Below are 225,451 nucleotides of genomic sequence, written 5' to 3'. Positions count from 1 at the left end.
AGAACTAGGCTAGGGACTAGCCGAAGTAAAGCTGGACGAGGAATAAGTAAGACGAAATTAGAGCAATCTAATCCGCTGATTCCTATGACTTCAGAAGCTCGCTCCCTTTAGGGGCGAGAAGTTCACGAATATTTAAATGACTTATTCTTCCAACTTCCCATTCTAAATAAATCAGAAAATCCCGATTACACTCCTCTCCTGCCTTAGAATTGGAATAAATAATTTCTCTATACTTTTTAACCAAATTATTTTTCACTCGCAAAATGAATTGATTGTTGCGCTTACCTTTCATTGCATGATCGCAATAAACTTTTTTATTATTCCTGTTCAGTCTGACAAATATCGGTATATACCAACCTATCATCCAGATTAAATCTAAGTTAAGAAACTCATTAAATTAATGCTAAAAAATATAGCTTATTATTCATTAAAAGAAATTTATTCAATTATGATTTTAAAATCTGAAATTTAATATCTTTTTATCTTGACGTTAGGAACGCTAACTGATATAAACCAATAATGATAATTTTATAGTCTGCATATTATGCAAAAAAATATATCTAAGATATTAATACCTCATTTATTTTATTAAATGGGTTGTGGGAAAAAATGGAATGTGAATAAAAAAAATTAATAAAATTAAAATTTTTTTTGATATACATGTAAATGTTATATATTATATGAATCAACAATTTATAAAATATGATACTAAATTTACATTATTATAATTTAATGTTATTTTATTATAACTCTGTTAATTAAAATGATTATATTTATCTATTAATGTTAATTAGATAAGTGTTATTCAATATTATTTATCGAGTTTTGATTTAATTAAAAAATAAATAATAATTACTTTTATTATAGAGGTATTAATGAATATTTCTCTTGAATTAATAGAAATAGAAGAAATAATTCCACACGAAGATACTGATAGTTTAGCGATTGATATACTATTAAGTAAAATTAAATCTGATGGATACTGGTCAAATCCCATTGCTATTGATAAGAATACTAGAATAATAATGGATGGTCACCACAGAGTGGAAGTTGCAAGAAAAATGGGTATAAGAAGAATACCTTGTTATTTATTAAGCTATGAAGATAATTATATAAGTGTAGTAAATTGGAAAACAAATGATATTTTTGAGGTAAAAAAAATATTGGAGACTGCTATTACAGGAAATAAGCTTCCAGTAAAAACGACGCGTCATATAATAACAATACCTCTTTATTATGTAAAAATAGACTTAAACATTCTTAGTAAATAAGAAATATAAAATAATAGGAATGAAATGAAAATATTAGACTATACTGGAGAAACACCTCTCGTCAATATTGATAAAATAAATAATCTCTGTGGAACAAATATAAAATTAAAATTAGAAAGAACAAATCCAGGTGGGAGCATTAAGGATAGAGTGGCAAAATATATTATTGATTACGCGGAAAAAAATAATCTTCTAAGACGTGGAGGAACAATTATTGAATCTTCTTCAGGTAATTTTGGAATTAGTTTAGCTATGATTGGCGCTGCTCGTGGTTATAAGGTTATTATTTTGGTGGATCCAAAAGCTACAGATGTAAATATTAGTTTGATAAAAGCTTATGGCGCAGAAGTAATTGTAGTTGATAAAAAAGACGATGCAGGTTCCTATCATAAAACAAGAATTCAACTCGCTAATGATCTTGCACGAAAAATTGAAAATTCATATCGGCCCGATCAATGTTTTAATATTCTTAGTTCAATCGCTCATAAAGAAACAACTGCAAAAGAAATCTTTGAGCAAACTCAAGGGGAAATATCGGGAGTGGTTGCGGCTGTCAGCACAGGTGGACAGATAGGAGGGATTGCAGAATTCTTTGCAGAAAAATCCACAAAATATCTTGTGACTTGCGTCGATGCCTACGGTTCATCCATTTTTGGTGGGGACTCGCATTCATATAAAATACCTGGTGTGGGTTTGAGCTGGACACCAAGGAATATTAAGAATGTAAATAATATTGATTATGTTTACCGAATTCGGGATGAAGATTCCTATATAGCTGCAAGGATATTATGTAGAAATGAGGGAATACTTGCGGGTGTTTCTTCAGGAGCTGTACTTCTTTCAGCTCTTAAACTTTCGCAAAAAATTCAAAATAAAAAACCCTTAATTGCAATACTTGGAGACAGTGGAGAAAGATATTTAAATACTTTATTTAATGATGAATGGCTTAAAGAAAACGATATCCCACTTGATTCACATTTAGAATTACTTTATCAGCTTCTAAGTACTATAGATGAGCCACAAGTAAGTCCAAATATCGTTGAAAATTACCGTGATGATCTCATAGAATCACTTGGTGTACCTAAAACAACTATGACGCATTTTCAAATTAAATTTAAATAAATAGGTTATTTTATGAAAAAAAATCTTGTTCTTATTGAAACATTGCATACAGGTTCGGGGCTTGAAATTATCAAAGCTGCCAAAAACAAGGGCATCAAAATTCATTTTATTACAGCTGAATATTCTTGGTTTGAAAATAATTGTCCCGCAGAATTGGCTGAAGAAATAAATATTATTCTAGTAGATTGGGAAAAAACTTCTGTGCGAGAAGAATATTTAAAATTGATTCATGGAAAAGAAAAATTTGCACTGTTCACCCAAAGAGATGCTTTTGTCGAAGCTGTTGCTGAAGTTGCAGAAGAATTTAAGTTAAATTTCACTTCTAGCAAAGCTATGAAAATTGCGCGTAATAAAGAAAAAATGAGAGAGTATTTTTCGCATACTCTAATTCCTTCCCCCAAATATTGTTATGTCAATTCAAAAGAAGATCTGCTTCAATCCCTCACATCTTTAGTATTTCCTTTAATAGCAAAACCTACAAAAGGTTCAGGTAGTAAAGATGTTATCATCATACATAACGAAACTGATCTATCTATGCTCGATAAATTCTTTAACAAAGAAACAGCTGCAAATTTATTATTAGAAGAATTTAAATTGGGTAGAGTTGTATCTGTTGAAAGTTTTACAAACAATGGAAAGCATCATATTTTAGGTGTCACAAATAGACTCATGGGATCACATCCCTATTTTGTCGAACTTGGCTATGCATTTCCTTGTCATTATGAAAATACTTTGCAAACTAAATTAGAAGAGTATACTAAATATATTCTCGATAAAACTGAGTACAAGTTTGGCTTCAGTCATATTGAATATATCTTGGGGCAAGATGAAGTTTATTTAGTAGAAATAAATGCACGTTTGGGCGGAGCACAGCTTGGTAAATTAATGTCGCATAGTTTAAATCTAAATATCTACGAGCTGTTAATAGAAAATTTATTTGAATTTAAAGAATTTGAATTAGATTTTAATAATATACAGGCAACTGCAGGCTATATAGTTTATTCACAAAAACCTGGTGTGATTGATAGTATAAAAGGAATAGATTTGGCATCAAAGTTTCCAAATGTTTTAGAAGTGATTCTGGGCCTAAAAATTGGTGACTACGCTAAAGAAACAAATGATATGATGGGACATGTTGTCCAGGTGATTGCTACAGGAAATACCACAGAAAATGCTTTGATTTCTGCACACTCAGCAGCAACATATATAATAATTACTGTTAAATAAATTAGTATAGTAATTTTGAAAGGTTATTATGAAAAAATATTATTTATTTGGTACGTTATTTTTAGTCTCATTTTCAAACTATCTAATATTTTATTCTTATCCTTTTTTAATCGCTTCACATGCAATTGTCGATGGAATAGCTGGAATTGTAGTCGGAATAGCTACTATATTTACCCTAATAATAAGAGTTTTATCTGGATTTTGGATTGATAGAAATAGATCGTCTTATATGTTAACATTTATGATGCTTTTTTATTTAATATCTTTTATTTTACTTATGTCTAAGCAAGATGCTTTGATTATCTTTGGGCGCTTGATGCTAGGAATAATATTAGGAGCCTTATCTACTTTAATGTTCTATTATACGATTATGATTTCAAATAGTATTAAAGAAAAGTCTGAATCTATTTCTCTTTATACCTTAATAACTATGCTCCCCATATGTTTAGCTCCTTATATTTCATTAAAAGTAAAACAATTATACGGAATTAATACTGTCATAAGTTTAGCTATATTAATAATGATAATTGCATTGATTTTATCTTTTTTAATTGAAAGAGGAATTTCTATTGGAGGAAAAAACAAAGAAGAAAATATTTTAAAGTCATTTTTTGATATATTAAAATCAAAAGAAATAATTATTATAATCATTATATTGCCAGTTGTTTACTTAACGAGTGGTGTAACTGTTACATTTTTGCCAAAAATAATTGAATATTATAATTATAAAGTTGTATCTCTATATTTTTTATTATATTCAATTTCGTTAGTCTTACCAAGGTTAATCTTTAAAAAATTAATGCCAGATGGCAGAATTTTTCCGTTCAAATTTATATTTGTTTGTTTATTTATAAATCTATTTGGAAACTTAATAAATTTATTATTTATTAATAATTTAGTTATTTTACTTGGAGCAATATTTAATGGTTTTTCAATAGGTCTAATTTATCCAATAATATTGTCATATGTTGTATGCATTATTAATGACTCATTAAAAGGCTCTGTAACATCAGTAATATCCTGTTCAGCAGATTTAGGAGTAATTATTGCTAATTTAGTATTAGGATCATTAAGTATCTACTTTGATTACTATATTGTATTAGGAATTCCAGTTATAGCAAATTTATGTCTCATTCTTTATATTTGCGTATATTTTCAAAATAATAAAAAACAATATAAGAATATTCATGTAAGGTATTAGTTATATTTTTTTTGTTTTTAAATTGAGGGGTTTATGAAAACTGTACTTTTTTTATCTGATTATAGTGGACGTGAAGAGTTTGAAGCACTCTTTTACGAATTAAAAAAATATGATATTTTTGGGATACTTGCAAAACCTAGGGATATATCATTTGTTAATATAAATAAAAAAATTGATTTATTTTTTAATAATCAATTTATTAATCCAAATTTGGTGATAGGCTATGCTTTTGAAAATGACCTTTTACCTGCTATGAATATACTTAAAATAGTTCATTCTACTGGCACTCCTATAGTAAATAGCGGAGAAACATTATATTATGGTCAAAATAAAGATGTTTCTTCTGTTATATTAAATAATATTAAGGGCATTCGACATTTGCCTTTTTATAAATTCTCGAATGGCCTCGATAATAAACAAATAGATAAAATAGGTTATCCTTTAGTATTAAAACCTATAAATGGAGCATGTGGTAAAGGATTGTATAAATTCTTAACTAAAGAAGAATTTTTTAATTGGTTTAATTTTCAAGGAGCAGATATTCAAACTTATTATGTTCAACCTTATATTGAAAAATGGCAAAATAAAGATTTTCGTGTCGTATGTGTAGATTATAAAGCTGTTTATGCATATGAACGACGTTCTTTAGTTGGGGAATGGATAACTAATTTAAGTACTAACGGTATTGGTAAGATAGTTAATATTGATGAACTTGATAAAAATCTAATAGTTATGTCCGAATTAGCTGCTCGAGCTGTTCATGCACCATTTTGTGGAGTGGATATTGCGCTTGATACAGATAAACAACCATTTATTATAGAAACTAATACTTGTCCTGCAATTAAAATAAGTAAATATATTCCAGCAGCTTCGAATAAAGTTGAAAAAGCTTTTGCTGAATATATAAACTCTAAAATGATTTAAAAAAATATAGGAAATTTATGACTTATTTATTAGGGATTGATAAAGATATTGAAGCCTTTGTGAATGGTTGGGCAAAATCAAGATGTGTAAATCATGTCCATCTTAATTATCAGAATGGCTTTATTTCTGCAGAGTTTGATAAACCAATTGGAACTATACAAAGAAAATATGAATTTTTTGTATGGAGTTTTAGTGATTTTAACTCCTGGGATTTTAATGAGTTAAGTAATAATGAATTTCACATTGTAAGTCTTTTTAATCCGACTGAGGCTATATGTAAAGACATGGAAGATAAAGGGTATATTAATATAGTCAATGAATCCTTCATGTCTTTAAAGTTAAAAAATATTTTTGACAACTTTAATGATTCAACAATCGAGTTGATACAGAATCAAGAACAAGTAAATTGGTATAATAAGCAAAGAGGAAATGATATTATCAATTGGTCAAAAATAAATGACAAAAGTATTTTGTTTTTTTGTGCTAAAATAGACGATAAATTAGCTTCTTGGGCTAGGTTGATAATAAATAATAATTATGCAGTTATTGATGATGTTCAAACAAAAGATATTTATAGAAGACAGGGATTGGCTAAAAAAATAATGAATAAATTAATTTTTTACTCCTTCAATCATGAAGTGTCAAATATGGTTTTATCTGCAAGTAATGAAGGAAAATATTTGTATGAAAGTTATGGATTTAAGATGATTTTTGAATTAAAAGTTTTTGCCAAGTGTAACTCCTTGATGTATTGTAAGCGCAACAATCAAACCATCTAACCAAAAAATTTAGATTGCGTTAAAACTTCTTTTTAAAATGAAAAGGAGTTCAGCTATGGTTTTAAGAGCACGATGTACAAAGAAAGAAATTCAAAGAATCTTAGTTCAGTTCACCAGTTCTGGTCTTTCAAAATCTCAATTCTGTAAGAAACATAGTTTATCAATGGCATCAATATATAAATGGATAAAATCAAATAAAAACAAAGAACACGAAAACTTCATACCAGTTGCTATAAAAAATAATAATAAAGAAAATAAAAATTTATCTTCTGGAACTGCCGAAAATATTGATATTAAAATTGAATTACCAACAGGCTTTATGGTTAAGATTTCAATGACTGCAGATCCTAAATGGTTATCAGCTTTTATAAAGGAACTGCAATGAAAAGTTACCGTGAATTTACCTCAATCTATTTATGCGTAAAGCCAGTTGATTTTAGGAAAGGTATTTATGGGCTTGTCAACTTAATTCAGTATGAAATGAATGATGAACCTTTTTCAGGCATGCTATTTTTATTTACCAATAAAAATAGAAGAAATATAAGGGCAGTTTATTGGGATAAAACTGGTTTTGCAATATGGACAAAGGCTCTAGAAAAGGAAAAATTTCCTTGGCCAAAAAAAAATCCAGCTAATAAAGTCACTTTGGATCAAGACCAATTTTATTGGATTTTATCTGGCATCAACCCTTGGAAATTAAATCCTCATCAAGAATTAAACTACTCTATAATCACCTAATATTTTCTCAAAAAAATTAATAATTCACTCTATTGACTCATTATTAATTAAATGATAAAAGTTCTTGTTGCTGCTATAAGCATACTTATGAACGAAATTGGTTTTCCAAAAAATTTACCGGATGAATTTAAAACCTATTTTATTTCTGCTTTTAATGAAATTAATCGTCTGAAAGAAGAAAACAGTTTCTTGAAACGAATTGCATTTTCTCAACGTTCAGAGAAATTTGTAAAATATGATTTTATTTCTCCTGAAGGTACTTTATTTAATGAAGCTGAAGATATTTTACAAAATGAAAAACACATTGATGTAATTGAGGATATTCCAGTTCCTTCTGAAGCGAATAATGCACAGAATAAAACCAAGTCTACTCACAAAAAGAAGCAAAAGAATGACTCCTTGCTTTTCGATGATCAATCTTCGCAAAAATCTTTTCCGAATCATATTTCAAGAGAAGGTATCACTCATGATTTTAGTGAAGAAGAAAAAGTATGCAAGATTGATCACTCTCCTATGCTTAAAATCGGCGAAGAAATTGTTGAAAAACTTAATGTTGTCCCTTAAAGTTTGAAAGTTATTCAATACCGTTATTTAAAATATGCTTGTAAATGCTGCCAACAGACTTTGCAGCAGCCTAAAGCAATTCCTTTTGTTATTCTTGGCTCTTTTGCTGAATCTGGATTGCTTGCACGTGTCGATGTAAATAAATATTTATTTGCATTACCTTTATACAGACAAGAAGTATTTTTTAAGCAAAAAAATATTAATATCCCTAGAATTACTTTAGCTCGTTGGATGATTGCCTGCGCAAATATCTTAACTCCATTAGTTTATGAAATTAAAAAGTATATTTTATTTCAACCCGTGATTCATTGCGATGAAACTTTTATACAAGTTCTTAAAGGAACAGATAAAAAGCCAACCGCAAAAAGTTACATGTGGGTTCTTGCCGCACATAAAAATGCTGTAGTAGATGGTATTATTTCTGCCAATTAACTTTTCTTTTAAATTCATTATGCGGGATTGCTGGTTGAGTTTCATCCGAAGTCATTAAATTTCTTTTTGATTCAATAAGTTCTTTCATTTTTCTATGTCGTACACGATGACATGCTTTCTCTATCGCTTTTCCAGCATTTAAAACTCTTCCTTCTGTAATTTTATCTTTTAAATGTTCATACTGATCAGCTGTTTCTAAAATTAGATCTTTAAAATACTTAGCCGAATTATTTGCTGAGCAAGAGCGCATAACAGCAATAATACTCGATACAATTGCTGTAGCTTCAGAAGTTCCATTCCCAACTTTCAATTCACTTGATGGAGTTAAATATGGAATATTATAACCTGGAGCTCCAATATCTACGCGTCCTTTTCCAAATCTGCTTCCAGTTCCCATTGCAGATTCATAAATTCGAGGTTTTCCGGTTTTAAAGGAAAGAGCTGCAACCCTAATAACAGGATCAGAATCTATAAATTCTTTTTTTCTTGGTTTATAGGCTGCTGGCCAAAACTGTTTGCTTGGAGAAATATTATTCAAATTTCTTGCATCGTTACCCACTGCTGCAATAACTAAAATCTTATCTTTTTTTCCAATTTCTTTTAAAAGTTCATTCCATTCTGTAGCATTTTTTGTTCCAATATCTGCAGCAGAAATATTTAATATAAATTCATCTCCCTTTAAATCGGCTGCTTGTATGGCATTTAAAAATGAAGTTTCATGATTATATCTTGGAATAACAGCTCTATTAATTATTGGTATACCTGGAAAAATCCCAACAAAAGGCTTTCCTTCATAAGAATCCAATTTAGCTCCGATGATTGAGGCCATTGCTGTTCCATGAATATAATTCGGATCATCTAGATCCTTTTTATGAGTTTTTAACTCTGTATGATTAAAAGTATTTATAAGTTCAATATTAGGCAAAGGTTGAACAACTGAATCAATAACAGTCACAAGGATATGATTCTCATTATGATAGAAATAATCCTTTGGAAAGTTTATAAATTCGAAAAATTCAGGGCTGTAATGTTCACTTTGAGCATATAGCTTTGGATAAATCCCAAATGCAACGAGACTCATAAAAGATAATGATAATATTCTATTATTTATATTTGACATCATATTTCCTCGCAAAAAAATTCAGGGTGGAATAGAAATTAATTTCCTATTCCACCCTGAATTAAGCAATATATATGCCATATTTATTATTTATTGAAAATACAATAAATAATATAATTAATTAAATAATAATAATAAATTTTAATAAATAATATTATTAAATAAAAGTATTTATTAAAATTTATTTAATATAAATAGTTATCAGATTTTCAATTGAGCTAATAAGAATTCTCTCTTCTTGTAAAAGAAGAGAGAATTTAACAAAAAAAGAATTCAGAAAAATTTGTACTTTTTAAATAAAAAAAACCTCGCCTTTAAAATAAAGACGAGATTAAAATATTCATACATTTTTATATTTAGAATATTCAGCTGTAATTTCAGATTTTAAAATATCAACTATCTCTTCAATCTTAATTTTACGTGGTTCTAAACGATTGTCTCTATACTTTAATTCAGCACAACCTTCTGCGAGTGTTTTTGGAGAAATAATAACACGATACGGAACTCCAATCAGATCGGCATCAGCAAACTGAGATCCTGGCTTTTCATCCCTATCGTCAAAAAGAACTTCAAAACCTAATTTAGATAGATTGTCGTATATTTTTTCGGATAGTTCTGTCACTTGAATATCTTTTCTATTAAGTGAACATAAATGAATTTCGTATGGAGCAATTGGAAGAGGTAAGATAGGACCTCTCTCATCATGACTTTCTTCGATTATTGCAGGAAGAAGCCTTGTGATTCCAATTCCATAACAGCCCATTATAGGATATTGCTTTTTGCCACTTTGATCGAGATAAGTACATTCCATATCTTTAGTATATTTTGTCCCTAAGTGGAATATATTCCCAATTTCGATGCCTCTCGTTTCTTGCAATGGATTGGAACAGATAGAGCAAGGATCGCCCGCACGTACGGCAGCAATATCACCAACGATGACTTTTGTTTTTTCAAATTCTTTTAAAGTAGATAGAAAATCTCTTTCAGCATTGAAATTGATAAAATGATAGTCTTTTTCATTGGCTCCCGTAGCTAAATTACTGCTCTTGACTACAGTGTGATCAAGGACAACGTAACAATTGTGTAAATTTAAACCTATTGGTCCAGTGCTACCCGCAACTGCACCCGCTTTAACAAGATTTTCATGCGTGGCAGGAATAACTTCAGATTTTACTAAATTGCGTACCTTGGCATTTATCACTTCGAGATCACCACGCACAAAAGAAACCACTGGAGTGCCAGATAAAGTTTGGAAAATAACTGCCTTTGCGGTTTGCTCAGGAGAAATATTTAAAAACTTAGAAAGACCTTCAATTGTTTTTTGATTTGGGGTGTGAGTCTTTTCTAATTTATTTTCACTGCTTTTTTTAATTACAAAGGACGATGTTGCAATTTCTTCGTTAGAACTTATTTTGCAATGCGAACATGTAATAAGTTTGTCTTCGCCCGTTGGTACAAGCATTTGAAACTCATGCGAATAACGCCCACCAAAAACACCGTTATCGGACATAACACTTACAAAGTTTTTACAGCCCGTTCTTTTATAAAAGCGAATATAAGCAGCATGTACTTTGTCATAATATTCTTTTAGATCTTCTTCTGTAGCATGAAAACTATAAGCATCTTTCATAGTAAACTCACGAAGACGCACAAGCCCACCACGAGGACGTGGCTCATCACGAAATTTAGTTTGAATTTGATACATCATTAATGGAAGTTGTCTATAACTTGTTAATTCTGTACGCGTTAAATAAACAACGGGTTCTTCATGAGTTGGGTTTAAAACCATTGGTTTTTCATTGCGATCATGAAACTTAAGCATATCTTTACCAAATGTCTGATAACGTCCAGTTTCATCCCAAAGCTCTTTTGTGGCAGAACAAGGCATACGAATTTCTTGGCCTTCAATGCCATTCATTTCTTCACGACAAATTTTTTCAATTTTAGAAATACTTCTCATTGCTAGGGGTAAAAGACCATAAATACCAGCAGAATACTGGCGCATATAACCTGCTCTCAACATTAATTTATGACTTGGAATTTCGGCATCACGTGGTGATTCTTTTACCGTTTTACCAACCAATCTAGACATACGCATAGTTTATGATCTCCAATGATTTTTGCTTACAAACTTTTTCTTATTGTAGTAATTCTTCTAAAATAATGCTTGCACCACCTAAATGATCTTTCATTGCATTAAATTCTTTTTCGGCTGACTCAAGTTTGTTACCTCTCCGAACACACGTCATTAATCTATTTTTTGGTGTATGACTCGAAGGAACGAATTCGGTCGCTGTTACTTCATAACCATTAGCACGAGTTAAACAAATACGTAACATATCTGTAAACTGTGCTGCAACTTCTCTTCTAACTTGAGGAGTGTGAAAGACGGGAGAGAATGGATGGTTTGAATTATTCTCTTTCCATTTACGCGCAAGTTCTGCTTGGCAACATGGAGCAACTGCAATAAAATCTGCTTTTTCTTTAACTGCAAGAGCAAGAGCCATGTCGGTTGCAGTGTCGCAAGCATGCAAAGCAATAACAGCATTTGGTCTTTTTTCTAGATCCCATTTATAAGTAAACAAGGATGCTATTTCAAATTTTAAAATTGAATCTAATCCTAAATTTTGCGCTCTTTGTTTACACTCGCTAATTAATTTTGTATTAGTATCAACACCAATTATCTCAACTGGATGTTGCCATTTTTCTTTAAAACACCAAGCCAATAAAAAAGTAAGATAAGATTTTCCACAACCAGCATCGAGAATTCGAACTGTTTTATGGCGCTTTATAAGTTCAACAAAATGCTCTTCAAGTAAATTGAACATATGATTGATTTGAATAAATTTTTTAATGCTATCAGGAGACATTGAGGCATCTGAATTTAATAAACCAAGTGAACGTAATAATTTTGGAGCACTTATTGGTGTTATTATATAATTTTTCTCACCCATTAATTTTTTAAGTCGTTCTGGTGTCCACCATTTTTGGGCACGCATTGAAAAATCTTGGGGCTGTAATTCTAAAGTCATATTTTTTTATTTGCTCACATTGTATAAACGCTCTAAAAAGACGGCGACACCATCTGCATCGTTAGAGACTGTTTTTGCATTTGCACATTTTATTGCGTGTTCATCCGCATTTCCCATTGCTACACCAAGTCCAGCGGACTTAAGCATTTCCACATCATTTTGACCATCGCCAAAAGCAATAACATCTTTAACTTCAATACCCAAATGTTCACACACCAATGTCATTGCAGAACCTTTATTTGCATTTAAAGAGCCGACTTCAATCCATGGCCAGCCATTAAACGTGCAAAACTGCACACGAGACATAAAGTAATCATTTTGATCTTTTAAAAATGCAACACGGTTGCTTTCAGGTGTTAATAAAAATAAAAAGCTTATAACTTGCTCATCTGGGGGGTTGTCTAAATCAAGTTCTAAAACTTCGGTATCATAATGTGAAGTAAATTCATCCACATCAATTTTATTGGGATGCAAACAGTAAAAACCTTTGGAAGTATCTACAAGTAAATTTTGAATACTATATTGTTTATTTCCATTTAAAATGGATTTACATCTTGCATAAATACTATCACGATATTTATTTTCAAGATAAACAAGGGACATAGAATAACCATCACGACTTTTTCTTACATCACTCCCATTTAAAGTAATTATAGGAGTATTGATGTTTAAATTTTCTGTCACTTTATTTACTGATTTAATTGTTCTACCTGTTGCAATAACAACATAAATACCTTGCTCAATAAAAGAGTTCAGACAATCTAAGTTTTTTTTTGAAATTTCTTTCTGTGAATTTAGCAATGTGCCATCTAAATCAACAAATATCGCTTTATACCCAAAACTCATAAGAGCTCCCAATGAAATCAAATCATTTCTGTGAATTAATTCTACTATATGACCTAAAATATTAAGTCAATAAAGCTCCTTCTTTTAGATTTTCAGGCAGATAAATGGGACTTACCTTTCCATCAGCAGTATCTGTTGCAAGCATCATTCCTTCACTCATACCAAATTTCATTTTACGTGGAGCAAGATTACTCACAATGATCACTTTCCTATTTGCAATTTCTTCAGGCTTTACCCATTCCCTAATTCCAGAAAAAATCTGTCTTTCACCAAGAGTTCCTAAAGAAACTACAAGTCTTAATAACTTGTCTGAACCTTCAACATTCTCTGCACTTAATACAGTACCAACATGCATTTGTACTTTCATAAAATCTTGGATTGAAATTATGTTTGAATTTTCTTGTAAAATCTCTTTTTTATTTTCAACTTTTGTTACTTTTTTAGATTCAGATTTTTCTTTATTTTGTTCTAAACCTAGATTTACCTTGACAAGTTCAGCTGCAATTTCAATACGAGCATATAATTTTGGAATCTCAACTAAATTAAAACCACTTTTAATCGCAAAAAATTCTTGGGATTTTGAAAAAGAATTTGAAATATTTGAAATATCTTCACCAATACTTTTTAAAAGATCATTCATTTTATTCGGGAAAAATGAATAAGACAAATAGCCCGTAACCCTAAGAACGGCCACACTTGTTGCAATCACGTTGCCTAAACGCAGCATATTTTCAGGGTCATTATTTTTTGCAAGCTCCCAAGGTTTTTGCTGGGCAATGTGCTTATCTGTTAATGCAATTAGATTCCAAATTTCATTCAGAGCATCGGCAATTCTAAACTCGTCAAAAGCTTTTGCCACATTTTTCGAAGCATTATTACATGCATTTATAATTTCATTTTGCTCTTCAATTAATAAATTATGTGAAAAGTTTGGAATCTTATTTGCAAAATACTTTTCTACCATAGTTAAAGTACGCGCTAATAAGTTTCCAATTCCATTTGCAAGATCAGAATTGTATCTTTCAAAGTAAGACTTCCAAGAAAACTCTATGTCTTCTCCCGGATTAGTTGCCCTAAAAAAATAATTTACAAAAGTATCACGGCCATAATGGAGAATTTGTTCAACATTGATTCCATTTCCTAAACTCTTAGACATTTTGTGTGAATCTTGTAGAATCCAACCCGTAACGAGTAGCTTAGGCAAAGGAATATCAAGTGAAAGACACATAGCAGGCCAAAATATTCCGTGAAATTTTAAAATATCTTTTCCAATAATATGTTGAACATTTTTCCAATAATAACTTGTCCGAGCCTCTTCAATTCCACCAATTCCTGTTACGTAATTTGGCAATGCATCGAACCAGACATAAGCCACATGATCGGTGTCAAATGGCAATTCAACGCCCCATGCCAATCGTGATTTTGGTCTAGAAATACTCAAGTCAGAATCTAAATTTTCAAGCATACCTATAAGCTCATTAATGTAACGCTCTTGTTGAGTGATATGCCCCTTAGCTATAAGTTCTTTTAATTGATCACGATATTTCGAAGTTCTAAAAAAATAATTCTTTTCTTTTCTAAGTTCTGCTGGTCTCTTATGGATTAAACAATTATTATTCTCATCTCTTTCGCTACTCGTGATAAAACCTTCACATTTTACACAATAATAGCCTTCATGCTCACCAAAATAAATATCACCTTTTTTGTGACAATAGTTTAAAATATCTTGGACATTTTTAATATGAGCTTTATCAGTGGTTCTCATAAATATATCATTATTTATTTCGAAGCGTTCGAATTCTTTTTTCCATAAAACAGCCATTTCATCAACTTGCTCTTGTGGAGTTTTTCCTAATTCTTTTGCTTTATCTTGAACAGCTTCTCCATGCTCATCGAGACCTGTTAAAAATTTTACCTTTGCTCCACGCTGCTCATAATGAGCCTTCAGAGTACTTGCCATGATAGTTGCATAAACATGGCCTGCATGGGGTGTTCCATTGGCATAGTAAATTGGAGTGGTAAAATATTTATAACTATCTGTCATTTTCTGCTCTCTCTTTCAATTCAAAATAAAAAACTGGACACCGCATGGAATACAGTATCCAGTTTAAAGTAAATCTCATGCCTTAATAGGAAAAAAATGTTCTTATTTGATACGATTAGGTAGTCTAAGTCCTGGAACAATTTCAGCATTTTTAATGCCGACTTTACCAGCAGCTATTTCGCGTAATGCAGTAACTGCTTCTTTATTTTTGCATTCAACAAGAGCATCACTTCCCTTTTGAAGTTGACGCATACGACGAGCCGCCAGCATAACAACAACAAAGCGGTTTGGGATTTGATCGAGACAATCTTGAACTGAAATACGAGCCATGTTGCTTCCTTAAAAAAGAGCAAAAGGTGAGTGAAGATACTGCACGAGCAGCGATCCTTTCTTTCTAGCAATAGCTCAAGCATGCGTCAACACGTTTTTATTTGAGAGGTTGGAAATTTGGCTCAATTTTTCTACCATCAGTAAGCTGTATGATTAATGCGTTCTATGACGCCATCTAGGAGTATGTAATAAATGACCTCAAGATTTACCACAAAAAGAATAATAATATCAATAATATCAATAACTGCCATTGCTTTTGCTATTTATCAGACTCAAAAAGCAAGCAATGAAAATGATTCAGCAAATTCTAAAGAGAAAAAAAACACACTCTCCATTGCATTAGACTCTAAAATTCAATCAGGAGATCCTCGTCTTATTGGAGGAGATGCTAATAGTCAATATATTGAAAATCTAAGATTTTTACCTTTAATTGGCTTTGATGAACACGGCAATATACAAAATATTTTAATTGATGAAATCACTGCAGTATCTAACAAATCTTGGATTATTACCCTAAAGAAAAACATCAAATTTAACAATGGATCTCTGATTACAGCTGCAGATGTTGTTGCTACCTATAATGCCATTATGAATCCTGAAAAAAGCTTTCCACCCAGCCCTCGCAAAGCAGCCTTTAACAGCGTCACACTTTTTAAAGTAAATTCTCCCCATGAAATTCAAATTAATTTAAAAGATCCAGACGCTTCTTTCCTTAATAATCTTGTTATCGGTATCCTCCCTAAAGATGCCATTCTAAATGCCGCACCTAATAAAATTAATGATAAAGGCTATGAAAGTGGTCCCTTTATATTAAAAAAGACAACTGCAACTGATTGGCTTTTAACTCGAAATGAAAATTATAATTATTCATCTAAACCAAAAGTTGAAAATATTGATTTTAAAATAATAAGCGACAGCGGGACACGCTATGCAGCTCTTATTCGCGGTGATCTTGACTTAGTACAAAATTCAATCGATCCTGATAAAGTTTCTCTCATACAAAAATCTATGACAGATAAATTTCAGATATTAAGCGCACCTAAATTATCAACTACATATTTAGCTTTCAATTTTCGGGATCCTATTTTCAGTAATTTAAAAGTTCGACAAGCAGTCGCTTATGCAATTGATAGAAGAAGTTTATTACAATTTCGTTTACAAGGACAAGGATCTTTAGCTAAAGGAATGTTTCCTCCTGATAATTATTTCTTCGATAATTCTCTGCCAGAAATTCAATATGATCAACAAAGAGCAAAAAATCTTTTAAAAGAATCTAACATTCAAGATCCTATTACTTTTGCAATTAAAGTCTCAAGCAGCAATAAATCCACTGTAGAAGTCGCTAAAGCTATCGCAGCAAACTTAAAAGAAGTTGGTTTTCAACCAACCGTTGAAATGTTAGAAAACAGCGTATTTTTAGACCAAGTAAAAAAAGGAGTCGCTCAAGTTTGGCTTTCTCCATGGGTTGGCTTTAAAGATCCTGATCATTTAAGATTTGTCTTTGCATCAAACATGGTAGCTCCGCTAGGAGGAAATAGAGGTGCATATTCAAATCAAAATTTAGATGAACTTTTACAAGAAGGAAGAGAAGAAATCAATCCAGAAAAAAGAAAAATAATATATGATCAAGCCCAACAATTACTATCAGCAGATTTACCTTATGTTTACTTATGGCATAGTTTAAATATTGCAATTGTCGGAAAAAATATTGAAGGATATAAACTTTACGCTGATGGAAGATATTGGTCCCTCGTCAACGTAACAAAAAATTAAAGATAAAATATGTTAAAAGTTCTTTTTCAACGATTTTTACAATTATTAATTGTCCTTTGGGGAATTTCTACTCTTATTTTTTTTATGCAAAGAATGATTCCAGGAAGCCCAGCCGACAGTGTGCTAGGAGCAGATGCTTCAGAAATCGATAAACTAGAATGGCTTGCACGTTATGGTTTAGATCTCCCCGTGTGGAAACAATATTTTTATTTTATAATTAATTTAATTAGAGGAGACTTGGGAAAGAGTTATCATGACTTTACTCCTGTCGTAGAAATAATACTTCCTCGTCTTTGGCAAACAATACAATTGGCTTCTGTTGCATTTATTTTTTCGCTCTTATTAGCAACAGCTTTTGGCATGTTAAGCGCAGCCAAAGCTGGAAAACTGACCGATAAAACTTCGGCTATTGTTTCTTTACTTGCAATTTCTGCACCAAGTTTTATTATTGGCCCTATTTTAATGTGGATTTTCTCTGTGAAACTTGAGTTATTTCCATTATTCGGAAACGAGGGAGCATCTTCATTTGTACTTCCTGCTGTAACTCTCGGAGCCTCGCTAGCAGCGTTTTCAAGCCGAATGATCCGCAGCGGAATTGTCGATGTTTTACAAGAAGATTATATCCGAACAGCTAAAAGCAAAGGGCTTTCCCCAATACAAATTTTAGCAAAGCATGCGCTCAGAAATGCTTTTCTACCAACTCTTACCATTTTAGGAATGCAACTTGGAGTCCTTTTAAGTGGGACTGTTATAACGGAACAGATTTTTAATTGGCCTGGTCTTGGCAGTCTTGTCGTTGAGGCTGTTCAACAAAGAGAATACAATATTGTATCAGGATGCGTTATCGTAATGGCAACAATTTATGTCTTCTGCAATTTAATTGTAGACATTTTATATCGCGTTTTTGATCCGAGGGTTCGTTTTTCATGAAAGACTTTGTACTCAGATTTTTTAAAATATTAAATAAAGATAAATTTGCAGTTATATCTGGATTTATTCTTTTATTCTGGATAATCATTGCTTTTCTGCCTTTTATGATACCTTCCTTAACAAATATTCCTCTCACTCTAAATGAACGACTTGCCAATCCATCCTCAAAATTCTTATTTGGGGTAGATGGCAATGGGCAAAGCGTTGGCTTACTAATTATGAATGGAGCCTCGACTTCGCTCATTGTGAGTCTTTTTACAGTCAGTATGAGTTTATTTGTAGGGATCCCTTTAGGAGCAATTGCAGGTTTTTTTGGAGGAAGAATTGATATTTTTATCTCTCGATTTATCGACATCCTCCTTGCATTTCCTCCTATGGTATTACCAATAGCAATAATGGCTTTCTTTGGTGGAGGTCTTATAAATGTTGTTATAGCTTTAAGTCTTACCGGCTGGGTAAGCTATGCTCGTGTAGTACGTGGTCAATTCTTATCATTTAAAGAGCGTGAATTTGTTGTTGCAGCTCAATCTTTGGGGGCTTCATCCACGAGAGTGATGTTTAAACATATTTTTCCAAATACAATTTCACCCTTAGCCGTCCAAGCCACTTTTTCGCTCGCTGGAGTCATAATAGCAGAAGCCGGACTTAGTTTTTTAGGCCTTGGCGTAAGCCAAGCACATGTAAGTTGGGGGGGGCTCTTAAATTCTGCAAGAGACTATTTGACAAGCAATCCAACTCTTGCTTTTTTCCCTTCATTAGCCTTATTTTCAGTCGTCGCAAGTCTAAACTTTATTGGTGAAACCTTGCGCTTAACATTTGACCCTAAAAGTATTGGCGCAGGCCGTATGTAAAATAAAGGAATCTTTTAATGAGTGAAGTTTTTACACCCATTTCAATCGGTGAGCTCTTAGATAAAATCACAATATTACAAATTAAGTCTTCACAAATAAAAGACACTGAAAAGCTCGTAAATATAAATAAAGAACTTAGTTTATTAGTTGACGTCTGCGTAAAAAATAAAATTGACACGAATGACAAACTTGTACACGACCTAAAAAGGCATAATGAAGCTTTATGGGAAATTGAAGATCAAATTCGTGATAAGGAACGAGCAAAAGAATTTGATGAAGAATTTATCCGGCTGGCCAGAGCAGTTTATTATACAAATGATAAAAGAGCTGATGTAAAAAAGCAAATAAATTTAAAATCAGGCAGCGCTTTAGTTGAAGAAAAAAGCTATAATAAGTATGAATAAATAATCATTTTTATTTTTATTTATAATTCTCCAATCTTTTTCATAGTCAAAATAATTATACCTAATTTCTTTCTTTCTCCTCCGATACTATCTAGTCTTTTATAGAAATTTATATAAATTTTAAATTTAATATTCTATTTTAAGATTAAGGAGAATAACTGAATGTACAATCAAACTTTTAATGAAAAGATAAAACAATTAAAAGAAAATGGAGGGTATAGAGAGTTTATAACAATCGATCGAATTTGTAAAAACTATCCTCATGCACAAGCAAAAATTATTGAAAATAATATAGAGACGACTTATCCAGTTGTTGTATGGTGTAGCAATGACTATTTAGGGATGTCACAAAATGAGTTTATCAATGATGCTATGATTCAAGCAATTAAAAGCCATGGAGCAGGTTCAGGAGGATCTCGTAATATTGGAGGTTCTCATTCATTTTATTCAAAACTCGAAGCAACCCTTGCAGAATGGCATAACAAAGAAGCAGCACTCGTTTATCCAACAGGATATGGATCAAACGATGCAACCCTACAATGCTTACTCCGTTTAGATTCTGATTTTTTAATACTTTCAGATGAAAAAAATCATGCATCTATTATTAATGGAATTTGCAGCACAAAAAATGAAAGAAGAGTTTTTAAACACAATAACGTTGATCATCTAAAATCACTCTTAGATGAAATTCCAAAAGAGAGAAAAAAAATAATAGTTTTTGAATCTATTTATTCAATGGATGGGGATATTGCACCAATAGAAAAAATTGTTGCACTTGCAAAACAATATAATGCTCTCACATTTCTTGATGAAGTACATGCAATTGGTATGTATGGACCACGTGGTGCAGGGATAGCTGCTGAAATTGGAATTTCTGACGATATTGATATTTTTCAAGGAACAATGGCGAAAGCAATTGGTGTTATTGGAGGCTATATTGCTGCAAGTGCTTTACTTATTGATATCGTCCGTTCATTTGCTACAGGTTTTATTTTTACAACTTCACTTCCTCCAGCTGTTGTAGCAGCTTGTCTTGCAAGCATAGAACACTTAAAAACTTCCGACACTGAAAGAAATAAATTACATGCAAAAACCTTAATATTAAAAGAAGCCCTTTTAAATTCTCATCTTCCAATTATGTCTTCAACACAAACACATATCATACCTGTACTAGTTGGTGACTCTTTAAAATGTAAAGAGGCTTCAAAGCGTTTACTTAAAAAACATGGAGTTTATTTACAAGCAATAAATTCTCCCACTGTAAAAGTAGGCACTGAACGTTTTCGAATTAATATCACACCAAATCATACTGAGAAAGATATTATTCATTTAACAGAAGCTTTAGTTGAGACATTTAAGTATTTTAAAATACCATTTTCAAATGAAAAATTTAAGAATCTTGCGTGATAAAAATGATAGAATAATATTGTCTTAGCATTTGAGCTTCAATATCTAACTGTTAAAATATATATAGAAAATAAAAAAAATATTTTTTATTTGCAATTTAAAGAAACATAATATATTAATTGGTTACAATTTAAAAAACATTAGAATGATTGGATTATGTATGAATATTCCAAAAAAAAATATTACCACTTAGAGCTGAAGAAAGAATTAATTATTTAAGCCAAAAAATCGATAATTAAGGAGAAATAACATATGATTAAAGAAAAAAATGTAGAAAAAATACTTCTAGTTGAAGCGACATTCAATCCAAAAGTGATATTGTCAACTTTAAAAAATATTCTAGATGTTATTCCAGAATTTTTTGAAATAACACTTTTTACAAGTTCTGAGTGTTTTGATCTTTTAAGTGAAGCTTTAAAAGAGAGATTTAAAAACATAATTAAATTCGATAATTTTTATGCCAACCCTATGATCGAATATTCAGTAAATAACTTGCTTCTTAAAAATCCTAATTTAAATGTTATTGCATTGAGAGAATTTGATTTAATAAGGGTTTCACGGGCCTGCTTATTTAATAAAAACTTAAGCTTTAACTATGATTCTGTTATAAATTATCGTGACAAAGTAAAAATGAAAAATAAATTAGCTGAGAATCTCATACCTGTAGCAAAATATTTACCAATTGAGAGTGCTACTTGTCTTCTTAAGGCAAGTAAATATTTAGGGATGCCTTTTATTATTAAGCCAAGATGCAAAGCTGCTGGAATTGGCTTTAAAGTTATACATTCTGAATCAGATATTCAAAGCTACTTAGAATCTATTGCAAATAATTTGGATTGGGATGAGGAGTTGAATCTCATTGCAGAAGAATTTGTAGGTTCTACTATGTATCATGTGGATGGTTTTGTTAAGGATGGAAGAATTATATTCAGTACAGTCAGTAGATACTTAGGACATAAACCACATTTAGCATGGAATGCAAAAACAGCTTCAGATATCCTCACGGGAAGTTTGAGTGTAAAATATAATACGGAAGAATATCATATTTTAAACAAAATGACACAGAAAACAATTTTAGCCTTAGGAAATAGTCAAATGAGTTTTGCTTTCCATGCAGAAATTTGGGAAAAAGAAGATAAATATTTAGTGAATGAAATCGCATGTAGAATAGGAGGTGGGCAAGTTATGCATATTTTTTCAGAACAACTTCATTTTCCTCCTGAAAAATATTTAATATCGGATATATTAAATATTAAAAATAGTTATTTACTCCCTAAAAAAAGTAATGACGAAATTATATTAGTCGCAAGACTTCTGCCAAAAGCAGGTGTAAGAGCATCAAGCAAACAGTATTTACCAAATAATTGCAAAATAATTTTGAATGTTGCCGAAGGCGAAATATTAAATGATGCAGTGAATTGGTACGATGCTTTTGCATATTTAATTATTAGATCAAATTCAGAAAAAAATATTATGGAAGACTTCTGGGCTATTCATAATAAAATATACCTAAATATTTAATCTAATAATAAATGTGAGTTACAATGTCTAAAGATAAAGAAGTGAATTCATTTTCCTATTTAAGAACGCTGAGTCTTATTGGAGATTATGCAAAAGGATTCTATTTACCCCTATTTATTTATAGAGTTTCAAATGGTAATATTTCTTTGGCAGGAATCTCATACATGTTTGACTTTTTGCCAAGACTTTTTCTAACACCCTTTTTCGGTAAACTTGCTGACTCTAAAAATTGTCTCTTAATAGTAAGAATATTAGAACTTCTTAGGGTTTTATTTATTCTCATTTGGTATATATTTTATAGTTTTACCAGTATTTGGTTGATTTCTCCTCTGATAACAGTTATTTCTGGAATATTAATGGTATTTTATGAAACAAGTGCGAATCGCATTTTAAATAATGAAAAAATGACACAATTTCAAACAAAGTCACAACTATTAGAGCCTGCAGCTCGCCTCATCGGGCCAATGTTAATTGGTTTTTCTCTAGCGGTTATAAATAATAGAGAAGCCCTGATTATTATAATATTATTATATATATTTACTTTCTTTTTAAATATTAATACCATTCACAGTAAAAATTTAAGGCAAAATGATTCGAATGAAAAAGAAAAAATATTTGATTTTTCAGGCTTTATTTTTCATTTCACCCATAAAGGGTTTTTACTGATAACTCTATCTGCCATGTTATTAAATTTATTCTTTGGTGTTTTTCAAACATTACTCATTCCAATTATGAGAACTCATTATCAGGCAAGCGAATCTATTGCTTCACTACCCAATATACTTGGGGGAAGTGTTTCAATAGCAATTGCAATCGTTATTCCAAAATTTTTAAAGAAAATTAATAGTATTTTGGTTGCTTATATAGGAGCTACATTTTTATTTTTAAGTACGCTTTTAGTCATTTTAGACATTGGGAAAATATTTTTTTCTTTGGCATTTGGTTTACTTATAATAGGAAGTGCCTTATTTGGTATATTTTTTAGGGTCGAAAGGATCAAGCTCATCCCATCAGAAAAATTAGGTAATATTCTTGGTGCGAATACATCGTTACTTCTCTTTGCAATACCTCTTGCAGGAGGGATTATTTATCTATTAGAAAAGTTTCTTCCATCCGTATTTATGCTAAGTATTTTAGGCTTATTTTGTTCTGCTGGAATATTTTTGATAATTTATATTTATTATAATAAATTTAAATATTTAAAGAATCACTAAAAATATATTCCTCTCAATATGATAGGGTATAACAATTATACCCATGAATACAGTTACTTTTAATATTTTAATTACAACTATTATAAATATAAGAAAAAGAAAAAATCATTTTAATTCTTCATTACTTGAATTTTTAAAAAAGTAACAGATAGAAAGTAAATATAAAATACCTAATACAAGCCCATATATTCCAAGATATATATTATTTAAATCTTTATATATAAATGACAAAAATAGCGAACCAATTGAAAGCATACCTAAGAATAAAACAGTTTTAATAGCTGTTATATAACCCAAACTCACCCCCTCAACTGAAAACAATGTTAGCCTGTATAGTGGAGCACTGATCATACCGCCACCAAAAGCATAAATTGAATTTACTATAATCACATATAAAAAATAGTCATTGATAAATATTGGAAAAATAAAGCCCAATATAATACCTGTAATAGCGATTGTACTACCTAAAATTATTATTTTTTTCAATGAAAAATGATCCAACAATTTTTGTAAAAGTAAAATTCCTAGCACATAGCAAGCAAAAACTGGAATTTGATATAAAGAATATTCAATTTCAGAAAGATTTTCTTTTTTAATTAAAATAAGTGGAGAAACAGCAACCCAATTATAAAGAGGAATTTCAATAAACCCAAATGCAGCTACCCCTGCCATAAATGTTTTATTTTTAAGTACAGATAAATAATTTGAAAATGCTAGACTAAATAAATTCTGGCATTTAACTTTATTTTTCTTTTGTTTGGAAAGTTTATCATTTGGCATATATTTTAACAAACCAATCAGAGAAATAAGAGCCGTTGTTCCAATAACTGAACTCATATATCGCCAATTAAAATATTCCAGATAAATACTTCCAACAAATGGCCCTAATATAGGTGAAATAAGAGCAATTGTTGTCATTAAAGATTGAATTTTAACAGCTTTTTTTTCTTCAAATAATTCTTGAATAGCAGCATATCCAATAACTCCAATAAATCCAGTAGATGTTCCCTGAAGAAAACGAGTTAACAAAAATTGAAAAATACTTATAGAAAAACTATTTAGAATACATGAAACAATAAAAATGAAAACTCCAAGAATAAGAAGTTTTTTTCTTCCATAACGATCGGCTAAAGGGCCTAAAAATAACGGTACACAAGCCCCTCCTAAAATAAAGAGACTTAAAGCTGAAGGAACATATGTATGACTTACAGAAAAATCATTTACAACAAAAAGCATTCCAGGCATAATCATATCAACTGACATGTACGCACAAAATTCAAATACTATTAAAAAAGGTACAAAATAAAATTGTTTACCTATGGAGGACATTATGAAAACCTTTAAATAAATTTAACGCGCAGTTAAATTAAGAGAGCAATAAAATTTTTAAATGGATTAAAGTATGTATATAAAAAAACTTCAACATATTATATTTTAAATTATTTTTTATTATACAGATCTAAAAAACTTTTACCTAATATTTTTCTATAACTTGGAATATTCATAAAATCAATAAACTCTGAAACTTCAATTATACGTTCATACATACGTGCCCCAACTCTTTCGAGCAATGATTGCGTCCAAAAGGTTTCATTTACCGGAGTATTAGCAGAAGAAGTATCTGGTTTACCAAGAGGATTCCAATAATCATTTTTTATTTTATGTGTCCTAATGGGTATTTCTTTTTCATCATACTTAAAAGTTTGTGGTAAATAATTTGTCGTAATTATTGTTATTTTCTTTGAATTATAGCGAGAGTTTACAAGATCATCGAGCTTTTCCAATTGCCATTCATTTTCATTGCGACCTTTACCAAACTCATCAATAATTAAAATATCAACGTCCCTCAGTTGTTTAAATAAAGTTTCACCCGATCGCTTCTGCTCATACTCAGCTTTTAATTGATTTAAGAGAAACTGGAAATCGACAAACCGCCCAGATAACCCATGATCCATTATTAAGAGTTTTAGGGCAGCAGTGGCTAAAAGTGTTTTACCAGATCCAACAGGTCCCGTAAGAGTCATAAAATATTTATGACTAGGATCTTTTGTCCCTTTAATTAATGAGGCAGAATGAGTACAAAAAAGAATCATCTTTTGAATATTATCAGACATCTTTTTTTTCTGAAAATCATTTAAATGATCTATTTGAAATGAATGAATATCTGCTTCCATATATTTACAAGGAATCTCAGCATTATTTAATAATTCAACAATACGTTCAGTATGTGTACAAGCGCATGTATTTGGACTGATATTTTCAGTAATATGCTCAAACTCACCTTCTCCACTTTCAAAAACATGCACTTCTTTTAAAACCCTATGCCCCGTTCCTTCACAAAGTCTGCACTGTAAGCGTGGATTGCAAGCAGGACAAACCGCATAACGAAAGCCGTTAGGTGTGCTTTCAACGTATATAGGTTCGCTGTCATCTTGTTGCTGTTCGCTTAAATCGTCTGCCTCATCATCTAACTCACGAGATTGAGACATATAATAATCACTTTTACCACAAAAGCATTTTGGCATACGCGTGACAGGAGCGCCCTCTTCATTTTCTCTCAATTCAATTAAATTTTGTAAGGAAGAAAAAATTTCTTCAAACGAACGGCTCGAACTCATTTTAAACTCTCTTAAAATTCAGTTGATTTGATTAAAATAGCACGCACTTTTCGAGACAAAGGCAGTAGTGTTGCAGGAAATACTTTTGCTTTCTGCTTACATTCTTCAGCATATTCAAACATTATTTGTGCAATAAACTCTGGTTTTAAACCCATGTCTTCCCAAGACTTTAAAATATCAAGATCGGCAGAAGAAAGGGACATTCCTCTGCCTCTTAAATCGAGAAACAAATGCACCAACATAGAATACTCTGTTGGGAGGTTTTCAGAAGATATGGTCATAAGTTCAATATTAAAAGTATTTTCTTACTATAAAAATACTTTCTACTTTCTCAATTATTTGATGCTACGACCCATTCTCCATGAGAATCCAGCTGTGGTACTCAACTCTTCTTCAATACGAATAAGTTGATTATACTTAGCTATACGATCTGTTCGAGAAGCACTTCCTGTTTTAATTTGACCAGCATTGGTTGCAACTGCTAAATCTGCAATAAATGTATCTTCGGTTTCACCGCTACGGTGAGAAATGATTGTTGTATAACCATTTACTTTAGCAAGTTCAATTGTCTTAAGGGTTTCTGTCACTGTACCAATCTGATTTAACTTAATAAGAATGGAGTTTGCAGTCCCTCTTTCAATTCCTTTTTGCAAAAGTTTATGATTTGTTACAAAAAGATCATCTCCAACCAACTGAACTTTTTTACCAATGCGTTCTGTTAATAACTTCCAGCCTTCCCAATCATTTTCATCAAGACCGTCTTCAATACTTACTATTGGGTATTTATTGCAAAGTTTTTCGTATATATCAACCATTTCAACTGATGTTTTTTTAGAACCTTCACCATCAAGATGATACATTCCATCTTTAAAGAAAGAACTTGCAGCAACATCAAGTGCAAAACTAATTTGCGTGCCAATTTTGTATCCAGATTTTTCAATAGCAGCGACAAGCAATTGAAGCGCTTCTTCATTGCTTCCTAAATTAGGAGCAAATCCACCCTCATCACCAACAGTCGTTGCTAATTTTTTTTCTGTTAATACTTTTTTAAGGGTATGAAAAACTTCAACGCCCGCACGCAATGCATCGGAAAAGTTTGAAAAACCATGCGGAACAAGCATAAATTCTTGAAAATCAAGATTATTATCTGCATGAGCTCCCCCATTAATAACATTCATAAGTGGCACTGGAAGTGTTTTTGCAAATGTTCCGCCAAGGTAGCGGAATAAAGGAAGCCCAACTTCTTCAGCAGCAGCACGTGCGCACGCCATAGAAACAGCGAGAATTGCATTTGCTCCTAATTTTGATTTATTTTCAGTTCCGTCAATTTCAATCAATAAATCATCAATAGCAACCTGATCAGAAACTTCAACAGCGCCTTCTAAGCGAGGAGCAATGTGCTGTTCTACATTTTCGACGGCTTTTAGAACGCTTTTTCCAAGATAAATTGATTTATTTTCATCACGTAATTCACATGCCTCATGCTCGCCTGTACTTGCTCCTGATGGAACAGACGCACGGCCAACATAACCTTCAGCAGTTAATACTTCAACCTCTACAGTTGGATTTCCTCTTGAATCAAGCACTTGACGTGCGCGAATGGAATCAATAAGTGACATAGTTTCTCCTTTTTTTGATAAAAAAATAGGCAAACAGACATGCCCATTCTTAACTCTGTTATGCAACAAATTTATTGAGTCATCAATAGTTCCCCAAATTGAGATTGGGTTGTTCCGATTATACGCTAGCTTTATTACATTTTTTCTATTTGGCTATTGACTTGAGCAGTCATTTACCTGTATTTAAGTAACAGGAGCATGCAGATCTACCATTTTGAAATATTTATACGTCAAGTTTGACGAAAAAAAAATGGGTTAGGCATTTTTGCTTCTGATTTTTCTCACAAAGGAGGCGTACCCTATGGCTAAGCCAGAGACTGTTTCAACGAGTCAAATGATTGCAAATGTTGCTGCTAAATTTGATCAACTTCCTAAAAAAATTACTAAGGAAGTAATCGCAGATTTTCTCAACACAGTAGAAAGTGAAGTTGCTTCTGGAAAGAAACTTCGCATAGACAAAATTGGTATTCTTCAAGTTAAGGAGCGCGCACCTCGTATGGGTCGCAATCCTCAAACAGGCGAAGAAATCAAAATTCCTGCTTCAAAGAAAATTGCTTTCCGCGCTGCAAAATCATTGAAAGAGCAAGTTACAGGTTCTCGAGCTTCCGCTAAAGCAAAAAAACCGGCTGCTGCTGCGGTTAAAAAGAAAAAATAATTTTTTTTTTGATCTTCATAAAAGTAAAAGTCAGCCACTTTATTTTGGCTGGCTTTTACTTTTAAAATAATTGTTTAATTTAACTAAAATTTTATAACACACTTTCTATTCTCAATGAAAGTCTATTTTATTCATAATTCCTTCCATATTTTGTTTGTTGTGCAGCATAAATTTAGATGATAGAAAAAGCAGGTGTTTTTTGAGCAAAAGGAGTGCCTCGTGACAAAATATGAAGCTTTTGGAAAAGCCTTTGACCCTTCTCAAACCGAGTCAAAGATACGTGATTATTGGAAAAATAATTGTTTTTACAAATCTGTAAGAAACCCAAATAAAAAACCTTATACCATCACCATGCCTCCTCCCAATGTCACGGGCGATCTCACAATGGGACATATGATGTTCACGCTTCAAGATATTCTTATCCGTTGGCACAGAGCAAAAGGCTACGAAGCTTGTTGGATTCCTGGAACGGACCACGCAAGCATTGCAACCGAAGCAAAAGTAACTAAACTCCTTGCAGATCAAGGAATTTCAAAACGTGAAATAGGACGAGAAGCCTTTTTAAAACATGCATTTGAATGGAAAGAAAAGTACGGTGGTCGCATTATCGACAGTCTAAACACCCTCGGTATAAGCTGTGATTGGTCACGTAATACTTTTACAATGGATGAAAAATATTCAAGCGCAGTTATCAAAGCCATTGTTAAACTTTATAAAGATGGACTTATATATAAAAGTCACCGCTTGGTAAACTGGTGCCCTGTCAGTCAATCCGTTATTTCTGATGAAGAAGTTTTTCCAGAAGAACGTAATGGTTCCCTTTGGCATATTCGCTATATTGTTGAAGGCAATAAAGATCAAAGTATCGTTGTTGCAACAACTCGCCCAGAAACTTTGTTTGGAGATTTGGCTGTTGCTGTTCACCCAAGCGATGAACGTTATGCACATTTAATTGGTAAAAATGTTATTGTGCCTGTTTGCAATCGCTCAATCCCTGTGATTGCAGATCACTATGTTGAAAAAGAATTTGGCACAGGAATAGTAAAAATAACGCCTGCTCACGACATGAATGACTTTGAAGTTGGCAAACGCCACAAGCTTGGTCTGCTTAATATAATGCACCCAAATGCTACCTTAAATGATAAAGTTCCTAAAGACTATCAAGGACTCGATCGCTATGTAGCACGTAAAAAACTTGTAACTGAGCTTGAAAATATAGGTTTGCTTCATAAAATAACGCCACATAAACTTGTCATTGGAATATCAGAACGTGGAAATGTGCCCATTGAGTATTATTTAAGTGAGCAATGGTACATAAAAATGGATAAACTTGCGGGGATGACTTTAAATGCAACACGCTCCGGCAAGCTTAAACTCATTCCAGCCCACCAAGAAAAAACTTGGGAACATTGGCTCACAAATATCCAAGATTGGTGTATTTCTCGCCAATTATGGTGGGGTCACCGTCTCCCCATATATACTTGTCAAAGTTGTCAGCATATTCACTGCGAAGAAAAAGCACCTACGCAATGTGAAAAATGTGGAAAAAATAATCTCTCCCAAGAAAATGATGTTCTCGACACTTGGGCAAGCTCATGGCTTTGGACCTTTGGTGTTCACAATTGGGCAAAGCCAAATTCTGAAGAAAAGATGGATCTTGAATATTATTATCCAACAGAAGTTATTGTCACAGGCGCTGACATTATATTCTTTTGGATTGCAAGAATGGTCATGGCTGGCGAATATTTTATGGGTGAAACACCCTTTAAACATTGTTACTTTACCCCTATAGTGCGTGACTCTGTTGGACGGAAAATGAGTAAGTCCCTTGGAAACTCTCCTGATGTTTCTGGGGTTATGAAAAAGTATGGCACAGACGCCATGCGTTTCTCACTCGTAAATCAAATTGTAACAGGCCAAGACATTTTCTGGAGTGATGACTGCTGTGATTTAGGTAAAACCTTTGCAAATAAAATCTGGAATGCAACTCGTTTCCTTACTATGAATGCAGTGAAACTTGATATAGACCCTGCAAACATTTCTTTTGATGATCTAAAAACTCGTTCAAATGATTCAATTATGGGCTGGATTACCAGTGAGTTCTATGATGTTGTTCATAAAACTCACGACAATATTTCTAAATATGAATTTTCTCAGTACACAAGTTCAATGTATGAATTCGTCTGGATGATCTATTGCGATTGGTTTGTTGAACTTATGAAACCTCGCTTTAATGAGAATGCAGATAAAGAATTAGCACGTGAAACAATCACTGTTGCCCTGAAAATTTTTGATGGCGTATTGAGACTTTTACACCCTATTATGCCTTTTGTTACCGAAGAAATTTGGCAACAATTAAATCAAAATCGTCAAGGAAAAACAATTGGTTTAGAAAAACTCCCCGAGCCACAAAGTAATATGATTGATGCAAATTCAATCCAATATATGCGTGAAGTACAAGGAGTTGTGAGCGCTGTAAGAACAATTCGTGGTAAATTTAACATTCACCCTGGAACCGATTTAACAGTCTACATGCAAGACTCCAAAAATCGTTTTGGTAATCTCATTCCACAAATGGAAGCACTTGCAAAAGCTAAATTTAACTTTGAAAGTGAGCAAAAAGGATTTTGCGCTCCTGCGCTCGTTAATGGCTCAGAAATCTTTGTAAGTCTTGAAGGCTTAGTCGATAGAAATGCAGAGCGTGACAGACTCTTGAAAAAAATAGAAAAAATTTCTGCTACGATTGCCGGAGTTGAAAAAAGATTAAGCAATGAGGAATTTGTAAAAGGAGCTCCTGCTCATATTATTGACGGTGCAAAAAAACAACTTAGCATCAATCAAAAAGAGCTTGAAATGTTGCAAGAATCACTAAAAGTCCTTTAAAATAAGGAGAGAGCTTAACAAAGCTCTCTCCTTATTTTTTATTGTTGGATACATTTGAATTATGAAATATTTATATTGGCTTGACATGGAAATGTCGGGTCTCGATCACAGTAAAGAGCGAATATTAGAAGTTGCTTTGGTTGTCACTGATTTGTCTTTTCATATTGTAAAAGAATATATGACAGTCGTTTATCAAGATAATGAAGTCTTAAAAGGCATGGATACTTGGTGTGTAGAGCATCATGGAAAGAGCGGGTTAACAGCGAAAGTACCAAATGGCAAGCCTGAGAAAGAAGTTGAACAAGAACTTATTGCAATAATTAATGAATTTTCTCCCCAAGAAAAAGTTATTCTCGCTGGAAATTCAATAGGACAGGATAGAAAATTTATTGACCAATGGATGCCAAATTTAGCTCAAAGTTTGCATTATAGAATGCTAGATGTTTCAAGTTTTAAAATTGTATATGAGAATCTTTTTAACAAAAGGTATGATAAGAAACATAAACATAGAGCATTAGAAGACATTCTAGAATCTATTGAAGAACTTAAATTTTATTTACAATTTGTAAGCGTTTAAAAGCTATTTCCTCTTGCAAAAGGGGAAATTTTTTGAGCTATCTCTTTTTAAATTCTTCGCAAGAAAACTTAAAAATAAAAATCTGTATTATTAATGAGTTAATTTATTAATACTTTGGTATAAAAATTGCATACACTTCTTATGAAATGAATTATTTTTAATTAAGCATTTCTTTTTAATAATTGGAGATTATCTATGCTTAGCAAATTTAACAATTCTAAAGATGATAATTTTGAATATACGATATTAGAAAATGAGAAAATATATTCAAAAGAGTCAGATATATTTTATACTGAACATATATCATTAAGTCTTGAAAAATTTAGTAATTATTATAGACCTTTAGTGAATTCTACCTCAGCCTTTTTAACCTGTTTAACTTATTTTAGTCTTCTAAAAACAAGCAAAAGACTAAGTAACAAAGAAGTATTTAATTTTATAGTTGATATCTTCCATAATTATAATAATAAAGAATATCTTGCTGAAAAGATAAATCCTAATCGAAAATATGATTCTAAGCAAAACTGGAATCAATTCATCGGTAAAGAAAAATTGAGTGTTCTTAAATCCTATCCCGAATATATTTCTCTAAAAAGAACAATTGAAGGACATTTTAGGCTTTTAAAATCAACTACAAAGTTAAATCAACAAGATCAATTATTTAAAAAAGAATATACAAATCATGGAACTAAAGAACATTTTATTAAAATTTATCCCTCAGAATATAATTTATATAATGAAAAATATAAATTAATTCCTGGTCTTTATGATAAAGAAAAAATTGTCAGTAGTTTAAAACGACTCAATGAAGAACTCATACGTGAAAGCAATAAACGCAACACATCTGATAGGCTTGATTATTACTGTACTTTAAATGATATGCAAATTTACAGCCTTTTTGTGTCTCCTATTGTTGGCTTTCATGGAATTGTTTTTGGTTTACTTATTCCACCTATAACGGGTGTTGGTCTTGTTACTACGATTACAGCCACATCTATTGGCACTGGAATTGGGACTGCAAAAAACCATTTTTCTAATTTTGTAAAAAGAATTTATAATGTTGGCATTAGACAAAATTCTTTTAGAAAATTGGATGAAACAAAATTCAACAATAAATTGAATAATGCTGTAAATAATAATAACTTAAAACAAATGAGCATTATTATTTCTGAATTAAAAAAAGTAAATTTAAAAACAGGTCAATTTAATTTCTTTTTTGCTAACACATTCAAATATTACTGTGAATTAAAAAACGAAACCGACAAATATGCTAAAGAACTTTTTGTTGAAGAAAAAAAATTCGAAAAATTATTACCAAATCTGCAAAAACTATATTATAAAACTCTATGTTATTTTAGAAAAAAAGAAGTTCTCGAAGAAACTCTAAGACTCCAAGTATGCTCCTTAAAAGCAATCAATATTAAATCTGCATTTATGATTCGCAATAATGAAAATGTTAAAAAATTTATTAGAGATCATTTAAATAAAGATGAAGGTTTTCAAAAAAAATTAATTCGCAAGTCAATTCATAAAGTGTGTGGTAAAAATGCAAAAAACACAGAACTTATTGAAGATATAATCTTATTATCTTTAAGAACTGAAGAAATTGATGAAAAATTTATAAAAGAAAATTCTATTAGTGCAAGTTTAAAAGCAGGTCTTTCAGAACAAATTGAGGATATTCTCGGTAATTTTGGTTCTTTAAATGAAGGCATAAAATTTGGAGTTAGAACAACCGCAAAAATAACACCAACTGATTCTCTCTTTACAAAAATTAGCAATAATTCTACCAATTTTGATTTGGGACTTTGGCTCTCTATATCTGCACTTGAAGGTATTTTATATTTGTCAGAATCACACAAAGCAAGCAGAAAATATCAATTGATCACAAGTTGGATTAGCACTCTAACTGGTGCTAACTATTTATCAAGAGTTGCCGCTAGCTCTGTTTATCTCATTACAAGTAAATGGGCGAATTTATTTACTTGCCCTGTGATGGATTATTTATATCTAAATCCATTTGGCATAATAGCAGACATATTTAGTTTAAAAATCGGTGGGGCTGTATCATCAACTCATTCAGAAAATTGGAGACAAATTATTATTGAGTTTGATGACTTTAAGAAGAAATATTCAAAAGATAAATGGTCACCTGCATATGATTATTTTATAAAATCTCGTCCGAGCGATCCTTCTGAGGTTATTCATAATATTGGAGATATGTATAAAAATAAACTCACAAGTATTACAACACTTGTTGAAAGTATTAATAAAGATTCTTTAGCATTACTTGACACAATCCAGAATTTCGAATCGAGTAAATCTAAATCCTATTTTAAAACAACATTAGATGATGTTATTAACAGTTATGTGAAAGTATTTATTAAAATGTTTTCACTTGCAAAAGAAATTGAAACATTTGAATTGTATTTTGAATTTCTAAATGAAATGAATGCAGAAATAGAAACCACCCTTAAAATCAATTTTACTTTGCTAGGAGTTGAAAATAAGGGAGTGTTCTCAATCATTCAATTTTTATCGGATCCGTATGTGAAAAAACATATTTTAGATAAAGATTAAATATAAACTAACGATTTACTTTTGTACCTTCATTTATAGAACGTAAAATTTCTTCGCGTGGAATAAGATCTGTAGGGAGAGTAGCTCGTCTAACATTTGCTCTATATAAAATAGCTCCTCTTAATTTAGTATAATCAAGATCGGCATCCTCTAAATTCGCTCTTGTAAGATTTGCACCTTCTAAATTTGCATTCCATAAACTTGCATTTGCAAAATTACAGCCTTCTAAATTAGAATCTTTAAAATTAACGTAAGAAAGATTTGAAGTCTCAAAATTGCAGTTTGAAAAATCAAGCTTTGCTAAATTTGCTTTGCGAAAATCGAGTCTTGAAAAGTCGCGCGTTGTTTGCAAAATATCGATCGCTTCTTTACGAGTCAAAGTCTTTGGCTTGGTTTCATCAGAATCTATTTCTCTATGCACCTCAGAATGAACTTCTTCTTCGTCCACTTCTTCTTCAAAATCATCTTCATCTTCTTCGACCATTCGGCGAGCCATCAAACTCACTTTTATAGGTTTATCATTACGATTGAGAACAATCACCATTTTCAGAAAACCTCCTTAATTGGGTTTGTTTGCTCCTACACATTGCCCCAAAATTTAAAAAAATCAAGAATAAAAAAAGAGAGCAGTCAAAGTGAACCGCTCTCTTTTAAGAGTATAGAATATTCTTATAAAATGGAAAACAAATTCTCTCTTTTAGGAAAGAAATTCGTTTAAAACTTTAGTGCACAGAGTTTGGAACAGGAGCCTGCGCAGGACGTGCTGATTTCTTAGAGAATGAAAGCGAATTTGCATCATCCCCAAATTCTTCATCAAGATATTCTTCTTCAACCATATCGGTTTTATCTTGCACTGAAATTCTTGCTTCAAGCGCAGCAGCTTCAAATACATTATTAGAAGCTGTTTCAAATAGAATTGAAGAAAGTCTAGAACGGATAACTGATTTTGGAGCCCAGAAGAGATCTGCTAAGGCTTTAATCATGTTAACGCGTGTTGAAATTTTTTGGATTTCAACAGCAAGAGCTTCTCTTGGCACCAAAAGAGCATTTGCAAAGTCAACGATTTCTGCTTGTGAAAGTGTTTCACAGCGGCTTGTAAATTTAAACTTTTCTCTTTCCGAAAGAAGAACAATCCTTGCAATTTCTCTTGCAATAGCTGTACGTGTGTGAGCTCTAATGTCACCTTTACGAAAACGGATTGCATAATGTCCAGGTTTTACACGGGAACTGCGAGCAAGTTTGTCTGAAACATCACCCGGCATAAGTTGGATAAATGGGAATGCAGAGATAAGCTCTGGAATATGAACTGGAATTGCATTGATATTTGCTTTTCCAAGAATTTCTTGTGCAACTTTTTCAATTTCAAGACTTCTGTCACGGCGCTCAATACGAACACCTGGCTCTTCGAGGGAAAGTCTTCTTTCTTCTTCTGCGTCGCAGAAATCGCACCATGCTTCATCAAGATCAACAAGGCCATCAGCAAGATCTTGAATAATTTCGAGATCAACATCAAGAGCCTTCGCTAAATTCTCAAGAGCTTGCACATTGCGTATAGCTTTTTTACCGCGTTTCCAATGACTTGTGTCACTTGGATTATAATTCAAAATTGAACCAAGATCTTGATCATGTACTTTTTCATTTGGCTGACGAAGTTCTAAAACACGAAAGCAAAAACGGAAAAGTTGAACAGATTGTGGAAATCTAACTGCTTCTTGTAACTTACGCATAAAAATTCCCTTTCTAGCAATAATTAAAAATAACTAAGAAAATTAAAAATATCACAAAAATGAATCAGTTGTGCAAAAAAATCGTATGACTAGTAATTTCTTCTTAACGATTCTTCCATATAAGCTGATTACTCTTGAATTGGACAAAATACCAGAGTCTTTTCAATCCGTCAAAATTTAAGACATTTTTACAAGTGATATAAAGGTTTAATTTTGTAGAGAAAAATCCTCAATATAGGATTTTATGTTATATTTATAAGGAATTAAAAATATTACAAGCGCTCTGAGAGAATCAAGTGTCTTCTTAAAAGACACTTAAGAGGGGGGATGAATAAGAGAAAAGATAAAATTTTAGCTTGGTAAGACTTTTACGGATAGCTCACCAAAACCTATTCTAACATGTTCATTTATAGCAAAACCTTTAAATATAACTGTATCTCCATCTTCGATAAAAGATCTTCTTGAACCATCTGGGAGAGTTATAGGTTTATTCCCCTTCCAAGCGAGTTCAAGCATCGATCCATATGATTCAGGATACGGTCCGCTAATAGTTCCGCTTGCATAGACATCTCCAACGCTTATAGGAGAACCATTTGAAGTCATATGAGCCAATTGTTGGAACAAATTCCAATACATATATTTGTAATTTGATCTTGAAATTAGAAAAGGCTCCTGCATTTTGTCGGATTGAATGTAAATTTCGAGGTGAATGTCGAATAGTCCATTCTTTTTACACTTCAAATATTCGAGCTCGGAGACATCTTTGTCCTGAGAAGGTAAAGCAAAAGGAGTCAAAGCTTCGAGAGATACTAACCATGGAGAAAGTGAGCTAGCAAAACTTTTTCCTAGAAATGGTCCAAGTGGTACATATTCCCATCTTTGAATATCGCGGGCGGACCAATCGTTAAAAAGGGCGAAGCCGAATATAGCATCTGAACACTCATCAGGAGAAATCACTTCACCAAGCGCAGTGTTTTTACACGTAATAAATGCCATTTCAAGTTCAAAATCCAATTGCTTTGTCAAACCAAAAGTAGGTTGAGTTGAATCAACTGCACACAATTGTCCCTTTGGTCTTTTGAAATTTGTACCACCTACTATAATAGAGCTTGAGCGACCATGATAACCGATTGGAATATGCTTCCAATTAGGTAATAATGGGTTTTTTTCATCTCTAAACATTTTTCCTAAATTTATTGCATGATCTAAACTCGAATAAAAATCGACATAATCTTTAACTTGAATAGGTAACAACATTTTAACTAATGAAATTTGAATAAGAATAGTCTCAAGATGTTCTGGATGCTTTTTTAATTTTGAATTTGGATTTGAAAATAATTCTTGAACTGCATATCGAACATTATTACAAACTTTGTTTCCAAGTGATAACAGATCATTTAATTTATTTTTTTCAAAAACTTCTCCTTTTAAATCTTCTATATGAGACAGATATCCAAGCTTAAATAGACTGTTTAAATCTATGACAAAATCACCTAGTGCAGCTCCTGCACGTGCAGTTGATTTTTGATTATTTGTATAAAATACTCCAAATGGAATATTATAAATCGAAAAGTCGTGATTTTGTGGAATGTCAAACCAACACTTTAATTCCTTCATATAATGCCCTTCTAAGTAAGAATTTTATGTTCAATAAGATGATCTATAGGCTCTAAAAAACTACAACTTCCAAAACTTTTTATATATTTCTTTCTAAGATTTTCAATCTCATAATTGCTTAATGAAAATTTTCCAATTTCCAATCCAGTTTTTGAAAATTTAAAATTTTCATAATTATAATTAGAAAGAATATCTTCAATCTCTTTTTCAGTTGCTAACTCTTGATAAGCAAGCATCATGCTTGAAAAGACATTTAAAAACCCATGCAATATTGTCCCCACATCAGGATTAAAATTTGGTACTGGGACATGCAGCCCAGCAGTTGCTTTTACAGGTATTTTATATTTGGCACATAGGCTTAAAGCATGAGCAATTTCTTGAGCTGAAGGTATTTGTTCTTTTTTAACTCCCCCCGTTCTCAGCTTTACAAGCACTTGAAAATTTAAATTACTTCTGTTATACTCAGAGATTTCACGTATATTTTTATCAAAATTATCATTTAATGGAATTTCACAATAGAAATCTATTTTTTTATTGTGCGCACGAAAGTTCTCGAATAAAATTGACAAATACACATCTATTATTTTATTTGAATTCGCAGCAAGGATGTCTTCTGGTGGTAAAAATTCTATGGAGAGAATTTCGAGTGAAGATTCAAAAAGTTTTGAAAATTCTTGAATGCTTTGAAAATCCTTTTGCAATATATTTGGAAAATCATTAAAACTCTTGCATGCTGAAAGAATGATAGAAAAGCTTGCTTTTCGTTTTCCAATTTTAGATAAATAATTGTGAGTGTTAAGTAATAAAATAGTTTCTTCTATTTTATTCACAGGAAGTACAAACTTCCCAAGCATATCTTCATACTCATGCAATAAATATTCTGAATAGTTCTTAAGAGATTCTTCTAATGAAAGCTGTGCTGGAGGATATAATCCAGCATAATCTAAAAGCTCATTCATATAAACTTTTAAACTTTGCATAAATACTCCTGGTGTTAAGAATGAATGAAACATTTCCTTGTTTACTGCAAAGAAATTGCGCTATCTTTACAGGGACGATAAATTTGAATGGAGAGTAAGCTGAATGCATAATGATTTTATCCAAGATCTCGCGGCCATCCTTCTCACTGGAGGAGCCTTCGGTTGGATGTTTAAAAAGTTTTTCAAGTTACCTTTAATATTAGGTTATATATTTGGGGGAGTCCTCCTTTCTTTACCGATATCCTACACACCCTATGTTGTTAGTAAAGAATCAGCTAACACTTTAGCCGAAATAGGTGTTTTATTATTAATGTTTTCAATGGGTCTGCATTTTGGTATTCGCAAAATCCAATCCTTAGGCATTTCACCCGTTCTCGTCGGAGTCTCTCAAGCACTTTTAATGTGGTTCATTGGGACAAATGTTGCACACTATTTTAATATTTCTGGTTTTGAGGCGCTTTTCTTAGGGGCGGTTATTTCGACAGCTTCAACAGCAGTCATTGTTAAAATTTTAGAAGATCATCAACTTAAAAGTGCGCGCTTTGCCGAAAAATTAATGGCCGTATTGCTCATTGAAGACTCAATCGCAATATTTATGATCATATGGCTCTCAACTTCTTCGAGTGGCGAAAGCATTCAATTAATGGAGATAGTACCTATATTTATCTGTAGTATTTTACTTTGGTGGTTGCTTGGGACTTTATTACTTCCTCGAATTATTCACTCTGCATTTAAAACGGGTAAAGAAGAACTTTTAGTTATTTTAAGCATCGGTCTTGCACTTGGACTTGCTTATTTATCAGCTTCTTGGAACTTCTCAGCTGCACTTGGCGCCTTTATTATGGGCTCTATTCTGTCAGATTGTAGAGAACTTAAAAAAATTGAAGTTGTCATTGAACCCGTTAAAAATCTTTTTACATTAGTCTTTTTCGTTTCAATTGGATTTCTCTTTTCTCCTGAAATTATTTTAGAAAAATGGAGTCTTATTTTAGCTCTTGTTGCTACAATAATTATTTGTAAAATTGGACTAAATCTAATATTTAACTTATGCGTTGGCCAAGGTATAAAAGACTCCATTCGAATTAGCGGAAGCATGGGACAAATTGGAGAGTTGTCTTTTGTTATTGCCCAAGTTGGTGTGGGTCTTGGTGTTATAGAAAATAAAACGTTCTCCGCAATCGTAGCAACAGCCATTATTACTATGCTTATGACTCCTTTTATATTTAAATTTTCTATTAAATTAGCAGAGACACCCGAATCTTTAATTCCAAAACCAATTTATAAATTTATTGAATCTTACTCTCAGGCTGTCATTAATTTTTCATTAGAGAATAAAATGGCACCTTTTTATAAGAGATTTTCACTATTTCAAGGCATAAAATATCTATCAGAAAACACAAAAAGTCGTCTCAGAAAAAACTTTATGTTAATGACGGCTAAAAATGTAACTTCAACACTCGATCGATTAGCGCCATGGGATGAATATTTAGTTCCCGTTCACGTTGGTGCCGATGCAGATATAACTGGAAGAAATTTAATTGATCTTAAATTAAGAGAAAAATTTTCAGTTAATATTGTCGCTATTGAGCGTAATAATAAAACAATTATTTCTCCAAAAGGAACCGAAGTTGTCATTCCTGGGGACACACTTTTAGTTTATGGAAATGAAGAATCTATCACAAAATTAGAAAGTTTCTGTACAAAAGAAAAACCAGAAGATGAAAATCCACTGACTATCGATCAATGCTTGCTTGCGGGCATCAATTTACATGAGACCCACCCATTTATAGGAAAAAATATTTTAGAGCTTGGAATAAGAGTGAATTATAATTGTATTGTACTTGCAGTAAATAGAAATAATCAACGTATTAAAAATCCAGTTTCAAACTTTGTCTTTCATCACAATGATGAATTATTTATTTTTGGCACAAGACATTCTCTTGAAAATATAAAGACCCTACATATCAATGCTTAGATCTGGAGTTCCTTGATCGATAAGATCTTTTTTTTTAAACTTATAAATTAAATTTAATTTATAATCATGCAATTTCTTTTCTAGTCCAGCAGGATAATGGTGAGGATTCATTAATCTTCTAATACTTGCATGAAGTCTTCGTAGTTGAATAAATGTTCTCTCTCTTATTTCAGACAGTTTAGGGAGAGAATATACGAGTTTTCCATCTCTATAAACCGGTACTAAAAGATCTTCATAATCACAGTTTTTTGGAATTTTGCAAAAACGAGTAAAATCTTCAGGATCAATAATCATTGAAGATTTAAGTTTGTCAGAATTTAATATGTCATAAATCATATCTGCTTCAAATAAACTCTTATTAAAAAATCTTCTTACTTGTAAAATTCCAGGAGTTGAAATTTTCATAGATTGTTCGGATAATTTTATCCGATGCTCCCAAATACCTGTACTCGATTTAATTGCAGAGATTTTATAGACAGCTCCTAATGCAGGCTGATCAAATGCCGTAACAAGCTGCGTTCCAACCCCCCACACAGCAATTTGCGCACCCTGTTCCTTTAAACTCGCAATAACATTTTCATCTAAATCATTGCTCGCAACAATGACAGCATCTGGATAACCAGCTTTGTCGAGTAGCTTTCTCGCTTCAATACTTAAATAAGCGAGATCTCCTGAATCTAAGCGAATTCCTCCCATTTTTTTGCCCTGGGTCTTTAACCAATTGGCAACTTCAATGGCTTTTTTAACTCCTTCTAAACTGTTATAAGTGTCTACTAAAAATATTGTATTATTTGGCATGGCACGTGCAAATGCAAAGAAAGATTCAATTTCGCTGTCAAATGCCATCACCCAACTGTGTGAATGCGTTCCACGCACTGGAATTCCAAATATTTTTCCAGCTAGAGTATTTGATGTTGCAACACAGCCACCAATAAAGGCTGCTCGACTTGCACTCAATCCACCATCTACACCTTGTGCCCTTCTTAAACCAAATTCAAGAACTTGCGAGGGACCAGCAACAGAAACAACCCGAGCCGCTTTCGTAGAAATTAATGAATGAAAATTAATAATATTTAATAATGGCGTTTCGAGCAATTGGCATTGCAATAAAGGACCTGAAATTCGCAATAAAGGCTCATAAGGAAACACGACTGTTCCTTCGGGAATTGCATCCACATTACATGAAAAAGACATATTCTTTAAATAAGTAATAAATTCTTCTTCAAATAAAACTAAATCATCTGCACCTTTAATTGTTCTTAAATAAGCTAAATCATCGTCTGTAAATCTAAACTGGTTTAAATAATCAATAGCCAATTCAAGACCTGAATTTAGTGTAAAACCACTATTGAAAGGATTTTTACGAAAATAAAGATGAAAAACACTTTCTCTTTCAGAAATTCCAGACTTCCAATAACCATATGCCATAGTTAATTGATAAAAATCAGTTAATAAAGTGAGAGAACTCTTATATACAGTTTGAAAAAATGAATTCATGAATTGCTCACCTTAATTTTTTTTCTGTGCTTTTTTTAGAGGGAGAAAATCACTTGGACTATGACAACCTCCTTCTTCTAATACTTCGGCAAATATATTTGATGTATTACAACCAGCAATCATTATGGTGGTCAATAATAAAATACTTTTAAATTTATAAAATCCCATAAAAAAAACCTTTTTTACCATTTGTTTTGTTGCTCATTTCCCTCAAAGAATTCAGAAAGTCTTCTTCGAGTGGCACTAGACACATCATAAGGCAAATCATTAAATGAAAACCACTTTGCCTCTTTTATCTCTGAACTTTTAAATGGCTGTGTGTCAAATTTTTTTATAACATAAAAACAAATAAAGTCATCAACACCCATTATTTTATGATAGTAACAATCAATTAAATTTGGAAATTCTCGCACATTTATTCCGGCTTCTTCTTGAACTTCTCTAATAATTGCTTCTCTTGGCGATTCACCTTTATCGACACCTCCACCTGGAAAATGCCAACCACTCATATAGGTGTGCTTAACAAGTAATATTTCATTTTTATCATTTATAACAAGTCCTCTTACCCCAAACGATCTCATTCCAAATATCTTTTGAATACTCTTTTTTACTACTATATAAATTAAATAAAAAAGATTTGAAAATTTTTGCATAAGAAACATTCCAATTATAAATTATTTTTTCTCAACACAAGTGGAATAATATATATAAGCACAGGCACGAGCATTGCAATTACAAAACCATAATTTTCTGATGTTTTCATTCCAAATCCTGCTAAAGGAGGACCAATCAATGATCCTACACCAAACATAGCAACTACAGCTGTATTTGCACCTGCTAAACTGCTTCCTTTGTACTTTTTTCCTACTATAATTAGAGCTAAGGTGTAAAAACCTGAAATACATGCTCCCCAGAAAAATAGAATTGGATATAATACAAAAGGAGTATTAATGAAAAATCCAATACCAATTGCCCCAAAAATACCAATCAAAGTACAAATAATTAAGGATATTCTCGCCCCATATTTATCTGCAATGGCTCCAACAAAAAATTGTAAACATGCTTGTCCAACACCAACGACAACAAGTAATGAAACTGAAAGTTGCTCTGATAAACCATTATAGATTCCATAAAGTGGTAGTAAATTAAAGGCTGTGGTTTCCATATATCCATAAACAATAGCTGCCCCCATGGCAATTGGAGTGGATAGAATTATTGGTTTTATGGAGGTTTGTTCTTCACTCTTTATATTTGGAATTTGTTTTCGAGCTAAAAAAATAGGTACAAAAACAATTAAAAGAAAAAGTGAACCCGCTATGAATGGCAAAACACCTCTGCTGCCCGTAAAAACTAAAACACCTGCACCTAGAAAGTAACCAATGCTTAAACAGGATGAAAAAATACCCATTATTCTACCACGAAGATGATCTGGGGAAAGTTCTCCAATCCAAGTTTCACTGGCCACAAAAATACCGTCAAGACAAGCACCAAATACAAATCTTAAAACAAACCATAAAAATATGTTTTGAGTGAAAAAGAATCCATAAAAACAAAAAATAGCAACAATAATTGCAAAGGAAAGAAAGCTCTTTAGGCCAAATTTTTCCATAAATTTTAGGAAGAGAGGGGAGAGAGCAAAAGCAGCTATGGCAGGCATAGTTGTATTTAAACCAATGATAAATGAAGAATACCCTAATTCTTTCATTACAAATGAGAGAAGAGGAAGAGAAAGTCCAAAACCAATTCCCGTAATTGCAACACAACTGAGAGCTGCAATAATTCCAACTTTATTTATGGATTTAATGCTATAATTTATATGACTCGATCCTTCAATGGAACCCATAAAGTTCCTCCTATACATATTTGAAAATCTCTTGATGAGCCTTATAAATGACACATCTCAATAGCCTCTTTCTGTTAATTTTCGAAAAAATGCAATTGAAAGAAGAAGTCAGGGATAGCTTTTAAAAGAGTAATCATTGGACAGTATTTCTGTAACAAGCTTTTTATTACTTACTATTTTATTCATTTTTTTTGAATATTGAAGAGGAAAAATAAATTTATCACTCAATTCTTTATTTTTCTTCAATTCATCTGTAATTTTATAATTATTTTTATAAATACCATTACATAAATTATACCGAGATCCTTTTTTAAATTTTTCTAATAGTAAGTGAAGACAAAAAACAATATCATCGACATGGATTAAATTTATGATTCCATCTGGATCTTGAACTCTCCCTTGGACAAACCAATTTATTGGTAAACGATTGGGACCAAAAATTCCTGCTAAATGAACAATACTTGCACCAAGTATTCTCAATTCTTCCTCTGCTTTTATTCGCCAATTTGTTAAATCGAGTGGAGTCATTTCATCAATTACTTCGTTATCTAATTTGTGAATATAGGCAGAAGTTGTACTTAAAATAACTGTTCTTTTATTAAGACAATAAAACTTATAAAATTCTATCGCTATGTTTTTTTCTGCTTCATTATTTGCAGATGCAAAAGTCCAAATAACCTCATCACATTCAGGTAAGTTATTCCAAGAGTTTTTATTTAAAAGATCAAAATAAATGATAGTATTGTCAGAATCTCTATTACGACTTGTAGCTAGACATTCCGGAAATTTTTTACAATAAAAACTACCTACATATCCCTTACCTAACACGATTGTTTTTTGTGACATTTAAAATTCCACTCTCTATCTAATTTATATAATATTATTACGTGAATTTTCATTAAAAAACATTGTTCTTACTTATTTTTGAGCTGTTGCAAAGGTGGAGCTGATTCCATATTTCCCGAATCACCCTGTCCCTGCTCAGGCATAGCAGCATTATCAGATTGTGGAATTGCTTGCCGAGTTTTATTTTGAGGAGACATTGCCGACTGATCTCCTTGAGGAATAGGTTCCGCAAATTCTTTTGGTAACATTGGGCTCATTGTTGAGGGTTTACCTGTCTCTTTTGAATACTTTCCTTTTGGAACAGGAAGTTCAGAGAACTCATTTTTAGGAAACTTTGGAAGTTCGTTCGGCATCATTGGATGATAGCTTTGTTCAACTCCAACTTCGTACTGAGGAGCTTCAATATTTATATTTCCATTTTTATCAATTCTCACTGTTACATTTTCGAGATCTTGATTTTTAACTGAACTTATATTGACTCCATTTAAAAAAATAATCCTTCCAGACATATAAGTTGAATCATAGGGCATTCTCTTAGAAATTGCTCCAGTTGATGGTTGAATCGTCCCTCCCCTCGGAGGAAGCGTGAAGCTGGGCATGACCATTTGCTCTAAGTTTTGAGTTTGTATAGGAATGGGAGCACTCCCAACTCTCTGAATTCCAGGACCTTGCAGAGGTTGAGTTTGAATTGGTAACTCTTTTGGTAATTGTTGAGCAATTATTTTTGAATTATATATTAAACCGATAATAAAAATTAAATATATATTTCTCATTTTTTATTCTTTCAATAATAAAACTTTTATTTCTAATATTGATAACATTAACTTAAAATGTTACTTACCACAGTGAAATATTTGCACCATCTGTGTTATTTTAAACCTTAAATATTTAGTTCCATATTTATAAGAGGTATTATGTCTAAAACTTTAGCTATTTTTTTAGTAATCTGTTCAACATTTTTCTGGGGTTCAAATTTTAATGTAGGAAAATATGTTGTTGGAGAAATGTCTCCTTTGATTGCAACTGCATTACGCTTCTCATTAGCATCCTTAGTTATTATAATTATCACAATTATAAAAGAAAAGAATTTTTTTCAAATGCTAAAAGAAAATATTATAATATATATATTGTTAGGCTTTATTGGAGTCGCTGGTTTTAATTCTTTCTTTTTAATTGGATTAAAACATTCATCTGCTATTAATTGCGCACTTATTATGTCAACAAACCCTCTATTAACAAATATTTTTGCAAAATATATCTTAAAAAAAGAAATCTTTACATTTCAAAAAATTGGAATGATCATAAGTTTTGTTGGTGTTTTACTTATTCTTACCCAAGGCTCATTAGATACCTTATTAAAACTAAAATTCTCCGCAGGAGACTGGATTATTATTATCGGTAATATATGCTGGGCACTTTATGGAGTGCTTTGTCTCCGCTATTTAAAAAACTCTTCAGCTTTAGCAACAACTGCATCAACAATGTTTTTTGGTACATTAGTCTTAATTATTTTAGCCTTCTTTGAAGGGAATGTTTCACAGGTTTTTCAACAAAATATTTCTATCTATTCGGCAATTGCTTATATGGGTATATGTGGAGCGGTTCTTGCATATTTATTTTGGAACACAGGAGTGGCAAAGTTAGGAGCAGGCACAACCTCACTTTTTTTTAATTTTGTTCCTGTGTTTACTGTTTTAATATCTATTTTATTAGGACATCCAGTTTTAATGATACAAATTTTAGGGGGAGCTATTATTTTACTCGGTGTTCTTACATCGTCAAATTTTATAAGAATACCTTTAAAAACTAAAAGATCAACATGATAAATATTAAAATTATATTCAATCTTTAAAAAAGATTAACTCATAATAAAGGATTTTTTATGACATTTACTATAAGTATTATTCTATATTTACTGACTGGTTCAATCGCCGGAATATTAGCAGGACTACTTGGAATTGGCGGAGGAGCAATAGTTGTTCCAGCACTTGCATATATCTTTTTAAAAAGTGGTATGCCAACCGAGCACATAATGCATCTCGCAATTGGCACATCACTTACAGCAATGATTTTTACTTCACTTTTTTCCACTCAATCACATCACAAATTTGCAAGAGTTGAATGGAATGTTGTTAAAAAGTTTGTCCCTGGAATTATAATAGGAGTTATTTTAGGAGCACTTTTTTCTACAAAGCTACCAACTCATACTTTAACAATTATTTTTGGTATTTATTTACTTTTTATAGCAATTCAAATGTTCTTTAAAAAAGATAAAAAAGAAAATATTTCTCAAAATAAACCATTCTTAAAAGAATCCAATGCGACAATGGCCGGTGGAGGGGTGCTCATTGGACTTCTTTCAGGACTATTAGGTGTGGGCGGTGGAACTCTTACCGTTCCATTTCTAACATACCTCGGCAAAAGCATGCATAAAGCAATTGGAACTTCTGCTGCATGTGGTTTTTTTATTACTATTGTCGGTACAATTAGCTTTATTCTGTTAAGCACACATGCTTCTAATTTACCAAAAGGCACCATCGGATATATTTATTTACCAGCAGCCCTAGGCATCACTCTTATGAGTTCTATATGCGCCCCAATTGGCAGTAAAATATCAGGAAGTTTATCACCTAAAATACTTAGCAAATGCTTTTCCATTTTACTGATGGCAGTAGCATTAAAAATGCTTATATAAAATATTTTCTAACATTTTTCCTACTTTTGGAGCAAATAGAAATCCGCTTTTATGAGCTCCTGCACATACAAAGCAAGAAATATTTTTATTTTTTATATTTAATTTTTCAACAACAATTTCACTGTGTCCATAGCCCACTCGAAATCCTGTTTTATAAGTTAAATTTTTTACTGTAGATAAAAGAGGATCTTTTTCAAGGATAGTTGTAGCTAATTCTAAAATTTGCATATTTTCTTTTTTCAATTCACTATTATAGTTTTCACTTAAATTTTCTATCTTTACAGTTGAAGACGAAATAGACTGATTTTCATTTTTTCCGCTGAACGTAACTTTTCTCTTCATATTTTTGGATATTCTTTCAAATAAAACATAATTATTGTCATAATTATCAAATAAATTTTTCCCAAAAAAAGTAGAACCAACAGATAATCGTTTTTTCTTTTGCATTTTTTCAGGAATAGGAAGAGAAAGTTCTTGTAAAATATTTTCAGTCCATGCACCCGTGCAAAAAACAAGGTTATGCTTATCATCTTTTGAATGAAGACAAGAATAATCATCTTTTGTAAAGATCTTATTAATAAAAGTTACTTTACGTTTATCTAATACAACTTTTAAAAGACTCATTAATTCTTTTGCATTTACCCATGCCTCATTCTTGTAAGTTATTTCACGAAGTCCTTTTTTTTCGATAAAATCTAATGGCAAGTTCAATGAATTTAAATCATACTCATTTTGTTTGACTCTTAAAAAATGTTTGTCACGTTCTTCTTCGGTGAAAAAAAAGTCCGTTCCAAGTCCAATTTGAAAAAGTTGATTTATTTTAAAATCCAAATTTGCTTCTTTAATTAAATTTTCTAACCATTCAAAATATATTTTTTTAGAGTCCAACTTAATCTGAAAATGTTTATCTCTTCCAAATAGTTGTCCTTTAGTCGCAAGATTAGCCGATGCTGCATATGAACCAGCTAATAAATTGTTGTCTGAAATAATTTGAATTTCAGACCCTTTATAAACATTCCGAGAAAAAAATTCTGCTATTGATAAGCCTAAAATACCTGATCCTACAATTGTTAATTTTTTCATAATAAATCCCGCTAAAAATTTGCTATTATTTTTTTTATATATAAAAAAATAAAGCAGAACAGTTACACTGCTCGGCTTTTTAGAAAGGAGTACAATTTAAAACATCAGAAACTCCCTAAAAAAAGCTAATACGGATGTTAATGTATATCAAGCTGAATTATCATATAAGAAAGAAATTTTAGCAAAGGAGTTTTCTTGAACGACCAAAATCCTTCTTATTTAAATAAAACATTCTTAATTTTAAGTTTTGGTTACTTAATAGATTATTTTGATCTCACTTTATTTGCAGTCATTAGACATTCAGCACTTTTAGATATTGGAGTAGAAGAAAAAAATATACTCTCTACCAGTTTATTAATGTTTAATTTGCAAGCTTTGGGTTGCGTAATCGGCGGACTGATTTTCGGTATTTGGGGCGATAAATTTGGGAGGATATCTGCAGTCCGATTTGGGATATTATTGTATTCAATTGCAAATATTGCAAATATTTTTGTCACAACTGTACCAGCCTTCGGAGTCATGCGCTTTCTCGCAGGCGTTGGTCTCGCAGCTGAACTTGCAGCTTCAATCACACTGTTAAGTGAAATTTTTTCAAAAGAGAAACGTGGAATAGCTTCAGGAATTTTATTTTCCTTTGGTATTTTAGGGGGTGTGCTTGCCACATTTATTGGAAGCCAATTGCATTGGAAAACTGTTCTTTTAATTGGTGGAAGCTGCGGGCTTATTCTTTTATGCCTTAGATTTGCATTTGTTGACTCAACAATATATTTAACTTTAAAACAAAATACTCATATTCCAAGAGGAAGTTTAAAATTAATATTATTAAGAAAAGACAGTTTTATGAAATTAGTCTGCCTTACTTTAGGTATTTTTCCCTTTTGGTTTGTCGCATTCTGCGTAAACTTTTCTCCTGAGATTTCTAAAAAATCTTTCTTCCCATTTACTCCAAATCAATCTGTTTCATTGGCAATTTTTTTTATTGGCAGTTTATTTGGAGCAATTTTTTTTCCATTCATGAGTAAAATATTAAAGAGTAGAAAAAAATCTGTGCTAATTGCTCTTTCACTTATGTTATGCTCCTTAACATGTTTATCTTTGCCAAATTTTATTCATCTAGAATTGTTTTATTTAATTTTATTTGTATGTGGATTTTCAAATGGATATTTAGGAATTTATATTCTCTTTTGTGCTGAAGTTTTTGGTACAAATCAAAGAAACACAGCAACATCAATTATCTCAAATATTTCACGTGGGTCACTTATTTTTAGCAATATATTTGTCCCTTTTATTGCAACATTTTTTTATAAAATGGGGTCAGGTGTCGCACTTTGCGCAATTTTCTTTTTCTTTCTTGGCATCATTCCAATCATATTTATCAAAGACACTTATAATAAAGATATGGATTTTATTGAAAAATAAATTTACTTATTTGCATTATCCATTAAGAATGTAAATTTCCCCATACTCTTTAAATACATATAAGCACTTTTAACTTGATAATCATCTTTTAATGAAGAAGGCCAACTATCAGTTTCCTTTTCTTCCTTTTTATTTTGAAGAGCTAATGTGTTTTGATCTTTTGCTTCAATATGTTTTTCTAAATCCGCCTCTCTACGTGCCCTTCCATTAAGGCCTTCATTTTGAACTTGTTGAACTCTACCAAGGATTGATTGGGAAATAAGAGGAATATCAGGAATGATTCCTCTTGCCTGAATGCTACGACCTTTCGGTGTATAATAGCGTGCAATTGTCATTTTAAGAGCTCCACCATTAGGTAATGGAACAATATTTTGCACACTTCCTTTACCAAAAGTTTGTGTACCCATGATTATGGCTCTCTCCCTATCCTGCAACGCGCCCGCTACAATTTCACTGGCACTGGCAGTCCCTTCATTAACAAGAACTATCATTGGAAAATAGGATAATGAATTTCTTTTTACAGCGTACTCAACATCTTCAGGTTTATTCTGATCTCTCCCAATTGTTGAGACAATAATACCTGAATCTATAAATAAATTTGTCACACGCACTGCTTGATCTAATAAACCACCAGGATTATTTCTTAAATCTAAAATAAGCCCCTTAACTTTTCCACTGTTTTTTGCTTCAAATTCTTTAATATTTTTTGCTAATTGTTCAGAGGCATCTTCTTGAAAAATTGATAGTTTTGTATAGACATACCCAGTACTTAATTGATGCATAGTAACGCTGTTACTTCGAATAATCTCCCTCTCTAAAGTAACACGTTTTATAATATTCTTTCCTGCTTTCTCTGGAGTAAAATATTCTAAAGTTAGCTCTGTACCCACAGATCCACGCATTTTAGAAAGAGCTTCTTCTATGGTTTTACTATTTACAACAGTATTATTTACCGAATAAATAAAATCTCCGGCTTTAATTCCCGCTTTTTCTGCTGGAGAATTATCGATTACTTCAATGACCTCAAGCTTTCCTCCAGCTGGATTTACCACAACACCAATGCCACCAAATTTTCCGCTCGTATCTGTTGAAAAATCTGAATATTGTTTTTGAGTTAAATAAGTTGTATGCGGATCAAGATCTGAAGTCATCCCTTTTAACGCTTTTTCAATTAATATATCAGGACTGACTTCCTTAGAATCAACGTAATTTGCCTCCAATAAATTAAGTGCCTTTGAAAAAGCTTCAAGAGATTGATATTTTTTATTTTCCATCTCAGCTTTTTCACTAATTGTATGTTCATTTGTAACAGGAGGAGGCGTTACGTTAGCATAATTTGTATCACTTAACGCATGCAAATGAATAGGGAACAGACAAAGAAATAGAAAAAGTGCAAAATTTATTTTAGTGTCAAAATTTGGTAACATAATAATATTCCTTAACAAAAAATATTAAATATCTTTGTCATTTGGAGGCAATCATTATGATAGGATTAATTATTACGATTTGTAAGGATGCATTTTTTTCCTAATTAAAATTTTTCAAATTTTTAACATAAATAAAAGAGCAAAATAAATTTTAATTTTGCTCTTTTAATAATTTTATTTTTAAAAATAAAATTATGCGGGAGAACCTTCATTTGCCCCGTCTCCACGGGGATAACTTTTACGACCAGATACCATAGAGCGCATAAATTCACGATTTAAACGAGCAATATTTTCAAGACTGATGTCTTTTGGACATGCTCCCGCACAGCTTCCCATATTCGTGCAAGCACCAAAATCCTCAGCATCCATTTGATAAACCATTTTAGCAACGCGTTCAGAACGCTCAGCTTGGCCTTGAGGAAGCAATGCAAGTTGAGAGACTTTTGCAGATACAAAAAGCATTGCCGCTCCATTACGACATGCAGCTACACAAGCTCCACAGCCAATGCAAGTAGCAGCATCAAAAGCCAAATCAGCTTTTTCTTTAGCTATTGGCAGTGCGTTTCCATCTGGAGAGCTTCCGGTATTTACCGAAATATAGCCACCTGATTGAATAACTCTATCGAATGCAGAGCGGTCAACAACCAAGTCCTTCATAACAGGAAATGCTTTTGCTCTAAATGGTTCGATAACGATTGTTTGTCCATCACGATAATGGCGCATATGCAACTGACATGCTGTTGTCGATTTCTGAGGTCCATGTGGGTTACCATCAATAACCATTGAGCAAGATCCACAAATACCTTCACGACAGTCATGCTCAAATGCGACAGGCTCTTCACCTTTTAAGATAAGTTTTTGGTTAAGGATATCAAGCATTTCAAGAAATGACATATCTGGATTAACACCTTCAAGTTCATAATCGCAAAGTTTACCTTCTGCATGTGGCCCTTTTTGTCTCCATACCTTGAGATGTAATGTCATATGTGTATTTGAGCTTTTACTTTTCATAAGAATTTGTCCTTCTTGTTTTACTTATAACTACGTTGAGTTGGGTGACAATATTCAAATTCCAATTTCTCAACATGACGCTCAGGTTTTTTGCCATCCCCTTTGTATTCCCAAGCAGCAACATGGGCAAAATTCTTATCATCACGTTTAGCTTCATTATCAGGAGTTTGATGTTCTTCCCTAAAATGTCCACCACAAGACTCTTCTCTGGTCAGAGCATCGAGACACATTGTTTCACCCAATTCAATAAAGTCGGCAACTCTTCCAGCTTTTTCAAGCTCTTGATTTAATCCTTCACCATGACCTGTTATCGCAACATTCTGCCAAAACTCTTCACGAATTTTTGGAATTTCTTTAAGTGCTTTTTGCAGACCTTCTTTATTACGCCCCATACCGCAGTGATCCCACATAATATGTCCGAGTTGCTTATGAAATTGATCGACTGTTTTGTTACCTTTAATTCCAAGTAACTTAGATGTTCTTGCTTTTGCACTTGCAAGAGCTTCTTTAAAAGCAGGGTGATCTGTTGTTACCTTAGAAAGGGTTGTACCACCAATATAATTTGTTAACGTAGTTGGGATAACAAAATAACCATCTGCAAGACCTTGCATAAGGGCCGAAGCTCCAAGACGATTTGCACCATGGTCCGAAAAGTTTGCTTCGCCAAGAACATGTAATCCTGGAATGGTTGATTGAAGATTGTAATCGACCCAAAGCCCACCCATCGTATAATGCACTGCAGGATAAATACGCATCGGTGTTTTGTAAGGATTTTCTCCCGCAATTTTTTCATACATTTGAAAGAGATTTCCATATTTTTCACGTATTTTATCTTCGCCCAAACGCTTAATTGAATCTGCAAAGTCTAAGTAAACAGCAAGTTTAGAAGGACCGACGCCATGACCATTGTCACATTCAAGCTTTGCTGCACGCGAAGCAACGTCACGTGGAACCAAATTTCCAAAGCTTGGATAACGGCGTTCTAAGTAATAATCTCTTTCATTTTCAGGAATTTGCGAAGGAGGACGAGTGTCTCCTAAATTTTTTGGAGTCCAACAACGACCATCATTTCTCAATGATTCAGACATAAGTGTCAATTTTGATTGATGATCTCCTGACACAGGAATACATGTTGGGTGAATTTGAGTGTAACAAGGGTTTGCAATTAAAGCTCCCTTTTTGTGAGCTCTCCAAATAGCAGAGGCATTAGAAGCTTTCGCATTTGTTGAGAGATAAAAGACATTTCCGTAACCACCTGTCGCTAAAACAACTGCATCTGCGTGATGTGTTTCAAGCTCACCTGTTGCAAGGTTACGCACGACAATTCCACGAGCATGTCCATCAATAATAACAAGTTCTACCATCTCACGTCTTGGGTACATGTCTACATTGCCATCAGAGACCTGACGCATCATAGCTTGGTAAGCGCCAATTAAAAGCTGCTGACCAGTCTGTCCACGTGCATAAAAAGTACGAGAAACCTGTGTCCCTCCAAAAGATCTTGTATCTAAAAGACCACCATATTCACGTGCAAAAGGAACTCCTAACGCAACACAGTGGTCAATTATTCGAACAGAAGTTTCAGCAAGACGGTATACATTTGATTCTCTTGCACGATAATCTCCACCTTTTATGGTCTCATAGAACAAACGATAAATGGAATCTCCATCATTTTTGTAGTTTTTGGCAGCATTTATTCCGCCTTGAGCTGCAATGGAGTGGGCACGTCTTGGAGAGTCATGAATAAAAAAACTTTTAACATGATAACCCATTTCACCCAAAGAGGCTGCAGCAGAAGCTCCTCCCAAACCTGTTCCTACAATAATAATAGAATGTTTTCTTCGGTTTGCAGGATTTACAAGCTTTGAAGAAAAACGGTGATTCGTCCATCTATCTTCAATTGGACCTGTTGGAGATTTGGAATCGAGGTGGATTGCCATATAATATTACCTCGCAAAAAAGACAAAAAGTGGTTGAGAAATAAAACCAGCAGCAACAACAACTGCATAGGTATAGCCAAAGAATTTAAAAAACTTATTGTAGCGAGGATGACTTATTCCGAGAGTTTGAAAAATTGATTGCACACCATGGAATAAATGAAATCCAATTAAAATCATAACAACTGCATATCCAGCAACATAAAGTGGTTCATGAAATTTTTCGATAACTAATTTATAAATATCTCTCATTTCAACGCCATTATAAGTAACAAAATATGTTGGCCCAAATTTAAATGTAATAAGGTGCCAGATAACAAATGCAAGTGTTGCTGTTCCCGTATAAATCATTGTTCTTGAGGCAATTGAAGCAGATTTTTCACGCATGGGAGTGACAGAGTAAAATTTTGGTTTTGTTCGAGAATTTCTTACCACTAAAGTTAATCCCGTAACGGCGTGAAATAATAATACAGCGACTAAAAACGCTTCTATTAAATAGATCATTGGATTTGAAGTAAGAGCATGACTATAATTATTATATGCTTCTGCACCAACAACAATAAGCATATTACCAATCATATGAACCATAACAAATAACGACCAGACAATAGCTGTTAAAGCCATTAGGTATTTTTTCCCAATGGTACTCGTTAGAAAACTAGAATTTGCTGACATAGAGCAATTCTCCTAATAAATGATCTGAAAAAACAAAACCTCTCAAAGCACAATTGAGCATTCTTACTCAACCTGTCAAACGTATAAAGATAATATTCTCATTAGACAAATTGCAAATTTAGCATGCGGATCACAATTTGCCTGAAAGATAATGTAAATCAATTTTTATCATCGGTACTATCAAGTCATATCTAAAATTCAATACACAAAATTGAGACTCATTATCTAATATGTAGTTCTTATTATTGTATCAAGTTTTGCAGTGAATATTTTACATCTGTTGAAGTTTTGAAAAATTGTACGACATACATTTTTGATTATTAAACAGTGAATATTTTGAGGTATAAAAATTTTTACGCTATAAATAAAAATAATTTATAGCGTAGTTTTTATTTAAAAAATAATTTAAACTAACTGAAAATTAAAGAAAAGCATTTTCAAGATTTTCAATATCATTTAATTCTTTTTCTGAAAGCCTCAATGTGCCACCATTAAAGAGCAGATATTGAGAAGCTTTATATAATGATTGAGCAATATTAAAATATTCATCTTTATTTTTTGCTTGAGAAGAAAGTGCCTCTCTTCGTGTCCAAACGACTCCTTCACCTTTTTTATTTGGCGAAGGAACAAAAATATAATCACCGATATCAACTACTACAGGCCATCTTCTTTTTTGGGTAAATAATGAATCTGAAATTGAATACTTATTTTGAAAACCAAGCAAATCAAGTGCTGTTGGAAAAATATCTGCTTGACTTGCTAAATGTGATATTTTTATACCTTTTACCTCATTACTTTTAGATGCTTTTTTGAGAACCTTTTCTACAATACCGCCTTGTAATAATAAATTTGCTTGCGAAGCTTTTATAGAAGAGATTATATCTGCATTTGCAGTACTTCCAAAAGTAACCTCTTCAGGATAGACATACGAAGGTGTTAGATGCCCATGGTCATTTACAAAAAATATGATTGAATTATCCCAATAAGATTCTTTATTTGAGTTAGGAAATTCTTTTCCTTTTAACATCATTACAAAATCATTTATTGCTTCGTCCGTATAAGCAGAGGTTAACTGAGAAGGATCAAGAGCATATTTTTTATAAAAATCATTTATTTTTGCAGAAGCATCGGACGGGATTTTCCAATCAGAATGATTTGTTAATGTCATAATCGAATGCACTTGAATGGAATGTTTATTCGAAATAGAATCTAATTCAGAGCCTATTTTTTTAAACAATTCTTTATCTGAAAAGCCCCACCAAGTTTTTGGAAGATTCTTATTATAATCATTTATTCCCACTAAAACATCTGCACCATGACGTTTCCAGAACATTTCTTGACCATCAAATTCAAGCCTACCTGCATGCCAAAATGCTGTAAATGAATCATTGCCAAATTTTCTCTTAGCAAGTTCTAAAATACATTCAGGGTTTAAATTTGGCAATTCCTTCATGGCTGCTGTGTATTGACTTGTCCATAATCCACACAACACAGCTTCTTGACCAGCTCTCGTGACACTGCCAACCGTCCAAGCATTTGTAAATGCGATTCCACTTTCTGATAAAGAATCAAAATGAGGTTGAAAAGAAATTTTACTCTTTGGATAATGGAATTTTCCATCTTCTGGTTTAAAGCTCTCAATAATGACAAACCACATTAAAAGAGGACGCTTATTTTTAATTCGAGATTGAACCTCTAAAGACAAATCCTTCCCAATCGAAATATCTGGTTTTAATGGATATTTTTGAAGAAGCTTTTCCCAATCTTTTAAATCTATTTTATAATGAGCCGCATTATTTTTTGCATGTTCAAAATTTTGTAACGAAAAATTGGTATTATTTACTTGATAATTCAATAAATTATTAAAATCTTTTTCTGTTGGCTCAGATTGAAAATGAGCTTTGCTAAAAGTATAAACCAATATTAAATTTTCTACAAAATTCACCCTTAATGGTATTGGAGTCCAAGTAAATTTTCGAGTGTTTAGATGAACCTTTACAACTTGCGAAATTGGAGTGAGTATAATCACAAATAAAGAAAATTTATAAATAAATTTCTTACTATTAAAACTTAAAAAATACTTAAATAAGACCAATGCAATAAGAGTAGGAAACAAAAATGAAACCGCCACTCTAAAATCAAATAATGAAGAAAAACTAGATTGGACAAATGAAAAATCAAGTAAATACTTTAAATGAAAAGGAGTTATGAGTCCTGCATAAAAATTTACATACGGAATATGGAGAGAAAATACAAAAAAAACTATAAACAAACAAATAAAAAATAATTTTGCTTTATTTTGAGATTTTAAATTCTTAACAAACTTTAAAAATATAAAATGATTAACTGTATATGCAATTAGGACAAAGACAAAAGAAAGCACTCCCGCCATCCAAAAGTCAGACAACATTCCTGAAGCAATTGCATGTACTTTTAGTTTTGTAGTGGATATGAGATTAAAACCAAGAAACCTTTCTGTAAACAGACGAATTAACAGAAAATTACTGTAGAGAGCAAATGTGCTAGTTAAGAAAAGCACAAAATAAAATCTTTTTTGAGTTAAATCTTTAATATTATTACATATTCTTGTTTTTAATGAAACTTCAGTCATTTCAGCGCTTTCTAAGAAAAAAGAGATCAATTACAAAAGTTTCATAGCAGAGCAGATCTATATGTTCAATCAATATTAGGTATAGAATTTTATCAATAGTAAAGACGCAGGGGTCGGCTTACCTGCTCAAATAAATTTCAACCAATCTTTGAGATAAGAAGAGTTACGCCAAAAAAACACATAACAAGTCCTGAAAAAATAGAAATATAGCGAGCTTTATTTTCTAAAAATCCAGAAGCTTTTCTTGCTACAAGTAAATAAGTAAGCATTGAAACACAAGTGACTATTATTTGAATAATACATAGATTAATCAATTGTAAAAAAGCACTGTCATTGTGCGTAATGAATTGAGGGATAAGCGCGACATAAATAAATAAGACTTTAGGATTTGTAATGCAACATAAAAAGGCCTCACTAAAAAGAGATTTTTTAGATTTTTCAACGACTGCCGCACCTACTGCAAAATTAACTTTCCCTTTACTCATAAAAGATTTTATTCCCAAATAAAATAAATACAAAGCTCCAATGATTTTAAGTACAAGGAAAAAATTTGGAGAAATTGTGAGTATACCTCCCACACAAAAAACAGTGATAGCTGCAAAAAACAAAAGAGCTAATGCAGTACCAGGCACAGCAAAAAGAGCATTATTTAATTTATACTTTAAACCATTGTTAATCATGAGCACTACATTTGGCCCCGGTGAGTAAGCCAAAAGCAAAACAGTCCAAGTAAATACTAAATAAATATTTAAATCACTCATATAATTCCTATTTATACTAAATTATTATCAAAAAGATTTATTACCGGATCTAAGTTTACATTTTTAATTTCAAAATAAATACGCTCTATTCCTTTCGATTTACCTTTTCGTTTAATATGAATATCACCAACATCATGCAAAGCATTTAAATGTGTTCCTCCACATGGAATGGAAATTCCATTCATGGTCCAAATTCGGCATTCAGGTTCCCCTGGGATTTCTAACATTTCTACCTTGTCATTTTTTTGAATAGACTTTTCAACAAATGTTTTGATAAAACGCACATCATCTTCTAAAAATTTATCCACACCCACATCAAAGCGACCACCTTCATTGCCAATCAGACAGCCAACAGTCGCTTCTGGGACTGTACTTCTTAGTTCGGTCATTGCCATATAAACAACATGTGAAACAGTATGACTTATAGTGAGTTCAACTCGATTTTTTAAATCAATTTCAACTTCAATTTCTCCTGAAAGAGGTAATAGATCATAATTTTCTTGAGAAAGAGTTATACGCACTTCACCTTCAACATTAATAATTGGGAAATCTTTTCTAACCACAGTTCTACCAATTCCAACCGATTTTTGAGTATCAATAAATGGCATCATTAAATCATTAAACTTAATAGTTCCTTTATCACCAAGTTGCCCTCCCCCTTCAGGATAAGCTATCGAACGAGAAAGTGCTAATGCTTTTCCTTCACGCTTTTCAAACTGTGTCATTGCTCTTTTGGCATAAGGAAATTGATAGTATAATTTTTCTGTTTTAAACGTCATAAAAATCCTTTCAAACACAAGCCTATTCTTTGTATAAGCTCATTTATATCAACTGTAATATCTGGACTCACTCGAATTCGATCATTTCTAACTTTTGTAATAACACCGAATTCTAATAGTCTATTATAAATTTCTAAAGGTTCAATATTTGGAAGAGTAAAGGAAACAATTCCCGTACAATCTCTTTCATTAAATGGTGAATGAACTATTGCTCCATAACCTAATAAAAAGTCTGTGAGAGCAAATGAATTCTCTCTTATTTTTTTTGCAATTTTTAAATGATCATTTTCCAGCAACTCTGAAATTGCATGGAACAAACTAACAAAAGACACGGTGCTTAAAGTACCAAGTTCAAATCGAAGTAAACTTGTCTCAATTTCACGTCCTTTTTTATCGAAATTATTTTTATCAGAAAAACTATTATATCCATAAATTATTTGCTCCAAATAGGCGCTCACTCTTTGTGATACAATTGCAAAAGCTGAGCCTTCTAAAGCTCGTAGCCATTTATGTCCAGCAGAAATAAAAAAATCAATCTCATGAATATCAAAATCAATTTCACAGCAACCAACTCCTTGCACAGCATCGACTGCAAATATGACATTATTTTTCAAACACCATTGAGATAATTTTTTCAGATTATTTTTACTTCCACTCCAATAATTAACCCACTCAATCAACAGAAAATCAATTTTTTTATTCTTTAGATCATCAACATTTATCTCACCTTTTGAACTACCAATTTCAATCAATTCATAGTTTTTCTTTTCAAAACTTAATTTTATAGCTTCTATTGAAGGAAAGTAATTGTTAGGAAGAGCTATTACGCTGCCTTTTTTTAGCTTCAATTGCGAAAGTAAAATACTTAAGGCATCTGTAGTTGAAGAAAAGAAAAGAACGCTGCTAAATGTATTTCCGAAAAGTTGAGAAATAATTTGTCTACATTGCTCTTTTTTTTCATTTGCAATTTTATAATCATCAATATAAAAATCATTTTTTAAATATGCATTTACAAAATTAGACACTTCTTCTCGTGTTGTTTCACTTAATCTACCAATAGATGCTGTATTTGCATAGATCATTTTAATACCCATTGTAAATTTTAAGTGCACAATTAATTTCATCCGTATAGGTTTCGCCCCTGTCCGGAGAAATAATTAAAATAGATTCATTAGCCCTACATTTTTTTAAGAGATGTGTCTTTACAACACTTAAAGCCAAACAAGTACTCATCCCTACTGTAAAGGGATATCTGTTAGTAAATCTCTTCATCTCATGTAGTGTATTATAAATATTTGACACAAGTATTTCATCAATATATTTTGATGACTCAATAAATGTATGACAAATTTCATCTTCAGAGCCAACACCTCGACAAGCTGATAATTTATATGTCATAGACCTTTTAGCTTGATTAACTATGCTGCTTGAAATATCACAACCAACAATTTTTGTTGCAAATTTATTTTCTTTTAAAGCAAGACTTGCCCCCGCTAAAAGTCCACCAGTACCTACGGGTGCAACAATATATTTTGGAGAGATACCCATAAAATTAAGATCGTTCACCAACTGTCTACCAAGAGTTTCTTTAAATGCATTAATAAGATCTAAATTACTATGCTGATTAAATGTATACCAGCCTTCATCATGAACAAGTTTATTTAATTCTTCAATACGGACAGAATTATTTTTTACCATCTTAAAGACCCCATTCTTGCTTTCAACTATTTTCGCAAGATATGGATGTGGAACTTTAGTTGTAATAAATTGTGATTTGCCTTTAGCTAAATAAACACAATGAGATAATGCCATTGACCACGAACCACTGCTCCGATCTGCAACCTTAGAAAGATCAATATTTGCTTCTAAAGCTTTCTTAACGAGATATGCGGCTGAACGAAATTTATGATTGTAGTTCAACGAACCACCTTCAAGTTTCATAAAAATACGATCATCTTCAGAAGATTGGACAAGAGGAGTCTGTAAATTCATAATACGATCTAAACAATCAATGCTATTCATATATTACCCTAAGATCATTTCTTTCTACAAGCAAATTACTTCTTCACAATCGAGTTCCTGATTAAACTCATGAAAATCATTTATTTCTGCTGAATCATAAATTACAATGTTAAGATTATTATAGAAAAAGACTTTTTCAACAAGCTTTTCTGTCAAATTTTCACTCTGCAAAAGTAGAATTTTTGATTGCTTTTCACGAAAATTTTTACAGCATGGCATAGCAATCATACCCTCTTGTAATAGATATTTCACATTATTAATATAAATATTACCTGAAACAAAAGACAATCCAATAGTTTTATTTTTCATATTATTAATTATTTTATCTTGTAAATCACAATCTTTAAGATATTGATTTAATGCCTGCATAAGTGATAAATAATATAAACAAGCAATATCATCAGAAAAGTTTAATATATTCTCTAAATAAGAGATAAGCTCATTATATGTATTGGGAATGAATTCTATAAATTCCTGAATAGCCTTATTTTCAAGTACAATATAGCATGAATAATCATAAAAATTAAAATTGTCCTCATTCATTTCAAGGCGAAAAGATATGTTTAACTTTGAATTAGTCACTGGTATAACTATTTCACTATCAGCACTTATTATTGGTAAATATGTATTATAAAATTTTATTTCCATTTTTTCCTCAAATATCATATGACATTATTTTAGAATAAGTACTTCTATAAACTTCATAAACAATATTACTTTTATTTAAAGACTTTATAATAGCAGCTTTTTTTGAATTATATTCAACATCCGTAATATCAAGTATTATTCCAATAGCAGTGCCTGAATGAGCCACACAAATACCACTTGCATCATTTTCATTTGCAATATTTAAAATTTGTTTAAAGTTCTTTTTTGGTAAATAATTTTGACTAATTTCAGCACTTATACTTGCGCATTTTCCAATAACTTTTGTACTCTTATTTCATCACGAGAATATTTAATATTTTTTGAGTTAAATTTTAATGTATCAACAAAACCATCTTCAACCACACCAATTATTTCAATTGGAAAAAAACCTAATTTTTCTTTTAATTTACAATCATGATGGAAATATGCATTAAACCCAGGAAACATCACTCCATCTGTTGGTTCAACCTGGCGACAAATTGAAGAAATCAACTCACTTTCACTTTCTTCATCATAATTTTCGTTGTGTAATATTGCCTTTAAAGTAGCCACTATATCGGCTGAACTTGATGCCAACCCCTTTCCTCGAGTTAATTCCGAGTGAATATCAAGGGCATATACACCTTCTTTTCCTAATTTTTCTCTTAATATATCTGCAGCTAGATAACTTTTTACAAAGAGTTCTCTATTATTTTTCGCAATACCTTCATAATATTTTACACAAGAAAATTTTTGAATTGGTAAAGTGATAAGAAATGGTTTTGAATGGATAACACCTTGGATGAGTTCACCAAAGGTACCGTGGCAGATTGCCTGTGAAAGGGTGCTCATATAAATATTAAATCTTTCTATAAGATAATAAAAAAATTTTCAAATTATCAAAAAGCGAGTATATATTCTCACAAATTAATTTTTATAACAATTACATATACGTGACTACTATTAAAGGTTTTTCAGTGCAAGTTCATTTATTAAAAATTTATAACTCTTTAGTATTTAGATTACCAATTTTATTAGCTAATTTTTACTCCTATTTTTATATTTAATCATTTATAGACTACCATTTTATTTTTATTTTGCTTCTTATTTATGTCAAAATAAAAACTTATATATATAAAAATTAATTAAATACTTTTAATAAAAAGATTAAATTAATATAAAATATTTATTATTATGGGTTATTATCGTTTTTTTTAAAAAAAGTTAATTGAGAATTCTTTATAATTTTGCAATTTTTTTAGTAAATATATACGTACTTCACACCGTTCTTGAAGCAATATCATTTCAAGAGCTTAATTATTTGAGAAAAACGCTTATTAAATGTTTAAATTTACTTGAAATAGAAAAACCTATGCAGCTCTAGTATTGTCAATGGAGAAAGAGTATCTGGCCGAGTTTCTTCATAAACTCCCAATGAATTTGCTAAATTCCAAAATCTATTTATTTTACCTTGCGCTTTTTCTTCTAATTGCCAAAGTTGCGCATGCAAAGCCCTTCGCAACATTTTCCTACGCGCACTAAATAAAATAGTAGTAAATGAACTAAAAGCAACGTCTTCTTCTTGTGTAGCAAAAGAAAAGTTTTTCGGAGAAAGCTGTACAATAGCAGAATCAACTTTCGGTTGTGGAACAAAGCATTGCGCAGGAACAACAAAAAGTTTTTTGACTTCAAAGAATAACTGAATACGAACAGTTAATCTTCCGTAGTCTTTTGTACCAGGCTTTGCTTGCAATCTATCAGCAACTTCGTTTTGCACCATAAAAATGCCATGCGTGTAAAATTTATAATTTTTGCAAAACCAGAAAAGAATGTCACTCGTGATATAATAGGGAATGTTTCCAACACAAACGCACTTTTTAACGGCAATTAAATATTCATCTTCGCTTGGAGTCCATTTTAAAATATCAGTTTGAACAACTTCAAATTGGTTTTCATATTCTATTAGCAATGTCTTCTTTAGCCCATCAACAGAACGTTCATCTTTTTCTAAAGCTTTTATTTTTATACTTTTTTGTAATAAAGGTAGAGTTAATGCTCCTGTACCTGGCCCAATTTCATGAACGTATTTTTGTTCTTTTTCCGTAAAAAGTGTATCTATAGAAGAGGCGATTTTCTCAACAACATTGGCATCTCTTAAAAAATTCTGACCTAAGGATTTTTTTGCGTGAAGATGAAAAGCATGGTTTGCTTTCTCTTTTTGTAATTCTTTTTCTTTATTGAATTTGTTGCGCATAATATTCCTGCCAGTTGAAGGTGAATTGGAGATGGCTCCAAATATTGCTTTGCAAGAAGGAGGGTTCGGTGTCAAGCAGTCCTTTCAGACTTTACGAATGCCCAGCAACTCGCTCGGATAGAGTTAAGTTTATGCTCGAAGAGTTAAATATCCCTTACGAATTAACCACCATTCAATTAGCAAAAGGTGAGCATAAAACCAATGAGTTTTTAAAAATAAACCCATATGGAGCAGTTCCTGTACTTGAGGATAAAAATGAAAGTCTTTTTTTATCAGAATCAGGAGCTATTTGCGAATACATTGCTTTTAAACATAAAGATAGACTACACTATCCCACTGAAAATAGTAAAGAATATATTCAATATAAAGAACTTATGTATTTTGGAGTCAGCTCTCTTGACCCTGTGAGTCTGACAATTTTACATCATTCAAAATCACTTGCGCCTGAAAATCGATCCGTATATCTTCTTGAAGATGCCATAAAGAAGTTTACTTTTTGCGCACAATTCTTAGAAAAAGCTTTAAAAGATAATAAGTATGTTCTAGGAAATAAAATAAGTACTCCCGACTTTATAATTGCCACAACGCTCTTATGGGTAAAAGAAGAAGTTGTAAAATATCCTATATTACAAAACTATATAGATCATATTTTAAAACTCCCTTCCATGGTTAAAGTACGCAATGATGTTAAAAATCGTCTATAATAGGCGTGCATTAAAAGGCTAGAAATGTATAGTGATACTGACTTTATCTATAAATCAATTCATAACTTTGCAGATTACATAAAAAATAAAAATATTTTTTATGTTTCTGGGAACTCAAATTTTGGTTATTATTTTTGTATATTTGAAAATGAAAATATTTTAAATTTATTTTTTATTAATGAAAAAGATCTTGCAAAAATAATTAGTGATTTTGAATTAAAATTTAATAATTCACTCTCTTTTTTAAAAAGAGATATAAATCTTTTCTTTGATATGAATCTTGAAATTAAAAATAAAAATACTAAATTTATTTTATTTGGAACAAACTTTCAATTAAAAGTTTGGAGAGCGCTTGTAAATATATCTTTTGGGGAAAAAATATCTTATAGCGTTTTATCTGAAAGCATAAATAAAGCAAAATCTAGTAGAGCAGTCGCAAATGCAATTGGAAAAAATCCTATTTCTTATTTTATGCCATGTCATAGAATTGTAAGAAAGGATGGAAGTTTAGGCGGATATCGCTGGGGCATTCACATAAAAAAAAGAATGTTAGATTTTGAACAAAGCAAGGCCGCACTCTCGTTCCCATTAGGGTCGAGCGATTCACTCCATATTAAATCAGATTTCTGATTTTAATTTAAATAATCCAAACTTATTAAGGAGACTAAAATGGAAGTTGCAACATTTGGAGCAGGATGTTTTTGGGGTGTAGAAGCTAAATACAGAACCATTAAAGGTGTCATTTCTACACAGGTAGGATATTTAGGGGGGAAACTTAAAAACCCCACTTATGAAGAAGTTTGCACCGATAACACAGGCCATGCAGAAGTTGTGCAAATTACATTTGATCCTAAAATAGTAAAATATATTGAGTTACTTGATATTTTTTGGAAGTGCCACAATCCAACAACTTTAAATAGACAGGGTCCAGATATTGGAACGCAGTATCGTTCCGCAATTTTTTATCATAGTGAAGAACAAAAAATTGAAGCTGAAAAGTCAAAATTAAAATTAGATGAGAGGCATATATATAAAGATAAAATTGTCACAGAAATAACACCCACCTCAACTTTTTATAAAGCTGAAGAGTATCATCAACAATATTTAGAAAAAAAAGGACTGGCAAGTTGTCATATATAAAATAAAAAAAGCGCTGATAAATCAGCGCTTTTTTTGATCTTTTTGATTTGCAGGCTGTGGTTCAGCTTGCTTTTGTTGATTTGATTGATTTGCAGAAGATGTTTGCTTGTTTTTATCTTGCTTTGGCTTTTTCTTACCATCTTTACCTGGCATCGCAATCTCCTTTTGAATTGTTATGTTAAAGTAACTTTAATAACGTAAGCGATGTCAAATTAGAATGCAATGAGTTTATATAAAAATTATTTTTTTTAAAATAAAAAAAATCAGAAGGCCTGCCGTTCGGTGCGGACCCTCTGCGTCGTTCTTCTGAGGAAGAAAAGTGGAATGTAAATATAAGTGAGGACAATGCTAAGGCGAGAGATCAAAGGTAGGGATTTTTTTATAGGTTGGAATAGAAACCTTAATCCGAACACGTTTGTTTCTGGGTGTGTTATAAACTCAAGTAATTTTAAAATGCAAGTTCTGATTTCTGACTTCACGAAAAAATAATAAATATTTTCTCTGTATAGCATGAAAAAGTTCTTTTGATCTCTGCTTTTTCCTTAACTTGTCATCTAAAAATCTGCATACCTTTGATTGTTGTCAATAATTTTAGCAATATGAATTATTTTAAAAGATATGGCAGTCCGAAGAAGATGCTTATTCTTATGACAAATACATTTATTTTTTATTGTTCTTAAACCAATTGGGTTGCTTAGAGACTAAAGAAATGAGAAGATTATCATATAAATTTTCTTGATAAAAAAAGAAAAAGCAGTCTGTATCACTTAAAAAAATGAACTAGAGGTTATGGATCTTTTTTATTTTTTCAATAGTTTCTTTTTTACCTCTAATTTTATAAATTATTCCTTCATCTTCATGTTTCTCATTTAATACGCGAAATAAACTTCGAATCTCACCGATAACACCTTTTATATTATAAGAAACAAATAAATCAACCTCAAGCATATCTTGCTCAAAAAAGTCTCTAATAAAATGATGCATAAATTCTATATCTTTTTCACTTTTAGTCGAAATGAAAAGAGCATCTGGAAACTCACTCTTTAAGTGTGCAAGTTCCTCTTTAGTTAAATTGTCTATTTTATTTAGCACAAGTCTTGCAGGAGTCTCATCTGTTACACCAATCTCACTTAAAACAGCTTTTGTCACTTCAAGCTGAGATTTCCAAGATATATCTGATGAATCAACTACAAACAGCAGTAATGAAGAATTTAAAGCCTCGTCTAATGTAGATCTAAAAGAAGCAACCAAATCATGAGGAAGTTTTTTAATAAAACCAACTGTATCAGAAATTAAAATGCGTGGATGCGTTTCTGGATAAAGAGAACGAACAGTAGTGTCAAGTGTTGCAAAGAGCTTATCTGCAACAAGAACCTCACTGCCAGTAAGCTTTCTCATTAAAGATGATTTACCCGCATTTGTGTATCCAACAAGAGCAACGCAAGGTTGATCAGAACGTTTTGTTCTTCTGTTACCTTGTTCTTTTTGAATAGAAGCAATTTCTCGGCGAAGTTCTGCAATTCTATCACGAATTCTCCGCTTATCAAGCTCGACGGCAGTTTCACCTGCGCCACGTGCGCCCGCTCCACTTCCTTGTCTTTCACTTTGTCCAGCCTCACGAATGCGAGGAGCTAAATACTTTAATTTTGCAATTTCAACCTGTAAACGAGCTTCTCTTGTCTTGGCATGTCGACTAAAAATCTCAACAATAACACCAGTTCTGTCGAGAACCTCAACTCCAAATGCACTTTGTAAATGAGTGATTTGAGATGGAGTCAACTCACAATCAAAAACAACAGCTTCAGCTTTTCCTACGATTTTTTCATGATCTTCTTCATATTCAGAAGTACTTTCTTCAAATATTTCTTCTTCCTCTTCTTCAGCCTCATGCTCTTCTTCTAATTTTAATTTAGCTTTATTCTTTCTAAGAGGAACCGCAGATTTAACCACCCCTGTTCCACCCGTAATTTTTGCAATTTCCTTAAGTTTACCCTCTCCTAACGGAATAGCACCGGAAAGATTACGACGCTTTTGCTGAGTTGAACCAATAACCTGAAAACCAAGAGTTTGTACTAATCTTTCAAGCTCTTTTAATGATTCTTTATTTTCGAGATCACTTGTTCCGGGTAAAGAAATACCGACGAGAATTGCTTTTAAGACCTTATTATTTTCATTTTCAAGAAGCATAAATACCTTTAAAATATAATAAAAGAAAAGAGAAGTGTTCCATTGCAAAAAAACAGAGCGACGAGTCACTCAAATCCGTACCAATTATTTTAGAATTTTTCTAGCAAAGGAATTTTTATTGACAAAAAGATGGAGCCCATGTCCGGGCTTGAACCGGAGACCTCTTCCTTACCAAGGAAGTGCTCTACCGCTGAGCTACATGGGCAAAACGCATAGACATCGTCTTAGCTAATTAGAATAAACTTTTACTTGGGGGATAAATACTCTCAACCACAAGAAAAGGGCTAAGGTCGAAGGAATGGAGCGGGTGAAGGGGCACGATCCCTCAACATTCAGCTTGGAAGGCTGACGCTCTAGCCAATTGAGCTACACCCGCGCATAAAAAACTTTTGGAAAATGGTGGGGAGGGGCAGATTCGAACTGCCGAAGTCGTAAGACAGCGGATTTACAGTCCGCCCCATTTAGCCACTCTGGAACCTCCCCGAAAATGGAGCTGGCTAAGGGAATTGAACCCCCAACCGCCTGATTACAAATCAGGTGCTCTACCAATTGAGCTAAGCCAGCCTACATCTCAGTGAAGATGTGGTTAAACTATGACGACCAACCTTGTCAAGCAAACTTATAAAAAAAAATCTTACTCCTCTAAGATTGCTTTGGAACAGTTAAAAAATACGAGACAAAAAAAGGAATTATTTACCTAATTATTGTTTGACTATTATAATTCAATCTTATTTATGCAAAAATAAAATAAGTAAAAACGACTCTAAAAACCTTAATGGAGGTATTATGAAGGTTTGTATCCTAAAGAGCCTAAAGAATAAGCTCAGAACCACCTTCTTAATTGGAACGTCCTTACTGTTCACATGCTTTACTTCTCTCTCATGTCAAGCTCAAGAAATGTACACAAGTGAAGATGACATGCGAGATATCTTTGTGGCAGGTGGTTACGGAGCACTTTTTGGAGCTATGATGGGAACAGCAATTCTCCCTTTTCTTTCAAACTCCCCCTTAGATAACCTTAGAATCGTTGCAGGAGGCGCATCTATTGGGTTTATGATGGGAAGTGCTTATGGTATTTATGGTGTCTCACACAGCAAAAAAAATTCATATTTTAACTATGCTCCGGAAAATGAAGAAAACTACTTTTATAGCATGCCGCCAACTATTCCCGGCCAAGGATATAATCCTGCTAAAAGGCAAGAAAATAAGCAAACAGCGAAGGCTTCGCACACACTGCCAAAAGCTGGAGCTCTCATCGTTGGAGAAGGCAGCAACATTGCTTTTGCGGTGCCTGCATTTTGGATAGGTAAAAATCAATTTGGGATTATGGTAGCCTCTTTAAAATTTTAAATCTTTATTCAAAATTCTTCTTTAAAATTCATTCCTCGACTCGCTTTTAAAAAATTATACTGATAAATAAATAAAATGTATTTTTTCATTGAATGGGGTTTTTATGAATGTACATTATTTTAGTCCTGGGCCAGCTCGCTTACCTGAAGTTGTTCGAAATCAAATTAAAGAAGAATTACTTGATACCTTTGGTATAGGTGTCAGCGTGATGGAAATATCCCACCGCTCAAAGCAATATGAAAACCTGAGTCAAGAAACTCTTGCCCTTGCAAAAAAAACCTTTCAAGTCCCCGATACACATTCGCTCCTTTTTTCTGTCTGTGGTGCACAACAACATTTCTCCTTACTCACTCAACATCTTTCTGCCCCTGAAGACGAAATCGCTTATACCGAAACAGGAGTTTGGTCGCATTTAGCCTGTGAAGAAGCCTTTGCCAGCGGTCGAAAAGTACATTTAGTTTATGATGGAAGACCTGATTATTTTACCTTAGGCAATCCCAAAGAATGGAAAATTCCAAAAAAATCAAAATATGTTCACATCACAGTTAACAACACAGTTTATGGAACGGAATATAAAGACATACCCACCTTTGGTGGCATTCCTGTTGTTCTCGACATGACAAGCTCACTAGGCTCACGTACGGATATTCCTTGGGATTCAACTGCTCTTGTCTACGCAAGTGCACAGAAAAACTTTGGTATTGCAGGTGCTTCTGTAATTATAATCCGCAATGACCTACTCGAAAAAAGCAGAGAACTGACAAAACTTGATAGAGTGGGAAAAGCTCTTACGTATCACGCTATTTTCGATGCAAAAAGCGCACTCAATACTCCTCCTGTTTTTCCAATATTTGCAATGAATAAAATGCTAAACTGGATAGACTCTTGCGGCGGTGTTTCCACCATGGAAAAATGGGCACTGGAAAAAGCAAAAATGGTTTACAATGAAATCGATGCTGGTTTTTATATCTTTAATGTCGATAAGAACTATCGTTCACGGCATAATTTTGTTTTTAAGTTATCTTCTGCAAAGCAAGACGAACACTTTATAGAAGAAGCTAAAAAGCAGGGCATTCTTGAAATAAAAGGATACAAAACAATAGGGGGCATAAGAGCTTCCATGTACAATGGTGTGAGTTTAGAGTCTGCTTCTATTTTTGCTAAGTTTATGCAAGATTACCGTAAAAAATTTGGATAAGTTTTAGCTATTTTCTATACCAATCAAAATATATTCTATAGATGACATTTAGCATTTCAATAAAAAACACGATTAAATCTTTAATTTAATTATATATTCAATAATAAATATAAAGTTATCCAAGCATCAATTGCCTTGAAAGCATTTAAATTCTCTCAAATAGTTCAATTATTTTCCGATACTATTCTCAAATATAATTTTATACATAAAGTCATATGAATTAGAAAGGTATTTTTATGAATCACAAAAAGCATTCACATAAAGACAATCATGAATATAAAGAAGGGCGAAGTGAAGGCTATGAAGAAGGTCAAAAAGATCTGCTCAAAATATTAGATGAAATATTATCGACAGGTAATACAGATGCAGGAAAAATTGGCAATGCTAATAATTCAAAATTTGTCGAAATAAAGAAAAAAATCATTGAATTAATTAAATCTGCTAAATAATTTTGAGATTTTAAACTTACAGATAACTATAAAACTACTTCTTTGTTTTAATTTTATCAAGATTACTTTTTTTATCCATTTTTATTTGCTCAAAATCTCTTGATTTATCAACAATAACTTGAAAAATTTCTTTTGTAAATCCAGATGGTAGACCTTTTTCCTTAGCGAACTCTTCAGCATTGTTAACAACCAGTTCCGCTCTCTTCTTATCATAAGCAGTAACGATATTATTTTTTAGCTTTATTTCACCAGCTTGCACAACATATTGCATTCTTTTTGCAAGTAATAAAACAATTCCTTTGTTTATCTCATCAATATGACTTCGAACGCAATTTAAATCAGAACACTCCTCAATCTTTACATTTTCTTCAAGTGAATAAGAATTTTCAAGACCACAAAACATAGAGAGTAAAATACTAACAGAAGTTAAAATAAATCTTATTTGTTTTTTCAATTTTTCCGCCTATAAAATATTATGTTTTAAAAGTAATCAGCTTGCAAGTAACATATTTAAAAGATTATTTACCTTTTTTGGGCTACAATTGTTACAAACATTCCTCGCGAATCTGGCAAGACTCTAAAATTTGAAAAGCCTGCTTGCATTAATTGAGTTATAGTAAAATGTACACTTCTACTTGCTTGAAAAGCAGCTTCAATGATATCGACAAAAATTATTTTTTGCACAAGTAGATCTTCTGGATTAATTTTATCCATATTCCAAGATGATTCCATAGATTCCATTGGTGATGGAGTCAAAGTGCTTATTATGAGAGTTCCTTTCTTTTTTAAGGCTTTATAGAATGATTTATATAAATGAAGAACACGGTCATTATCTTTTTCATAAATATTTAAACCATTACTACTTAAGAGATCAAATTCATTTTTAAAATCAAGTTCCCATGCATCCATTTTATAAAACTCACAAAACTGACTCAATCCTTTAACTAAAGAAATACTTTTTGCTTGCTCTAAAGCAATATCATCTAAATCAATACCAATAAATTTAAAATCTTTTGCCTTTTGAGTTTCTAGAGTAAGGAATTCGGACATGAGACCACAAGGAAGAGAAGCAAAGCGAACTCCATCTTTAAAATAATTTGCTATTTCGGAGCTAAATATTTGATATCTTTCTTGTGTTGATACAGATATTGGAATTTTTTCTAAAAAATTAACTTCATATGGATTCAAAGTATTCTTTTTCTTTCTAATTGGATAAGAACAGATATATTCAGTCCAATAGCCATTTAAACCTTTATTCTGTAGTAAAAATTTACCTAAATCAAATGAGACAAATTCTTCAAGAAGTGTTATTTTTTTATTAATAATACTTTGATCACCATTAGACTCTTTGATTATTTTTTGCTTTTTTTGCTCAATTAAATCATTTATAGAAATTTTAGAGTTAGTATGAGATATAATATTCATTTGAAAAACCTTTTTATTTAATACATTTACTCTAATAAAGAAACAATATTTTTACTATTTCTCAATAAGAAACTTCTATCAAAAAATTAATTTTTTCAAAATGAAATTAATGAAAAGTATTGAGAATAAAACTTGTCAAACTTCATCACGCCCGGCAATAAAATTTTCTGCATCTCGAGTTGTGGGATTTGTAAAAAATTGAGCCGTTCGAGTATATTCAACCATGGTTCCATGTCGCATAAATAATGTCCAATCGGTTACACGACTGGCTTGAAAAAGATCATTTGTTGCCCAAACAAGAGTTGATTTTTCACTCATATTCAAAATTAAATTTTCTGTTTGCTTTAATAAAACTGGATCCATTCTTAAAAATGCATCATCGAGCAATAATATTTTTGGTTTGCGAATAAGTGCACGAATAATAGCAAGTTGCTGTAAAAAAGGAACTTCTACTTGACTCGGTAATAATTCTGCTAAAGAATCTATTTGTGCTTTATTATGATGAGAGATAGGTAAACTATCAATTAATTCATGAAATTCTAATATACTTTCTGCACCAATTAAACTCTGGGAAAGTGCAAAATTTTCTGCAATAGACACAGGAAGCCATGCACTTTTTTCTGAAACTAAAACAACATTTGTATATATTTTCTTTAAAATATTTGATATTGGCTTTTCTCCGCCAAGCGGTATTCCAAGAATTTGTAAATTTCCACTTTGTTTTAAAGAGTTTAATAAAAACTTATCATCAATTTCCCATAAAAATTGAGCAATAATTGACAACAGCATGCTCTTGCCAGAGCCTGCTGGACCAATAATAGCAACAGATTGTCCTTCATGAATTGAAAAAGATAGTTCACGAATGGGAGAAATAAAGCCCACTGATAAGGAATATCTATCAAACAAAATTGCAGGCTCATTGATTTTTAAGTGATTATCTAGCATTTACAAACCCAAAAAAAAGATTGATAGGAAAATACCTATCAATCTCATTTTAACAAAAGAATAAAAAACAGAATAATTATTTTCTATTTTTTATTTCTGTATATTTAGCATCGGTTGGACCAACATATTTTGCTGAAGGACGATAAATTCGGTTGTCACGCCACATTTCGATAATGTGCGAAGACCAGCCCGCCACACGAGAAACAGCAAAAATAGGGGTAAAATCAATAGAATCAATGTCCATTAGGCGATAAAGTGAACCAGACCAGAAGTCGACGTTCGGCCAAATATAGTCTTTTGAAGTTTTGCCCAATTCTTCAATCATAGTGTCATGCACGATGCGAAGGGTTTCGTAAGTGCTCTTATCACTTTTTGTAGCAACGAGTTTTTCAAGCATACCACGCAATACTTTTGCACGTGGGTCCATAGTGCGGTAAACGCGGTGACCAAATCCCATAACCTTTGCTTTTGTTGCAATAGCATTCAATACCCATTCTTTCGCATATTCAGGAGCGCCAATCCCATCTGCCATTTCAAGAACTTTTTCATTTGCACCACCGTGCAATGGTCCAGAGAGAGCGCCTATAGCAGCAGAAATGGAAAGAGAAAGTTTAGCTTCAGTTGAAGCAACTACACGTGCTGAGAAAGTAGAAGCATTGAAGTCATGATCAAGATGAAGAATTAAGGCAACATCGAAAATACGTGCTTCTTCTTTGTTTGGTACTTTATCATGAAGCATATATAAGAAATTTTCTGCATGTGACATTTCTGTATTTGGAGACACAGCTGCAAGCCCGCGCCGATCTCTAGAAATGTGTGCAACAGCAGTAGCTAATTGGCTAATTATTTTAATGGCATTATGAATATTTGCTTCTTCATTTTTTAAATTAACAGGTTGTTCATCAAACCCCATAGCAGCAACAGCCGCTTGTAAAACTGCCATTGGGTGTGCAGAACGTGGAGCCGCAGCAATAACTGCTTCAACTGCTTTTGGAAGAACACGATTGTGTCTTAATTCAGTATTGAATTTTGTTAATTGATTTTTTGTGGGCATTTTTCCGTAAAGAGAAAAATAAACGCATTCTTCATATGTTGATTTTTCAGCAAGCTCTTCAATAGAAATACCACGATAAATAAGACGTCCATCTTCACCCTGAACTTGGCTTACAGAGGTTGCATCTGCAACGACACCCGCGAGCCCTTTTGAAAATCCGAGTTCTTCAGCCATAAGAATATCCTCCGAAATTAAGAAATATATAATACTTTAAATTAAATCGTAGCGAAGCAGAAATACGAAACTCCAAAACAAAATGGCTTACGTACTCTTGATCCTCTATACTCCTGTCGGTGCGTACAGACAACCATCGGCACTTTCACGAAAGTCTTAAGTATTTTTAGAATATTCAAAATACTTCGAACTTTCTTTTGCTAAATCCTGATAACTTTTTGGTTTTCCTTCTTTTAAAAGCCAATTTTCAAACCAAATTAAACACTCTTTAAACTGCTCTTCGGAAAGAATTCCTCTAAATTTCTGGATAGCTAGAAATACGCCATAGGAAATTAATACATCAATAGCACAGTACTCCTCTATTTTATCTGATGCATTGTTACTATAAAATTCCTCTGCGACTTTAGCCCCATCCATACCACTCAATTTTCCACCTAGCCCCATAGAACGTGAGAGAATATTAAGTCCAACTCTTGCATTTCTATTGTCATAATTTGAAACAAAATTCATAAGATCGAATACTTTATCAGAAGCATATTTATAACGATAGGAATCGTTACCTAAGTTTTTTACATAGTCTTCTATTGGGCATGTAATAAAATGAATGAGACTTCTTTGCTCAATTACCATAAGATCAAAGTTTGCAATATTATATCCGCAAAATGTTACTGGCAGCTTTTTTAATTTATTTCTTTGATAATCACTCATATAGCGATCATTCATAGTTTGGTCGTACCAAAATTTATGATAATCTTGATATTTAATAGAAAAATCCCAGAATTCTTTTAGTATATTTTTTTCAGCTACTTTTAATTCACTATAATTTTTAACACCTCTGATCGTTCGCTTAAAACCATCCATAATTTGATATGTTTCAGGATCAATAAAAATAGCACAAATTGATAGCACACAATGATAAATTGTTTGTGGGAAATCAATTTTAGCAGAAAACTTAATTTTTTCTAAAGTTTCATTGCTATTCCAATGAAGTTCTTCTTCGAAGTGAAAGTCATGTTGCAGTTTATCTTGATAATTTAGATATAATAATGGAATATCAGGTATGGTTTCTATATCAAAAATGAGGATAGGGGCTTGCGGTCTTTCATTTTTCAATAAGTTCCGAGACGTGTTCATTGTCATATTAAGTTTGCTCAATTTTTCATAAAAGTGAATCACAAAATCAACATGATAATATTTTATAAAAAAATAAAGTCAATAATATTTTGCCGGTCAATAAAATACTCTCGATTATAATTTAATATTTTTAAAAAGATTGAAAATTAATAAAACAAGCCCACTCTATAAATAAAGTATTTATCAGAAACGAGCTTATATCCCCGACTTCTAAAGTCGGGGATATAAGCGAGCTGAAAAGACTGCAGCACCAAACTGTGCAAGGTTGAATTGAAAGCCTGACGAGGCATGCAAACAGACGATAGGAATTTTTGTTTATCGAAAGTCGGCTTTACTTGTAACTTTTTTACATGCATAATTTTTTTTTAAGCTAAAGGAGTTGAGCATTAATGATAATAACATATTTCTACAGAATTAAAGATTCAGGGAGAGCAAATAGAGTGCTTTCTAAGATGTCTCGTTCTGTAAATATGGTATGGAATTTTTGTAAACTAACTCAAAAAGAGGCTCTTAAAAATAAATCTGTTAAGTTAATAGATGATAAAAAGTCTGGTGAAAAGCTTCAATCCCATATTTTTTAACAAAATTTGAGATGAATAATCTAGTAAGTGGAAACTCAAAAGAGTTAGAATTGCATTCTCAAACAGTTCAATTTATTTCTGAAGAATACATCACAAGAAGAAAACAGTTTAAAACACTATTGCGTTGGCGTGGGAAAAGATCTTTGTGATGGATATCGTTTAAAGCATCCGCAATTAAAATTCATAATGGAAAAATATCTTATAATAAAAATGAGTTTTCTTTTTGGAACTCAAGAGATCTTCCAGATGATGCAAAAATAAAAACAGGCTCATTTTGCCAAGATAAAAGTGGTCATTAGTATCTTAATGTCACATTTGAAAGTGAACAAATAGGAATTAAAAGAGAAGATGATAATGAAATTGGCATAGATATTGGGATTAAAACTCTTGCTACTTGCTAAAAAATGTTCCCTAATTGTTGTAGGTGATGTTCCTTGTAAATTCATGAATCGAAATAAAAAACTATCAGGAATATCATTAGACTCAGGGATTGGAATGTTTAAATCAATGTTGAAGTACAAAGCCGTTAGAGCTGCTTCAACATACAAGAAAAATTCTAGCTAGTTTTTCTTTTGTATCTAGGGAATCCCCTTCCTCAAAAAATCGACGTTAGGAGGTTTTTAGGAAGGGAGGATATCAATTAAATGCTTAACTTTCTATCAATGGAAAGAGCTCCTCCTCCTTTTATTATAAGAGCAGCTGACAGGCCAATGGCTAGAATAAAAAATTCAATGCCTTCTCCAGCTTGAGTTCCATACCAATTCATAAAAAAACCATGTGACAAGTGCTGCGTTATCATCGCTACGAGCATAACTGCTCCCACTCCAAAAGCAGAAATACGAGTTAAACAACCAAAAATAAGTCCCAAAGCACCAAAAGATTCTGCTAATATTGGCAGGACAGCAATAAAAATTGGAAACCCTTCTACATTTGTAAAGTACTCCAAGGTCTTTGCAAAACCATTTCCTCCAAATAATCCTAATGTTTTTTGCAATCCATGTGGTAAAATCATAATACCTAACGCAAGACGCATAATAAGTGATGAATACTCTGGAGTCGTCTGAATTAACTTACTGATAATTTTTTTCATATGAAATCTTTTCCTTTTTATTATTTACTATTAGAACATATAAGTATGCAAAATCAGAATCAAGTAACTCGTGTCATTTGTTAAATTAACATTTTGTTTTTAAAATTCAATTATAAATGTCAATTTAATTATTTTTTTAAGTTTACTTTACTTTTGTATATATAGAAATGGTATTTAATTAATTTTATAGAAAGATCTAAAATGAAATTAAAAATGAAAACAATGTTAAAGTTGATGAGCTTTTGGCCACCATATTTAGGTGCGGGGGTACGAATAAATAACATTTCTGATGATATGACATCATTAAATGTAGAAATGAAACTCAAATTTTGGAATAAAAATATTAAAGGAACACAATTTGGTGGCTCACTCTATTCTATGATTGATCCTTTTTTAGTGTTATTACTCATGCATCATTTAGGTCGTGAACATATTATTTGGGATAAATCCGCAACAATACATTTTAAAAAACCAGCCGAAGGCAAAGTGTTCGCAAAGATTTTAATCACAAAAGAACAAATTGATGAGATTCACAAAAAGGCTATAAATGGTGATAAAGTTGAACCAAAATTCACCCTGCATATTAATGATGAAAATAATAATATTATTGCAGAAATTGAAAAAACTCTTTATATACGTAAAAAAGCCTCCAAAAAATAATTAAATTTTGAAGGCTTTTTTTATTTGATTAAACTCACTCATTACTGAGCATTACGAGCCTTATTTACATAAGCAGTCAAACGGCTGATGCGACGAGCCATGTTGTTCTTATGAATTGTGCCTTTTTTACGAGTTTTAGCAATAACAGACTGAGCATCACGAAGAAGTTCTGCAATATTTGAGAAATCCTTCTTTTGCACAGCTTCAAGTACTTTTTTTGTTGCTGTTTTCATAGCGCTCATGTTTGCGCGGTTACGAAGACGACGAACTTCGCTCTGACGAGCGCGTTTTTCAGAAGAAATATGATTAGCCATTAAAAGCTCCAATTTGCTTAAATAAGTATGTGTCGCTTAAAAAATGAATGCCAGCACACAAACTTGCTTGAACCGACTCCAGCATTCAAAAACCTGACTTAAGAGCTACGGAAACCTAAGTCATTTATAAACTAAAAATTAACCTTGAGTTTTTGTAAGCTCAGAGAGGTCAACCTTTTTAATTTTAAGAAGATTTGCAACTGTATTTGTTGGACGAGCTCCAACTCCGTACCAATGAGCCATTCTATCTGTTTTAAGTTCCACAACAGAAAGCTCAGGCATAGGATTGTAATGACCAACGCGCTCAATAAAACGGCCATTACGCGCATTACGGGAGTCTGTTACAACTACGTGATAAAAAGGACGACCTTTACAGCCAAAACGCTGAAGTCTAAACTTGAGAGCCATATAAAAACTCCTAAATGGGCAAAGCCATCTATTGAGCACTTGCTGCTGAGTTGCCTTCCACAAATACCTTTATTTGTGGGGAAAGCTCGCACAGGGTGCGTTGCCAGAAAAGCCATGCAGTTTCGCACGGCAAATGCCTCTGATAAATTCTTATAGAGTGAAAGTCAAGGAAATAAGCTCTTTCCTTAAGAAAAAGAAAGAAGCTGCAATTGGGTTGGAAGCTCTACAACGGTTTGATATGATTTCAAAAATTGAGGTAACCCCCGTGAGTTCACAGTCAATACAAAAAGCACTTTATATCACCGATTCAACCAGCACTGAAGAAGTTGTTCGAGCAGCATTGCATCGCTGCGGAGCAAGAGAAATAAAGAGTGCTCGCACAACAGCAGAAGGACTTGATATTATAATTAAAAATGGTTTTAAAGCGCATCTAGTCGTAGAAGATTTAAAAACAATAGATAAAATAAGATTTTTCCCCACTCGCTTTCCCGAAGCAGGTCATAGGTTTACCCCACCCCCCCCTTGCGTAGCAATTTGTGAAGTCTCTGACAAAATTGATATAAATACGTTAAATGAAAGCTACTATAGCTCCTATGTTCTTAAACCCTTAAATGAAAGTATTTTAGAAGAAAGAATTAGAAGCTCTTATGTAAAGAGCTATTCATATGCAAAAGGAGGAGTGCTTCTCGAAGCTATAAACTCCTTAATTACGAATCGCAAACTAAAAGATGCATATAATTTACTCCTACCTGCACTTGCAAAAAAACACAATTCAATAGAATATATTACGCTATTATCTAAAATATTATTTGAGCTCAAAGAGTTTGCATTTGCAGAAAAAACAGTGAAACATCTTTTAGCAAGAGATAAAGAAAATTTTTCAGCAAAAAATATGCTCGCAAAAATTCTGATTGCCACAGGTAGACATAAAGAAGCAGAAAAGCTTCAATTATAATATTTATTAAGAAGAAATTAATGGAGAAAATTATGCAGAATTTTAAAAATATACTTTGTGTTACCGATCTTTCTCAGGTTTCCATAAATGCAGAAATCGCAGCATTGCGGTTGTCTCAGCTGTTTTCGGCAGAAATGACTGTACTCAGTTGTGGAGAGCATTATGCACACATTCCAAACAAATTTTTAAATGATAATGTTGTTCAGCCACAAGAGAACTTTCCGCAAAGTGAAGAATATAAAAAGTTCTTAGAACAAAAGAAATTAGAAACATACGATCATTTTAAAAAAATTTCTGAACGCTTTCATGTAAAAATACCTGAAAATATAGGATATGAAATAAAACTTGAAAATGAAGTTACAGCAACAATTGATATACTTGAAGAAAAAAATAATAAAATTGACCTCATTATTGTTGGGAAACAACAAAGTTCATTTTGGGAAAGATTATTATTTGGCTCACCCGCAAAAGAAATATGTAATGAATCAAAAGTTTCAACTTTAATTATGCCTTCTTCTGAAGAATGGAGCACATGGGAGCCTAAAGGCATTTTAGTTGCTTCAGCATTGAATGAAACAAGCGAATATGCTGAAGAAGTTGCAGCCACATTCGCCGCAAAAGCCAATTGCCCTCTTTTACTTTTGCATATTTTTGATGCCACTACGACTCATTTAGATATGAATATTTCCCATATATTTCCTATAGATTATGTTCCTTCCCAAATTCAAACAGATACAATTGACGAAATAAAAGCACAAAAAACAACTGAAATAAAAAAAATCAAACAAACATTACAAGATAAAACAGGCTTTACAAATATCAATACCCAAATTGATACGGGAAGAGTTGGAGACGAAATTCTTAATCTGATAAAAAAAGATAAAAATAAAAATTTGCTAATCATTGGTGCAAGAGGAGAAAGTGCTTTAAAAAGATTTTTTCTTGGCAGCAAAACTTCCGCAATAGAAGAAGCATGTTTTATTCCTCTTTTAGTTGCACAAAAAAATTTCACATAAATAATTCTTTTTTTATTGGTAATTTTTTTAAAACTCATTTAGTATTAACATTGACTTTATAGCACAAAGGAGTGTCTAATGCCAATTCAAGTTGCAGCACATGGTTTCGATCTCACAAACCCCCTTAAAGATGCTTGTGAAGCAGAATCAAAAGACAAACTGCATTCTATTGCTCTAAATCATATAAAAACAAAATGGACATTATCAATTCAGCGCGAAGAACAAATAGCCCATCTTACTTGGGTTGACGGCGCTTTTAATGGTGATGTAACAGTAAAATCGACTGACATGTACAATAGCATTCATCAATGTGCAAAGAAAGCAGTTGAACAAATGAAAAAAAGCCATTCAAAAAAACAAGATCATCATAAAGATTCTAGAAGCATTTTTTATGCACAAGATATCGAATAATTTTATTTTCTACTCTTAAGACAAAGTTCAAAATTATAAAATATTTTGAACTTTTTTTTATTAAAAACATTCATAAAAGCATGTATCTGAGGGTAAAAATAAGTCAATGCAAATTTGCAATTTTCACTAATGAAAGAATCTGATTGATACCATTCATATCATCGGCTAAGTGAAATGACTCTAATGCTTTCTGTGCATAATCTTCATTTTTTAAATTTAATGCATATGCACATTCATATAATTTCCCAGATATTTGGAAAAAACCCAAGGTCATATAAAGAGCTGCGGGTTTAGCGCAAATCTCAGACTTCAAATTTAAATGTCCTGATAACTTCTCTACATAGTTTTCAATTTCTGGTGAAATTCTTTTATCACTCTTTGCTAAATCTATAGCCAAATTTAATATTCTTTTTGTTTCATCTGAAATAAATTTTTCTGAGCCAAAACTTTCATTGCTTAAAGTTAAAAGCACTTCATATAAATTAACCGCAGCAAAGTAAAAGCCATTGCTATGCAAATAAACCGCTCCAATTAACATATTTTCAGGATTTGTCTCTTCATTTTGAGATACAAGAATATTTTCATATTGACTTAAATCATCATATGACAATACATTATTTTTATTTTCAGAAGCACTTTCAATAGCTATTCCATAAATAATTTGATACTTTTTTATATTAAAAAAAGACATTAAAAATAATACATTTAAAAGAAAAATTCCTATGTAATAAATTCGATGCCTCTCAAAAAACTTTTTCTTCAAATGCTTTGAGTTTGCTGATGATAAAATAAATTTTAAGTTCCATTTATGCCGTGTTGTCAAGGCAAAGCCAAAAAGAATACCTGCCAATGCCCCACCTAAATGACAAGCCCAATCAAAAATAGGAAACGAAAAGCCAAATATAATATTTAAGACAACATTGACAAAGAGTACAGTTCCAAACTGCATGCCTTGTGTGGGTCTTTTAAACTGTTTAGATAAACGTTCTTCGTATTTCTGAATAATAAATAGACATAATAATATCCCAAATAAACTTCCAGAAGCCCCCACAGACATTTGTGGGAGCAGAGCAAAACTACAAAAATTACCAGTTAATCCAGAAACAATATACAAAATAAAAAAATTTCGCGGACCAGCAATAATTTCAAAAATACGTCCTATTGACCAAAGTCCAAACATATTAACTAGTAAGTGAACTAAATTAGCATGCATAAACATAGGCAGAAATAGGCGCTGCAATTGTCCAGAAGCAATAAGACCATTTTCTTTCGCTCCAAATTGGATAAGAGCATCGTATCCAGGTCCTTGAATAATTTTAGTCAGAAAATTTCCTGATTGAGCACAAATATAAAGATAAAATATTATATTTATAAAAATTATTAACCATGTTGCTACACTGTATTTCCTTAATAAAATTTTTCTTCTGGCCGCACTTATCATAGAGCTCTTTCCATTGATACTTTATTTATTTTTGATAGTATTCATTTATCAGTTCTTCAAAAAACAAACTCGATTTTTTATTTTTCTTGAGCAATTTTCTAAACTCAATAACAAAATAATCCATTGTATTCTTATCGCCAAAATGCCAAGCAAAGCTAATACTATTTATATTTGCACCAGCTGCCTCAATGGTTGAATAAAATTGTTCTCGGACAAAATCATAATTTAGCTCATTTTTTGTAAATAAAAGACAATAATTTCTAATACTCTCTTCTATTTTCTTTTCCGAAATGAGGGTGTATATTTTTTCATTCTGTAATAAATTCTTATTAATCACCAATCCAAGCATAAAATTTGTAAAAAACTTTGTCTTTTCTCTTAGAAAAATATTCTTATCATAAATCGATTCATAAAATAATTTAGGAAAAAGACAAAGAGTATTAATATTTTTATCTTTATAAAACCCGTAATAAATTTTATTTCCAGCAGTATTCTTTATGATTGTCTTATCTTCTAGCTTTTCTCTCATAAAGCCCGAAACAACGAGAGCTCTTACAAAATAAAATAAAAGTCTTTTATTTTTATTAAAGTGATGCTTAAAATCAATAAATGACTTATAATCAACAAAACCATTATTCATAAATACAATAAAAATTATTTTCTTTTCAGAAAATTTATGAGCAATCTTATAAATATATTTATAAACATGATCGCAGTATTCAGGAGGTGTTGTGACATAAAAATAAATATTTTTACTCTTAATTTGTGAACACTCATCGAAATTCATATCTGGAGTCAATGCTAGAGGAAGATTAGCCATAACCTGTCTTCCATCAGAATATTGAATATATATGGGAGTTAAAATTTTTGATTTACTTATAATAATCAAGGTTTCTAAAGGATTTTCAGTCTTTATGATATTTGCTAAAAATAATCCTACGGCACCAGCTCCAACAATAATTCTACATACAGAATCTTGAGAATTTACTATTTCTTGACTCGCTTTCCTCAAAAGCACTTCAAATCTCCTGAAAAACAGAGTATGGCAGACTTTGTTATTGATGGGGGATACTAATAATCTGCACTAACGAGATATAGCACAAAATCCAGAAAAGGATGGACTGCAAAGAAATATCTAAAATATTAAATTTGTATGAAAAGCCCCTCAAAAGAAATGAAAGGTCTAATTTCTGAATGACTCAAAATAATGATATTTGCTACGAACTTAAAATAAATATGAGCGAAGAAAACAAAGATATTCTTGCTGAATTGTTAGCAGAATTAGATATTCATGATTTTGTTTTAGGAACATTAGAGTGCGATGTTGAAGCAGAATACAATCCTCTCGATCCAAAACATGATTATTATACTGAATTAGCTCATAATATTCCTGTTATTTTGTATAGTAATGATAGAGAATACTTGCTCTCAATTCAAAATGCATTGACTCATCTTTTACCAAAAGTAAACATTCCTTGTGATGACTCAACTTTTGTCATTCAACCACTTACAGATCAAGACTGGAAAGAAAGCTGGAAGGCTTCTTTTCGACCTATTTTTGTAAAAGATATATTTGCAATTATTCCTCCTTGGGAAAAAAATAAAGATTTTTCACAAAAATATAAGATTGTTATCGATCCAGGGATGGCATTTGGCACAGGACAACATGAGACAACTCGTTTATGTTTAGAAACCATGCTTGAATATAAAATACCGCTGCGCGTTATGGACGTAGGAACCGGCAGTGGAATTCTCGCAATTGCAGCCCAAAAATTAGGGGCAAGCTCTATCATTGCAAATGACTTAGACCCCGATTGTATGCGTATTGCAGAAGAAAACGCACGCGTAAACTTAAGCGAAAATATTCAATTTACCAACACACCCATAGAAGAAATTGAAGAATTTGGTTTTGAAATGATAATTGCAAATATTCAAAGCCGCCCCTTAAAAATGATCATGCCTTCCATCAAAAATCATGTTGCTGACAAAGGTATTATTATTTTATCTGGTATACTTGTTTCTGAAAGAGACGATTTTCTCAAGTTTTTAGAAGAAAATAATATAATATTTCTCTCTACTCATAGCATGGGAGACTGGTGCTCCATCGTTTGCACAAAATAAATAATAAAGCGATGAACTGATCTCATCTCCCCTAAATTAGAAAGAGTGGGCATGTCTGACTATCAATTTGATGTTGCGATCGTTGGCTCTGGACCTTTTGCTTGTTTTACCGCACTTTTATTAGCTGAACAAAACATGTCCGTGGGACTTATTACTCCAGAACACTCTCAACCGCTTGATTCTTTTTTAAATTCACTGAGTGCATGCTGGCCTACATTAAACGATCCTCCCACACGTGCAGATGTGGCGCATGGCCATGATGTGGCGCTGTATCTTAATGATTTTTGCACTCAAGGAGTTCATTTTTTTAAAAATAAATTTCTACCTCTCATCAATGATTCCAACAACTGGATTGAAAGCAAATGCCTCAGAATTGGTTTAAAAGATTTTGAAAAAGAAGAATTGCTTGTCGCAGAAAAACTTGGATTTTCTCTCATTAAAACCCCTGAGGACGGAGTTTATCTCGATTCAACAAATTCTATTTTATGTAAAGATAAAAAAATATTTCAAGATAATTTTATACAGACATTAGAAAAAAATAAAGTACAAATTATTCAATCGAGCGCAATTGGCCTTAAAGAAACTCAAAGTAAATGTTTTATTGATCTTAATAATAAAAATAAAATTGAATGTGAAGTTGTGGTTCTGGCCAATGGTCTTGACATAGCGAAACTTATTCAAAGATTTGAAAAATATCTTATTCCAATGAGTGATTGTTTATATGAGTATGAATCAAATAGAGGTTCTGATACCCCCCCAATGAGACCACTCTCATTCAGAGCATCTAATGGACACATTTGTGGAACTTTTATTCAAAACAATAAAAATTTATTTTTGAGAATTTCAGGTCCACGCTTTTTACTGCCAGGAGCAGGAGCTGGTATTAATTTAACCCAAACAAAAATAGAAGATAAAACCTTTAAAAGTATTGAAAAATTCCATAAAGAAATCATCTTTCCTATTTTTGCAAAAGAGCTCGGATTTTCATCAAGTGAAGAGTTTTTAAATAAATTTGAATTTAAAATAACAACTAAAAAAATACTCGCCGACTGTTATCCTTGCGATGAACTTCCCCTCCTCGGAGAATTTGGTAAATTAGGAAAGGTACTTGGCAATACAGGTTGGCTGGCAACTGGCTTTCCAGCGGGCGCGTGGGCAGCAAAAATTATTTGCGACCTTATTTTAAATGAAAAAAGTTCACACTTACTTCCTCGTTTAAGACCCAGAAGACTGCAGTCAGCCTTTATAAAAAAGCATGAAGATCTTTAAATTAAAGATTTTTTATTTAAAATTGGAAGAAAAGAAAAAAATTATTAATAAAAAAAATTTCTAATCTTTTTTTAGCCTTTTTTTCTTTTCATTATCATACAACTTTTTACCATAACCATAAAATATTTAAAATTTTAATTAGTAAAAATTACAAATTAAAATTTTAATGTTAAATATAAATAATTATATCAGCATAAATATACTTATACGCTGATATAAAAAAAATATTTCCTACTCTTAAAAAAGGTAACAACATGATATTTAAAAAAAAATATTATTTCATAATACCAATTTTATTCGTTATTGGAGTGCTTTTTCTAATAAAAAAAAATATCTCGCAAATTAGTAAAAACTCAATCTCGATAAACATGGCTGAAGCTCCTACTATTCCTTGGGAAGTTGATTCTGCCCCTGTGCATGTTGTAGAAACTTTTAGCGAAGCTGTCCATGGAAATCTTATTCCATTTGGCGATTTCAATATGGAAAATGTAACAAATCAAAATACATTACTCAGTGGTTATTTTTGTACTGAAAAAACTTGTTACGCCAATGTTAAGAAAGGAATTTACTTTCACAACGGAAGGGAAGTAACTGCCTATGATATAGAGTTTTCTTTAATAAAAAATTTTTTTAATAAAGCTGATGAGACATTTACATACACCTGTTTAGAAGATTTAGCAGATATAGATCATATCATATTAAAGCCTTTATTGATTGGAAATTTAAAAGAAAAAAACAATATTTTTTACCCAACGGGTCTGCTAACTAGTATTGAAATAATTGATAATTATAATATAAAATTTCATCTCAAACGGAAAAATAAAAATTTTTTCCAAAGAATATCATCAGGACGTACACCTATTGTTCCTATTGAAGAATTGATAGATAAGTATACTAAGTGGAAAAAATATCCTATCGGATTTGGTAAATATAAAGTTGTCGATGCAAATTTAAAAACATTTGAATTCATGCTGCAAAAAGTAAATCCAAAAGAGAATATCCCGAGCAATGTAAAACTGTTTTATAGCAGCAATGATACGGGTGATATTAAAATGCTTTTAGGAGGAAAATATCGGGGAATGAAAGAATATGATAAAATAATTATCTTCCCAAATATTTATTCCAATGGAGGATTTCTTTTTAACTACCAAACAAAACTTGGGCGCGATCCAAATTTTCGCAAGGCTATTTCGCTCGCTCTCGATCGTGAAAAAATTGCATCATTTGGAATCCACAAAGAAATTATTCCAGAAGATCAAATGTTGCCAAATTTTGGTTGGCAAAAAAATTATCGTGCAGACATAGCAATTCAACAACAAAATTTAAAATTAGCAAAGGAGTATTTAAATAAAGTTCCACAGGCACTTTGGAAAAATAAATTACTCAAAATACCTAGCTACTGGGAAGATGTTCCTGAAATTAATACACTGCCCTATATCCAAGAAATTAAAGCAGAGTTGATTGAGCTTGGCTTGAATATAGAATTTCAAGACACCATAATGTATTATGATAAATTTAAAGATGATGATGAAAATGTATTATGGTTTACTGGCTTTTCTTTTGCCAGTGACGATCCAAATAAAAACTTTGCCCACTTTAGAAAAGGATCCTTTTTTGGACATGAATACCCTGATGATCCTGAGTATGAGAGACTTTACCAAAAATCTGCCATGAATGCGTCTAAAAACTCAGACGACACCAAAAAACTAAGTGAATATTTTACGAAAAATAATATTATGGTTATTTTATTTAACCAAAGAGTCACATATGCGTATGACTCTAGAAGAATTGCTTCGCTTGGAGAGCAATACAATGGAATTAGATTTGAAATTTGGAAAGTAAAAACGAATGAGTAAATTCAAGATTTTTATCTTTCTGCACATTGGATTAGCTTTACCAAACATTCTTTTTTTTAGCTACAATTATAATCAATTTCAATTAAAAAAGAATGATATTTTAACGATAAATATGTCCGAATTTCCTCAACTTCCTTGGGGGGATGACAACTCAATTACAGTGCATGTTTCTGAAACTTTTAGCACTGCCGTACATGGAATTTTAACAAATATTAGCCATTTACGTAACGAAGAAAAAGCGGCTGAAAGCTCATTATTAAAAAATTATTTTTGTGACGCAACAGTCTGTGTTGCAACTTTAAAAAAAGGAATTAAATTTCATAATAATAGAGAAGTCAATGCATATGATGTCGAGTTTTCCTTCTTAAGACAACCTCTTATTAGAAAATTTGACTTTGCTTCTTCAATATTAAATGATTTCATTGACATTGAAAACACAAAAACAAATAAAATAAACTATAAAACCATCAATGGCATTAAATATCCTTCAAATATTATTGCAGGAATTGAAGTGAAAGATAAATATAATATTATCTTTCATTTTAAACAAGAAAATAACTTCTTCTTCCAAAAGGCATCTGAGGGGCGTATTCCTATTGTCCCCATTGAAGAGTTTGATGATCAATATATAAAATGGAAAAAATACCCTATTGGCTTTGGTAAATATAAAGTGATTGATGCGGATTATAAAAACTATGTATTTACCTTAGAAAAAACTAATTTGAAAGATAATATTCCAAGGTATTTTAAACTTATATTTAGCGATCAAGATATTGGTGATATAAAAATGTCCCTTGAAAGCCCCAAACGGGGCAATTCCCCTTATGATAAAAAAATTATTTTTCCAAACATCAGTTCTAATGTGGGTTTTATTTTTAACTATCAATCTGAACTTGGCAAAAATCCTAACTTTAGAAAAGCCATTTCTTTAGCACTTGATAGAGAAAAAATTGCTAAATTAGCAATTCATGGTGAAATGACCGCTGAAGATCAAATGCTGCCGAATTTTAGTTGGTACAAAGAGTATCGAGCTAAAACTCCTTTGCAAAAGCAAAATATAGCATTGGCAAAAGAATTATTAAATAAAGTTCCCCATCACTTATGGAAAAATAAAACAATTGAAATTCCAACTTTTTGGGCTGATGTAAATAATTTAGAATATGTGCATGAAGTGAAAAAGCAATTGCGAGACATTGGACTTAATTTTGTGTTTTTAGAGACAGATCCTTTATACACTGAGTTTAAAGAAAATGATAAAAATTCAATATTTTGGTCAGGCTTTGCCTTTGCCAGCGACGATCCAAATCGAAATTTTGCTTTCTTTCATAAAAGCCCTATTTACGTAAGGGAAGATCCCAACGACCCAAAGTTTAATGAGCTTTTTAAAGCATCAACACAAAATTTAAGCAAAGGCCCCATAAACACACAAAAATTAAGTGAGTACTTTACTGAAAATAATATTATGGTCATTGTTGCCAACACCCGTATGGTTATTTCATATGATACAAGAAAAATATCATCACTTGGTATGCAGCCAAATGGATCAAAACTATTACTTTGGGAGATAAAAACGGATGATTAAATGGTGGAGTTATATAAAATAAGGTAATAACATATTCTATGAAATTTAATATTTTATATATTATATACATTTATATTCCATCATTCATATTATCGATACTCATTGTTTTAATGAATATAGCTTTTACATCGCTGCAATTGAAAGATTACTATCTCTCTACATATGGGTATACTGAATATTTAATGCAAAATAATTATTCACTCGAGGCTTATAAGCGCTTAGTTGAAGTGGCTTCTTCAATAAATGTTTATGAGCGAGTAGAGAAAAGTAAATATTTTGCGGCAGAAATATGGGAGTGCAGCCCCTGTATTGCAAGAGATTTTCCGCTTTGGCACACAAATACCTCTTCATTATATGAAAGTGTTAAATTCACTTTTAACTTTGGCTTCCAAAAAAAATATCCAACAGTGATTATTTACAATGATTTTCTTATTATTTCAGTAGAGTTTCCTATCTATTCATATAAAATAAACTCTGATAAAGTCAGTAAAAAGAAAAAATACACCTTAAAATTTTATAAAAAGACTCTTGATTTTAGTTTTATTAAACAAGATAGCTCATTTTTACAAGCTTTTTTCATTCTAAACTTCTATATTTATCTTATTTTATTAGCAGTTTTACCTTTTCCAATATATCTTTTTAAAAGAAGAATAGAGGTGAATACAGCCAGAGACATTGCATCACAAACTCTTGAAAACGTAAAAAACATGATAGAACATGAACTTATAAATCAAGAAAATATTTTAAAATATCCTTCTGATTTTGACACAACAATTCAAGCTGTCATGCATCATAATAAAGTAGCGCAAATTACTTTAAAATCAGTTCTCATTGAAAATTTAAATCCACTGGATGTTCTGCAAGATGTTTGGAATGGCATTGGCAATGATAAAATTAAGCTCACCTGCACTCTTTCTTTAAAAAACAAACTTAAATTTGACAAGACCACACTTTACTTAGTGTTTAACACAATACTTAAAAATGCCACACATGAAAGCCTTAAGACTCACAAAATCCATGTCGACATTAAACAACATAATTCTTTTGGAAATTATAAAAAAATTATTTTTAAAATTAAAAATGATGGAAAATTGATCGAGAAAAAAGATAGGGAAAAGATCTTTCAAGGATACTCCACTAAAAAAGAAGGTCATGGCATTGGCCTTAAAAATTTAAAAGAGATTTTAAAAAAATCTGGCAGTGACCTAGTATTATCAAAACAAGAAAACACATGTTTCATTTTTGAATTAGGTGCCTCTGATCAAAAATTTGTGATTTCAAAATCATTGACCATCCACTGCATGTTTGAAAAAGAAATACCTATTGAAAAAAGTTTGTCTTCAGAAAACCTACCTTGGGTGGTGGTCCTAGAGGACAATGAGATGATTTGGCGAGGGTGGGAAAAAAGAATGTCAGATGCAAAAATTTTCTTCTTTAAAACACCAAATGAATTTTTCTACTTTATTGATGAGGAGAAAATGAGTGAACGCCCATTTCTTTCTAAAATCAAAGCAATTATTTCTGACTTTGACTTTGGCAACGGCATTAATTTTATAAATTCCAATTTAATTGGTGGAATTGAAAATGAAGAAGAAAAGTTTACTGGAAAGCTCATTTTATGTACAGGTTTTAATGAAAAAATACAAGAAAATATTCCGTTTGTTATGAGAGAAAAAATTGATCTATTTTTTCAAAAAAAGCATATTTCATATTTTGAATTAAATTCAATGTTCAGCGAACAAAATAAATAGTTAATTTTACTTATTTAATAATTAATTATTCAATTTTATGAACTAAATATTATCAATTAAAGTTTTCACCCGATTAAAATTTTCACCAAAAAAACATTTTTTATAGATCATTTTTCGAGCAACTATAGAAAAATTTTCAATTGGTATTTTCAACTTACGGATTAGAACCAATATCCGCACGAGCTCCCTGCGAGCTTCTATTGATAATTCTTTATCAATTAAGATAATTTCTTTCAAAAATTCGGAGGTATTTACATTTAGCTGTAAGTCTTGAGAGGACGTTATAAAAAGGGATTGAATAAGATCTGGATACGTCACACCAAAGTATTCACTTATCTTGGTCACTAAAGCATAATCATCGAGAATTTTAATAGGATTCTCATAAATTCTATGTAAAGTTTTTAAGCTGATGCCAAGATATTGAGCCATTTCTTCTCGAGCATCGTGCGTAAAAGTTAAAAAATATTCTACATGTGCACTTGACTCTTTAAGTGATTTTAACTTCAATTGGTTTTCAGAATTACCAGATATAACAAGGAGCATTTGGTTTAATTTATGTACAATATTGTTAGCGACAATTAGTTCCATTTTAAACTCATTTTTATTGAAAATAGCATTTTGAAAACACAATTTAAGATGCGATTGTGAGACAAGAAAAAACCAAATTTTTCTTGTCGAGATTAAAGCATATTTTCTTTAAAATGACAAATATTTATCACCTTTTATTTCAACTCAGCAAGTCATAACTGCTTTAAATTAGATATCAAATAATTAATAGATTCAAAAAAATGATCAAAAAATGATCATTTTCAACTAAAAATTTTTAACCTCCTTTTTATTTAAGTTTTTATAAATTGATAATCTTTGCATAGTTTTAATACTTTTATTCACTCAGTAAAATTAATTTAAATATTTAATAAAATATTAACTCATTTTTTATTTTCAGAGCCCCAATAACCTTTCAAAGACAAATTTGTCTTCTAATAAAGATTTAAGATCTCAAATCCTTGCACTTTATCTCAATTGTAACTTATAAATCGTGGGTAGGTAATAGCTAACGAATTAGTTATGCAGTTGCATTTTAAAATAAAGGAATAAACAAATTAAATATTAATATATTATTTTACAATTAGTATCTCTTATTAATTTTTTTACATATAATTAAAAAAATTAATACTCAAAAATAAAATAAATTTCTTATTTATAACATATATTTGTAGTTTATTTATTAAAATTAGGAGAAATTAAATGGAAGCCTTGCTCAATAAGATATATGCAGATCCAACCTGCTCGTTAAAGAGTTTATCTGACTGTGAACTCAATTATTTTTACAACTACTTTAGACACGAATATTTTTTTCAATCACATTATTCGAGTCAAGAGTGCTTTAAAGAGAAAAAACAAGTACTAAAAATATACAGATCTATAAAAAGAGAAAAAAATAGGCGACTGCCATTTTCAATTTAAATAAACTTTAATTAGCCCATATCTCTCTTAAAACTTTAAGAGAAAGTTCCGCAATAACTGGTTCGAAAGAATGCTCTCCTGAGACAATCAAATCAGCTTTGTCTTTTCCAGGTTCAACGTAAATATTATGCATGGGACTCACAGTTGCTTTAAATTGATTTTGAACAGACTCAGGAGTTCTTCCCCTCTCTCGCACATCTCTTTTTAAACGTCTTTCAAACCTAACTTGCTCAGGTGCATCAATAAATATTTTATGGTTGATTCTTTTTTCGGTATCTGAGTCATTAAAAAGTAACACACCTTCTACTAATACAATTGGCTTTGGTGTGATAATTTGACTTCCAATCAATCGACAATGCTTTGCGAAATCATACATAGGTAATGTAACGCACTTTCCAATTGCAAGCTCATCTAAATGTGAAACCAATAAAGAAAATTCGATAATATCTGGATGATCAAAATTAACATGTTGGCGTTGCTCAAAAGAAAGATGGGTTAAATCTTTATAATAAGCATCTTGACTTATATGTAATACATGATCTTTACCTAAAAAATTAACAAGCTGCCGACAAAAAGTTGTTTTACCACTTCCCGAACCACCACAAACTCCAATTACATAGGGTTGAGAAATACCACTTTCCCCTGTATGCGAAATTCCCTTAGCTTCACGCACTTTATGCTCCAGTGAATGCAGTTTGTATGCGTGTTTTTGCCACATAATTCAACTTCCTTTGTAAATATTTTCCAAAACAGCAGATTCTTAGCCTCAAATGCAAACAAATGCAAGAGACCTTTCTAAAATGTTGCAAAAATCAAATCAATAACTACACTTACCCATGTACTCAGCTTTTATAGTTACTTAATACAGGGATCTTTTATTTATGAAATCAATCCTCTGCTCAATAGCAAAATTTTCTCTTACAATTTGTGCAAGTAATGAAAATAATTCGGGATCTCATATATTGGGAGGGATTTCTTTTTCTAAAATTCCCCGCATTCTCATAGCAAAATGCGGACTTGATGGCCATGATAGAGGCGCCAAATACATTGCCCGTGCTCTTCGTGATGCAGGTATGGAAGTTATTTACACAGGGATTCGTCAATCCCCAGAAGATGTTGCTTCGACTGCTGTTCAAGAAGATGTTGATCTTGTAGGTCTTTCTCTCCTATCCGGGGCGCATAATACACTCTTTCCAAAACTGCTTGAAGCCCTAAAAATAAATGGTGGAGAAGATATTCCCGTATTTGGAGGTGGGGTTATTCCTGATCCTGACATTCCTTACCTAAAGTCTCTTGGTGTAAAAGCAATATTCACCCCTGGCACAAGCGTTCAAGATGTCATCATAGAAATTAAAAAAATACTTGAAGGATAATACAATGACTCTTTCTACCGAAAAAACAATACAAAAATTAAGAGAAGAACGCGTCAAAACATTTGCTGGAGGTGGTTCAAAAAGAATCGATGCTCAACATGAAAAAGGAAAAATGACTGCAAGAGAACGGATACACGAACTCCTTGATCCAAGCTCGTTTGTAGAAATTGGTGCATTTGTCACCCACAATTGTGATCAATTTGGTTTAGAAAAGCAAAAATTTTTAGGGGATGGAGTGGTTACAGGATATGGAACAATTGGAGGCCGCCCTGTCTATGTTTTTGCTCAAGATTTTACTGTTTTAGGTGGATCTTTAGGAGAAATGCACGCTAAAAAGATTTGCCAAGTCATGGAGCTTGCCACTCAAAACGGAACACCCATGATTGGTTTAAATGACAGTGGAGGCGCTCGTATTCAAGAGGGTGTAGCGAGTCTTGGGGGCTATGCAGACATTTTTTATCGCAACACACTTGCGAGCGGTGTTATTCCTCAAATAAGTGCCATTCTTGGTCCATGTGCTGGAGGAGCTGTTTATTCGCCAGCTATAACTGACTTTATTATAATGACACAAGCAACTTCACATATGTTTATAACAGGGCCAGATGTTATAAAAACCGTAACAGGAGAAGATGTTGATTTTGAAACTCTTGGAGGAGCTGACACACACTACAGCAAAAGTGGTGTTGCAGATGCATCTTGTATAGATGAATACCAAACCATCTCATTTATAAAAAAACTATTAAGCTATATTCCTCAAAATAATTTAGAAAATCCCCCAATAATTCCATGTACCGACCCTGCAGATAGAGCTGATGCGGAACTGAATGCAATTATTCCAGACAATCCTAATCAACCTTATAATATGCGTGATGTCATTAAAAGAGTATGTGATCTTGACTCATTTTTAGAGTTACAAACTTCTTTTGCAAAAAATATGATCATTGGCTTTGCCCGTCTCAACGGAAATTCAATTGGTATTGTTGCAAATGATCCCATGAATTTAGCTGGTGTACTTGATATAAATGCAAGTATAAAGGCTGCTCGCTTTGTTCGATTTTGCGATGCATTTAATATTCCACTCATTGTCTTTACAGATGTGCCGGGGTTCTTGCCTGGAACGGATCAAGAATGGAGAGGAATTATAAAACATGGAGCAAAGTTACTTTATGCTTTTAGCGAAGCTTCTGTTCCACGTTTTACCGTGATAACAAGAAAAGCGTATGGAGGAGCCTATGATGTTATGAACTCAAAACACATAGGAGCTGATTACAATATCGCTTGGCCAACTGCTGAAATTGCCGTTATGGGTCCCGAAGGGGCATGCAACATTATTTTTAAAAATGATATTGCGAAGGCAAACAATCCCGAAGAAAAAAGAAAAGAACTCATTCAAAATTATAAAGACACATTTGCAAACCCATATGTAACTGCTCAAAAAGGGTTTTTAGATGATGTGATAGAACCAAAACTCACTCGAAAATTCCTTATTAATGCACTTTACATAAATAAAAATAAGCGAAAAGTTTTACCAAAAAGAAAGCATGGGAATATTCCTCTCTAATTTTTGCTATCATTCATTTTCGATATTTTTATTTAAGGAATTAATAATGAATCAGAAAAAAAATTTTGATCTTGCCCATAAGCCATTTAAAAAAGTTCTTATTGCTAACAGAGGAGAGATCGCAGTTCGAATTATTAGAGCTTGTCGAGATATAAATTTAAGCCCTCTTGCAGTTTATTCTTCTGCAGATTTAAATTCACGACATGTTGCTCTTGCTGATGAGGCTTATTGTATTGGCAATGGCCCAAGTAATGAAAGTTATTTAAACATTGATAACATTCTAAAAGCTGCGAAAGAATTAGGTGCGGAAGCCATTCATCCTGGATTTGGTTTTCTTTCAGAAAATGCTGATTTTGCCAATGCTGTTATTGCTTCAGGACTCATATGGATCGGTCCTTCTCCATATGCAATTCATACAATGGGCGATAAAACTGTTGCAAAAACTAAGGTAATAGAAGCAGGCGTACCATGTTGTCCTGGAAAAAATGAACCTTTAAAAGATATAAAAGAATTAAAAGATACGGCTAAAAAAATTGGCTATCCACTCATATTAAAAGCAGCTGCAGGTGGGGGAGGAAGAGGAATGCGCGTAGTGCGCTCCGATGATGAACTCAGTCAATCTTTTATTCTATGTCAAAAAGAGGCTCTCAATTACTTTGGAAATTCAAATATTTTCTGTGAAAAATATATTGAAAACCCTCGCCATATTGAATTTCAAATTCTCGCGGACAGTCATGGGAATACAGTTCATTTATTTGAAAGAGATTGTACAATTCAAAGAAGACATCAAAAACTGATTGAAGAAGCACCATCAAGTTATATAAATGAAGAGACCCGTAAAAAGATGGGTGAAATAGCTGTTAGAGCTGCAAAAAGTGTTGGATATGTAAATGCTGGAACAGTCGAATTTATTTTAGAATCACCAACAAAATTTTATTTTATGGAAATGAATACACGAATACAAGTTGAACATCCTGTAACCGAAATGATTACAGGCGTCGACTTATTGCAGATGCAATTAAAAATTGCCATGGGTGAAAAAATTCCATTTGAACAAAAAGATCTTTCTATACGTGGTTGGTCTTTTGAAGCAAGAATCAATTCTGAGGATCCATATAATAATTTTAGACCTGACCCTGGTGTTATTGAAGAAGTTGAATTTCCTGCGGGTCCAGGTGTGAGAGTCGATTCCCATATTTACTCAGGGTATAAAATACCAGAATATTATGATTCCATGATCGCAAAATTAATTATTCATGGAACGTCACGAATAGACGCTATCAATAAATTAAATAGAGCATTAAATGAATTTCATATTGAGGGAATCCAGACAACAATTCCATATCATCAAGCACTTTTAGAAAATAGTCATTTCCGCGAAGGAAACTACACAACAAAATTTGTTGAAGAAAATAGTCATTTACTAGATGAAATTGAAAAAAATAGAGAAGATATTACAGCTCATGAAGCCTGTGCTATTGCAATAAAAATTATAGAAAATAAAACTCATGGAGAAGTTCGTTCACAGACGCTTATTGAAAAACAGGACCCTTGGAAATCAGCTTTTCGCATTGAAAGCACTCGAAGATAAATGGAGTTCATCTTATGAAAATGAATGTGCAAAAAAACAGTGATTCAAAAAATTTTCAAGTAGAAATTCCCTGCACTACTGATTTAACTCATCTGGCAAATGGAGATTTTTTTTCAGTTACTTTATCAGAGGAAAATGACAACCCAAAAAATTATTCGGTCTGTTTACTTGCAGATGGCAGAAGTTATTTAATAGATAATAAAATAGTTCGAGTTGAAAAAATCAAAGCCAAAAAGAGAAATGATATTTATAGAATTGCTATAAAAAACAATGGCATTTTGACTCAAAACTATTTTCATGTAACAGCTTTACGTTCAGTCACTCCAAGAATATCTCCTGCCATTTTAGGCGGTGGTGAAATAAAATCACCCATGACAGGTAAAATTGTTTCAATACTCATTGAAAATAATTCTCTTGTAAAAGAAGGTGATACTCTGATCATCATTGAAGCTATGAAAATGGAAAATAGAATTTTTGCAGAATGTGACGGTAAAGTAACAAACTTAAGTGTAAATGCCGGAAATAATGTCAGTGCTGGTGACATGCTTTTGAGTCTCATTCCCGCACAGTAAGGTTAAAAAATGAAGATAAAGCATTCTATTGAATTGAACTCTCTTGTCGAACTTCTCATTGGCAAAAAAACCTTACCTAACGTTGAATTGTGGCGTTCACAAATTCGAGCTTTGAGCAAAGCAATAACCTTTGTCGAAAATGACTCCTTACTTGCGCCAAAATTACTTTCACATGCAGGTATAATTCGCACAGATAATAAATCAATTAAAACACGTGTCATCGGGATCACGGGACTCCCTGGAGCAGGTAAATCTACACTTACAAATTTACTTATTAAAGAATTGCGATCTCGCAATAAAAGCGTAGCCGTTCTGGCCGTTGATCCTTCCTCAAGCCTTACAGGAGGTGCTATTTTAGGAGATCGCATACGCATGCAAGATCATTTTTGTGATTCAAAAGTGTTTATTCGTTCCATGGGCTCCCGAGGTGCTCTTGGAGGAGTTGCAAAAGCAACTCGAAGCGCAATTCGACTTGCAACCCTCTTAGAATTTGATTTTATTTTAGTTGAAACTGTTGGAATTGGACAAAGCGAAAGTGATATAATTAATATTGCTGATACCACGGCCCTCGTTCTCATGCCAAACAGTGGTGATGAAATCCAACTTATGAAAGCCGGAATTTTACAATTAGCAAATATTTATATCATAAATAAGTGTGATTTATCTGATCCTTCAAGAATGATGCAAGAGATTAAAGAAAACACAATGCCGCCCAATAAAGATGATTGGTGTCCGCCCGTTTTAAAAACCTCTGCAACTAATAAGGAAGGAATAGAAGAAATTATTAATAGTATTTTCTTACACTCCGAATATGAAATAAAGCAAAATATTGGGAGAAAAAACCGCAATGAAAGATTAAGAAGAGAAGTTTTACAAAATATTTTAATTATGACCGAATTAGATTTTAAAACTGAAACTGATAAAATTCCTGATTCTGAAATTGAAGATTTAGCCCATGGAAAAACTACAGCCATGGCATTAGCACAACTCATTTATTCAAAATATATTCAAAAAAATAAAGGATAAATATGATAGTTAAACGCATAAGTCATCTTGGAATAGTCCCTAAGGATGTCGAAAAAGCAGTTAAGTTTTTTCATGGAGTTTTAAATTTAGAAAAAGAAGGTTCAGAAATCGTTGATGAGCAAAAGGTTGCAGTGCAATTTATTCGCACCGAAAATTCAAGGCTCGAAATACTTGAAGCCACTTCAAGTGAAAGTCCTATAGCTAAATTCCTAGAAACAAAGGGATCTGGTGTACAGCACATCGCTCTCGAAGTTGATAATTTAGATGAATGGATTCAGCATTTGAAAAAAAACAATATTAGGCTTATTGATGAAGCTCCACGATATGGTGCTCACAATACACGCATCATATTTATTCACCCACATTCAACGGGGGGAGTGCTCGTGGAACTTGTTGAAGAACAAAACAAATAATAACAAGCTCAGCTTATTGCTTTTAAAAGAAAAGAACTCAAGATGAAAATCAGTACATTTATATCCATTATTACATTGAGCAGTTCGTTAATAATGTTAAATTCATGCCAAACCATACCTATTGGCGAAATGTCTCAAGATGATGGGATTACTCTCATACGTGTAGAGTATAATGACAAGTCTTGGAGTGAAGTAATTAACAACGTTGATGAGTATAAAACACGTTATCCTTATTCAAAATTTAATATTGAAGCTGAACTTATGCAAGCCGATGCCTATTATCAATCGGATCGGTACCCAGAATGTATAGCAGCATATGAAGACTTCATACGTAAAAACCCAAGCAATCCAAGCGTTTCATTAGCGCATTATCGAATTGGTGTTTCTTACGATTATCAAGCACCAACAGCAATTGATAAAGAGCAACTCAACGCCAAAAAAGCAATGGCAAAATATTTATTCTATCTCAAAAACTTTCCAAAATCTGAATATGAAAAAGATGTTCGTGAAAGAATCGAAATATTAAACCGTCGTATTGCAGAACATGAAGACTTTATCGCCAATTTTTATTGGAGGAAAGATCAGTACTCCGCATCACTGGCGAGATATTTATCTCTGGTCAAAAACTACGGTCAATACACCGATCTAAAAAAACAAGCCATTGAAAAAATATCTAAATGTTATGATAAACTCGCAGATCAACTTGAAGAAGATCCAATATCCGAAGAGTTTATTACATTTAAAAATACCACTCCAGAAGATCTCAGAAAAAAAGCGCAGGAATATAAAAATTAAATGTAAAAAAATCCAGGCTTAAAATGAGTAAAAGATATGAAAATTTTACACACATCCGATTGGCATCTAGGTGCAACCTATGAAGGAGTGAGCAGAGAAGAGGATCATCAGTATTTTCTAAAATGGCTCATCGAAACTTTAATTACAATAGAAATCGATATTCTTTTAATTGCTGGCGATATATTTGATCAAACGCAACCATCCTCCGAAGCACATAAATGTTATTATCAGTTTTTATTTCAAGTTTCTCAAAAAACAAAAGTAAAAAAAGTAATTATTTTAGGTGGTAACCATGATTCTCCATCACGGCTCGATGCGCCCGCTGAATTGCTAAAACTTCTCGATGTCTTCGTGGTTGGCGGATTTTCGGGTGATAGTCAAAATTTAGAAAGATATCTTTGTCCCATATATTCTAAAAATAATGAAATTGAATTAATAATTGCAGCAGTCCCTTACATTCACGAATTCCGTTTAGGAGTTCGAACTGCATTTTTATCTGAGAAAGAAATTCAAACTGATTTCAAAAATAAATTCACTGAACTCTACAAAAAACTTGCTGATAAAGCTGAAGAGATAAATAAAAATGTACCACTTATTGCAACAGGACATATGGCTTGCACTGGAAGTGAAAGAGACGATTCCCCACTAGAAGTCCATATGATAGGCACTCTAGGAAATCTTCCCAAAGAAATTTTTGACTCAAGATTTTGTTATATTGCTCTTGGCCACGTACATCGTTCATATAAAATTGAAAACTCAAATGCCTATTACAGTGGCTCACCCATTTCTCTATCAATAAAAGAATCTAAAACAGATCGCTCCGTCTTTATAATAAATATTGATAAAGCGAATAATGTCCCTCAAGTCGAAAAATTAAAAGTCCCTATTCTCAGAAATATTGTAGAACTTAAAGGTGAAATTGATGAGATCTATGCAAAAATAAAAAATTTAAAATGGGAAACACCACTTCCACCATTTCTAAGTCTACAAATTAGTGTCGAGTCATATACTATAGGAATTGATTATCAAATACGTAAACAAATTGAATCCTATTTTTCACTACAAACAAATAACAATGAAAATCAATCTCATTTTATTGAAAGTCAGTTTTCAAAATTAATTCCTATTATTTCTCAAATAAAGCAAACTCCAATTCATAAAAAACAAAATAAAAATTTATTTTCTCAAGAAAAATCATTAAAACAATTGACGGTTGAAGAGGTTTTTGTAAAAATATGTGAGTTAAAAAATCAAGCTGTGGACGAAAATCTTCTATCTGCATTTAGAAGTTTATTATCCAATGAAAATCTATAAAGGTATTAAATATTGAAATTATTGAAAATTGAACTTGAAAATCTCAATTCTCTTTATGGTCGACACAGCATTGATTTTGTAAAAGATCTTCAAGGTGCGCCTATTTTTCTTATTATGGGACCAACAGGTGCTGGAAAATCCACTCTCATGGATGCCATGACTTTAGCCTTATTTGGACAAACCCCCCGTCTTACAAAAAATAAAGCGGATAAAGATATTGAAAATGATTGTCGACAAATAATGTCGCGAGGGACTGCGATCGCTTTTGCACAATTGACCTTTCAAAAATTGGAAAATAACTCTTTAAAAAAATATCGAGCCACTTGGCAATGTGAACGTGCATACAAAAAACCAGATGGAAACTTTAAAGATCCGCGTCGAATATTAGAATATTTTGATGAGAGCAGCCAAGAATTTATTGAAATTATTAGCGATCACCGTCCAAAATTCTACGAACCGTATTTTGAAAAGATTTTAGAACATTTAAACGTCAACGACTTTAAAAGAATGGTTTTACTTGCTCAAGGAGAGTTTGCTGCATTTTTAAAAGCAAATGAAGATGAACGTGCTGAAATATTAGAGCGCTTAACCAACACTGAAATTTATAAAGAAATTGGTAAAAAAGCTTCTGATAAGAAAAAAGATTTGGAAGAAAAATTAAAATCCATATCTGCAAGCTTAAATGGAGTGCTACTCTTAACACAAGAGCAAGAAAGTCAATTAAAAAATATTAAAAATATTAATAAAATTGAAATATTATCAACAGAAGCAAAACTCAAAACTATTCATCAAAGTTTAATGTGGTTTGAAAAAAAAGAAGAACTAGAGAGAAAATATTTTGAAGCAAATGAAAAATACACCAATCTTATTCTTGAAATAAATAAACATCAATTTAATTTTGATAAATTAAATAACTATAAAAAAGCTCAGAGAGCAATTGAATTTATTTTAAGTAAAAAAACTGTTCAAAAAAATATTTTAGAAATCAAGCAAAACATTTTTGATAACAAAGTAAATCTTACTAAATTAAATGACGAAAACAAAATATTAAATAATCAGTTAGTAAGGTGTAAAGAAGATTTAATTACAAAAAAAGCTTTTTATTCAACGAAAAAAAATGAGATTAACAATGCCCGTTCTTTACAACAAGAAAGAAATAGACTATTAAATGATATTCTTTTTAAAAAAGAAATACTTTCTCATTCATTTAATCAACTAAAAATCAAGCAAATTGCTTTAACCCACTTACAGCAGAATAAGCAATTTGCTACAAGCGAAAAAGAAGTGCTGTTAGACTCACTCAAAAATGAACTTTTGTTTTATCATTCAGAATATATAAACTCTGAAAATGAATTTGAATTTATCGTAAAAGATTTTGAAAATGCAAAACTTGAAATATTTGAACTCATAAAACCTTATGCTCATCCGAATGAGAAAATCTCATCATACGAACTTGAAAAAAACCATATAAATGATGTTCTAAAATCAATCACTCAACTTATTTGGAAGCAACAGATTTATGAAGAAAAAATATTAAAAAAGCAAGAGATTTTAATTGAGCTAAACTCTTTAAATGAAAAGCACACTATTGAAAACAATAATATTTTAATATATAAAGATATTTTACATGATAATCAAATACAACTTGAAAAGTTAAAAGATGAAATATCTAATTTATCTTGGGCAATGGAAATTGCAAAAAAAAGATATCATCTCAATAATGGAGAAGATTGTCCATTATGTGGCAGTCAAGAACATCCATATTTTCTAAATCAAACTTTTTTGGCGGTTGATCAAGCTGTCTTAGAAAAGCACAACTCTCTTTCATTATTAAAAGTAGATTGTGAAAAAAAATATTTAGAGTTACATTCAAAAATAAAATTTTCAGAAGCTACAAAAAGCTCAATTGAACTCAGCATAAAGAAAATAGAATCTGAACTCAATGCTATAAATGAACAAATTCTCAAACAAGAACAAGAGATTAAATCTCAAATATCAAAATTTTTAGATATGAAAGATTTTAAAGAAAAGAATCTACTAGAAGAATTAAAAAATTATGAAAATATCTATAGTGATAAATGTAAAGAAATAGATCTTAAAAATTCACATTTGATGCAATGTTATGAAAAATACAATATATTAAAAGAAAATTATACAGAAAAAAAAGATAAAAAACAAATATATATTTCCAAAAGCGAAGAGTTAAAAAGAATTATTCAAAATAAATGCAAAGATTTTCATGTCGATTCTTTCATCAATAGAAACATAAATTTAGTTCAAAATTACAGATCAGTATCTGAAACTAATAACACTCTTGAAAGTCTTAAAAAGATTGAAGAGAAAATAGAAGTAAATAACAATGAAATAATTAGACTTTCAGTTGAAATAGAAGGTATTAGTGAAAACATTAAAAATGCAGAAAAAGACCTTTCTCATTCTAATATCTTACTCACCAATTGTAAAGTTGAAATAAATAATCACTTAAATGGCGAAGATCCTGATAATTATGAATCTAGTTTAATAAAAAAACTAGAGGAAACAGAAAGGATTTTAAAAACATATGAAAACACATCCATTGAGCTTAATAAAAAAGTTACTTATTTAAATTATTTATCTGATAATATGGGGTGTAATTTTAAAAACTTGACTTTTGAAAATGAAAATTTAGAAAAACAAATTAATTTTGAATTGCATGAATTAAATATGGAAAGAGAAGAAGACATCTTGTCTTTCCAATTATCTAATGAACAATATATCTTATTTAATAACTTATTAAATAGTTTTGAAAAAAATATAATATCATTTTCAGAAATAAAACTACAACGAGAAAATGATATCAAAGAGCATATATCTATCAAACCCGTTTTTATTTCTGAGCAAACTCAAACTGATCTCATAAGTGAAATAGAAAAAACTGAGAATTTTCTCGCAATTAGATATAAAGAAAACAATGAAATTTATGCAAAATTAATAAATAACGATGAAAATAAAAAAAGAAATTTAAAAATACAAAGTGAACTTGAAAAAATTCAACATGAATATTCAACTTGGCTAAAGCTTCATCAACTTATTGGGGTGGGAGAGGGCAATCAATTTAAAAAATTTGCCCAAATACTAAATTTAGAAGAGCTTATTGCAAAAGCAAATATTCATCTGGCACGCTTTGAAAAAAGATATTCTTTAGCACCTGCTCAGGATATCAATGGATCCCCTCGCCTCGCATTTGCAATCAAAGACAGCTATCATGCAGAAGAAATACGATCCTTTAAAACATTGTCAGGTGGAGAAATTTTTTTAGTGTCACTTGCTCTTGCACTTGCTCTTGCGGATTATCGCTCGGTTAAAATGCCTGTAGAAACTATCTTACTCGACGAAGGTTTTGGTACCCTCGATCCAGCAACGTTACAAATTACAATGAGTGCTCTTGAGTCATTGCACACAAATGGTACACAAGTTGGAATTATCAGTCATGTTGAAGCTCTGAAAGAATCTATCGCCTCTCGGATTATCGTTGAAAAGCAAGGAAATGGGCAGTCTTCATTGAGAATTGAACTGTAAAAAGAATAGGAATAATTCATGAATATAAATGAATATTTAAATAAAAAAGTAATTTCTAAATCTTGGTTACCAGGCTTTGGTGTATTTGAAAGAGAAGTTAGACGCTTCTTTGCCGTTCCTGCCCAAACAATTTTAGCACCCGTAGGCAGTTCAATCATTTACTTTGCTTTATTTGGACTCTCCATTGGTAAAATGTTGTCGACTGGACATAATTCTATTTTAACGCATGGCTATAATTATATTACGTTCTTAATCCCTGGTATTATGGCAATGGAAATCATCAATGCGGGCATTCAAAACCCAATGAGCAGCATTATGATATCGAAGTGGACGGGAACAATTGTTGATATGTTAATGGCTCCCCTGACTCCATTTGCAATGTGGTTTGCATTTGTTTGCGGTGCAATAATCAGATCACTTATTGTTGGTATTGCTGTATATTTTTCAGGATCACTGTGTTCAGGCACTTTTATATTTTTTAATCCCATTCCATTAGTTGCAGCTATAATTTTAGCTACTGGAATCTTTGGAAGCTTAGGAATCGCCGCCGGTGCGATTTGTAAATCTTGGGAACAAATTGGGATCATTCTTTCATTTATTATTCAACCACTCGTCTTTTTTTCTGGAGTATTTTTTTCATTTAATTCATTTCCTGAGTGGATACAATTTATTCGCTTTTTAAATCCCATTTTTTATATTGTTTGTATGTTTCGTTATTCAATGTTAGGAGTGTCGGATACAACACCTCTTATATCATTTGGCGTTTCTTCTATTTTTCTAATTATTTCATCAGTAATTGCTATTCAAGTATTAAAATCTGGATTTGGATTGAGGTCATAATGAATAATAATTCAATATCTATAGAGTTAAAGAATGTTACTAAGAATTATAAAATGCCAAAGGGTGAACACTTTCAAGCATTAAAACCACTCAACCTAACAATTAAAAGCGGTGAATGTTTTGCATTGCTCGGTCACAATGGGGCAGGAAAAACAACAATAATCAGTTTACTTGCAGGAGTAAATAAACCCACAACAGGTGATGTTTTTATCAATGGCTTAAGTGTCACAAATAACTCCGAAAAAACAAAACGAATGATAGGTGTTGTTCAACAAGAATTAATTGCAGATTCATTTTTTAACCTACCAACAATGCTTAGTATTCAAAGTAAACTGTCCGGCGTGAAACCAGATAAAAATTGGATCAATTTCTTATTAGAAAAATTGCAATTACTAGAGCATTCAAAAAAAACAACGCGTGAATTAAGCGGTGGAATGAAGCGCCGTATGATGATTGCACGATCCCTCGTTCATAAACCACAAATTCTTATTTTAGATGAGCCCACTGCAGGGGTAGATATCCAATTAAGACAAAGTATGTGGAAATTTATAGAAGAACTTCATCAAAATGGTTTAACCATTATTCTCACAACACACTATCTACAGGAAGCAGAAGATTTTTGCAGCCGCATAGCAATCATGAAAAATGGCGAAATAGTTACTTTAAAAGAGAATAAAGAACTCCTTTCTCTGGGTGGCAAACATCGCGTTTCATGCCTGATTGAAGTCCCCAATGTAAAGCAATGGATTGAAACGAATTCAAAATATCTTAAAGAAAACTCCATTATTTTTGAATCTGTTAAAAATGTATCGAGTAGCACTGGTGATCTCAAAATCTCTATTAATTATGAGCAAGGAGAAATGTCATCCTTCTTAACATCTTCAAGAAAATTAAGTGAAATTTCAAACAAACTTCATTTAAGAATTTCAGAAATTTTTACAGAATCTCCAGGACTTGAAGAAGTTTATATGAAAATCAATGACGGAAATATTAAGATCTAAAATAAACTGCCGATAAGCTCTTTGTATTACATAGGAGCTTAATTTTATGAGAATAATACAAAAAAGTTTTGTTTTTACCACTTTATTTTTGACTTCTTGCGGCCAAGAAAAATCTGACTCTGTCGACAGCATGAGTGCTAACCGCCTTAAAGCATTTGGTACTTTCAGTACAACTATGCAAAAGGCAAATATAAATAGTGACTTTAATCGTCTTGATTCCATTGGTAAAGGTTTTAAAAGCATAACAGGGATTTCCGCAAATCGCTGTCTTGAAAATCAAACTTCATATTTTAGATTGGATCCCTCTGCAAATATTGACTATCAAATGGACTTAAGCCAACAACAGCTGCTTAATAAAATTGGTGTAGGCGTGAGTGCAACCATTCCTGTTTCTGTTTCAGGGGTACCCGTCACAATTTCACCAGAAGCAAATTATGCAAGAGAAGCAAGCACAAATAATCTATCTCGCACAGGAACAGTGACAATAAAAATAATTAAAGGTAGCTACACTCTAGGCAAGATAAATGAAAATAAAAATTATATTCTTAATAATCAATATAATGAAAGCCTACAAAATAGCACTGGTGATTTCTATAAAATTTGTGGGGATAAAGTTATAGCTAAACAAAATGCTGAAGCCAATTTAGTTATCACAACCATTTTCCGCTTTAACAATGCAGATACCAAAAATAGCTTTGATGCATCTGTAGGAGCAAGCATTCCTAACCCATTTAGCTTTGGTGCTAAAAAAGCAGATTTAAAGTCAGATGATAAATCAGAAGCCAAAGCAGAACCTAAAAAAGTAGATAGCGCTACAAATACAGAACCTAAAAAAGTAGATAGCGCTACAAATACAGAAACTAAAAAAGCGGATAGCTCTATAGGCACAGAAACTAAAAAAGCAGATAACTCTGCAAGCACAGAAGATAAAAAAGACGACAAACCAAAAAGTAAAATTTCTGGAATCGTTGATAAAGTGAAAGAAAGTGGAGCGATAGACAAAGTAAAAGAGATGATTAGTCCTTCCAAAGGCACTGGCGGAGGAGCTAAAGGGGGAATGTCTCCTGAACTGAAAGTTAAATTCTCCACAATGAGCCAAGAGACTCTAAAAAATGTCACTATCGAAGTGAAAGCAATTCAACTTGGTGGAGATCCACGTGAATTACCTAAAATAATCGCAACAACTTGCAGCCCAACCGATATAAATAGCTGTGATAAAATGTTTGCAGAAATTCAAACATACGCAGCAGAAAGTTTTCCAGCTCAACTTGAAAATATCAGTTCATACACAGATGAATCAAGCAATGTTAAATTTACTCGGGGTGGTTATGAAGTCGTAGATTACAGCAATCTTGATATAATAAACTCAGATGGAAAACTTATTAGCAGTTCATTGAATAAATACTCTCAAGACAGCCAAGGATTTATAAACATAAAACATGATATCAGTGCTGAAAGTCAAAGAATTGTAAGTGAGCATAACGTTGCTCAAGGGATTAAAAATAAATCTTCTTTTGAAAGTTTGACAATTGATGAAAAAGAAGTGGTAGGAAAAGCGATTAATATAACTCAAAGAGAAGAAGAATTAATCCAATATGTTACTGATACATGCTATCAAAACAAAGGAAGTTGCCAAAATAGTTTTAACGAATATTCAAATTCTCGTAAAGAACAAGAAAAGAAATCTAATTATTCTTCAGCAGATCTTGATAACATTAAAGCATGGAATCTTATTGCTTCTACAGAAGCAAATTGGAGACCTGTAAGATATGTGTTAGGAGTTTATTCATCAGACAGAATGACAAGTGATTTCTTCTCTCCAACCAACTTACGTGGATACAAAAAATTCTTTATAAAATATGTGAGCAATAAAGAACCAAATAAAGGATATAAAATCACGAGTAAGAATTCTGATGGAATTAGCTTAAAAACTTCATTCAGATGTTACAATTGGTTTAGTGATGCTCTTGGTACTCTTTGGTTGCATGAAAGACAAGCAAATGAAACTATTGACCTTGGTAGAGGTGACGAGCTTGTGAATCTCTGCGGATCTAAGACAGCGTTCGCCTGTACTTTCAACAGTGATTTACAGAAAATAAGCCCATTCTTAATACAAATCTGGGCAGAGTAATAGAACAATAGAACAGTCCCAAAATGAAACCCCCTTTATAAATTCTATAAAGGGGGTCTTTTAATTTAAAATATATAAAATTACTTTGGGACGAATATCACAAGTCCTGAAGACCAATTCATTCCAACAGAGTGAACATCACTTAAGTTTTTGAGACTTTCATATACATCTTCTAAATTCTTACTATGCTCCTCTGACCAAAAAGGCTGCGGGAGCATATCATCAATAATATAAAATCCACCTGGTTTTAATAAGTTTAAAGATTCATGAATGAGATCGTATTTTCCAGGAAAGGCATCGGCAAATATAAGATCAAAACTCTTAGGTTCTTGTTTTTTTAAAAATACAAAACCATTTTCATGCACAAGCTCAATCCTTTTGTCACCAATAAAAGCTTCTTTAGCTACACTTAATACTTTATCGTCACAGTCAACGCTAATAAGTTTAGAATGATCATCCATACCTTCAAGCAACCAAGCTGACCCAAAACCTGTACCTGTTCCAAGTTCTAAAAATTTTCCCCTAGGTTTTGAAGAAGCTAAAAGACGCAAAAGAGCACCAGTTTGCTGTTGAGATGATTTTTCAAAGCCAATTTCTTTAGATTTTCTTCTGATAAACGAAATGATCTCTTGTGCATTGCTCTCATTAAATTTCTCTAGGTTTATATTCATTTAATCATTCCTTATGCCAAATTCATCTTGGAATTAACAGATTATTTAATTTATAATTCAAATTATAATTTAGTATAAATTATAATATGGTTTGTACTATTTTAGTATAACCTTTTTAGTTTCTTGTCAAGCCTTAGTTTAGTGTAAGGGTTTATAATTACTTTTGATTTTTAAAAATTTAAATAATTATAATACAAATTAAAATTTTAATAATTTTTATATTTTATTCAATATTATTAAAGAAAAAAAAAGAGAAGATCTTTGTTCAATTCCCACCCAATATCAATTGCTAGTAACTTTTTATTTCTGAAAATTTCTTTTTGGTTTATATCAATCAAGATCTTTTTATTACCTGTTTAATCCAGAAAGGACCCCTAATGCAGCTCACTCTCTACACAGACTATTCTTTAAGAGTGCTCATTTATTTGGCATTTAAGGGGGAGGAACTTTCAACAATTGACGAAATTTCAAAAGCATATCGAATTTCTAAACATCATTTAACCCGCGTTGTTCATAAACTAGGAGAAAATGGAAGCATTAAAACCATTAGAGGAAAAGGAGGAGGAATTTGTCTCGCACAAAAACCTAAGGATATAAATATTGGAAGAATAGTGAAAGAAATGGAAAAAAATTTCGACTTAGTAGAATGTTTTAATAAAGATAAAAATCAATGTATTTTATCTCCAATGTGTGGTTTAAAAAATATCCTGTACGAAGCTAAACTCAATTTTTTAAAAACATTAGAATCAAAAACTTTGGCAGATATCTTAGTTGATAAAAATTCGTTCAATAAAAAAGCTTAAATTTTAAGAAAGTTAATATGAAAAATCTTACTCAACAAAATCTTGTAAAAAAACCTAAAGAAAATCTTTTTATATCTATTATTTTTAATGTTTTTATTCCGTTTTTCATTTTAAATAAGATGAGCTCTACATTCGGTGCTGTGAATACTTTCTTTATAGCTCTAGCATTTCCATTATTTTATGCTATATATGACATCTTAAAAAGAAGACAATTAAATCCAATTTCGATTCTTGCAATTATGAGTATTGTAATAAAAGGAATTTTCGTTATTTATAAAGTCGATGGATTTTGGTTTGCAGTTAAAGAAGCTGCAATTCCCACACTTCTTGGAGTTGTAACAATTGTTTCTGTTTGGGTAGGTAAACCATTAATCAATTATTTTATTTACAATGAAAATGTTTTCAATATTGAATTGCTTGAAACTAAACTTAAAGAAAATAATTCTGAAAGTTTATTTAAAAAATTAATATGGCAAGTAACGTTTATATTTGGATTTGCATTCTTTTTGGGCGGAGTGATAAATTTCTTTTTAGCCTTAAATATTATTGTTAGTCCAGCAGGAACTGAAAGTTTTAACAAAGAAATAGCGGAGATGACCTGGAAAGGTTACATCGTAGTCATGATCCCCAAAATTGCAATATCTGGATTTGGACTCTGGTGGTTTATAAAAAGATTAAAAACTATTACAGGTTTAGATATAAATAAAATACTAAAGACCGAGTGAAACAAACTCTTTATGTAACACTTGAACAGCAGAATTAACTAAATTCCGTGGAATAAGACATCCAATCTTAATTTCAGAAGTTGTTACAAGTAGAACTTCAATATTATTTTCTGCCAAACAACGAAACATGCGCGCTGCAACCCCTGCATGAGTGCGCATACCAACTCCAACAATAGAAATTTTTGCAACATCATTGTTTGCACTTAATTCAATATTTGAAAAATGATTCTTAAGAATTTTTAATGATAATTCACTGTCGGACTGCGCCACCGTAAAATTAAAAATATTTCCTTTTGAGTTTACCATTTGATTTATAATATCAACATTTATATTTTTCTCTGCAAGTATTGAAAATACATTTGCTAAATTGAATTTGGGATCTTGAGAAGGACCTGCAATTATCCAAGATTCACTCTGACTCGAAGCAATTCCTGAAACTATTTCTCCTTCTAAAGTAGAATCCATCATAATCATTTCTGTTCCTTCGTCTTGACTGAATGTGTTTTTTACAACAAGTTTAATACCCCATTTTGCCGCGAGTTGAACACTTCTAATATGTAAAACTTTACTGCCTTGGCTGGCCATTTCAAGCATTTCTTCATAGTTAATTTTCCGAATAATACGGGCTTCAGGACAAATTCGTGGATCGGTCGTAAAAACACCATCTACATCGGTATAAATAACACACTCTTTGGAACCAATCCCAGATGTAATAGCTACAGCAGAGGTGTCTGACCCCCCACGCCCAAGGGAAGTTAAATACCCATCTTCAGTCACACCTTGAAAACCTGCAATGACAGGCAACTGCCCCTTTTGGATAGCTACTCGAATAGATTCACCATTTACTTTTAAAATACTTGCCCGCGAAAAATGTGAATCGGTCAATATCCCGGCCTTTGGAGCAAGCATTGGAGCGGGTTCTATACCTCTTTTTCTCAATGCTAAGCTAAGTAGTGATACGGAAACTTGCTCACCACTTGCAACAAGCATGTCATATTCAGGAACATCAATATTTGTGGATATTTCTTTAGCAAGATTTACCAATCTATTCGTTTCACCAGCCATAGCAGAAACGACAATGGCCGAAGGTTTTAGTCTTAAGCAAAGATCAGCAACATGCTCAATTCTCTCAATTGATCCCATACTTGTGCCACCAAATTTAAAGACTGGACCAATGTGAATATCTGAATTTTCCTTCGTCATTTCGTTTGAGTTTAAACCCATTAAAAACTCCTTTTTTTTGAATATTTAGTATAACATAAGAAGATTTGCTTGTCAGTTGATGTTTTGATCAATTCATTATTGACTCTTATTTAATTTCATGATTTAAATAAAATCAGCGCCGATTTGAAAATCAGCTTGCGGGCGCTTCTATTTTACATTGTAAAAACAGCTAAAGCGGGAATGACCATGCATCTACTTTTTTATTCTAATATCCCTACAAATAACTCCATAATGTACATGTCTTCAAATTTTCAATTCCTTATCTATTGTTGTTATATGCAAATCATTTATAATTAATTGAAATCAAATTTATATTCTTTTTTGTCTATTTATTTTCTTATTAGGTAAAATATATGATTAAACTCCTTGGTATTAAAAAATACTTTAAAAGCAAACAAGGACTCGTTCATGCTATCAAAGGGATAGATCTCGAGGTTTCAAAAGGTGAAATTTTTGGGATTATCGGAAAAAGCGGAGCAGGAAAAAGCACTTTACTCCGCTGTGTTAACTTACTCGAGAGACCCACTGAGGGCGAGGTTATTGTTGACTCTGTTTCTTTATCATCTTTAAAAGAGTCTGATTTAAGACTTGAACGAAGAAAAATTGGGATGATTTTTCAACATTTTAATTTATTATCTTCTGCAACCGTTTTTAAAAATATTGCACTTCCGCTTGAACTTGCAAAAGTGAGTAAAAAAGAAATTCAAAAAAGAGTCGAGTATTTACTTGAAGTAACAAGTTTAGTCGATAAAAAAGATTCATACCCAAATCAATTAAGTGGCGGACAAAAGCAAAGAGTTGCTATTGCTAGAGCATTAGCATCTAATCCAAAGGTTTTATTATGCGATGAAGCGACTTCTGCACTGGACCCAGAAACCACAAAATCAATTTTAAATTTATTAAAAGAAATTAATCAAAAATTTAATTTAACAATACTTTTAATTACCCATGAGATGGAAGTTGTTAAATCAATTTGTGATAGAGTGGCAGTCATTGAAAATGGAGAAATTATTGAATGTTCTACTATGGTCGAACTCTTTAGCAACCCTAAAACAGCTTCAGCAAAAGCACTTGTAAGTTCTGCATTTCATATTGCATTACCTGAAAGAATTGAAAAACAACTTCACTTTGAACCAGGTATTGGATTAAATCCAATATTAAAATTTGTTTTTGTTGGAGAGTCTTCTACTGATGCCATTATTTCAGCACTCGTAATTAAGTTTAATTTAAGAATAAATATTCTACAAGCTCACTTAGATGTTGTAAGTAATTCTCCAATGGGAATTATGCTTTGTCAAATATATGGAGAGCAAACCAACATACAAGCGGGAATTAATTATTTAAATTCTACAAATATTTCTACTGAGGTTATTGGATATGTTTCAGGAAACATTAAGTCAATTGCTTGAATCCACTTTTGCAACAATTTACATGGTTGCTGTTTCTGGATTGGTAGCATTTTTTATTGGATTGCCAATTGCAATTGGCCTAACCGTCACTGCAAAAGGGATGTTTTATGAAAATATTGTTGTTCATAAAATATTAAGCAGTTTTGTTACGATTGGTCGCTCTGTCCCTTTTGTCATTTTAATGGTGGCAATTATTCCATTTACCCGCTTTGTCGTTGGTTCTTCAATTGGAACAGCAGCGGCGATGGTTCCCTTAAGCGTCGCCGCCATTCCCTTTTTTGCACGTATTGTAGAAGGCAAGTTTGCAAGTATTAATTCAGGCCTTATTGAAGCAGCACAAGCAATGGGATGTTCACCTTTTCAAATAATTTATAAAGTTCTTTTACCCGAGGCTGTCCCAGGAATTGCAAATTCTTGCACCATCCTTTTTGTCAGCCTCACAGAATATTCAGCAATGGCTGGAGCCGTGGGAGGCAGTGGTCTTGGCAATATGGCTATTCAATATGGCTATTATCAATTTAACACTCCCGTAATGCTACAGGCATTAGTTGTCCTAGTACTTTTGGTTCTCATCATTCAATTTACCGGCGATTATATCACCCGTAAAATATCTCATCACTCAATTTGATTTGAAGGAGCTAACATTATGATATCTGTCAAGCTATTAAAACTTTTAACGTCTATCGGACTTGCTATTTCAACTGTTGGATTTGCTCATGCTGGTGAAAGTATTAAAGTTGGAATATCTTCTGGCCCCTCAAAGCAGGTGCTCGAAGTCGCAAAAAAACTTGCGAAAGAAAAATATGATTTAGATATAAAGGTCATTACATTTGATAATTATTTTCTTCCAAATGAAGCCCTTAATTCAGGCGAAATTGATGCAAATATTTTTCAAACCCGATCCTTTTTAAAAAAATATGTATCTAATACTAAATATAAAATTGTGGAAGTTGGCCAGACTTTCATTTACCCGATGGGAATCTATTCAAGAAATATCAAGAAGCTATCTGAAATCGGTAAAGACTCTAAAATTATAATACCCAGCGATCCCAGCAACCAAGGTAGAGCTCTCATCCTTCTTAAAAATGCAGGATTAATTAAACTCAAAGAAGGGGTAGGAGAAACTCCAACTCCAAAAGATATTACTGAAAACCATAAGAAAATTATTATTCAAACCGTCGATGCTGCGCAAGTAGCCCGCTCTGTCGAAGATGTAACCGCAGTGGTTTTGAATAATGATTTCGTACTAAATGCAAAATTCAAACCCTCCGACGCACTGTTTCGTGAAAACCCAGAAAGCGCTGAAACTTACGTCAATATAATTGTTGTAAAAGAGTCTGAAAAAGGTAAGAGAGTATTTAAAGAGCTCAGGGAAGTTATGAACTCCGACGCAGTTCTTAAAGAAACAGAAAAATTGTTTCCTGGTGCTGTAAAAGCTTGGAAATAATTAAGATTTTCAAATTCAATGATTCTTGTTTTAAAGATCTGCTCCCCCTTCTTTAAAACAAGAATTTTTATGTAAGGGATATTTTATGGGATTGATGCGCACTTGCCTTTTTCTAACAAGCATTCTTTTTCCAACCTTGGTTCACGCCGAAGCTCCTCTCGGGTCAAGAAATAACCCCCTAAAAATAGCAATTATACCTCAAGCCCAAGCCAGTAAAGCCATCGATAACGCAAAACCTGTTATCAAATGTATTGAACAAAAGACGAAACTTTTTATTCAAGTCGAAGTTCCTAATAGCTACATAGCTGTGACCGAAGCCCTTGGCTCAAAACAAGTCGATGTGGCATTTAGTAATATTCTTGGATATTTTCTAATGGAACAAAACTATGGGGCAGAAGCTCTTTTTAAAGTTGCTCGCTTTGGAACCACAGATTACCAATCTTTTTTAATCGTGAAAAGCGATAGTAAAATTAAATCCATTTCAGATCTAAATGGAAAATCATTTGCATATGGCGATGCGGGTTCATTAACAGGTTATATTTTACCAAAACTTGAAATGAAAAGAAATAAAGTTAATTTTGCTCAAGAGCTTCCCACAGGAAGCATGGATGCCTCCATTATGGCTCTTATGCAAGGCAAAGCCGATGCAGCTGCCGCCTTTTTCAATGACCCCGATCCAAAAACCGGTAAAATCCGTGACGCTCGTGAAAGACTCCTTACTATTTACCCAGACATAGTTAAAAAAACAAATATCATTTGGAAATCAGAACTTATACCAAATGAACCTGTGGTTATTCGCAAGGGCATTCCTAAAGAAATTAAAGAAAAACTTATAAAATCTATGCCAAGTTGTATGCGTGAACATGCTCTGCTCATCAACGATATAGATGATCTTTTACCAATAGAAGAAAGCGACAATAGCTATAAAGATCTTATTGAAACCCTAAAAAAATCAGATCTCGATGTGGCAAAAGTGTTGGGAAATTCTAATAAAAAATAATTGAACTGCAACTGAATTAGCTTCATTCGATTGAGAGGATTTATTATGTTAAACAAAAGATTTATATTCGCTCTTTGTACGTTCCTTTCATTTTCTAGTGCAAATGCCGAATCCAATTCAAATACAAAGTCAACTTCAGAAGTAAAGCTCGGGACAAGAAATAATCCATTTAAAATAGCAATAGTTCCCTCTGGACAAGCTGCAAAAGCACTTGTCAGCGCAAAACCTGTTGCTAAATGTATTGAACAAAAATCAAAATTATTTGTCGATATACAAGTCCCAAATAGCTATATTGCCGTTGTTGAAGCTATTGGTGCTCAAAAAGCCGATCTTGCTTTTGGCGATATCGTAAGCTTTCTCATTGCAAAAAAACGCTTCGATGCCGAACCTTTCCTAGAAATCACTCGCTTCGGGGCAACGAGTTATCAATCCGCAATCTTTGTTAAAACAAATTCAAATATTAAATCTGTTAATGATTTAAACAATAAAAAGTTTGCATATTCAGATGCAAGCTCAGCTTCAAGTTATATTTATCCAGCAATTCTTATGAAAAAAAATAAAAAGAAATTTTCACAAGAACTTGCAACCGGAAGTATGGATGCATCTATTATTGCACTTATGCAAGGACAAGTAGATGCCACAGCAGCATATTATAATAATAAAGATCCTTCTACGGGTAAAGAAAATGACGCTCGAGTTCGTGTCGAAAATATTTATCCTAATATATATAAAGAAACTCGCATTATTTGGCTTTCTTCACTTATTCCAAATGAGCCTGTCTATTTAAGAAAAGGCGTTCCAGAAGATGTTAAGCAGAAATTAGCTGTCGCAATTCCAGAATGTATTAAAGAATTTCCAAAATACATAAATAATATAAGCGAGCTCAATCCAATCACTGCTGACAACAAAAACTATGAAAATTTTGTTAAAGAAGTTGAGACCTCGGGACTCGATATTTCAAATATTTTTAGTAAAAAATAATCATAGATTACAATAAAAAATATCTTCTTACAGAATATTATTTTTTATTTAAAGGGAAAATAAAATCTATAGGAGACTTTCTGAGTCTTCTTATTATTGCCGCTCTAACTCGTTTTCTTCCTAAGCTTTGTACTTTTCTTGCTCGTATAGCTACAGACAATGCAAGAGAAAAACTCACCACAACATTTAAAAAACCAATAGCGACTATTCCTAAACAGGCAAAAACAAGATCTATTGTTTGAACCCCATCAAGGCCTAAAGAAGAGAGAGCAAAAGCAAATGATCCTGTTGATAAAGTTACATGCCTCACTTCGAGAGGAATGCCAAAAAACATACCAACCACTGGAGTCATACCTAAAAGAAATCCAAGTGAAATATTTCCTCCAAATCCCGAAATATTATGCAAGAAAAATGAAGCTAATTTACTAGAGTTTTCTCTCCCCATCACATAAATAAGTCTCTTATTATTTTCGATTGCTTCGGGAAGTCTTCTATAAATACTCCAATTTTGCACCCAACCTGCAATGACACTTGAAACCCAAAGTAAAAAGCCAGTAAAAATTGCAAAAAAGATGCTTGATCCAAAAATAGATATAGATAAAACAGAATTAATTGCTTTACCTTCATCAATAAAGTGATTTCCAGTAATTAATTTATAAATAAAATCAATCAACAAACTTACTGGAAAGACCAAGGCTAAGTTTCCAACTATTGCAGCAAATTGTGACCTTGTTAATTTAACAACTTCATCTACAAATTCATTTAATGATTCTTCATCATATGTATTATTTAATTTTCCTGCCATACAAGCTGCAGTCATTGAGGGCTGTTTTGTCGCAACCGTAAAGCCTAAAAGCTGAATAAAAACAAAAGTACTCGCATAATTTATAGATGCAAAAAAACCTTCAAAAAAATGTGGTAATTTAATTGATACAATAATAAATTTTATTGTAGTAGCAAATGCCATTAAAATCCCACCGCCGCTTGCTGACTTTAAAAGATCTACATACTCTTCTTTATTACTTGTGATATAATGCTCTCCGGTTTTCCCAGACTGTTCGGCTATTTTTCGAGACATTTGGTTTAAATTTGTTTGAATAAGTGTAACAACACTTTTTTTGCCTAAACTTTCTCGAATAAGTCGAGATAAAAAGACAGGAATCATTTCAATATTATCTTGCTTTTCAACCGGATTTAAAAATGCCAATAAAACTTCGAGTCTTGATAAATGAAAAGTTATTTTTTCCAATTGATACACAAGAGCAACACTTACTCCAAATTCATCGAGATGTTGAAAAACCTCTTGTACTGATTTTTTACATTCTAAAATATACTGTCGATAAAGCTTTGCATAATCGATCATTTTTTCATTATTTTTTTTACGATAATAATGAAGAAAAATATCTATACTATCGCTTAAACCAATAAATGGAGAGTCTTTTATTATCTTGTTACTAATTCTTCTTCGTATTCCATCTGATAAACCCATAGCGTGAATTTGGCTTACTAAAACATAAATTGCATCTTCAATATCTTCTTCGATTGCCTTCCATATTTTCTCCCCTTCTTCTGCTTCAAATTGAATAAGTTCTTTTATTTTTTCAATCGTTTCTTTAGTTAAATTGCTGACCCAAATAGCATCTTCTTCATTTGGGAAAATTTTTAAAAAAAGTTCTGAGAGCTCAGTATCGTCTGGCGGGGTAGGGATAATTTTATTTACCATCCGATCAGTTGCTTCTTGTAAAAAACCAACTTCTTGAGGAAGACCTGTATGGCAAAATAGCTGGAGTGATTTTGTTTCTTTAATAACCGAGCGCAGAGTTTCAGAAACCGCTTTCTTCCACTCGATATTTCTATCTAATAATTGCAAAATAAAACGAACACGTGCAGTGTGTATTTGGCCTGTTGATGGGTCAAATTGAATTGGAATATGTTCAGTAGAACGGATCCAAATGAGTAGATTTTGAATCCAATCTACCCTTTCCTCAAGGGACACTTTAGGGTTAGCATTTGAAAGAATTGTATTGAGATCATATTTTGCATTTCCTTGGTTGAAGAATTTTTCAACTCCATTTATGAAGTTCCTAATTATAATCAAAATATCCCCCTTTTACTTCCTATCGCATTTCTGCCAATTTATGATATACCCTAATGGGCTCTTGTAAATGAGGTGTTTTTTCCCTATGAGTAAGATGGCAAACGAATTAAAATCAATTTTTTATATTATAGCAGCAATTTTTATATTTAGATCATCCATACTAAATTGGTATGTAATACCAAGTGGATCGTTATTGCCCACATTAAAAATAGGCGATCACGTTGTCGTCAATAAACTCTCTTATGGCATAATGTTGCCATTTATGCAAACGCGCATATATAGCTGGGATCAACCCCAAAAAGGTGACATTGTTGTTTTTGAGGGTCCAGATAAAGAAAATAAAATAACTTTAATTAAAAGAGTTATTGGTGTGGGAGGAGATAAAGTTAAATTTACAAATGGAATTTTAACTGTAAATGGAATTCTTGCAAAACAGGAACTTCAGACAGATCGTTCCCCACTTAAAAATTTAGGCGGAAACGAAAGTGCTGAAAATTTAAACTTATTTATTGAATCAGGTTTCAGCAAACACCCTCACTTTATTTTAAAGAAAAAATGGGGAGGCATGACCGATGGCGAAACTCAAACATGGGTTGTCCCTGAAGGAAAATTATTATTAGTAGGCGATAACCGAGACAACTCTCAAGATGGTCGCTTTTGGGGTTTCATGGATGAAAAAAACATCTACGGCCGTGCATTTACCATAGCCTATTCAACTTATGATAGAGAAAATTCAATCATACCAGGACTCCGCAATGACCGCTGGTTTAAAGAATTAACAAATTAATTAAAGTGATACTTTTATTACTGTATCAACATAGTAAAAATTTTTTATAATAAAAAGAATAATTAAATATTTCAATTATTCAGCATAATTAAAATATTTTGCTGTCAAAAATTTGAGCCTCCCTCATTCTAATTCCTATGTAATAATTTTGTTCAATATATTTTTCTCGAGGGAGAACAAGATGAATAAAAAAAAGATTTCAAAAAATGATAACTCTACCCAAATTGAGTATGAGTATTTAGAAAACAACAAAGCAAATAAAGTAACTAATACCGAATTTAAATTTCCTTTGAATATATTAAATGCTGAACCAGCGGAAGAAAGCGAATATACAACGCTTTTTTATGTTGATTTAAGCACTGTAGAATCGCCCAATAATTATATTTTTTATCAGGAATATAACCAAATTTCAGATGAACACAGATCAAATGTTAAAATAATAGATATTAATGATTCGAATCATCCTGTATTTCAATTCCTACCCGAAGAAATTAAAAATGATAATGTTTTTTTATGGAAATCACATCATGCAAATAATATATTAGTCAAATCTATTAATATAAAAGAGATAGTTGGTCTACAACAAAGCTATAATTTTCATATAAAAGAAGGTATTAAACTCACAGAAACTTTGAATCAAGGTGTTATTACGATTTCAAAAGTATCAAGCACTGTTGGAAAAGTATTTACGGTTTTAGGAACTCTCGGAGGCTACGCATCTGCTGCAGGATCAGCATTTTCAGCCGCTAAGTCACTCCTAGGTATGTTTATTCCAGAATTAAAAGAACCCTCTATTGCCGATGTATTAAATAAGCTAGAGGAAATAAGGGCTGAATTTAAAGCGGCTATAGAGCAACTTAAGTCAGAAATTAAACTCCTTTTAAAAGAGGCTTTTATCAATGATTATATTACAAAAACAAGAATGTATATTGAAGCTACCGCTCAACTATCTGAAAGTTATTTTAAAACATATGTTACCTTGATTCAGCAAGAGGGAACTGAAAAATTTGACGAAAAAAGTTTATTAGGTCATTTATTTAATTCTCAAAATTCTTATTTTAATTTTTTATTCAAACAGCTAACAGACCCATCTAGTACAGACGCTATTTATAATGCCATTAATATTATTATTGATAAGAACTATGTAAAACAAACAATTTTAGCAAAACCAAATGAAAAATACGACGCAACCCGAGTCTATACGGAGAATGGTGCAAATTGGAGTGAGTCTGTAAATGTTATTGGAGCTTTAGATTTTTCATTGCCTGATTATTACAGCGAAACAAGTGGCTATGACGCTACTTATGTTTTAAAAGCTTCAACAAAGGTATTTGCAAATCTTGTTGAAAGTTTCATTTTTGTTTCACAACATCTTTTAGATTATTATGTGACACAAGAACTTGATAAACAAAAACCTACTTATGCTATTTTACGCCCCCAAATTGAAACTGCTTTTACAGAGATTGATAAAAGATTAACAATAATAATTTCGACTTGGGAAGAATATTATAGACAATCCGTGCAAGAAACTGAAAATTATGCTCTTAGACTCTGGAAAAATATGTTCTACACAGCTGCGGCTAAAGCCAAATGTGTGAGCCTAACATTTCGGAGAGGCTACCCAGGAACGCACAAAGATTTTGTCTCAGGAATAGGCTCTCGTTACAATCAAAGCAAATTTTGGAAAACAGATTCCTATGGCTATGCTACTTATGAATTTGCCATTAGAAAAGATTACTCAGATTCAGATGCTTCAACTGGTTATAATAGCATTATGTCACACACTTCACTTTGGTCATTGCAGCAAGGTCTTTACAATGGATGGGGAAGAGAAGGATGGGGACTTTCTCCACGTGGACGAAACGCTTGGACATACAATTATATTACAGAACTGCATGAACTTCGCCCCAAAATAGCCATTATGGTATGGAGTGAAAGTCATAAAAATCATATTAAAAAAATGCTCGATTTCGACTCAACAATAGATTCATTAAAAAGATTAAAAGCATCTGTACAGAAAACTCAATCCACTTGGTTTAAAGATAATGAATACTACCCATTAGCAAGAAGACAAAGTGTAGATATTTATGAGTTTTCCAAGGGCATTAATTTAAATAAATTTATATACAATCAGCCTAATATTTTTCCAGCTTCAATCGTTACTCAAACTGAAGATTCTTTAGTTAATATGAACTATGTAGCGTCTAATAAAATTAAACTTGGCTTTAGATATGCACATCGACTTGGACTCAGTAAACAAGATATTGTTTGGAATTCCCAAGAAAATCCAGCGCCATTAACTGGTTCATATATTGTAAACATTCCAAAATATTCAAGCCAAATGCTTATTAATCAACAATCAATTCCCTACGCTGAAATATATATAAAAGCTAAATCAAATAATTATTTGGTCAATAAAGTAGACTATGATAAAATTAAATGCAATTTAACAGGAATAGATCCTTTAGAAGATTTAATTAAGGCGCATCCGCTTTTTTCACTCGATAAAGATTTAATAAACTCAACCCTTGCAACATATCCAAGCTTATTAAGAAGTATACATAAAGATATCTCTTACAATCGACTTGATTTAGATTTTGGAAATTGGACAAACACAATTCAAGCAAGCCTAAGCTCTACAAAAAGTTTTAGAGTTTCAGTTGGAATACGTCCATTGTTTAAAAATGAAAAGGATATTATTTTATTTGGAGATATTGCCTGGCTATATTCAGAAGCAAATAAATTTGCTTACCGAAATCATTTAAGTTCAAATGGAACAAGCATATATCATAAGTTTCATTTTAAAGGCCTTCCACGTATGACCTTTAATAAAATTGAAAACACAGCAAACTCTGTAGTAAATCTAAAAAATTGTGGTTTTCAAATTGTTTATTCCTATTATATTTATGACTCCGTCGCAAGTAGCCCTAAATTAAACATCACTTCAAAATTAGATTACCCAATTTATAGTAGTGGAACTGGAATTGCATATGAATGTATAGAAAAATCCTATGATGCTTCACCCATTGAAATTATACTTGGAAAATCGATTTGGCTGAGTTAAAAAAGATTTTTAATAATTAAACTCTTTTTAGACAATATAATTAATGAAGTTATAGCAACTAAAATAAATAAAAAAGACGATGCAATAATCAGATATCGATAACTTTCTGGCGATCCTCCCAAAAGTGCAAGTGAAAAGCCAGAAATAGGCATGAATATAAAATTCAGTAAAAGTATAATGCCGATAGCACTTGAAAAAACTTCTTTAGGAATAAAGCTCACACGCATTGTTCGCATAAAAACCGTATAAAATCCATCTGACAGAAAAAGTCCTGCATACAATAATCCATATATCCAAACATTATGAAAAACTGCTAATGAGACATTACAGATAAAAAACAATAAAACACCTAAAGTGCCTAGGGAAAATAAACTATATTTACTTAAATAAAGAGGAATAATGACAAAACTAAATAAACCTAAAATACCCGAAGCTGTTCCGAGCACCCCAGCCATTTGAGCAGAGCTGCCAAGGCCTTCTTTCAAATAACCAGCACTTCCTGAAAGGACAATTCCAAGGGAAAAATTCATAGTGATCGATATTGCAATCAATGCCAAAATATTTTTTGACTTTAAAACAAAAAAAACACCTTCAAGTATTTGCTTCTTGGTCTGTTTATGTAGAATTTTTAAATCAATATTTTTTATATCATCTAAAGATATATTTTTAATAAGTTTACTTTTACTCGAAAATAAAAATCCACATAAAAAAATTCCTGATAACGTAAAAATAAATGCACTTGAATTAAAATTAATTAGCAACAATGCGGCAAGACCAGGAGCAATTATTTGGGTTCCTAAATCGAGTCCCTGTAATACCGTATGCAATTTTGGCAAGTCATGCATTGTTACCAGACGCGGCGCTAAAGATTCAAAAGAAACAAAAGCCATTTCATGAAAGAACCCAACTGCTCCGCCTAATATTCCAAAAATTAATGCTATTGTTGAGTGCGATGTTATAGGAAAGAATAAAATAATTCCTGCAATAAAAGTAACGATAAAGCGAAAAATATCAGAACTTAATAACAATCTACGTGGACCAAAAATATCTGCCGCAGCACCACTTAGTGGCATAGCTATTAATCTTGGAATCCATTCAATTGCAAAAGCTAAACCAGAAGCAGACATACTTCCGGTTAATTGAAAAACTAAAATGGGAATTCCATAAACCAAGGCTTGATCGCCCAAGGAACTACAAAACCGTACTGTTAATATTGGAAGGAGATTTTTCATTAATGCTCTCACACAATTCAAAAATAGGTCTAAAATTTTTAATTGTTTTTTTAATTGCTTCTTTTAAACTCTCTAAATTATTACTTCGATATCTAAAACTAGCAAGCATATTCTCATTTTCATCTAAAAAAAGCTGCTCGTTCTCAACCGACATTATTTTTGAACTATAAATTTCTTGAATTCTCTCTTGATCGAATTGAATTTCAAGTAATTTTTTATTAACTGGATAAGGTATCATTAGAAATCCAGCCACAGTATCTTCAAGTTTCTCCATTGCCAATTTAATTTTCGTTTTTATTATTAATTGCATCCATATATCAAATAAATTTATTTTAAATACATCTCTCATAATCCAAGGAATTTCTCCCCCACCTATTCTCATTCCTACTTCTAAAAATATTGGCTCGTCAGCAATAAAAATCTCCAAATGAAAAACATTATTGCTCGCATTTAAATGCTTCAAACACAATTTTGCAAAATCAATCAATTTTTCTGATTTTTTAGTATTTTCAAGCGTATATGATGCCAAAGGGTGTCCTTTTTGAAAGGATAAACATGTTCCGATATATTGACTTACTTTAGCAAACTTCAATTCTCCATCTTGGACAAAACCATCAATATGCCCAATGGGTGCTGAAATATATTCTTCAACTTCATACTCAAAAAGTTGCGACTGAATTGTCGGATAAATATTTTGCACGTCTAATTCTGTGAAGCAAATAAATACGCCAATACTTGCAGCTTCTCGCAGAGGTTTTAATACAATTCCATTTTTACAAGATATTAAAAATTCTATTATATCATTTAAATCATTTGGAATTTTCCATTTTGGCACACGAATTGAAAAACGAGAAAGCCTTTCCTTCATTAAGTTTTTATCACGCCAAAGTAAAACTTTATCTAAATTGTCGCCTGGTATTAGAAAAAAATCTCTTAATTGGGCAGCAATAATTAAATCATATTCTGAAAAAGCAATTAACTCATCAAAGACTAATTTATTTTCAGTTGAAGAGTTTTTTAAAATCAGATCAATCATAAGCTCTTTGCAGGAATTATAATTCAAATCCTTTGAAATTCTGTAGTCATTTGGAGAATTACTATCAATTGATTTTTCATTCCCAATCAATATAAGCATATATATTTCAAATTGATTCTCTGGCAGATGTTTTCGATAGTCAGAAAACTCATCGTTCCATCGATTTATAATCAGAATTTTTTTTTTCATACATTTATCTTTTAAAAAAAATTAAGTTCGTAAAAATGTTTCATCTCATTTTCAAGTTCAATAGTATCTTCCCCAAAAAAACGAGCTGTGCATATTCGATCCCTAAAATCACCATAAATATAAGGGTCATTAGTTATATTCCAATGAATTTCTTTTAAATATTTCCAATTTATAGAATTCACTCTTTGCTCAATTTTATGTGGTAAGAACTCCTGATTTCTTAATAAAAAGCAAATTCCTGCTGCACCCTGCCACAATTGTGGGTTTTCAATTTTCTTCAATAGAATAGAGTCTAGAGCAGATTTAAAAAATGAAATCCCGCGTGCTTCGGAAATTAATTCAGGCAAATGATCTCCAGCTAAGCGTGCACCAATTTCCATTAAAATTGGGCGCTTTCGTTTATTACAATACCTCAATTCTGCGTGAAAGGGGCCCATATCAATGCCCAAAGCCAAAACAACCTGCTTACAATAAGAAATCATTTTTTCAGCATTTTCTAGATTATTAAAATCACTCACAATATGACCAATTTCAACAAAACCAGAAGCACCACCTAAAACTTTTCGAGTGACAGACCAAATATAAATTTCTCCGCTCAGAGAGTCCACAATTCCTTCAATACTAAACTCATCTCCATCAATATATTCTTCGATTAGTAGTTCTTTTGATACTTCAAGATCTAAGTCATTATCGTTTGAGCTTCTTATTTTACTTATTTTATGTGATAAATCTGCAAAAGATAATACTTTATATACATGCATACTACCTGACATATTAACAGGTTTAATAATCGCTGGAAAAGAAAAATCAAGTGGAATATCTAATTCTGTTTGCTCCGATTTTAAAAATATATAACTTGGAACTTCAACATTTTTTTGAGTTAATCTTTCTCGCATTAAATTCTTAATACGACAACATCTTGCATTTTCAACATTTAAAGATTTAATATTTAGATTTTTAGATACTATCGAGCAAACTTCAACATAATATTCAAACCCTGGAATAACTGCATCAAATGTAATATTTTTCTCATTTGCAAATCTATGAGTTTCAAAATATACATTTTCTGCCGACATAGAATCACATTTAATAATCCCTGCAATTTTATTTTTAAATACATCCGGGATATTTCTTTCCGCAATTTCAGCTGATGCAATCCATATTTTATATCCATCAGCTAGCGCTTGTTCAACAAGCTTTAAGCCAGAGGATTGAGGCTCAACAATAAGAATGTGTTTCATAACATTATCTTTCTAAATACTAACTATTAATTCCAACAGAGAGCGCTAATTCATCAAAATACATAGAAATAAGTTTTATACAATTAATAATTGTATCTTTTGCAATTTGTGCATCTTTTTCACTTTTAATCGCACGCGAAACAATTTTAAACATCATCGCCGGATGATCTTCATTTATATCTGTATTTATGTGACTCTTAGCACCTTTTGTTTTTTCTTTCCCTAAGTTTTTTATTGCTTTATCAGTGATAAAACCATTATAACTTTGTCCATAATATTCCAAAACCCAATCCCAAACGATTGCAGGTAATGCACCATATTTTGACACCTGTAAGTTAAGATACCCCATTAATAAATCTGTTGAAAAAAATGTTTTTGTTTTTAAAGCAGTTTCTCTGGATAAACCCATTTCTTTTAAATCATGTAAAAATAAATCATCATGACAAAGTTCATCATAAAGATAATAAGTAAAATCTTTTGCAAGAATATTATCTTGATTTAAGCACTTTTTAATAGCGTAACAATCCAGTTCATTATTCATAATAATTCTATTGACACACTCTACCATATGTCTTCTATAGTATTCATTATTAAATGTTTCTTTTGTATGAAATTCATAAGTATATTTATTATTTTTAAATAGAATACTAAATTCATCTTGAAATAATTTCTTAGCTTCTTCAAAGGAAAAATATTGCATAAAATACTCCTTCAACGATTTATTATTAAATTCATTCATTTTAAAAACTAATTTTTTTTATCTTTTCTTAAATATTTTGTCAATCACTTGTATCGATTTATTTTATAAAATTAGGATTTAATCACAAAAGGTTAAAAACATCTATTGTTTAAAATACTTATAAAAGAAGATGCTATTAATAAAGATCAAATAATAAAAAAGAACAACTTTCATCTTTTGTAACAAGAGTAATTTCTGACTCTTGGCTAATAGCAAGCCCATCTCCTTGCTCAAGTTGCTCCCCATTGACATTTAATTTCCCAAATGCAATTTGCAGCCAAACATGACGTGCTGGTAAAATAGAAAATTTTAAATTCTCATTTTTATCGAAAATTCCGCGGTACAATTTTACATCTTGTTTTATGGAAAGAGAATCTTCTTCTCCCGTTGGAGAGACAACAAGCTTTAATTTTTCTTTGCTAGATGAAAAATCTTTTTGTGCATACCTTGGCTCTATACCATTTACGGATGGTTCAATCCAAATTTGTAATAAGTGAAGTAAATTCTCTTTTGAATGATTAAATTCAGAATGCTGTATTCCACTGCCAGCACTCATTATTTGCACTTCACCAGGACGAATAACTGAACCCGTTCCAAGGCTGTCCTTATGTTCAAGCGCACCTTCTAAAACATAGGTTACAATTTCCATGTTTCTATGCCCATGAGTTGGAAAGCCTTGGGCTGCTTCAACTTTATCTTCATTAATAACTCTAAGTTTCCTAAATCCCATATGCTCTTCATCATAGTAGCTGCTAAAAGAAAAAGTATGTTTTGCATGCAACCAGCCATGCTCTGCGCTTCCTCTGTCGTGACTTTTACGTATGCGCAGCATATTCTTATTCCTAAGTGAGAGTTGCGATCATAATTGCTTTTATAGTGTGCATTCTATTTTCAGCTTGATCAAACACGCCACTGTTTTTTGACTCAAAAACCTCTTCAGTTACTTCCATACCTTTTACAGCTGGAAGACAATGTAAAAATAAAGTCGATTCATTTTCTGTTGCACACATAAGTTTATTATTTATTTGATATGGTTTTAAAATTTCTATGCGTTCTTTACATTCTGGATTATTTTCTTCTCCCATAGATATCCAAACATCCGTATATAAACAATCTGCACTTTTAACTGCGCGTACTGGATTGTCAGAAAACTCTAATTCGGCTCCTGTTTCTTTTATTATTTTTTCACATTGCGAAATAATTTCACTATAAGGTCTTCTCGACTTTGGTGAACAGACAACAAAAGACATTCCCAATTTACAAGCCATTATCATAAGAGAATGAGCCACATTATTTGCGGCATCTCCTAAATAAACAAGTTTTTTCCCTTTTAGTTCGCCTATTTTTTCTTGCAAGGTCAACATATCTGCAAATGCTTGGGTTGGATGATGATCATCTGTTAATGCATTCCAAACAGGTATTTGTGAAAACTGAATTAGATTATTTAATGTTTCTTGTTTAAATCCTCTGAACATTATTCCATCATACATTCGGCCAAGAACTCTTGCTGTATCTTTTGTACTTTCCTTTTTACCAAAGTGAATATCACTTTTATTTAAAAACTCTGGATGAGCACCTTCATCAAAAGCTGCGACGGTGAAGGCGCTGCGTGTGCGTGTGCTCGATTTTTCAAAAATAAGAGCTATATTTTTATTTGCTAGCCTTTTTGGAAATATCTTTTCTTTCTTTTCTTTTTTAACTTTATGAGAAAGCTCTAATATGAAATTAATTTCATCAACTGAGTAATCTAATAAGGTCGAGAGTGAACGTCCAGTTAAATTCATTGTTAAGACCTCATAGTATTGTATAATGTAGCAATCGAAAAGGCTTTTACAGATCTTAATGTCGAGAGCACAGGAATTTTATATTGGATAGCATATTTTGAAATTTCTGAAACTTCACAATTATTATCACTAATTCTAAAATTTAATGGTGATATTATCATTATTATTTCTTGATTTTTTATTTTATATTTTATTTCTTCAAGTTTAAATTTAAATTTAGAATAGGAAATAAAATCAAAATTATCTTTTAAAATTGAATGAAAAATATTGAAATAATTTTCAATTTTACTTTCATCTCCAAGATACAAAACAATACCACTTTTATTTAATTTTAAGCCTGCAGATAAATATCCTTTATAAAGCATTTCATTGAAATCATGTGAACTTGACATAACCTCACCTATTGAGCGCATTTCTGGTCCAAGTACAGGGGTAAAATCAGGAAATTTTTGAAATGGAAAGACCGGAACTTTTATATTGAATTTATTTAAACAATGCTGAGGTATATTTGTATTTAGTTCATTTATTTTTTTACCTAAGCAAACAAATGCAGCATTTTTTGCCATTGGAATTTCAGTTGCTTTTGAAACAAATGGAACAGAGCGTGAACTGCGAGGATTGACCTCAAGCACATAAATTTCATTTTGATACAAAGCAAACTGAATATTCATGAGTCCAATCGTTTTTAATTCTAAAGCTAACATTTTAGAAATGATATTTATTTTATCAATATTATTTTGGCTTAAACTATAAGAAGGAATAACACACGAACTGTCACCAGAGTGAATTCCTGCTTCTTCAATGTGCTCCATTATTGCAGGAATAAAAATATTCTCTCCATCACAAATTAAATCCACATCAAACTCAATTGCATTTTCTAAATATTTATCTATCAAAACAGGTTTGCTTGAATCAATTTTTAGGGCATTTTTAAAGTAACTTAATAATTCTGACTCATTAAATACAACTGCCATTCCTTTACCACCTAAGACAAAAGAAGGGCGCACCAGAACGGGATAATTAATTCTATTTGCTACTCCTATGGCATCTTCTGCACACATAGCTGTCCCAAATGCAGGAGCTTTAATACTAAGTTTTGTAAGAATTTTACCAAATAAATTTCTATCTTCTGCAAGTTCAATTGCAGAATAAGATGTTCCTAAAATTCGAAAGCCTTTTTGTTCGATTGCCTTGGCAAGCTTTAATGGGCTTTGTCCCCCAAACTGAATAAAAACACCATAAGGATTTTCTTCTGTTAATATATCAAGAATATCTTCTTCTACTAAAGGTTCCATATAAAGTTTATCAGAGATATAAAAATCAGTACTTACAGTTTCAGGGTTAGAGTTTATTAAAATGGCTTCATAACCTAATTCTTGTACGGCTTTTACTGCATGCACACATGAGTAATCAAACTCAACTCCCTGCCCAATTCGATTTGGCCCACTGCCTAAAATGACAATTTTTTTGTTATTAGAAATTCGATTGTCATTTTGTTCTTCATATGTTTTAAAATAATAAGGTGTTTGCGCTTCAAATTCACCTGCACAAGTGTCAACCATTTTAAAAGTGGGTTTAATAGAAAACTCTTTTAATAAATTTTCTATTTTTAAAATTGAATTTTTTGTTAAATTTGCAATTTGTTTATTACTAAATCCATCTTTTTTAGCTTGAAATAATATCGATCTCGATATTTCACTATTACTCTGAGTCAAAATATTTTCTTCATGAATTAATTCTTGAAGTTGATATAAAAACCATTTACCGATTCCTGTTAATTCATAGATTTTGTCTATTGAAAAACCTAAATAAAAAGCATCTTTAATATATGAAAAAAGAGCAGGAGTCGGCGTTTGCAAAAGATTTTCTAATTCATTTACTGAGAATTTATTTTTTGAGTTCTGCCAGCCATCAATATTTTTTTCGAGAGAGCGCCAAGCTTTTTGAAATGCATCTTTAAAACTTCTACCAAATGCCAATCCTTCTCCAACAGATTTCATTTGAATGCCAAGCTTTCCATCTACGTCATTATATTTATCAAAATCCCAGCGAGGAATTTTAACTACAACATAATCAATAGTCGGCTCAAATGCTGCGCTTGTTACGTTGGTTATTTCATTTTTAATCTCATCTAAGGTTAAGCCAATGGCAAGTTTTGCAGAAATACGTGCAATTGGATAACCAGTTGCTTTTGAAACAAGCGCTGAACTTCTTGAAACCCTCGGATTCATTTCTATCACTACGGTTCGACCATTGTCTGGATTAATTGCAAATTGAATATTTGCTCCACCGGTTTCCATGCCAATTTCTTTAAATATAACTTTAGAACATTCACGTAGCTTTTGGTATTCTTTATCTGTTAATGTCATACAAGGAGCAACCGTAACAGAGTCTCCTGTATGCACTCCCATTGGATTCACATTTTCAATTCCACAAATAACAACAAAATTTCCGGCTCTATCACGCATGACTTCTAATTCATATTCTTTCCAACCGATAATTGATTCTTCAATTGATATTTCGGCATGCTCACTTGCAGAAAATGCAGCATCAACTAATTTTTCAAATTCATTCTCGTCAAATGCTATCCCCCCTCCTGTTCCTCCTAGAGTAAAAGATGCGCGAATAATAAGTGGATAAGAGAGTTCTTGCGCAAGCTTTCTAGCTTGTTCCTTAGTTGAAACAAGATCTCCTCTGACAACATCATAACCCAGAGAAGTGACTAAGCTTTTAAATTCTCGTCTGTCTTCTGCTTTATCAACAGTTTCTGCTTTGACACCAATAGCTTTTACTTTATATTTTTCTAAATCACCTTTTTTATGTAATTCCATAAAAAGATTTAATCCCACCTGCCCACCCATTGTGGGTAAAATTGCATCTGGTCTTTCGAGTTCAATTATCTTACAAATAAACTCATGTGTTAAAGGCTCGATATAGACTTTATCTGCTGTTTCTTTATCCGTCATAATTGTTGCAGGATTTGAATTTATGAGAACAACTTCATAACCTTCATCTCTTAATGCAAGACATGCTTGTGTACCTGAATAATCAAACTCACAGCCTTGACCAATTTGTATTGGACCAGAACCAATAATAAGGATTTTTTTAATATCAATTAACTTAGGCATTTATAACATCCTTATTTTTATTTCTATTCTTATTCATGTCATTAATAAACTCTTTAAATATATATTCAGCATCACGAGGACCTGGATTTGCCTCAGGATGAAATTGAACAGAAAAAACAGGGAGGTTCTTATGGCGAATCCCTGCAAGTGTCCCATCGTTTAAATGTACATGTGTGACATTAAATATATCTTCAAATTCCGAAATATCTAAAATATAATTATGATTTTGTGAGGTCATTAAAACTTTCGATTCACTTCTATCTAAAATTTTTACAGGGTGATTTATTGCATGATGTCCAAAGTTTAATTTTTTTGTTTTCGCACCAAATGCAAGTCCTATCAATTGATGTCCTAAACAAATGCCGAAGCTTGGAAACAAGGGTAAAAGCTCTTGCATGACACTTAATATTTTTGAATCATTTGCAAGCTGTGCAGGATCCCCCGGACCATTGCTAAAAAAAAGGCCATCCGGTTGGATGGCTTTAATATCTTCAGCAGAACAATCATACGGAAATAAAATCGGATCGCAGTTTAATGCAACCAATGAATTCAAGATACCTTGCTTTATTCCAAAATCGAAAACAGCAACCTTATATTTTTTGTTTTTATTAGATGTATTTTTAATAGATTTAACATTATTATTTTTATAAATTTCTACGGCATTTTTATGATTTAATGCTTTTGAACTGTCTAATTTCTTTGTCAAAGATTTTATATCAAAATCAATATTTGAAATAATACCTTTTAAGCAACCTTCGTTCCTTATTTTTTGAGTGAGAAAGCGAGTGTCAATTCCAAATAAAGCACATTTATTTTGCTTCTTTAAATATTCATCAAGCGATACTTTTGCACGATAGTTATCAGGAATCTGAGAAATTTCCTTACAGATCATCGCTTCAGCATGCATATGACTTGACTCTAAATCTTGATAATTAATTCCAGTATTACCAATATGACTTGTAGTAAAAACGACAATTTGTCCTAAATAAGAAGGATCTGAAATAACCTCTTCATAACCCGTCATAGCTGTATTAAAAACAATTTCGCCACTCACTTCACAAGTTGCTCCCAGACTTTGCCCATGCACAACCGTCCCATCTTCCAATAGAAGAATCGCTTGCATATTTTCTCCAAATTTTTCTGATTTTAAATAATAATAAAGCTAAAGAACTCAACGAAATTGCAAGTTCCACCGAGCCAAAAATTGGATTATTCTTACACCAACCATTTTATTAGTCAAGTTATTCTTTTTTAAATTTTTGTTTCGATGCAATTAAAAACTCAGATAGCATTTTCAGAATAATTGGCATGAGAGCTAAGACTATAAGTAACAAGAAAAAATTTGGTGAAACAATATTATTTAAACTTTTAATTTCTTCAATTTTACTGCTTGCATATACATAGGCAATAACATGGGGTAAAGTCCCAATTTGTGTGATTAAAAAAAATTGCCAAGTGGGCATATTTGTGATCCCCATTCCTGTATTTACAACGACCCCCGGTATTATCGCAGAAAATCGGATTGAGAGAAGGTAAACCCAACCATCTTTTTCAAATCCCTTTACAATATTTTGGATTTTTGTATTTGTTTTCGATTTAAAAAACTTATGAAATATATATCGAGTCACCAAAAATGATGAAGTATATGCAAAAGTTAATAAGAATGAAAAATACAAAGTGCCTTTATAAAATCCGAATAATGCACCAGCAAATAAAACATATGCAGATGCTGTAAATGGAATATAGAAAATTGTTAACAAATAAAATGAAATTCCATAAACTAAAAAAACCAAAATCGGATATTGGTCAGCAATTGATTTTAAAGTTGCTACACTGCTTTGGAAAGATTCCATTACAAGGATATCAACCTCATTATTTTGATTACTGGCTGAATTTAAAACTCGACTGAGAGCAAAAAATATTAATAGTATAGCTATAAAATAGAAATTTTTTCTCATTGCATTTCCTTTACAAGATTTTAGATGCAAAATTAAAATCTTGTATGTATAATTTGATGCCTTGGTTAGGAAAATAAACTTTCCTTTTCCATTTAGACATACACCAAAAATCGAAGGAAAAATAATGTCAGCATCAAAGCAATCAGAAAATTTTGGCAAATGGAAATCTCCCATAACTGCAGAAATGATAGCAAGTAAATCTATTTCCTTTAACGATATACATATGGATCAAGGTATTCTCTATTGGTGTGAATCCAGACCCGAAGACAAGGGACGCAATGTCATTGTTTCAAGCGACGAGAATCAGAAATATACAGACGAAACCTCCAGTGAATTTAATGTTGGAACATCAGTGCATGGTTATGGCGGAGGAGCCTTTTATATCAAAAAACAAATGCTCTACTTTGCAGATATGAAAACAGGTTTAGTTTATCAAAAAAATATCTCAAACCAAAAAATAAAAGCTATTGTTGAACCAGGCGAGTATCGCTATGCAGATTTTTGTTCCGATCCTGAGCACAAATTTTTATATTGCATTCGTAAAGATGATACGGGAAAAAATCAATTTCCAACCACAGAAATTGTGAGAATTTTCATTGAAAATAAAAAGGTTGAAGTTCTTTTAACGGGAGCAGACTTCTATAGTAATGTAACTATCAGCCCAAATGGAAAAAAAATATCTTGGTTGCAATGGGATCACCCTAACATGCCCTGGGATGCAACCGAGCTTTGGCTAGCAGACATTTCAGAAGACGGAAGTTTAATTAATAATAAAAATCTATCTGAAGAGAAGAAACAATCCTATTACCAACCAACATGGTCTCACGATAGTCAACTCTTTGTTTCTTCAGATAAAACAGGCTATTGGAATATATATCAATATTCTGACAAAAAGTTCATTAATTTATATGAGAGAAATGTAGATTTTGGAAGACCAATGTGGATTACTGGAACCCGTTGTTTTGAGTTTTTATCGGCGAATGAAATTATTTGCTGTTATTCAGAAAATGGCATATGGAAAACAGGCACTCTTCGACTCGATAATAAAGTTTTTACTGAACATAACAATTCTCTCACATGTATTTATAATATTGTAGCTGAAAATAATAGAGTTGCTTTTATTGGAGGTAATCCAACTCTTGCCCCTGCGATAATAATATCAAATAAAAATAACTTAAATTCTATAGAAATTTTAAGAAACTCTATTGATAAATCAATTGAGAATGAATTTATTTCTTTACCCGAACTTATAAAATTCCAAACCCGTGATCTCAAAAAAGCTTATGCGTTTTATTATCCCCCAAAAAATCCTCTCTATTGTCCAAAAGAAAATGAACTCCCTCCTCTTATTGTTAAAGTTCATGGAGGTCCTACTGCAAATGCCGACTATATGCTCACTCCAAAAATTCAATATTACACAAGTCGTGGCTATGCCTATGTAGAAGTGAATTACAGGGGCAGTACGGGCTATGGGAGAGAGTATAGAGATCAATTAAAAGGAAAGTGGGGCATAATTGATGTAGAGGATTGCATAGATTGCGCTCTCTACTTATGTGAATTAAAAAAAGCGGATAAAGATAAACTTATTATTTCTGGAAGCAGCTCTGGAGGGTTTACGGTCTTATCTTCACTTGCATTTCATAACGTTTATAAGTGTGGTTCATGTACATATGGAATTGCTGATCTTATTGCTATGACAGAGCATATTCATAAATTTGAAGCTTATTATGATCAAGGGCTTTTAGGTGGATCAGTACAAGATACACGAGAAATTTACTTTAATAGATCACCAATAAATTCTGCTCATAAAATTAAAAGCCCAGTTATTTTTTTCCATGGTGACAAGGATCCTGTTGTGCATGTAAGTCAAACATACAAAATAGCGGACGCTCTGAATAAAAATAATATTTACAATGAGACATTTATTTTTAAGGAAGAAGGACATGGTTTTAGAAACGCTGAAAACATTGTTATATCTTTAACTAAAGAATTAGATTTCTACTCAAAAGTATTATAAAATATTTTTTATATATCGACATGGATAAGTGAGTTTACCTCACTCTCTTATATTTAGATCTTATTATTTTTAATAGTCTTAACCCTAGCATTTATGTAATTATTACTACTATAAATTGTTTCATTTTACAAATAATAATCTCAGAAAATTTCTAAATTTCCTCATATATCTATTTAAATTCAGTTTTATTTTAATTTAATAGAAAAAATGTTAAAAACAAAATTACATAAAAAAGCACTTTTTTATGTAGATTAAATTATTTATTTTTAACATTATTTAATTAAAAAATATTCAAATATTTAAAACAAAAAAAATAATTATAACTATAAATAATTAATATTTTTAAAGAATACCAAAAAAATATTAAGTATTTAGCTATTAATTTCTTTAAAAAATGATTCAGAGAAATAAAAGACAAAGTATTGCAATTAATGTGTAAGGAAGCGCTCCTAAAAATAAATACAATGGACTGATACCATCTTCACCACAACTTTTATTTAATATCCCATAGCCAATTGGGTTTGGCGCATTTGCAATAACCGTTAAGCCACCTCCTGCAACAGCACCAGCTACTAATGAGTATTTAAATGTATCTGACAAATTTGGCACCAAAGTTCCTAAGTATGTTAACGCAGCATTATCAGTAACAGCGGTCAGAGCTGTTGTTCCAAAAAATAAAGAAAGAGGATTTAGATAATTTACAAGCGGAATAAGCCACCATTGCTGTAAAGATCCTAAAGTAACAATTCCTCCTAAAAAGAAACCAACGAGAAGACTTTCTCTTATTTTTAATGAATCATGATATTCTTTAGTAACCTCAAACCAGCCTATAAAGAGTAAAAAGAGTGGAACTAAAAATGAAATATATTTATGATAGACAATGCAAAGAACGAGAAAGCCTACATTCACTCCAACTATCCAATAGGGAGTTCTTTGTTTTCGCTCATTTGTTTTTGGATATTTATTTGTTGCAATAATTTCTTTACGAAAATAGAATGCTGTTAAAACAGTTCCAATTAAAATAGCAATTGCCGATTTCCAACCAAAATTCATAAACATAAAAATAGCATCCCACTTCCAAGGAGCTGCTACTATTAGTACAGGAGGAGCAGCGAAGTGAGTTAATGTTCCACCAATTGAAATATTTACAAATAAAAGCCCAAGCATTGCATATTTAAATTTAATATTATTTGTTTTTAAAAAAAAGTGTTCTTGCAATAGTAATGCTGAAACGGTCATAGCCACTGGCTCAGTAATAAGAGAGCCACTTAACGTTCCAAATATAAAAATGCTGCTAAATAATGTAATTTTAAATGGAATAAATAATATCTTTGAAAAGAATTTTGATAATAAATTAATTCCTCTATCCGCCATAAACATAACAGGCTTTGTGGCAGACATGCACATGATTATGAAGACAAATATTGGCTCTTTAAAGTCAATCTCATTCAAAAAATCAAGTGAAGCTTGCATTCCTAATAATGCAGATAAAAAGGCCAGAAAAATAAATGCCCAAAATCCAAAAACAACTTCAACTTCCCCAAGAAAGTGGAGTACTTTTTCAGACATTGATCCTTTGGGTCGCCTATGTGAGAGAGCAACAATTCGACTTGAACAAAAAGTATGCAAAACAGCTAAGATAAAAATAACTGTTACACTATAAATTACAATATTATTTTGAAGTAACGTAGGGATAATTGAAGTTTTGTCAATACATTCGATAGTCATTCTAAAAAATTTTCCTTGCAGATTGAGAAGATCTTTGTAATGTTTGCAATTGCCTCGTATTCACAAAGGATCTTTACATGAAATACGCATTCGTTCTTTTTGATGCTGATGACACTCTCTTTGATTTTAATAAATCTCAAGAAATTGCCTTTCGGCAAACCGTCTCACATTTTGCCATCAGTTACCATACCGATGTTTTATATTCGGAATTTAAAAAAACAAATCGAGTTCTCTGGAAAGAACTTGAAAATGGATTAATCAGCGGAAATGATTTAAGAATATCACGATTCGAAAGAATTTTTGACGCTCATAATATAAAACAAGATCCTAAACCTTTTAGCGACTTCTACTTGCAAAAGATTGCTCAAGGCACCCATTTAAAAGCAGGTGCATATGCAATTTGCGAGTTTTTAAAATCCAATCAAATAAAAATTGGCATAATAACAAATGGTTTTACCGACATTCAAAAGAGTAGGTTTTCACTTTCTGAATTAAATCCATTTTTTGATTTTGTTACAATATCTGAAGAGTGTGGGTATAGAAAACCATTCGAAGAAATATTTCAACTTGCTCTTAATAAATTTGGGAATGCTCGCAAGGAAAACACTCTAATGGTTGGTGATAATTTAAATGCAGATATTTTAGGTGCACAATTATTTGGAATAGATAACTGCTGGTATCATCCTCAAGGAGGATCTCCACATAACGAAATAACTCCAACTTATATTATTTCAGAATTAATAGAATTAAAAAAAATAATAAATAAAAAATGAAAGATTAAAATTAAATATTAATCTTTCATTTTACGAAATGCTAACGAAACATTTGTTCCACCAAAGCCAAACGAGTTTGAAATAACAGTATTTACATTACGTCTTACCGCTTTATTGGCAGTGTAGTTGAGATCACACTGATCACCTGGATTTTCAAGATTTATTGTTGGCGGAATTATACCCGTTTTCATTGCCATGATAGAAAAAACGGCTTCAATTCCTCCGGCCGCTCCTAATAAATGACCTGTCATACTTTTTGTTGAACTTACATTTAATTTATATGCATGCTCACCAAAAACAGTCTTAATTGCTTGAGTTTCGCACAAGTCACCTTGATCAGTAGATGTACCATGTGCATTTATATAATCGACTTCTTCAGGCTTTAATCCTGAAGTCGTCAGTGCTTGTTGCATTGCACGCGCACCACCTTCGCCACCTGGAGCAGGTGAAGTAAAATGATAGGAGTCTCCTGAGGCACCAAAACCAACCAACTCACAAAGAATATTTGCTCCACGTGCTTTAGCATATTCATAATCTTCTACAATAAGAACTCCTGAGCCTTCACCCATAATAAAGCCAGAACGATCTTTATCAAATGGTCGTGATGCTTTTTCAGGAGTGTCTTTAAAATCAGAACAAAGTGCTTTCATTTGTCCAAAACCAGCATAAGCAACGAGACTGAGGGCAGACTCTGCTCCTCCACAAATCATAGCCTTTGCTCTCCCTGTTTGAATATACATAAAAGCATCACCAATAGAGTGACCAGCACTTGAACATGCCGTTGCCGTACAAATATTTGGACCTTTGGCGCCTGTCTCTAAAGAAACAACGCCAGCTGCCATATTTCCGATAAAGCCGGGAATTGTGAATGGAGAAACTCTTTTTATTCCTTTGGTGCGCGCAGTGAAAGATTGATCTTCAAGATACCCTAGAGCACCAATACCAACTCCAATAGCAACTCCAACATCATTTTGATTGCTTGCATCGAGTTTTAAATTAGCATTTTTTAATGCCATTTTTGACGCCGCAACTGCGAGATGAACAAAGCGTTGGTTTCTTTTAGCTTCTTTTTCATCCATGAAATCAGCTGCATTAAAATTTTTGACTTCCCCAGCAATTGTCACACAATTTTCAGGAGGTTCAAACATTGTAAGCTTGCCAATACCACTTTTTCCTGCAATTGCATTCTCCCAGCATTCCTCTAAATTATTGCCGATTGGACATACGATTCCAAGACCAGTAACGACGACACGTTTCATCAAGCAAACCTCTCAATTCAAAAAAGGACTTATTAATCCTGACTAGCTCATCACAAATAAACATGCTAGTTATGCATAACTGTAAGCCAGCCAGAGCACCAACAACTGTCGGTATACACTATAACAACTTTATGTGAAATACGAAGAGCAAGGAACCCAACAATGTTAGATCTAAAACACAAAATACTCTCAAAAAAAGCAATACTTTGGGATTTTGACGGATGCCTTTGCGACTCTGAACGCATTCACTTCCTCGCTTATGCAAAAGCTTTCGCACAATTTGGTCACACTCTCAACGAGTATGATTATTATGATACTTTTACACACACTGGAGCAGGAGTTGCAAAAGAAATTGAAACTTATAATATTAGCTGCAACCTCGAAGAAATAAGAAAAGAAAAGGCAAAACACTACTGGGAACTTATTTCTAAAGGAGCCGCTAAAATATATCCCGAAATTCCAGAAATTCTATCTATCTTAAAAATAAACGGACATGTCAATGCCATAGCAAGCAATAGTCCCGCTGAAGAAATAAATCTTATATTATCCCAACAAAAAGATAAATTGTGCATCGATACTGTAGTTGGTATTGAACCAGGTATGCGTAAAAAACCATTTCCAGACCTCTATAATAAAGCTCTCAATGTACTTAATATTTCTCCAAGCGAAGCCCTTGTGATTGAAGATTCAGAGCGAGGCCTACTTGCTGCACAGACTGCAGGTTGCGAAGCTATTTGGATTAAAACAGATTTAAACGATCGTTTTGAAACAAAAGCAAATCATTTTTCACGCTTAACGCATAAACAATTAATCTCAATATTAAAGTGATAAAGAAAAAATATGTGGATGGATAATTGGGTATTAAATTTACCTAAGGAATTATGGCCAAAATATTCAATTAATAATGCCGTAAAATCTCCTTTTTTATTTCGATTTTTTGAAACAAAAAAAGATGTAGTTGTTTTATCAAGTTCTAATAAAGTCAATAAAGAAGTAAATCAAGAAGAGTGTCATAAAAACAATATTCCCATCTTAAGAAGAAAAGGAGGAGGAGGAACTGTCGTTCTAGGACAAGGTTGCCTCATTTTAACATTTGCTTTTTATGGAAAAGATGTTTTTGGTAATAGTAGATATTTTCAAATGATTAATCAAATGTGGATCAATGCTCTTGAAAAAGCAGGATGTCCTAAATTAACCCAACAAGGAATTAGCGACATCAGTTATTTTAATAAAAAAATTGCTGGAACAAGTATTTTCAGAAAAAAACATTTACTTGTTTATCAAGGAAGCTTACTTGTTAATCCTAATTTAGAACTTATTTCAAAACTACTTTGCCATCCATCTCGCGAACCTGATTACCGTGGAGGCCGTTCTCACGATCAGTTTTTAACAACAACACAAAATCTTGGATGTAAATTAAATGCCTCAGAATTAGCAATTTTTTGTCATAAATACTTTGAAGAAAATGTTTCTCAATACTTTAAAAATGACGTTTTAATATGAATCAATTCTTGATTGCCCTGAATTAAATATATCTACACTTGGTTTTCCCTTATAACGAATATTACAATTTCCATAAGCTGTGCCAACCAAGGTTTGTTTTGCACAAAGACTCACTTGCGAAGAATGATTACAAGATACAGCAATGGATTGAGCTTCAAGTTCAACTGCATTAATTTGCGCACTACCAAATGCTGTTACTTTAAAACTATCAATAAACCCACTCATATAACATGAACTTGCATCTGTCCCTTCAAAAACAAAACTTCCACCATGCAGATCTAACACACTCGCTTGAACGGTATCTCGAATAAAAAGTGAATTTAATATATGTGTGTGAATTATTATATGACTTCTATTTGGGTGCGAAAAACCATCTTCCATATGAATGAATAATTTACCAAAAGAGTTTACTTCAGTTATTATTCTTGGAAGAAAATCTCCCTTCGTTTTAACCTCTAATCCTTGGGCTTTTCCAACAAAAATTTCAACATCAAAATTATTTGCAACCGCAATTGATGAAAAATATCGGACAACACGACTTTGATTAAACATACTCATTGCTTTATCCTTTAAGAACTTTTTATAATAAATATTTAAAAACTATTTTATTTTAAGAAGAGCTTATTAAAAAAACGTTTGCGTGCAGTCTGCTTTACTAAAGTAACAAATGATAATTTGATGTCAATAGCTACCGTAAATTTTCTTAATGAACTCGCAATTAGAAGTTGACTCTCTTCTTTTCATTTGCTACTAGATTCCATCTTCGGATGCCGTCTATCACGGCAGGAAGCTCATCACGCAAGTCGTACAAAAGCGTAAGCTATTACTAATACTGAGGTTTTTTATGAAAGAAAACATTCATCCTAAATTTGGTCCATGCGAAGTCATTTGCGCTTGCGGAAGCGTATATCAAACTCGCAGCACAAAAAATACATTAAAAATAGAAACTTGCAGCGTATGCCACCCATTTTGGACTGGTAAACACAAGGTTCTCGACACCGCAGGACGTATTGAACGCTTTAATCGTAAATACGCTTCTAAAACAGCGGGTCAAACAAGTAAGTAAAATTTACGCTTGCGTGTGCAATAAAATAGGGAGCATATCCATTAGTGGAGGCTCCCTTTTTGCATGTGCAACATAACAAAGTCTCTTTTTTTAAATCCTTTATCAATTCTGACTGGAATTTTATCTTATGATGCTTCAACTTGCTAAAATTGAACGTAGATTTCTTGAATTGGAAAATCTCCTTTCTCGTCCTGAAATTATTTCTAATAACAATGAATTTCGCAAACTCAGCAAAGAACGTGCAGAACTTGAGGAAACAGTTAGACTTTATAGAGAATTTAAAAAAATAGAAGAAGATACAAAGGCCACAGAGGAGCTCTATCAAGAGTCTACAGGCGAAATGCAAGATCTTGCTTTTGAAGAACTTAAAGAGCTTAAAAACCTCTATTCAGCGCTTGAAAAAACTCTTTCTATCCACTTACTCCCCAAAGACCCCAATGACTCCAAAAACATATTTCTTGAAATCCGCGCAGGAGCGGGTGGAGATGAGGCCAGCTTATTTGCTGGACAACTCTTTAGAGCTTATATGCGCTATGCAGAACGTAAAAAGTGGAAAGTAGAAATCATGTCGCTCAATGAAAATGAGCTAGGTGGAACAAAAGAAGTCATTGCTTTAATTGAAGGTGAGGGTGTTTACAGCATTTTAAAATATGAAAGTGGTGTGCACCGTGTACAAAGAGTGCCACAAACCGAAGCACAAGGACGTGTACACACTTCAACAATCACCGTCGCCGTTTTACCAGAGGCAGATGACGTGGATGTCACGATCAACGAAAATGAACTGCGCATTGACACCTACCGTGCCGGCGGCGCAGGGGGACAGCATGTTAATAGAACAGACTCTGCAGTTCGCATCACTCACATTCCTTCAGGCATTGTTGTTGCATGCCAAGATGAACGCTCACAAATAAAAAACCGCTCTAAAGCAATGAAAATTCTTCAGGCAAAACTCTTAGAAGCAGCTGAAATTGAAAAAGAAAAAGCCTTTTCTGAAGAACGTCGTTCCCAAGTAGGAAGAGGTGATAGAAGTGAACGCATTCGCACCTATAATTTCCCACAATCACGTGTGACAGACCACAGAATAAATCATACCATTCATTCAATAGATGCTTATATGGAAGGTGAAATTCAAGAAATGCTTGATTTATTACGTCAGCATTACCAAGCTGAAGCTTTAAAATTACAAGCCGAAGGCAATTAATATGCATGTTGAGCAAGAAAAAAAAGAACAACTTTGGACAGTTCGAGAAATTCTTAATTGGACAACGAAACGTTTTAATGAAAAGGAATTAGAAACTCCTCTTCTCGATGCTCAACTTCTTTTATGCAAGGTTCTCAATTTTACTAAGATTCAGCTTTATATTGAAATGGATAAACCCCTAAATGAGCAAGAAAAATCACAATTTCGCACACTCGTTAAAAGACGTTTAAGTGGAGAGCCTGTTGCATATATTTTAAATGAAAAATATTGGCATAATTTAAAATTATTTGTCGACAAAAGAGTTTTAATTCCTCGCCCAGAAACCGAATCTATACTCGATTTTATATTACAGAATAAAAAAAACTCTGACCCTAAAATTATACTCGATTTATGCACAGGTTCTGGTTGTCTTGCAATTGCACTTGCTAAAGAATTTCCTAATGCACAAGTCATTGGAGTAGATATTTCAAACGATGCATTAGCTGTTGCAAAAATAAATGCAGAACTCAACTCAGTAAATAATATTGAATGGCTCAATGCAGATGTAAGTCATATAAAAGTATTTCAAGAATTAAAATCTAAGTATAATGGTTTTGACATAATCGTTGCCAATCCTCCTTACGTAACAGAAAATGAGTGGCTTAAACTCACACCCACCGTTAAAGAATTTGAACCAAAATTAGCATTAGTTGCCTTGGATGAAGGATTAATTATTGGATTTAGTATTTTAAAAAATATTGAAGATTTTTCATTACTCAGTTCTCATGCTATCTTTGCCATGGAAATGGCAGATAAACAGCCGCAAAAATTAAAAAGTGAAATTACAAAAATCATTCAATACAATCATCCTGCATGGGACATACCAATCAATGAATGGTTCACTCTTTGTGATTGGGAAAGAAAAGAAAGATTTTTGCTTCATGTAGGTTCTTAAAGATAAGAATTATAAAAACTAATACCATTCTTAATTTAAGCTTGCTTAGGATTTTTTCCAATTGATGCTGGTATTAATGGAATAGATATCAGAGTTGCAATTCCAATTATACACCATGAAATACCCCAAGAATAATTTGTTATAAATATGGGTAGAACTAAAGGGGTTATAAATCCAGAAATAAATACGGATGTTCCTATCATTCCCAAAGCAGTACCAGCTCTTTCTGAGCCAGCTACAACTGCAATTTCGGTATAAGCAACTCCATGCCAAGCATTAGAAAGCAAACCGCTTGCAATAATGAATATTATAATAATTATGTTATAATTATCTGTTAATAATCCGATTGCAATGGTGCAAACACCTGAAAAAAGAGCGATTGATTTTATTACATTCCTTCTATTTTTAAATTTATCTGTATATTTACCGGCGCAGACACGAAGAATGGCACCACCAATTTGAATAAGTAATAAAATTAAAGAAATAGTAGATAAGCTTAAATTTTTATAATCATGAAGAAAAATCGCTGCAAAAGTTAAGATTGCCATCTGAGGCATTGCCAGAAGAGCGCTTGCAAAAGTAATTCTCCATACATCTTTCACTAGTAAAGGTGATTTCGTTTCTTTTTGTATTTCATTTATTACTATATTATTTTTTTCATAAAGCCAAAACCAAACGATAAACACACAAAGAAAACAAGATAGAGCTACGGATCCAAAAACATAACTAAAATTATAATTCTTTGCAAGCCAAGGTAAAATAACAGCCCCAAACGCACCTCCCATTGGGATTGCTGTTTGACGAATGCTCATTGCAAAACCTCGCTCATTATCACTGAACCAAGTCATAACAGCTCTACCGGAAGATGAATTTATACTTCCACCTAAAGCTCCGGCAAGAGTAAATGCGATTCCTAGCTGAAAATAACTTGGCATATAACTTTCATTTGGTACTAATAAAATTGCCATTAAAGCAAAAACTAATCCCATGGATGATAGACCAAATAAAAGGACTTTACGATCTCCATATTTGTCTGTTAATAATCCCCAAATCAGTTCTGATATTGCAACGCCTAAACCCATACATCCCAATACTAAACCAAGATGATAAATAGTTAAGTGATAGTCTCCTCTCATAAGAATGCCTGTTATTGGAATTCCCGCATATGCTAAAGAGAAAATTGCTTGCGCAATTACTCCTATTGTTAAGATAAACCATCTGTAATTTTTATTGATTATATTTCCATCACTTTTAGTAATCATTTACAACCTCATTCTTACATTTTTAAAAATGTTATTAAAAATTAATGTTAAAATAATTATAACATTCCTTAAAATTAGTGAATTTTAATATTTGAACATTAAAACTATTCTATTTCAAAAATTAAAAATTTTTTCTTTTAAAATATCTGCTTCTATTTTAAATGGCGTATTTATTGGTGAGGCAATATTAAAATAATTTAAGAATATCTCTACTTCCATGATTTATTTTAAGTGCTGTCTTATTTGAGAGGCAATATTAAAAATATTTAGGTATTTTTATAATACTTACAAATTCTAAGATATACCGAGGATCATCCCAAGGTGCAGGAATTATAAAATTTTCACTTACCGCTACAGATTTCCAATTATCTCCTATTTCTTTAACCGCTAAAAGATAAGAAAAATCATGTCCATATAACTTACTGCACTGAATTTTTAATCTTAAATAATCATGAGCTCCACCTGCAAAAATAAAATAATGAGTATCTGAAAAAAAGATATCCATTTTTTTCCAAGAACCATATATAACCTGAGGAAGCCAGTTGAATTGATATTTTTTATCCACGCAAAGTATATGAGCTTCATCAGAAAAAGCGGGGAAAGAAAATCCTATTGCTACTAAAATTAAAATTGCTTTATAATTTAACATTTTCATATAAAATCACCCTGTATCTATATAGAAGGACATTATTACATAAATACAAAATTTAAATTAGTTGGGCAAGTTTTTTTAATTATGTATCAACTAAAACCGAGTTCAAAGCAAAAAGATATTTTTTAAAATTAAATTTTTCATATCAAAGCTTCTTTCAATGCTTTTTTTCGCTCACTTAATATAAACCAAATAATAGTCATTGCAATAAAGAAAAGCACAACACTTAAAGAATGTAGAGGCATGATTTCAAAAACAGAAAGACTCAATATCAATATACCAAAAAATTGACCCAAATCTGCTACCAGTGATGTCACAAGAATGATCTGCCGTTTTAAATTTTGCTCACATTCATTAATGTTTATCCCCAATAATAAAGATAAGTAGAGGATATATAAACCCTGACAAAAAACCACTACCAAGACAAATAAAAAATCCTGAGATATATAAATTATTTGTATAAACTGTTAACCAAGGCATAAGAGCTGTTAGAAAGGTAGATATGCAGATTAGAATGAGACCTAATGAGTTACTTGATTTAAAATATTTTAAAATATGGGTTAAAAACCAATTTCCTAAAAAAAATCCAATCGGCTGAATGACAAGATTAATTTCTAAATTTTTTAATTGTTCTTGGGAATTCAAGACAGATCTAACATGAAAAGGGAATGCAATAATTAAAACTTTAAAAGCCGTTAGACTTAAAAGATAAAGAACAATCACCAATAATAATTTTGGCATTTGAAAGAAAAATTTAATGCCACCATACAGCGATGCCTTCGATGAATTTTGCGTACTGAATTTTGCGTACTAATACTTATCTCTTCTTTTTCTTTATGCGTAATAAAATAAATTACAAATGCAACAATAAAAAGAGCCATTGGAGTTAAAAATAAAACTGCAGAAAAAATAACTAGTTCTTGCATTCCACCCGCTATCATCCCAAGTCTAACACCAAACCAGCCTCCTAAAATTGTACCGATTGATATTAAAATTTGACTCCAAGAGGATCTCGTAGCTAACTCCTCAACTGAAAGATTTTGTGCTTTAAATTCGATGAGCCATATTTTACTTAAAGGTCTTAGGAAGGCGAGAACTCCTCCCTGTAAAAATCTTATAATTGCAATATTAGTCGGCTCAACAATCAATAGTGAGGCAAATGATAGTAAACTTACAACAATAATCGATATTATGAGTGAACTTTTAATTTTTAAGTTGCTAAGCACTTTTGCAGCTAAAACCGTCATCACTAAAGAACCACTGAAAAACCAGGCGTAGTTCATACTAATATCATTTATACTAGCTTTACGCGCTTGCATAAGCCAAGGCAACGCTACGATCATGAGTTGGATAGAATAGCGACTCAAAAATGAAGGCAAATAGAGCAAAATAAATTATAATAATCGGGCGAAGGAGTTTATTCCGCGTGTTATATACATTCTCTTTTCCTAATTTGAGTCAATTATTTAAATTTATTTTCACTTTTTGCATAAAATAATATGCAGAAATGATTAATATTAAATTTAATTTAATTTAAGGCCTAAAATTATTTAAAAAGAATGTCAATTCATAATGTATTATTTAATTTCACTCATAGCAATGAACCTTATTTTCTTACAAAAGACCTGTTTTTCTTATATAACAGTCTTCATAAACCTTACCTACATGTTTATTTACGCGTAAGGTATGCTCAAATTGGGTTCCTTCAAAATATACGTTAATTTTAAATCTTTCATCGAGAAGAAAATCTGGCAGAATACGCACAAGTGTATAGCTGATATCAAGTTCGCCAAGATTACTTAAATTATAAAATGAATCAGGGATATCGCTGATCAAATTGTAACTCAAGTCAAGCACACGCAATTTTGACAGAGTTGTCAATGATTCTGGAATTGTAGTAATTTCCCCATTTTGTAAACCAAAAAAACTTAAACATTTATTTTTTAATGTTTTTCTAGATTTTCCATTTAAATAAAGCTTTTCTAAATTTTTTAATTGAGCAATAGATTCGGGAATCATTTTAAGTTTATTTCGGTTTAAATTGAGAACAGTTAAGTTTGTTAAGCGAAAAAAGGAGTCTGGGATTTCAGTAATATTATTTTTACTTAAATCAAGAACTTTAAGACCTGTAAGATTGGCAAAGGAGTCAGAGATTATACTTATTTTATTATCTTGTAGCCAAAGTTCTCTTAAATTTTTAAAGTTACCTAAATAAGAAATATCTTCAATATTATTTTTATTAAGGTTGAGAAGCTCAACAGATTGAATGTTTATATCATGCGATTTAAAATATTCCTCAATATTTTTAATCTTTTTATTTGATAAATCAAGATTAATAATACTTTTTAAACATCTTTCTTCTTGAATTTCAGTATTTGAATTGCATGTATTATCCGCAAAAGATACAGAACTAAAACAGCTTAGCATTAGAATAGGAAAAAATATTTTCTTAGATTTTAAAATTTTAAGAAACATTAAAGTTACCTCATTGAACAGTTATATCATTAATTTATCACTAAAAATGACTTTTAATTAAATAATTTTTAGTTACTTTATTTACTCGATCATTTAAGTAACATTGTCAAATATATTTTTATTATAAATTTATAATATTATATTCTTATTGATATTTATTTTTATTTTATAAAAATATAACTTCTATTTATAAAAAATATTACTTTAATGTAAAATATCATATTGATTTTGTTTGATAAAGATAATACAAACACTCTAGACCCTGGATTGATTCAGAATCAACATTATTCAACAAAAGAGATACTTCTTATGATTTTAATGACCTGCAACAACATAGTGCATTCTATAAATTCAACACCCCTTTTAAATAATATTTCTCTTTCCCTCCATGACACCGATAAAACAGCTCTCGTAGGGAACAATGGGTGCGGTAAGTCAACCTTAATAAGACTGTTCGCAGATAAACAGAGTGTCGATAGTGGCGAAATCACTTGGCGACGCAACACACGTCTAGGAATTATCGAACAATTTGTTAGTGACGATATGCTTGAGTTAACAGTTTTAAGTGCAATAAAACAAAATGCATCTTCAAATATTCAAGAGTCCGATTGGGAACTGTCACTTCTACTCAATAAACTTGGCTTTGAAGAAGACTCCTTTGGCACAAAGGTAACAGCTTTAAGCGGTGGCTGGAAAAATCGCCTGCTTCTTGCAAGAGCTCTTGCTGCAGAACCAGATTTCCTATTACTGGATGAGCCAACAAACCATATGGATGTTGCGACGCTGCTTTTTTTTGAAGATTTTCTAAGAGAATTATCAATACCATACTTACTTATTAGTCACGATCGTGAATTTCTAGATACATGCACAAATCGTACACTTTTTTTACGTGACGGTAAAATTTTTGATTTTCCCTTTGCCTATTCGCAAGCTCGTCAAGCATTGTATGAATTGGATGAAGCAGATAAAGCACGGCGAAAAAGTGAATTAAAAGAAATAGATCGTATAACTGCTAGCGCAAAACAACTTGCTACTTGGGGAAAAATATATAGCAACGAAAAATTCTCACGTAGAGCAGAAAGTATGTTTAAACGCATCGAAAAAATGCGAGGAAATATAACTGAGATTGCAAGTATTGATAAAAGAAAACTGACAATTGAAACAAGTGAAACACGTGCGAAATATGCTGTTACATTTGAAAATACAATTATAAATATTTTAAATAATAAAATGTTAAAAACACTTTTCACTATAGAAAAACTATCTATCGCACGTGGTGATAGGGTTGTAATATTAGGAAAAAATGGATGCGGGAAAAGTGTTTTTTTGAAAAAACTTGCAGAACAATATAATAGTAATCACTCTAATGCAGACATTCGTTTTAATCCTCAGTGCACTCTTGGCTATTACGATCAAATGCTTGGAGGTATTTCACAATCTCTTTCTATTTTTAATATATTACGAGATATTTCAACTGGCTCAGATTTAAGTGTTAAGCAAAACTTAATAACAGCAGGCTTTCCAATTGAAGAGCATCATAAAACAAGTTTAGAACTCAGTGGCGGACAAAGAGCACGCTTACAAATGCTTCTTATTTCAACAATTAAACCTAATATTTTAATTCTTGATGAACCAACAAATCACATTGATATTGCAGGTTGTGAGGCACTTGAAAGCGAACTCTTATCTTCTAAAATAACTGTTTTCTTTTCCTCACACGATCGCCGCTTTATTACAAATATTGCTAATCGTTTTATCCTTGTTCATAAAGGAAAACTTCTTGAAATAAATAATCCAGATGAATATTATGCTATGGAACTCGAGGAAGAAGAAATACACAATGTGAATAAAAATAATACAAAATCAGAGTCAATTCATATTAATGCTGACTCAGAAGATAATATTTTACAAACATTAATTGCTATAGATCTAAAAATTACGGCCGAATTAAGACAAAAAGCGGGAAGGCAAAATCTAAAACTATTAAATGAATTGAAGACAAAAAAAGTAGAACTCGAAAAATTATTATAGAACCCAAAGTTTAACTTATTTTCTTTTTGGGTTTTATCTTAAATATTTCTTCAGACTTAATATACTCCACATCTGCAAGAAACATAAAATCATATCCTTCAATTTTTACAAAAATGCGAGTGCAATTTACTAAAGTTTTTATTGACTCTGAAGAAGTTTTTTCAGCAACCTGATTTTCACCCAAAACAATTACATTCCCTGAAGAAAGCTGTTTAAAAAACTCTTCCACTAATTCTATTTTTGGAACTGTAGGAAGCATTTGCTCAGGTAAAATTAAATTATTTAATAAAATCTCTTGGCTTGGTTTTTCCTCAAAAGAAAAAAATATCGCATTGTCCACTGACCAAGGCTCTACATATTCTCTCCTAAGTTGCGAACAATGTCCCACTGTTCCAATTTCTATAGAAATATCTCTTGCAAGACTTCTCACATAGGTCCCTTTGCCACAAAGAACTCTTAAAACCACAGATTTTTTTTCAAGGTCAGATGAAACCAATTCTAACTTTTCAATAAATACTAATCTTTTTTTAGTTTCTATTGAGTCTGGCAGTTTTCCAGTTGCACGCATATATTCATAGAGAGGTCTTCCATTCATTTTAAGTGCGCTATATACAGGTGGAATTTGTTCAACTTCACCAATAAATTGTGATAAAATATCTTTTATTTTAACGTCAAAATTCACTGGTACTTCGGCTTCGGCTATTGTTCTACCAGAATAATCAAGCGTATCTGTCTCAACGCCAAGGGAAATTGTAAATAGATATTGCTTTTTCCCATCCATGATTTCATCGGAAAGACGTGTGGAACCACCCACTAGAATAGGCAATAATCCAGTTGCAAACGGGTCAAGTGTCCCCAAATGCCCAACTTTATCCATTTTTAATATTTTTCTGATAGCAGAAACGACTGAATGACTTGTCAAGCCAGCAGCTTTATCGACAAGAATAAGTCCGCTCAGACTGCTACTTGTCAATATGGTCTCTCCAGCTAATTGATTAGAGCTCATATTTTTATTTTACTTATTATTTAGAAGAATTGTCTTTGTCTGAATTATTTTCAGTGCTGTTTTCTGTGTTCCGATTTGACTCGTCTTCACGTCTTTCATCACTGATTTTATTAATAAGCGCACCCATTTTTACAGCATGCTCAACACTGTCATCATAAAGAAATACGATATGGGGTGTGTAGCGAATTTGAAGAATTTTTCCAATTTCGCGTCTAATATAACCAGATGCTTGCTTCAAGCCCACTTCTGCAGATTTACGTTCCGTTTTATTACCCATAATCGAATAATAAATGCGCGCAATCTGCAGATCGGGTGTTAATTTTACAGAATTTAAAGTGATGCCACGCACTCGAGGGTCAGCAATCTCACCCCTTACGAACATCATTGCAATGTGTTCACGAATTTGTTCGCCGAGTTGTAACATACGTTTAGTAGCCATGATCTTCTCTTACCTCAGTTTAAAGTTGCTGCAATTTCTTCAACAACAAAGGCTTCGAGAACGTCTCCGACCTTAATATCGTTATAGTTTTCTACACCGATACCGCATTCAAAGCCTTGAGCAACTTCTTTGGCATCATCTTTAAATCTCTTTAAAGAACCAATACGACCAGTGTAAATAACAACACCATCACGAACAATACGAACATGAGAGTTACGTACAACCTTACCATCGGAAATCATACTACCAGCAATAACTCCAATTTTTGGTACAGAAAAAGTATTACGCACTTCTGCATGACCAATAATTTTATCAAGTTTAATAGGTGAAAGAGTTCCAACCATTGCAGCTTGAACAGATGCAATAAGTTCATAAATAATACTAAAACATTGAATTTTAATTCCTGCCTGTTCAGCAACTTGCGCTGCGACACGATCAGGACGAACATTAAATCCAACAATTAATGCATTCGAAGCCTTAGCGAGAATAACATCGGTTTCGGTGATTCCACCCACAGCAGAGTGAAGAATTTTAGTCTTCACTTTTGCAGTGTCTAGTTTTTGCACTGAATTTCTAATTGCTTCTGCAGAGCCATGCATATCAGCTTTAATAATTATTGAAACTTCTTTGGCTTTTTCTTCAGCTCCACCCATCATTGCTAAAAGTTCTTCCATAGAAGATCCGCGTTGATTTGCAAGTTCTTTTTGGCGTTGCTTTTCAATACGATAAGCAACAGCTTCTTTAGCAATGGCATCACTCACAACACAGTTAAATTGATCACCTGCAGCAGGAACTTCGCTTAAGCCAATAATTTCAACGGGCATAGAAGGATCAGCAACAATGATTTTATTACCACGATCATCACTCAATGCACGTACACGCCCCATTGAAGTTCCGACTACGATATAATCTTGTTGTTTAAGAGTTCCTTTAGTCACAATCACTGTTGCAACAGGACCTCTTGCCTTATCGAGTTTGGCTTCGATAACAATACCTTCTGCAAGGCTATCTTTTGTTGCTTTGAGATCAAGAACTTCAGCTTGTAACAAGATGCCTTCAATTAAGTCATTTAAACCTTGCCCTGTTTTAGCTGAAACCTGAATGAACATGGAGTCTCCACCCCATTCTTCAGGCATAACACCTTGATCGGATAATTCACGATTGATGCGTTCAAGGTTTGCACCTGGTTTATCTATCTTATTGATCGCAACAATAATTGGCACTTCTGCCGCTTTTGCGTGGGCAATCGCTTCGATTGTCTGTGGCATAACACCATCGTCAGCTGCAACAACCAACACAACAATGTCAGTTACCTGAGCACCTCGTGCACGCATTGACGTAAACGCTTCGTGACCAGGAGTGTCAAGGAAAGTTAACTTGTGACCTTTATGCTCAATTTGATATGCGCCTATGTGCTGAGTGATTCCACCCGCTTCTTTAGCAGCAACATTTGCTGAACGTAATGCATCAAGAAGTGAAGTTTTACCATGGTCAACGTGGCCCATAATTGTAACAATTGGAGGTCTTGCTAAAAGATTGTCTTCTTCATTTTTATCAGTTCTACGAGATAAAATATCTCCGATTGAAACACTTGAACTTTGCACTTCATAGCCAAATTCTTGCGCAACAAATGTGGCTGTATCAATATCAAGTTGCTGATTAATTGTTGCCATCATACCGAGTTTCATCAAAGTTTTGATAATTGCACTCGCTTTTTGACTTAATTCACCTGCTAAGTCGTTCACACTGATAGATTCATCAACACGAACAATCTTTTTAGAAGCTTTAGTTGGGTTAGCAATTTCAGCTTTTTTAATTTCTTTTTTACGAATTGCTGATGAGCTTTTTCTACGGTTTGGAATCATGGTACGAACAGTTGTTTTTTGTTCTCCACTTTCCCCTTCACCTTCAGCATAAATATCAAATTCTTCATCAACTTCATCAATACGACGTGTGCCTTTTGCACGCAAAAGACCATTTCTACGAGCATCTTCCTCGTCAGAAATTCTACGTTTTTCACGATCCTTATCTTTATCACGATCTTTTAAACGTGAAGGCACATCTTTAGCAGAAGCTGTTGGTGCTGCATCTGGTATTCCAAATGGAGGCCGGCCTCCTGAAGGTTGCGCTCCACCAGGTCTCGGTGAAAATCCACCTCGATCGCCACCAAAACCAGTTCCACCGCCTTGAGGTCTTGCTCCACCTGGCCCAGTTCTGAAACCTGCTTGGCCTTGACCATCTCTAGGCGCAAAGCCTCCACCTTGGGGACGATTGCCAACAGCTTGCCCACCCGCAGTTCCACCCGCACGCGCTTGAAAATCACGACCGCCCGTTTGAGGAGGTCTAGAGGGATCGCGTTGGCTAAAAGCTTGACCGCCTTGACCAGTTCTCCCAGCAGCATCACGTTGAGGATAGTTGCCACGTGGTGCATTGTTATCATCTCTGCGATATGAGTTTTGAGTAGTATAACTTGCAGTAGTATAACTTTGTGGTTTTACTTGTGGTTGAGGAGGAGTTGGCTCTGCTTTTCTTACAATAACAGCTCCACCTTCATTGGTGCGAGTTGTTGAAGTTGAAGAGCGAGGTGCACTTGTTGCAGCAGGAGGGGCTGAACGTACAATTTGAGCAGAAGTTGAGGATGTCGCATTTACAGGATTAGTGGTTTGTTGCACAGGATTTTTCTCGTCACTCTCTTGAGAGCGCACAGCTGATGCACTGACTTCGAAACTTTTGGACGCAGCATTCTGTGCATCTGCAGTTTTACCAGCACTTGCTTCTTGAGCTTCAGTGGAAGCGGCTTTTGACTCTCGATTTTCTAAGGTTGTTGATTGATTTTCCACATTTTCAGAGGAAATTTTGGAAACTTTTGAAATAGGTTGAGAAGCATCTATCTTTTCTACAGAGAGATTTTCACTCTGTGTAGCATTTGTAACTTCTTGAATTTTTTCTTTTGGAGTCACTTCTTCGAGTGCTTTCTCGACAGGAGCTGCCTTTTTAACAACTATAGGTTTGGTTGCTGTTGCTTTTTTAGTTGTTTGAGTCTCAATAGAACGACTCAGCGAAACGGCTTCTGTTTTTTGCGCAATTTCCTCGTTAGAATCTTGTGGTGTTTCCACTTTTCTACGAATAATAAGTTTATTAGCCGCCGCCTTTTGAGCGGCTTCCTTTTCAGGATTTTTTCCTGAACGATGAAATGCACGCAATTTAGCAGCCTCTGTTTCAGAGATTGCATTAAAATGGTTTTTTACCTGGATTCCGAGTTCTTGGAGCTTAATAATGGCTGCTTTGGTCTCAATCCCCAATTCTTTCGCCAAATCAAGTACTCTAATGCGACTCATCAAATGCAGCTCCCGATTATAATCACGCCATCATAGATGGCATAGTAGTAACAAAAATAAACTAGACCATTATGACTATGACTCAGACATAACAGCGGACAATACTTTAATAACCGCATCTTTGCGATTAACCAGCAATGCTTTCACTGATTTTTCTTTACCGAAAAAAGTTGATCCAAGCAAAGTTGAATGCGCATTGACTTTAATACCTAAAACCCGACCACCATATTTATGGAGCAGAGCTTCACAGTGACGGTAAAATCGTTCACTTCCATCGTTGGAAAAGATAAGCACTCTCGAAATGCGATTTGGTTCTTTCAATTTCTTACGTGTACGCAAAGATGCTAAACCAGCTTCTTCAGTTTGCAATACAGTTTCAATATTTTCCAAACCACCACGGAGAGTACCGCAGCGCCTAGCAAAGGCAAGTGCTTGTATCAAATTATCACTCAATTCCACATGCGGAACTTTCACACTTCCTTCAGGAGAAAATGTACGAAATGATTTTTGCAACGTATGAAATAATATTTCATTTTCAGAATCAGTTTCCAATAATCTTGGTAGTTTCAGCATGTAGCTTTCCAGAAAGTTTTACAGGTAAACCTGTTTTATAAGCAATTTCGTCTGCGTTTGAAGTCGCGACTGAGCTAAAATCAGAAAAACCGGCAGTGTGAATGACTGCTGCAATATGCTCAGCAACACCTTTCAATTGCATCCAGTAACGAAGACGTTCAACAGGTACCAATTTTACATCAACTTTTTCTGGGTCAAGAAGCGGTTGAGGACGTGTTTTAGCAACGATGTCATCGATAGCAGCTTCAGCTTCTTCAGATTCTCCCATTTCTTCATCGATAATAGGTTCACCCAAGTGAAAACCTTCAAGGTCTTCATCCGAAGTCAAATCAGTTTGTTGGTCGGATTGAGCTGCAAGCTCAGATGCTCCTTGAATAACCTGTTCTGCTTCTTCAGGTGTTAAACGCAATAGCTTTACCAAACTACGAGGATCCATGCGAGAAATATCTGCAGGATCTTTATAGCCTTCATTTACAAGAATTTCAGCGCGCATTTCACCAAGAGCTGGGATCTGAGCTATAACATTTTTATATTCCTGAACAAGTTCTCTCATTTTAGTTTCTGAACGAATGTCCACCTTCCAACCTGTGAGCTGAGCAGCCAAACGTACATTTTGACCTCTTTTACCAATCGCAAGAGAGAGATGTTCATCGGGGACAACAACTTCCATAATATGAAGACGTTCATTGACAATAACTTTTGAGGGCTCTGATGGAGCAAGCGCATTGCAAACAAAACGAGCTGGGTCACGATCGTAAGGAATAATATCGATTTTTTCGCCACGAAGTTCTTGTACAATGGCTTGAACACGAGCTCCTTTAATACCGACACAGGCACCAACAGGATCGATAGAAGGTTCAGTGCTGTAAACAGCAATTTTTGAACGGCTTCCTGGGTCACGTGCCGCACTTTGGATAACCACAACACCTTCCGAAATTTCGGTAACTTCTTGTTCAAAAAGACGAATAAGAAGTTCTGGGTGGGCACGACTCAACATAACCTGAGGTCCACGAGTCGATTTTTTGACATCTATGACAAAAGCAATAACTTTGTCTCTAATTTTATATTTTTCACCAGGAATTTGCTCGCGCACTGGCAAAACACCTTCTGTAGGACCGAGATCGACTATGATGTCAGCTTTGTCAAAGCGACGAACCTGCCCAGTAACAATTTGGTGTTTTTTATCACGAAATTCACGAACAATTTTTTCTTTTTCTGCTTCCATAACTTTTTGCACAATGGATTGCTTTGCGGCTTGAGCAGCAATTCTACCTAATTGGTCTGTTGGCAACGGCTCACCGATTTCATCTCCAATTTGAAGAGTATCGTCCATTTGAAGAGCTTCAGAAGCAGGAATTTGTTTGCTTACATTTGTAAGTTCTTCATCTGCTACAACAGTTCTATAGCGAATAAGCTCAATTTCTTCGGTTTCTTCATTGAAGCGTGTTTCAAAGACGCAATCACCAAAATGCTTGCGTGCTGCAGTCAGAACCGCTTCTCTCAATGCGCCAATAAGAAGTTGACGATCAATATTTTTTTCTTTGCCAACAGTTTCGATAACACGCTTCAAATCTATTTGCATTCAATGCACCTCAGAAAACAAGTCAAGAATTCAATGAACCAACAGTAAAAGGCTCATACTATTTGTATTTTTTAGAAGCACCTTGCCGCGCTTTTTTTCGTGCCGCTTCTTTCGCCAATTTAACAGACTTAGAAGCAGGGTGAAACGGCAGCACAAATGCTGTTTTAATATTCTCAAGAGGAATTTCAAACCTATGAGTACCTTCTGCAAGAACAATAATTTTCAGACTATCTTTATCATAAATATCGTTTAAAATCATCGTAAATTTGCTTCTGCCTTCGATTAGGTTCCAAACTTCAACTTTAAGCATATCACCTATAGATGCTTGAAAATCTTCAAAATCATAGAGTGTTGGCTCAGAGCCAGGGGAACCAACGCGAATTTGTACATCATCCGCAATAAGATCAAGGGCATCGGTCGTCATAAGAAACTCATGAAATTCAGCACATTCATCAAATGAAAGGCTTGTTTCAGCTTGACGTGGAACTACGCAAGCTTCTACATCCGGCAAAGAGTAGCCCTTATCTAGAATGATATCAACAACAGCTTCACCTTCTTCAAAAAGGAAAAGCCAATTCCGAACTCGTAAATTCATCACACCAGGGTTTACAGCCTGTTGAGACTTCAGCATATGCAAGGCAGTCCTTAATGCTTGAAGAATATTCGTATGAATTTGCCGTGTTAGAAGCTTTGGACTGTTTATTTTAATAGTATCATCGACGGGATACAAGACTTCTCCAAAAATTCAATTGGTTTTTAAAAGACCTAGCTTCAAAACTAAAAGTTCAAAAGCAAGAGCAAAAAACATTAATCAGATTGGGTATAACGTAATACAGCTAAAATCAAATCAAATTTTTCAAAGAGTGTTCAAATATTTTAAAAAAACTATCTGTCTCAAAAAATGGGCTAGAAAATCTTGGTCTACGTGCATTCAAGAGGACTTACTGATGGATACAAAATATCGAAAAAAGCTTGGGGAGTGGGGAGAATATCAAGTTGATAAATGGATGGAAAAACATCGATGGTTCCCTATTAAAAAGAATGTAAAAATCAAACGAGGAGAAATTGATCGCATATATTCTCCACTAAAAAGTCTTAATAAAAAACAATTATGTTTAGTTGAAATCAAGACTCGTATTATATCTTCCCAAAAAGAAATCAATGAAATTTTTTCTGAAAGTGGAGTTAAAAAATATTTTAAAACTCAGCAAATTAAAAACTTGCATATCTATGGAGAGCAATTTAGAATAAAATATCAAGCAAAAATATATATAAGAATATTTATTATACTTAAAATAAAACATAATTTTAACAAAAAATATTTACTAAATTTCCATACATCAATAAAAATATGCCACGTATGTCATGAATATTTAATTCTATCTATTGAACCTGAATTTACAAATATTCAATTGAAAAAAAGCACTCTTGAAATTTTAATTTAAATCATTCTTTTAACAACACTTCTTTTACGTAACAGCATTAACTAAAAACATGAATAAAGAATACTTATTTAAATGTTCTTTATTTTCAAAATAAATCAATTTGATATCCAATAAATTAAAAGATATATTGCTTGTAATTATTGAATTTATTGTTAACTTTATCTTGTTCCGTCCATTTACAACAAGGAAAATACAATGAAATTAAAATTTGCGTTATCATTTTTATCAATTTTATCTGCTTCAGCATTTGCGAATTCAACCCACAACTTAAACACTGTGATTCATAGTGGAAATATCGACAATATTGTTAATGTATTAGTAAATCTTTTTAATCAAGGGACACTCGATCAAAGTTACCCTATTAAAATAGATGGGACATACGAACTCAATGATCAAAATAAATTAGTTTCATTTCATGTTAAAGAAAACGCATTTAGAATTCATCAAGTTCCATTAATTGGAACGTATCAAACAAGATATTCAATAAGTGCAAATATTGTAAATGGAAATTGCAAAGAAGCACAGGTTTCAAATTTCAATATTATAGAAGGCATTCCTTCAATTGCTAATCCAATATTTTCAGCTTTATTAAATAGAAAAGGCGATAAAGCTATCCGTTTAGTTATTAAAAACTCTGGATTAAGCGCATACTGCAATAATAACTCTAACTACATTCTAGATATGAATTAAAAAAAATATGAGGGTTTATTTTAAAACCTCATATTCACAATATTCATATAAATTCAAAAGAAACTAAAAGATGACGGAACCTGCAAAGGAAAGATATTCTCTTTTCTTTGCAGATTTTTTAATGCTCCATACCTTCAATGAATTTTTCTGCTTGCAAAGCAGCTTGGCATCCTCTTCCTGCAGCCGTTATTGCCTGTCGATATAGTTTATCTTCAACATCTCCCGCAGCAAAAATTCCTTTTATATTGGTATGCGTACCATTTTGGGTTAAAATATAACCTTTTTCATCCATATTAACTAAACCTTTTACAAATCCCGTATTTGGATGATGTCCTATTGCCATAAACAATCCATCGACTGAAATATTATCTGTTTTTCCAGATTTTTCTTTCAAGACAAGCCCTGTTAATCCTTGCTCATTAGCAAGGGTATCAACAACTTCAGTGTTATAAATGATTTTTATTTTTGGGTTTGCCACAACACGCTCTTGCATAGCTTTGCTTGCACGGAATTTGTCACTGCGGTGAATTAAAATAACTTCGCTCGCAAGTTTTGACAAATAAGTTGCTTCTTCCATTGCACTGTCACCGCCACCAACGACAGCCACTTTTTTATTGCGATAAAAAAATCCATCGCAAACAGCACATGTAGAAAGACCATAGCCCATTAATTTATCTTTATTTGGCAAAGGAAGAGTTATTGCCGAAGCCCCGGTTGCAATAATGATAACTTTTGTATGAATATCTTCTTCATATTCACGTTTTATTACAAAAGTCCCATCCTGAATTCTTTCAATATTTTTAACTTCACCGGTTACAAAACGTGCGCCAACTTTTTCTGCTTGACCACGCATATCATTCATGAGTTTATTGCCATCAATTCCATCTACAAAACCAGGCCAGTTTTCAATAATACTTGTTGTTGTTAATTGCCCGCCCGGTTGCATTCCACTGATAACGACAGGAGAAAGAGCTGCTCTTGCAGAGTAAATTGCAGAGGTTAGTCCCGAAGGCCCCGAACCAATAATAACGATTTTTTCCATTTTTTCTCCAATGATTATAACTGATACCAAAAACGGCACCTGAACTTTCTTCTTTATACAATCTAGACTTCGTCTAAACAAGTAAAAATCGAGAAGTTAAAGAACTGTAGAATAATTCCAAGTAAAAAGACTACCATTTTTTATGAAATGGTATAAAATTAAATCATTTTAACTATGAATATTTTATTTAATGGTAACTTTATAATTACAAAATATAATTAAAAAAATCCTTTATGAATTAGTAATATAAAAAAATTATAGTAATTTAAATTTAGACTAAAAATTATTAATATAAAATATTTATTAAATTATAATAAATAATTAAATATTTATTAAAAATCGATTATTATAGAAATATATTTGACATTTATTTTAATTATAACTATTTTAAATTTGGCGCTAAATAGCAATATAACTAGTTATATTTTTTACATTTTTAAAATTGAAAGATACAAATGAAAACCATAGTAAAAACAAAAACAGTGACAATAAAAATTCCTCCAAAAATTAAACCATCTGATGTAATTATTAGTGATTGCCCTTAATTAAATTAAATTAATATTTTTGACTCTAATCATTATTTAACTAATGATTAGAGTCTTTATATAAACTTTAAAATCACGCCTAAGGTTACTAATGAAGTACAAATATAATCATAAATGTTTCTGCTATGAGAAAAATAAATCTTTATTTGTCAGCATTCCGTCTATTAATACCCTTGAAATTTCAGATGGAAAAGAATTAGTCAAAGACTGTATAAAGTACTTTACAGGTACAACAGTTAATGAAGTTTATGATCTTATTATAAAATACCATGATATTGAAAAAGAAGAATTTTTAAATATTGTTGACTTATTAATAAGTCATAACATTATTAAAGAAGAATTTAATCATAATAAATCACAAATAAATCTCACTCCAAAAGATTTATTAAAACATGATAGACAAATTAAATATATGGAATCATTGTTTGGAAATAGCACAGAAAAATCAATCAAGTTTCAAGAAAAAATTAAGTCACTCAATATCTGTATTATTGGCGTAGGAGGAGTTGGTAGCTATTTATCATATGGACTTCTTGCAATGGGCGTTAGTAAAATTACATTAGTTGATCATGACTCAATTGAGCTCAGTAATACCTCAAGACAAATGCTCTATGTCGAAGCTGATGTTGGTAGAAGTAAAATTGAAGTTGCAAAAGAAAAACTAAAACTTGTAAATCCTGAAGCAGAAATAAACACACACAACATTGCTATAAAAAACGACGCTATTCTCGAAGTTTGTCTACAAAATAATCCAGATTTAGTTATACTTGCAGCAGATACTCCAAGAGGGTTAATTCCTTATATCGTTGATCGCGTTTGCCATAAAAAAAATATCCCATTCGTATCAGGGGCTCCTACCTGTGATATGATTAGAGTTGGTCCACTCATTATTCCAGGTAAAACAGCTTCATTTTCTGAGCTCATGCCACCACTCTTCGATAATATTGAAGATATTGATAAAGATATAAAATTTATAAACAATCGTTTTATCGGAAGTGTAATGGATCCATTTAATGCAATCGCCGCTAAAATGCTTCTTGCAGAAATTATTAAATACTTCACAAATTATCAGCAGTGTAGAATTCTAGGAAAAATGATTTTACTCAGCACAGATACTTGGGAATTGTTGACAACAGAGGAAGCTTGAATGAATTTAATAAAATATTTTATAGAAATAAAAAAAAATAATAATGATTTAATGTTTTATAATATATTAAATTTAATAATAAACAAATCAACGCCTCTTTCTTCAATTATACACCTAAATAGAGTTGAACCCATTTCTAAGCAAAAGCACAATCATTATTTAGAAGATTTAATAACTAAAAATATTGATAATTACTTCGACTTCATACAATATATTCTTGACTCTGAGTCAGATTTTAAAACTGCTATTGATATATTTAATTTTATAAAGATCAATAGTGAATTTAAAAATAGTTATTTATTTAAATATGGATATAAAATTAAAAATAATGAATCTTCACAATTTATTGGTAGAGATGAAGAAATAAAAATTTGCCGGATTTTATTAAATAGAAACTATAAAAATAACCTTATTCTCATTGGTGAACCAGGTGTTGGCAAAACTTCAATTGTTGCAGAAATTGCAGAAAAATCTGAAATGGATATCATTTGTGTTGAAATGAATGCAGTTATTGCAGGCACAAAGCACAGAGGAGATTTTGAAGAGAGAATCACGCAAATAATTGAAGATTCTATAAAGTTTGAAAAAATACTCTTCATCGATGAAATTCATGTATTAATGAATTGCAGTAATATGGAAGGCAGTATTTCAGCAACAAATATACTTAAGCCATACCTAACAAAAAATGATTTTAGAATTATAGGAGCAACAACCACCGAAGAATCATTCGGAATTATGAAAGATAAATCATTTGAAAGAAGATTTAACTTCTTCAAAATTCCAGAACCTTCAAGTAATATTTTAGTAAATATTATCAAAGAAAATTTCTCGGATATTCACTCAAATATTAATGATGAAATCATTTTAAAAATTTTTGAATTTCTAAATGAAATAAAAAATAAATTTTATCCAGACAAACTCATTGACTTTCTAGATTTATGGCAAGCATATAATGCTCATGAAAAAAAAGTAGTCGACGTAAATAAGGCTATTAATTTTTATCAAATTTGCACTAATATAACCTAGAAATTATTTAAAATTGCTTTGTCCTCAGTTTGTAGTATTTTTGCTTTATAAAAATAATTTTTTCAAAATAAAATTGAAAATTTCACAAGCAAGAACTGACAGAAAAAACCGTTATGAATATTGACAAAAAGCCTTCTATCTATACAAATTTTAATTATACTTAGTTTACCTCGTTTAGTATTGACATTTTAACTTTGGGGTTATTTATGAAATCTTTATCAGGCTCTCTATATTGGCTCACTGGTGCATCTTCAGGCATTGGCTACGCCGTTGCAAAAGAACTGGCTGAACAAAATGCTGGAATTATAATTTCCTCTCGCAATGCAGAAAAAATGGACGACAAAGTAGATGCTTTAAAAAAGCTAGGTGCATCTTCAGTTGAAACCGTTTCGCTAGATTTAAGTGATGGAAAGTTTGAAAAAAAAATAAAAGATGTGCTAAAAGACAAGAAACTAAATGGTGTTCTTCTAAACGGGGGAGGATTTCCTGGAAAAAAAACCTCCGAACATGCCTTTCAAGATTTTGTTGAAGGCAATAAAATAATGCTTGCTGGACCTGCTCAATTCTTACTAAATATTCTTCCCTATATGAAACCCCATAAATCAAGTGTTGTTGCGATTACGAGCACTTCAATTAAAGAACCTATCGCTACCCTTGATTTATCTTCAATATACCGTTCAGGACTGGTTATTTTTCTTAAGAATCTAGCTCATGAAATTGGTCATACAGGAATTCGCATTAACAACGTTGCGCCCGGAGCTACTTCAACAGAACATTTAGAAGAAATTATTGAAAAAACAGCCAAGAAAAATAAAACCTCGGCTAAAGAAGTTCGTTCCCAGTGGGAAAATAGATCGGCATTAAAGCGTATGGCAAAACCTGAAGAAATTGCTAAGGTTGCTTGTTTTCTTATGTCAAAAGATGCTTCATTTATTAATGGACAAACCATTGTTGTTGACGGTTGCTCAACGAAATCTTATTTTTAGTATTAAAATATATTTCACTTGATAAATTGATCTGCAGCTTGCTCAATAAGCACTGAGCTTATTCCACATTGATTTTCAATAAATTGAGCAATACCACCCTGTGTTTTCATATCAACTAAAAAATCTTCCATTCTCCCTTTTTTAAACTTTTCAAGTGCACTGGTCTTTTCATAATCGCATTCAATAGAGTCTATTATACTTTTATCCGCAATATTTTTCTTTTCAGCCAACATCATTGTCATCATTGCAGCAAAAGTTCCAGTTCTGTCACGTCCAACATCACAGTGAAAAAGAAAGCTTTTCTTTTCAGTTAGATCGACAAGGGCGCTTTTAAAAAAATGACACATTGAATCTTTAAATGCAGGTTTTTTCCAATTATCTAGCTTTTCAATGTCACTTATTTCAAAAGTTGTATTTAGATGCGTGCCAAATAACCTCGATCCATCTTTTTTCTCGCAATAATACGCATGTGGATTCCATGGACTAAAGTTAAGAGAATATATTTTGTCTGGATTATTAATTTTGTCACAACTCCAACCCGAAAAATATTTATTAGAACGATATACAAGCCCTGTCTGAAATAGATCTTTTTGAAGACACTGATTTAAACTTGCTCCCACATCTCTAAAATTTAACCGATAATCAAAAAGACCAATCCAAAGTTTTGGTTCATATTTACTTTTATCTCTCTTATAAATATAACCTATTGCAGATACAATGACTGCTACAACCATCAAAATCGAACTTAAAATGATTATTATTTTTTTATTTTTTTTCATATTTCTCACTAGGTAAATAAATTAATTCAGTTTAAACAAAATAAGCTATCCCCGCTTTTTCAAAGCAGAAAAGTATAATAAAAACTTGAAAATAAATTTATCAGAGGAATTGAATAAAGAAAAGAAGAGCTTTAAGAAGTTGGTGCTCATGACCAGAATCGAACTGGTACACCCTTGCGGATACAGGATTTTAAGTCCTGTGCGTCTACCTATTCCGCCACATGAGCACGAAAGAGTACATATAGCATGAATTACAATATGACAAGTCTCAAAGGACTATTTGCTGTTTTTTTTTTTCATGGTAGCGTCTCTTCGTAAGATTTGGATATCCGTATGACTGATTTAATAGAGGAAATAATATGGAAAATATCGAAAAAAAACCAACAGAATTAGCAGATGTAGCCTCAATAATAAAGAGTATATACTCCGCAACCTTGCTTTCAGGTAAAGTCGCTCTCGTAACAGGTGGCTCGCGTGGAATTGGAAAAGCAATTGCTCTTGCCTATGGTGCGCTCGGTGCAAAAGTTATCGTGAATTATGCGGGCAACGCACAAGCAGCAGAAGCAACAGTAAATGAAATCGTACGTAATGGCGGTTTAGCAACCTGTGTAAAGTTTGATGTTTCCGACTTTAACTTAGTGCAAGAAACAGTAAAATCACTCGAAAAAGAACATGGTAATATTGAAATACTTGTCAATAATGCTGGCGTTTCTCGTGATAATTTATTTGTTAAATTTAAGGAAGACGAGTGGGATAATACCCTCGATACAAACTTAAAGGGAGCCTTTAACTGCTCAAGGGCTCTGGCCATGAGTATGATGCGTAAGCGTGCAGGTAAAATTATTAATATTTCTTCTGTTGTGGGTTTAACTGGAAATGCAGGCCAATCGGCATATGCCGCCAGCAAAGCAGGCGTTATTGGATTAACCAAAGCCCTCGCTCTAGAATTGGCAGGGCGCAATGTACAAATTAACGCCATTGCCCCTGGCTATATTTCAACCGACATGACAGGAGCTTTAAACCAAGACGTTCTAGCAAAAATAATTGAAAAAATACCTATGGAAAAAGTGGGTGACCCTATTGAAGTTGCAAAAGCAGCAGTCTTTCTAGCAAGCTCTTCGTCAAGCTACATAACAGGCCAAACTTTGGCTGTTGATGGCGGCATGACTATGCATTAATTGACCCATTTTAATTTTTGCAATGGGTCATAGAGAAAGTCTTAAATTAAATTATATTATCAAATAATATAATATAATATAATATAATAAAATCAATAAAAATGCAAAAATACACAACTCACTTATTTAATAGAGCTACTATAAATTCTTAAAATATCACGTCCAAGTTTAATTCTTTCATCACCGATGGATTTATTTATAAGAATGACAACACCAATTTTATCTTCAGGAATGTAAGCCATATAGCTTGACATTCCATAACCAGACCCTGTTTTATCTATAAATATTTTATTTTTTACAAAATTTTTATTTTCTATTATTTTTTTAGATGCGAATGTAGGGTTACCATCTTTATCAAATTTATTAAAATATGTATCTCCTACAGAGTTTTCTAATTCAGAAATAATATGTGCCTGCCATGCAAGCTGTTCACAGGAGATTTTATCTTCAAAGCAATATTTATTTTCATGTGCTAATAGAATAGCTTTAGAAAGATTTGCATCTTTAATAGAAGAATAATTAATATGTGCATTTAAATACTTTGTAATATCAGAAATAGTTGATTTCAAAGATGCTGCTGCAAACCAAGCTTCAATGTCACTGCTATAAGGAACTGGATTATTATTTTTATCGTGCCCTAAAGCTATGTATTTTTCTTTGTCTTTTGGAACATTTAAATATGTTGAATTCATATTCAATGGTCTTAACATTTTATCTTCTAAAATTTCTTGATAATTTTTTGCATAAATATTTTGCAAAACATAGCCCATTGTACCAATACCTGCGTTCGAGTAACTGTATTCTTTTCCAGGATCTCCATTCCCCTTAAACTCATTTAATTTGCTCACAAGAGCCGAATAAGTTTTTGGTCGAGGGTTGAAATCAAATGGAAAAGAAGATACGTGCGCAAGCAATTCACTTGACGTAATTTTACTTAAATTTTTGTTGTTTTTTAATTCAGAAAAATAATTAACAAAAGGAGCATCTAAATTCAATTTTCCATCTATTGAAGCAACTGCAGCCAATGTCCCTGTAATTGTTTTTGTAAAGGATGCAATTGTATAAATTGTATTGCTTGTTGTCTGAGCTCTTTCTGATTTATTAGAAAATCCATAATTATTTATTACTATTTTATCATTATTTATAACAGCTAAAGACATCCCCTCAATTTTATTCAATTCCATGAATGCATTAGTCAATTTATTTATTTCACTATTTGAATTTGAAACCGCATTGGATTCAAATTGAATAAAAGCCCCAACAAAAATAAACTTAAAAAAATTATATTTCTTCATAAATACCCTATTTATACTTAACACTGGAGGAAATTAATTTATTTTAGGTTTTTTAGCCCAATAGCCAAATTCACCTCCACATATTCCCTGCGGCTTAATTCCCTTTAAAGTTGTCCAAGATAACGCGCCCGTGTACGTAACAAGTCGACTCGAGCCATTTACTTTAACAACTCCTGTATACCAGCTCAATAATATTTCTTTAGAAAGTTTTTTTAAATCTTTACGAGTGTCAGGGATTTTTAATTGCAAATAATTATAAAGTTCAAATATTTTACTTCTATTATTTCTATCAATAATGAAGTAATCTAAATATTTTGTTCCCAGTTCTAAATCAAGCTCAGAACTTCCTGTGAGTTTTTCAGAAATTTTCATAAATTTATTTAACAACTCTTCATCATTTTCGGCATGGGCTAAAAAATCCATACCGAATGAGGTGATAGAAAATGTCATAACAAGATTGGATAAAAACTCCCGACGTTTTAAGCAATTCATATGTTACACCTTGTGATATTGATTAAGTATATAGTGACTACATTTAAGGGACAGAGCTGCAATAGTTAAAGTTGGATTTGCACTGCCTGTTGTCGGCATAACTCCAGCACCCAGCAGAAAAAGATTGTGATGTTCATGACTCCGCAAATACTCATCTACAACAGAAGTTTTAGAGTCTTTCCCCATGCGATGAGTGCCCATGACGTGACCTGCTCCATAAAATTCTAGGGGTGATTTAATTTGAGTGCAATTTGCTAAATTTAAAATTTGGATCATTTTTTTTCTAGAATCTGAAAAACTTTTATTTGTATAAGAGTCTAAAGCATAATACACTTCTGGCCGTGGAATACCAATTGCATCAAGATTTTTATAAGAGGGTATAACTCTATTATATGGATCAGGAAGTTGTTCCGTTAATGCGGCCATTGTCACTTGACGATAAACACTTTCTCTATAAATATCTTCTAGCTTTTTTCCTTTAAAACCTTTTTCAATTAAAGATTCTACGAAAGGATTTATCCCACCAATTGGAAAAGTCCAACCATCATTGCTAATTTCCAATCGATAAGATGCAAAATCTTTTCGATATGCTCCTCTACGAGTCTCATCTATACCTGCGGTAGATGTAGGAGAACGATACGGAAAAATACGCTCAGGAGCTAATCCATATGCAAGTATAACAGGATGATCCATCAGGTTACGACCGACTTGATCACTCAAATTTGCAATTCCATTTTTAAAATATTCACTTTTTGACATAAGCAATAACTTTGCATTTTCAATTGCATTTGCAGCGAGAATAAACGTGTTACCTTTGACGCTAAATATTTTTCCATCTTTTATTTTAAATTTAATTTCAGATATTTTACCAGATTTTTCTGAAACTACTTCGTATGCAACAGCATTTGTAACTAATTTTGCTCCATTTTTTTGGGCTTTATTTAAATGAACGGTTGCATCATACTTAGCTTGCACAGGACAAATTGGAATACAACTTGCACTTCCGCAACATGCAGATCGCATGTCATAAGGAATAGAATTGCGAGCCTGTGGGGTATGAACAATTTTATATTCAGATTTCTTCAGAGAAGCTATCATAAATTGATCTAAATTAGAAAACGGGATTTCTGGTAATGGGTATTTATTTTTTCGAGGTGAACCTAAATCTTCTCCATTAAATCCTGAAGTCCCTAATTCTTTTTCTGCTTCTTCATACCAAAACTCTAGATCGTTATATGTAATGGGCCAGTCGAACGCGACATTGTATTTGCTTTTCATCTGAAAATCTTCGGGCAATAATCGCAAAACTGTACCTTGCCAATGCCATGTGGTTCCTCCTGCAACTCTTAAATAAGTGCTCTTAAATAATTCTTTCCCTTTTTGAACAAAATAACTTTCATTTACAGTTAAAGGAAAACGTGCATGGGCTTGTTGTTCATAAGCAGACTCTGGAATTTTATCAACAGCATTAATGAAAGTGTTGAAAGCTTTTCCTCTATCAACATGACTTCCTGCCTCTAAAATAATTACTTTTAAACCTTTTCGGCTCAATCGCTCAGCCATTATTGAACCTGCAATACCTGAACCGACAATAACAATGTCTGAGGTCAAATTCTCCATAGAACTCCTTTTATAAATTTTATAATATTTACAAGTACATAAATTTTTTATAATCGATTAAATTGTAAATACGGTATTAAGAACAAGTAAATAATAAATATATGTAAGAATAATCAAAGTATATCTTAACTATTACGACAAAAATTTCAAGTTATTGAACAAATTATTTTATTAATAATATTTATTGAATTTATGAAATTTAATAATTTAATTTTATGAAATTGTTTTTTAAAAAAATTTCATATTTAAAGTAAATCTAATGATTAGATCAATATTTGTTTTTAAACAATTAATTTTAAACTCTGTGATAAATCATGTTTAATTTTGAAGTAAAAAATCTTGGCAGAAATTTTTGGGAGTTTCTAACATTATACCATTTGGAAACCCTCGATAATGGATATTATAAATTTTAGAGATATAATATAAAAATCCTTTTTCACCACAACTCAATCTTTGTGCTAAACTCTGCCAATTTACTTTTGTATTATCTTGTGTCGTTATTGTTTCATGTGCCCAACTGGCTTCAGCCAAACCAGCCATTTTAGGCAATGCCATGTAAATGAGATGCGCAAAAGTTGGTAAATTTTCTGACCATAAAGTACCTTCAATACCTAAAACTCTGTCTGGATTTATTGCTCTATCCATGATAATTTTAGACGATAAAGCAGACTGTAAAGAACTTTCTGTATCTGAAAATGAAGTTGCCCATGTAAAACCCACTTCATTTTTATCGGGAGTATAGGCGAGATCAAAATAAGTTTGGTCTGCAAAAGCAATGACAACCGGATATTTGTTATCTATTAAGTTAACTGATTGTTTAATTGCATTTTGTGCTGTATTCCATACCCAAATGCGTCCTACATTATTTGCCTCAACAATTTCATTTCCTAAAAACTCATCCTCATTCTGAATAAATTGTTGCCAACCTGAAAACTTTATTTCAGGCAATTGCTTTGAAACTTCTTTAAAAAATTTATGGGATTTCTCAAGTGCATTTACCCCTCCCCATTCGCCTTGGCATGAACTTGATTTATCCCATGCATTAGAACTCACTTCATCTCCACCAATACTCACTTCATTTGGTAAGAAATAAAGTGTTTTTTGTTGCGAAAAAATTTCAGCAATTTCTCTTAATATGGCATTAACTGTATAAGTAAAATTCATTCCATATTCTGATTGATCACCATAAGCACACACAGGGATGACATTATCTGAATATCCTTGTACTGATAAAAACTGGGATTTATCATTTTTATCATAAAATACATTTGGCATTGCTTTAATCAATGCGCGTGCATGTCCTGGAAATTCAATTTCGGGAATAACTGTGATTTGATGATCATTGGCAAATTCTATAATTTCTCTGATCTCTTCTTTAGATAAGACATTTTGATAGATTGAAAATGCCATAGGATAAATCACGTTATTATAATTTGTTTTATCGAGATTCCCCTGCAAAAACATAAGAGGTCCAATTATTTTTCCATAACCTCTTTCACCTGCAATTTTATTAAGCCAAGGAAATGAACTTAGTTTCAAACGAAATGCTTCATCATCTGCCAAATGCAAGTGCAAATTATTTATTTTATGAGCGGACATAATTTCTATAGTATTTTTAATTTCATCTATTGAAAAATAATGACGAGCCAGATCAAGAGTAACTCCACGATATTGAAACCGAGGATAATCCAGAATAACTGCTGAATTTATTCCTGCAATATTATTTTTATAACTGCTATTGAACCAAAGTTGTCTTAAGGACTGAATTGCATAAAACACACCAGCATCATGCATTGCTTCAATAATAATTTTCTCATTCGTTATAGAAATTCTATAACCTTCTGGATTATTGTTTATATCTTTTTTATTAAAAATTTCCTTTATAATTATTCCAGTTTTTATTCTTTTCAAATTCGATTTTATAATATTTACATTTAGATCTGATTTTAGAATTTCCTTAAAATAATCTTCAATCCATGGATTTAAATTTTTAAATTTATTTTGTAACTGGATTTCATCTTTAAAAAAAAAATCTTTAATATTTTTTTGCTGAATATAACTTACAGGAGAAGGAACTATAATATTGTTCGACACACTTTGCATCGAAGAATTCCATTTTTTAATATTATGTTCATTAATAGATTTCTCAATAGAACTACGTTCATATCCTTGAAAATGATAAGAGGATTTTTTTGTAGAAAGTGTGTATATTTTCTCAGATTTCGTTTCTTTTACAACTAAAAATAAATTTTGGGGAACCGCAGAGTAATTTTTGGGAGGCCATTGATTGTTTCGAATTAAACGAATCTCATATTGACTGCCTGGCTTTAAATCAAAGTTCGATTCAGGTTCAAGAATTGTTGTATAACCTGCACTTTGATCTTTACGATGCAGTAAAGTTTCTTTAGCATATACTAATTTTTTGCACTGATTTGTCGCATTGCAAATATTCATACTTAGCTTACTATTTACCATACCAAGCTTATCAAAACTTCTTGGCATATAAAAACCAAATTTCCAATTTTGAATAAGAGATCCTAAATTTGTTAACTTAATAATGGTATAAAACTCATTTACTTGCGCATCGTCATGACAAGGGCTCTCTTTGTCATGACATGCACCAATAAATATTGAATCAATATTTAATGTTTCATTTATTCTGTTTTTATTTGAATAATTGAAATCAGGAATCTCAACAAAATCCATTAATGACATCATATGTTCAGCATTTTCTTCTTTTGCTGACAATGTATTTGCACTTATAAATTTAGTTGTGAAAAAAAATATTGCAATAAATACAATTTTATAAATATTTAAAAATCTCATGGCAAAAACTCCATATAAAATGGATACCAATCCAATGATACAAAATTAAATTTTCTTATTTAGCTATATTAATAGATTTAAAATAAATTGCAATTGAACTTTGAAAAAGCTGTTAGCTTTCTCGTTTTAAAACAGCTGCAAACATAGTGTCTGCATTTTCATGAGGCGAGCCTAATAAATTCTGCTTTACCAGAGAGAAATTTGGGTTGTTTTTTAGAAATTCGCAAACTATGCCTTCATTTTCATCAAATACCCAGCTACAGGTTGAATATACCAAATGACCACTCACTCGTACACCTTTGCTCGCTTTTTCTAAAATACTATGCTGCAACTTACTTAAACTTAAAATGTTATCACTGGAAACACGGTATTTTGCATCTGGGTTCCTTCTCCAAGTCCCTGATGAAGAACAAGGAGCATCAACTAAGACCCAATCAAATCCATTTCTATTTTCAACTTCTTTTTGAAACTGAGGGAGTTTTTCTCCATTCCAAGGAAGACAGCGAATATTAAAAAAACCTGATTTTCGTGCACGCTTTTTTACTTCTTCAAGTTTGTATTCTCGAATATCAGACGCGTAAATGACACCTTTATTTTTTAATAAACTTGCAATCTGTTGTGTCTTTCCGCCTCCACCTGCACAGCAATCCCAAACAAACTGTCCATTTTTAACCTGAATATTTTGTCCAATTCTTTGACTCGCTAAATCCTGAATTTCAAACAAACCAGATCGGTATGCTTGTAATGCAAAAACGCCTTTTGCTCCGGTCACCTTCAAAGAAGAATCAAAATGTTCAAATTCAAACCCTTCTTTAATAAGTTCTTGAGTAATCAATTCTGTTTTACTCAAATCATTAATCCGAATCCACAAAGGTGGGCGAGAATCAAGCTCTGTTAAAAACTGTTTAACTTCTGTCTCGTTCCAATTTGATTTTTCAATTCTTTTTTCTAAACTGCTTTTATACCAAATAGGAATACTAGAAAAAATTAAATGAAAAGAAATATCCTTTGAGTTCTCAAGAAAAGAAATTAATTTAGCAAAGAATTGAGTTTCTAATTGAAAATTTTCAGATGACAATTCAAGAGATACTGCACTAGATTTATTTTTATATACTAATTGATAGCGTAGGCGAATCCAGACAAAAAAACGTTCTTCTGTAATTTCTTTCCACTTAGAAAGAAGTTGATTGCTATTTTTAAAATTTTCTTCAAAATTTATAATGAATTCTTTAATTAGTTTTTCATGTAAATTTACATGCTGGCACTTTAAAAAAAATTCTTCACAAAATAAAGAGAAATAACCAAAACGGATTCCAGCAAATAAACATTCACTATACCAACGTCTATCACGACTTCCATATTTTGAATTTTTAGCAAATTCTTGTGACAACCATCTATCAAACTGTGGAAGAGATTCTTGATTTAGTGCAGAGCACCATAGCTTATACAAATGAGGCCATCTGCCTTCATAATGTTTTGTACTTTTATTTTTTTGTTCTGCCATTTTAATCCTCGGAATCATCATCGAAAAATTCGATATCTGCTCCGTCTAATGCTTTGCTGTCATCAAAGACCATACTACGAATGTCATCATCGTAATTACGATCTCTTTGAAAACGAGCAGTACCTTTAGATTTAATTCTTTCACCATTGTCGTCCAACGGTGAGCGGGTTCTTTCACGAAAAATAATTGAAATTGGAATATCTTTGTATTGAAAAGCTTCACGAAATTCATTTTCAACAAATCTTTTGTAACTAAAATGCAAATCTTTTGGATGTGAACAGAAAATGACAAAACGTGGAGGCAATGATCCCACTTGTGTCGCATAAAGAAATTTAATTCTTTTTGATTTATTTTTTACCAAAGGAGGTGTGTGCTTTAAAAGAATATCTCTTAAAGTATTGTTAACTTGTGAAGTTGGATTTCTTTTGCTTCCTTGATCATATAGTTCAAGACACATTGGAATAAGTCGGCTGACCCTTAAATTTTCTAATGCACTAACAAATACAATAGGTGCATAACGAATATAGCGTAAATCTAAATGTAATTTTTCAGTGAATTCTTTTACAGTTTTTGAAGTTTTATCTTTAACGAGATCCCACTTATTTACAACAATTAATATTGGTTTTCTAAGCTCAAATGCATATCCAGCAACACGCGCATCACCATCGGTTGCACCATCTTCAGCATTAATCACTAAAACAGCAACATCGCAGTCCTCTAAACATGAAACACTACGAAATGCTGAAAACTTTTCAAGTTTATCGACCATTCGACTTTTGCGTCGGATACCTGCTGTGTCTATAATTTTGAGTTCACGCCCATGATATTTTAAGGCCACATCGACCGAATCTCTAGTTGTTCCTGGCTTATTATCAACAATGGAACGCGCTTCACCTACAAGTCTATTTAAAATAGAGGACTTTCCAACATTTGGACGGCCTATGATAGCAAGTTTTACAGGAGGATTTTCAAGATCTTCCGCTTTTGTTTTAGGAGCAGTTGCAAAAATTTCGGTTGCAGCATCAAGCAAATCAGAAACACCACGATTGTGTTCTGCACTCACTGGATATACGTTTGGTACCCCTAGCTTACGAAATTCTTCAATTAAAATATCATCTTTAGGTAAATCACATTTATTTACACAGACTACAAAATTCTTTTCTGATTTACGCAGACGGCGAATAAGATCGCTGTCAACAGGGTGAAGTCCTTCACGCCCATCCACAACAAAAATGACTGTCTCTGCTTCTTCAATAGCCATTTCAGCCTGTTCAACGAGCTGAATTTTAATGTTATCCTTTGAAGTTGGTTCAAAACCACCTGTGTCGCACAAGTAAAAAGCTTCACCATTGTGTTCGGCGCGTCCGAAAATGCGATCTCGAGTGACACCGGGTTCATCGTGAACTAAACTTTTACGTTCACGAATAATACGGTTAAAAAGTGAGCTTTTGCCAACATTGGGACGACCAACGAGGGCAACAAGGCGAGTGTAGGTTCTTAAAGTCATTATAGCGAAATCCTGTGTCTGTTCTGTAAAGTATGCTAGAAGCTTTTCAAGATGCCATGATCTTCAAATCATCACTGCGGCGAAAAATAGGGCAAACAGAAGGCATCGTAGCCAGTCCACCTGCATAACGGAATTTTTGTGAAACATAAAGTGATTTTTAAAAATAAGAAGTTTACAGTCTTTTCCAATGTAAGAAAAGCCTCTATTTACCTAGCGGCCAAACAAATTTGCTTTATTCTGCAAAAAAATAAATTTGAAGCCTATATTGTCGGCGGTGCTGTAAGAGATTTACTCTTAAATCCTAACAAAATACCAAAAGATATTGACATTGCGACTTCCGCAACACCTGAAAATATAAAAGATTTATTTAAAAATGCACACTTTGTTGGACAAGCCTTTGGCGTATGCTTGGTAAAGCAAGGCAGTCATCAGTTTGAAGTCACGACTTTTCGCAAAGAGGGTAAATATTTAGACAGAAGACGGCCAGAGTCTGTTAGTTTAGGAAATTTTATAGAAGACAGCCAACGTCGAGATTTCACCGTAAATTCAATTTATTACAATCCTAGCAAACGCTTAATTATCGATCCACATGAAGGTCTAAAAGACTTAAGACAGAAAGTCATTCGTTGTGTTGGCCTACCTGAAGACAGGTTACATGAAGATGCGCTCAGAATTTTAAGAATGATACGCTTTGCAGCCAATTTAAATTTCAGTATCGATAGCAAGAGTATTGAAGCTGCTCAAAAAAATTCAGATGGCTTGTTTGAATTGAGCAAAGAAAGAATTCTGCTTGAATTTCAAAAAATCAAACTTGGAAAGTTTCATATTTTTTGTACTTTTCTAGATAATATAATAAGAATAAAAAATATTTTTTATAAAAATGAACGATTTTTAATTTCAGATAATAAAAGCTTTATGAGAAACAATCTCGCACTCAGTAAAATAAAATTAGACACTATCTATCCATTTTATAATTTCTTAAAATATTTTTTATTTAACTACGAATTTGATCAAAAGAATTACACTGAATTTTTAAAAGTTTTTGAGGAGTGGCCTCTTACAAATGACGATAAAAAAGCCTGCTTTATTTTTTTAAAATGCATTTTTTATAAAGAAAACTCTAAAAAAGAGATTGATATTGAGCTTTACGATTTCATTTTCTATGAATATCTAACTCAAATTTCTTCTCTAACAAAATACTATTCTCGCTGTATTTTTATAAATCTTTCTGTTTTTATTAAAGATAATCTTTTAAAAGAAACACTCTATAAAATCACTGATAGCTATTCAAATGAAAATAAATTGAATTTAAATACTGAAAAAATTGTAAATTTAGTAGAAAGCAAAAATTTAGATAAAAAATATATTTCAGTAATTATCAAATATATACAGTATATTTATTTGAAAAAAGGGATAGCTCCAAAAATAGAGAGCATAATAGATTTTAAAACAGATTTTTTTAAAGAATATTTTTCCATTGGATTACAGAATGCAAATAAAACAGAGTGAAAATGGAGAAAATCAAAATTTATCAAAAAATATTAGCATAATTTTGGTAGAACCAGAGCACCCAAATAATGTTGGTGCTGTTGCACGTGCAATGAACAATATGGGTTTTTTTAATTTAAGGCTTATAAAGCCTTGTGATTATTTAAGTGGAGGTAAAGAGGGTGCAAAAACCTTAGCCATGCACTCTCAAGATATTCTAAAGAATGCAAAAGTTTACTCTTGCTTGAGCGATGCTCTTGTAGACAAACAAGTTGTCATTGCATTTACAAATAGAGCTCGCGGTCAACACAAAAGCTTAGAGGTCAGTTGGAATTTAGAAAAGATCTTTACTGACATCCGACACGATTATAAAATTGCTTTTGTATTTGGTAGAGAAGCATCAGGACTAACTAATGCTGAAATTGATTTATGTAATATTTGCATGAAAATTCCAACCTTTGGTAACAATACATCTCTTAATTTAGCTCAAGCTGTCATTGTTATTCTCTACGAAGCAAGTAAAGTTCTTAATAAAATTGGAAATACTAAAAGTGAAAATATAAATTTAGCCACATCTAACCATATTGAAAATTTAAAATTGAATTTATTTTTTGTCCTCGGAAAAATTGGTTATATTAAAAATGGAAATAAGTCCAAACGGTGGAGTGTATTTTCAAAGCTCATTGCTGACAAATTTTTAACAGAAAAAGAAGTAAATATAATGCAAGGTATACTTAATAAAATTAAAGAATATATAAGATAAACAAAAAACACAAAATCACTTTAAATTTAAAGTCTCCATCATTTGTTCACCTCTTAACTAAAAAAACTTATAAATTTTAATAGAATACCGAAAACTAGCATTGATAGATAAAATTGAGTACTTATAAGGTATAAATAAATGACCTATAAATTGATAAAACACAAAAAAATATTATTATCTTCTATAATTTCTTTGTTTTTTTTACTTACTTTTCCTAGCACTCTATCTAAAGAACCAACTCTAAAATTCAGTAATTTAACTCATATGTCCCTAGGTGATTTTGATGATATGAAGGAAAGGCGTATGATCCGAATTTTTATGCCTTATAGTAAGACACTTTATTATATAGATAAAGGACAGGAAAAAGGATTAAGTATAGAACTAGCTCGAGATTTCGAAGCATATATTAATAAAAAGTACAAAAAAGAACTCGGCAATCGACCAATAACCGTTTTTATTATTCCTACTTCTATTGAATATTTAATTGACAATATTATTACAGGGAAAGGGGATATTGCTGCAGGAAATCTAACCTTTACTCGAGACAGAGCAAAAAGAATAGACTTTGTTGGCCCCAAAAAGCAACGTGGAAACACAGAGTTGGTCATTACCCACAAAAGCGGACCGACAATAAATACGATTGAAGAACTTTCAGGAAAAACAGTCAGTGTTCGCCGCTCGACAAGCTATTATGACAGTCTTTTAAAGCTAAATAAGTCTTTTGAAGCGGCAGGAAAACCATTAATTAAACTTCAAGTACTGCCTGACGATCTTTCAGATGAAGATAAATTAGAAATGGTAAACGCTGGAATATTAAAAATAGTTATTGTAGATGATATAATTGCAAAAGCTTGGGAAAAAATATTACCAAACATAAAAGTAAATTACAAAGCTTTTGTGAGAGAAAATGGGAAAAGTGGGTGGATGATTCGAAAAAATAGCCCTAAATTAGCCTCTGAACTAGAAGATTTTTTTATACATTATGTTGAAAAAACAAATGTCAATGACGTAAGATATGCTCAAACGCTTGAAAAATGGAATCAATTAAAAAATAACACACAAAGTTCAGAGACAGAGAAATTTCAAAGTATATTAAAAATATTTAAAAAATACGGTGCAAGATATAAATTTGACCCTCTCATGCTTTCAGCTCAAGGATATCAAGAATCAAAACTTGATCAAAATGCACGCAGCCATGTAGGCGCAATCGGTGTTATGCAAATTATGCCTGACACTGGAAAACAAATGAAAGTTGGCGACATAACAAATATTGAAGTCAATATACATGCTGGCACAAAATACATGAATTTCCTAATGAAGACTTATTTCAAAGGGGCAAAATTTAATGATTACAATCGAATGTTATTTGCCTTAGCAAGTTATAATGCAGGTGCAGGTAAAATACTAAAAATGAGAGAAATTACTGCTGCATGTATGTGTGGACTTGATGAAAATAAATGGTTTAATAATGTAGAAATGGTCACCGGTGAAATTATTGGCCTTGAAACGACGACTTATGTAAGAAATATCTTAAAATATTATGTGTCCTATAGATTAATAAATGAAGAAAAAAATAAAAATATAAAAAAAATTAAAAAATAATACTCATAGCTTGAGTTATAAAAAAATATCATTCCATAAAGCGACCTACAAAAGGCTATTCTCATAATAACGTGAAAAACACTCGGGCTGATTAACAGCCCATTGTGAAGAGTCGTAACCGACTTCCATATATTTTTTCCCCGCAGATTTTTCAATTTCATGCAAACGTGGAAAATCTGTATAATTCTAAATTATTTTAAACATACTTGCATACCTCATTTAAATGCAAATATAAATAATACAGAAAAATATATATAATAAAAATTTTATTTAAACCATTAAAGCATAAAAGTTGACTATATGAAAAGTTTAAGTAAAGTTGAATATGATAACGTAGCAGAATAAAGATATGCACAAATATTTATTACTTTGGATATTGTATTTTATAAAGGAGATATTTATGAACGCTAATGAGCAAGGATTTCAAACAGGTGTCGTCAAGTTTTTTAACGAAAAAAAAGGATTTGGCTTTATTCAACAAGACAATGGTGGTCCCGATGTCTTTGTTCATTTTTCAGCTATTGTTTCAAATGGTTTTAGAACCTTGAATGAAGGGCAAAAAGTTAAATTTAAAGTGACTCAAGGACAAAAAGGCCCTCAGGCCGAGCAAATTGAAGTGATTTAAAATACTCTATTACTATACTTAACAAATATTTATAGAGTATCGCAATTAAAATAAAGCGCTTCTTTTTAGGTTCTGCTCTTTTAATTTTAATAAGCATTTATGAACTAAGTTCTCCATACTTAATGACGGGCCTAGTAAGTTTATTTTGCATAGGATTTGCAATTTGTTATCCCGTTATTTTTTCAGAATCACTTACTATTTTTCCTAATTTAAGAGGAACTGCATCCTCATTTAATATGAGTATAAGAGCACTTTTAGTTTTTATTTTTACAGGATTATCAAGTTTAATTTATAATAAAGAGCCAATTTCAATATCAATCGTAATATTTTTAGGAGTATTTTTAAGTTTTATTTTTTCTTTTCAATTTATATTTAAAAATAGAATAAGTTTAAAATAAAAGCACCGCTCAAAACTGATTTAATTTTTCCAATGCAGATGGAGTTGTTGAGCGTACGTGTCTACGTGTGATACTTCCTTGCGAAACAAAATTTAATAAATACCACTTTCCTCCAGCCTTTCCATTTGTACCACTTGCACCATCACCACCAAACGGCTGCATATTTACAATTGCGCCTGTCGTTTTTCTATTAATATAAAAATTACCTGCATATTGACTCAGAACTGGCACTGCTTTTTCTAAAAATGTTTCGTTACGGCTAATAACACTTCCTGTTAAACGATAATTGTGTAGTTCAATAATCGGAACAATATCTTCAAATTTTTTATATGTTTTAATAGCTATAACTGGTCCAAATATTTCTTCTGATAGAAGTTCATGTTTTTCAGTAAATACTTCAATTATTGTTGGAGAAACATAAAATCCATTTTTCTTATCGCAATTTCCACCCACAATAACTTTACAATTTTTATCGTTCTTAGCGCGCTCAATGAAAGAAGATATTTTATCGAATTGACGTTCATTTATAACAGGTCCAACATCACATTTTTTATCAACTGCATTACAAATATTGAGAGAATTTGTTTCTTTAATAAGAGCTTCACGCAAATCAGGCCAAATATGTTCATCAATAATTGCTACACTATTAGCTGAACATTTTTGTCCACTGCGCCCAAATGCACCTTGGGTAATACAACGAGCTGTGTCGATAATATCAACATCTTTATCAGCCACCAAAAAGTCTTTACCACCTGTTTCAGCAACATAACGAGGAAAGTTTTTACGTGGATATTCAGAATTATATAAATAATTTCCAAATGCTTTTGCTGTTGCAAAACTTCCGGTAAAATTAACTGCAGTTAATTCAGGATGCGTAAGCACAGTTGGAAGACAAGGTTTACCATCGCCGGTAATCATATTGATAACCCCAGGAGGAAATCCAGCTTCATCAAGTGCAAGCATTAAGAGATAACCACTCATAACAGAATCGTCAGAAGGTTTCCAAACAACTGTGTTTCCTGTTAGTGCCATAACTAAAGGTAAATTATAACCAATTGCTTGCGGAAAATTAAATGGTGTCACAGCGCAAGTAAAACCTTTTAAAGGGCGCAATTGTAAGTGATTTGTTTCACCCCAACCATCACCCATTTGTTCTGCTAGTAATTCGGCATAAAAATAATTATTAAAACGAACAAAGTCTAAAAGTTCTGCCCATTCTACATATGTTTCAAAAGAATTATAACCACACTCAACACTTGAAGTTGCACATAATTCGTATTTCCATTTTAAAAGAATTGTTTCAAGATCTCGAAATTTTTGAATACGTGTAGAAGGAGATAATGCAGCCCAATGAGCTTTCGCTTTTAATGCTGCTTCGATGGCTTGTTGCGCATGCGAAAAGTCCGCTTGTTGATATGTACCAATAGCTTCTCCATTAGATGGATTTAAATTTTTTACTTTTTTTGTAGAATAAACTTTTTTTCCATCAATGATCATTGGAAGATCTATATTTTTAGGTATTTTTTGCACAGCTTCAGCATATTTTTCCCATTCAGAAGGAATTTCTTTTGGGTTGATAATAAGCTCATTATTTGGAACTTTTAGAGATAATTTATGCATAATCGGATAACTCCCTGATTGCTACAGAAGTAAAAAAAGAATTCTCACTGAAATACATATTACAGGAAGACTCATTTCACAAGACATGCAAAAAAAGAGAATAAAATATCAAATAATTTAATTTTCAAATTTATTTTTAGTAAAAATTCTTTGTGCATTTGGATAACTTATTTCAGGGAGTGGTCTTTCAGATATATATCCATTTAATGGACTGGGTTCAGCCCATGGTGTTTTTGTAAGCTGCTCAACAATAACATTCTCACCATCACGCGCTAGCACATGATTTGGAGATAAAGGAATTTTTCCAGTGGGCGTGTCCAAAACATATTGAGGATTTGCAAAACCCGTTGTAGAACCACGTAATCCTCGCATAATATCAAGACCTTTTTCTAGAGGAATACGAAGGTGCTCCGATCCTTCAACAATTTGTGGATGATAAATATAATAAGGTCTAGCACGCAAGCGCACAAGTCCATTTACAAGTGCACGCATTTTTTCCACAGAATCATTTACATCTTTTAAAAATACAGACTGATTTCCGACAGGAATTCCTTTACGTAACAAAGTATCAATTGCACTTGCAGCCTCGGGAGTTAACTCTTGAACAGAATTAAAATGAGTATTTATCCAAATAGGATGATACTTAGCAAGCATATCTGCAAACTCTTCTGTTATCCTGTAAGGTAACGAAACAGGGGTTCTCGTCCCAAAACGAATAATTTCTACATGTGGAATTTCGCGTAGTTTTTTTAATAAATTTTCAATTGTACTATCATGCCCAATAAAAGGATCACCGCCTGTTATTAAAACATCGCGAATATTTTTATTGGAAGATATATATTCAATACCTTTCTCAATTATTTTAGGATTAAAATGCAATCCTTCTTCACCATCTCGACGTTTTCTAAAACAATAGCGACAATAAACAGGACATAATTGAGCAACACACCACGCAATGCGATCTTTATAAACATGCACAACTTCTTTAACGGGTGAGTTAACAACTTCATTAAGAGGATCAGGCACACCATATTTATCTTTTAATTCTTCCATTTTTGGCATCAATTGCAATCGAACTGGATCATATTCATTTTCAAAATCCATAAGTGCAATTGCATACGGACTAATTCCTGCATGAAATTTATCTTTAAGTTCATGAAATGCAGAATTTTCATTAGAGGATACTTTAAGAATATTTATAAGATCATCTGCTGATTGGACCTGATTTTTCATTTGCCATCGCCAATTTGCAAAACTCTCTTCAGAGACTCCAAAAAGTTTGGCGCCAAACTGCGTAATACACTTTTTATTCGATGCTGTTGCTTTATGAAGATTATTTGGAGTTACAAACGGCATGCTTTATTTCTTTCCTATATAACTAAAATAGTAGCATTATTTATAATAATTTGAAACAAAAAATAAGAAGATAAAATCAACTTCATCTCCTTTTTAGTGCTCCCATCTTGTACACTATTGCCGAACCTTGTAAACACATATTGATGTTCATTCAGAATCCTCTTCGTACTTTTTTTCGGGAAAAAAGAATGGCTGCAAATTCTAAAGCAATACGTTTTTTACTTCATCGCTATCTCATTTCTTCTTGGGCCAGTAAATCACGCCGAAGTGCTTCCGCAATTGGTGTGCTATTGCCTGTATTAGGGGTCTCAATTGGAGTTTTTGCCTTTACCGTGGTGCTCAGTGTCATGGGAGGATTTGTCACAAACATAAAATCTCATCTCCTAAATATGCAAGCGCATATTGAAGTTGTTGCAATAGAAAGAGGAAAACAGATTCCTGAAAACAAAGATCTCATGCAACAAATTCAATCAATCTCGAGCGAAATACTTGCTATCTCTCCATATCAAAGTGGAGACGTTATTTTACAGTCTGGCTCAAGGGGAGCTATGGCACGCCTTGAAGGAATTGATCCCGCTCTCGCTGAAGGTACTCTCAGCTTACAAAAATATCTTTCAGAAGATATTACTTTAAATATATTAAATCGAAAATTGCCTGCAGAAAATATTACAAAATCTGACTTATTTCCAACCGTAATCGTTACCCTCGACCTCATGAATCTACTCGGTTTACATGTGGGCGATAGTCTTACCTTGGTCTCAACAATTCCAGATGATGGAATTGGTGGGCTCGCTCCAACTCAGTTTCCTGTGATGATTGCTGGGTATATAAGTTCAGGAAATTTTTCATTTAATCAAAAAAGAGTTATCAGCTCTTTAAAGATCACAAACCAATTTTTTCAATATGAGAAGAGCTGGCTTGGTTTGCAATTAAAAATAAAAAGTCCACTAGAAGCAGATAAAATTTCTCAGAAACTCAATAAAATCCTCAAACCAATGGGCTTACGCGCTAAGCCATGGACAGAGTCAAACAGCGCCTTATTAAAAGTGCTTACTCTAGAACGATTTGGAATGAGTTTTGTCATGCTCATGATAATTTTAGTTGGATGCTTTAGCATTTCTATTTCGCTGCTTCTCACAATTCGCAGAAAATCAAATGAAATGGCAATTTTAAGGAGTCTTGGGTTTGAACAGTCTGATTTAAGCAAACTCTTTCTCTGGCAAGGATTCCTTATTGGTTTTGCAGGAGTTATCATAGGACTTGCTTTAGGTGGAGTTGCTCTTTATTGTATTCATAATTATCAAATTCCTTTTATTACGACATCTTATTCAAGTAAACCATTACCCGTACTCATCGATATCTATGAAATCGTTTTTATTTCATTTGGAAGCATATTCTTAGCTATGCTCGCGGCTGTGTGGCCTGCTATTGAAGTTAGAAATTTAGATGTCATAGAAGTTTTATCAGTGCGAAATTAAATTATTGGAGCAGAAGTGATAGCCGTTCAAGTTGATAATTTACATAAAACATATAAAGTAGGCGAGGGGATTCTCAATGCTCTCGCAGGAATTTCTTTCAAAATTAATAGGGGAGAAGTTGTTGCTGTTGTTGGTGAAAGTGGTTCTGGTAAAAGCACTCTCCTACATATTTTAGGAACCTTAGACTCTCCTTCTTCAGGAAAAATTTTAATTGATGGCAAAAATCCGTTTGAAAAGCGAGATAAGTCTGTTAGCACATTCAGAAATTTACATATTGGCTTTGTTTTTCAGCACAACAATTTATTACCAGAATTCAATGCTCTTGAGAATACAATGATGCCGGGTTTAATCGCTGGATTTCCCGAGAAAACTGTAAAAGAAAAAGCAAAAATCTTACTTAAAAAAGTTGGACTTACTAAAAGAGAACTCCATTTTCCAAGTCAGTTAAGCGGTGGTGAACAACAAAGAGTTGCCATTGCTAGATCACTTATTAATGATCCAATTCTTTTACTTGCCGATGAACCTTCTGGAAATTTAGATTCAAAAAATGCATCTCATATTCATGAACTTTTTCAGGAGATAAATCAAAGTTTAAAATCAACTGTATTAGTTGTTACTCACAATAAAGAATTTGCAGCCTCGCTACCTCGACGAATTCGATTAAGAGATGGCCATATTCTCTCTGATGAACAAAATAGTTAACCTACTTTAACTCAAACAAGGTTTCTCTACTTGATGAAGCATTGTTTGCAAAATGAGCCAAGATGGTGAATAGTGGCAGCTTCGTTGATCTCTTTTCCGTCTTGTTGATGCGAGTATTATAGAAATGTTTGGCTTAAAAAAATACAGGTTCTTAGAAAATACGTTCTTTTTTGGTACGACAAGCCTTGTTCTTGCGATAGCAGGGCAAGTTTTTGCACAAACACCTCTTCTGCAACCTTCAGCGCAAGCACAGCATGGAGCTGTATCAAAAGTAACAATAACTGGAAATAAAACTGTTACAAACGATGCTATTTTAAAATTAATGTCAATTAAAAAAGGTATGAATTTAACTCCAAGTGCTGTCACAAAAGACATTAAAAGTATTTTTGCTACGAGTTACTTTCAAGATGTTAAATTTGATTTAGGAGAAAATGGTGAATTAATCGTATCTGTCGTAGAAAAACCAACTATTCATGATATATTATATGAAGGTTTTGACATTGTAAGTTCATCATCTTTAAAAGATAAAATAATCACAAAAAAATATACTATTGTTGATGAAAAAAAACTGTCCCAAGATTTAAGAACAATTGAACAAGCTTATATTGAAAAAGGATATTATTTAGCGAAAGCTTTGTATGCACTTAAATCAACAAACTCAGGTTCAGTTAATGTTGTTTTTCAAATCAAAGAAAACACGCCCATTGAAGTTAGAAAAGTAAATCTTTTAGGCAATGAATACTTTAGTGATTTTGAACTTCAGACATTTATGGCAACTAAACCAATTTCTTGGAACTCAGTTTTAACTTCTTCCGGCCTTTTTAGGGATGAATATGTTGCGGCAGATCAACAAAATATAACTTATTATTATCGTGATAATGGTTACGCTGAAAGCACAGTTGTTGCACCTATATCTCGTTTAGCAAAAAACAAAAAAGACATTAGTGTTTCCTTTTTTATTGAAGAAGGAGAACGATTTAATATAGGAACCGTTAAAATAACAGGCGATCTTATTGATACAGAAGATAATATTAAAAATAAATTACTTTTAAAAGAAGATCAAATATATCGTATTTCAAAATTTAACAGTGACATGAAATCACTAAAAGTAATTTATGGTGATCAAGGCTATGCTTTTACTTATGTTTATCCAACATTTAACATTGATAGAGTTAAAAAACTTTATAATATAAATTATAATATAACAAAAGGTGAAAAAGCCTATATTCGTAATATCACGATTGAAGGAAATGTTAAAACGCGTGATAATGTTATTAGAAGAGCGATTAAAATTTCTGAAGGACAATTATTCAATGCAACCAACATTGAGAAAAGTAAAGCAAACATAGAACGGCTTGGTTTTTTTGAGGTAGTACAGCTTATTCAAGAACCAGATCAAGCTAATAATTCAGTTGATATTAAAGTTCTTATAAAAGAAAAATCTACCGGTTCATTATCTGCCTCCTTAGGAGCTTCTCCAGATACAAACGGATCTTCGGGCTTAACTTTCTTTATACAGGGACAATATCAAGAACGTAATTTAATTGGTAAGGCTTATGGTGTAGGCGCAAATATTCAAGTGAGTCCAAGCCCACGCGGCAATGGATCTTTCAATTACACATTAGGACTAAACTTTACGAATCCAAGCATTTATGATGGCCCATGGAGTTTTGGAGTTAATACATCTTTTTCTAAAAATGAACAGGCTATCACGTCTTCTTCATCAATTGACCAAGTCTATATTACGCAAGAAACAAAAACAGCTGGAGTGAGTGTTGGACGTGAAATTATAGAAAATCTTCGCTTTTATTTGGGCTATAGTATTTCTGAAACCCTTACAAATCCGAGCGTTCCTTTAACTCAAAAGTTTTATTCATCAGGAACCACTGAAAAAATATCACAGACTCTGACTTACGATAACACCGATAACTACGCTAACCCAACTTCAGGTATTTATTTATCTGGAACAAACTCATTTGGTTTTGAGTTATTTAAAGGCCAATATAAATTTGGCTCCATGTCTGCATTAACTGCATATTATATACCAGTTAATTTTAGTGATAACTTTAGAACAAATTTTAGAATTGCTTTTCAACCAAAATATGTTTACCAAATCGACAAAAAGAATTCCGTCCCTTACTGGGAACGCCTCACACTTGGAAACTCATATTACATGAAAGGCTATTCCGGCCCAGGAGAAGCTTTAACCACCACCGCACAAGTGGCTATCTCCCCGCTCACAGGGCAAACTTCAACATTCACAATTGGTGGTAATAGAAGTTTTTATGGAGTCTTAGAATATTTTGTGCCAATTATTCCCCAAGCAGGATTACGCTTAGTTACTTTTGGTGAAGCCGGCTCCGTATTAGATGACTATGAAAAATTCTCTATGGATAAAGTTAAATATGACGTTGGATTTGGCTTTAGATGGACAACCCCTATTGCACCATTCAGGTTTGAATGGGCTTTCCCAATTGAGAATGGAAATATTGGCAAAGCGCATTTCATCTTCTCAATTGGATCTGATAGTTTTAACAACAACATGTGATAATGTTATAAAAGTGATTCTCAATATTTGGAGGAATTAATTATGAATATCAATTTGGTAAATAAAGTTTTATGCAAATCGCTAATTATTGCTATATCTTTTTCTTTAATTCAAGGTATATATGCAAAAGATGCTTCACAATTTAAAATTGGTGTTGTGGATGTTCAAGCTGCAATTTTACAAACAGATGAAGGCAAAGCTAAACAAGCAAGCATGCGTAAAGAAGTTCAAGAAATAGAAGATAGCATGCGTGCACAAGAAACTGAGTTAAAAAAATTAATTGAAGAATTTCAATCACAACAAACTGTACTTTCAGAATCAGATAAACTCATTAAGCAAAAAGAAATACAAACTAAAAATGTAAATTTTCAAGACTTTAAATTTAGATCTCAGGAAAAAATGCGCAAACAAGAAATCGATGCAAGTCAGCAAATATTTCAAAATATGCTCGGAGTTATAAAAGAAATATCTGAACCTAAAGACCTAGATGCTGTATTTGACAAAGGAGCTGGTATAGTTTTATACGCTAAAAAAGCTGAAGACTTAACTCCAAAAGTAGTCGCTGAATATAATAAAAAATACAAAGCAAAATCAAAGGTAAAAGGAACAAATTAAATGACAAACTTATCAATAAACGATATTAGTAAAATATCAAATTGTGAAGTTATTAATTTAAACTCTGAAGACATTAAATTTTCAGGCATTGCTCCTTTAGATAGAGCCGATAAAAATCAAATTTCTTTTTTAATTAATGATAAATATCTTAACGATGTTTATCATACAAATGCAGGCGCAATAATTTGCTCAAAAAAAGCTGCTGAACTATTTAAAGAAAAAGTGGCGAATTGTCTTATTATATGCGATAATCCCCATGTTACTCTAGCGAAAATTTCTCAGATTTTTTTTAAGCCAACTCATCCATTTAATGGTATTTCAGACCATGCTATAATTGACAAATCAGCCGAAATTCACCCTTCTGCAACAATCTTTCCTTTTGTATTTATTGGCCCAGGAGCACGCATTGGAGCTCACTCAGTTATTTATTCAAACTGCTTTATTGGAGCTGCAAGTACGATTGGTGAGGATTGTATTCTTTATCCTAATGTTGTTCTTAGAGAAGGTTGCCGCATTGGTAACAGATGTATATTAAACCCTGGTGTCGTCGTTGGTGGCGATGGCTTTGGGTTTGCTGCCGATATAAATGAAAATGTTAAAATTCCACAAATTGGTGGCGTTTTTATTGAAGATGATGTTGAAATTGGCGCAAATTCAACTATAGATAGAGGCGCAATGTCTGACACCAAAATAGGTCGTCAAACTAAAATCGATAATTTAGTTATGGTTGCGCATAATGTTGTGATTGGAGAACTTTGTTTTATAGCTGGTCAAGTTGGTATAGCAGGATCTACAACTGTAGGAAACAAAGTAGTAATGGCGGGTCAAGTTGGTGTATCTGGACATGTTAAAATTGGTGATAAAGCAATGCTTACAGCGCAAAGCGGTATTTCTAAAAATATTCCTTCCGAACAAATATGGGGAGGCTCTCCTGCACGCCCTTTTAAAGAATACACAGCCCATCTTGCAACTCTTAATAAAATCGTAAAACAGACAAATAAAAAATCATCATAAAATGATTAGAGGAGAAAAAAATTTTATGAGCCCGTCCCAAATAAATATATTAATGGATCTTGAAAAAATAAAAAAATATATCCCCCACAGAGATCCTCTACTATTAATTGATTCTATCCATGAAGTTACAGATAATGATAGAATTGTCTCAAGCAAAACTCATCACACAACAGATCCTGTATTTGCGGGTCATTTTCCTGATAATCCAATTTACCCTGGAGTGTATTATATTGAAGGAATGGCACAATCTGGCGCAGTATTAATTGGTATAAACCGAGAAAAAGAAGGACTACTTGAAGAAAAATTAGGCTTTTTAGCTTCTATTGATGATGTTCGCTTTCGTAAACCCACAGGTCCTGGCGATACTGTTCGCTATGAAGTGTCATTAGAAAAAACCAGAGGACCATTTCTTTGGTTCAAAGGAACAGCATTTGTTAATGATGAAATTGCAGTAGAATGTAAATTCTCAATTGCTTTAGGCGCTTCAAGAAGGAATTAACAATGAACAGCTCTTCAACACAAATACATCCAACAGCAATTATTGAAGATGGAGCCGAATTAGACAGTGGAGTAATTATTGGTCCGTATGCTACCATTGGTAAAAATGTAAAAATTGGTAAGGGAACAGAAGTCCATGGTCATGCGCTTGTAACCGGACATACAACAATTGGTGAGTATAATACAATCTTTAGTTATGCATCCGTTGGAAATATTCCTCAAGATTTAAAGTATAAAGGCGAGCCCACTCAGCTTATTGTCGGAAATAAAAATATAATTCGCGAGTTCACAACTTTACAAACCGGCACCATACAAGGTGGCGGAAAAACTGAAATTGGCGATGAAAATTTATTTATGAATTATGTTCATGTCGCTCATGATTGTCTTATTGGAAACCAAAATATTTTTGCCAATGTTGTACAACTTGCTGGACACGTTACAATCCATAATAAAGTAACAATTGGTGGTATCTGCGCTGTCCACCAATATGTCCATATTGGTGATATGGCAATGCTTGCGGCAGGTTCTGTCACAGTAAAAGATGTTCCGCCTTATTGCATGGCTGAAGGAGGAAGAGCAATATTGAGAGGGCTTAATATGGAAGGCCTTCGTCGCAGGAATGTGTCGAGCGAAGCGAGAAATGCTTTAAAAGCAGCTTATAAAGTGTTTTTCTATCACGGTCACCCTACAATAGAAGAATCAATCGCTTCTTTATCTGAATTAATTCATTTTCAAGAAGTAAAAAAATTTGCTGATTTTATCAGAAACTCAAAACGTGGCGTAGCACACCCACAAAATATTCATCGAGAACCTTCCTTTGAAGGATAAAAAATGGAACAAAACTTAAGCAGTGGCATTTGTATTATAGCCGGTGAAGCAAGTGGAGATGCGCAAGCATCTCTTCTTATTAAAGCAATGAAAGACGAATTTAAAGCGCGCGACCTCCCTGAAAAGCACTTTTTCGGTTGTGCTGGCCCTTTGATGCGTAATGAAGGGTTTGATTGTATAATTAATGTTGAAGATTTAGCCGTTTTTGGTTTTACTGAAATTATTTCTCATTATTCTGTAATTTCTAAATTGTATAAAAAAATATTACAAGAAATAAAGATCAGAAAACCAGAAGTAGTTATTTTTGTAGACTACCCTGGCTTTAATTTAAGACTGATTCAAGAGGTTTATGCATTAGGTTTTACAACTGTTTATCATATTCCCCCTAAAGCTTGGTCACACGGCGAAGGCAGAACAAAAATTCTACAAGAAAATTCACATCTTGTTACAAGTATTTTACCTTTCGAAATTCAATTTTTTAAAGAGAGAGGGGTTAATGCTAAGTTTATTGGAAACCCTTTAAAAGATGCTGTAGATGCGTATTTAACCAGTCATCCAAATAAAAAAGTACCATATAAAATCGGTATGCTTCCCGGCAGTCGAAAAAGTGAAATAAAAAAACTCCTCCCACTTTTAATTGAGGCATTTATAAATTTAAGTGAACGTCTTGATAAGGTAACTGGAGCTATTCCTATTGCAAAAACTCTAGATCCAAATTTTGTAAAAGACATCGCCAGAAAAACTGCAGAGCAATTTGGTCGATCTAAAGAATGGTTAGAAGAAAAAATTTCTTTTGGTATTGGCAATGCATATGAAGTTATGAATACATCGAGTTATGCTTGGGTATGTTCAGGAACAGCAACATTAGAAACTGCATTTTTTAGCACACCTATGTCTGTATTTTACAAAGTTTCCCCAATAACAGCAATGATTGTAAAAAGAATATTAAAAGTAAAATATATTTCGCTTGTAAACTTAGCCACCAATCGTGAAACAATACCTGAATATATTCAAGAGAATGCTTTAGCAATCAATCTAGTTAATCATGCACTAAAACTTCTCAATGATATTGAAATAAGATCTGAAATGATTGGCGAATTAGTAGAAATACAAAAAATGTTTCCTGAAAATTCTGCAAATAATGCTGCTAAAGAAATTATAAATACAATTGAAAAATATGATGTACCATTAGAGCAAAAATTTAGAATTCATAAAGATATTTGGATACAAAAATGAAGCATGAGAATAAAAATTCTTTCTTTAAAATAGTTTGGTCTGCAGGAAAGAAAGATATTCTCTTAAGTATTCCATGGCTCCCAATATATTCATTTTCAGAAATTATATTAGCCTTATCCGCCGGCACAATATTACAACTCGTTTTCGTAACAACTCCTCGAATACAAATTTCAGAACTCATTCCAGGAGATTTTAAAAACTATATCCATTTCAATGAAGTCATTGATAGACGTGAATTAGTTTTCATTATTCCAATCTTTATTGTCGTTGCAGCTCTTATTAAACTTATTTCAGGATTTATGAGTTCGTATTTAACAGAGAGAGCTGGACATAAAGTTGCGCACTCTCTCAGAGAAGAAATGCTAAAAGGGTTTTTATCCTCACCAGGAAACACCCTTGATCAAAAAAATCCTGATTCTACAGCAAACCAACTTATGCAAGACACAGCTTTATTACAGGGAGCCATAAGTAAAGGAACAATAAGTGCCGCACGTGACTTTATTGTTCTCATTGGAATTATTGCTTCAATGCTTATTATTTCCTGGAAAACTTTTATTATAGGTCTTGCTATTGTTGTGCCATTAGCATTACTACTCAGAAAGATTTCTCAAAAATTAAATTTCTACACCCGTGAAGGACAAAAAAAACAAATTGGCATTTCAACTCGAATTCTCTCCACTCATAACGGTTTACTCTCAGTAAATGCCCTTAGAAGCCACGACAGAGAAGAAAGAGATTTCGAAGTTTTAAATATTAAAAATTATTTTTTTATGAAAAAAAGCCTGTTTGTAAGAACATTTTTTTCTCCGAGTATGGAATTTTTTGCAACAGCCGTACTTGCCGTAATATTTGCTTGGAGATTATCTTTTGTAGATAATTTTCAATCAGGTACCTATTCAACAATGCTTATTCTTCTCGCATTTTCCTTTAGATATATTAAAAATATTGCGGGTACAATTACCTTTTTCAGTGAAATAAAAGTTGTATTACAAAGAGTTAAAAACTTTATTGGGGACTATTCGCACTCAAGTCTTTATAAAAGACCAATAGCGCTCTCTAGCCAATCTAAAGAAGCTGTAATTGCAAAAAATGTTACTTACATAACTGAAGGTGGGAAAGCTATTTTAGAAAATTGTTCTTTAAAGATACCAAAAGGATGTAAGGTCGCTTTTATCGGTGAAAGTGGTGCAGGAAAAACAACCTTTTTAAGATCACTTGCAGGACTCATAATTCCAAATGAAGGTGAAATTTCTGTTACTTCAGATTTTTTATTAGCCTCTCAATCACCCTATATTTTTCGCGGCACAGTTAAAGAAAATATTATATATGCTGAGCAAGGAATTCCAGAACATATTTCTGATGATAAAGCAAAAGAACTTGTTTTAGCACTCATGCTTGCATTCTCCGACAGTGGTTCTCAATTAATGCTCGATAAAAAATTAGGTTTTTTAGGTGATGGACTTTCTGGCGGCGAGAAGGCAAGAGTCGCACTAGCAAGAACTTTATTTGCTTCACCAAAATTAATCCTGCTTGATGAACCCACCGCAAATTTAGATACAAATTCTGCCAATCTTTTTTGGCAAGCGATCCATAAATGGAAATCAAAAGATTCTGAACACACAGTCATCGCAGTATCACACTCTATAAACGAAGTTAAAGATTTCGACATGTGTTATGTTTTTGAAAATGGCAAAATAACGAAACAGGGAGCACCTCGGGAGATATTAAGTTATGTCTGAATCTTTCGGACAAAAAATCAGAAGTATTCTTGACAAACCCCTATCTAAAAAGGGCTTCTTTTTTTTGCTTCTTTCTCCAATTTTGTATTTACTTTCTTATATAGTAAGCATTATTGCAGAAAATCGCAGAAATAATGGATATTTATTATTAGAAAATATAAATTCAAATATTAATTTTAAAATAATTTGTGTTGGAAATATACTTATTGGTGGTACAGGAAAATCACCCGTTGTCCAAAAAATTGCATTAATATATTTAGAAATGGGCTGGAATGTTGCAATTGCCTCAAGAGGGGTTGGAAATAATATCAAAGAATTTTATTGCTGCAGTGAAGTTGAATGTAACTTATCTATGCTTTCTGATGAAAATAGAGAGCACTATGAAATTCTAAAGTTCTCTAGAAAAAAAAGCTCAAATGCATTTTATATTTTGCAAAACAAAAAGCGAATTGAGTCTTTAAATTATTTATATGACCACATCAACAAGAACAATTGGAACATAAATAAAACAATAGTCATTTTAGATGATGGTTTACAACACTTTGCTTGCCCAAGACATATAAATCTATGTCTATGGTCACCACACTTGCTCCTAGAAAGTCCTTTATTTACAATTCCTGTAGGCCCTTATCGAGAAGGTTATGGCAAAAAAAACTTTGCATTTTTACTAGATCATTTTAATTATCGGTTTTGGTCTCGCACAAAGACACAAAATAATAATGAATTTAAAAACCGAATAAATAACTCACTTCAAACTTTCTCCATTTCACCAGGAGAAAAAGATATCATTATCAATTATAAAACTTTATTTTGGACTATTAAAATAGCCGCTAATAAAGTATATTTAGAGAAAAACATCTCTGAAAACGAAGTCTTTTCAATTTTTCAAACTTCTAAAAACCCTTTGCTTTTATCAGGAATAGCTCATCCAAAGCAATTTTTAAATGATCTGTCATTTTTATTGAATACTAAAAAATATAATTTTATTTTTTTAAACGATCACAGTGCTCTTAACGCATTTGTTTATGAAAAAATTAATAAATCTGATTATATAATAATGACTTTAAAAGATTTTTTTAGATGGTACAATGACCCTCGTTTTTATTTAGGAATTAAAAATAAAAACATACTTATTTGCTCTGTAGATATACAGTTTTTAAATTACAATTTGGAAACAATATCTATAACTCATATTCTTTCATAAAAGGGACAATTATGTTCAGAGAAAATGTAGCTGCACTGATTAAATGCAATAATATGTATTTGGCTTGCAACCGAACCGATCACAACACTTGGCAAAACGTGCAAGGGGGTATAGAAGAGTCCGACAAGTCCCCTTTACATGCAATTATTCGTGAAACAATTGAAGAGCTTGGAGTAGAAGAAGCGGACTTCAAAATAATATACAAATCTAAATTTTGGCGTAGATATTATTTTCCAAAAGAAATTTTAAACAGGGAGAGATTTAAAGGAAATGTAGGTCAAGAACAACTTTGGTTTTTAATTGAACTCAAAGATATAAATAAAATAGATCTTAAAAAATCAGTTGGAGAATTTAAAAAAGTTAAACTTGTAAATATAGAAGATTTTGTTGACATATATTCTCAATGGAAAATCGCCTCTTTTTATGATTTTTGCCGTGAATTAAATTTACTTAAGATTTAAATATTCTTTTCTATTCTAAGCATAAGATCCTTTAATATATTACCTGTTGCTCCCCAAATATCAAAGAATCCAACATTTTTAATCTCAATTGGGTAGTGCCACACTTCTCTTTTAAAGGTTGCTAGAGTTCGTATTTCACTCCATGCTTCAATATTTAAAATATCTTGAATTGTTAATGTGACTGTTTCGCTTACTTCATCAGCATTCATTTTTAATTTAAAACTATTGGAAACAAGGGAACAAAAAGGCACGATATGATAACCAGAGCGTGCAAATGAATTATTGAGTTGAAACGTCGCTATAATATTTTCTTTTTTTAAACCAATTTCTTCGTCACATTCTCTTAATGCGGTTTCATAAGGGGATTCATTCTCTTCAATTCTTCCCCCTGGGAATGAAACTTCACCTGCATGTTCTTTTAAATTTTTAGAACGGATAGTAAAAAGTAAACTCCAATTTTTTATGTCTACAATATCATTGTGCCAATCAGACTCTGGACATAGAATTGGAATCATAATTGCTGAACGTCTGGTCATCTTTGGAATATCTTCTAATAGACCTTGAGCTTCACCAATTTTTTGAAAAAATTTTACAATTTTTTTATTACCCATTAAATCCGTTCTTTTGCACGCATATATAATTCAGAATCTTCTTTAATTCTTCTTCCCCTACGATACTCTTTTTGCTCAGGATCTGCAATAACAAATGCAGACTCTAAAGCTCCTGATTGCGTGCACAGCAATATTTTTTGGAGGCCTCCTTCATATTGTGCCATTTCAATAAACTCTTCTTTTTCTCCGGATGAAAGATTATTTGTAAAGTAATCAAATTGAGCTTTGTTTCCTTTTAAATCTAACGGAAATTCATCACTTACACAGCGGGCAAAATAATTTTCTGCTGAACGAATTTTGTTTTTTTGCAGAAATAAATAAGAAAAATTTAATTCATGGTGATCAATTTTTGAAAACTTATCAATTAAATTAAGTGATACTGGAGGATTCCAAGCATGTCGAAACCAACACCAATCTTTACGAGCTGTATTCTGCGCAAGTGGACAAAGTTTTTTATGTGCGCATGGAGAAATTATTTCACAATCAGTTGCAGTTTCTATCAAATGATCACGCAAAGTACCTAAGGCTTTTGCATGTTCTTCTTGGCCAGGCTCCATAATAAGCAAAAGAGCACCTTCATTTGACATATCATAAATTGATTTAAGAGTTTTTAATCTATGTTTTTCAGGAATTTCATTAAAGACATTAATACACAATGCAATATCAGATTTTTTTAAAATTTTAGCCGGCGATGTTACTCTTTCAATAAAAATGCTTGATTCTGATATTAAAGAATTTTTAATAAATTTTGATCCAACTTCTACAACTTTTTCTGACCGATCGATTGCATAAATATAAATTTTCTTTGGAGCAACTAATTTTGAATTTTGACTCAAAATATATTCAATTAACGTAAGTATTGCAACAGAGCCACTTAAGGGTCCACAACCAAAATCAGTTATAATAAGCTCATCTTTTTCTGTTACCAATTGACTTTCCAGTGCAAAAATATTCTCATCTCTAACTAGAAGTGAAAAAACTCTTTCAATATTAGGTAGTAAAAATGAAGAAATATATGCTTGTAGGCCAATAGCTGTTTCCATATAATGTTTATCTAATTGACTACGATCTTCATTAAAATTTTTCCATAGCTTTTGTACATGTGAACCTAAACTTTGCGCTGCTCCTTTTTTTTCTTGGCCATTTTTATCATAAATTCCTATAAAATTCTCCCATTCATTCATATATTTTTCTATTTTAAAAAATACATTTCCATTCACTTCATAAAAATTTCTCATTATCTAATCGCTTTCCTTCTTGCTCTTCTTTAAAAAAATTACGTAATTATGAACTGCTTTATTATGCTCTAATAAGCTCTTAGAAAAAATGTGAGTGCCATCACCTTTCGCAACAAAGTATAAATCGTTTGAAATAGGTGATAAAGTTGCTTTAAAACTTGCTAATCCAGGACTCGCAATGGGACCAGGAGGCAAACCATATTGTGTATAAGTGTTATATGGTGTGGGTGTTATGAGATCTTTTCGAGTTAAAGATCCTTTATATGTTTTCCACATCCCATAAATAACTGTGGGGTCGGCTTGTAACTTCATACCTAATTTTAATCTATTAAAATACACACCCGCTATTCTTTCTCGCTCAGAAGGCATTCCTGTTTCTTTTTCTACTATCGACGCTAAAGTCACATATTGAAGTGGAGAAAATCCAAGTTTTTTTGCCTTAATAAACATATCTTGAGTTACATTTTTTTTGAATTCACTCAAAAATGTTTTTACTATTATTTTTGGAGGTAAATTTGGATTAAACACATATGTCTGAGGGAAAATAAAACCTTCTAAAGATTTTATCCCTAAGTTTGGAGCTACATATTGAATAAGTTCATTTGAAAACATTAAATCCAGCCAAACTCTATGTTTTACTTTTGGAAAAAGTTGACTGAGTAATTCAGAAATTTGATAAATATTGAGCCCTTCAGCTATTGTCACTCGAGTAGTAATAATATCGCCACGAACAAGCTTTGTAAGAACTTGGTTGGGTGTAATATCCTTTGGAAAAAGATAAGATCCAACCTTTAACTCCCCAGTGACATTTAAAATTTTTGCATAGATTGCTAAAATTTTAGGATGAGATATTACATTTTGTCTTTCTAAATCATATGCAACCTTCATAAAGGTTGAGCCTTCGACAAGACTGTACTCTACTGGCTCAATATGAGCTGTGTTTGGGCTTTTCAACCAAGAAAAAAACCAAACAAATGTAAACACAAAAAAAGAAACAAAAATGGTAAATAGTAAAAAAATATATCTTTTAAGCATTTTATATATTCCATAGTTTTTGTGCTACAAATTTTCTTACATCCAATATGTTTGGCAGATCTCTTAAAACAGTTGTGTCCCAAATTCTATTTGAATAGCCAGAATACTCTAAAGAAATCTCTTGAGCTTCTGTAAGTAATAATGAAGAAATTAAATTATCTACAATTTGAAAACAATGAGTTTTCCCATTTTGTATATCACTAACAATTAATATTCTTGGACATTTGTCCACACCCATTTTCTTTCTTTGCGAAGTTCTGTTTGTAAGTAAAATATGAAAATCTTCTGAAAACTTTTTATCAACTCTATTATATAGCCAGAATGATGTGCCTGTATAACCCAAGTGACCATAAACGTCACCATATTGAATAGGCCAATTTTTTATACCTGCAGATGTTTCCTTAGACTCAGGTGTGTCAAGGCCATATATAAATCGTTGTTTGAGAGTGTTCGATTTTTTTAAAGCTTGTTGTGAAAGAGAAAGCATTTTAACTGCTTTAACGACATCACATATATTACCAAATAATCCTGCATGTCCAGATACAATTTGAGCTGAATTACCTAAAAACGCTAAAATATTTGCATTTGTATCATGCACAAAACCATATGGGTTATTTTTAATCTGTTGCACAGAAAATTCAGAATTATACGAAGAAATATAGGGATAAAAAGGAATGCATTTATTTAGATAATCTGAATTGATACTTGCATGCATAAAATTGGTGTGCAAATATTTGTTGAGAAAAAAGATTCTTTTTTCCCAAGTGTCATTTTCTATGTCAATTATTTCTACTAATCTTGCGAGAATATAGTAGTTAATATCAGAATAATTTGTAGTCCCAAATTGAGAGCTCAATAAACTATCTAAAGCTTTTTTGTTTAAATTTATTTGCACATTCTCTTTATAATGAGATTCTTTACTATCAAGTATAGTATGAAAAATATGTGATTCACTGTGATGTGAAGTCGTTTTTTGTCGCCATACAGAGCTCCCCATCCAATGCCAACTCTTAGCGCCAGATGTATGAGATAAAAAAGAATCGAGCGTAAAATGAACATTATTTCTATTTTGAAAAAAATTATATAAATCTTTATTTCCCAAATCACAACGTTCACTTTGAATTAAATTAACAATAGGCTCCTGAGTTTTATTTAGAAAATCATCTTTGAATAAATATCTTAAATATAAATTAATTAATAAAGGCTTTGTCAAACTGGCTAAATCAAAAATTGGATGAAGAATATCCTCCAACTTTTTTTCTGATTTTTTATTACTTGGCAAAGATTCATCTGCCCAAAAACATGAAATTTGAAAATCGTTATTTGCAAGAGACCATGCGGTAAATAAACCTTCTCTTACTTTATTTTCAAGCTCATCAATACAATCTATGAAATTTTTTGGTATATGACTTTCTAGATATTTTTGTCTCGCTTGTTTCATGTTATGAATATCCGGCCGTGTCTGTTCATGGCAATTAAATTATTAGTATTAGGGTGCACCATGGAACTGACCAAAGTAAAGCCTCACTGCCCGTATCTGATGCCAAAAAATGAGCTGTTGCAAATAGACTTTATTGAATTTTGCAATTCAAAACTTGGTGTTTCACCAACTCGAGTCACCTCAGATATCACACGCTGGTTAGATGAAGACCATGGCTCAGGAGATCCAACTCTATTTGCTGGTTTTCCAAAAAACCCCTTGGTCCATTTTTTTGTGGTCGCCAAGCATGAATTCATACTCTCAGGATTGCATATAATGCAAGAGGTCTTTAGGCAAACATCAGGTGGGACAACGAAATTATACTCTGATTATAAAGATGGAATGTTACTAAAAAAAGGAGATATTGTTCTTGCTGGCATTGGCAGTGCAAGTTCCATATTGCTTTCTGAACGTGTAGCTCTCAATTTTACAGCAAAAATGAGTGGAATATCAAATAAAACATATAGTATTGCTTCTGAAATAAATAAATTAAATAAAAACATAACTCTCCTTGAAACTCGCAAAACGACTCCTGGTCTTAGAATGTATGAAAAATATGCGACTCGTTTAGGTGGAGCGCGTAATCACAGACATGGTCTCGATACAGGTGCAATGCTAAAGGAAAATCATTTGCGCAGTATCGGAAGCATTGAAGAAGCCCTTGATAATCTTAATAAATTCTTACCAATTTTGACTAAAATTGAAATTGAAGTGAGCAATTTGAATGAATTTAAAGCAGCTCTCCATAAAAGACCTGATGTTATCATGCTTGATAATTTTTCATTAGATGACGTACGTTTGGCTATAATTGAAAAAAATAATTTTGATAAAAATATTAAAATTGAACTCAGCGGAAATTTAGACGAAAAGAATTTATTTGAAATCACGTCTTTAAAAGTAGACTACATGAGCATGGGGGCTTTAATACATAAAGCAATATGGGTCGATATGAGCCTACAACTCTACCTACCCTAAAAAATTTGCTTTAAATTTATTGAATTCTTAAAATAATTCCGTAAAATTCGATTTCAAAAGAATTGCTTACTATTCAAGCGGATTGTGAGTCTTTCAAATTAGCTCTTAAACTGGAATTAAAATGTCACAAACCGAATTTAACACTTTTCTTGTCGAACACACCACTTCTACAATGGATCTTGCAAAAAAAATTGCAAAAGAATCGAATGAAAATAAAATATTTGCTGTAATTGCAAAAAAACAAAGTGGAGGAAGAGGTAGAAATGGAAGTTCTTGGATTCAAGCAACCAACGAAAACTTTTCTTCAGATCAAGCAGAAGAAGTTTATACCTTTAAAAATATCTCTCAAGCACTAGAAGAGCAGATTGATTTTTTACCTATAACTCTGGTTTTTCCAAGCCAACACATAAAAGTTCCTTATGAGTGGTTAACAACTTTGGTAGGTTGTGCAATTTATGACTCCTTAAATAAAACCATTTCATTTTTACATTCGCATTTTCAAGATTTACCTTTTCAAAGCAATAAAAATATTTATATTAAATGGCCCAATGATATTATTTCTTTTCAGAATAAAAACAAATTATCAAATGACCCCATTCAATATAAAAAAATATGCGGTATATTATGCGAAACATCTGCAACACAAAATCAAATTGGTGATTTCTTTATTGGCATAGGTTTGAATTTCTTTAAACATCCCTCCACAGATACATCTATTTCTTTTTGGGAAAGTTTATTTCCTTTAGAATTAAATAAATCTGAAAAAAGAATTTTAAATAAATGGATAAATACAAGAGATTATTTAAAAACCACTTTGCAATATTTTTCAGATTCTTTCATGCAAGAAATAAAAGAGTATTTATGTGTTTCAAGATCTCGGGAACAACTTAAAAATCTCGCAATGGAAAGATCATTGCCAATTGGAACTTTGCTTTCAGTAAATAAAGGAACAAGACAAGGCGAATTTCTTGGCATGAATGAAAATGCAGGTCTTTTATTAAAAGGTAACAATGAACCTATTTTTTCTGGAGAAATTTCCATAAAAGAAAAAAAACAGACTTCTGTCAAAAATGAAAAAATAAGCACTGTTACTAAAACTCTCGCAAATATTTCATCTCCCAAAATGTCACCAACTTTAGCAATTGACTTTGGTAACACAAGAGTTCACATTGGGTTTCAATCATCTGAAGCAAAAAAATATCAAATAGATATTCCTTATGATGTTTTTCTGACAAAAAATATTCATCAAGTACGGGATGCTCTTAGACCCGTTTTAGAAGGTTTTATTATTGATAGAAATAAAAAAATTGACTTCATTTATACCTCCGTTAATTCACCTGAAAAAACTCAAGAAACTATAAAATCTATTAAGAATTTTCTCATCACAACCTTTCCTGAAATAGTTTTAAAAGAAACAAAATTTACGGAACAAGAAATTCTTGACTCCACAGAAATATCAGGAGATTTTGAGAAAAAAAGGTTAGGAGCTGATAGAGCGCTTAAATTTATTTTTGCCGCAAAAGAAGCCCTTAAAACAAAGAAAAATATAATAGTATTTTCATTTGGCACAGCTGTCACTTGTGAAGGCGTATCTGCAAATTTAAATATGTTAGAAAACTTCATTTTTCCTGGCATCCAAATGGCTTTCAATGCCATGCATCATTACACTGCATTAGTTCCACAGTTTTATGCAAATCCAGAGTGCTTTTCACCTAGAGATAAGCATTGGAATCAAGAAATTTATGTCCAAAGAGGTGTTTTTCTTTCAACTGCATCAACTGTCCTTACGACTTTAAAAATGCATATGCCTTGCAAGTGTTATTTAAGCGGTGGCAATGCAGAAGAAATTATAAAAATAATTAATGAAATTGATCCGCAAAACAATCTTGATATTGAAGTTTTTCCAAGCATTGAAACAGATACTTTATTAAGTATAAAAGATCATCTTATCAAACCTAAACAAGTTGAATCCATTCCTAAAAATGATTATTTTAAAAAAATAAAATATACAAAACCTGAAAATAAGATCGATGAAAATTTATTAAATGAAGAAACAGATTTAAGTTATTCAGATGAAAACATCGATCAAGTCATGCAAACTATGCTGAAAGCGCGTTCTCCCAGCAAGAAAGAACGAAATCTTCTTCCCAAAAATGAAGATTTTAGAAGAATTGGTGCGAGAATGGAAAATGTAGATGAAAATGAAAGAATAGATGCCTATATGGCTCGAAAATTTCAATTTCATAATCGTGAAACATGGCGTGAAAGAATTTTAAATAGTGAAATCCTAATTGAGCATGGCGCACACCGCGAAAAAAATGCGAATTATGAAGTTAAGCTAAATAAAATAAAACCAACTTATAAATTAAAAAACTATGACCAAATTTGGTTATTTCATCCACCAGAATATGAACCAGATGTTATTGAAAATATAGATGTTGTATTTGACAATGGCGATGTGTGTATTTTCTCAAAACCTCCTAATATGGTTATTCATGCAGCAGGTCTTTATGGTAAAAATACCTTCGTAAATATTGCTGCTAAAATGGGATATGCAGACTGTGCTGCAGTTCACCGAATAGATCGTGAAACAAGTGGAATACTCACATGTGCACGCAAGTCAACAACCCGAGGTGTTATTTCTGAAGCTTTTAGGCAAGGTAACGTTGATAAAATGTATCTTGCTGTTACAAAAGGAACTAGAAATCTACCTGAAAAATTTCGGGTCAATTTACCAATTGGTGAACCAGAAAACTCATTAATACGCTTAAAATTATGGGTGACTGGAAAAAACTTACAATCTGCTGAAACATGGTTTGCGAAATTAGCTACCTTTGAAGACTACACTTTATTTGCATGTCTCCCGCAAACTGGAAGGACTAATCAAATTCGTATTCATCTTGCAGCAATTGGGCATTGGATAGTTGGTGACAAAATGTATCATGAAAATGAAAATGTATTTATTGAGTTTTATGAAAAAGGATTTACTCAATGGGTAAGCGAACAAACATTATTTCCAAGACATATGCTACATAATACTGGAATAATGATAAATAGTCATGAGCTTCATGAATTTACAAAAAAACCCATTATATGCGAACTTCCCAAAGACATGATAAACTCTGACATAGTTAAAAATCTACTCCGAAACTCTTCTATTCCTAATCAAAAAGATTATTTTTCAAAATTATTTCTTGATTTACATAATACAGATTTCACAAATTTCCCTGAAATTTATCAAACTTAAAAATGGAGAAAACAGAAATGTTAAAGAAAAACTTTGATACAATTTGCGTCCATGCTGGAGTAGAGCCCGAAGAGATAACGGGCGCAATTATGACTCCTATTTTTCAAACATCCACTTATGTACAAGAAAGTCCTGGCCAACCAAAAATATATGATTACTCAAGAGGTGGAAATCCAACTCGAACAGCCCTTGAAAACTCACTAGCTGCATTAGAAGGAACAAAGCACGCTGTTTCTTTTGCTTCAGGTCTTGCGGCCGTACAAGCAATTGCTCAACTTCTTAATCCAGGAGATCATGTTATTGTTTGTGATGATGTCTATGGTGGAACAGGAAGAATGTTTAGAAAAATATTTTCTAAATATAATATTGAATTTGAATTTGTAGATATGTCAAATCCTAAAAATGTAGAATCATATTTTAAAAAAAATACAAAACTTATTTGGATTGAAACTCCAACTAACCCTCTTCTAAAACTAATTGATATTTCTGCTATTGCAAATATAGCTAACAACTTTAACGTAACAGTTGTGGTTGACAATACATTTTCTTCTCCTATTTTTCAAAATCCAATTGATCACGGAGCACATATTGTGCTGCATAGCACTACAAAATATATAGGCGGTCACAGCGACATGGTCGGAGGCTGCCTCATGCTTAATGATGATTCTCTTGCTGAGCAACTTAAATTTCTTCAATTTGCAGGTGGAAGCGTCAATGCACCATTTGAAGCATTTCTTTTGCTAAGAAGTATTAAAACACTTTCCATTAGAATGAAAAAACATCATGAAAATGCAATGCTCATTGCACGCGAAATGCAAAAAATGAAAATATTTTCTGAAGTTATTTTTCCTGGTCTTGAAAGCCATCCTCAATTTGATATTGCAAAAAAACAAATGCGTGGCTATTCAGGCATGATTTCAACCAGAATAAAAGGTGATTTCAATGATGTAAAATTGTTTTTATCTAAACTTAAATACTTTTCATTAGCAGAAAGTTTAGGTGGAGTAGAGTCTCTCGTTAATCACCCAGAAACAATGACACATGCAAGCGTTCCTCCTGAACACCGTAAAAAACTTGGCATAACATCTGATCTTATTCGTTTCTCTGTAGGTATTGAAGATTCTCAAGATCTTTTAAATGATTTGACACAAGCTGCAAAATATTAACATTTGTCATTTAATAAATAAAATCTCCCTTCCGATATAATAAGAGGGGAAATTTTATGGCTAAATCAGGTGATCTTAAAAAGAATATTAATTCAAAAAAAATGCGTGGAACCGATGAACTTGATCTATTAAAAATAATTCTTGATGAAAACAAAGAGCTTAAAAAGAAAGTCATGCGGTACATACAAAAAAGCTTAGGGAAGACTTCATCAGGCACTGCTAAAGTTGGCAAAAAAGGCGCACGTCCAGTTTAATATACTGAATATACATATAAAAAATCTAATTTAAAAATTTTTACCAAAATTGAAAACTTTGAAATGAACAACAGATCATAATTTTCTCAATCACATCATATTCACTTGCTAATTTTTGATTTTAAAGTAAATATAATTTTGAGAACGTAATAGAATTTAATATGCATGATAAAGTGGATAACAAATGAAAAAAAATGCCTTAAATTTCTTAGAATCAGTCGAATTAAATTTTAAAGCACGAGATGAAAGTATTGGAGCAAATTTTTCTAAAATATTATTAATAAATAAACATAATAATGATATCAAAGAACAGATTAAAGGAAAGTTTATTCTTCTAGGAGTCCCAGATGATCGTGGAGTTTTAGCAAATCTTGGAAACCCTGGAGCAAAGAATGGGCCTCAATTATTTAGAGATTCCTTTTATAAACTGTATGATACACAATTACACCGATTTAATCCAATCACTCAAAAACCAAACACAAAAGATCAAAAACAATACCACAATCGTAATTTTCTCTCTGAGCGTTTTATTGATGTCGGAAATATTATTCTAGCTGAAACAATAGAAGAAACCCATAATAGAATTGCTGATGTAATTGAATTACTATTACAGAATGAGGCAAAATTAATTTTTGTACTTGGTGGTGGACATGATTTTAGCTATGGAAGCTATAAAGGTCATGTCAATTATAAAAAAGATGAAATCATTCCAATTATTAATTTTGATGCACACTTTGACTTACGCCCAGTAATAAATGGGAGTATAAATAGTGGCACTGCCTTTTATCGTATTATTCAAGATTTTAATAAAAATATAATCAATGGGAAAGCTTTACTAGAAATTGGAATTCAAAGAGAAAGAAATCCTCATTCTTTATTTGAATTTGCCCTGAAGCACGAAGTTAAAACTATTGAATATATTTCTTTTTTAGATATATGGCGTGATTATAACACAGGAAATTCTCAAATTCCTTCTGAACATATTCATGATCATATTGATGACTGCTCCAAATTTGGATTTAATCGCAAAACTGGAAGTATTCATGTCTCTCTCTGCTTAGATGTTTTTGATCAAGCCATTGCTCCAGGCACAAGTGCATCTACTCCTCTGGGTGCTCAGATGAAAGATCTCTCCCTTTCTTTAGCTTTTTTTGGAAAAAATCATACATGTCGCATTATGGACATTGCAGAACTCTGTCCAGCAAGAGATACTCATGATCAGACTTCACGTCTTTGCGCTTCTATAGTTTATCGCATAGCTCTCTTAAGAGAAGAATATTCTAATAGATAAAATCTAGCGCTCTCTTGTCGCATTCATGAATATGAGTTACTGGAACTCGTTGAGGAGGAACTAGTTTATGGAGCATTCCGTACATTATATTGGTATGAACCCATATTTACCAATATTGCTCATTTTAATTTTTGGACTTGCACTCGGCTTAGGAGTAAGTGGTGTTTCACTTTTTTTAGGCCCCAAAAAACCTAATCAACATAAACTCGAAGTCTATGAATGTGGTTTGCCCATTACAAGCACGGCTGAGAGACGCTTTTCAATTAAATTCTATTTGACAGCAATCCTTTTTATTCTTTTTGATATTGAAACTATCTTTATGTACCTTTGGTCAGTTGCATTCGATTATTTAGGTTGGTTTGGAATTGTTGAAATTGGAATTTTTGTTGCAACACTTGCAATCGGCTATATTTACGTGCTCAAACGTGGCGCGTTACGTTGGGATTAAGGAGATATAGAATGGTTGAATTAAGTTTAACACAAATTATCAGTACAATTCTTCTTATGCTCCTTGGCATAGCTGTGGGCGCACAGGTTGCACCCATTATGAGTTGGGTTGAAAGACGTCAATGTGCAATTATTCAGCGTCGTTTAGGACCAAATCGTGTTGGTATTTTTAATTTCAGAATATTTGGATTAGGGCAGCCAATTGCAGACGCAATTAAACTTCTTTTTAAAGAAGATTTCGTTCCTCCTTACGTTCACAAAGCATTTTATGTCATGGCACCGGTTGTACCCGTAATAACAGGTTTAGCTGTTACGGTAGCAATTCCTTGGGGAAGTCATGTTGTTGTAAATAATCAAATTGTAAATTTGCAAGCTGTTAATTTAAATTCTGGTTTTTTACTTATTTTTGCACTTTCTTCTCTTGCTGTTTATGGTGTTACGTTAGCGGGTTGGTCATCAAATAATAAATACTCCTTACTAGGTGGACTTCGTGCATCTGCACAAATGGTAAGTTATGAAGTTGCTATGGGAATGAGTATTATTCCCCTTGTATTTATTTGGGGAACACTCGATCTCCAAGTTATGATTTCCCGCCAATCTGAAATTCTTTTTGGTTTTTTACCAAACTGGGGACTTTTCCACGCACCCGTATCTTTTATTATTTTCTTAGTTACAATTTTTGCTGAAACCAACCGACTCCCATTTGACTTAGCGGAAAGTGAAGGAGAATTGGTCGCAGGGTTTTTAACTGAATATGGAGCAATGCGCTGGTCATTATTCTTTCTCGGTGAATATTCAATGATGTTTGTAATGTGTGTTCTAACAGTGTCCATGTTTTTTGGTGGATATGAAATCCCGTGGATCTCACAACATTTACTTTTAGATCTTTTATCTCCAACCTTTGGTGAAGCTCTCACAAGATGGATCCTTCTTCCAATAGGAATTGGAGTCCTTTTATTAAAGGTTGTTTTATTAATGTGGTTTTTTGTCCAAGTTCGCTTTACAATTCCACGTTTCCGCTACGATCAACTCATGAAATTAGGTTGGGTATACCTTCTCCCAATTGCTCTTGTTAATTTGGTTGTGACTGCAATTATAACTGCATTTATAAAATTTCACTAAGAGTTTAGGGAGAGTCTTACAAAATGGCAATTCAAATTTCTTTCTTGATCATGGGAATTCTTGCGGTGTTCCTCTCCGGAATGATGATCACGCGCAAATGGCCTGTGACTGCGGCCATGCTTCTTATCATTATTATGATGCTTCTTGCTGGTATGTATGGTGTACTTGGTGCACATTTTTCAGCTGTAGCTCAAATTATAGTTTATGCAGGCGCAATTATGGTTGTGTTTGTATTTGTTATCATGCTCTTAAATCTTCCCCCTGAAGAACTCAGGTATGGCAGAATTACAATTAATGAAATTATTCTTATTGGTATTGGTTTTCTTGGGGCTCTCTTTTTAGGAACAAAAGTTGGGCTAGGTTATCTTGTTTCTGGTCTCAATTCAACCACACTTATCAATGCACGACCCCCATATTATCCTGCAGAAATGAATGAAAATGTTAAAAATGTTTCTACCCTCATGTTCACTGATTATCTTTGGGCTTTTGAAATAGTTAGCTTTTTAATTCTAGCGGCCATTGTAGGGTCAATTGTCATAGCAAAGAAAGCGAAGGTGAACAATGCCAAGTCTTCCTGAGTTAGGAATATATTTTTCTTTATTATTATTTATTGTTGGTCTTTTTGGCGTCATGTTTAGAAAAAATATTATTTTTATGATGCTAAGCGTTGAAATTATGCTTAATGCAGCAAATCTTGCATTCATCAGTGCCAGCGCTCTTACAAATACTATTGACGGCCAAGTCGTTATGTTTTTTGTCATGGCAGTTGCAGCATGTGAAGCAGGTATTGGATTAGCTCTTATTATTTCTCTTTACAGAGCGAAATCAAGCATTGAGATAGATGATCTCCGAATGCTGAGAGGATAAAAATGAACAATCAAATTATACTTGCACTTATTGTATTATTTCCTCTTATCGGCGCATTATTAAATGCTTTTGTATTGAGAAAAACAAGTGTTGTTGTTGTCTGTTTAACAGCCACACTTGCCGTGGCAATTCCATTCATATTATCACTCATATTATTTTTTGGATCAATAACAGCAGGAACTCCAGTTATTACAGAATTATTTGACTGGATTTCTGTTCCGTTAATTAATGGTAAAGAATTTAATATTTCATTTGCGCTAACAGCTGACAGACTTTCAGGATTATTTTTACTGGTTATTACTGGTGTTGGGACACTTATTCACCTATATTCAGGTGAATATATGCATCACGAAAAAAATCCGTACCGCTTTTTTGTTTATTTAAACTTATTTATTGTCTCCATGCTTTTACTCGTTCTTGGCTCAAATATGCTTGTTACTTTTTTAGGCTGGGAAGGTGTGGGAGTTTGCTCTTATCTGTTAATTGGTTATTGGTATGAAGACACTGCAAACTCAATGGCTGCTATTAAAGCATTTATTGCTAATAGAGTTGGAGATGCTGGATTTTTAATTGCAATGTTTTTTTGCTACATGCTTTTCAAAACAATTAATTACAGTGAGCTTGCAAGTGTTATTGCTGCAACACCACAAACGTTTTTTATTGATCATTCAATTGAAATCACATTAATTGGTCTGTGCCTTTTACTTGGTGTTGCTGGTAAATCCGCACAAATTCCTCTTTACACTTGGCTTCCCGATGCAATGGCCGGTCCTACGCCTGTCTCTGCACTCATCCATGCCGCAACAATGGTAACTTCTGGTATTTATCTCATGAACAGAATGAGCTTTGTTCTTGTTTTAAGTCCAACTGTTATGACAACAATAGCTATTATAGGTGCTGCAACAGCAATCCTATCTGCTACTATTGGTTTTGCACAGACAGATATTAAGAAAGTACTCGCCTATTCAACCTGTAGCCAACTTGGTTACATGGTACTTGCCTGCGGTGTGGGAGCATTTCAATATGGAGTCTCTCACGTTATTACCCACGCATTTTTTAAAGCTTGCCTCTTTTTAGGAGCTGGTAGCGTTATTCACGCAATGCATCACGAACAAGACATTCGTAAAATGGGCGGCCTTTTCAAAAAAATGCCTATTACAAGTATAACATTTATAATTGCAACTCTTGCTATAATCGGGTTCCCTGGATTTTCAGGATTCTTTTCAAAGGATGCAATTCTTGCGGCAGCTTGGTCAGGTCCTTTTGGCAATCCAATACTATGGTTCGTCGGTTGGATTACTGCAGGATTCACTGCATTTTATATGCTCCGCCTCACATGGCTCGTCTTTTTTGGCCAATCAAGAGCAGAGCATCCAGAGCACATTCATGAAACAAACTTTGTAATTACAATTCCTCTTATTATACTTGCAGTTTTTTCCGCGCTAGGTGGACTCATCGCAATTCCTGAAGTTTTTACAGGTCACGAAGATTTTATCACAAGATTTCTTTCTCCCGTCCTCTTACAGGCTCAGGATATATTAAAATCAAGCGGCATTCATACAAATCACCTCAGTCATTCAATGGAATTTGGTCTCATGGCCGCATCTGTGGCTATCGTTTTTGTTGGGGCAATTTTCGCAGTAACAGTCTACAAAAATGGTCCTCAAGGTGGAGAGAGATTTGCAAATGCATTTGGTGGATTTTACCGCTTAGTAAGAGACAAATGGCGTGTTGATAAACTTTACAATCTCATTATTTACCAACCACTCGCCCATTTTGGAAAATTTCTTTTTAGAATTATTGATCGAAAAGTTATTGATGGCGTAGTAAATGGCATCCCAGAAACTCTATATACTGGCACAAGTGTTGCAAGCGATGCTCAGTCAGGTATGGCAAGAAATTACCTCAAGTTCATCTATGTTGGTGTTTTTGTTTTTGGTTTAATTCTATTTCTTTGAGCAGGTGAGAGGATACAATGATCGATGAAATTTCGCAGTGGATTTTATCCCTGCTCATAGTTTTTCCAGTTTTAGCAGCATTGCTAATATTAATGATACCAGGGAAAGACGATTCCCGTATTCATAGACATATTGCTATGGGTGCCACAGTTCTTGAACTCATTTTTTCACTTCATTTATTGGCACATTTCGTTCCAAATACTGCTCAATTTCAATTTTCACAAATTGAAACTTGGCTACCAAAATCCACAGGAATTAAATACATTGTGGGTGTCGACGGAATTAATTTAATTCTTGTTCTTTTATCTACAATTTTTTGCGCAATCGTCATGATGACTACATACACTTCACTTAAAACAAAAGTAAAAGGCTTTCTTGCTCTATTTTTATTACTTGAGTCAGCAATAATCGGTGTATTTGTTTCAGTCGATGTAGTTCTCTTTTATGTTTTTTGGGAACTTAGCCTCATACCTGTTTATTTTATGATTGGTATTTGGGGTGGAAAAGATCGCATCTATGCTACTTTAAAATTGTTTATTTATGGGGTTATTGGCAGTTTACTTATGCTGGTTGCTCTGATTTATTTGTATTTCGCACACGCCAATGCAAATGGAGGAGTGTACTCTTCAAATATTTTGGATCTTTATGTAACAGCCGCAGCATTACCATTTAATACTCAAATGTGGCTCTTTTTAGCAGTTACTTTAGCATTTGGAATTAAAGTTCCTATATTTCCTTTCCATACATGGCTACCAGACACATACGAACAGGCACCCGCAACTTACACTTTAATGTCAGGCGTTATTTTAAAGCTTGCAACATATGGTCTAATTCGCTTCAGTCTTTGCTTGTTTCCAAGTGCAGCAATTTACTTTGCAAAACCAATTATGATTCTTGCAGTTATTGGCATTCTTTATGGCGCACTTATTGCTTGGAAACAAACAAATATTCGCCGAATTATGGCATTTTCTTCACTAAGTCACCTTGGTTTTATTGTCATAGGTATTTTCTCTTTAAATACGATAGGATTGCAAGGCTCTCTTTATCAAATGCTGAATCACGCAATTACAGCGGGCGCTCTCTTTATTTTATTTAATATTTTGTATGAACGAAGAGGATCCTTTGAACTTGATGACTTTGGTGGCATTGCAAAAGTGTTACCTTGGTATGCATTTTTCTTTGTCATTGCTGCAATGGGTTCAGTCGCACTCCCAAGTACAGGAAGTTTTATTGGAGAATGGCTCATTTTAATTGGTTCATTCCAAGCAAATCCTGTTTTAGGATCTCTTGCAACACTTGGAGTCATATTTGGAGCTGTCTATATTTTATGGGCCACTTATAAAATTCTTTTTGGACCACTTACAAAAGAAGAGAATAAAAAAATTATTGGCATGCATAAACATGAAGTATTTCAATTAACAGTATTATCCATACTTATTTTTGTCTTAGGTTTTGCATCAGCTGGAATTCTTGATCACACAAAGCCAACTCTTGTTAATATCGAAAGAAGTATTAAAAATAAATCAGCATACTCTTCCGAACTTGCTAATACACATAATGGAATTCTTATGCCAATAAGTAAATTTTCTTCTGAATTTAAGCAAGGAGTAAAATGATGTCGTCAAATTTCATGATGTCTCGACTCCAAGAAGTCGTTAAGGAAGCGGTTCAAAATCGTCTATGGAATGATATTTTACCTCAACCTGCTTTTTATTTGCTTGCGGCACCTATTTTACTCCTTCTAATTGGTGCACTCACTACAATGATATTAGGCGTCTTTAAAACAGCCCCTGAAAAACCTTGTTACCCTTCATGGTATGTTGCAGTTTTTATTTGCTTTGCTTCTGCAGCACTTTCAATCATTTTAAAAGTTGAAACTCCAACTGCTTTTCTTGGCAGCGGAGTTTTAATTGATGAAATCTCGACAATTTCTTTTACAGTTATTGCTATTGGTACTTTATTTACTTTAATGGCAAGTTCAATGACAACAATTGGCAAACAATTGTTACGTTCTGAACTAATTTCTTTATTATTAATGTCCTCTGCTGGACTCATGATAATGTGTGCTGCAGGAGAATTTTTAGGATTTTTTATTGGTCTTGAACTTACAAGTATTTCTTTATACGTACTTGTTGGCTATCAAAGAAAAAGCTTTCAAGGTATGGAAGCGGCAATTAAATACTTTATCCTTGGCGCTGCCGCATCTGCAATTATATTAATGGGTGCAGCCCTTATTTATGCAAGTATTGGTACAGTACGTTTTTCAGATTTTAGACAGTTAAATATTTCAATTGAACATCCTTTTTCATTGCTAGGCGTTCTCCTATTATTTTGCGGTCTCTCCTTTAAACTTGCAATTGCTCCTTTTCACTCTTGGGCTCCCGATGTTTACCAAGGAGCAAATTCTCATTTAACTGGCTTCATGGCATCATTAGTAAAATTCAGTATTGCTATTGTTTTTATGAGAATTTTAAGCACAAGTCTTGGCGAAGGAAATCACACTGGTTTAGTTGCCATGTTCTGGATCTTAGGAGCATTTTCTATTGTTGTTGGTTCACTTTTTGGTCTTGTTCACAACAGCCTTAAACGTATGCTTGCTTATTCTTCAGTTGCTAATGCAGGATATTTCTGTCTTGCTTTTGCATCATTAGCATCTAATCCAACAAGCTTAGAAGCTAAACAATCCCTTATGTCCTATGCTGTTATTTATGCCGTATTAAGCATGGGAGCATTTACTGTCATTGCTTGGTTTGAAGACAATAATAGAGAAGATCTTCTTAAAGAAGAACTTGCTGGAATGGGCTCTAAAAAACCATTTGCAGCCTTTGCACTCACTATTTTCCTATTTGGCTTTGCTGGTATTCCACCCGTAGCTGGTTTTTTTGGAAAGTTTTTCTTATTACTTTCTGCTGTCAATCAAGGACTAATTGGCCTTTCTATTATTCTTGTAGTCTTTAGTTGTTTGTCACTTTATTATTATCTTTCTGTTATGGTTGAAATGTGGTTTAAACCTGCCACTCGTTATTCGGCACAGATCAACCAAAATTCTGAAACAAATTCAGGAATGTTAACCATGTGTCTTATAGCGGTAATTGCTTCTTTGTTTATTGGTATATTTGGCCCTCGCTGGGCAATTAACCTTAATTACACACAAGCAACCGAAAAAAACTTACGTATAGTTAACACTGCAGAAGTAATGACCGAGCAAACTCAAGCAGATAATACAGTTACTCACTATCCACGCTAGTAATTATTGTAAAAATCTGACAAATTAAGCCTTGCTTTGCAAGGCTTTTTCTTTATGAGGAACTTTAAATTATGAGTATTTGGTTTGAAAAATTAATTAAGACTTTTGAAAATGAAAAAATAGATTATTTAGCAAATCCAAATATTCCTAAACAATTTTACTGTAAAGAATTTTCTGATTTTAATAGCTATTTTTTTCAAACATTAAAAGTAAGTTTGGACCAATCTAAAAAAAATAAAATTTTTATTTTACATGACGGTGTTTTTAAAAAATCTGCTTTAAACTCTTCTGAAAATATAATAGATAAAATTATAGAAATTCTAAGTGAAAACTTCATTGTTACCGTAAAAAATCTCTCTTTTGAATGCCAAGTAAACTCATTAGACATTCATGCTTCAGAAGAGTATCTAAAAAAAACATCTGAACTCATTCAAAATGAAGAAAGTTGCAATATATTTATAGCCCTTGGCAGTGGAACAATTACTGACCTTTTAAAGCATGCTTTATTCATAAGTAATCCAAATGCTATTTTTATTTCAATTCCAACTGCAATGACGGTCACTGCATTCACTTCTTCTTTTTCAGTTGTTGATATTTCAGGCGCAAAAAGAACGCGCCCATCAAAATTAATTTATGCAACTTTTTGGATAGAATCTCTCTTGCAAGCAGCTCCTATGCAACTCTCTCGTGCAGGATATGGAGATCTTCTTGCACGTTTTGTCGCATATGGTGATTGGTATTTAGGTTATAAACTGGGGATCTCCGAAAAATACGATGAACTTGCTTTTCGACTTATGGATGCATATGCAGAGCCGATTAAACAAATAGCTAAAGAATTTGGCAAAGAAAATCTTTCTCAAAGTGCTTCAGAAATTTCGGCTGCAACCCTTGCAATGGCCGGAATAGCAATGTCTCTATCAGGAGAAACCACTCCCCTTAGCGGTTATGAACATGTTATCAGTCACGGACTGGATTTCTTGCGACTGATTTCTAATAGACCCTTAGTTTTACATGGCGAACAAGTTGCTTTAGCTTCCTTAACCAGTGCAATGAGTTTTGATTGGATTTTTGAAATTGAAAAGTTTGACCTCAAGAAAATGCGTAGTATGTCTGAAAAAGACACTCGACAAATTATAAATCATTTTTTTAACTCTGCGCCTTTTTTTGGCCGAGAAGAAGAGAAATATTTAGATTCTGAAAGGAAACTATTTGAAGCCCAAAGTGCTGACACATTAAATTCAGCAAAAGAAATATTTATTAAGGATTATCTGATTAAAAGTTCAAAATGGGATATTTCAAAAGAAACCTTTTCAATATTTATTAATGAATGGCCAGTTATAAAAGAATATTTAAAAAAATTGACAATACGTTCCAACGAAATGCAGGAGCTTCTTGAGTTAGCATGCTTACCAACCTTTCCAGAAGCAACCACTCCAAACACAACTGCACTTGAATATCGTTGGGCTCTGCGCTTTTCACCTTTTATTCGTTCACGCTTTTGTATTGCAGATTTTATTTTTTGGCTTGGTGAAGACACTTGCACAGTGGGTGCAATTTAAATATTTTAAAAGAGAATTTGAGTCTGAGTTAAAATGAAAATCATGCAGTTTTATAAAATAACCCTAGTGAAAATTTGAAAATAATCTATTAATATAAAATTATTTTTTTATTCTTTTTTCTATCTTCTTCATGTATAAAATAACTATAAGAAATCCTATTAATAATGAGGAAGATAATAAAATCGTTGAAAGCAATATTATATTTTCATTTTGACTATTAACATCCAAAAAATACTTTAATATTGCATTAATAATATTTAATAAATTAAAAATATGCAACATAATTAATGAGTATTTACAACAATAAAGATTTAATATTTTCCAATTTTTTTTCGACTCAAATGAAATCTTTGTTCTATAGCCACAGTAATTATTAGGCTCACAATTTCTTATTGTATAAAAAATGAGGCCAATTATAATGTATGAAAAAAAATATACAATATTATCTAAATAAATCTCAATTTTCATAATAAATCTTTAAAAATTCTTCATGCCCATGGCATGGTTTTTTCTTGACATTAATTATTTTTTCTCCAATGATACATAAATAATATATTTATTCTTATAGCTTTCTTATAATAATTCTATAAATAGATATCATATTTAAAATTTAAAAGATAAAATGTCAAGCATAACTTTTAAAAATATCCTTACACTATATGAAAGTGAATTTTAAATTCCTTTAACTTTAGTCCTTGCCATGACCAAAATTGATCTGCTATTATTGTCCTCAGCATGTTTCTCATTTGTATTAGACTTAGCAATCGAAACTTTTTCAGGAAACTTACCAAAAAATAAATTTTATTTACTATCTACAAAAATACCATGGGTTAGTAAAACATTATTTGACATTTTCTTTTAATAATGTAAATAAGGTATCAATCTATATTATAAACCTTGGGGAAAAAAATGGATGATCTCATTGACCCTAGAATACTTTATAATTGTTTAAATAACAAACATTTTAGCATTATATTAATGCCTACTGAACAGTGCAATTTTAGATGTACATATTGCTATGAAGATTTCAAAATTGGAAGAATGAAAGAAAAAACGGTTCAGGGTATTAAAAATCTTATAAGCAACCGTATGCCCGAATTGAAGTCTTTTGGTTTAGAATGGTTTGGTGGAGAGCCTCTATTAGCAAAAGATATTATTTATGACATACTTAAGCATATAAATAATTTACTATTCGAAAATAAACATATTAAATTCACTTGTGGAATGACGACAAATTCTTTCCTATTAAAAAAAGATGTTGCTGAAAAATTAGTAAACTTTGGCTGCAAATACTATCAAATAACTTTAGATGGCCCCCAGCTAATTCATGATAAAAGTAGAATACAAATCTCAAAAAAAGGATCCTATAGTGCTATTATGGCAAATTTATATACTTTAAAAGAAAGTCAATTAGATTTTAATATCACACTAAGAGTTCACATAACTCCAGAAAATTTTGACAAACTAGATGAATTTTTGAAAATGTTAAAAGAAGACTTTTTAAGTGATAATCGCTTTCAAATTTTTTTTAAAGCAATTGAAAATTTAGGAGGTAAAAATAGTGGAAAATTTAAAACATTAAGTCATGAAAATAAAAAAATAATTATCGATTCTCTTTATCAAAAAGTTCAACCATCTGAAAGTTCAAAAATTGTTGAAAACAATCCTTTTTATGTTTGTTATGCTTCAAAAGCGAATAGCTTAGTTATAAAAGCGGATGGCAGTGTTGCTAAGTGCACTGTTTTATTTAGTGATGATAGAAATAGAGTTGGACTCATTCAAGAAGATGGAAAACTAAAGCTAGATTCAGAAAAAATATCATTATGGACACGAGGCTTATTTAGCGGTGATAAAAATATTCTCCACTGCCCCCTGTCTAACTTACCTAAATTAAGTAAAAATAATGATTCATTTATCCCAAATTAAGGTGAATATCATGGATGAAAATAACTGCAAAGAGAAAATAGTTTATGATGATTTTGGACGTATTATACTTCCAATCGAAATTTTTGAAACTATTTTTGCAGGTAATGCTCAAAAAGAAGGTGACAGTGGTACTGAAGATTCCGATTGTGATCTTACAGACTTTGGTTGCTGTGGAAAAAATGGAAATTGCACAAATAATAGCTGTAAAGAAGATGATAAATAATATGAAGTCAATAATTTTTTTTAATGTAAATAAAAATTATATTCACCATAAGAATAAAAAATGAAAGATTTTAAACTATTTCGTTCTGCAGCAATAAATAATATAGGGAAATTTAAAAAGAAGAGCCTTCTCATTAAGCAAGAATCAAATATACTATTTTTAGTAATTTTTTTCTTAGCAATTATCTTTTTTATTTTTGCAATATCGGTAAGATTTTTTGATATTACTTATTTCTTATGAAAAAATTATTTGTAAAAAAACCGAAAATAAAGCTTGTCTTACAAAATGAAATATCTGAATGTGGTTTAGCTTGTATTTCTATGATAACAAGTTATTATAATAAATATATTTCATTAACTCAATTAAGGCATAAATTTCCGGTTCCCATAACTGGTATGTCATTAAAAAATATTGTAAATATCCTTAATATATTAGGATATAAAGGAAAAGTTTTACGGATTGAAATGGAGCATCTTAAAACTTTAAAATTTCCTGTTATTGCACATTGGGAATTTAATCATTTTATTATATTATCTGCAGTCGATAAAAATTATGTATATGTCTATGATCCTGCATTTGGAAAGAAAGAAATTACATTAAACAATTTTTCTGATAGTTTCACTGGAGTTATTTTAGCAATAGAGGAATATAACAGTAGTATAAAAATTGAAAAATTGAAAGAAATAAGCATTATTTCTAAAATAAAAGATAAATATAATTATAAAAAATTTATTTTTGTATCCTTTATTTTTGGATTACTTTCTCAATTATTACTTCTATATACTCCTGTTTATATGCAAAAAATAATTGATTCATTAAACTCAAAATATAATCCTTCATTGCTTGAATATCTTGTATTTTGTTTTTTAGGGGTAAAATTTCTTGAAATTGGATTATTTGTTTTAAAAAAGAATTCAGTAATTAATATTGGTGTTTTTTTTAACTATTTTTTTTCAAAGTATTTTTTATCTCATATATTTAAGCTAAATTTAAGTTTTTTTCAGAAGAGATATACGGGCGATATAATATCAAAGTTTGAATCTATTGACAGAGTTCGTCAACTTGTGGCAGATATTTTAGTAGAAGGTCTTGTTGAAATATTTTTGTTTGTCATTGTCACTTTCTTTTTATTTTATTATAATGCATATCTTTCTTTAATTGTCATTTTTTCATCTTTATTTTATATCATTATACGGTTTAAAACCTATAATTCATATTTAGAAAAACAAGATCAATCAATTTTGATGAAAGGTTTATATAATTCAAGTATTCTTGAAACAATTAATGGAATTCAATCTATAAAGATTTTTAATTGTGAAAAAATATTTGAAGAAAAAATCGAGAATAAGTACGTTGATTTTTTAAATGCAAATGCTATATCGAGTAAAATGAATATATATTTTTTTGTTTTAAAATCAATAACTTCAAATGCAGAACAAATTTTAATTATTTTTCTAGGGGTTAATTTAATTAGAAATCAAGTTATTACTATCGGTTCTTTATATGCTTTTATTACTTATAAAGCTCTTTTTTCTAATTCCCTTTATAGTCTTATTGATACATATTTAAATTTAAAAATATTTAATCTTCATAAAGCTCGATTAATAGATGTTTTACATGAACAAGAAGAAAAAAAAATATCTCAAAATAATGATTTATTGAATTCATCTATTTGTGCACTTCAAAATTCTTTTGAATCGCTCGAGTTAAGAAACATAAGCTATGTTTATGATGGATGCGATGGGTATTTATTTAAGAATATAAGCTTTACCATTAGAAAGGGCGAACGTATAGGAATAAGCGCTCCTTCAGGTTGTGGGAAATCTACTTTAGTAAAAATTATACTTTCATTAATACCTTTTGAAGGAGAAATATTTTTAAATGGAGTTCAAATTTCTATTGATAATATTCATATATTTAGAAAAAAAATTGGTGCTGTGATGCAAAATGATACGTTGTTTTCTGGTAGTATTGTAGATAATGTCACTTTATTTTCTAGTAATAAAAAAATTAATTTTGCTATTGAGTGTTTAAAGAAAGCTTGTGTATATGAAGAAATTTTAAAATTTCCGCTCGGTATTGATACCCTTATTGGAGATATGGGTTCCATCCTGTCAGGAGGCCAAAAACAGAGAGTGATGCTTGCAAGAGCTTTGTATAGAGAGCCAGAATTATTGGTATTAGATGAGTCAAGCAGTCATTTAGATCCTTTACTTGAAGAGAAAATAAATGCGGAACTTAAAACATTGAATATAACATGCCTTATTATTGCACACAGGAAAGAAACTTTAAATATATGTGAAAAAATTATTCATTTACAAGAATTTAGAGGATATTAAAATTAAGTCTATATATGGTATAATTCAACTTTACTATCAGCTGAAATTAAAACTATTACAAAATAAATAAGCCTAAAAAAATTATTTTTTAGGCTTCATCATTTCCCAGTCTTCTGCTTTCATTGCTTTAAGAAAATTAAACTCTCCCGCACCTTGTAACCATTCTCCACCATCAATAGTTACAACTTCACCATTAATAAAGCCTGCATAATCAGAAACCAAATAAGAAGCTAAATTTGCCAATTCTATATGTTCGCCTGCACGTCCTAATGGATTTTTTGCTTCGAGTTGCGCGCCAAGATCTGCACTGGGCACAAGTCTTTCCCAAGCTCCTTTAGTTGGGAATGGGCCAGGGGCAATTGCATTCATTCGTATTCCTTTTCCACCCCATTCTACTGCTAGGCTTCGAGTCATAGCTAAAACCCCAGCTTTTGCCATTGCAGAAGGAACAACATACGCAGAACCCGTTGTTGCATAAGTTGTAACAATATTTAAAACAGCTGCTTTATGATTGGTTTTTAACCAACGCTTACCGCAGGCTAATGTTACATAGCTTGTACCATGCAGAACAATATTTAAGACTGCATCTATGGCTCTTGGAGATAAATCTTCAGTACGAGATATAAAATTTCCTGCAGCATTATTTACAAGAATGTCTAGAGTTCCTTCAGAAAATAGAGTTTCAATCATATTTTCAACTGAGGAAGCATCTTTCACGTCACAAACTTTATAAAAAGCCATTTCATTTTCTAATTTATCATTAAATTCTTTACATGTTTCTTTTAATACTTCTTCTCTTCTTCCACATATTACAACTTTTGCACCCAGCGATAAAAAACGCTCTGACATACTTTTACCAAGTCCAGTTCCTCCGCCTGTAACCAGTATTTTTTTTCCTCTTAATAGATTCTCTGCAAACATAATAATCTCCTTAGATAGTTTACTTATTTGCATCACTATAAAGGAGAATACAATTAAAGAAAATCTAAATCACTGTTATTTTATAGCTCTATTAAAAATAGGAGAAACAAGATATTTCTTATTTATTTTACAATATAATATTGTTAAATCATATTTTATAAATATTGACCTTGCTCTTTGTATAACTTTTTCAAGACAGACGCGCAAACTATCTTGACGCTTAGAGGATGCATTTTCATATCCTTCATAAAATTCAGCGAGCAGGTTATCACGGCTTAAACCATAGGGATGATTAGAAAGGACAACCATCAATCTACCAGGCTCTTTGGAGGATTCAATTGGTGAAACAAATTCGACATATGAAAGACATAATTTTACCCAACGGCGTGCTACATATGGAGATGATGCTACTTCATTGAGAGCTAAAATTAACGTGTCCTGCATTTTAGTAAAACGCTCTCCACTCCTTAATTTTCTTCTAATCAATTTTATCTTTTTAGCTAACTCTATATTTTCATCATTTGCTTTATACTTTGAATCATTTAAATACTCGCTAATCATTTTTACCTCTGACATACAGTAATTAATAAGAAATGGAAACATCAAATTCATCTCCATTATGTCAGGTAGTGCAAGTTCTATGCCAAATCCTAATACCTAATATATTCATATATTTAAAAAGTTACCCATTAAATTCATAGATAAATAACGCATTAAAATAAGTCGATTTTAGAAATAAATAAAGTATTTTCAGTCACAAAAATTTTTTTATTATTATTTTTAATATATTATAGCGAGGAATTTTTACTTAAATTGGCTGAAAAAAAGTCATATTTATAAAACATTATTTTCCATAAAAAAGGGTATGAAATTTTTAAATTCATACCCTTTAAACTGTTTTTGTCTCAATATTTAGAAAATACTACCAAAACTTATTACATTGAAGCTTTAAGTTCTTCTGCAGAAACATAGCGGCTAGAAATACGAGCTGCTTTACCACGAAGTTTACGAATGTAGTAAATTCTTGAACGACGAACTTTACCACGAACTTTAATATCAACATGGTCAATAAGAGGAGAATGAGCAAAGAAGTTACGCTCAACACCAATAGCGCCAGCTGACATTTTACGAACGAGGAAAGTAGAATTCGTTGTACCTTTACGGTAGCGAATAACTGTCCCTTCAAAAGACTGCAAACGGTATTTTGGAGTTCCGTCTTTTTCAGTACCTTCTTGGATTTTAACCCAAACGCATACAGTATCGCCTGCCTTAAAGTTTGGCAATGCTTTTGCACGCATGTACTTTGATTCAAAAGATTTAAGAATAGGATGCTTCATATACTAATCCACCTATAGCGAGAATTGCCTAAAATCGGATTCTCTAAAAAAAGTCAAAAAATGGTCGGAGCGACAGGACTTGAACCTGCGACCTCTTGCACCCCAAGCAAGTGCGCTAGCCAGGCTGCGCTACGCTCCGAGTCAAATAAAATTTATTACTTAGTTAAAGCTGCTTTTGATTTTTGCACAAGTACTGCAAAAACTGCATCATCATGAATAGCAATGTCTGAAAGTTGTTTACGATCGAGAGTGATGCTTGCTTTTTTAAGGCCGTTCATGAACTTGCTATATGGCAAGCCGTGAGCTCTTGATGCAGCGTTAATACGTTGGATCCAGAGTGCGCGGAAATCACGTTTTCTAACCTTACGGTCACGGTATGCATAGCAAAGTGCTCTACGAACGATTTGGATAGCAGTACGATAAAGTCTGCTACGAGTTCCACGATAGCCCTTAGCTAACTTAAGGACTCTTTTATGACGACGACGAAGTTTAAAGCCACGTTTTGCACGAGCCATAGTATATACCCCCTAGAATGATGGCGCTGTTGAGTGATTCAACAACCTTTAGTGGCCATTCACCTGTTTAAAAACAAACTTAACGAACAATAAACTTTTTATACTAAAGTTTTTATTATAAAAACTACGTAAAAAAGTTTATCTTATAAACCGTTTGGTAAGCAACGGGAAACCAATCTTGTACTTTCAGCACGCATAATTTTAAGCTTTTTCAAGCGAGTTTTACGGCTACGGTTCTTTGATGTGGCTTTGTGTTGCTTTCCTACGTGAGGAACTTTAACAAGACCTGTTGCAGTTAACTTATAACGTTTAGCTGCAGCTCTTTTAGTCTTTATCGCCTTGCTAACTTTCCCTTTGGACTTAGCAATTTTGGCTTTTATCTTAGCTTTGGACTTTGCCATGTGATTAACCCTTCAACTTAGAACAGACAAAAAACAGAAAATTCTTATAACACTGCCCTAAATAAAATCAACCTTTATTTTAAAAAGATCTAGGTAAGATAGGGAGATTTTTAGATATAAAAAAACCCAAAAAAGAATGCTCTTTTTTGGGTTGTTATTAGTGGTGGGTCCGCCCGGATTCGAACCGGGGACCACTTGCTTAAAAGGCAAATGCTCTACCGACTGAGCTACGAACCCACTAAAGAAAAAAATAAAGGCTGCACAGAGCTACTCTCCCACACTTAAGAGTGCAGTACCATTGCCGCAGACGGGCTTGACTTCGGAGTTCGGAATGGGATCCGGTATTTCCCCGTCGCAATCAGCACAGCCAAAACG

At 32.3% G+C, this 225,451-nt stretch carries 202 protein-coding genes, 7 tRNA genes and 1 rRNA gene; 108 read left to right on the top strand and 102 right to left on the bottom strand.

The features are described 5' to 3' along the window. The first annotated feature begins 875 nt into the window (after positions 1-875). From GCL57_RS12970 to GCL57_RS12925, 10 genes are read left to right on the top strand one after another with little or no spacing between them, the layout of a single operon-like run. Positions 876-1,271, top strand: coding sequence for a ParB N-terminal domain-containing protein (locus tag GCL57_RS12970; RefSeq protein WP_152213775.1), 396 nt, complete (start codon positions 876-878; stop codon positions 1,269-1,271). Between the two features lie 24 nt (positions 1,272-1,295). Further along, the gene (locus tag GCL57_RS12965) at positions 1,296-2,393 is read left to right on the top strand and encodes a cysteine synthase family protein (RefSeq protein ID WP_152213774.1); all 1,098 of its coding nucleotides are present in this window, start codon (positions 1,296-1,298) and stop codon (positions 2,391-2,393) included. Positions 2,394-2,405: 12 nt separating this feature from the next. Beyond that, positions 2,406-3,620 (top strand): ATP-grasp domain-containing protein, encoded by a 1,215-nt coding sequence (locus GCL57_RS12960; RefSeq protein WP_152213773.1) that lies wholly within the window; start codon positions 2,406-2,408, stop codon positions 3,618-3,620. A gap of 28 nt (positions 3,621-3,648) precedes the next feature. Next, complete coding sequence (locus GCL57_RS12955) at positions 3,649-4,821, top strand: MFS transporter (RefSeq protein WP_152213772.1); 1,173 nt, start codon at positions 3,649-3,651, stop codon at positions 4,819-4,821. A gap of 33 nt (positions 4,822-4,854) precedes the next feature. Then, the gene (locus GCL57_RS12950; protein ID WP_152213771.1) at positions 4,855-5,745 is read left to right on the top strand and encodes an ATP-grasp domain-containing protein; all 891 of its coding nucleotides are present in this window, start codon (positions 4,855-4,857) and stop codon (positions 5,743-5,745) included. A 17-nt stretch (positions 5,746-5,762) separates the two neighbouring features. Beyond that, positions 5,763-6,524, top strand: coding sequence for a GNAT family N-acetyltransferase (locus GCL57_RS12945; RefSeq protein ID WP_152213770.1), 762 nt, complete (start codon positions 5,763-5,765; stop codon positions 6,522-6,524). Positions 6,525-6,579: 55 nt separating this feature from the next. Then, complete coding sequence (tnpA, locus tag GCL57_RS12940; protein WP_152213769.1) at positions 6,580-6,909, top strand: IS66 family insertion sequence element accessory protein TnpA; 330 nt, start codon at positions 6,580-6,582, stop codon at positions 6,907-6,909. Then, positions 6,906-7,262, top strand: coding sequence for an IS66 family insertion sequence element accessory protein TnpB (gene tnpB / locus GCL57_RS12935; RefSeq protein ID WP_161597758.1), 357 nt, complete (start codon positions 6,906-6,908; stop codon positions 7,260-7,262). The genes tnpA and tnpB overlap by 4 nt, the downstream gene beginning before the upstream one ends. 51 nt (positions 7,263-7,313) lie before the next feature. Further along, complete coding sequence (locus GCL57_RS12930) at positions 7,314-7,826, top strand: hypothetical protein (RefSeq protein ID WP_152213767.1); 513 nt, start codon at positions 7,314-7,316, stop codon at positions 7,824-7,826. A 3-nt stretch (positions 7,827-7,829) separates the two neighbouring features. Beyond that, positions 7,830-8,258 carry an IS66 family transposase gene (locus tag GCL57_RS12925; RefSeq protein WP_152213766.1) on the top strand — a complete coding sequence of 143 codons (429 nt, stop codon included), beginning with the start codon at positions 7,830-7,832 and terminating at the stop codon, positions 8,256-8,258. Here GCL57_RS12925 and GCL57_RS12920 read toward each other — a convergent pair. The 6 genes from GCL57_RS12920 to rpoZ all read right to left on the bottom strand — a co-directional run bounded on the left by GCL57_RS12920 (position 8,242) and on the right by rpoZ (position 15,630). Then, positions 8,242-9,378, bottom strand: a complete 1,137-nt coding sequence (locus tag GCL57_RS12920) for a S8/S53 family peptidase (RefSeq protein ID WP_161597757.1) — start codon at positions 9,376-9,378, stop codon at positions 8,242-8,244. The genes GCL57_RS12925 and GCL57_RS12920 overlap by 17 nt on opposite strands. A 340-nt stretch (positions 9,379-9,718) precedes the next feature. Continuing rightward, positions 9,719-11,476 (bottom strand): proline--tRNA ligase, encoded by a 1,758-nt coding sequence (locus tag GCL57_RS12915; protein ID WP_152213764.1) that lies wholly within the window; start codon positions 11,474-11,476, stop codon positions 9,719-9,721. 40 nt (positions 11,477-11,516) lie between these two features. Then, positions 11,517-12,410 (bottom strand): class I SAM-dependent methyltransferase, encoded by an 894-nt coding sequence (locus tag GCL57_RS12910; protein ID WP_152213763.1) that lies wholly within the window; start codon positions 12,408-12,410, stop codon positions 11,517-11,519. 6 nt (positions 12,411-12,416) lie between these two features. Continuing rightward, positions 12,417-13,256 (bottom strand): Cof-type HAD-IIB family hydrolase, encoded by an 840-nt coding sequence (locus GCL57_RS12905; RefSeq protein ID WP_152213762.1) that lies wholly within the window; start codon positions 13,254-13,256, stop codon positions 12,417-12,419. Between the two features lie 61 nt (positions 13,257-13,317). Further along, positions 13,318-15,300: a methionine--tRNA ligase gene (gene metG, locus GCL57_RS12900; RefSeq protein WP_152213761.1), complete on the bottom strand. Its 1,983-nt coding sequence runs from the start codon at positions 15,298-15,300 to the stop codon at positions 13,318-13,320. A gap of 102 nt (positions 15,301-15,402) precedes the next feature. Next, positions 15,403-15,630, bottom strand: a complete 228-nt coding sequence (gene rpoZ, locus GCL57_RS12895; RefSeq protein ID WP_152213760.1) for a DNA-directed RNA polymerase subunit omega — start codon at positions 15,628-15,630, stop codon at positions 15,403-15,405. A 192-nt stretch (positions 15,631-15,822) separates the two neighbouring features. Here rpoZ and GCL57_RS12890 point away from each other — a divergent pair, with 192 nt between their 5' ends. The 7 genes from GCL57_RS12890 (at position 15,823) to GCL57_RS12860 (ending at position 23,730) form a co-directional block, all read left to right on the top strand. Continuing rightward, a complete protein-coding gene (locus GCL57_RS12890; protein WP_152213759.1) occupies positions 15,823-17,403 on the top strand; it encodes an ABC transporter substrate-binding protein in 1,581 nt (526 codons plus the stop codon). Between the two features lie 9 nt (positions 17,404-17,412). Then, positions 17,413-18,333 carry an ABC transporter permease gene (locus GCL57_RS12885; protein ID WP_152213758.1) on the top strand — a complete coding sequence of 307 codons (921 nt, stop codon included), beginning with the start codon at positions 17,413-17,415 and terminating at the stop codon, positions 18,331-18,333. Continuing rightward, on the top strand, positions 18,330-19,184 hold the full coding sequence (locus GCL57_RS12880) for an ABC transporter permease (protein WP_152213757.1): 855 nt from the start codon (positions 18,330-18,332) through the stop codon (positions 19,182-19,184). The genes GCL57_RS12885 and GCL57_RS12880 overlap by 4 nt, the downstream gene beginning before the upstream one ends. 17 nt (positions 19,185-19,201) lie before the next feature. Next, positions 19,202-19,588: a DUF6165 family protein gene (locus tag GCL57_RS12875; RefSeq protein WP_152213756.1), complete on the top strand. Its 387-nt coding sequence runs from the start codon at positions 19,202-19,204 to the stop codon at positions 19,586-19,588. Between the two features lie 162 nt (positions 19,589-19,750). Continuing rightward, positions 19,751-20,995: a 5-aminolevulinate synthase gene (gene hemA / locus GCL57_RS12870; protein ID WP_152213755.1), complete on the top strand. Its 1,245-nt coding sequence runs from the start codon at positions 19,751-19,753 to the stop codon at positions 20,993-20,995. 252 nt (positions 20,996-21,247) lie between these two features. Beyond that, the gene (locus tag GCL57_RS12865; protein WP_152213754.1) at positions 21,248-22,516 is read left to right on the top strand and encodes an ATP-grasp domain-containing protein; all 1,269 of its coding nucleotides are present in this window, start codon (positions 21,248-21,250) and stop codon (positions 22,514-22,516) included. Between the two features lie 23 nt (positions 22,517-22,539). Continuing rightward, positions 22,540-23,730, top strand: a complete 1,191-nt coding sequence (locus GCL57_RS12860; protein WP_152213753.1) for an MFS transporter — start codon at positions 22,540-22,542, stop codon at positions 23,728-23,730. 105 nt (positions 23,731-23,835) lie between these two features. Here the strand turns inward: GCL57_RS12860 and GCL57_RS12855 are convergent, their stop codons facing one another. The 4 genes from GCL57_RS12855 to eno all read right to left on the bottom strand — a co-directional run bounded on the left by GCL57_RS12855 (position 23,836) and on the right by eno (position 27,967). Further along, positions 23,836-25,059, bottom strand: coding sequence for an MFS transporter (locus GCL57_RS12855; protein ID WP_152213752.1), 1,224 nt, complete (start codon positions 25,057-25,059; stop codon positions 23,836-23,838). Positions 25,060-25,169: 110 nt separating this feature from the next. Beyond that, on the bottom strand, positions 25,170-26,348 hold the full coding sequence (locus tag GCL57_RS12850; RefSeq protein ID WP_152213751.1) for an ATP-binding protein: 1,179 nt from the start codon (positions 26,346-26,348) through the stop codon (positions 25,170-25,172). A gap of 11 nt (positions 26,349-26,359) precedes the next feature. After that, on the bottom strand, positions 26,360-26,590 hold the full coding sequence (locus tag GCL57_RS12845) for a hypothetical protein (RefSeq protein ID WP_152213750.1): 231 nt from the start codon (positions 26,588-26,590) through the stop codon (positions 26,360-26,362). 93 nt (positions 26,591-26,683) lie between these two features. Next, a complete protein-coding gene (gene eno, locus GCL57_RS12840) occupies positions 26,684-27,967 on the bottom strand; it encodes a phosphopyruvate hydratase (protein ID WP_152213749.1) in 1,284 nt (427 codons plus the stop codon). Between the two features lie 301 nt (positions 27,968-28,268). On the opposite strand from eno, the gene GCL57_RS12835 reads away from it, so the two are divergent. The 4 genes from GCL57_RS12835 to GCL57_RS12820 all read left to right on the top strand — a co-directional run bounded on the left by GCL57_RS12835 (position 28,269) and on the right by GCL57_RS12820 (position 34,662). Further along, positions 28,269-28,622: an HU family DNA-binding protein gene (locus GCL57_RS12835; RefSeq protein ID WP_130611546.1), complete on the top strand. Its 354-nt coding sequence runs from the start codon at positions 28,269-28,271 to the stop codon at positions 28,620-28,622. Between the two features lie 219 nt (positions 28,623-28,841). Continuing rightward, positions 28,842-31,505, top strand: coding sequence for a valine--tRNA ligase (locus tag GCL57_RS12830; protein ID WP_161597756.1), 2,664 nt, complete (start codon positions 28,842-28,844; stop codon positions 31,503-31,505). A gap of 61 nt (positions 31,506-31,566) precedes the next feature. After that, the gene (gene orn / locus GCL57_RS12825; RefSeq protein WP_152213747.1) at positions 31,567-32,082 is read left to right on the top strand and encodes an oligoribonuclease; all 516 of its coding nucleotides are present in this window, start codon (positions 31,567-31,569) and stop codon (positions 32,080-32,082) included. A gap of 195 nt (positions 32,083-32,277) precedes the next feature. Next, positions 32,278-34,662 carry a hypothetical protein gene (locus tag GCL57_RS12820; RefSeq protein ID WP_152213746.1) on the top strand — a complete coding sequence of 795 codons (2,385 nt, stop codon included), beginning with the start codon at positions 32,278-32,280 and terminating at the stop codon, positions 34,660-34,662. A 7-nt stretch (positions 34,663-34,669) separates the two neighbouring features. On the opposite strand, the gene GCL57_RS12815 is transcribed toward GCL57_RS12820, so the two are convergent. The 4 genes from GCL57_RS12815 to GCL57_RS12800 form a co-directional block, all read right to left on the bottom strand. After that, a complete protein-coding gene (locus GCL57_RS12815) occupies positions 34,670-35,206 on the bottom strand; it encodes a pentapeptide repeat-containing protein (protein WP_152213745.1) in 537 nt (178 codons plus the stop codon). A 178-nt stretch (positions 35,207-35,384) separates the two neighbouring features. After that, entirely contained in the window at positions 35,385-36,389 is a 1,005-nt protein-coding gene (locus GCL57_RS12810; RefSeq protein ID WP_152213744.1) for a hypothetical protein, read from the bottom strand. A 351-nt stretch (positions 36,390-36,740) separates the two neighbouring features. Further along, on the bottom strand, positions 36,741-38,006 hold the full coding sequence (fahA, locus tag GCL57_RS12805; RefSeq protein ID WP_152213743.1) for a fumarylacetoacetase: 1,266 nt from the start codon (positions 38,004-38,006) through the stop codon (positions 36,741-36,743). Positions 38,007-38,017: 11 nt separating this feature from the next. Next, positions 38,018-38,986 (bottom strand): hypothetical protein, encoded by a 969-nt coding sequence (locus GCL57_RS12800; RefSeq protein WP_152213742.1) that lies wholly within the window; start codon positions 38,984-38,986, stop codon positions 38,018-38,020. Positions 38,987-39,089: 103 nt separating this feature from the next. On the opposite strand from GCL57_RS12800, the gene GCL57_RS12795 reads away from it, so the two are divergent. Further along, positions 39,090-40,961: a cation:proton antiporter domain-containing protein gene (locus GCL57_RS12795; protein ID WP_152213741.1), complete on the top strand. Its 1,872-nt coding sequence runs from the start codon at positions 39,090-39,092 to the stop codon at positions 40,959-40,961. Here the strand turns inward: GCL57_RS12795 and GCL57_RS12790 are convergent. The 6 genes from GCL57_RS12790 to GCL57_RS12770 all read right to left on the bottom strand — a co-directional run bounded on the left by GCL57_RS12790 (position 40,944) and on the right by GCL57_RS12770 (position 45,920). Continuing rightward, the gene (locus GCL57_RS12790) at positions 40,944-42,458 is read right to left on the bottom strand and encodes a nicotinate phosphoribosyltransferase (RefSeq protein ID WP_152213740.1); all 1,515 of its coding nucleotides are present in this window, start codon (positions 42,456-42,458) and stop codon (positions 40,944-40,946) included. The two genes, GCL57_RS12795 and GCL57_RS12790, sit on opposite strands and share 18 nt — an antisense overlap. 12 nt (positions 42,459-42,470) lie before the next feature. Beyond that, positions 42,471-42,626, bottom strand: coding sequence for a hypothetical protein (locus GCL57_RS14830; protein ID WP_161597755.1), 156 nt, complete (start codon positions 42,624-42,626; stop codon positions 42,471-42,473). A 14-nt stretch (positions 42,627-42,640) separates the two neighbouring features. Then, complete coding sequence (locus tag GCL57_RS12785; RefSeq protein ID WP_161597754.1) at positions 42,641-43,111, bottom strand: NUDIX domain-containing protein; 471 nt, start codon at positions 43,109-43,111, stop codon at positions 42,641-42,643. Positions 43,112-43,125: 14 nt separating this feature from the next. Then, positions 43,126-44,301: an MFS transporter gene (locus GCL57_RS12780; RefSeq protein ID WP_161597753.1), complete on the bottom strand. Its 1,176-nt coding sequence runs from the start codon at positions 44,299-44,301 to the stop codon at positions 43,126-43,128. 108 nt (positions 44,302-44,409) lie between these two features. After that, positions 44,410-45,147, bottom strand: a complete 738-nt coding sequence (locus GCL57_RS12775; protein ID WP_152213737.1) for a Rossmann-fold NAD(P)-binding domain-containing protein — start codon at positions 45,145-45,147, stop codon at positions 44,410-44,412. A gap of 68 nt (positions 45,148-45,215) precedes the next feature. After that, entirely contained in the window at positions 45,216-45,920 is a 705-nt protein-coding gene (locus GCL57_RS12770; protein ID WP_152213736.1) for a hypothetical protein, read from the bottom strand. 141 nt (positions 45,921-46,061) lie between these two features. Between GCL57_RS12770 and GCL57_RS12765 the strand changes: the two genes are divergently transcribed. Both GCL57_RS12765 and GCL57_RS12760 read left to right on the top strand, forming a co-directional pair. Then, complete coding sequence (locus tag GCL57_RS12765) at positions 46,062-46,970, top strand: DMT family transporter (protein WP_152213735.1); 909 nt, start codon at positions 46,062-46,064, stop codon at positions 46,968-46,970. 59 nt (positions 46,971-47,029) lie between these two features. After that, a complete protein-coding gene (locus GCL57_RS12760; RefSeq protein WP_152213734.1) occupies positions 47,030-47,842 on the top strand; it encodes a sulfite exporter TauE/SafE family protein in 813 nt (270 codons plus the stop codon). On the opposite strand, the gene GCL57_RS12755 is transcribed toward GCL57_RS12760, so the two are convergent. After that, on the bottom strand, positions 47,825-48,925 hold the full coding sequence (locus tag GCL57_RS12755; RefSeq protein WP_152213733.1) for an FAD-dependent oxidoreductase: 1,101 nt from the start codon (positions 48,923-48,925) through the stop codon (positions 47,825-47,827). The two genes, GCL57_RS12760 and GCL57_RS12755, sit on opposite strands and share 18 nt — an antisense overlap. A gap of 195 nt (positions 48,926-49,120) precedes the next feature. Here GCL57_RS12755 and GCL57_RS12750 point away from each other — a divergent pair, with 195 nt between their 5' ends. Beyond that, positions 49,121-50,344 (top strand): MFS transporter, encoded by a 1,224-nt coding sequence (locus tag GCL57_RS12750; RefSeq protein ID WP_152213732.1) that lies wholly within the window; start codon positions 49,121-49,123, stop codon positions 50,342-50,344. 2 nt (positions 50,345-50,346) lie between these two features. Here the strand turns inward: GCL57_RS12750 and GCL57_RS12745 are convergent, their stop codons facing one another. The 13 genes from GCL57_RS12745 to rsmA all read right to left on the bottom strand — a co-directional run bounded on the left by GCL57_RS12745 (position 50,347) and on the right by rsmA (position 64,448). Then, positions 50,347-51,771, bottom strand: a complete 1,425-nt coding sequence (locus tag GCL57_RS12745; protein ID WP_152213731.1) for a S41 family peptidase — start codon at positions 51,769-51,771, stop codon at positions 50,347-50,349. A 192-nt stretch (positions 51,772-51,963) separates the two neighbouring features. Further along, on the bottom strand, positions 51,964-52,755 hold the full coding sequence (locus GCL57_RS12740; RefSeq protein ID WP_152213782.1) for a succinate dehydrogenase/fumarate reductase iron-sulfur subunit: 792 nt from the start codon (positions 52,753-52,755) through the stop codon (positions 51,964-51,966). Positions 52,756-52,802: 47 nt separating this feature from the next. After that, positions 52,803-54,716, bottom strand: a complete 1,914-nt coding sequence (locus GCL57_RS12735; RefSeq protein ID WP_170271538.1) for a fumarate reductase/succinate dehydrogenase flavoprotein subunit — start codon at positions 54,714-54,716, stop codon at positions 52,803-52,805. Positions 54,717-54,728: 12 nt separating this feature from the next. Then, on the bottom strand, positions 54,729-55,394 hold the full coding sequence (locus tag GCL57_RS12730) for a succinate dehydrogenase cytochrome b subunit (RefSeq protein ID WP_152213729.1): 666 nt from the start codon (positions 55,392-55,394) through the stop codon (positions 54,729-54,731). 421 nt (positions 55,395-55,815) lie between these two features. After that, a complete protein-coding gene (locus GCL57_RS12725; RefSeq protein ID WP_152213728.1) occupies positions 55,816-58,005 on the bottom strand; it encodes an LTA synthase family protein in 2,190 nt (729 codons plus the stop codon). A 137-nt stretch (positions 58,006-58,142) separates the two neighbouring features. Then, positions 58,143-58,766: a LysE family translocator gene (locus tag GCL57_RS12720; protein ID WP_152213727.1), complete on the bottom strand. Its 624-nt coding sequence runs from the start codon at positions 58,764-58,766 to the stop codon at positions 58,143-58,145. A gap of 11 nt (positions 58,767-58,777) precedes the next feature. Beyond that, positions 58,778-59,545: an alanyl-tRNA editing protein gene (locus tag GCL57_RS12715; protein WP_152213726.1), complete on the bottom strand. Its 768-nt coding sequence runs from the start codon at positions 59,543-59,545 to the stop codon at positions 58,778-58,780. Continuing rightward, on the bottom strand, positions 59,542-60,669 hold the full coding sequence (locus GCL57_RS12710) for an aminotransferase class V-fold PLP-dependent enzyme (RefSeq protein WP_152213725.1): 1,128 nt from the start codon (positions 60,667-60,669) through the stop codon (positions 59,542-59,544). The genes GCL57_RS12715 and GCL57_RS12710 overlap by 4 nt, the downstream gene beginning before the upstream one ends. Then, on the bottom strand, positions 60,629-61,567 hold the full coding sequence (locus GCL57_RS12705) for a PLP-dependent lyase/thiolase (protein WP_152213724.1): 939 nt from the start codon (positions 61,565-61,567) through the stop codon (positions 60,629-60,631). The genes GCL57_RS12710 and GCL57_RS12705 overlap by 41 nt, the downstream gene beginning before the upstream one ends. Before the next feature lie 24 nt (positions 61,568-61,591). Beyond that, a complete protein-coding gene (locus tag GCL57_RS12700; RefSeq protein ID WP_152213723.1) occupies positions 61,592-62,215 on the bottom strand; it encodes a hypothetical protein in 624 nt (207 codons plus the stop codon). 7 nt (positions 62,216-62,222) lie between these two features. Continuing rightward, positions 62,223-62,381, bottom strand: coding sequence for a hypothetical protein (locus tag GCL57_RS14825; RefSeq protein WP_161597752.1), 159 nt, complete (start codon positions 62,379-62,381; stop codon positions 62,223-62,225). 89 nt (positions 62,382-62,470) lie between these two features. After that, positions 62,471-63,046, bottom strand: coding sequence for a GHMP family kinase ATP-binding protein (locus GCL57_RS12695; RefSeq protein ID WP_152213722.1), 576 nt, complete (start codon positions 63,044-63,046; stop codon positions 62,471-62,473). A gap of 499 nt (positions 63,047-63,545) precedes the next feature. Continuing rightward, positions 63,546-64,448, bottom strand: a complete 903-nt coding sequence (rsmA, locus tag GCL57_RS12690) for a 16S rRNA (adenine(1518)-N(6)/adenine(1519)-N(6))-dimethyltransferase RsmA (RefSeq protein ID WP_152213721.1) — start codon at positions 64,446-64,448, stop codon at positions 63,546-63,548. A 68-nt stretch (positions 64,449-64,516) separates the two neighbouring features. Between rsmA and GCL57_RS12685 the strand changes: the two genes are divergently transcribed. The 3 genes from GCL57_RS12685 to msrA are packed head-to-tail and all read left to right on the top strand — an operon-like array spanning position 64,517 to position 66,292. Continuing rightward, a complete protein-coding gene (locus GCL57_RS12685) occupies positions 64,517-65,152 on the top strand; it encodes a glutathione S-transferase family protein (protein ID WP_161597751.1) in 636 nt (211 codons plus the stop codon). A gap of 24 nt (positions 65,153-65,176) precedes the next feature. Continuing rightward, positions 65,177-65,782: a methylated-DNA--[protein]-cysteine S-methyltransferase gene (locus tag GCL57_RS12680; protein ID WP_152213719.1), complete on the top strand. Its 606-nt coding sequence runs from the start codon at positions 65,177-65,179 to the stop codon at positions 65,780-65,782. A 39-nt stretch (positions 65,783-65,821) separates the two neighbouring features. After that, complete coding sequence (msrA, locus tag GCL57_RS12675; RefSeq protein WP_152213718.1) at positions 65,822-66,292, top strand: peptide-methionine (S)-S-oxide reductase MsrA; 471 nt, start codon at positions 65,822-65,824, stop codon at positions 66,290-66,292. 21 nt (positions 66,293-66,313) lie between these two features. On the opposite strand, the gene GCL57_RS15090 is transcribed toward msrA, so the two are convergent. From GCL57_RS15090 to GCL57_RS12650, 6 genes are all read right to left on the bottom strand, one after another. Beyond that, a complete protein-coding gene (locus GCL57_RS15090) occupies positions 66,314-66,445 on the bottom strand; it encodes a hypothetical protein (RefSeq protein WP_281349668.1) in 132 nt (43 codons plus the stop codon). Between the two features lie 627 nt (positions 66,446-67,072). After that, positions 67,073-68,548, bottom strand: a complete 1,476-nt coding sequence (hflX, locus tag GCL57_RS12670) for a GTPase HflX (RefSeq protein WP_211363263.1) — start codon at positions 68,546-68,548, stop codon at positions 67,073-67,075. Between the two features lie 61 nt (positions 68,549-68,609). Then, a tRNA-Thr gene (locus GCL57_RS12665) sits at positions 68,610-68,684 on the bottom strand. Positions 68,685-68,778: 94 nt separating this feature from the next. Then, positions 68,779-68,855: transfer RNA gene (locus tag GCL57_RS12660), tRNA-Gly, on the bottom strand. A gap of 21 nt (positions 68,856-68,876) precedes the next feature. Next, positions 68,877-68,962: transfer RNA gene (locus GCL57_RS12655), tRNA-Tyr, on the bottom strand. Between the two features lie 5 nt (positions 68,963-68,967). Further along, positions 68,968-69,043 (bottom strand) — tRNA-Thr (locus tag GCL57_RS12650). A 222-nt stretch (positions 69,044-69,265) separates the two neighbouring features. Between GCL57_RS12650 and GCL57_RS12645 the strand changes: the two genes are divergently transcribed. The 3 genes from GCL57_RS12645 (at position 69,266) to GCL57_RS12635 (ending at position 71,476) form a co-directional block, all read left to right on the top strand. Next, on the top strand, positions 69,266-69,829 hold the full coding sequence (locus GCL57_RS12645; RefSeq protein WP_152213717.1) for a hypothetical protein: 564 nt from the start codon (positions 69,266-69,268) through the stop codon (positions 69,827-69,829). Positions 69,830-69,932: 103 nt separating this feature from the next. Further along, complete coding sequence (gene serC, locus GCL57_RS12640) at positions 69,933-71,027, top strand: 3-phosphoserine/phosphohydroxythreonine transaminase (protein WP_152213716.1); 1,095 nt, start codon at positions 69,933-69,935, stop codon at positions 71,025-71,027. A gap of 236 nt (positions 71,028-71,263) precedes the next feature. After that, positions 71,264-71,476 carry a hypothetical protein gene (locus GCL57_RS12635; RefSeq protein WP_152213715.1) on the top strand — a complete coding sequence of 71 codons (213 nt, stop codon included), beginning with the start codon at positions 71,264-71,266 and terminating at the stop codon, positions 71,474-71,476. Between the two features lie 34 nt (positions 71,477-71,510). Here the strand turns inward: GCL57_RS12635 and GCL57_RS12630 are convergent, their stop codons facing one another. From GCL57_RS12630 to GCL57_RS12610, 5 genes are all read right to left on the bottom strand, one after another. Next, a complete protein-coding gene (locus GCL57_RS12630; RefSeq protein ID WP_152213714.1) occupies positions 71,511-71,930 on the bottom strand; it encodes a chorismate mutase in 420 nt (139 codons plus the stop codon). A 68-nt stretch (positions 71,931-71,998) separates the two neighbouring features. Further along, positions 71,999-72,901, bottom strand: a complete 903-nt coding sequence (locus GCL57_RS12625) for a class I SAM-dependent methyltransferase (RefSeq protein WP_152213713.1) — start codon at positions 72,899-72,901, stop codon at positions 71,999-72,001. A 135-nt stretch (positions 72,902-73,036) separates the two neighbouring features. After that, complete coding sequence (locus GCL57_RS12620; protein WP_152213712.1) at positions 73,037-73,846, bottom strand: ATP-binding cassette domain-containing protein; 810 nt, start codon at positions 73,844-73,846, stop codon at positions 73,037-73,039. Between the two features lie 76 nt (positions 73,847-73,922). Continuing rightward, positions 73,923-75,074 carry a citrate/2-methylcitrate synthase gene (locus tag GCL57_RS12615; protein ID WP_152213711.1) on the bottom strand — a complete coding sequence of 384 codons (1,152 nt, stop codon included), beginning with the start codon at positions 75,072-75,074 and terminating at the stop codon, positions 73,923-73,925. Between the two features lie 156 nt (positions 75,075-75,230). Then, a complete protein-coding gene (locus GCL57_RS12610) occupies positions 75,231-76,214 on the bottom strand; it encodes a 3'-5' exonuclease family protein (protein WP_152213710.1) in 984 nt (327 codons plus the stop codon). Between the two features lie 383 nt (positions 76,215-76,597). Between GCL57_RS12610 and GCL57_RS12605 the strand changes: the two genes are divergently transcribed. Next, positions 76,598-76,789 (top strand): hypothetical protein, encoded by a 192-nt coding sequence (locus GCL57_RS12605; RefSeq protein ID WP_152213709.1) that lies wholly within the window; start codon positions 76,598-76,600, stop codon positions 76,787-76,789. 372 nt (positions 76,790-77,161) lie between these two features. Then, entirely contained in the window at positions 77,162-77,353 is a 192-nt protein-coding gene (locus GCL57_RS12600; RefSeq protein WP_152213708.1) for a hypothetical protein, read from the top strand. Positions 77,354-77,429: 76 nt separating this feature from the next. Here GCL57_RS12600 and GCL57_RS12595 read toward each other — a convergent pair whose 3' ends face one another. After that, positions 77,430-77,879 carry a DoxX family protein gene (locus GCL57_RS12595; protein WP_152213707.1) on the bottom strand — a complete coding sequence of 150 codons (450 nt, stop codon included), beginning with the start codon at positions 77,877-77,879 and terminating at the stop codon, positions 77,430-77,432. A 201-nt stretch (positions 77,880-78,080) separates the two neighbouring features. Between GCL57_RS12595 and GCL57_RS12590 the strand changes: the two genes are divergently transcribed. Continuing rightward, entirely contained in the window at positions 78,081-78,539 is a 459-nt protein-coding gene (locus tag GCL57_RS12590; RefSeq protein ID WP_152213706.1) for a YiiD C-terminal domain-containing protein, read from the top strand. Positions 78,540-78,580: 41 nt separating this feature from the next. On the opposite strand, the gene rpsT is transcribed toward GCL57_RS12590, so the two are convergent. Both rpsT and rpsP read right to left on the bottom strand, forming a co-directional pair. Continuing rightward, positions 78,581-78,853 (bottom strand): 30S ribosomal protein S20, encoded by a 273-nt coding sequence (rpsT, locus tag GCL57_RS12585; protein WP_152213705.1) that lies wholly within the window; start codon positions 78,851-78,853, stop codon positions 78,581-78,583. 138 nt (positions 78,854-78,991) lie between these two features. After that, on the bottom strand, positions 78,992-79,261 hold the full coding sequence (rpsP, locus tag GCL57_RS12580; protein ID WP_152213704.1) for a 30S ribosomal protein S16: 270 nt from the start codon (positions 79,259-79,261) through the stop codon (positions 78,992-78,994). 265 nt (positions 79,262-79,526) lie between these two features. Here rpsP and GCL57_RS12575 point away from each other — a divergent pair, with 265 nt between their 5' ends. The 3 genes from GCL57_RS12575 to GCL57_RS12565 all read left to right on the top strand — a co-directional run bounded on the left by GCL57_RS12575 (position 79,527) and on the right by GCL57_RS12565 (position 81,643). After that, positions 79,527-80,216, top strand: coding sequence for a tetratricopeptide repeat protein (locus GCL57_RS12575; protein ID WP_152213703.1), 690 nt, complete (start codon positions 79,527-79,529; stop codon positions 80,214-80,216). A gap of 32 nt (positions 80,217-80,248) precedes the next feature. Further along, positions 80,249-81,232: a universal stress protein gene (locus tag GCL57_RS12570; protein WP_161597750.1), complete on the top strand. Its 984-nt coding sequence runs from the start codon at positions 80,249-80,251 to the stop codon at positions 81,230-81,232. Positions 81,233-81,310: 78 nt separating this feature from the next. Next, positions 81,311-81,643, top strand: coding sequence for an HPF/RaiA family ribosome-associated protein (locus GCL57_RS12565; RefSeq protein WP_152213701.1), 333 nt, complete (start codon positions 81,311-81,313; stop codon positions 81,641-81,643). Positions 81,644-81,746: 103 nt separating this feature from the next. Here the strand turns inward: GCL57_RS12565 and GCL57_RS12560 are convergent, their stop codons facing one another. Together GCL57_RS12560 and GCL57_RS12555 are read right to left on the bottom strand one after the other, a co-directional pair. Next, positions 81,747-83,084, bottom strand: coding sequence for a rhomboid family intramembrane serine protease (locus GCL57_RS12560; RefSeq protein WP_152213700.1), 1,338 nt, complete (start codon positions 83,082-83,084; stop codon positions 81,747-81,749). 25 nt (positions 83,085-83,109) lie between these two features. Then, the gene (locus GCL57_RS12555) at positions 83,110-84,102 is read right to left on the bottom strand and encodes a hypothetical protein (protein WP_152213699.1); all 993 of its coding nucleotides are present in this window, start codon (positions 84,100-84,102) and stop codon (positions 83,110-83,112) included. 176 nt (positions 84,103-84,278) lie between these two features. Between GCL57_RS12555 and GCL57_RS12550 the strand changes: the two genes are divergently transcribed. From GCL57_RS12550 to GCL57_RS12530, 5 genes are all read left to right on the top strand, one after another. After that, positions 84,279-85,205: a 50S ribosomal protein L11 methyltransferase gene (locus GCL57_RS12550; RefSeq protein ID WP_152213698.1), complete on the top strand. Its 927-nt coding sequence runs from the start codon at positions 84,279-84,281 to the stop codon at positions 85,203-85,205. A 51-nt stretch (positions 85,206-85,256) separates the two neighbouring features. Beyond that, on the top strand, positions 85,257-86,474 hold the full coding sequence (locus GCL57_RS12545; protein ID WP_152213697.1) for an FAD-dependent oxidoreductase: 1,218 nt from the start codon (positions 85,257-85,259) through the stop codon (positions 86,472-86,474). A gap of 254 nt (positions 86,475-86,728) precedes the next feature. Next, positions 86,729-88,330: an ABC transporter substrate-binding protein gene (locus GCL57_RS12540; protein ID WP_152213696.1), complete on the top strand. Its 1,602-nt coding sequence runs from the start codon at positions 86,729-86,731 to the stop codon at positions 88,328-88,330. Next, entirely contained in the window at positions 88,323-89,912 is a 1,590-nt protein-coding gene (locus GCL57_RS12535; RefSeq protein ID WP_152213695.1) for an ABC transporter substrate-binding protein, read from the top strand. Before GCL57_RS12540 ends, GCL57_RS12535 begins: the two co-directional genes overlap by 8 nt. 182 nt (positions 89,913-90,094) lie before the next feature. Further along, a complete protein-coding gene (locus GCL57_RS12530; protein WP_161597749.1) occupies positions 90,095-91,663 on the top strand; it encodes an ATP-binding protein in 1,569 nt (522 codons plus the stop codon). Positions 91,664-91,705: 42 nt separating this feature from the next. Here GCL57_RS12530 and GCL57_RS12525 read toward each other — a convergent pair whose 3' ends face one another. Continuing rightward, positions 91,706-92,251 carry a hypothetical protein gene (locus GCL57_RS12525; protein WP_152213693.1) on the bottom strand — a complete coding sequence of 182 codons (546 nt, stop codon included), beginning with the start codon at positions 92,249-92,251 and terminating at the stop codon, positions 91,706-91,708. 886 nt (positions 92,252-93,137) lie between these two features. After that, complete coding sequence (udk, locus tag GCL57_RS12520; RefSeq protein WP_152213692.1) at positions 93,138-93,848, bottom strand: uridine kinase; 711 nt, start codon at positions 93,846-93,848, stop codon at positions 93,138-93,140. A 253-nt stretch (positions 93,849-94,101) separates the two neighbouring features. Between udk and GCL57_RS12515 the strand changes: the two genes are divergently transcribed. The 12 genes from GCL57_RS12515 to GCL57_RS12460 are packed head-to-tail and all read left to right on the top strand — an operon-like array spanning position 94,102 to position 109,305. Further along, positions 94,102-94,503, top strand: coding sequence for a cobalamin B12-binding domain-containing protein (locus GCL57_RS12515; RefSeq protein ID WP_152213780.1), 402 nt, complete (start codon positions 94,102-94,104; stop codon positions 94,501-94,503). 4 nt (positions 94,504-94,507) lie between these two features. Next, positions 94,508-96,064, top strand: coding sequence for an acyl-CoA carboxylase subunit beta (locus tag GCL57_RS12510; RefSeq protein WP_152213691.1), 1,557 nt, complete (start codon positions 94,508-94,510; stop codon positions 96,062-96,064). A gap of 46 nt (positions 96,065-96,110) precedes the next feature. Further along, positions 96,111-97,655 carry an acetyl-CoA carboxylase biotin carboxylase subunit gene (accC, locus tag GCL57_RS12505; RefSeq protein WP_152213690.1) on the top strand — a complete coding sequence of 515 codons (1,545 nt, stop codon included), beginning with the start codon at positions 96,111-96,113 and terminating at the stop codon, positions 97,653-97,655. A gap of 14 nt (positions 97,656-97,669) precedes the next feature. After that, positions 97,670-98,227, top strand: coding sequence for an acyl-CoA carboxylase biotin carboxyl carrier protein subunit (locus GCL57_RS12500; RefSeq protein ID WP_152213689.1), 558 nt, complete (start codon positions 97,670-97,672; stop codon positions 98,225-98,227). Between the two features lie 9 nt (positions 98,228-98,236). After that, positions 98,237-99,253, top strand: a complete 1,017-nt coding sequence (meaB, locus tag GCL57_RS12495) for a methylmalonyl Co-A mutase-associated GTPase MeaB (RefSeq protein WP_152213688.1) — start codon at positions 98,237-98,239, stop codon at positions 99,251-99,253. 2 nt (positions 99,254-99,255) lie between these two features. Continuing rightward, the gene (gene mce, locus GCL57_RS12490; RefSeq protein WP_211363261.1) at positions 99,256-99,666 is read left to right on the top strand and encodes a methylmalonyl-CoA epimerase; all 411 of its coding nucleotides are present in this window, start codon (positions 99,256-99,258) and stop codon (positions 99,664-99,666) included. Positions 99,667-99,708: 42 nt separating this feature from the next. Then, entirely contained in the window at positions 99,709-100,461 is a 753-nt protein-coding gene (gene bamD / locus GCL57_RS12485) for an outer membrane protein assembly factor BamD (protein WP_152213687.1), read from the top strand. 36 nt (positions 100,462-100,497) lie between these two features. Next, positions 100,498-101,775 (top strand): exonuclease subunit SbcD, encoded by a 1,278-nt coding sequence (gene sbcD / locus GCL57_RS12480; RefSeq protein ID WP_152213686.1) that lies wholly within the window; start codon positions 100,498-100,500, stop codon positions 101,773-101,775. A gap of 12 nt (positions 101,776-101,787) precedes the next feature. Next, a complete protein-coding gene (locus GCL57_RS12475) occupies positions 101,788-105,333 on the top strand; it encodes an ATP-binding protein (protein ID WP_152213685.1) in 3,546 nt (1,181 codons plus the stop codon). Positions 105,334-105,351: 18 nt separating this feature from the next. Continuing rightward, on the top strand, positions 105,352-106,173 hold the full coding sequence (locus GCL57_RS12470) for an ABC transporter permease (protein ID WP_152213684.1): 822 nt from the start codon (positions 105,352-105,354) through the stop codon (positions 106,171-106,173). Further along, positions 106,173-107,174 (top strand): ABC transporter ATP-binding protein, encoded by a 1,002-nt coding sequence (locus GCL57_RS12465; protein WP_152213683.1) that lies wholly within the window; start codon positions 106,173-106,175, stop codon positions 107,172-107,174. The genes GCL57_RS12470 and GCL57_RS12465 overlap by 1 nt, the downstream gene beginning before the upstream one ends. A gap of 46 nt (positions 107,175-107,220) precedes the next feature. Then, entirely contained in the window at positions 107,221-109,305 is a 2,085-nt protein-coding gene (locus GCL57_RS12460) for a hypothetical protein (protein WP_152213682.1), read from the top strand. An 80-nt stretch (positions 109,306-109,385) separates the two neighbouring features. On the opposite strand, the gene GCL57_RS12455 is transcribed toward GCL57_RS12460, so the two are convergent. Further along, positions 109,386-109,976 (bottom strand): O-methyltransferase, encoded by a 591-nt coding sequence (locus GCL57_RS12455; RefSeq protein ID WP_152213681.1) that lies wholly within the window; start codon positions 109,974-109,976, stop codon positions 109,386-109,388. Positions 109,977-110,353: 377 nt separating this feature from the next. On the opposite strand from GCL57_RS12455, the gene GCL57_RS12450 reads away from it, so the two are divergent. Together GCL57_RS12450 and GCL57_RS12445 are read left to right on the top strand one after the other, a co-directional pair. Then, positions 110,354-110,779: an Rrf2 family transcriptional regulator gene (locus GCL57_RS12450; protein ID WP_152213680.1), complete on the top strand. Its 426-nt coding sequence runs from the start codon at positions 110,354-110,356 to the stop codon at positions 110,777-110,779. Between the two features lie 17 nt (positions 110,780-110,796). Then, on the top strand, positions 110,797-111,504 hold the full coding sequence (locus GCL57_RS12445; protein ID WP_152213679.1) for a VC0807 family protein: 708 nt from the start codon (positions 110,797-110,799) through the stop codon (positions 111,502-111,504). Here GCL57_RS12445 and GCL57_RS12440 read toward each other — a convergent pair. Next, complete coding sequence (locus tag GCL57_RS12440) at positions 111,490-112,728, bottom strand: aspartate kinase (protein ID WP_152213678.1); 1,239 nt, start codon at positions 112,726-112,728, stop codon at positions 111,490-111,492. The genes GCL57_RS12445 and GCL57_RS12440 overlap by 15 nt on opposite strands. Before the next feature lie 353 nt (positions 112,729-113,081). Here GCL57_RS12440 and GCL57_RS12435 point away from each other — a divergent pair, with 353 nt between their 5' ends. The 5 genes from GCL57_RS12435 (at position 113,082) to phnD (GCL57_RS12415) (ending at position 117,565) form a co-directional block, all read left to right on the top strand. Further along, a complete protein-coding gene (locus GCL57_RS12435; RefSeq protein ID WP_152213677.1) occupies positions 113,082-114,137 on the top strand; it encodes a methionine ABC transporter ATP-binding protein in 1,056 nt (351 codons plus the stop codon). Further along, positions 114,106-114,765 (top strand): methionine ABC transporter permease, encoded by a 660-nt coding sequence (locus tag GCL57_RS12430; protein WP_152213676.1) that lies wholly within the window; start codon positions 114,106-114,108, stop codon positions 114,763-114,765. The genes GCL57_RS12435 and GCL57_RS12430 overlap by 32 nt, the downstream gene beginning before the upstream one ends. Before the next feature lie 18 nt (positions 114,766-114,783). Further along, on the top strand, positions 114,784-115,584 hold the full coding sequence (locus tag GCL57_RS12425; protein ID WP_152213675.1) for a MetQ/NlpA family ABC transporter substrate-binding protein: 801 nt from the start codon (positions 114,784-114,786) through the stop codon (positions 115,582-115,584). 85 nt (positions 115,585-115,669) lie between these two features. Beyond that, the gene (gene phnD / locus GCL57_RS12420; protein WP_152213674.1) at positions 115,670-116,584 is read left to right on the top strand and encodes a phosphate/phosphite/phosphonate ABC transporter substrate-binding protein; all 915 of its coding nucleotides are present in this window, start codon (positions 115,670-115,672) and stop codon (positions 116,582-116,584) included. A gap of 45 nt (positions 116,585-116,629) precedes the next feature. Next, positions 116,630-117,565 carry a phosphate/phosphite/phosphonate ABC transporter substrate-binding protein gene (gene phnD, locus GCL57_RS12415; RefSeq protein ID WP_152213673.1) on the top strand — a complete coding sequence of 312 codons (936 nt, stop codon included), beginning with the start codon at positions 116,630-116,632 and terminating at the stop codon, positions 117,563-117,565. A 37-nt stretch (positions 117,566-117,602) separates the two neighbouring features. Here the strand turns inward: phnD (GCL57_RS12415) and GCL57_RS12410 are convergent, their stop codons facing one another. Beyond that, the gene (locus GCL57_RS12410; RefSeq protein ID WP_161597748.1) at positions 117,603-119,663 is read right to left on the bottom strand and encodes a site-specific recombinase; all 2,061 of its coding nucleotides are present in this window, start codon (positions 119,661-119,663) and stop codon (positions 117,603-117,605) included. A gap of 85 nt (positions 119,664-119,748) precedes the next feature. On the opposite strand from GCL57_RS12410, the gene lepB reads away from it, so the two are divergent. Together lepB and GCL57_RS12400 are read left to right on the top strand one after the other, a co-directional pair. Further along, positions 119,749-120,450: a signal peptidase I gene (gene lepB, locus GCL57_RS12405; RefSeq protein ID WP_161597747.1), complete on the top strand. Its 702-nt coding sequence runs from the start codon at positions 119,749-119,751 to the stop codon at positions 120,448-120,450. 181 nt (positions 120,451-120,631) lie between these two features. After that, complete coding sequence (locus GCL57_RS12400) at positions 120,632-123,514, top strand: hypothetical protein (protein WP_152213670.1); 2,883 nt, start codon at positions 120,632-120,634, stop codon at positions 123,512-123,514. Here the strand turns inward: GCL57_RS12400 and GCL57_RS12395 are convergent. The 9 genes from GCL57_RS12395 to GCL57_RS12355 form a co-directional block, all read right to left on the bottom strand. Then, entirely contained in the window at positions 123,511-124,746 is a 1,236-nt protein-coding gene (locus GCL57_RS12395; protein ID WP_152213669.1) for an MFS transporter, read from the bottom strand. The two genes, GCL57_RS12400 and GCL57_RS12395, sit on opposite strands and share 4 nt — an antisense overlap. Then, positions 124,706-125,971: an ATP-grasp domain-containing protein gene (locus GCL57_RS12390; protein WP_152213668.1), complete on the bottom strand. Its 1,266-nt coding sequence runs from the start codon at positions 125,969-125,971 to the stop codon at positions 124,706-124,708. The genes GCL57_RS12395 and GCL57_RS12390 overlap by 41 nt, the downstream gene beginning before the upstream one ends. Before the next feature lie 11 nt (positions 125,972-125,982). Next, positions 125,983-127,212 carry an ATP-grasp domain-containing protein gene (locus tag GCL57_RS12385; protein WP_152213667.1) on the bottom strand — a complete coding sequence of 410 codons (1,230 nt, stop codon included), beginning with the start codon at positions 127,210-127,212 and terminating at the stop codon, positions 125,983-125,985. Between the two features lie 19 nt (positions 127,213-127,231). Further along, the gene (locus GCL57_RS12380; RefSeq protein WP_152213666.1) at positions 127,232-127,912 is read right to left on the bottom strand and encodes a hypothetical protein; all 681 of its coding nucleotides are present in this window, start codon (positions 127,910-127,912) and stop codon (positions 127,232-127,234) included. 175 nt (positions 127,913-128,087) lie between these two features. Further along, positions 128,088-128,783 carry a pirin family protein gene (locus tag GCL57_RS12375; RefSeq protein WP_152213665.1) on the bottom strand — a complete coding sequence of 232 codons (696 nt, stop codon included), beginning with the start codon at positions 128,781-128,783 and terminating at the stop codon, positions 128,088-128,090. A gap of 10 nt (positions 128,784-128,793) precedes the next feature. Continuing rightward, positions 128,794-129,735, bottom strand: a complete 942-nt coding sequence (argF, locus tag GCL57_RS12370; protein WP_152213664.1) for an ornithine carbamoyltransferase — start codon at positions 129,733-129,735, stop codon at positions 128,794-128,796. Between the two features lie 2 nt (positions 129,736-129,737). Next, the gene (gene carB, locus GCL57_RS12365; RefSeq protein ID WP_152213663.1) at positions 129,738-132,863 is read right to left on the bottom strand and encodes a carbamoyl-phosphate synthase large subunit; all 3,126 of its coding nucleotides are present in this window, start codon (positions 132,861-132,863) and stop codon (positions 129,738-129,740) included. Next, positions 132,856-133,986 carry a glutamine-hydrolyzing carbamoyl-phosphate synthase small subunit gene (gene carA / locus GCL57_RS12360; RefSeq protein WP_152213662.1) on the bottom strand — a complete coding sequence of 377 codons (1,131 nt, stop codon included), beginning with the start codon at positions 133,984-133,986 and terminating at the stop codon, positions 132,856-132,858. The genes carB and carA overlap by 8 nt, the downstream gene beginning before the upstream one ends. 118 nt (positions 133,987-134,104) lie before the next feature. After that, entirely contained in the window at positions 134,105-134,821 is a 717-nt protein-coding gene (locus GCL57_RS12355) for a TVP38/TMEM64 family protein (RefSeq protein WP_161597746.1), read from the bottom strand. A 124-nt stretch (positions 134,822-134,945) separates the two neighbouring features. Here GCL57_RS12355 and GCL57_RS12350 point away from each other — a divergent pair, with 124 nt between their 5' ends. After that, positions 134,946-136,838 carry a S9 family peptidase gene (locus tag GCL57_RS12350; protein ID WP_152213660.1) on the top strand — a complete coding sequence of 631 codons (1,893 nt, stop codon included), beginning with the start codon at positions 134,946-134,948 and terminating at the stop codon, positions 136,836-136,838. A 399-nt stretch (positions 136,839-137,237) separates the two neighbouring features. Here the strand turns inward: GCL57_RS12350 and GCL57_RS12345 are convergent, their stop codons facing one another. Then, entirely contained in the window at positions 137,238-138,566 is a 1,329-nt protein-coding gene (locus GCL57_RS12345; protein ID WP_152213659.1) for a putative Na+/H+ antiporter, read from the bottom strand. Positions 138,567-138,643: 77 nt separating this feature from the next. On the opposite strand from GCL57_RS12345, the gene GCL57_RS12340 reads away from it, so the two are divergent. Beyond that, entirely contained in the window at positions 138,644-139,339 is a 696-nt protein-coding gene (locus tag GCL57_RS12340) for a YjjG family noncanonical pyrimidine nucleotidase (protein WP_152213658.1), read from the top strand. 17 nt (positions 139,340-139,356) lie between these two features. On the opposite strand, the gene fabF is transcribed toward GCL57_RS12340, so the two are convergent. Beyond that, entirely contained in the window at positions 139,357-140,598 is a 1,242-nt protein-coding gene (fabF, locus tag GCL57_RS12335) for a beta-ketoacyl-ACP synthase II (RefSeq protein WP_152213657.1), read from the bottom strand. A gap of 162 nt (positions 140,599-140,760) precedes the next feature. Between fabF and GCL57_RS12330 the strand changes: the two genes are divergently transcribed. Both GCL57_RS12330 and GCL57_RS12325 read left to right on the top strand, forming a co-directional pair. Beyond that, complete coding sequence (locus tag GCL57_RS12330; RefSeq protein WP_152213656.1) at positions 140,761-141,426, top strand: HAD family hydrolase; 666 nt, start codon at positions 140,761-140,763, stop codon at positions 141,424-141,426. Positions 141,427-141,444: 18 nt separating this feature from the next. Continuing rightward, positions 141,445-142,101 carry a lipoate--protein ligase family protein gene (locus GCL57_RS12325; protein ID WP_161597745.1) on the top strand — a complete coding sequence of 219 codons (657 nt, stop codon included), beginning with the start codon at positions 141,445-141,447 and terminating at the stop codon, positions 142,099-142,101. On the opposite strand, the gene GCL57_RS12320 is transcribed toward GCL57_RS12325, so the two are convergent. After that, the gene (locus GCL57_RS12320) at positions 142,093-142,659 is read right to left on the bottom strand and encodes a GIN domain-containing protein (RefSeq protein WP_152213654.1); all 567 of its coding nucleotides are present in this window, start codon (positions 142,657-142,659) and stop codon (positions 142,093-142,095) included. The genes GCL57_RS12325 and GCL57_RS12320 overlap by 9 nt on opposite strands. 286 nt (positions 142,660-142,945) lie before the next feature. Here GCL57_RS12320 and rpmE point away from each other — a divergent pair, with 286 nt between their 5' ends. The 3 genes from rpmE (at position 142,946) to prmC (ending at position 145,302) form a co-directional block, all read left to right on the top strand. Then, the gene (gene rpmE, locus GCL57_RS12315; protein WP_152213653.1) at positions 142,946-143,167 is read left to right on the top strand and encodes a 50S ribosomal protein L31; all 222 of its coding nucleotides are present in this window, start codon (positions 142,946-142,948) and stop codon (positions 143,165-143,167) included. A gap of 127 nt (positions 143,168-143,294) precedes the next feature. Continuing rightward, the gene (prfA, locus tag GCL57_RS12310; RefSeq protein ID WP_152213652.1) at positions 143,295-144,368 is read left to right on the top strand and encodes a peptide chain release factor 1; all 1,074 of its coding nucleotides are present in this window, start codon (positions 143,295-143,297) and stop codon (positions 144,366-144,368) included. A 1-nt stretch (position 144,369) separates the two neighbouring features. Continuing rightward, positions 144,370-145,302 carry a peptide chain release factor N(5)-glutamine methyltransferase gene (gene prmC / locus GCL57_RS12305; protein WP_152213651.1) on the top strand — a complete coding sequence of 311 codons (933 nt, stop codon included), beginning with the start codon at positions 144,370-144,372 and terminating at the stop codon, positions 145,300-145,302. 35 nt (positions 145,303-145,337) lie between these two features. Here prmC and GCL57_RS12300 read toward each other — a convergent pair whose 3' ends face one another. From GCL57_RS12300 to GCL57_RS12280, 5 genes are all read right to left on the bottom strand, one after another. Continuing rightward, positions 145,338-146,564 carry an MFS transporter gene (locus GCL57_RS12300; protein WP_152213650.1) on the bottom strand — a complete coding sequence of 409 codons (1,227 nt, stop codon included), beginning with the start codon at positions 146,562-146,564 and terminating at the stop codon, positions 145,338-145,340. A 256-nt stretch (positions 146,565-146,820) separates the two neighbouring features. Further along, on the bottom strand, positions 146,821-147,219 hold the full coding sequence (locus GCL57_RS12295) for a hypothetical protein (RefSeq protein WP_152213649.1): 399 nt from the start codon (positions 147,217-147,219) through the stop codon (positions 146,821-146,823). A 351-nt stretch (positions 147,220-147,570) separates the two neighbouring features. Beyond that, positions 147,571-147,861 (bottom strand): hypothetical protein, encoded by a 291-nt coding sequence (locus GCL57_RS12290; protein WP_152213648.1) that lies wholly within the window; start codon positions 147,859-147,861, stop codon positions 147,571-147,573. Positions 147,862-147,935: 74 nt separating this feature from the next. After that, entirely contained in the window at positions 147,936-148,583 is a 648-nt protein-coding gene (locus tag GCL57_RS12285; protein ID WP_152213647.1) for an MFS transporter, read from the bottom strand. Between the two features lie 247 nt (positions 148,584-148,830). After that, entirely contained in the window at positions 148,831-149,691 is an 861-nt protein-coding gene (locus GCL57_RS12280) for a leucine-rich repeat domain-containing protein (RefSeq protein WP_152213646.1), read from the bottom strand. A gap of 309 nt (positions 149,692-150,000) precedes the next feature. On the opposite strand from GCL57_RS12280, the gene GCL57_RS12275 reads away from it, so the two are divergent. Then, positions 150,001-151,722 carry an ABC-F family ATP-binding cassette domain-containing protein gene (locus tag GCL57_RS12275; protein ID WP_152213645.1) on the top strand — a complete coding sequence of 574 codons (1,722 nt, stop codon included), beginning with the start codon at positions 150,001-150,003 and terminating at the stop codon, positions 151,720-151,722. 10 nt (positions 151,723-151,732) lie between these two features. On the opposite strand, the gene truB is transcribed toward GCL57_RS12275, so the two are convergent. The 6 genes from truB to GCL57_RS12245 all read right to left on the bottom strand — a co-directional run bounded on the left by truB (position 151,733) and on the right by GCL57_RS12245 (position 159,291). Further along, positions 151,733-152,695: a tRNA pseudouridine(55) synthase TruB gene (gene truB, locus GCL57_RS12270; RefSeq protein WP_161597744.1), complete on the bottom strand. Its 963-nt coding sequence runs from the start codon at positions 152,693-152,695 to the stop codon at positions 151,733-151,735. Between the two features lie 49 nt (positions 152,696-152,744). After that, complete coding sequence (rbfA, locus tag GCL57_RS12265; RefSeq protein ID WP_152213643.1) at positions 152,745-153,167, bottom strand: 30S ribosome-binding factor RbfA; 423 nt, start codon at positions 153,165-153,167, stop codon at positions 152,745-152,747. Positions 153,168-153,181: 14 nt separating this feature from the next. Beyond that, positions 153,182-156,505, bottom strand: coding sequence for a translation initiation factor IF-2 (gene infB, locus GCL57_RS12260; RefSeq protein WP_152213642.1), 3,324 nt, complete (start codon positions 156,503-156,505; stop codon positions 153,182-153,184). Positions 156,506-156,580: 75 nt separating this feature from the next. After that, the gene (locus GCL57_RS12255) at positions 156,581-157,078 is read right to left on the bottom strand and encodes a hypothetical protein (RefSeq protein WP_152213641.1); all 498 of its coding nucleotides are present in this window, start codon (positions 157,076-157,078) and stop codon (positions 156,581-156,583) included. Beyond that, positions 157,047-158,660 (bottom strand): transcription termination factor NusA, encoded by a 1,614-nt coding sequence (gene nusA, locus GCL57_RS12250; protein WP_152213640.1) that lies wholly within the window; start codon positions 158,658-158,660, stop codon positions 157,047-157,049. The genes GCL57_RS12255 and nusA overlap by 32 nt, the downstream gene beginning before the upstream one ends. 58 nt (positions 158,661-158,718) lie before the next feature. Next, positions 158,719-159,291 carry a ribosome maturation factor RimP gene (locus GCL57_RS12245; protein ID WP_152213639.1) on the bottom strand — a complete coding sequence of 191 codons (573 nt, stop codon included), beginning with the start codon at positions 159,289-159,291 and terminating at the stop codon, positions 158,719-158,721. A gap of 316 nt (positions 159,292-159,607) precedes the next feature. On the opposite strand from GCL57_RS12245, the gene GCL57_RS12240 reads away from it, so the two are divergent. Further along, the gene (locus tag GCL57_RS12240) at positions 159,608-160,105 is read left to right on the top strand and encodes a YraN family protein (RefSeq protein ID WP_152213638.1); all 498 of its coding nucleotides are present in this window, start codon (positions 159,608-159,610) and stop codon (positions 160,103-160,105) included. Positions 160,106-160,300: 195 nt separating this feature from the next. After that, positions 160,301-160,795, top strand: a complete 495-nt coding sequence (locus tag GCL57_RS12235; RefSeq protein ID WP_152213637.1) for a hypothetical protein — start codon at positions 160,301-160,303, stop codon at positions 160,793-160,795. 118 nt (positions 160,796-160,913) lie between these two features. Here GCL57_RS12235 and trxB read toward each other — a convergent pair whose 3' ends face one another. Further along, positions 160,914-161,837, bottom strand: a complete 924-nt coding sequence (gene trxB, locus GCL57_RS12230; RefSeq protein WP_152213636.1) for a thioredoxin-disulfide reductase — start codon at positions 161,835-161,837, stop codon at positions 160,914-160,916. A 636-nt stretch (positions 161,838-162,473) separates the two neighbouring features. Here trxB and GCL57_RS12225 point away from each other — a divergent pair. From GCL57_RS12225 to GCL57_RS12215, 3 genes are all read left to right on the top strand, one after another. Further along, positions 162,474-163,529 carry a HesA/MoeB/ThiF family protein gene (locus GCL57_RS12225; RefSeq protein WP_152213635.1) on the top strand — a complete coding sequence of 352 codons (1,056 nt, stop codon included), beginning with the start codon at positions 162,474-162,476 and terminating at the stop codon, positions 163,527-163,529. After that, the gene (locus tag GCL57_RS12220; RefSeq protein WP_152213634.1) at positions 163,530-164,555 is read left to right on the top strand and encodes an AAA family ATPase; all 1,026 of its coding nucleotides are present in this window, start codon (positions 163,530-163,532) and stop codon (positions 164,553-164,555) included. It abuts the gene before it with no gap. A 206-nt stretch (positions 164,556-164,761) separates the two neighbouring features. Further along, positions 164,762-165,541, top strand: a complete 780-nt coding sequence (locus tag GCL57_RS12215) for an SDR family oxidoreductase (protein ID WP_152213633.1) — start codon at positions 164,762-164,764, stop codon at positions 165,539-165,541. Between the two features lie 14 nt (positions 165,542-165,555). On the opposite strand, the gene GCL57_RS12210 is transcribed toward GCL57_RS12215, so the two are convergent. Continuing rightward, complete coding sequence (locus GCL57_RS12210) at positions 165,556-166,320, bottom strand: tyrosine-protein phosphatase (RefSeq protein ID WP_152213632.1); 765 nt, start codon at positions 166,318-166,320, stop codon at positions 165,556-165,558. Positions 166,321-166,460: 140 nt separating this feature from the next. Next, a tRNA-Leu gene (locus tag GCL57_RS12205) sits at positions 166,461-166,547 on the bottom strand. A 207-nt stretch (positions 166,548-166,754) separates the two neighbouring features. Here GCL57_RS12205 and fabG point away from each other — a divergent pair. Beyond that, the gene (gene fabG / locus GCL57_RS12200; protein WP_343034455.1) at positions 166,755-167,498 is read left to right on the top strand and encodes a 3-oxoacyl-[acyl-carrier-protein] reductase; all 744 of its coding nucleotides are present in this window, start codon (positions 166,755-166,757) and stop codon (positions 167,496-167,498) included. Positions 167,499-167,620: 122 nt separating this feature from the next. On the opposite strand, the gene GCL57_RS12195 is transcribed toward fabG, so the two are convergent. From GCL57_RS12195 to der, 6 genes are all read right to left on the bottom strand, one after another. Further along, positions 167,621-168,793: a serine hydrolase gene (locus tag GCL57_RS12195; protein WP_152213630.1), complete on the bottom strand. Its 1,173-nt coding sequence runs from the start codon at positions 168,791-168,793 to the stop codon at positions 167,621-167,623. 33 nt (positions 168,794-168,826) lie between these two features. Then, entirely contained in the window at positions 168,827-169,285 is a 459-nt protein-coding gene (locus GCL57_RS12190) for a sugar dehydrogenase complex small subunit (protein ID WP_152213629.1), read from the bottom strand. A 3-nt stretch (positions 169,286-169,288) separates the two neighbouring features. Beyond that, positions 169,289-170,905: a GMC family oxidoreductase gene (locus tag GCL57_RS12185; RefSeq protein WP_152213628.1), complete on the bottom strand. Its 1,617-nt coding sequence runs from the start codon at positions 170,903-170,905 to the stop codon at positions 169,289-169,291. Between the two features lie 318 nt (positions 170,906-171,223). Then, on the bottom strand, positions 171,224-173,731 hold the full coding sequence (locus GCL57_RS12180; protein ID WP_152213627.1) for a family 20 glycosylhydrolase: 2,508 nt from the start codon (positions 173,729-173,731) through the stop codon (positions 171,224-171,226). A gap of 112 nt (positions 173,732-173,843) precedes the next feature. Further along, entirely contained in the window at positions 173,844-175,235 is a 1,392-nt protein-coding gene (locus GCL57_RS12175; RefSeq protein ID WP_161597743.1) for an RsmB/NOP family class I SAM-dependent RNA methyltransferase, read from the bottom strand. Position 175,236: 1 nt separating this feature from the next. Continuing rightward, a complete protein-coding gene (gene der / locus GCL57_RS12170; RefSeq protein WP_152213625.1) occupies positions 175,237-176,742 on the bottom strand; it encodes a ribosome biogenesis GTPase Der in 1,506 nt (501 codons plus the stop codon). Between the two features lie 138 nt (positions 176,743-176,880). Here der and GCL57_RS12165 point away from each other — a divergent pair, with 138 nt between their 5' ends. The 4 genes from GCL57_RS12165 to GCL57_RS12150 all read left to right on the top strand — a co-directional run bounded on the left by GCL57_RS12165 (position 176,881) and on the right by GCL57_RS12150 (position 181,220). Then, positions 176,881-178,251, top strand: coding sequence for a CCA tRNA nucleotidyltransferase (locus GCL57_RS12165; protein WP_161597742.1), 1,371 nt, complete (start codon positions 176,881-176,883; stop codon positions 178,249-178,251). Beyond that, on the top strand, positions 178,232-178,993 hold the full coding sequence (locus GCL57_RS12160) for an RNA methyltransferase (protein ID WP_152213623.1): 762 nt from the start codon (positions 178,232-178,234) through the stop codon (positions 178,991-178,993). The genes GCL57_RS12165 and GCL57_RS12160 overlap by 20 nt, the downstream gene beginning before the upstream one ends. Before the next feature lie 138 nt (positions 178,994-179,131). Continuing rightward, entirely contained in the window at positions 179,132-180,595 is a 1,464-nt protein-coding gene (locus tag GCL57_RS12155) for an MltF family protein (protein WP_170271536.1), read from the top strand. A gap of 400 nt (positions 180,596-180,995) precedes the next feature. Further along, the gene (locus tag GCL57_RS12150; protein ID WP_152213622.1) at positions 180,996-181,220 is read left to right on the top strand and encodes a cold-shock protein; all 225 of its coding nucleotides are present in this window, start codon (positions 180,996-180,998) and stop codon (positions 181,218-181,220) included. A gap of 407 nt (positions 181,221-181,627) precedes the next feature. Here GCL57_RS12150 and GCL57_RS12145 read toward each other — a convergent pair whose 3' ends face one another. Then, positions 181,628-183,238 (bottom strand): aldehyde dehydrogenase family protein, encoded by a 1,611-nt coding sequence (locus tag GCL57_RS12145; RefSeq protein WP_152213621.1) that lies wholly within the window; start codon positions 183,236-183,238, stop codon positions 181,628-181,630. A gap of 117 nt (positions 183,239-183,355) precedes the next feature. Next, positions 183,356-184,594, bottom strand: a complete 1,239-nt coding sequence (locus GCL57_RS12140) for a KamA family radical SAM protein (RefSeq protein WP_152213620.1) — start codon at positions 184,592-184,594, stop codon at positions 183,356-183,358. A gap of 188 nt (positions 184,595-184,782) precedes the next feature. Between GCL57_RS12140 and GCL57_RS12135 the strand changes: the two genes are divergently transcribed. The 11 genes from GCL57_RS12135 to GCL57_RS12085 all read left to right on the top strand — a co-directional run bounded on the left by GCL57_RS12135 (position 184,783) and on the right by GCL57_RS12085 (position 196,917). Further along, a complete protein-coding gene (locus GCL57_RS12135) occupies positions 184,783-186,072 on the top strand; it encodes an FtsX-like permease family protein (protein ID WP_161597741.1) in 1,290 nt (429 codons plus the stop codon). Positions 186,073-186,087: 15 nt separating this feature from the next. Then, on the top strand, positions 186,088-186,774 hold the full coding sequence (locus GCL57_RS12130; protein ID WP_211363260.1) for an ABC transporter ATP-binding protein: 687 nt from the start codon (positions 186,088-186,090) through the stop codon (positions 186,772-186,774). A gap of 124 nt (positions 186,775-186,898) precedes the next feature. Beyond that, complete coding sequence (gene bamA, locus GCL57_RS12125; RefSeq protein WP_152213618.1) at positions 186,899-189,322, top strand: outer membrane protein assembly factor BamA; 2,424 nt, start codon at positions 186,899-186,901, stop codon at positions 189,320-189,322. Positions 189,323-189,364: 42 nt separating this feature from the next. Continuing rightward, the gene (locus tag GCL57_RS12120) at positions 189,365-189,937 is read left to right on the top strand and encodes an OmpH/Skp family outer membrane protein (RefSeq protein WP_152213617.1); all 573 of its coding nucleotides are present in this window, start codon (positions 189,365-189,367) and stop codon (positions 189,935-189,937) included. Beyond that, positions 189,938-190,951, top strand: a complete 1,014-nt coding sequence (lpxD, locus tag GCL57_RS12115) for a UDP-3-O-(3-hydroxymyristoyl)glucosamine N-acyltransferase (protein ID WP_152213616.1) — start codon at positions 189,938-189,940, stop codon at positions 190,949-190,951. Between the two features lie 25 nt (positions 190,952-190,976). After that, positions 190,977-191,450, top strand: coding sequence for a 3-hydroxyacyl-ACP dehydratase FabZ (gene fabZ / locus GCL57_RS12110; RefSeq protein WP_161597740.1), 474 nt, complete (start codon positions 190,977-190,979; stop codon positions 191,448-191,450). 2 nt (positions 191,451-191,452) lie between these two features. Then, positions 191,453-192,277, top strand: coding sequence for an acyl-ACP--UDP-N-acetylglucosamine O-acyltransferase (gene lpxA / locus GCL57_RS12105; protein ID WP_152213614.1), 825 nt, complete (start codon positions 191,453-191,455; stop codon positions 192,275-192,277). Positions 192,278-192,280: 3 nt separating this feature from the next. After that, positions 192,281-193,513: a lipid-A-disaccharide synthase gene (lpxB, locus tag GCL57_RS12100; RefSeq protein ID WP_152213613.1), complete on the top strand. Its 1,233-nt coding sequence runs from the start codon at positions 192,281-192,283 to the stop codon at positions 193,511-193,513. Then, on the top strand, positions 193,510-195,252 hold the full coding sequence (locus GCL57_RS12095; protein WP_152213612.1) for an ABC transporter transmembrane domain-containing protein: 1,743 nt from the start codon (positions 193,510-193,512) through the stop codon (positions 195,250-195,252). Before lpxB ends, GCL57_RS12095 begins: the two co-directional genes overlap by 4 nt. Then, a complete protein-coding gene (locus tag GCL57_RS12090; RefSeq protein ID WP_152213611.1) occupies positions 195,245-196,456 on the top strand; it encodes a tetraacyldisaccharide 4'-kinase in 1,212 nt (403 codons plus the stop codon). The genes GCL57_RS12095 and GCL57_RS12090 overlap by 8 nt, the downstream gene beginning before the upstream one ends. An 11-nt stretch (positions 196,457-196,467) precedes the next feature. After that, the gene (locus GCL57_RS12085; protein WP_152213610.1) at positions 196,468-196,917 is read left to right on the top strand and encodes an NUDIX domain-containing protein; all 450 of its coding nucleotides are present in this window, start codon (positions 196,468-196,470) and stop codon (positions 196,915-196,917) included. Here GCL57_RS12085 and GCL57_RS12080 read toward each other — a convergent pair. From GCL57_RS12080 to GCL57_RS12065, 4 genes are read right to left on the bottom strand one after another with little or no spacing between them, the layout of a single operon-like run. Next, on the bottom strand, positions 196,914-197,528 hold the full coding sequence (locus GCL57_RS12080; RefSeq protein WP_152213609.1) for an NUDIX hydrolase: 615 nt from the start codon (positions 197,526-197,528) through the stop codon (positions 196,914-196,916). The genes GCL57_RS12085 and GCL57_RS12080 overlap by 4 nt on opposite strands. After that, complete coding sequence (locus tag GCL57_RS12075; RefSeq protein WP_152213608.1) at positions 197,528-198,766, bottom strand: small ribosomal subunit Rsm22 family protein; 1,239 nt, start codon at positions 198,764-198,766, stop codon at positions 197,528-197,530. The genes GCL57_RS12080 and GCL57_RS12075 overlap by 1 nt, the downstream gene beginning before the upstream one ends. 3 nt (positions 198,767-198,769) lie before the next feature. Continuing rightward, a complete protein-coding gene (gene mltG, locus GCL57_RS12070) occupies positions 198,770-199,801 on the bottom strand; it encodes an endolytic transglycosylase MltG (protein WP_152213607.1) in 1,032 nt (343 codons plus the stop codon). A gap of 1 nt (position 199,802) precedes the next feature. Continuing rightward, on the bottom strand, positions 199,803-201,242 hold the full coding sequence (locus GCL57_RS12065) for a hypothetical protein (RefSeq protein ID WP_152213606.1): 1,440 nt from the start codon (positions 201,240-201,242) through the stop codon (positions 199,803-199,805). A 60-nt stretch (positions 201,243-201,302) separates the two neighbouring features. On the opposite strand from GCL57_RS12065, the gene nadC reads away from it, so the two are divergent. The 13 genes from nadC to GCL57_RS12000 all read left to right on the top strand — a co-directional run bounded on the left by nadC (position 201,303) and on the right by GCL57_RS12000 (position 217,414). After that, positions 201,303-202,256: a carboxylating nicotinate-nucleotide diphosphorylase gene (gene nadC / locus GCL57_RS12060; RefSeq protein WP_161597739.1), complete on the top strand. Its 954-nt coding sequence runs from the start codon at positions 201,303-201,305 to the stop codon at positions 202,254-202,256. Positions 202,257-202,377: 121 nt separating this feature from the next. Next, the gene (locus tag GCL57_RS12055) at positions 202,378-205,503 is read left to right on the top strand and encodes a type III pantothenate kinase (RefSeq protein ID WP_152213604.1); all 3,126 of its coding nucleotides are present in this window, start codon (positions 202,378-202,380) and stop codon (positions 205,501-205,503) included. 17 nt (positions 205,504-205,520) lie between these two features. Further along, positions 205,521-206,669 carry a trans-sulfuration enzyme family protein gene (locus tag GCL57_RS12050; RefSeq protein ID WP_152213603.1) on the top strand — a complete coding sequence of 383 codons (1,149 nt, stop codon included), beginning with the start codon at positions 205,521-205,523 and terminating at the stop codon, positions 206,667-206,669. A 56-nt stretch (positions 206,670-206,725) separates the two neighbouring features. Then, the gene (locus tag GCL57_RS12045; protein WP_152213602.1) at positions 206,726-206,923 is read left to right on the top strand and encodes a hypothetical protein; all 198 of its coding nucleotides are present in this window, start codon (positions 206,726-206,728) and stop codon (positions 206,921-206,923) included. A gap of 184 nt (positions 206,924-207,107) precedes the next feature. Beyond that, positions 207,108-208,214, top strand: a complete 1,107-nt coding sequence (locus tag GCL57_RS12040; protein ID WP_152213601.1) for a formimidoylglutamase — start codon at positions 207,108-207,110, stop codon at positions 208,212-208,214. A gap of 67 nt (positions 208,215-208,281) precedes the next feature. Then, positions 208,282-208,662: an NADH-quinone oxidoreductase subunit A gene (locus tag GCL57_RS12035; RefSeq protein ID WP_211363259.1), complete on the top strand. Its 381-nt coding sequence runs from the start codon at positions 208,282-208,284 to the stop codon at positions 208,660-208,662. Positions 208,663-208,673: 11 nt separating this feature from the next. Further along, on the top strand, positions 208,674-209,783 hold the full coding sequence (locus GCL57_RS12030) for a complex I subunit 1/NuoH family protein (RefSeq protein WP_152213600.1): 1,110 nt from the start codon (positions 208,674-208,676) through the stop codon (positions 209,781-209,783). Between the two features lie 23 nt (positions 209,784-209,806). Next, positions 209,807-210,361, top strand: coding sequence for an NADH-quinone oxidoreductase subunit J (locus GCL57_RS12025; RefSeq protein ID WP_152213599.1), 555 nt, complete (start codon positions 209,807-209,809; stop codon positions 210,359-210,361). Then, the gene (gene nuoK, locus GCL57_RS12020) at positions 210,345-210,650 is read left to right on the top strand and encodes an NADH-quinone oxidoreductase subunit NuoK (RefSeq protein ID WP_152213598.1); all 306 of its coding nucleotides are present in this window, start codon (positions 210,345-210,347) and stop codon (positions 210,648-210,650) included. Before GCL57_RS12025 ends, nuoK begins: the two co-directional genes overlap by 17 nt. A gap of 2 nt (positions 210,651-210,652) precedes the next feature. After that, positions 210,653-212,608, top strand: coding sequence for an NADH-quinone oxidoreductase subunit L (gene nuoL / locus GCL57_RS12015; RefSeq protein ID WP_152213597.1), 1,956 nt, complete (start codon positions 210,653-210,655; stop codon positions 212,606-212,608). 17 nt (positions 212,609-212,625) lie between these two features. Next, positions 212,626-214,224, top strand: coding sequence for a complex I subunit 4 family protein (locus GCL57_RS12010; RefSeq protein WP_152213596.1), 1,599 nt, complete (start codon positions 212,626-212,628; stop codon positions 214,222-214,224). Next, positions 214,224-215,855 carry an NADH-quinone oxidoreductase subunit N gene (locus GCL57_RS12005; RefSeq protein ID WP_161597738.1) on the top strand — a complete coding sequence of 544 codons (1,632 nt, stop codon included), beginning with the start codon at positions 214,224-214,226 and terminating at the stop codon, positions 215,853-215,855. Before GCL57_RS12010 ends, GCL57_RS12005 begins: the two co-directional genes overlap by 1 nt. A gap of 71 nt (positions 215,856-215,926) precedes the next feature. Beyond that, entirely contained in the window at positions 215,927-217,414 is a 1,488-nt protein-coding gene (locus GCL57_RS12000; RefSeq protein ID WP_152213594.1) for an iron-containing alcohol dehydrogenase, read from the top strand. 99 nt (positions 217,415-217,513) lie between these two features. Here the strand turns inward: GCL57_RS12000 and GCL57_RS15220 are convergent, their stop codons facing one another. Next, positions 217,514-217,882: an SdpI family protein gene (locus GCL57_RS15220; RefSeq protein ID WP_152213593.1), complete on the bottom strand. Its 369-nt coding sequence runs from the start codon at positions 217,880-217,882 to the stop codon at positions 217,514-217,516. 441 nt (positions 217,883-218,323) lie between these two features. Between GCL57_RS15220 and GCL57_RS11990 the strand changes: the two genes are divergently transcribed. The 3 genes from GCL57_RS11990 (at position 218,324) to GCL57_RS11980 (ending at position 221,902) form a co-directional block, all read left to right on the top strand. Continuing rightward, positions 218,324-219,340, top strand: a complete 1,017-nt coding sequence (locus GCL57_RS11990; RefSeq protein ID WP_152213592.1) for a radical SAM protein — start codon at positions 218,324-218,326, stop codon at positions 219,338-219,340. 10 nt (positions 219,341-219,350) lie between these two features. Then, entirely contained in the window at positions 219,351-219,563 is a 213-nt protein-coding gene (locus GCL57_RS11985; protein ID WP_152213591.1) for a hypothetical protein, read from the top strand. A gap of 236 nt (positions 219,564-219,799) precedes the next feature. Next, on the top strand, positions 219,800-221,902 hold the full coding sequence (locus tag GCL57_RS11980; RefSeq protein WP_152213590.1) for a peptidase domain-containing ABC transporter: 2,103 nt from the start codon (positions 219,800-219,802) through the stop codon (positions 221,900-221,902). An 81-nt stretch (positions 221,903-221,983) separates the two neighbouring features. Here the strand turns inward: GCL57_RS11980 and GCL57_RS11975 are convergent, their stop codons facing one another. From GCL57_RS11975 to rrf, 8 genes are all read right to left on the bottom strand, one after another. Beyond that, positions 221,984-222,823, bottom strand: a complete 840-nt coding sequence (locus GCL57_RS11975; RefSeq protein ID WP_152213589.1) for an SDR family oxidoreductase — start codon at positions 222,821-222,823, stop codon at positions 221,984-221,986. 75 nt (positions 222,824-222,898) lie between these two features. Continuing rightward, the gene (locus GCL57_RS11970) at positions 222,899-223,426 is read right to left on the bottom strand and encodes a hypothetical protein (RefSeq protein WP_152213588.1); all 528 of its coding nucleotides are present in this window, start codon (positions 223,424-223,426) and stop codon (positions 222,899-222,901) included. Positions 223,427-223,758: 332 nt separating this feature from the next. Beyond that, entirely contained in the window at positions 223,759-224,160 is a 402-nt protein-coding gene (rplS, locus tag GCL57_RS11965) for a 50S ribosomal protein L19 (RefSeq protein WP_152213587.1), read from the bottom strand. 61 nt (positions 224,161-224,221) lie between these two features. Then, positions 224,222-224,299 (bottom strand) — tRNA-Pro (locus GCL57_RS11960). 16 nt (positions 224,300-224,315) lie between these two features. Continuing rightward, entirely contained in the window at positions 224,316-224,675 is a 360-nt protein-coding gene (rplT, locus tag GCL57_RS11955) for a 50S ribosomal protein L20 (protein WP_152213586.1), read from the bottom strand. A 143-nt stretch (positions 224,676-224,818) separates the two neighbouring features. After that, positions 224,819-225,076, bottom strand: coding sequence for a large ribosomal subunit protein bL35 (locus tag GCL57_RS11950; RefSeq protein ID WP_152213585.1), 258 nt, complete (start codon positions 225,074-225,076; stop codon positions 224,819-224,821). Positions 225,077-225,237: 161 nt separating this feature from the next. Then, positions 225,238-225,313: transfer RNA gene (locus GCL57_RS11945), tRNA-Lys, on the bottom strand. Between the two features lie 17 nt (positions 225,314-225,330). Beyond that, positions 225,331-225,445: ribosomal RNA gene (gene rrf, locus GCL57_RS11940) — 5S ribosomal RNA — on the bottom strand. Positions 225,446-225,451: the final 6 nt, after the last annotated feature.

It is taken from the genome of Fluviispira multicolorata (genome assembly GCF_009208585.1).
Classification (GTDB): Bacteria; Bdellovibrionota_B; Oligoflexia; order Silvanigrellales; family Silvanigrellaceae; genus Silvanigrella; species Silvanigrella multicolorata.
Note: the sequence above shows the minus strand (reverse complement) of the source record. Positions and strands in the feature narration are given on the sequence as shown.

Excerpts from the sequence above, each read along its gene's own strand:
- GCL57_RS12195 (WP_152213630.1), bottom strand. The coding sequence starts at position 168,793 with ATGAAGAAATATAATTTTTTTAAGTTTATTTTTGTTGGGGCTTTTATT.
- GCL57_RS12790 (WP_152213740.1), bottom strand. The coding sequence starts at position 42,458 with ATGAATTCATTTTTTCAAACTGTATATAAGAGTTCTCTCACTTTATTA.
- GCL57_RS12785 (WP_161597754.1), bottom strand. The coding sequence starts at position 43,111 with ATGCAAAAATTTTCAAATCTTTTTTATTTAATTTATATAGTAGTAAAA.
- GCL57_RS12395 (WP_152213669.1), bottom strand. The coding sequence starts at position 124,746 with ATGAAAAATCTCCTTCCAATATTAACAGTACGGTTTTGTAGTTCCTTG.
- GCL57_RS12380 (WP_152213666.1), bottom strand. The coding sequence starts at position 127,912 with ATGCAATATTTTTCCTTTGAAGAAGCTAAGAAATTATTTCAAGATGAA.
- GCL57_RS12745 (WP_152213731.1), bottom strand. The coding sequence starts at position 51,771 with ATGTTACCAAATTTTGACACTAAAATAAATTTTGCACTTTTTCTATTT.
- udk (WP_152213692.1), bottom strand. The coding sequence starts at position 93,848 with ATGTGGCAAAAACACGCATACAAACTGCATTCACTGGAGCATAAAGTG.
- GCL57_RS11950 (WP_152213585.1), bottom strand. The coding sequence starts at position 225,076 with ATGGCAAAGTCCAAAGCTAAGATAAAAGCCAAAATTGCTAAGTCCAAA.
- GCL57_RS12910 (WP_152213763.1), bottom strand. The coding sequence starts at position 12,410 with ATGACTTTAGAATTACAGCCCCAAGATTTTTCAATGCGTGCCCAAAAA.
- GCL57_RS12025 (WP_152213599.1), top strand. The coding sequence starts at position 209,807 with ATGGCAATTCAAATTTCTTTCTTGATCATGGGAATTCTTGCGGTGTTC.
- accC (WP_152213690.1), top strand. The coding sequence starts at position 96,111 with ATGAATCAGAAAAAAAATTTTGATCTTGCCCATAAGCCATTTAAAAAA.
- hemA (WP_152213755.1), top strand. The coding sequence starts at position 19,751 with ATGTACAATCAAACTTTTAATGAAAAGATAAAACAATTAAAAGAAAAT.
- prmC (WP_152213651.1), top strand. The coding sequence starts at position 144,370 with ATGCATGTTGAGCAAGAAAAAAAAGAACAACTTTGGACAGTTCGAGAA.
- GCL57_RS12635 (WP_152213715.1), top strand. The coding sequence starts at position 71,264 with ATGAATCACAAAAAGCATTCACATAAAGACAATCATGAATATAAAGAA.
- GCL57_RS12855 (WP_152213752.1), bottom strand. The coding sequence starts at position 25,059 with ATGTCCTCCATAGGTAAACAATTTTATTTTGTACCTTTTTTAATAGTA.
- GCL57_RS12135 (WP_161597741.1), top strand. The coding sequence starts at position 184,783 with ATGGCTGCAAATTCTAAAGCAATACGTTTTTTACTTCATCGCTATCTC.
- GCL57_RS12445 (WP_152213679.1), top strand. The coding sequence starts at position 110,797 with ATGAAAAATCTTACTCAACAAAATCTTGTAAAAAAACCTAAAGAAAAT.
- GCL57_RS12645 (WP_152213717.1), top strand. The coding sequence starts at position 69,266 with ATGAAGGTTTGTATCCTAAAGAGCCTAAAGAATAAGCTCAGAACCACC.
- GCL57_RS12225 (WP_152213635.1), top strand. The coding sequence starts at position 162,474 with ATGAAGTACAAATATAATCATAAATGTTTCTGCTATGAGAAAAATAAA.
- GCL57_RS12710 (WP_152213725.1), bottom strand. The coding sequence starts at position 60,669 with ATGAAATTAATTGTGCACTTAAAATTTACAATGGGTATTAAAATGATC.
- GCL57_RS12775 (WP_152213737.1), bottom strand. The coding sequence starts at position 45,147 with ATGTCACAAAAAACAATCGTGTTAGGTAAGGGATATGTAGGTAGTTTT.
- GCL57_RS12090 (WP_152213611.1), top strand. The coding sequence starts at position 195,245 with ATGTCTGAATCTTTCGGACAAAAAATCAGAAGTATTCTTGACAAACCC.
- GCL57_RS12810 (WP_152213744.1), bottom strand. The coding sequence starts at position 36,389 with ATGCGTAAGTTACAAGAAGCAGTTAGATTTCCACAATCTGTTCAACTT.
- rpmE (WP_152213653.1), top strand. The coding sequence starts at position 142,946 with ATGAAAGAAAACATTCATCCTAAATTTGGTCCATGCGAAGTCATTTGC.
- GCL57_RS12795 (WP_152213741.1), top strand. The coding sequence starts at position 39,090 with ATGCATAATGATTTTATCCAAGATCTCGCGGCCATCCTTCTCACTGGA.
- orn (WP_152213747.1), top strand. The coding sequence starts at position 31,567 with ATGAAATATTTATATTGGCTTGACATGGAAATGTCGGGTCTCGATCAC.
- GCL57_RS12680 (WP_152213719.1), top strand. The coding sequence starts at position 65,177 with ATGTATAGTGATACTGACTTTATCTATAAATCAATTCATAACTTTGCA.
- carB (WP_152213663.1), bottom strand. The coding sequence starts at position 132,863 with ATGCCTAAGTTAATTGATATTAAAAAAATCCTTATTATTGGTTCTGGT.
- GCL57_RS12550 (WP_152213698.1), top strand. The coding sequence starts at position 84,279 with ATGACTCAAAATAATGATATTTGCTACGAACTTAAAATAAATATGAGC.
- GCL57_RS12755 (WP_152213733.1), bottom strand. The coding sequence starts at position 48,925 with ATGAAAAAATTAACAATTGTAGGATCAGGTATTTTAGGCTTATCAATA.
- GCL57_RS12240 (WP_152213638.1), top strand. The coding sequence starts at position 159,608 with ATGGATACAAAATATCGAAAAAAGCTTGGGGAGTGGGGAGAATATCAA.
- GCL57_RS12140 (WP_152213620.1), bottom strand. The coding sequence starts at position 184,594 with ATGCCGTTTGTAACTCCAAATAATCTTCATAAAGCAACAGCATCGAAT.
- GCL57_RS12275 (WP_152213645.1), top strand. The coding sequence starts at position 150,001 with ATGATTTTAATGACCTGCAACAACATAGTGCATTCTATAAATTCAACA.
- GCL57_RS12525 (WP_152213693.1), bottom strand. The coding sequence starts at position 92,251 with ATGGAACTAATTGTCGCTAACAATATTGTACATAAATTAAACCAAATG.
- carA (WP_152213662.1), bottom strand. The coding sequence starts at position 133,986 with ATGCAAGCGATTCTTCTATTGGAAGATGGGACGGTTGTGCATGGGCAA.
- fahA (WP_152213743.1), bottom strand. The coding sequence starts at position 38,006 with ATGAAGGAATTAAAGTGTTGGTTTGACATTCCACAAAATCACGACTTT.
- GCL57_RS12535 (WP_152213695.1), top strand. The coding sequence starts at position 88,323 with ATGAGTAAATTCAAGATTTTTATCTTTCTGCACATTGGATTAGCTTTA.
- GCL57_RS12245 (WP_152213639.1), bottom strand. The coding sequence starts at position 159,291 with ATGCTGAAGTCTCAACAGGCTGTAAACCCTGGTGTGATGAATTTACGA.
- tnpA (WP_152213769.1), top strand. The coding sequence starts at position 6,580 with ATGGTTTTAAGAGCACGATGTACAAAGAAAGAAATTCAAAGAATCTTA.
- GCL57_RS15090 (WP_281349668.1), bottom strand. The coding sequence starts at position 66,445 with ATGCCAGGTAAAGATGGTAAGAAAAAGCCAAAGCAAGATAAAAACAAG.
- GCL57_RS12820 (WP_152213746.1), top strand. The coding sequence starts at position 32,278 with ATGCTTAGCAAATTTAACAATTCTAAAGATGATAATTTTGAATATACG.
- GCL57_RS12160 (WP_152213623.1), top strand. The coding sequence starts at position 178,232 with ATGCAAATAAAACAGAGTGAAAATGGAGAAAATCAAAATTTATCAAAA.
- GCL57_RS12180 (WP_152213627.1), bottom strand. The coding sequence starts at position 173,731 with ATGAGATTTTTAAATATTTATAAAATTGTATTTATTGCAATATTTTTT.
- GCL57_RS12850 (WP_152213751.1), bottom strand. The coding sequence starts at position 26,348 with ATGAGTTCGAGCCGTTCGTTTGAAGAAATTTTTTCTTCCTTACAAAAT.
- GCL57_RS12280 (WP_152213646.1), bottom strand. The coding sequence starts at position 149,691 with ATGTTTCTTAAAATTTTAAAATCTAAGAAAATATTTTTTCCTATTCTA.
- lpxB (WP_152213613.1), top strand. The coding sequence starts at position 192,281 with ATGGAACAAAACTTAAGCAGTGGCATTTGTATTATAGCCGGTGAAGCA.
- GCL57_RS12920 (WP_161597757.1), bottom strand. The coding sequence starts at position 9,378 with ATGTCAAATATAAATAATAGAATATTATCATTATCTTTTATGAGTCTC.
- GCL57_RS12435 (WP_152213677.1), top strand. The coding sequence starts at position 113,082 with ATGATTAAACTCCTTGGTATTAAAAAATACTTTAAAAGCAAACAAGGA.
- GCL57_RS12730 (WP_152213729.1), bottom strand. The coding sequence starts at position 55,394 with ATGTCAGCAAATTCTAGTTTTCTAACGAGTACCATTGGGAAAAAATAC.
- GCL57_RS12355 (WP_161597746.1), bottom strand. The coding sequence starts at position 134,821 with ATGAGAAAAAATTTCTATTTTATAGCTATACTATTAATATTTTTTGCT.
- GCL57_RS12400 (WP_152213670.1), top strand. The coding sequence starts at position 120,632 with ATGAATAAAAAAAAGATTTCAAAAAATGATAACTCTACCCAAATTGAG.
- GCL57_RS12095 (WP_152213612.1), top strand. The coding sequence starts at position 193,510 with ATGAAGCATGAGAATAAAAATTCTTTCTTTAAAATAGTTTGGTCTGCA.
- GCL57_RS12145 (WP_152213621.1), bottom strand. The coding sequence starts at position 183,238 with ATGCATAAATTATCTCTAAAAGTTCCAAATAATGAGCTTATTATCAAC.
- GCL57_RS12035 (WP_211363259.1), top strand. The coding sequence starts at position 208,282 with ATGGAGCATTCCGTACATTATATTGGTATGAACCCATATTTACCAATA.
- GCL57_RS12080 (WP_152213609.1), bottom strand. The coding sequence starts at position 197,528 with ATGGGTAATAAAAAAATTGTAAAATTTTTTCAAAAAATTGGTGAAGCT.
- sbcD (WP_152213686.1), top strand. The coding sequence starts at position 100,498 with ATGAAAATTTTACACACATCCGATTGGCATCTAGGTGCAACCTATGAA.
- eno (WP_152213749.1), bottom strand. The coding sequence starts at position 27,967 with ATGTCACTTATTGATTCCATTCGCGCACGTCAAGTGCTTGATTCAAGA.
- GCL57_RS12255 (WP_152213641.1), bottom strand. The coding sequence starts at position 157,078 with ATGCTGAAACTACCAAGATTATTGGAAACTGATTCTGAAAATGAAATA.
- GCL57_RS12450 (WP_152213680.1), top strand. The coding sequence starts at position 110,354 with ATGCAGCTCACTCTCTACACAGACTATTCTTTAAGAGTGCTCATTTAT.
- GCL57_RS12235 (WP_152213637.1), top strand. The coding sequence starts at position 160,301 with ATGAAATTAAAATTTGCGTTATCATTTTTATCAATTTTATCTGCTTCA.
- serC (WP_152213716.1), top strand. The coding sequence starts at position 69,933 with ATGAATGTACATTATTTTAGTCCTGGGCCAGCTCGCTTACCTGAAGTT.
- metG (WP_152213761.1), bottom strand. The coding sequence starts at position 15,300 with ATGACAGATAGTTATAAATATTTTACCACTCCAATTTACTATGCCAAT.
- GCL57_RS12560 (WP_152213700.1), bottom strand. The coding sequence starts at position 83,084 with ATGATAAGTGCGGCCAGAAGAAAAATTTTATTAAGGAAATACAGTGTA.
- GCL57_RS12945 (WP_152213770.1), top strand. The coding sequence starts at position 5,763 with ATGACTTATTTATTAGGGATTGATAAAGATATTGAAGCCTTTGTGAAT.
- nusA (WP_152213640.1), bottom strand. The coding sequence starts at position 158,660 with ATGCAAATAGATTTGAAGCGTGTTATCGAAACTGTTGGCAAAGAAAAA.
- rsmA (WP_152213721.1), bottom strand. The coding sequence starts at position 64,448 with ATGCGCAACAAATTCAATAAAGAAAAAGAATTACAAAAAGAGAAAGCA.
- GCL57_RS12150 (WP_152213622.1), top strand. The coding sequence starts at position 180,996 with ATGAACGCTAATGAGCAAGGATTTCAAACAGGTGTCGTCAAGTTTTTT.
- GCL57_RS12565 (WP_152213701.1), top strand. The coding sequence starts at position 81,311 with ATGCCAATTCAAGTTGCAGCACATGGTTTCGATCTCACAAACCCCCTT.
- mltG (WP_152213607.1), bottom strand. The coding sequence starts at position 199,801 with ATGCTTAAAAGATATATTTTTTTACTATTTACCATTTTTGTTTCTTTT.
- rbfA (WP_152213643.1), bottom strand. The coding sequence starts at position 153,167 with ATGGCTACTAAACGTATGTTACAACTCGGCGAACAAATTCGTGAACAC.
- GCL57_RS12215 (WP_152213633.1), top strand. The coding sequence starts at position 164,762 with ATGAAATCTTTATCAGGCTCTCTATATTGGCTCACTGGTGCATCTTCA.
- GCL57_RS12040 (WP_152213601.1), top strand. The coding sequence starts at position 207,108 with ATGAAAAAAAATGCCTTAAATTTCTTAGAATCAGTCGAATTAAATTTT.
- lpxA (WP_152213614.1), top strand. The coding sequence starts at position 191,453 with ATGAACAGCTCTTCAACACAAATACATCCAACAGCAATTATTGAAGAT.
- GCL57_RS12865 (WP_152213754.1), top strand. The coding sequence starts at position 21,248 with ATGATTAAAGAAAAAAATGTAGAAAAAATACTTCTAGTTGAAGCGACA.
- GCL57_RS12860 (WP_152213753.1), top strand. The coding sequence starts at position 22,540 with ATGTCTAAAGATAAAGAAGTGAATTCATTTTCCTATTTAAGAACGCTG.
- fabZ (WP_161597740.1), top strand. The coding sequence starts at position 190,977 with ATGAGCCCGTCCCAAATAAATATATTAATGGATCTTGAAAAAATAAAA.
- GCL57_RS12045 (WP_152213602.1), top strand. The coding sequence starts at position 206,726 with ATGGCTAAATCAGGTGATCTTAAAAAGAATATTAATTCAAAAAAAATG.
- GCL57_RS12295 (WP_152213649.1), bottom strand. The coding sequence starts at position 147,219 with ATGAAAATGTTAAATTATAAAGCAATTTTAATTTTAGTAGCAATAGGA.
- GCL57_RS12330 (WP_152213656.1), top strand. The coding sequence starts at position 140,761 with ATGTTAGATCTAAAACACAAAATACTCTCAAAAAAAGCAATACTTTGG.
- GCL57_RS12010 (WP_152213596.1), top strand. The coding sequence starts at position 212,626 with ATGATCGATGAAATTTCGCAGTGGATTTTATCCCTGCTCATAGTTTTT.
- argF (WP_152213664.1), bottom strand. The coding sequence starts at position 129,735 with ATGAATTTAACTGGACGTTCACTCTCGACCTTATTAGATTACTCAGTT.
- GCL57_RS12715 (WP_152213726.1), bottom strand. The coding sequence starts at position 59,545 with ATGACGTTTAAAACAGAAAAATTATACTATCAATTTCCTTATGCCAAA.
- GCL57_RS12950 (WP_152213771.1), top strand. The coding sequence starts at position 4,855 with ATGAAAACTGTACTTTTTTTATCTGATTATAGTGGACGTGAAGAGTTT.
- GCL57_RS12510 (WP_152213691.1), top strand. The coding sequence starts at position 94,508 with ATGACTCTTTCTACCGAAAAAACAATACAAAAATTAAGAGAAGAACGC.
- tnpB (WP_161597758.1), top strand. The coding sequence starts at position 6,906 with ATGAAAAGTTACCGTGAATTTACCTCAATCTATTTATGCGTAAAGCCA.
- GCL57_RS12605 (WP_152213709.1), top strand. The coding sequence starts at position 76,598 with ATGATAATAACATATTTCTACAGAATTAAAGATTCAGGGAGAGCAAAT.
- GCL57_RS12540 (WP_152213696.1), top strand. The coding sequence starts at position 86,729 with ATGATATTTAAAAAAAAATATTATTTCATAATACCAATTTTATTCGTT.
- GCL57_RS12695 (WP_152213722.1), bottom strand. The coding sequence starts at position 63,046 with ATGAGCACCCTTTCACAGGCAATCTGCCACGGTACCTTTGGTGAACTC.
- GCL57_RS12155 (WP_170271536.1), top strand. The coding sequence starts at position 179,132 with ATGACCTATAAATTGATAAAACACAAAAAAATATTATTATCTTCTATA.
- rplS (WP_152213587.1), bottom strand. The coding sequence starts at position 224,160 with ATGAAGCATCCTATTCTTAAATCTTTTGAATCAAAGTACATGCGTGCA.
- trxB (WP_152213636.1), bottom strand. The coding sequence starts at position 161,837 with ATGGAAAAAATCGTTATTATTGGTTCGGGGCCTTCGGGACTAACCTCT.
- GCL57_RS12740 (WP_152213782.1), bottom strand. The coding sequence starts at position 52,755 with ATGACATTACATCTCAAGGTATGGAGACAAAAAGGGCCACATGCAGAA.
- bamD (WP_152213687.1), top strand. The coding sequence starts at position 99,709 with ATGAAAATCAGTACATTTATATCCATTATTACATTGAGCAGTTCGTTA.
- GCL57_RS12760 (WP_152213734.1), top strand. The coding sequence starts at position 47,030 with ATGACATTTACTATAAGTATTATTCTATATTTACTGACTGGTTCAATC.
- GCL57_RS12425 (WP_152213675.1), top strand. The coding sequence starts at position 114,784 with ATGATATCTGTCAAGCTATTAAAACTTTTAACGTCTATCGGACTTGCT.
- GCL57_RS12885 (WP_152213758.1), top strand. The coding sequence starts at position 17,413 with ATGTTAAAAGTTCTTTTTCAACGATTTTTACAATTATTAATTGTCCTT.
- GCL57_RS12720 (WP_152213727.1), bottom strand. The coding sequence starts at position 58,766 with ATGAGTGATTTAAATATTTATTTAGTATTTACTTGGACTGTTTTGCTT.
- GCL57_RS11985 (WP_152213591.1), top strand. The coding sequence starts at position 219,351 with ATGGATGAAAATAACTGCAAAGAGAAAATAGTTTATGATGATTTTGGA.
- nuoK (WP_152213598.1), top strand. The coding sequence starts at position 210,345 with ATGCCAAGTCTTCCTGAGTTAGGAATATATTTTTCTTTATTATTATTT.
- GCL57_RS12880 (WP_152213757.1), top strand. The coding sequence starts at position 18,330 with ATGAAAGACTTTGTACTCAGATTTTTTAAAATATTAAATAAAGATAAA.
- GCL57_RS12005 (WP_161597738.1), top strand. The coding sequence starts at position 214,224 with ATGTCGTCAAATTTCATGATGTCTCGACTCCAAGAAGTCGTTAAGGAA.
- rpsT (WP_152213705.1), bottom strand. The coding sequence starts at position 78,853 with ATGGCTAATCATATTTCTTCTGAAAAACGCGCTCGTCAGAGCGAAGTT.
- fabF (WP_152213657.1), bottom strand. The coding sequence starts at position 140,598 with ATGAAACGTGTCGTCGTTACTGGTCTTGGAATCGTATGTCCAATCGGC.
- GCL57_RS12175 (WP_161597743.1), bottom strand. The coding sequence starts at position 175,235 with ATGGCAGAACAAAAAAATAAAAGTACAAAACATTATGAAGGCAGATGG.
- GCL57_RS12190 (WP_152213629.1), bottom strand. The coding sequence starts at position 169,285 with ATGAATTGCTTAAAACGTCGGGAGTTTTTATCCAATCTTGTTATGACA.
- GCL57_RS12055 (WP_152213604.1), top strand. The coding sequence starts at position 202,378 with ATGTCACAAACCGAATTTAACACTTTTCTTGTCGAACACACCACTTCT.
- GCL57_RS12915 (WP_152213764.1), bottom strand. The coding sequence starts at position 11,476 with ATGCGTATGTCTAGATTGGTTGGTAAAACGGTAAAAGAATCACCACGT.
- GCL57_RS12530 (WP_161597749.1), top strand. The coding sequence starts at position 90,095 with ATGCAAAATAATTATTCACTCGAGGCTTATAAGCGCTTAGTTGAAGTG.
- GCL57_RS12960 (WP_152213773.1), top strand. The coding sequence starts at position 2,406 with ATGAAAAAAAATCTTGTTCTTATTGAAACATTGCATACAGGTTCGGGG.
- GCL57_RS12320 (WP_152213654.1), bottom strand. The coding sequence starts at position 142,659 with ATGAGTATGTTTAATCAAAGTCGTGTTGTCCGATATTTTTCATCAATT.
- GCL57_RS12700 (WP_152213723.1), bottom strand. The coding sequence starts at position 62,215 with ATGGAAATAAAATTTTATAATACATATTTACCAATAATAAGTGCTGAT.
- nadC (WP_161597739.1), top strand. The coding sequence starts at position 201,303 with ATGGAACTGACCAAAGTAAAGCCTCACTGCCCGTATCTGATGCCAAAA.
- GCL57_RS12325 (WP_161597745.1), top strand. The coding sequence starts at position 141,445 with ATGGATAATTGGGTATTAAATTTACCTAAGGAATTATGGCCAAAATAT.
- GCL57_RS12050 (WP_152213603.1), top strand. The coding sequence starts at position 205,521 with ATGTTAAAGAAAAACTTTGATACAATTTGCGTCCATGCTGGAGTAGAG.
- GCL57_RS12955 (WP_152213772.1), top strand. The coding sequence starts at position 3,649 with ATGAAAAAATATTATTTATTTGGTACGTTATTTTTAGTCTCATTTTCA.
- GCL57_RS12800 (WP_152213742.1), bottom strand. The coding sequence starts at position 38,986 with ATGCAAAGTTTAAAAGTTTATATGAATGAGCTTTTAGATTATGCTGGA.
- GCL57_RS12465 (WP_152213683.1), top strand. The coding sequence starts at position 106,173 with ATGAATAATAATTCAATATCTATAGAGTTAAAGAATGTTACTAAGAAT.
- GCL57_RS12065 (WP_152213606.1), bottom strand. The coding sequence starts at position 201,242 with ATGAAACAAGCGAGACAAAAATATCTAGAAAGTCATATACCAAAAAAT.
- GCL57_RS12470 (WP_152213684.1), top strand. The coding sequence starts at position 105,352 with ATGAATATAAATGAATATTTAAATAAAAAAGTAATTTCTAAATCTTGG.
- msrA (WP_152213718.1), top strand. The coding sequence starts at position 65,822 with ATGGAAGTTGCAACATTTGGAGCAGGATGTTTTTGGGGTGTAGAAGCT.
- GCL57_RS12615 (WP_152213711.1), bottom strand. The coding sequence starts at position 75,074 with ATGGCTGAAGAACTCGGATTTTCAAAAGGGCTCGCGGGTGTCGTTGCA.
- GCL57_RS12970 (WP_152213775.1), top strand. The coding sequence starts at position 876 with ATGAATATTTCTCTTGAATTAATAGAAATAGAAGAAATAATTCCACAC.
- GCL57_RS12375 (WP_152213665.1), bottom strand. The coding sequence starts at position 128,783 with ATGCTGCGCATACGTAAAAGTCACGACAGAGGAAGCGCAGAGCATGGC.
- lpxD (WP_152213616.1), top strand. The coding sequence starts at position 189,938 with ATGACAAACTTATCAATAAACGATATTAGTAAAATATCAAATTGTGAA.
- GCL57_RS12875 (WP_152213756.1), top strand. The coding sequence starts at position 19,202 with ATGAGTGAAGTTTTTACACCCATTTCAATCGGTGAGCTCTTAGATAAA.
- rplT (WP_152213586.1), bottom strand. The coding sequence starts at position 224,675 with ATGGCTCGTGCAAAACGTGGCTTTAAACTTCGTCGTCGTCATAAAAGA.
- phnD (WP_152213674.1), top strand. The coding sequence starts at position 115,670 with ATGGGATTGATGCGCACTTGCCTTTTTCTAACAAGCATTCTTTTTCCA.
- GCL57_RS12845 (WP_152213750.1), bottom strand. The coding sequence starts at position 26,590 with ATGTTGGTGCATTTGTTTCTCGATTTAAGAGGCAGAGGAATGTCCCTT.
- GCL57_RS12120 (WP_152213617.1), top strand. The coding sequence starts at position 189,365 with ATGAATATCAATTTGGTAAATAAAGTTTTATGCAAATCGCTAATTATT.
- GCL57_RS12780 (WP_161597753.1), bottom strand. The coding sequence starts at position 44,301 with ATGGGTTCCATTGAAGGATCGAGTCATATAAATTATAGCATTAAATCC.
- infB (WP_152213642.1), bottom strand. The coding sequence starts at position 156,505 with ATGAGTCGCATTAGAGTACTTGATTTGGCGAAAGAATTGGGGATTGAG.
- nuoL (WP_152213597.1), top strand. The coding sequence starts at position 210,653 with ATGAACAATCAAATTATACTTGCACTTATTGTATTATTTCCTCTTATC.
- GCL57_RS12300 (WP_152213650.1), bottom strand. The coding sequence starts at position 146,564 with ATGATTACTAAAAGTGATGGAAATATAATCAATAAAAATTACAGATGG.
- GCL57_RS12965 (WP_152213774.1), top strand. The coding sequence starts at position 1,296 with ATGAAAATATTAGACTATACTGGAGAAACACCTCTCGTCAATATTGAT.
- GCL57_RS12350 (WP_152213660.1), top strand. The coding sequence starts at position 134,946 with ATGTCAGCATCAAAGCAATCAGAAAATTTTGGCAAATGGAAATCTCCC.
- GCL57_RS12890 (WP_152213759.1), top strand. The coding sequence starts at position 15,823 with ATGACCTCAAGATTTACCACAAAAAGAATAATAATATCAATAATATCA.
- GCL57_RS12220 (WP_152213634.1), top strand. The coding sequence starts at position 163,530 with ATGAATTTAATAAAATATTTTATAGAAATAAAAAAAAATAATAATGAT.
- GCL57_RS12770 (WP_152213736.1), bottom strand. The coding sequence starts at position 45,920 with ATGAGAAATATATATTTAATTTTTATTATCGGTTTAATATATAATTCA.
- prfA (WP_152213652.1), top strand. The coding sequence starts at position 143,295 with ATGATGCTTCAACTTGCTAAAATTGAACGTAGATTTCTTGAATTGGAA.
- GCL57_RS15220 (WP_152213593.1), bottom strand. The coding sequence starts at position 217,882 with ATGAAAATTGAGATTTATTTAGATAATATTGTATATTTTTTTTCATAC.
- GCL57_RS12460 (WP_152213682.1), top strand. The coding sequence starts at position 107,221 with ATGAGAATAATACAAAAAAGTTTTGTTTTTACCACTTTATTTTTGACT.
- bamA (WP_152213618.1), top strand. The coding sequence starts at position 186,899 with ATGTTTGGCTTAAAAAAATACAGGTTCTTAGAAAATACGTTCTTTTTT.
- GCL57_RS12815 (WP_152213745.1), bottom strand. The coding sequence starts at position 35,206 with ATGGTGATTGTTCTCAATCGTAATGATAAACCTATAAAAGTGAGTTTG.
- GCL57_RS12430 (WP_152213676.1), top strand. The coding sequence starts at position 114,106 with ATGTTTCAGGAAACATTAAGTCAATTGCTTGAATCCACTTTTGCAACA.
- GCL57_RS12620 (WP_152213712.1), bottom strand. The coding sequence starts at position 73,846 with ATGCTAGATAATCACTTAAAAATCAATGAGCCTGCAATTTTGTTTGAT.
- GCL57_RS11990 (WP_152213592.1), top strand. The coding sequence starts at position 218,324 with ATGGATGATCTCATTGACCCTAGAATACTTTATAATTGTTTAAATAAC.
- GCL57_RS12625 (WP_152213713.1), bottom strand. The coding sequence starts at position 72,901 with ATGAATATTATATCTCATACTAACTCTAAAATTTCTATAAATGATTTA.
- GCL57_RS12390 (WP_152213668.1), bottom strand. The coding sequence starts at position 125,971 with ATGAAAAAAAAAATTCTGATTATAAATCGATGGAACGATGAGTTTTCT.
- meaB (WP_152213688.1), top strand. The coding sequence starts at position 98,237 with ATGAAGATAAAGCATTCTATTGAATTGAACTCTCTTGTCGAACTTCTC.
- GCL57_RS14830 (WP_161597755.1), bottom strand. The coding sequence starts at position 42,626 with ATGGGATTTTATAAATTTAAAAGTATTTTATTATTGACCACCATAATG.
- GCL57_RS12185 (WP_152213628.1), bottom strand. The coding sequence starts at position 170,905 with ATGGAGAATTTGACCTCAGACATTGTTATTGTCGGTTCAGGTATTGCA.
- GCL57_RS12930 (WP_152213767.1), top strand. The coding sequence starts at position 7,314 with ATGATAAAAGTTCTTGTTGCTGCTATAAGCATACTTATGAACGAAATT.
- GCL57_RS12765 (WP_152213735.1), top strand. The coding sequence starts at position 46,062 with ATGTCTAAAACTTTAGCTATTTTTTTAGTAATCTGTTCAACATTTTTC.
- GCL57_RS12030 (WP_152213600.1), top strand. The coding sequence starts at position 208,674 with ATGGTTGAATTAAGTTTAACACAAATTATCAGTACAATTCTTCTTATG.
- lepB (WP_161597747.1), top strand. The coding sequence starts at position 119,749 with ATGAGTAAGATGGCAAACGAATTAAAATCAATTTTTTATATTATAGCA.
- GCL57_RS12725 (WP_152213728.1), bottom strand. The coding sequence starts at position 58,005 with ATGACTGAAGTTTCATTAAAAACAAGAATATGTAATAATATTAAAGAT.
- GCL57_RS12210 (WP_152213632.1), bottom strand. The coding sequence starts at position 166,320 with ATGAAAAAAAATAAAAAAATAATAATCATTTTAAGTTCGATTTTGATG.
- GCL57_RS12705 (WP_152213724.1), bottom strand. The coding sequence starts at position 61,567 with ATGAATAGCATTGATTGTTTAGATCGTATTATGAATTTACAGACTCCT.
- mce (WP_211363261.1), top strand. The coding sequence starts at position 99,256 with ATGATAGTTAAACGCATAAGTCATCTTGGAATAGTCCCTAAGGATGTC.
- rpsP (WP_152213704.1), bottom strand. The coding sequence starts at position 79,261 with ATGGCTCTCAAGTTTAGACTTCAGCGTTTTGGCTGTAAAGGTCGTCCT.
- GCL57_RS12085 (WP_152213610.1), top strand. The coding sequence starts at position 196,468 with ATGTTCAGAGAAAATGTAGCTGCACTGATTAAATGCAATAATATGTAT.
- GCL57_RS12590 (WP_152213706.1), top strand. The coding sequence starts at position 78,081 with ATGAAATTAAAAATGAAAACAATGTTAAAGTTGATGAGCTTTTGGCCA.
- GCL57_RS12610 (WP_152213710.1), bottom strand. The coding sequence starts at position 76,214 with ATGACAATGAACACGTCTCGGAACTTATTGAAAAATGAAAGACCGCAA.
- GCL57_RS12075 (WP_152213608.1), bottom strand. The coding sequence starts at position 198,766 with ATGAGAAATTTTTATGAAGTGAATGGAAATGTATTTTTTAAAATAGAA.
- GCL57_RS12385 (WP_152213667.1), bottom strand. The coding sequence starts at position 127,212 with ATGAAACACATTCTTATTGTTGAGCCTCAATCCTCTGGCTTAAAGCTT.
- GCL57_RS11980 (WP_152213590.1), top strand. The coding sequence starts at position 219,800 with ATGAAAAAATTATTTGTAAAAAAACCGAAAATAAAGCTTGTCTTACAA.
- GCL57_RS12000 (WP_152213594.1), top strand. The coding sequence starts at position 215,927 with ATGAGTATTTGGTTTGAAAAATTAATTAAGACTTTTGAAAATGAAAAA.
- GCL57_RS12835 (WP_130611546.1), top strand. The coding sequence starts at position 28,269 with ATGGCTAAGCCAGAGACTGTTTCAACGAGTCAAATGATTGCAAATGTT.
- GCL57_RS12905 (WP_152213762.1), bottom strand. The coding sequence starts at position 13,256 with ATGAGTTTTGGGTATAAAGCGATATTTGTTGATTTAGATGGCACATTG.
- GCL57_RS12570 (WP_161597750.1), top strand. The coding sequence starts at position 80,249 with ATGCAGAATTTTAAAAATATACTTTGTGTTACCGATCTTTCTCAGGTT.
- der (WP_152213625.1), bottom strand. The coding sequence starts at position 176,742 with ATGACTTTAAGAACCTACACTCGCCTTGTTGCCCTCGTTGGTCGTCCC.
- phnD (WP_152213673.1), top strand. The coding sequence starts at position 116,630 with ATGTTAAACAAAAGATTTATATTCGCTCTTTGTACGTTCCTTTCATTT.
- GCL57_RS12500 (WP_152213689.1), top strand. The coding sequence starts at position 97,670 with ATGAAAATGAATGTGCAAAAAAACAGTGATTCAAAAAATTTTCAAGTA.
- GCL57_RS12545 (WP_152213697.1), top strand. The coding sequence starts at position 85,257 with ATGTCTGACTATCAATTTGATGTTGCGATCGTTGGCTCTGGACCTTTT.
- GCL57_RS12345 (WP_152213659.1), bottom strand. The coding sequence starts at position 138,566 with ATGACTATCGAATGTATTGACAAAACTTCAATTATCCCTACGTTACTT.
- GCL57_RS11975 (WP_152213589.1), bottom strand. The coding sequence starts at position 222,823 with ATGTTTGCAGAGAATCTATTAAGAGGAAAAAAAATACTGGTTACAGGC.
- GCL57_RS12440 (WP_152213678.1), bottom strand. The coding sequence starts at position 112,728 with ATGGGTTTAAACTCAAACGAAATGACGAAGGAAAATTCAGATATTCAC.
- GCL57_RS12595 (WP_152213707.1), bottom strand. The coding sequence starts at position 77,879 with ATGAAAAAAATTATCAGTAAGTTAATTCAGACGACTCCAGAGTATTCA.
- GCL57_RS12340 (WP_152213658.1), top strand. The coding sequence starts at position 138,644 with ATGAAATACGCATTCGTTCTTTTTGATGCTGATGACACTCTCTTTGAT.
- GCL57_RS12455 (WP_152213681.1), bottom strand. The coding sequence starts at position 109,976 with ATGAATATAAACCTAGAGAAATTTAATGAGAGCAATGCACAAGAGATC.
- rpoZ (WP_152213760.1), bottom strand. The coding sequence starts at position 15,630 with ATGGCTCGTATTTCAGTTCAAGATTGTCTCGATCAAATCCCAAACCGC.
- GCL57_RS11970 (WP_152213588.1), bottom strand. The coding sequence starts at position 223,426 with ATGTTTCCATTTCTTATTAATTACTGTATGTCAGAGGTAAAAATGATT.